Here is a 227,518-nt window from a genome sequence, read left to right as displayed (position 1 = left end):
CGGCAACACGATCACGGGCTCGGTCGGCGTCATCTTCCAATGGGCCAACGTGACCGAGCTGATGAAGAGCCTTGGCATCCAGTTCGAGGACGTGAAGAGCGGAACGCTGAAGGCGGTGCCAAGCCCGTTTGAGCCGACGACGGAAGAAGCCCGCAAGGTGACCGAAGAGATGGTCGACGATGCCATGGAGTGGTTCGTCGGCCTCGTGAAGACGCGCCGCAAAATCACGCCGGACACAATTCCGGGGCTCACCAAAGGACGCATCTATTCGGGGCGTCAGGCCGTCGACTACAAGCTGGTAGACCAGATCGGAGACGAACTCGCAGCGCGCGCTTGGCTAGCGACGGAACGCGGCATTCAGCCGGGTTTGCGGGTGCGGCAATGGAAGCCCCCGACCGAGGACACGGGTTTTCTCGGGTTTGCGACACAGTCCATCGCAGCAATGTTCGGCTTGTCCGGTAGCAAGTTTGCGGGCCTGTTGGACGAGGCCGGTGCGGTCCTTGAACTTGACGGTCTGGTCTCTGTTTGGCACCCTGCGTCCAATTAGTGGGGCTTGGATCGCGGCGGTACAGGGCTGCGGTCCCTTTGGGGCGTGCCAATGATAAAATCCGAGTTGATTCAGCGGGTGGCCGCCGCCAATCCGCATTTATTCCATCGTGATGTTGAGCGCATTATCAATATCATCCTCGATGAGATCACCGGTGCGCTGTCGCGCGGGGATCGTGTCGAGTTGCGCGGCTTCGGCGCCTTCACCGTCAAGCATCGCGCGGCGCGGCAGGGCCGTAACCCGCGGACGGGCGACACGGTGTTCGTGGAGGACAAGTTTGTGCCCTTCTTCAAGACCGGCAAGGAATTGCGCGAGCGCCTCAACCCGGATGATAACCAGGGTGGCGCATAGCGCTGACGGCGTGTGGTCCCGAACGGGCCGCTTGGGGAGCGAGACGTGACGCGGAAGCTCGTCCTGGGACTTGTGATCATCCCGCTCGGCCTGGCGCTGATCGCGCTAGCCGTCGTCAATCGCGGACCGGCCGAGCTCATTCTCGATCCGTTCGGCGGCGACCAGGGCTATATGGTCGAGGCCCCGCTGTTTCTGTTCCTCCTCTGCGCCTTTGCGCTCGGCCTCCTGATCGGGGGCTTCGCCTCCTGGATCAACCAGGGCAAATGGCGCCGCACGGCCCGGGCCGAGGCGCGCGAAGCACGCGACTGGCGCCGGCAGGCCGACCGGCTGGAACGAGAGCTGGAATCGGCCAACACCGCGCAGCAGCGGCCGCAGCTTCCCGCCCAGTAGGCCTTTCCCCATGGATCCCTTGACCGTTTTCGGTCTCATTGCCGTGACCGCGATGCTGGTCACCTACGCGCTTGAGGACCGCAGTCCCTGGTACATCTTAGCGTTCGCGTTTGCGTGTCTCCTCGGGTCGGCGTATGGCTTCCTGCAGGGTGCTTGGCCCTTCGGTGTCCTCGAGGCGGTCTGGGCTGGGGTCGCGGCCTATCGCTGGCGCAGCCGGGTCGCCCGGTAACGCTCATGTTGCGGTGCGATGGACTTAAGCGCCTGGATTTCATAGGGTGAGCGCCGCTCGGGGCCCCCGATCCGGCGCCCCCCGTGTCACAACCTTTTTGAAGAGCTCCCGTGACGGTCGAAGTTAAAATTTGTGGTGTGCGGACGCCCGCCAGTCTCGATGCCGCGATTGCCGCAGGCGCCGATTTCGTCGGCTTGGTCTTCTTCGCGAAGAGCCCGCGCAATCTGTCGCCTGCGGATGCAGAGCGTCTCGCGACGGCCGCGCGCGGGCGGGTCAAGACCGTTGCGGTGCTCGTCGATCCCGATGATGCGCTGATCGACACGATTGCCGTCGATGTACGTCCGGATGTGCTGCAGCTTCACGGCTCCGAAACGCCTGAGCGCGCCGCGGCCATCAAGGCGAAGACGGGCCTCACCGTCTTCAAGGCGGTTCCGGTTGCGGAGGCCGCCGACGTGAGCGCCGCCGCGCGCTACGAGGGTATCGCGGACCGGATCCTGTTCGACGCCAAGGCGCCGGCCGGCGCCGACTTGCCCGGCGGCAACGGTCTTCGTTTCGACTGGGCGATCCTCGAAGGCGCATCCGCGCCGTTCGCGCTGTCGGGCGGGCTCGATGCGTCCAACGTCGCAGAAGCGATCCGCCTGTCGGGCGCGTCGTTGGTCGACGTCTCGTCCGGGGTGGAAACGGCGCCGGGTGAGAAAGATCCAGGCCTTATCGCGCAATTTGTTCAAGCGGCGCGGGGCGCGGCGCCAGAGCATAAGAAAGCATCATGAGCACGATGACGGATGCCCTGAATACCTATCGCGGCGGTCCAGACGAGCATGGCCATTTCGGCCTGTTCGGTGGCCGCTATGTGGCCGAGACGCTGATGCCGCTGATCTTGGATTTGGAGCAGGCCTATACCGACGCGAAGGCCGACCCGTCCTTTCAGGCCGAACTCGACTCTCTGAACGCGCACTACTCGGGACGCCCCAGCCCGCTCTATTTCGCTGAGCGGCTCACGGAGCATCTCGGCGGCGCCAAGATCTACTTCAAGCGCGACGAGCTCAACCACACGGGCTCGCACAAGATCAACAATTGTCTGGGACAGATTCAACTCGCGCGACGCATGGGTAAGACGCGCATCATCGCCGAGACGGGCGCCGGCCAGCACGGCGTGGCGGTGGCGACCGTTGCCGCGCGCTTCGGACTGCCGTGCGAGATCTACATGGGCGCAACCGACATCGAGCGGCAAAAGCCAAACGTGTTCCGCATGCGGCTGCTCGGCGCCAAGGTCAATCCGGTCACGTCCGGGTCCGGCACGCTCAAGGACGCCATGAACGACGCCTTGCGCGACTGGGTCGCGAACGTCCACGACACGTTCTACATCATCGGGACCGTCGCCGGTCCGCATCCGTATCCGGCCATGGTGCGCGATTTTCAGTCCGTCATCGGCAAGGAAACGCGCGAGCAGATGATGGAGCGTGAAGGCCGTCTGCCTGACACGCTGGTCGCGTGCATCGGCGGCGGGTCCAACGCGATGGGGCTGTTTCACCCCTTCCTCGACGACCGCTCCGTCGCGATCTACGGCGTCGAGGCGGGCGGTCACGGCATTGACGTGCCGAACGGCCATGCCGCATCCATGACCGGGGGGGCCGGGCGTCTGCACGGCAACCGCACCTATCTGCTGCAGGACGACGACGGACAAATTCTCGAGGGCCACTCCATTTCGGCGGGGCTGGATTATCCCGGCGTCGGCCCTGAGCATTCCTGGCTCAAGGACTCGGGCCGCGTCACCTATGTGGCCGTGACGGACAAGGAAGCGCTTGAGGCCTTCCAACTCTGCACGAAGCTCGAAGGCATTATTCCCGCCCTCGAACCGTCCCATGCGCTGGCTTATGTGCGGAAGCTTGCACCCGAGCTGCCGAAGGACAATTTGTTGGTCATGAACATGTGTGGGCGCGGCGATAAGGACATCTTCGCCGTCGCCGAACACCTCTCGATGGAAATGTAGTCATGACCAGGATCGATCAGACATTCGCAAGGCTGAAGGCGGAAGGCCGTGGCGGTCTCGTCACGTTCATCACGGCGGGCGATCCCGACTACGACACCTCGCTCTCCTTGCTGAAGGGGTTGCCCGGGGCGGGCGCCGACATCGTCGAGCTCGGTATGCCGTTCTCCGATCCCATGGCCGACGGTCCGGCCATCCAGTCCTCTTCGCTTCGTGCCTTGAAGGGCGGCCAGAACATGAAAAAGACCCTGGCCATGGTGCGGGAGTTCCGGACCGAGAACCAGGACACCCCGATCGTGCTGATGGGCTACTACAATCCCATCTACATTTACGGCGTCGACCGGTTCGTGACCGATGCGAGCGAAGCGGGCGCCGACGGCCTGATCATCGTCGACATGCCGCCCGAAGAAGACGAGGAGTTGCGCCCCGCCGCATCCGAAAAAGGATTGAATTTCATTAGGTTGGCAACGCCCACCACGGATGCGAGGCGGCTTCCCGCCGTGCTCGCGAACACGTCGGGTTTTGTCTATTATGTCTCGATAGCCGGGATTACCGGAACCGCGGCGCCCGACGTTTCGTCGGTCGGCGCACATGTGGCCCGCATCAAGGCCCATACCGACCTTCCGATCGCGATCGGCTTCGGCGTCAAGTCGCCCCAGCAGGTTCGCGAACTTGCGGCCCTCGCGGAGGGCGTGGTTGTCGGGTCGGCCCTGGTTTCGTCGATCGAGGAGACGCTCGACGCGAACGGTCAGGCGACGGCGGAGACCAAACCGAAGCTTTTGGGGTTTGTTGAGTATCTCGCCGAGGCACTCCATGAGCCCGCCGAAGCCTCGGCGATCTAAAGCGGCAGCAGCGTAGAGAGTTGGACCAGTGAACTGGATCAATAGCGTCGTCAGACCAAAAATCCGCAGCTTCCTTCGCAAGAAGGAGATTCCGGACAATCTTTGGGTCAAGTGCCCCGAGACCGGCCAGATGATCTACTACAAGGATCTCGAGGCCAATCAGTTCGTCGTACCAGGATCCGATTTTCATATGCGCATGACGGGCCCGGCCCGGCTGAAGGCGCTATTCGACGACGGGAAATACGCGGCGCTGCATCTGCCGGACGTGCCGCACGATCCGCTGAAGTTCCGCGACGAGCGGCGCTACTCCGAACGCCTCAAGGATGCCCGCAGCAAGACCGGCCTCAACGATGCGGTCCATTCCGGCATCGGCAAGCTGCACGGCGATACGGTCGTGGCCGCGGTGCAGGACTTCGACTTCATGGGCGGCTCGCTCGGCACGGCCGCCGGCGAGGCGGTAATCTCATCGATGCGCGCGGCGCTGGTGCGCAATGCCCCGTTTATTCTGTTCGCCGCCTCGGGCGGCGCGCGTATGCAGGAAGGCATTCTTTCGCTCATGCAGATGCCGCGGACCACGGTGGCCGTGGAGGAACTGCGCGAGGCGAATCTTCCCTACATCGTCGTGCTCACCAATCCGACGACGGGTGGCGTGACCGCTTCCTATGCCATGCTGGGCGACGTCCACATCGCCGAGCCTGGAGCGCTGATCGGCTTCGCAGGCCCGCGTGTCATCGAGCAGACCATTCGTGAGCAACTCCCGTCGGGCTTTCAGCGGTCCGAGTATCTTCTCGAACACGGCATGGTCGACATGGTGGTCCATCGCCACGACCTGCGCGCCACGCTGGCACGCATCTGCAATCTGCTCCTCCATCGCCGCCTCGACGCCACCGCCGAAGACCAGGTGAAGGCTCTCGTGCATCGTCCCGCCATTGCGGAGTCTCCCGAGGAACAGGCGCCGGTCCAGGCGCAGGATGCGCCCGCGAAGCACAGCGGTAACGGCCTCGACAAGAGCCACCACGAGGAGCCGGAGGCGGAGGAGGTCTTGACGCAAGCCCCAAGCAATGGCGCTAATCAAGAAACGTCTCAGAATGCATAAGCTGCGTAGGGCTGGCCCCTTCGATGAAGACCGGCCATGCCAGGCACCTGGAGCAAGGTTCCTTCGATAAGGCCGATTGAGGATTGACCAGTCTACCCGATAGTGCCCGTGGCGCGTCGCCGGACCCATCCGAGGTCATGAGCTCGACGCTTCTCGAGCGGCTGAAATCGCTTCACCCGCAATCGATCGACCTGTCGCTGGGTCGCATCGAGGCGCTGCTGCACCGTCTCGGAGATCCCCAGGACCACCTGCCGCCCGTCGTGCATATCGCCGGCACGAACGGCAAGGGCTCGACGTTGGCGTTTGTGCGCGCGATCGCCGAGGCGATGTCCAAGCGCGTCCACGTCTACACCTCGCCCCATCTCGTGGACTTCCACGAGCGGATCGTTCTGGCGGGCCCCCATGGCGCGGCACCGATCAGCGAGGCGCGGCTGGTCGATTGCCTGGAGCGCACGGAGGCGGCCAATGGCGGCGCGCTGATTACCCTGTTCGAGATCACGACGGCTGCGGCGTTCCTTGCGTTTTCCGAGGCGCCGGCTGATCTGCTGTTGCTGGAGACGGGCCTCGGTGGCCGCCTCGACGCGACCAACTTGGTCAAGAAGCCCGCCCTCACGATCATCACCCCGATCGCCATCGACCATGTGTCGTTCCTCGGCGACACCCTTGCGAAGATCGCAGGCGAGAAGGCGGGCATCATGAAGCCCGGCGTGCCCTGTATCGTCGGCCGCCAGGAGCCCGAGCCTTTGGCAGTGATCGAAGCGCGTGCGGCGGAGGTCGGCGCGCCTCTTCACGTGGCGGGCCGTGACTACGATACGTTCGAGCAGCAGGGCCGGCTGATCTTTCAGACCACGTCGCGCTTGCTCGATCTGCCCCTGCCGCGTTTGGCCGGCCGGCATCAGATCGACAATGCGGGGATGGCGATTGCCGCCGCGAGCGTCGTGTTCGGCGATGCGCTGACGCAAAGCGCGCTCGAGGAGGGCGTCACGAGTGCCCACTGGCCGGCACGGCTCGAGCGCCTCGCCGTTGGCGCCCTTCACGCCTATGCAAGCGAGGGCACCGAGATCTGGCTCGACGGCGGCCACAACGAGGCGGGCGGCCAAGTGGTGGCCAACACACTCGCCGAACTCGACGAGCGTGTACCGCGACCCGTGCATGTCATCTGGGGCATGATGGAAACGAAGGACGCCGAGCGCTTCATCGCGCCGTTCAAGGGGCTGGTGGAACGCGTCTATACGGTGCCGATCCCCGGAGAGCCGAATGCGTTCGACGCAGGGCCATTGGCGGAGGTTGCGCAAGCCGCCGGGTTCGACGCCGTGCCGGCGAGCAGCGTGCAGGAGGCCTTGCTACGCTCGGCGTCGGGCGAGGAACCCGCACGCGTCCTCATCTGCGGCTCGCTGTATCTCGCGGGCCACGTCCTCAAGCTTCATTCAGGCCGATAAGCTGGAGCGCGGTACGCTCTACGCAACCCCGTCGACAGCGCCGCCGATCCAGGCCGCGAGCTGATTCTTGGGGTAGGCGCCGCGAAGCGTGTCCACCACTTCGCCATCCTTGAAGATGATGAGGGTCGGGATAGCCCGCACATTGTACTTGGCGGGGGCGTTCGGATTCTCGTCGATGTTGAGCTTGGTGATCTTCACCTTATCGCCGAGGTCCTTGGCGATCTCTTCGAGCGCGGGCGCGATCTGACGGCACGGGCCGCACCATTCGGCCCAAAAGTCCACCACTACCGGCGTCGAGGACTTGAGAACTTCCGCCTCGAATGTGTCGTCTGAAACCTTGTCGGTCGCCATCGATCGTCTCTCCTCATGGCCAGCCGGAAGCGTCCGACCGGACTAATCTGCTGTCCCCCGGAACCTAGGTGCGCCCCTCATGTGCGTCAAGGCCGCCCCGGGCCCGCAAGATGTCGCGTTCGGCCCTCTCAAGCAAAGTTGAAGAGATCTCCATGAGGCGCGGCCCATCGGTCCATAGGAGGGCCGCGCGGACCGGTTTGCCGGGGAACATGGTCCGGAGCGCCAATCGGTAGGCGGCGAGCTGCCCGATATAGGCGGGCGCTACATCTTCTTCCTCTGTCGGGGGCGGGCGGTTGGTCTTGTAGTCGAGGATCAGCAGCCCATCCTCCAGAATGGCGAGGCGGTCGATCTGGCCTTCCAGGTCGAAGGCCTGCTCTCCCTCGCCGATCCGCGCCACCACGGGCACCTCGGCCAGGCTGTCGCCCGCGAACAGCGGCGCAAAGCGCGCATCGCCGACAATTTCGAGGGCTTCGGAGACGATCTCCGTTTGCGCTTCCGCGGAGAGCACGTCGCCCCGCGCCGACACGAAGCGTTCCGCCGCCGACCGGCGCTCGTCCTCCGGGACTTGCGGCAGATGCTGAAGCAGCGCGTGGATAAGCCGGCCGCGAACGAAGCGCATGTCTTCGGCCAGGGCGCTCGGCCCAAGCGGGGGCTGTTCGGTCCCGAAGGGCCCTTCGCCCGTTGCGTTCTGCGCTAGCCGGGACGGTGAGAGCTTTGCGCCGGTCCGTTCCTGCGGGGCGGGTGAGCGTGCCCAGCCGGGCAACGGAGCGGCAGGCCCACCCGCGGGCGCCTCGTCCTTCGTCTTCGGTGGGGCTTCCTGAGGGCACGACATCCTGTGGACGGTGCGGCCGTCCGCATCCTCCAGCGCTGTCAGTTGCCCGCGCAGACCGCTTTCGATCAGGTCATACCAGCACCCCTCACTGCGCTTCTTCAAGCCCTGCCAGCCGCACACATAGAGCCGGTCCTCGGCGCGCGTCATCGCCACATAGAGGAGGCGCCGGTACTCCTCCTGCGCGGCGCGCTTCACGGCGGCTTTGGCGTCGTCAAGGCCGGGAACGCTCGAATGCCCGGCAGGCGGCCAGACAAGATGCGGGGCGTCGTCCGGAATGCCGCCCGCCCGGGGCGGGAGGTAGACCTGCGGGCCCTGGCCCTGCGGCACCGAGCACGTGTCGGGCATGATCACGATCGGGGCCTGCAGGCCCTTCGCCCCATGCACGGTCATAATGCGGACTTCGTCGCGGTCCTGCTCCATGTCGCGTTTGACGTCGATGTCCCCCTCGCGCAAGGCGGCGATGAAGCCTTGCAAGGAGGGTGGATGTTCGCGTTCGTAGGCGAGCGCCGCATCCAGGAATTCATCGATGGCTTCGGCGGCTTCGGGCCCAAGCCGCGCCAACATCCGCTTGCGCATGCGCATGGACTGCTCACCGAGGAATGAGGCGTAGAACTCGAAGGGCGGCAGCATGTCGGCTTGCCCCAGAAGTGCGCGCAGTTCCGTCGCGGCCTCCGCATATCGGTTATCGCTCTCGGCCTTTGCGATCAGCGCGGACCAGAGAGAGCCCTCGCGGCCGTGAGCCAGATCGAACAACGCCTCCTCCTCCAGCCCGAACAGCGGGCTTCGCAGCACGACGGCGAGCGCCAGATCGTCCTCGGGCATGAGCAGCACGTCGCCCAGCGCCATCAGGTCCTGCACGGCGAGTTGCTCGAGAAGGCGCATGCGGTCGGCGCCGGCCACGGGAATGTGCGCTCGCTTCAGTGCACGGATCATCGGTGCGGTGAAGGGCTGCCGCCGCCGCACAAGGATGAGGATATCGCCTGGCCGGATCGGCCGGTCCTGGGACTCCAAGCGTTCGTTGGTATCCAGCCAATGGCGGATCTGGCGTGCGAGGCGCGAGCACAATGCCTCCAGCGCATCGGCCCCGCTTTCGTCCTCGTTCCAGGGCTCGAAGGGCGCGCTGTCCAGGGGCTGCTTTGTCTCCTCGACCTCCCACAGTTCGACGATACCGGCCTGTCCCTGGCGGGCGGCGTAGTGCGTAATCTGCGCGCCTTCCAGAAATGTCAGTCCGCGCGCTGCTTCGTCCTGCGCAAACACGCGATCGACGGCCTCCAGCACCGGGACGGTCGAGCGGAAAGAGACATTGAGCGGCACGTCATGCCAGGTCATATCTGCGTTTTGCGCCGCTTTGCTGAACAGGCGTCCGGTTTCGCCGAAGCGCACGGGGTTGGCGCCTTGGAAGCTGTAGATCGATTGCTTCTCATCGCCGACGGCGAACAGCGTGCGCGGCTGCGGCCGCGCGCTCGCACCGGCAAAGAACTCCGCCGCCAGCGCCTCGACGATGGACCATTGTTCCGGGTTCGTATCCTGGGCTTCGTCGACGAGGATGTGATCGATCCCGCCGTCGATCTTGTAGAGCACCCAGGCGGCCGCGTTGCTGCGCGACAGAAGATCGAGCGTCTTGACGATCAGGTCGTCATAGTCGAGCGCGGCTTCGCGCCGCTTGGCCGCGTCGTATGCGGTCTGGACGGCGTCAGCAAAAGTCAGGACCGCGCCGGTCGCCTCCACCACGCGCAAGTGTGCGAGATCCGTTTCGAGATCTGCGAACGTCATCTTGGCCGCGTCGAGCATGTCCACAATCTGGGGCGCGTTGTCGGCGACGGCGTTCGTCACGAGCCGCGCCCGTGGCGTCCCCTTCTGCGTCAGGAACAGCGCGTTGAACAAGGCGGCGCGGGCCGCTCCCGTCGCATGTCGCGCGTGCCGCAAGGTGTCTTCCGTACTCTTGTCGGTCTTGACCTTGCCGAACGCGGCGAGCGCTTCAAGTGCGGTGTCGAGCTGTTCGACCGAGAGCACGTTGCCTTGTTCGGTGACGAGCGCGGCTTCGTCGGTCTCGGCGACTTGGAAGAAGGTCTTGAGCGCTTCGGTTTCCAGGCTGGGCCAGTCGGCCGCAGAGGCACTTTGCTGATGCCGCCGCACGATCCGCTGTAGCTCCGCGCGCTTCGCCAGGATCTCGCCCACGACATCGCGGAATTGGTCTTCGCTCGTCAGGGCGACGACCTTGGCGAGAGCGTGCCCCAACGGGCTGTCGGGGCTGGCAGCGGCCTCCATCGCAACACTATCGAAGGCCTCGTTGCGCGTGTGCTTAGCTGTCGTCTCATCGAGCACGGTGAAGTTCGGCGTCACCGTCGCCTCCAGGGGGAAGCGCTGCAGCAGCCGCTCGCAGAAGCCGTGGATGGTATGGATCTTCAATCCGCCCCGCGCCTCGAGCACGCGCGCGAACAGCCGCCGTGCGGTCCGCATGTCCTCCTCGTCGAAGGGCTTGCGAAGTAGCTTGCCGAGCGTCTCGCGCAGCTTCTCGTCCGGCATCAACGCCCAGCCCGACAGGGTCTTGAGGAGACGGTTCTGCATCTCCGCTGCGGCCGTCTTCGTGTAGGTGAGACACAAGATGCTTTCGGGCGACGCCCCTGCCAGCAGGAGCCGCAGGAAGCGTTGCACGAGCACGGCGGTCTTACCGGTCCCAGCGTTGGCGGACACCCAGACGGAGGCCTCAGGTTCGGACGCACGTGCCTGGTTGGTGTCGGCGGTATGAACGAGGTCGGTCGACTGGGTCATGAGCCGTCTCCCTCGGTCAGCCATTCAGGCACGCGGGCGAGTTGCTCGTAGTCGTCAAACCGGTAGCGTCCGTGAAGCCGGCGTTTGCGCGCCGTTTGACCTCGTAGGGCGTGTTGGGGTCGTCGAAATAGGCGACCAGCGCTTCGAGCTGTTCGAGCGCGCACTTGGCCAAGACGTCTGGGCTTTCCTTGCTCGCCGCTTGCTGCTCGCCTCCCTCGCCCCGGCCCGACGCGCGGATATATTCGAGCCCCGTCACCTCGCAGGGACCCAGGCCTTCGAAGCCGCCGCCTTTGGCGATCGCGGCCTCCAGCGGCAATTGCGGCCGATAGAGATCCTTGACGTGGCTTTGGCTCGGCGGCGGGCCGGTCTTGTAGTCATAGATCACGAGCGTCCCGTCTTCCGCCGCATCGATGCGGTCTGCGCGCGCCGTCAGGCGAAAGCCGGAGGGTAGCTCCAGGACGCCGGTCACCTCGGCGAAGGACTGGAGGACATTGGCGCGGCGTGCCGGTTCGGTAGCGGCGAACCACGCGGCGAAACGGCGGAAGCTCGGGCGCCAGAAAGCGTGCAGGCTCGGATTATCGCCAAGGGTCGCGAACGCCGCATCGCCGATCTCATTCAGCGCGGCCTCGATATCGTCCGGCAGTGCGTCCGGGTGGGTTTCCGTGAACTTTCGCAGGATCGCGTGGAATGCGGAGCCGCGCATGGCGTTGTCCGGTTGGGCGCCGAGCGGGGACAACGGGGTGAGTTTCAGAATGTGCCGCGCGTAGATCTCGTAAGGGTTCGCGATCCAGCGTTCGATCTGGGTGACGCTCAGGCTCCGCGGCCGCGCGCCACGGGCGGGCGGGGGCGGGGCCGCTCGGCGGGTTTGAAGTCATCGTCATCGATCGCGTCCCGGTCCCGGGCCCAGGCAATCCAATCCTGACTGGGCGCGAGAGCCTCGTTCAGCTTTGCGGCATCGACCAGCGCTTGCAGCCGCTGCAGCCAGCGCGACGGCACGGTCGGCACGCCTTCCACTTTGAGGGCGTGGCTCAGGACCACGGACTTGGCGCCAAGCGCCTGGGCGAAATCGTGGGCGGCAAGCCCGATGCGGCGCTCCGGCGATGACAGGCCCAGCCTTTCGCGCATAGGCCGGTTGAGCCAGGGGTCCGAGTCTTGGGGCTTGGGCCAAGTGCCTTCGTTGAGCCCGCCCAGAACCATGAGATCGGGCTGCTGCAGCCGGGCTTCCATTTGGCCCCAGATGAACAGCCGGGGATGGGCGGGCCGTGTCGGGCGCACCGCGTGGCCTGCGAGCAGGGTGCGGTAAACGGCCGGGTATTCGCGCGCGCGCATCTCAAAGCCGCCGCCGTCCTCGATCAGCCGTGACAGGAGTACCGTCAAGGCCTCGCCCGCGTCGCCGCCCCAGAGCGGTAAGGCGCCGGTCTCGTCCCGCGCCAGGGCTTCAGCAGCGGCCGTATGCGCCCGCACCAGGCTCGCCGCGTCGTGCGGTGCGCTTCCCTCGAACAGGTCCGTGAGGGGCGCGAAAGCCGCCTGAAGCGCTTCGACAAGCGTCGAGGCCGCCGCGGCTTCGGGTTTCGTGACGGGCACTCTGTGGTCGAGATTTTCGAGGGCCCTGGCCGCATCCGCCAGCCCCCGACCGAGATAGTTCTCTCGAAACACCGCCCGCTCCAAAGCGCGCCCCATATGGCGGATCTCGCCTGCGGGCCGCGACAGGCGCGTCAGCGGGTGCTTGAGCAGCGCCATCAGGTCGGGCGGCGCGAAATCGCTCTCGGCGGCGGCGAGCACCAGATCGAGAAACGCGCCCGGCAACGTGCGCCGGACGGGCGTCCCGGCGGAGTCGTCGATGGCGAGACCGTAGTCCCGCAGGCGCGCCGCCACCCGCCGTGCGAGTTCCCGGTCCGGGGTGACCAGGGCCGCGGTTTTGCCGGGCTCCTCGATGCACGCCCGCAGGATGAGCGCGATGGCTTCGGCTTCGTCATGGGCGGTGGGCGCCGCGACGAGACTTAAGCCTTTCAGCGCCTCCGCAAGATCGGACTCCGGTCCTTCGCCGACGCCTTCGAACGCCTGGGGCCAGCGCTCCGTGGTCTCGGCGGGCCGCAAGGTCTCGCTGGCGAGACGCAAGCGCGCCTCCGCAGCGGGCCCAGGGTCGCTGCCGGGCACGATAGCGACCTCCTCGCGCGTGGCGCCAAGTTTCGTCAGAAGCTCGGCCATGCCCGCTTGCGGGTGCTCCGGATGGCGAGGGAGTGTCTCCCAGCTTTCGCTTTCGAGGAGGAGATCGAGACCGGGCAGGACAACCGCCCCGTTCGGCAGATGCGCGATCGTTTGCAGAAGCCGCGCAGTGGCAGGCACCGTGCCGGTTGAGCCAGCCGCGATTGCGGGATAGGGCGAACCCGCTGCGAGCCGCGCGGTCTCCTGCGCCATGAGCAGGTTGCGCCGACCCACCGGTGAGACGAGACCGATCTCGTTGAGGTACGCGGGCCATTGCTCGGTGACGATAGTGAGGAAGTCCACCGTCTCGGCCCAATGGGCCGCCAGTTCCTCGGGCACCAGCGTTTCGAGTGCGGCGAGGTCGACTTCCTCGGACTCCGCGCTGTCCATCAGCGCCGCAAGGTCTCCCGCAAGGCTCGTCGCCTGCGCCGGCGTCATGGGCATCGGGACTTCGGTGCCCAACGTCCCCGCCGCCAGGCCGCGCGACCAGGCCAGGATCATCTGCGTCAGCGCGATCAGCCGTGCGGTCGGCTCGATGGCCGGGATGCCGAGCGTGCCATCGGCCTCCGCGAAGCGGTCGGCATCGAGGATCAGTGCTTCGTCTTCGTCCGCATGGCCGAGCGCCAGGATTCTTGGCAGCAGCAGGCTTCGCCGCCGGATCTTGCAGAAAGGCTTCGCGCAAGGTGCGCGCCGCGCGCCGCGTCGGCAAATAGATTGTGGTCTGCGGCAGGTCGAGCAGGCCCGGTTTGGCGCCGCCCGGCGCGGGCAAATCGCCGGCAAGGATGGCCCTTGCCAGGGTCGTGAGGAAAGGCGCCGAAGGCGGGATTGTGTAGAGGCGGGGCTGTGCGCGGGGCTCAGACACGCGTCTTTCTCATGCGCCTTCGTGCTCGAAAGAGGCCTCGGCCTCCGTGAGCGCCTCGGGCGTGCCCACATGCATCCAGCGGCCATCCAGGCGCACGCCATAGACGCGTTCTCTCTCGAGAGCGCGGTCCCAGAGCAAGTTCAGCGAGAAGGGGCCTTCGGGAACGTCTTCGAAAAGCGCCGCGGTGCACAGGGACACACCGGCGAAAGCGAAGGGCACGACTTGGCGTTCGCCGCGCCGGGAGATGCGTCCGTCCGGCTCCATATCGAAGTCGCCGCGGCCGCCATAGCCGATGCTGGTCGACAACGGGGCGAGCAGCAGGAGGCAATCCATCAGCGCCGGATTCCAGTGGCGCCGCATATGGGACAGCGCGGGCGTCACGCCCTCGCTCCAGACCGAATCCGAATTGTGGATGAAGAACGGGCCCTCGCCCAGCAGGGGCAGCGCCTTGGTCGCGCCGCCGCCCGTGTCGAGCAGCTGCTCCCGTTCGTCCGAGATGATCGTTTTCGGACCTCGATCGGCGCGTGCCGCCATATGCGCTTCGATCTGGTCGGGCAGATAGTGCACGTTCACCACCGCCGTCTCGACGCCCGTGGCATCGAGCCGGTCGAGGACATGATCGATCAAGGACCGGCCCATCAGCGGCACGAGAGGTTTCGGCATCTTGTCGGTGAGGGGACGCATGCGCTCGCCAAACCCGGCGGCGAGCACCATCGCACTGCGTACAGGAGTCATCGTGGTGTCCTTCTAGAGCGACTTCGGCGGAAGGTCCTCCGCGGCCGGGAAGGCCCGCGCGTAGAAGTCGCGCAAATGTGCGAGCGCCGGGTGAGCGAGGTCCCGTTCCAGGTAACGCGCGACCCGCGGCATATGAGCCAGATAGGCGCGTTTTCCGTCGCGCTTCGCCAAACGGGCGAAGATGCCGAGAATCTTGGAATTCCGCTGGGCGCCAAGCGTGGCGTAGAGCGTTCGAAAATCATCGCTTGAGAAAGTCCCACCCCGCGCCGTTCGGGCGGCACAGTACCGGTCGAGTTCGGCCCGTTCAAGCGCTTCGGGGACATCGAGCCTCGCGTCTTGCAGCAAGGAGACGAGGTCGTAGGCAAGGGGGCCGCGGAGCGCATCCTGGAAGTCCAGAAGGCCGATATCCCGGATGCCGTCGCGATCCGGCAAATACATTAGATTGGGCGAATGGTAGTCCCTGAGGACCCATCCCGGATCCGCTTCAGCGGCGGCCTCAAGATGCGGCCGCCAGAGGGATTCGAACTCGGTCCGCACTTCTTGGGGCAATGCGCGTCCCTGCGCGGCCGCCAAAGCCATTCGACGATGAGCGAGGCCTCGATCAGCATGGCTTCGGCGTCGAACCGGGGCAGGGCGTAGGGGCTGCTGCCGGGGACAGGGAGGCGTCCTCGGGCGGCGTCTCACTGAGCGCGAGCAGCACGTCGACGGCCCTTTGCCATAGGTCGGCCTGGCTCAGCCCGCGCTCCATGGCCGTCTTGAAGACCGCGTCGCCGAAATCCTCCAGCACGATGAATCCCCTGTCGAGATCGAAGGCTGGATCTCGGGCGCCGAAAAGCCGCGCGCCCGCAAGGCCTCGGCCGCGGCAACGAAAGGTTTCACGTCCTCGGCCAGGTGCACGAGAGCACTGTAGGGCTTGCCGTCGCGGATCGGTGGGCCGTCCGGCTGCCGTGGCGAATTCATGAGTACCGCCCGCCTGTCCGGCAGCACGAGTCGGGCATAGCCGCGCGCCGACGCATCCCCTTGCAGGTAGAGCGCGTCGGCCTCGGCGAAGGCGGTTCCTTCCAGAAAGCCCGCCATGGCTTGGAGACGCTGCAGTCTTCCGGCCCAATCGCCATGGCCGGTCAGTACCAGCGCGCGGGTCTCGGGCGCGCCCGTCTCCTCGAAAACGATCTCAAGCCGGTCTTGGGGCAGCCAGCCTTGGGCCCGCTCCGGCCACTCGATCAGCAGGGCGCCATCGACAAGCGCATCGTCGAGGCCAAGCTCCTCCAGCTCGCCGTCGTCGAGCCGATAGAAGTCGCAATGGCTCAGGGTCAAACGGGGTGTCTCGTAGCGCTGGATCAGCGCGAATGTCGGGCTCGGCACCTCGCTGCCCCGGTCGAAATGGCCGACCAACGTTCGCGCCAGCGTCGTCTTGCCGGCGCCGAGAGGCCCCGAAAGCGTCACCACGTCGCCAGTCTTGAGGGTCAGCGCGATCCGGCTTGCAAGGCGGTCGAGACGGTCCAGATCGACACCGTCAAGCCGCCAGACTTCGGTCATCCGGCGTGTGTGGCCCGCATGGGGCCCGCTTCCATTTCGGGCGTTTCCAGGTCCTGCGTGAGCGGGAGCAGCACCGTGAGCCGGGTGCCCCGGTCAGGCGCGCTTTCGAGCGAGACCGTGCCCCCGTGGAGTTCGGTCAGGCTCTTGACGATGGAAAGTCCGAGGCCCGCGCCGCGGTGGCGGGAGCCCTGCGTACGGCTTTCGAAACGGTCGAACACGGTGTCTTGGAAGTCCTCTGGTATTCCCGGACCCTCATCCTCTACGGAGAAGGCCAACATCGGGCCGTCGCGACGGCAGGTCAGCCGCGCCACGGAATTCGGCTCGGAGAAGCCGATAGCGTTCGAGAGCAGATTATAGAGGATCTGGGTGACACGGCTAGCATCGGCGACAACCTCGTCGACCCCGTCCTCGATCTCGATATCCAGCTGGACTTCGTTCTGTTTCAAGCGTTCTTCGACGCCATGCCTTGCCGCGTCGATGATGGCCGACACGCGCACCGGGGCGAGCTGCAGCCGCAACGATCCCGCATCGATCGTGGCCAAATCCAGGATGTCGTCCACGATAGCGCGTAGCGTCGTGCCCGAGGAGAGAATGTCGTCGACATATTCGCGCTGCTTGTCGGTCAAGGGACCGAAGGCGGGCTCGGCGAGCATCTGGGCGAAGCCAAGCATGCTGTTGAGCGGCGTCCGCAATTCGTATGACACGTGCGAAACGAAATCGCTCTTGAGACGATCGGTCGTCTCGAGCGCCTCGTTCTTTTCGATCAGCGCGCGTTCGGCGCGTTTGGAATCGGTGATGTCCGAATAGGTCAGCAGCGTACCGCCGTCGGGCAGGGGCAGCGCGGCGAAGGACAACACCGTGCCGTCCGGCCGGTCGAACTGGCTGTCATAGGGGCGCCGCTCGGCGACGATGGAAGTGACGATTGCCCGGGTCCGGTCCCACTCGTCCGGCTCGTTGTACAGCAGGCTGCACCATGCCGTGACTTCGTCCACATGCGGTTCGGCATCGAGGAGCTTCGGCGTCAGACACCAGATGGCGGCGAACGCGCTGTTGTAGAGACGCAGACGCCCATCGGAGCCGAACACCGCGACGCCTTCGCGCAGCGTATCGAGAGTCTCGCGTTGCACTTGGGTCAGAGCGTTGTAGCGGCTCTCCAAGGCGATGTGTTCGGTGACGTTCTCGTACAGATACGTCACGCCGCCATCGCTGTTCGAGTCTGCGATCACATGCAACATGCGGCCGTCGGGCAGATGCCAGCGGTCTTCGGTCTGGTTGCCGCTGCCGTAAGTCGAGAGCCAGTCCTGCTTCCAGACACGGTACTCGGCGCGTTCTTCGAGCCGTCGGGCCTGGCGCAGGCGATCGAGGATCTCGCCGTCGCGCGGCCGCGTTTCGAGCCAGTCGGCATCGAGTTGCCAGAGGTCGACATAGGCTTGGTTGTAATGCGCGAGCCTCTGCGTGGAGTCGAACACGGCGAAGGCCGTCGCCAAGCGGTCGAAGCTCCGGAAATGCGTATCGAGCAGCGCGCGCGCCTCAGCGTTGTCGCGCTCATTCTGCTTGGCCTCGTCCAGCAGCAAGCGCAGCGCGGCGACCTGCGCCTCAAGCTCCTTGTGCTTCGCCGAAAGCTCGGCCAGTTCGAGACGCTGCCCCGCGATATCGCGGACCTTCAGAACCAGGGTGTGCCCGGCGGTCCGTCCGTCCGCTTCCACATAGCGTCCGCGTTTGGTGCGGAGCATCAGATTGAACGGTTCGCCGTGTGCGGCGAGTTCCTTCATCGCGGATTCGAGATCGGCTGCCGAGTCGCCGTCGAGCCATTGCTCGAAGGCGAGGAGCAGGGATGCGTCGCGAGGTACGCCGAAGCTGCCCGGCAGGTTGGACACCAACAGCTCAGGCGTTGCTGTTTCGCCGAGAGTCAGTAGTGCCTGCGGCTCGGCGGCGAGCACCGTCTCCAGCGTGTTCTCGCTCAGAGCCAGCCGTTCGGCTTCCTCGGCGGCGGTCGCCTCGCGCAGCCGCGCCCGTTTGATGGCGCGCAGGCACGCGATGACCATGCCGACCGAAAAGGCGATGATGCCGAGATCGATGCCGAGCTTGAGCAGTATCCCGGGTTCGAGAAAGCTACCGTCCGCCGCGACCGCGCCAGTGCTGCAGAGCAGCCACGCCGGGACGGAATAGGCGAGAACGCGGGACAGCGCCGTAGGCCACCTTGATGCAGGCGTCGCCTCCCCTGTGCTGGTCCGCATGGTCCCCCTCGCTCCACGCCGCCGATGGGTTGCCGAACGTGTGTCGGCCGCGCCATCTGCGCTGCGTATGATGGTGCCCTTGCGGTACTAAAACCGAACGCGTCTGAAACGTGCCGCATTTTGGACGCGAAACCGAGCTGGCGGACGCCAGCCGCAAGGACGAATCACTTTGAGAGTACCTGCTTCGCGGACTCTTGCCCACAGGCTGAAGGCCCAAGGAATGGCGTTTAAGGGCCGCCGAATCGATAAGAGCCCTGGACGAGGAGTTGCGCCTGCTCGGCCGCGTAGCGCATGGGAATGATCGTGCCGGTGCCGCCGAAGTTCACCGTGCCCTGTGTCGTCCACATGGCCCAATAGCGCCCGCCGACACCGATGCTGAACGCGTCCGTGAGCGCATAGGACAACGTCGCTTCGAGTTGCACGCCGATGCCCTCGCCGTCCTCCGGCGATACGAGATTGCGCAGGATGTGATCGTCCGTGCCGTCGAAGGCCACGTAAGGAAGATAGGCGGCGTCGGCCACAAGGCTCACACGCGGAGCAATTTGCGCTTCGGCTGCTGCGCCGAGCCGCAGCGCCTGCCACGTGTCGTCCTCCGTAATACCGCGCACGGAGCGGGCGAAGGCGGGGTTGCAGTCCGAATAGCGGTTGGCGATCTGGCGGCAGCCGAGCCCGGTCATGTCCTGTTCGAAGTGGGCGTAGCCGACGAACGGAGTGATCGAATGGGCCGGGCCGCGCCACAGCGCGTAACCGACATCGACGATGCCGTAGCGGATGTCATTGTCGACGCTCGACAGCGTGTTCGAGTAGGGCACTTCGTTGGGACCGAATTCCAGATCCCAGTCTTCATCGTTCAACGCGCCGCCGCTGCTGCCGCCGCCGACCAGCCCCTTCACCACCAGCCCGAACGGCGTGTCGAGCCGCGCGAAGGCCTCGCCGCCGTGCGTGTCGGTATTCTCGTAAGTGAGCCGGGAGCCGAGCGAGCCGAGGCCCTGGTTCTGGATGCCGAGATCCTTGTGGAACTGACCCCAACCATAGACGTAGCGGGCACCCGTGGTCAGTGCGTAGCCCGGCGCCATGGTGTCTCGTGCAAGTGTGCCCGGCGTGCTCGCGCCGTCGCCGGAAGCCACCGCTCCCATCTCCGCCGCAGGTCCCAACCGGTAGTTCACGCCAAGCTTGATTAGGTGGACGTCCTGGGAGAGGTCCGTTCGCGCGGGCGCGGCCGCGTCGAAGCCGGGCTGCGGCGGCCTCGGTTGAACGCGGCTGCTAGGGCCTACGAAGCCTTGATCGAAGGCGAGGAAGCCGTACTCCGCCTTCACCGTCCAGCGCGGCGACAAGGCGCGCTCCACGCCCCCGCCGACTGTCCAGCCCCACTCCGTACCGCTTTCCGCCGTGCCGGGCACTTGGAGGCCGCCATTGGGTATGGCTTGGAGGTCGCCGGTGACCCAGGCAAGGCCGGCCTTGCCGAACAGGAGCGTCTTGCCGTCCGAGGGGAGTATGTAGCCCAAGCGCCCGGTCAGCGTGCCGAGCGCGTCGATCCCGGCCCGGCAGTTCGAACTGATGAAATAGCCGCTATAGGCGAAGCAGGTGTTGGTGCCGCCGAGATCGGCCCAGCTCGCATCGGCCTCGATCCCGAACACCGCCGCATCGTGCTGCCAATTGTAGCCGACCTGTCCACCGGCGACCGTTCCGGGAGTGCGCACCGTGTTGCCGAAGATCGAACCGCCATAGGGATCGCCCACGTCGGCAAGGGCGAGTCCGCCGCGAGATGCGCGCCGGCATAGAAGCCGCGCCAGTCGTAGGACCCATCGGGGACGCTTCCGTCGGCGGGCGCTTCCCCGGCCACGGCTGGCGTGCAAACCGCCATCGAGACAGCCGTCAGCGTGGCTAGTAAACCGCGTGTCCTGAAGCGCGAAACCATGCGCCGCCCCTCCGCATGTTCGAAGGCTCAACTGTGCGCTGATTCGCATCGCCGTTGCGAGGCCATCGAGCGACCGGGAGGCTCAGAAATAGAGCCCGACATTGATGTTGAAGCGGGCGTGCCAATCGTTGTCCAGCCCGCCGTCGGCCAGCGCGGTGGTCCAGTCGCCACCGAGCCAGGGCTGGTTCTTGCCCATGGCGAGGTCGATATAGATGTAGAGCGGATCGGCATCCACGGCGCAGCCCACCACGTTCTGCAGGCTGTTCTTGAAACCACTCTCCTGCTTCGCCATCAGGCTGAAGTCGTTGTAGAACGTGAGCGACTTCACGCGTTGCCAGTCGACCGGAAGCGTATAGGCGACCCCCGCGGTGTACACGGACGCCACCGACGCCACGTAGTACTCCGCGTCGTAGGCGCCAAAGACGACGAAGCTTCCGTCCGGACTCGCGTCACGGTTCGGATCGTTGTCGACGTCATAGTCGTAATGCAGCGCCTGAAGCATCACGTTCCAGCGGTCGTAGTTTCCGACGAGATGAGCCGCGACCGCGTAGCGGCTGCCGTCGCCGCCAAGAGGATTGCTGTTGTCGACTTCCCCGGCCATGAGCGACACGCCGATCTCCGTGGCGTATCCCTCCCGGTGATCGATCGTGTAGGCCAGCCGTCCGTTGAACTGGTTGCGCTCGGCATTGCCGTTCGTGCCCTCGCGCACGAGATCGTAGGAGTAGCGCGCGCTGTCGCCGCTATCGCCGAAATAATTCCCCTCGTCCTTCGGGAAATAGGCGAGCTGAATGTTCCAAGGCGAATCGTCGGCGATGTATTTGACACCGAGATCGTAGTCGTCTTCGAGCCCGAGATAATAGGGCAGCTGGAAGAACCAATTGTGCGAGGCGTAAGGCAGGATGCCGAACGGCACCTTGGTCACGCCGGCCTGAACTTCGCGCGTCTCGCCGAACTTCCGCCCGATCCACGCGTGATGGATCATTGAGTAGTCGTGGCCGTCCGCGAATTTGTCCTGGTAGTAGCGGTATTCGAAGGAGCCGATGATCGGGCTCGCCTCCTCGTCCAGATCGAGATTGACCCGCGCGGTGTCGAAGGCCAGTTCCCCCGGCCAGTCATAGGCGTCGTCCCAGTCCTTGTAGATGTAGTTGACGCGGAACGCGCCGCCGATGCGCACGGGCCCGATCTTCAGCGGCTCCCAACCCTCGTCGACAACGTCATACGGATCGTCGATCTCGGGATCGCCCGCGTCCGGATTGCCGGCGAGCGGATCGTCGATTTGGATTTGCGATTCGGCAGCGCCTTCGGGCACGGGGCCCGTGCCCGGATCTTCGACCGGCGCGGAAGCGCCCTCGTAGACCTCCTGCGCCTGCAGCGGCAATGTTCCCAACCCGAGGGAGATCCCGACCGCGAACAGCCGCAGCGGAGTGGCACGGGACATCCTGCATGGGACAGCGGCCTTCATGGCAGCGGGCGCCCCTTCCAAAAGCGCGTGTGGCGGTTACGATCCAGCCGCACCCGTTCACTCTCGGCAATGGACGCGGCGACCCTTCGCATGAGCATGTCACACGGGGCGGCACCCTGACCAGGGCTGGGCGGTCTCTCGGTCCTTCGTCATTGCCGGACTTGTTCCGGCAATCCATTTGGGCCACGCCCAACAACGCGAACTCCCTAGTGGATGCTCGGGACGTTTAGCTTGCGCTATCGCTTCGCTGCTTGAGCGCGTACCCGAGCATGACGAGTCAGGTGATCATTGCGTACGATGCCCACCAGGACCCGTCAGGCAGCGTGAGCATCGGGGAGTCGGAGAACCGGATCAGTCGACGACGACGTCGCTGATCTGGATCATGGGCGCGAGATCGGTGTAGTTCGGAATGTCCCCCATGATCTCGTCGGCATGCGGGCCGAAAGCGCCCTGGAAGCTCTCGACCGAGTCGCAGTAGATGTGACACATGCCGACGAAGGGCGCATCGCTCTCGGGCGCGCCGCCTGCGATACCCTTGTCGACCGTATAGCGCAGGCAGGCATCGCCCATCTTCTCCGCCACCATCGGCATGTGCTTCTGGGCGTAGTATTCGTGGTCAAATCTTGCCCCGGCTTCATTGGGGTAAAAAACGCTGACCTTGATCATGCGCGTGCTCTCCTCGAATGGTCGGATGATTGTGTAAGGTTTGAGTGTGTAGGACGGCCACGAGAGTGTGTCGAGAGTAAGGGACAAATGCCTGCGCGCGCAGTGTCGCGTCTCTCGTTCGAACGCGAACGTCCGCTTGGACGCTAAGGATGGCCTGGCGCCGCAGGCGTGTCCAAGTCCACGATGTAGGCCGCCAGGTCATTCAATTCCTCAGGACCAATTGGAATGTTCGGCATCATGGGATGTTCGGCCTTGATTCGCTGAATGACTGCCTTTGCGGAACCGCCAGACCGATCGGCGATGTCATCGAAAGTCGGAGCCTCTCGAACGGGAGAGCTCTGGTCGGGAAGAATCGCATGACAATTGGCGCAGACTTCTTTGGCGTACACGAATCCCTCTTGGGGATCGCCCGTCTCGAGCGGCTCCGCACTGAGGCCGGTGGAGACCAAGAGCAAGATTGCAGAACTCAATAGCGCGAGTTTCATTCGACCCTCCATGAGCTCGTCGGAAGCAAGGCCGACCATAGCAGCTACCCGCAATCATGCGTCAGGCGACTTACCGCCGTTTCACATCCCGTGCCTCTGGACTAGGGCCCAAGAGAATGCCCTTAGGCTATCACCTGCTGTTTTGACCTTCTTTGCAAGAGCCTTGGAACAGCCCGTAGGAGCCCCGCAATTTGATAAAGCGCGTGTATTCGGGCGGCAGCCTGTCGGGTACCGGGCGCTCCTCGATAAAACCGATGTCGCGTTCGCCATCAACGCTTCGTACCTGCCACGTCTTGCCCCGCGTCGTGATATACGCTTCCGGCAGGGGCGGCGCGAGACTGTCGCTTTCCTCCGTGGCGTCCTCCTCTATGCCGCGCACCAGCGAAAAAAGGATGTCGTCCCGGCCAATATCGGGGTTGTGGTGGACGGCGGCGGTTAGCTCCGCAAAGATCTTTTCTCCCGCACCGTGCGGCAAGTAATAGCCGACGCAAGCAAGGACTAGCGTCGCGCCTAGGGTTCCAAATCCGGTCATCTCAAAGCGCCCTCGATCGCGACAGTGCCCGGTTCACTTAACAACTCCAAGTCCGACCCTTTCACGTCTGAGCCTTCCAAGAGCAGCTCCCTCAAATACCTTTCCGCCTGAGGCGGACAGTAGCAGACAAAAAAACGGAGCCTCGGCGTTTTCGCGTGGTTTTGGGTAAGCGACGTTGATGAAGATGGTATGGCCCAACGTGGATGAAAGCCGCCTGCACAAAGCCCTCCCAGGGTGCGACGGTGATGCGGGTAGCGCAGTGCCCGCAATGGGCGTAGTCGACCAAGGCGGAGACACGCCCGGTGACGGCAAAATCGCCGCCGCCGCGCAGGAAGGAGCGAAGATCATGGACATCGTTCGCAATGGGACGCAGCCCTCTGTCGAGGGCCCTGCCGATTGGTTCACCGGCGAGGTGCGGATCGGCTCGGCCTTTCAGCGGGAGGACCCGGCCCGGGTTACCGGCGCCGTGGTGACGTTCGAGCCCGGTGCGCGCACCGCGTGGCACACCCATCCGCTCGGGCAGACCTTGATCGTGACCGTAGGTGCCGGCTGGGTCCAGACGGAAGGCGGACCGCGTCAGGACATCCACCCCGGCGACGTGATCTGGTTTCCGCCGGGCGAGAAACACTGGCATGGCGCGACGGCGACCACCGGGATGACCCATATCGCGATCCAGGAAGCCCTCGACGGCAACAACGTCACCTGGATGGAGAAGGTCGCCGACGAGGACTATCTGGGAGGGACGCAATAGATGCCGCATGTCGTCGTGAAGCTTTGGCCCGGTAAGAGCGAGGAGCAGAAGACGCAGCTCACCGAAGCGATCGTGCGCGAGGTGACGGGTATCCTCGGCAGCGGTCCCCAGTCCGTCTCCGTCGGTTTCGAAGAGGTCGCCTCGGACGATTGGACGGAGCAGGTTTTCGAGCCTGATATCCTGAACAAATGGGACACGCTGACCAAGGAGCCCGGCTACGGGCCGCGGCCGAACCGGTCGTAGGATCGTCCGAATTCACCACAGAAGGGCCGTCCTTTTCCGCTAACAACCATCGCAGCGCCCGTCCCGCGGCGCACGCCCCCCACTTGAAAGGCTAAGACCATGCGCGCAACCGTCATGTACAAGGCACACGATGTGCAGATCGCGGACGTTCCCGACGCCACGCTCCACAATCCCACCGACGCGCTCATTCGCGTGGCCCGCGCCTGCATCTGCGGCAGCGACCTCTGGCCCTATAACGACGGACCGAATGTGAGCGGCCAGCAAATGGGCCATGAGGCCATCGGCGTGGTCGAAGCGGTGGGCAGCGATGTTCGCACCGTGAAGCAGGGCCAGGTCGTCGTCATGCCGTTCGCCTATTCCGACGGCACTTGCATGTTCTGCGGCGACGGGCTGCAGACGTCCTGTGTTCACGGCGGCTTCTTCGGCCAGGGCACCGAGATCGGCGGCGCGCAGGCCGAGGCGCTGTGTATTCCGTATGCTGACGGCACGCTCTACCCATTGCCGGTCGGCGAGGACGATGCGCTGATGCCCTCGCTTCTTACGCTCGCCGATGTCATGGGCACCGGCCATCACGCGGCACGGGCGGCCCGCGTGGCGCCCGGCGACAGCGTGGCCGTCATCGGCGACGGCGCCGTTGGCCTTTGCGGCGTCATCGCGGCGAAGCGGCTCGGGGCCGAGCAGATCATCATCATGGGCCGCCACGAGGATCGCATCGCGCTCGCAAGGGAACTCGGCGCCACCGACGTGGTGAGAGAACGGGGTGAGGAAGCAAACGAGCGCGTCCGCGCGCTGACCGGCGGGTTCGGCGCGCACGCTGTGCTCGAATGTGTCGGCACCGGGCAGTCCATCGGCACGTCCACCGCCATCGTTCGCCCCGGCGGCGGCATCGGCCGCGTCGGTGTCCCGCATTACGACACGATCCCGGCCGCGCAGGCGACCTTCTATCAGAACGTCAGCGTTGCCGGCGGGCCCGCGCCCGTGCGCGCCTATATCGACGAACTGCTGCCGGACATCATGGAAGGCCGCATCGAGCCGGGGCGCGTTTTCGATCGGACCGTCGATCTCGACGGCGTTCCCGACGGCTATCGCGCCATGAACGACCGCAAGGCGCTGAAGGTGATGGTCCGGCCGTAACGTTCTGGACCGCGCATGTGGCGATGCCTTCCTCCACGCCGGTTTGGCGACGCTGACGGCCTTGGATTTTGGCGGTATTGTCCCAGTCTCTAGCCTGGTCCGGCCACCGCCTATCCAACCAAGGAGTGATCCATGATGCCGTTCCTCATCAGCGCGCTCGTCACGATCCTCCCTGACTATATCTACAGGCGCTACGGCCAGGGAAAGCGGCCAGGCAAAGAGATCACGCTGCATAATTTCTGGTACGAACTGCGCTGGGGGTTGATAGCCTGGATCGTACTTGTCCTGTTGATCCTTTTGCTGGGTGGCGGTGGCGATGTGGGGTCGGCCGAGATGACTACGGTGAACGGAAACGCATCGGCCAACGACCTGCCGTTCTTCATCACGGCGCCGGGGCACACGGACGGGCTGCTTGTCGCGGTGGCCCTTTCATTGGTGCTCGTCGTCTTAGGCCTCGGCCTTCTGTACTTCCGAATTCAAGCTTGGCCCGACCGCCTGGCGCGGGGCGCCACGAAGGTGCAGCTTCAGATCGTTGGCATCCTCGGCCTCATTTCGCTGTTCACCTTCAACAACATCTACTGGGTCGCCGGTCTGGTCTTGGCCTCCATTCGGTTCCCCGACTTCGTGACGCCGCTGAAGGATATGGCGAAGGCGCTGTCTAAGAGTAGCGAGACAAAGACCTGATCCATGATTGAGCTCATATTCAGCTTCCTCGTTACGATCCTGCCCGACTATCTCTATCGGCGATACGGCCAGGGCAAGCGCTTTGGCGAAGAAATCACGCTGTATAATTTCTGGTACGAGCTGCGTTGGGGCATCACCGCGTGCGCCGTCCTGACCACCACGCTCGTTACCGTCATCTTCTACTTCCACCCGATCGCCTCGAACGTCATCGTCGGTTTCCGCACCGTCTCGATCATTTCCGATCGGCCGGGCCGGGTCGAAGAGGTGTATGTCACCAACAATCAGGAGGTGAAGGCGGGCGACCGGATCTTCAGCCTCGATACGAGCCGGCAGCGCGCGGCGGCCGAGACGGCACGCCGCCGGATCGCCGAGGTCGACGCGGCCATGACGCAAGCCCAGTCCGAACTCAGCGTCGCCAAGGGCAACATCGTCGTCGCGGAAGGCGCGTTGCGGCAGGCGCAGGACGAACTGAAGCGCCGGGAAGAGCTGTATGAGCGCAATCCAAGTGTCGTCTCGGCGCAAGAACTCGTGCGCCTCGGCGCGGCGGCCGAGAGCCGCGAAGGCGCGCTGAAAGCCGCGCGGGCGCAACGCGACGTGGTCGAGTCGCAGATCTCGGCCAGCCTGCCCGCACAGCGCGCGAGTGCCGAAGCCGCCCTCGCGGAGGCGGAGACGGAAATCGAAAAGGCGACCGTGTTCGCCGGCACGGACGGCACGGTGAAGCAATTCGTCCTGAGGCGGGGCGACATTGTCAGTCCGGTCCTCCGGCCTGCGGGGATCTTGGTGCCGACGTCGTCCGAAGGCCCCGTGGTCCTCGCCACGTTCGGGCAGATCTCTGCCCAAGTGCTACATGTGGGCATGATCACCGAGATCACCTGCTCCTCCAAACCGCTGACCGTCATTCCCATGGTCATCACCGACGTGCAGGACGTCATTGCGGGCGGCCAGGTTCGGCCCAGCGACCAGCTCCTTGATGTGGAGGAGCGCGCCCGGCCCGGCACGATTCTGACGTTTCTCGAGCCGGTCTTCGAAGGTAGTCAGGCCGGCGCACTGCCGCGCGGGAGTGTCTGCAACGGTGTCGCCTACACCAGTCACGCCCGCGCGATCGACGAAGGCAAGATCACGGGCGGCCGCGCGCTCCTGATGCGGGTCGTGGACGGCATGGGCATCGCCAACGCCATTGTCATCCGTGCCCAAGCCCTGATGCTGCCGATCCGCGCCGTCATCTTCGGCGGTTGATTCTCTACTTGCGCTACGGCCCCAGGCCAAACCGCAGATTGATCCCCGCACGGACGACATTCGCGGTGTCGTCGATGTCCACAAAGGCCGTCGGCAGGAAACCGTACGGGGGATCGATGACCGGTTCCATATGGACCTGATCAGTTCGCCGTCCAGCTTGGATACGGCTCTCTGCTGGTAGTCGTCGGCGCGCGCGCGGTACCAACAGAGCTGGCCCAGGTCTCAGCTTGCTGGTCAGCAAGGATCCTAGGAGCTGCTGTCCCTTGTTTCGGATAGCAGGCTCTTGAACAAGAACATCGGCAGGATGATCGCCGCCAAGACCCCAAACAGCCACACGATGAGCGTTGCAATCACCCAAGTCGATAGTCCGGTGATCGTCAGCCCATTCGTGAAAAGGGTCGTCAGGAATAGGCCAACAAACGTCGTCACCAGGGCCACACCGCCACTTAGCTGCCGCACGTACTGGAGCGACAGTTTCATCATCAGCGGCCCCGCGATGAACTTCACCACTGTGAAAATCGCAAGGACGACGAGAAAGCCAATCACGTTGATCGAGAATCCGGGAAGAATCCACGCCGCTACGATCAGGCCAACGGCATTGGCGGCCAGTTCCAGCAGGATCGTTGCCAATAGACGCATCATCGTTGATTTCCTCCGCGTGCGCTTGGCCTGTACGCGGCCCCAACGGCGGACAGGCAAGATGGGGCCGAGCTACTCCGAGGTCGGCTCACAAAATGAGGCGCCCCCCGCTTGTCGGCGGTATCGGCAAGTATACCGGGTCAAGTTGACCGGGCCGAGCGCTAATGTGTGACACGGTTGCCTGACCCAGGCGCCTCGAATGTCCGCTTGGGGCAACCACGGACAACTAGCCGCCGGTCTCTCTAGGGTCCAAACCGCAGATTGATCCCGGTACGGACGACATTCGCGGTGTCGTCGATGTCCACGAAAGCCGTCGGCAGGAAGCTGTATTGCGGGTCGAGCGTGATGCGCTCGGTGCCGAAGTCGTAATGGGCGTATTCGACGAAGACGGAGAGGTGTTTCGTAAGCGCGTATTCGCCACCGCCGCCGATGGTCCAACCATCGCGTGTGTCGGTGGCGCGGTAGGCAGTGCCGATCTGCGTGGTCGCAGCCGCATACGAGACGCGCTCCCAGGCCATGCCGCCTTCCGCGTAGAGAAGCACGTCGCCGAAGCCATAGCCGAGGCGTCCGGTGAGCGCGCCGAGCCCTTCGGTTTTGCTGTGGTAGAACACGCCCGTTTCGCGGGCGGAGGGGTGCGTGCCGTCCGCGTCCGTCCAGCCATAGTCGCCGCCGATGCCGAGCACGATGCCGTTCGAAAGCTGAACGTCGCAGCCCGCCTGCACGCCGCCGATGAAGCCGTCTGTGTCGTGGCCGCCCAGCGACACGCCTTCGAAGGCGCCGCCCGGCGTTCGCGGGATCCATTTGTCGCTGGTGCCCCAGGCCCCGCCGAGATGGCCGCCGCCGTAGCAGCCGGTCCATTGCGCGGGCGAGGCATCCGCGCGCTCGACGAGCATGCCGCCCGCGCGGGCTTGTCCGCTAAGAGCGGTCAGGATCAGAAAAGCAAATAGGACTGTGCGCATGCCATCGGCCCCCGTCGATGAGGGGCCAGTATAGCGCAAGTCCTGCCGCCGGGCGCGATCCGCGCAAGACGGCACCGAATGGCAAGTTTCGCCGGGAAGTTGCGGATAGGGTGCATCGGCAGAGCCCTAGGCAAATTCGGAAGGAAGACATGATGATACCGTTTGGGCGCAAGGCGGCCGCCGCCTGCATGTGCGCAGGGATCGTGGCCTTCAGCATCCTCCCGCCGCTTGTCGGGGGCGTCGCGCAGGCTGCCGAGAACGCCCCCGCGCCAGGGTCACCGACCTACAAGTCCACGATCGACGGGAACTACCTGCCGAACCCGCCCGCGCCCTTCGGCGGCGAGATCAATCTCAACGCGTCCCAATCGAAGCCCTACTGGCCGGCCCGGATCGTGCCGCCCAAGGGTGCGCCCAACATTCTGCTCATCATGACCGACGACGTGGGCTTCGCGGCGCCGAGCACGTTCGGCGGGGTGATTCCGACACCGGCGCTCGACCGGATCGCGAATGCGGGCTTGCGCTATACGAACTTCCATTCCACGTCGCTGTGTTCGCCGACGCGCGCGGCGCTGATCACCGGACGCAACCATCATGCGGTCGGGTTCGGCGTGATCACGGAGCAGTCGACGGGTTTTCCCGGCTACAACAGCCTTATCGGTCCGGAGAACGCCACCATCGGGCGCATCTTGCTCGAGAACGGCTACCGGACCTCGTGGTTCGGCAAGGACCACAACACGCCCGATTGGGTGGCGAGCCAAGCGGGCCCGTTCAATCAATGGCCCACGGGCATGGGCTTTGAGTACTTCTACGGCTTTGTCGGCGGCGACACGAGCCAGTGGCAGCCGAACCTGTTCCGCAACACGACGGCCATCTACCCTTATGTGGGCAATCCGAAGTGGAACCTGACCACGGCCATGGCGGACGACGCCATCCACTGGCTGAACCAGCTCAACGACATCGATCCGTCCATGCCGTTCCTGCTGCACTACGTGCCGGGCGGGACGCACGCCCCGCACCATCCGACGCCGGAGTGGATCGAGAAGATCACCGACATGCATCTGTTCGACGGCGGTTGGAACAAGTTGCGCGAGACGATCTTCGCCAATCAGAAAAGGCTCGGCGTGATCCCGCAAGATGCGAAGCTGACGCCCTGGCCCGAGAAGCTCCTGCGCAAATGGGACACGCTCTCCGACGAGGACAAGAAGCTCTATATCCGCCAGGCGAACGTCTATGCGGCCTATCTCGCCTACACCGATCATGAGATCGGACGCGTCATCCAGGCCGTCGACGATCTCGGCAAGCTCGACGACACGCTGATCATCTATATCAGTGGCGACAATGGCTCGAGCGCCGAAGGCTCTCCCAATGGCACGCCGAGCGAGGTGATGCAGTTCAACGGCATCGAGCTTCCGGTCGACAAGCAGATGAAGTGGTACGACGCCTGGGGCACGGACGAGACCTATCCCCACATGGCGGTCGCCTGGACCTGGGCCTTCGATACGCCCTTCAAGTGGACCAAGCAGATCCCTGCCTTCTTCGGCGGCACGCGCCAAGGCATGGCCGTCTCGTGGCCCGGGCACATCACCGATCTCGGCGGCATCCGCGAACAGTTCGGCCACGTGATCGACATCGTGCCGACATTGCTTGAGGTCACGGGCATTCCGGCTCCGCGCATGGTCGACGGTGTCGCGCAGAAGCCTATGGATGGGGTCAGCCTCGCCTACACCTTCGACAAGGCGAATGCGAAGGCGCCCTCGCATCACAAGACGCAGTATTTCGAGATGATGGGCGTGCGCGGCCTCTACCACGACGGCTGGATGCTGAGCACGGTTCCCACGCGGCCGCCATGGGTTCTGCTTGGCCCGACCATCGACGACCCGGCCAACGCGTACGAGTGGCAGCTCTACCACGTGACCGAGGATTGGACGCAGAACGACAACGTCGCGGACAAGTATCCCGAGAAGCTGCGGGATATGAAGGAGCGGCTGTGGGCGGAACTGCAGAAGTACAATGCGTTGCCGCTCGACGCCTCGGTCGCGACACGTCTAGTGGCGCCGCGTCCCAACGTGACCGCCGGACGGAAGGAGTTCACCTATTCGGGCGAGACGGTCACCGGCATTCCGCACGGCGATGCGCCGAGCCTGCTGAACACTTCATACACCGTCACGGCCGAGGTGGATGTGCCGGAAGGCGGCGGCGAGGGCATGATCCACACCAATGGCGGGCGCTTCGGCGGTTACGGCTTTTATCTGCTGAAGGGCAAGCCAGTCTTCCTGTGGAACCTGCTCGATCTGGAACGCCCGCGCTGGGAGGCCTCGGAGGCGCTGAGCCCCGGCAAACACACGATCTCGTTCGACTTCAAGTATGACGGGCTCGGTCTGGGTACGCTGGCGTTCGACAACATGAGCGGTATCGGCAAGGGCGGAACAGGCACGCTGACGGTCGACGGCAAAGTGGTCGCCGAACACCGTGTGGAACGCACGGTGCCGCTGATCCTGCAATGGGACGAGACGTTCGACATCGGAGCCGACACGGGCACACCGGTGGACGACGCCGACTATCAGGTCCCGTTTGCGCTCACCGCCAAGCTCGACAAGCTGACCATATCGCTGGACCAGCCCGAGCTGACGGCGGATGACGTGAAGAAACTGGAGGCGGCGCAGAAGTCAGCTGCGGACGCGAACTAGGGCGGTCCTGCAGACTCACCCGCCCGCAAAAAAGGCGCTCCTGTCGGAGCGCCTTTTTTCTTGGAAGCAACCAAGCTGCTAGTAGCGGTAGTGCTCCGGCTTGTACGGGCCGTCGACGCTCACGCCGATATAGGCTGCCTGCTCGTCGTTGAGCTTCGTCAGCTGCGCGCCGAGCTTCGCGAGATGAAGCTGCGCGACCTTCTCGTCGAGATGCTTCGGCAGCACATAGACCTTGTTCTCGTATTTGTCCGAGTACTGCCACAGCTCGATCTGCGCCAGCACTTGGTTCGTAAAGGAGGCGCTCATCACGAAGCTCGGATGGCCCGTGGCCGCAGCGAGATTCACGAGGCGTCCTTCGGCCAGGAGGATGATGCGCTTGCCGTCCGGGAACTCAACCTCGTCAACTTGCGGCTTCACGTTGTGCCACTTGAAGTTCTTCAGCGCGGCGACCTGAATCTCCGAGTCGAAATGGCCGATATTGCAGACGATGGCCCGGTCGTGCATCTCGCGCATGTGGTCGACGGTGATGACGTCCTTGTTGCCGGTCGTGGTGACGAAGATGTCGCCGCGGGGCGCGGCGGCTTCCATGGTGGTGACTTCGTAGCCTTCCATGGCGGCCTGAAGCGCGCAGATCGGATCGATCTCGGTGATGGCCACGCGGGCACCCTGGCTCTTCAGGCTCTCGGCGCAACCCTTGCCCACGTCGCCATAGCCGGCGACCACGGCATATTTGCCGGCCAGCATCACGTCCGTGGCACGCTTGATGCCGTCGGGCAGGCTCTCGCGGCAGCCGTAGAGATTGTCGAACTTCGACTTGGTGACGCTGTCGTTCACGTTGATGGCGGGGAAGGGGAGCGTGCCCTTCTTCTGCATCTCGTAGAGGCGGTGGACGCCGGTCGTGGTCTCTTCGGAGACGCCTTTGAGATTGTCGCGAACCTTGGAGTAGAAGCCGGGATCGCGCGCGAGGCGCTTCTTGATCGTGGCGAAGAAGGCTTCTTCCTCTTCGTTGCCCGGATTGTCGAGCACGGAGGGGTCGGTTTCGGCCTGCGCGCCGAGGATCACCATCATGGTGGCGTCGCCGCCGTCGTCGAGGATCAGGTTACAGGTCTCGCCGCCCGGCCATTCCAGGATGCGGTCCACATAGTCCCAATACTCTTCCAAGGTCTCGCCCTTGACGGCGAAGACCGGCGTGCCCGTCGCGGCGATGGCGGCGGCCGCATGGTCTTGTGTGGAGAAGATGTTGCAGGAGGCCCAGCGGACCTCGGCGCCGAGCGCCTGCAGGCTCTCGATCAGCACGGCGGTCTGGATGGTCATATGGAGGCAACCGGCGATCCGGGCGCCCTTCAGGGGCTGCTCGCTGCCATATTCCTCGCGCACGGCCATCAGGCCCGGCATTTCGGTCTCCGCGATGGCGATTTCCTTGCGGCCCCAATTGGAGAGCCCGATGTCCTTGACGTGATAGTTCATGCCGTCCTGCCTTTGCGTCCTGCCTGTTGCGTCTCGCAACGTGGCTGCATAAAGATATAAAGAAGTCCTTATATGTTATAGGCGGGTGGGGGAGTCAAGATGGGGGTGCGCGGTTTCCGGGCGCAAATTTGCCGCGCCGCCGTTTCAGGTCCCTTTAATCTGCGTCATTTTTGTTGTCCCTGCTGGATGGCAAATTGCCAGCGGATCTATTGAGGAATGAGACCATGGGGAACGAGATCGAGGCTTCTTCCAGGACGGAAGTGGTGGTTTGGGATCCTTTCGTCCGCTTTTTCCATTGGACTGTGGTTCTTGCTTTCGTCGTCGCCTACTTGGTCGAGGATCCGCACGTCGTCCATGTGTGGGCCGGTTACGTGATCGCCGCGATGCTGATTGCCCGCGTGATCTGGGGGTTTGTCGGGCTCCAAGCACGCGCGCTTCACCGACTTCCTGTATGCGCCGTCGACGGCGTTCGCCTATGTGCGAGACCTGCTCCGGATGCACGGCAAGCGCTATCTCGGGCACAGCCCGGCGGGCGGCTACATGATCGTGGCGCTCATCGTGATGCTTGCCCTCACCGGCATCGCCGGCCTGATCGTGTATGGGGGTGAGGAGAACGCAGGTCCGCTTGCCGGTATGGTCACCAAGCAGACAGCCGAGCAGTTCGAAGAAGTGCACGAGGTGCTGGCGAACGTCACGCTCGCGCTCATCCTCGTTCACATCTCAGCCGTCTTGTTTGCGAGCTTTGCGCATCGTGAGAATCTCGCCCGGTCGATGGTGACCGGCAAGAAGCGCGCGGAATAGCGAAGCCCTGCAAGGCTGCCCGCCACCTTCAGGAAAGGGCTGCTAGTCCTCTTCGCCGAAGCCGTCCTCGACCAGGGCCACGAGGGCCTGGATGGCGGCCTTCGCGCTCTCACCGCTCGCCTCGATATGGATGAAGTCGCCTTGCCCGGCCGCGAGCATCATGAGACCCATGATCGAGGTACCGCCGACCGTCTGCCCGTCTCGGCTGACCTGGACATTCGCCTTGTAGTCACCGGCGGTCCGCACGAACTGCGCCGAGGCGCGGGCGTGGAGCCCCTTCTTGTTCGGGATGAGGACGTTGGCCGCGTAGGCCCCGTTGGCGGGGTCCGAGAGTTCGATACGGGCCTTCGTGCTGCCCATCTAGTGCGCCGCGAGGATCTGGCTGGCGACACTGATATATTTGCGGCCGGCCTCCTGCGCCTGGGTGATCGCTTCCTCGAGGCCGCATTCGCCGCGCACGCTCGCCAGCTTCACGAGCATCGGCAGGTTGACGCCGGCTACGACCTCGACGTCGGGTTTTTCCATCGCCGAGATCGCAAGGTTCGACGGCGAGCCTCCGAACATGTCGGTGAGGACGACAACGCCGTCGCCGGAATCGACCTTGGCGAGCGCCGCGAGCATGTCCGCGCGCCGCGCATCGAGATCGTCGTCCGGTCCGATCGAAATCGTTTCGACTTGCTCCTGAGGACCGACGACATGCTCCAATGCTGCCCGGAACTCGCAAGCCAGATTACCGTGGGTCACGATGACGACGCCGATCATGTTACCTCTGGGATGAATGCCGCCCCGCTATGGGCCACTATCTTCTTCAGGCGGACGGGGACTGTGCAAGTCTGATCCGCGCCTTCCTAAACCCGAATGTTCACGCCGCGCAAGTGCGCCGTGGCGGCGACGATCGCCAGTCTAAGCTTCAACGGCGCGGATGCCTCGAATGGCGCCAATTTGAGCACAGGAAGCTCGCTTCCCGCCAGCACGGTCCGGTCCCAGGGGTCCGGGGGCATGCGGGGAACATCCTGTGCGGCCACGAGATCGCACACGACAACCAGCCGCGCCGAACCTGCAAAGGAGACAGTCTGAATTCCGAGCCCGCGCACTTCAATGAGCCCCGCGAGAGTTGGCGGGGGGCTCGCCACTAGGCCGTCGTCCGTGGCCGTCAAACAAACTTGATCGTCGGCAACGAGGGCCGGCTGTCCCGCTTCGCTGACCGGCAGGGCCAGAAAGCGTAAGGCCAGGTCGGACTTGCCGGTTCCCGAGTCACCGCGCAGCAAGACGGCATCCGTCCCCAGTGCGACGCAGGTGCCGTGAACGGTCTCTCGATCATCGTCGCGGACAGGATCGCGCGTCATCGCTTCTCTGAAACTGCTACGTCGCTGCAAGGCGGATGACGAAGCGCGCACCGCCGCTGCGCTTTACGCCCGCCGCCCCGGCTTCGCCTCCCGGCGCCGGCCGGTTCTCAGCGTAGAGCCGTCCGCCATGGGCCGCGATGATCTGGCGCGAGATGTTGAGACCGAGGCCGGAATTTTGGCCGAACGTCTCGTGGGGCCGATCCGTGTAGAAGCGCTCGAAAATGCGCTCCAGATTCTCCGGCGGGATTCCCGGGCCCTCGTCTTCGATCAGGATTTCGATATTGGTCCCACGCCGCCGCGCCGTGATGGTCACGCGGCCTCGCGGCGGCGAGAAGGAGATCGCGTTCTCGATCAGGTTCACCATCACCTGGTGCAGCCGGCTGTCGTGACCGAAGACGCGATACGGGTAGGTCCCGGGCGCATGCTCGATCTCCAACGAAACTTCGGGCAGCTCGTCGAGGTGGATGTCGTTGTAAAGCGACACGGTTGCACGCAGAAGGTCGTCCATGTCGACAGGCCCCGCATCCTCGCGGGCCAGTTCCGCGTCGAGACGCGAGGCATCGGAGATGTCGCTGATCAAACGGTCGAGCCGCTTCACGTCGTGCTGGATGATTTCCATCAAGCGCGTGCGCGATTCCTGGTCCCTAACCACGGGCAGAGTCTCGGTCGCGCTGCGCAGCGACGTGAGAGGATTCTTCAGTTCGTGCGCGACGTCGGCGGCGAAACTCTCGATCGCGTCGATCCGGTTGTAGAGCGCTGCCGTCATGTCTCTGAGCGCGCCGGATAGATGGCCGATCTCGTCGGAACGGTCCGTGAAGTCCGGGATCTCCGCGCGCGCCTTGACGCTGTGCCGCACGCGCTCTGCCGCGACCGCCAGGCGCTGCATGGGACCGGCGATCGTGTTCGCAAGAATGAGAGACAGGACGACCGTCACAGCCGCGGCGAACAGCGCGACGCGGAAGATGCGCCAGCGTTCCGCGGCAACGACCTTGTCGATATCGCCGCCCCGGGTCGAAAACAAAAGCACACCGAGCACCGACCGCATGCGTTCGACGGGAACGGCAACGGAGACGACGATCTCACCCTTCTCGTTCTTGCGGACGATGGGAACGGACGTGCCCGTTAGCGCGGCTTCGACCTCTGGGTAGGCTTTCCCGTTCACGGTTCCGATCTCCGTATAGACCGGCAGGTCCAGCGGCTGGAACTGATTGGCCACCGCGTTCCAGAACGTTGTCAGCGCGTCGGGTTCGCTCGTTTCCGGCGGCGGCAGGTCGTAGCGCAGCACCTCGCCGCGCGAATAGAACGTGTCGGAATCGAGGATCAGTGCACCGTCGCGATCGTAGATGCGCGCGCGGCTGCCCGTCGGTTTCACCAGCGGGCGCAGGATCGGTGCGGCGCGCTCGGGATCGATCGTGAATCCGAGCGCGTTGGGAAGCGTGTCGCTCTCGGAGAAGGCGGCATCGCCCATTTCCCGTTCCAGGATCGTCTCCGGGTCGACGTCGGACTCGCCGGCATCGACGCCTGCCGATGCGGCGATAGCGCGGGCGATGATCTCGCCTTGCGTCTGAAGGCTCTGGACCTCGGCGCCGATCAACGCGGCGCGCAGGTCGTTGAGATACAGAATGCCCGAGACGAGGATCGCAAGGCCGATGAGATTCAGCACGACGATCCGGCGGGTGAGGCTCGAGAAGCCGTGACGGAACGGACGGTGCTGCCCGAGCCAGCGCGTGGCGCGGCGGACCCAATAGAGACCGGCACGGCCCACGCGCATGGCGCGGGCGCGCCACGTTCCGGAGTCCGGCTGCCAGGACCTTTCGGCCTCGGCGGTCATTGGTGCCGCCTGTTATTCTTTGAAGCGATAGCCCACACCATAGAGCGTCTCGATCACATCGAAGCTTTGGTCGACGGCCTTGAACTTCTTCCGCAACCGCTTGATGTGGCTGTCGATTGTGCGGTCGTCGACATAGACTTGATCATCATAGGCCGCATCCATCAGCGCGTCCCGGCTTTTTACCACGCCCGGGCGCTGCGCCAGCGCCTGCAAGATCAGGAACTCGGTCACGGTGAGGGTCACCGGCAACCCGTCCCACACGCAGGTGTGGCGCTCGGAATCCATTTTCAGCTTGCCGCGCTCCAGGACCTTGGACTTGTCGTCCGCCACTTGGGCCGTGTCGCGGGGCTGGGCGCGCCGCAGCACCGCCTTGACGCGCTCGATCAGCAGACGCTGCGGGAAGGGTTTCCGGATGTAGTCGTCCGCACCCATCTTGAGGCCGAACAGCTCGTCGATCTCCTCGTCTTTCGAGGTGAGGAAGATCACGGGCATCTCCGTGCGCTGACGAAGGCGCCGCAGGAGCTCCATGCCGTCCATGCGCGGCATCTTGATGTCGAGGATGGCGAGATCGGGCGGACTGTCGAACAAGCCGTCCAGCGCGCTGGCGCCGTCGTTGTAGGTCTGGGTCTTATACCCTTCCGCCTCGAGCACCATGCGCAAGGAGGTAAGAATGTTTCTGTCGTCATCGACAAGGGCAATTGTTGGCATAGGGGGGGCCTTTTTGCGCGCTGTACGCGATTGACTGGGTGTTATGCTCCTAGCGCTGCGTGAAAACCATGGCAGCATCGGGGCAAAGCTTGGGGCGCCGTGCGCCCGACCCATCAATACCGGGATGCAACAAAAACCGTTATGGCGCAAGTAAATAACTCTCCAGAATTACCCGATATGGCAGGGATCGCGGCCGAAGCGCGCAGCCTCGTGCGACTATCGACCAAGGGCACTTTGGCGACCTTGGAGGCCCCTTCCGGGGCGCCTTATGCCTCGCTCATCACCCTGGCGACGGAGGTGGACGGGTCGCCCATCTTCCTCATTTCGACGCTGGCCCGGCATACGCGCAATCTGGTGGCCGACCCTCGCGCGGCGATCCTTCTGGACGGGACGGGTTTGGGGGGTCCCGGCGGCGGCGATCCGCTGCAAGGCGCGCGCCTGACGCTCAGCGGGCGAGCCGAACGGACGGACGATCCGGCCGCTCGCCGGCGGTTCCTGGCCCGGCAGGCTCAGGCCGCGTTTTACGCGGATTTTCCGGATTTTTCGTTCTGGAGGCTGGAAATCGAGGCGCCCATTTCATCGGCGGCTTCGGCCGCATCGTCGACTTATCGCCGGAGGACCTGCTGGTCCCGCTCGCGGGCGCGGAGAGCCTCCTGGAGGCTGAGGACGGCATCGTCGCGCACAACGAGGACCATGCCGCCGCCGTCGCTCTCTATGCGCAAGTCTTCGGCGGTGTGGCGCCTGATCCGGCGGCACCCCCTTTGGCTAATGAGCGGGCTCGATCCGCTCGGGTGCGATCTTGTGCGGGGCACCGAGGCCCTGCGGATCGATTTCAGGGGCCGGATTCACACCCCGCAGGACGCGCGAAAGGAACTCGTACGACTTGTGGATGAGGCCAGGGCCACGCTAGGCTCTGCCTGACAATTGCCATTGGCCTATTTGCCGATAGGCGTTTTCCAAGAACGAAGCATATTGGAGAAAGCTCCATCGACTAGAACAACAGACAACATCAAATAATAGGGACGGAAACGCATGAATGTTCAGTCAAAAGTGGCCCCGACCACGAATCCGAAAGTGCTGGAGTTCGTGGCCGAGGCGCAAAAGCTATTCAAGCCGGAAGCAGTCCATTGGTGCGATGGCTCCAAGGAGGAATACCAGGCGCTGCTGAAGGCGATGGTCGATGGCGGCACGGCGATCTGGCTGAACCAGGAGAAGCGCCCGAACTCCATCCTGGTCCGTTCCGACCCTAAAGATGTCGCCCGCGTCGAAGACCAGACCTATATCTGTTCCGAAAAAGAAGAAGACGCCGGCCCCACCAACAACTGGTTCGACCCGGCCAAGATGAAAGAGACCCTTTCCGCGCTCTACGACGGCGCGATGCAGGGACGCACCATGTATGTAGTGCCCTATTCCATGGGGCCGGTCGGTTCCCCGATCGCGGGCATCGGCGTCATGGTCACGGACTCGGCCTACGCCGTCGCCAACATGCACATCATGACCCGCGTGGGAGATGCCGTCTGGGGCGCGCTCGGCGACAGCGACGATTTCGTCCGCGGCATGCATACGGTGGGCGCGCCGCTTTCGGCGCCGAACCAGGCCGACGTGCCGTGGCCCTGCAGTGAAACCAAATACATCTCGCATTTTCCCGAGACGCGGGAGATCTGGTCCTACGGGTCCGGCTATGGCGGCAATGCGCTGCTCGGCAAGAAATGCCACGCCCTGCGCATCGCGTCCGTGAAGGCGCGCGACGAAGGCTGGCTCGCCGAGCACATGCTGATCCTCAAGCTCACCAATCCGGAAGGCGAGGTGAAGTATATCGCCGCCGCTTTCCCGAGCGCGTGCGGCAAGACCAACCTGGCGATGCTGAACCCAACGATTCCCGGCTGGAAGGCCGAGACCATCGGTGACGACATCTGCTGGATGAAGTTCGGCGAAGACGGACGCCTCTATGCGATCAATCCGGAGACCGGGTTCTTCGGTGTGGCGCCGGGCACGTCGGACAAGTCGAACTACAACGCCATGCGGACCCTGGATGCGAACTGCATCTACTCCAATGTCGCGCTCACCGATGACGGCGACGTTTGGTGGGAGGAGATGTCGAAGGAGCCGCCGGCCCATACCACGGACTGGCTGCGCCGCTCCTGGACCCCGGACGCCGGCCGGCCGGCCGCGCATCCGAACTCGCGCTTCACCGCGCCCGCCGGCCAGTGCCCGGTCATCGCTTCCGAATGGGAAGACCCGAAAGGTGTGCCGATCGATGCGATCTTGTTCGGCGGCCGCCGCGCCTCCGTCGTGCCGCTCGTCACGGAAGCCGCGTCCTGGCGCCAGGGCACCTTCCTCGGCTCGATCATGGCCTCGGAAAAGACCGCGGCCGCCACGGGCGGACTTGGCAACCTGCGCCGCGATCCCATGGCGATGCTGCCCTTCTGCGGCTACCACATGGGCGACTACTTCGCGCACTGGCTGAAGGTTGGCGAGAAGGGCGGCGATAAGATGCCGAAGATCTTCTACGTGAACTGGTTCCGCAAAAGCCCCGACGGAAAATTCCTGTGGCCGGGCTTCGCCGAGAACTCGCGCGTGCTGAAGTGGATCTTCGAGCGCTGCAATGGCAAGGCCGAGGCCGTGGACACGCCACTCGGCAAGATCCCGGCCGAGGACGGGCTCGACACCGAAGGTCTCGATGTCGATGGCGAGGACATGAAGGAGTTGCTCCGCGTCGACGTCGAAGGTTGGAAGGCGGAGATCCCCTCGATCAAGGAGCACTATGAGTCCTTCGGCGACAAACTGCCGGGCGGCTTGAAGGAAGAGCTCGCCGATCTGGAGCAGCGCTTGGGCTAGCGCGTCTCCAAAGTACCAAGACACGGAAGCATGGCCGGGCTTGTCCCGGCCATGCGCCGTTTTGGGCACCGTTTCGTGCATCTCGCCCTTGCTCCCGGCGGCAACGCCCCTTACGCACTCCCGGATGAACAATCCCCAATCCGTCGTCGCGGCCGGCCATAGCCTGACCGCCGAGGCCGCCGCCGAAATCCTCGCCGATGGCGGCAACGCCTTCGATGCGGCCATTGCCGGCGTGTGCATGAGCTTCGTCGCCGAAGCCGTGTTTTCCTCTCCGGGCGGCGGCGGCTTCCTGATGGCGCGGGCCGCGGGCCAGCGGGCGGCGAAGTTGTTCGACTTTTTTCGTGGAGACGCCGCTCAAGCGTCGACCCGCGAACGAAGTCTCTTTCTTTCCGATCAACGCGAATTTCGGACCTGCTACCCAGGAGTTCCATATCGGGCTTGGGGCCAGCGCCACGCCCGGCATTGCGCAAGGCCTCTTCGCCATGCACGAGGCCTATGGGCGCCTGCCTATGAAGCGGCTGGTCGAGCCGGCCGCCGCGCGGCGAACCAAGGGTTTCCGCTCTCGGACTTCCAAGCCTATCTGTTCACGGTCGTCGCACCGACCTGCAGGAAAGTGCGTCGGCGCGGGCGATCTTCGCCCCCGGCGGCACGCTCCTCAAAGGCGGGGATACCTTCCGCAACGAAGGGCTCGGCGAAACGCTCGCCTGGCTCGCCGAGGACGGCGCACGCCTTTTCGTCGATGGCGATATCGGCCATTCCATCGCCGCCCAATCCCAGGGCCTCGGCGGGCATCTCACCATGGACGACCTCAAACGCTACGAGGTGTGCGTGCGCGATCCGCTCCTGTGGCGCTTCGGCGGCGGTGCCGTCGCGCTCAATCCGCCGCCGAGCGCGGGCGGCGCGCTCATCGCCTACGGCCTGTCCTATCTCGAGGCCCATGCCGCGCTGGGGCAGGAGATCGATGCGCGCGCGCTGGGCGCGGCCATGATCGCGACCAACGAGGTGCGCGGCACCCATGGCAATCAGCTCGCCGCGAAGCTGGCGGCCGGTGCTCTCGCCGGGGAGATCGCCGCGAGCGTGGCAGCCCCGCAGGCCTATCGCGGCACGACCCACATCAGCGTCATCGCGCGGAGGGTACGCCGCCGCCGTCAGCCTCTCCAACGGCGAGGGCAACGGTTTCATCGTCGGCGACCACGGCTTCATGCTGAACAACATGCTCGGCGAGGAAGACGTGGTGGGCGGCGAGCCTGGCGAGTTTCGCGAAGGCGTGCGCATGTCCTCCATGATGGCCCCGACGATCATTCTGGAAGCCGACGGCACGGTCACCGCGCTCGGCACGGGCGGGTCCAACCGTATCCGCACCGCGATTCTGCAGGTGGCGGTCAACATCATGGCGCACCGTATGGAGGTGGAGGACGCGGTGAACGCGCCGCGTCTGCATGTCGAACGCTGCGGCACGGTGAGCTTCGAGCCGGGCTTCACGGAAGAGGAAGAGGCGGCCCTGCGCGCGCTCAGCGCGAAAGCCAAGGCCTGGCCCGAGCGGAACCTGTTCTTCGGCGGCGTGCATGTGGCGCGCTGGCACGAGAAGAAGGGCGCGCAAGGGGCCGGCGATCCGCGCCGTCAGGGCGTCGCGAAGGTCGCATAGCGGTCTTTGCACCGTCCCGAGCACTAGAAATGCTGAGAATTCTTAGTTCAGTTGCAGCGCAAAAACTCCCTAGCAATATGATTGCGGGCGAATTTCTCTTCGCACCGGCCCTGTGGAGATGCACCGCACAAGAACTAGTTATGCTTTGACAATCACCCTGCCAGTCGCAAACATATTTCTGGGTTGCACCAATCATTTTGGTGAGAGGTGTGACCTGATGACAGACAAATCCCCCAATGATTCTCTTTCGGTGGAATGGGGCCGCTTCAAAGCGGGCGCGCGAGGAAGCTTTGCGATCGTTGCGCTGCTTCTGATCTTCGTTCTTGTAGCTACCACCTACGTTTTTGGCTTCTGGCGTGTCACTTCCGTGTTCTCATCCTATGTCGCAAACGAACAACACGGTGTCGCACACAGGCAATAGGACTGTCGGTACCGGTGCGATCCTGCTGCAACCTTTGCAGGGAGGGAGACCCGCATGAAAAACGCCGTCGCGATCTATCACGTGGCATTCGAGGATGCCGGCACGGTCGGCCCCGTGCTCGCCGAGCGCGGCGTCGATCTCACCTATCTTCAAGCGGGACGCGACGATCTCAGCCCGGCGCTCGACGCCGATCTCGTGCTCATCCTCGGCGGGCCCATCAGCGTCTACGAGTTCGAGCGCTATCCTTTCCTGACCGACGAGTTGAAGCTGATCGAGGCCGTGGTCAAGAAGGGTACGCCCGTGGTGGGCATCTGCCTCGGCGCGCAGGCCCTGGCGGCGGTGCTCGCGGCCCGCGTCTACCCCGGCGCGGAGAAAGAGCTCGGCTGGGACCAGCTCACCTTGACCGAGGAAGGCAAGGCCTCGCCGCTCGGCGTGCTGGAAGGCCTGCATATTCTGAACTGGCACGGCGACACGTTCGATCTGCCGTCCGGCGCCACGCGGCTCGCTTCTACCACGATCACGCCCAACCAGCCTTCGCATACGGCCCCAACGTGCTAGCGCTGCAGTTCCATGTGGAACTGCCCAAAGAGGACATGGAGCGCTGGCTCATCGGTCACACGTTGGAACTGGCCAACTCCAATGTGGATTTGGGCGAGATGCGCGCCACCGCGGCCCGTTATGCCCCGGCCACCAACGAAGCCAGCCATCGGCTGTTCAACGATTGGCTCGATCGCTTGCCGCGCAGCTAGCCGTCATTCGGCGCCGCCTTCGACCGGCGTTCCGTACAGGGTGATGGCGAGACCGAGCACCATCAGCGCCGCATAGGAGATGCATAGGGGCCCGAACGGCTTGTTGCGGTGCGCGAAGTGCGCTGCGATGCCGGCCTGGATCGCGTAGTAAGCTGCGAAGGCGCGCGAGGCATAGGCGATGATCTCGAACACGTCCGCGGTCCAGGTCAGGGCAATGCCGACGACGATGAGCAGGAGATAGCCGACCCGGCTCGAGACCCTGCCGTGCGTCAGCTCCTCGAACAGCCCGCCCGATCCGCTCGTGTCGGCCACCGCGGCGCTGAACTGCGCGCTCAGCGCCGCGACCACCAGCAGCACCGTGAGGATCGGGGCGACCATGCCCATCATGTCGACCACGGCGGTCTCCGAGAAATGCAGGTCCTCGCGCGCGAACACGAAGGTGACGAGACCGATATAGACGAGATAGATCGCCGTCGAGATGATCTGGGCGAGCCGCATCGAGGCGATGCGCGTCTTGGCGGAGTAGGTCTCGCCCAGATAGCGCGAGGTCTCGAAGCCTTGGACCGTGACGATCAGGCCGAAGAGCATCGCCACTGCGTTCCAGCCCGTGACCTGCGGCGTGTTCAGGACGAGCGCGCCTGCGGATGCCTTAGCGCCGAAATAGCTCGCAAGGCCCACCAGCAACCCCCCGATGACCGCAAGCTTCAGCCCAACGGAAATCTGCTCGAGCCGTTCGAGCGCGGAGAAGCCCCGCGTCCAGCCGATGACGAGAATGAACGCGAACATCGCGGTGGTGAGCAACTTCGCCGAAAAGTCCTGATCCACATCCGCAAGGCTGACACCAAAGGCGCCGAACAGGTTCAGGTAATACGCGACCGAGATGATGTAGGCGAAGGCCAGCACCCAGGACGAGATCGACTCCAGCCGCTCGACCGGTGATCCGGCGATCCAGCCGTCCTGATCGTAGGCGGCGATGTTGAAGCGGATGGCCGAGCCGAACATCGCCGCCATTGCACACAGCGCGGCCATAGCGAGAAGCCCGTAGGCGCCGAAGCGGTCGTCGAGGATAGGGCCGAGCACCAGGAAGCCCGAGCCGATGATCGAGGCCAGCGGTGTCAGCGTGGCGCGCCACAGACGGTTGTTGGCGAGCTTCGGCCACGCCATCAGCCCCGCGCAGGCGGCCGTCGTCAGGAGTATGAGGGCGCTAAGCATCATGGGAACCAATCGTCCAACCAATAGCGAATGACGCGTGCGAGATCATGTGGGCCGGTGCCCGTGCACGCAAATCGCGGTTAGCGTTCCGGCGTCTGCCAGTCCGAGGGCGGCACGTTGCGCCGCCGCAGCCGAATGGCCAGCCCCAAGGCGACCCCAACTGCGATGGCAATAGTGAGATTGGTCAAAACCGTCAGCACCAGCGTCAACACCAGCAGAACCCGGTCCGCCAGCCGCTCCGCCATGTAGCCGCGCCATTTGTGCGGCTCGCTCATGTACCAGGCGGTCAGGATGAGAAGTGCGGCGAGCGCCGGCAGCGCGAGATGCCCGGCAAGGGGCGCCGCGACCAGCATGATCAGAAGCACCGCGAGCGCATGGATCAGCCCCGCGACCGGCGTCTTGCCGCCCGCCCGCACGTTCTTCGCCGTCCGGGCGATCGCGCCCGTCGCCGGAAGGCCGCCGAACAGGGCCGAGCCCACATTGGCGGCGCCCTGGGCGATGACCTCCGCATTCGGCCGGTGCCGGCTGCCGATCATGCGGTCCGCGACCATGGCCGACAGCAGGGATTCGACCGCCGCAAGGAAGGCGATGACGAGGGCGCTCGGCAACAGTTCCACCACGCGCTCGAATGACAGTACGGGCAGGGCCGGCATCGGCAGGGTCTGCGGCAGGGGCCCGTAGCGCGAGACGATGGTATCGGCTGGCAGCGCGAAGATCGCGATCACGGCCGAGACGATGGCCACCACGATGATCGTGCAGGGCAGGCGCGGAGCAACCCGGCGCAGCAGCACGATCGAGACCAGCGTCACAACGCCGATCACAAGAGCCGTGAGACTGGCCGTGTCGCGCGCCGCCCAAAGCGCCGCGACCTGGCCGCGGAAATCGGCCGGCAGCGACTCCACCTGGATGCCGAATAAGTCCTTCAGCTGGCTCGTGGCGATGATCACTGCGATGCCGATGGTGAAGCCGTTGATGACCGCTTCGGGGATGTATTGGATCAGGCTTCCGGCCCGGAGCGCGCCGGCGATCAGCAAGATGATCCCGGCCATCAGTGTCGCCAGCACGAGACCGTCATAGCCGTGCTCGGCGATGACGCCGTAGACCACCACGATGAAGGCGCCGGTCGGCCCGCCGATCTGGACTTTGCTGCCGCCGAGCAACGACACCAGAAACCCGGCCACAATCACCGTGACGATGCCTTTCGCCGGGTCCGCCCCCGAGGCGATGGCGATGGCGATACTGAGCGGGATCGCGACCAGCGCGACCGTCAGCCCCGCGACCGTGTCGCTGAGGAAGTCCGCGCGCGTATAGGTCTGGAGGGTAGTGATCAGCTTAGGCTTCATGGGCCCGTGTCGCGCACCGGCCCACCCGCCGTCAATGCGCGAATTGCCCCGGCCGCCCTGGAGGTGGGACCAATTCGGGTGCGAGCGTGTTTACGTCGCAAGGTCCCGTCGAAGGTGCGGACAGCAAGATGGAGGATACGCCCGATGGTGAACATCTATCTCTTTATCGAATTGTTGGGTTCGGCCAATGCCATGGCCACCCTCGATACCCTCAAGGCGCTGGAAATGGACAACTGCCATTTCGCCAATGTCGTGAGGTTGTCGGACGAAAAGCTCGTGGCCCAACTCGACTGTCAGGACTCGCCCGACGGCGACAAGGCCATCCTCAACCAGATCGCCAAGGTCGACGGCGTGGTGCAGACCAACATCGTCGCCGCGGTCCGGCCGCGCCACGGCTAACACCTAATGCGCGGCCTCCCAGTTGTCGGCGGCGCGGGCGTCGACCTGTAGCGGCACCTTGAGCTCGAGCGCGGGGGCGGGCGCGGTTTCCATGATCTCGCGCGCGACCTTCATGGTCTTCTCCGCTTCCTTTTCCGGCGCTTCGAAGATCAGCTCATCGTGAACCTGTAAGAGCATGCGCGCTTCGAGCCCCGCATCGCGTAAAGCCTCCGGCATGCGGATCATGGCGCGGCGGATGATGTCCGCCGCCGACCCTTGGATCGGCGCGTTGATGGCGGCACGCTCGTAGTTGCCGCGTAGCGACGGATTCTTCGTGTTGATCTCGGGGTAGTGGACTTTGCGCCCGAAGAGGGTCGAGACGTAGCCGGAATGCTTCGCCTCCGCCTTCATCTGCTCCATGTAGTCCTTGATGCCCGGGAAGCGCTCGAAATAGGTCTTGATATAGGCGGCCGCTTCCCCGCGCGGGATGCCGAGCTGCGCCCCGAGGCCCACGGCCGAGATGCCGTAGATGATGCCGAAATTGATTGGCTTTGGCGCGCGGCGCACGCCGGGGTCCATGCCCTCAATGGGCACGCCGAACATCTCCGACGCCGTCATGGCGTGAATGTCGAGGCCGTCCGCGAAGGCCTGGCGCAAAGTCGGCGTGTCGGCCATGTGGGCCAGCACGCGCAACTCGATCTGGCTGTAGTCCGCGCTGATCAGCGTTTTGCCGGCCTCGGCCACGAAGGCCTTGCGAATCTCGCGGCCCTCCTTGGTGCGCACGGGAATGTTCTGCAGGTTCGGCTCTTGGCTGGCGAGGCGCCCCGTCGTGGTGGACGCCAAAACGTAGCGCGTATGCACGCGTCCCGTGTCCGGGTTGATGTAGGCCGGCAAAGCATCCGTGTACGTACTTTTAAGCTTCGCGAGTTGCCGCCATTCGAGGATCTTCTGCGGCAGATCGTGGCCCGCGGCCGCGAGCTCCTCGAGCGCGGCGGCGTCCGTGCTCCAGGCGCCGGTCTTGGTCTTGCGCCCGCCGGGCAGGCTCATCTTGTCGAACAGGATTTCGCCGAGCTGCTTGGGCGAGCCTATATTGAAGTCCTCGCCAGCCAGTTCGCGGATCTCGTCTTCGAGCCGCGCGATGGTCTGCGCGAACGAGCCGGAGAGGCGTGCCAGCATGGCCCGGTCCACCTTGATGCCTGCCCGTTCCATCTCCGCAAGGACCGGCTCCAGCGGCCGCTCGAGCGTCTCGTAGACGGCCGTGACGCCTTCCGACGGCATGCGGGGCTTCAGCACCATCCACATCCGCATGGCCGCGTCGGCTTCTTCGCCCGCGGCTTCCGTGGCGCGGGGCACGTCCACCTGGTCGAAGGGGATCGCGGACTTGCCGGTGCCCACCACCTCCTTCTCAGTGAAGCAGGTGTGTCCGAACAGGGCCGCCGTCCGCTTCGCAAGGCTGTGGTCCGAGCGCCCGGCATCCAGCGCATAAGAGATGAGCGTGGGGTCGTCGACGCTGTCCAGGGCGATGCCGTAGCGGGCCAGCACCACCATGGCGGGCTTGGCGTCGGCGATGATCTTCAGCACGGCCTCGTCTTCGAGCAGCGGCTTCAGCAGTTTCAGCGCCTCTCCGGGAGGAACTTGCGCAATCTCCGGACCGCCGCCGAGATCGAGCCCGTCACCCGCGCGATGGGCCATGGGAATGTAGGCCGCCTTGCCGGGCGTGAGCGACAGTGCGATGCCGGCAATGTCGGATGCCATGGGGTCGGCGCGGTCGCGTTTCACCGACAGGGCCACGAAGGCTTGCTCGCGCGCCGCCTCCACGAGTTCCGATAGCCGTGCGGTGTCGGTCACGGTCTCGTAGGTGGCGCGGTCGAAGGGGATATCCTCGATCCGGCCTTGGCGTTCGGCTGCCAGTTCGCGGGGCGATCCGCCCTGCACGGCAATATCGCGGGCGGGTCCGGTGGCGCCGCGCGGGCTCTGCCGCAGCGGATGATCGTAGTCGTCCTTCTTCTTGCGGGCAGTTTTCTTGGGCTTGTCGAGGCCGTCAGGGACGGGCGCGCCGAGCCCCTCGGCCACGCGTTTCGTCAGCGTGGTGAACTCCATCTCGCGCATGAAGCCGAGCAGCGCCTCAGGCTCCGGCGCACGCACGGCCGTCTCGGCCAGCGGCACGTCCAGCGGCGTCTGCGTGTCCAGCGTCACGAGCGTGCGCGACAGCCGCGCCTGGTCGGCAAATTCGATCAGGTTCTCGCGGCGCTTCTGCTGCTTGATCTCGGAGGCGCGCGCAAGAAGCGTATCGAGGTCGCCGTACTCGCCGATCAGCAGGGCGGCCGTCTTGACGCCGATGCCCGGCACACCCGGCACATTGTCGGACGTGTCGCCGATCAGCGCTTGCACCTCGATGACCTTGTCGGGCGGCACGCCGAATTTCTCGACCACGCCTTCCTCGCCGATCACCTTGTTCTTCATGGTGTCGTACATGCGCACGCCGGGTCCGACGAGCTGCATCAAATCCTTGTCGGACGAGACGATGGTGACGTCGGCGCCGGCGTCCTTGGCCTGCAGGGCGTAGGTCGCGATCAGATCGTCGGCCTCGTAGCCGAGCTTCTCGATACAGGCCACGTTGAAGGCGCGCGTTGCATCGCGCACCAGCGGAAACTGGGGCACGAGATCCTCGGGCGTCTCCGACCGGTTGGCCTTGTAAGCCTCGTAGAGGTCGTTCCGGAACGTATGCTCGGACTTGTCGAAGATCGCCGCCAGATGGGTCGGCGGGTCGAGCTCGCCCGCGTCCCGCAACAGCTTCCACAGCATGGCACAGAAGCCGTGCACGGCTCCGATGGGCAGGCCGTCAGAGGGGCGCGTCAGGGGCGGCAGCGCATGATAGGCGCGGAAAATATAGCCCGAGGCATCGATCAGGTAGACGTGGTCGCCAGGCCCCGCGGGTTTGTTGGGCCCTGCGGGCTTGCTGGCGCCGGATGAGGCGGTGCTCTTCTTGGTCATGACCGGGCGACTATAAGGACTGCGTGGCCCGCGCGGGAGGGGGAAACCCTAAACGACCACAAGGAGCTTGCACGAGACGGCGGTAGGGCGTCAGGCCTGCGGCTCGTGCTCGTCTTCCTTCTCGTCCATGACATTGCCCGGTGCGAAGGCCTTGTCCGGACCGCCGAAAGTCGCGTCGATATAGCTCCGGAAGTACTTCTCGAGCGGCGGGAAGGCACGCGCGAAGCGCCGGAAGTCCTTCTGCGCGGTGAAGAGCAGCAGGCCGTCGTCAAGCGCCTCGACGAGGCCGGTGCGCAAATGCGACTTGAGTAGCACGCGCTCGCCGAAATGGTCGCCAGGCCCGAACTCTTTCTCGAAATGCTCGCCGGTGTCGGGATTGTCGATGGTCAGTTTGAAGCGGCCCTTGATCACCGTGTAGAAGCCGTCGATCAGCATGCCGGGTTCGAAGACCTTGTCGCCCTCCCAGTAATGGATGTAGCGGGTGGCCGGCGCCGGCATGCGCAGTTGCACGATATTGGGCGGCATCACGGCGTTGATCATCCAGTTCAGCCCGACGCGGAACTTCGACACGAGACCCGGCAGGAAGGACAGATAGAATCCGCGCCACAGAAGCCAGGCCAAAATTCCGTGCATTTTGACGCCGTAGACGTCCGCCACGGCCTTACTCATGCCGAGCGAGGCGAGCGAGCCCTTGGACGTGTAGGCAAAGGCTTCAGCGGCTCGCCCTTGAGCTTCGCCACGATGTTGGCGGCCAGCTGGGCGCCCTCGCGGACCGCGAACTGAGCGGTCTGCGTCGCGTAGTCCGCCGGATCGTCCTGCGGGTCGTCGTTGAGCGGGATCAGCGCCGCGTCGCCCAGTGCCCAAACATGGTCGTGACCGGGCACCTGCATGAACCGGTTCGTCTTGATGCGGCCCCACTTCATGTCGAGGCCGAGCGCGTCCACGAGCGGGTGCGGCCCGTTGCCGATCGTGGCCACGATGGTCGAGGAGTTGATCACCCGGTCGTTGGTCAGCTCGACGCCCGTGGACGTGGCCGACTTCGTCCCCACGCCGGTCAGGACCTCCACCCCGTTCGCCCGGAGATTCTTGGTGGCGTAGTCGGCGAGGTCCGCGGGGAAGGTGGGCAGGATGCGCGGCGCGAACTCGATGAGATACATGCGGATCTCTTCGGGCTTGATGTTGTGGTAGTAGCGCAGCGCGCGGCTGATCAGCTCGTTGGTCTCGGCAGCTGTCTCGACGCCTGAAAAGCCAGCACCCACCACGACGAAGGTCAGGAGCTGATCCTTGACCAGCGTATCGGTGGTGACGTCCGCGGTCTCCAGGCAGCCGATCACGTGGGTGCGCAGCATATGCGCATCCGTCAGGTCCTTCATCGTCAAGGCGTGGTCCGACATGCCCGGAATGCGGGCGAGGTCCACGCCGGTGCCGAGCGCGATGACGAGCTCGTCGTAGGGCAGTTCCACGGGCGTCATCCGGGCGCCCTGGATGACGATGACGATCTTCCGCTCGAAATCGATGCCCATAACGCGCGCCTGGCGCACCTGCACCCGGCTCAGGAGTTGCCGCAGCGGCACCACCGCGTCGGAAGAGTTGAGGTTCGACGACGCCACCTCCGGCAGGAGGGGCTGAAACACGAAATAGTTGTTGTTGTTGATCAGCTCGACGTCGACATTGCCGCGTGCGAGCTTCTCCAAGGATTTGGCCGCGAACACGCCGCCAAAACCGCCGCCGATAACGATGACCTTCTTTTTATCCGCCATCCTCTTATTCACCCTCGGCTGCCCAGCCGCCTCTTAGCCTTGAGGCCGCATAGGTGACGCCTATGCTCAAGCGCGTCAAGTAAGCCATGAAGCCGGGTTTTCCGGCCTCTCAGGAGGCCTTGGCCGGCGGGCTCACGGGTGTGGGGTCCAATTTGGCCCAATCCGGGCGTTTGAACAGGAAGCTGAAGGCCGTGTCCCGGACCACCCGGTGCAAAATGAGGGGGGTAACGACGCCCATGGCGGTCACGATCAGCGAGACCAGCCCCGTGTCGAGCCCGGGCGCGAACTTCAGGAGCAGAATCCGAGTCGCGGCCATGGGCAGGAAGAAGGCGAGATAAATGACGATCGAGTTCTCGCCCGCATAGCGCACGAAGTCGGCCAGGTCCAATCGCCAGAGCAGCACGCCAGAGGAGATCACGGCGAGCGCTCCCAGGAAGCCCAGCCCCAGATTGACGACCGGGAGCTCGGACACGCCGCCGAACACCATCAGGGCCTCGAAAACAGCCCAGGCCAACAGCAGGGCAGCGGCTTCGCGCGGATGCTGCTGCACCGTATCCGCGAAGCGGAAGAAGAAGGCCGCGAAGACGTAGCCGGAGTAGAAATAGACGAAGCGGGCGCAGAATTCGTCGATCACGATGCTGCCCGTGTCCACGCCGGCGATCTGCAGCGCCGCCGCCAGGGGCCATACAATGAGCGGCGAGACGCCACGCGTGAGCTTCGAGACCACGAAGAAGATGGGCAGCAGGTAGATGAACCAGAGCGTGCTGAAGGGCTGGATGTAGGCCAGGGCATAGGCTTCCAAGGCGCCGGCCAAGCCATCTTCGATGAAATGGTGCGACTTGACCACGAACTGGATGGTCACCCAGAGGACGTAGAAATAGGCGAAGTGGACGACCTTCGTATCGAGATACCTGCGCCAGGGGCGGTCGATCACGCGGGCGAGAAAAAGGCCGGAAATCAAGAAAAAATCGGGCATGCGGAAGGGCTTGGCGAAGGCTACGAGCGCGCCCATCCAGCTCGGTTCGCCCGTGGCCTCTTGGACGCCGAGGGTCGAATGCATCATCACCACCATGATGATGCAGATGCCCTTGGCGTAGTCGACCCACGCAATCCTGTCCGAACCGGTCGCCACCCGCTCCTGCCTCCGTTCCTCGGCTTACTGGCCCCCGCTCCGGCGAGTGGGCGCGGCCTGCCATCCCTCCGGCTATAATACCTCTCAAGCCGGGTTAAGGGGCCGTTGCTTCGCGATCACGGTTTGGTTAGGTTCGCGCACAGATTCCGCGAAAGCACCCGTAGCTCAGCTGGATAGAGCGCTGCCCTCCGAAGGCAGAGGTCACAAGTTCGAATCTTGTCGGGTGCGCCACAAACAGGGTCCTCCGCGGGCCAGAACGCCCGCAACGCGCGCTGGTCCTGAGCGCGACATGGGGACACGTTCCAACTCCTCCGAGGCCGCCACGGTCGTCGCGATCAGGAGGGCCGTTGTGAGATCGTTTCTCTTGGCGATCGGCTTGGTGTTCTTGCCGGCCCCCTTGATGTGCGCCGCCCAGGATCAGCCACCCGCTCAGACTGTCGAGGCGAAGGCCGCCCTGCTGGCCGCAAGCTGTTCGGGATGCCATGCCAAAAACGCAAGCGATGAGGGGTTTCCATCGATCTACGGGCGCCCGGCGGCCGAGATCCGCGATTTGCTTCTCTCTTTTCGATCGGGACAGCGCGAAAGCACGGTGATGGGCCGGCTCGCCAAAGGCTACGACGACGGGGAGATCGCGCTTTTGTCGGACTACATCGCCGCACAAGGGACCGCGCACTGATGCTGACGGACAGCCTCTCTTCCTTGCATGGGCACCCGACCGTATGAGCTCTGGCCCCAGCACGCCGACCCGCCGCCGGTTCTTGGCGACGGCCGCGACCGCGGCGATTGCCGCCAGCCTGCCCACGCGGTTGAAGGCGGCGGGCACGTCCGCACGGGTGGTGGTGATCGGCGGCGGTTATGGCGGTGCGACCGTCGCACGTTTCTTGCGCGCCGCCGATCCGCGCCTTGAGGTGACGCTGATCGAGCCGAAGCGCGCTTACTATTCCTGCCCCTTCAGCAATGCCGTGATCGCCGGGTTGAAGCCGTACTCGATACTGCGCTTCGGCTATGACGGCGTCGAAGCTGCGGGCGTGCGCGTCGTGTTCGAGAAGGCGACCCGTGTCGACCCCGCTGCGAAGACCGTGCGGACGGACGGGGGGCTCGTCTTCTCCTACGATCGCTTGATCATGGCGCCGGGCATCGAATTCATCTGGAACGCGATCGCGGGCTACGATGAAGCGGCGGCGGAAATCATGCCCCATCCTGGAAGGCGGGGCCACAGACCGTGCTCCTGCGCAAGCAGATCGAGGAAATGCCTGACGACGGCGTGGTGGCCATCGCGCCACCCACCAATCCGTTTCGATGTCCCCCCGGTCCGTATGAGCGCGCGAGCCTGATCGCGCACTATTTGAAGGCGCACAAGCCGCGCGCGAAGGTGCTCATCCTGGACTCGAAAGAGTCCTTCTCGAAAGACCTCCTGTTTCGGCGCGCCTGGAAGCAACTCTACGGCGATAGGGTCGAATGGCACGGGATCTTCGATTTCGGACGCGTCATCGCGGTCAAGCCAAAGGAGAAGGTGCTGGTGACGGAGACGCGCGAGTTCCGCGTGGACGTGGCCAATGTCATCCCGCCCCAACAGGCGCCTAGGATTGCCCAGGACACCGGTCTTGCGGACGCAACAGGCTGGTGTCCGATCGATCCGGTGACGTTCGAGTCGCGCCTGCAGCCGGGAATCCACGTTCTCGGCGATGCTTCGATCGCAGGCGCCATGCCGAAATCCGCTTTCTCCGCGAACGCGCAAGGCAAGGTGTGCGCGATGCAGGTCGCCCGTCTCCTGAACGGTGAAGAGCCGATTCGGACGAAACTGGACAATGTCTGCTACAGCCTCGTGGCGCCCGACTATGGCATCTCCGTCGCCGGCGTTTACAGGCAGGGCGACGACACCATCGAGGCCATCGAGAACGCCGGCGGCGTCAGCCCGACTCATGCATCGGACAAGTTCCGGCGGAGCGAGGCGGGCTACGCCCAAGACTGGTACCAGACCATCACGGGCCAGGTCTTCGGCTGACACTTACGCCTTGGAGAATGATCTCCAACTGGAACGGGCGGAAGAACGCCCGCTGACCGCCGCGCTTGACGGTGCGGACGGCAAAGGCGTACGCGGGGTGTCGTCGGAATTGGGGAGGGGGCTCGATCGCTATGTGGCAGGGCGTGCTTCAATCTGCGCTCGGACTTCTCGTCCTGTTGGGCTTCGCCTGGGCCATCAGCGAGGACAGGCGCGCCGTGTCCGTGAAGGTGGTGGCGAGCGCGATGGCGCTCCAGGTCGTTCTCGCGCTTCTGCTCTTGCGCGTGCCGCCGGTCACGGTCGCGCTGTCCTGGCTCAACAAGGCCGTCGAGGCGGTGCGGCAAGCAACGCTCGCCGGAACGTCCTTCGTGTTCGGTTATCTCGGCGGCGGCCCAACGCCGTTCGAGGCCACCGAGCCGCAGAACGTCTTCATCCTCGCGACACAAGGCCTGCCGCTCATCCTGATCGTGAGCGCGTTGAGCGCCGTGCTGTTCTACTGGCGCATCCTGCCGAAAATCGTCCAGGGCTTTGCCTGGCTGCTCGAACGCACGATCGGCCTCGGCGGTGCCGTGGGCGTCGCTTCCTCTGCCAATGTCTTTGTCGGCATGATCGAAGCCCCGCTGCTGATCCGCCCATACTTGCGCGAGATGAGCCGCGCCGGCCTCTTCCTGGTGATGACCGCCGGTATGGCGACGATCGCGGGCAACATGTTCGTGCTGTACGCGGCGGTCCTGTCGCCGGTGCTGGCCGATGCCGCCGGAACGCTCATGACCGCCTCTGTGATCAGCGCGCCCGCCGCCGTTGCCATCGCCGCGCTGATGGTGCCGGGCGATTACACGGGCGATGCGGTTGAGCAGCACGGTCCCGATGAGGACGCCACCAGCGCGGCCGAAGCCATCGTCAACGGTACGCTGAATGGCCTCCGGCTCGTCGTTGCCGTGGCGGCGCTGCTGATCGTGGCCATTGCTCTCGTGCATCTCGTGAATATGGCGCTGGGTCTCTTGCCCGAGATCGGCGGCTTCCGATTGAGCCTGCAGCGCATACTCGGCTGGCTGCTGGCCCCGGTCGCCTGGCTCATCGGCATTCCCTGGAACGAGGCGGGTCTCGCCGGCGAACTGATGGGAACCAAGATCGTGCTCAACGAGCTGGTCGCCTATCTCTCCATGGCCGAACTGCCCGAAGGTGCGCTGTCGCCGCGCAGCAACGTGATCCTGACCTATGCCCTGTGCGGCTTCGCCAATCTCGGCAGCCTCGGCATCATGCTGGGCGGCCTCGCCACGATGGTGCCCGAGCGGCGGGCGGAGATCGTGGCTCTCGGCCCCAAGGCGCTGATTGCCGGCACCATAGCCTGCTTCATGACGGGCGCCATGGCGGGGCTATTCGCCTAAGAACCTGGCTTCCGGTTTATTGTCGGGGAAGGCGTTCACGAGCGGACCGAGGTCGCGCGCCGTGTCCCAGTCGCCGCCGTTCAGTGTTTGACCCAGCCGCACGATGACGAGGTCCTTGGATGGGATCATGGCCACGGCCTGACCGTTGTGACCCAGCATGTAGAACGAGTCCGCGGGCATCGGCGGCTCGCCGAGGTTCTCTGACTTCTCCAGCTTCAGCCAGATCTGCGCCCGTACTCGTCCTCAGGCGATTGAGCCGTCGGCCGCGTCGTGTAGGCGACCCAGCCTTTGGGGAGGATCTGCACGCCGTCCCATTTTCCGTCCTGTAGATACAGGAGCCCGAGCCGGGCCCAGTCGCGCGCCGAGGCGTAGAGAAACGCGCCGCCCATCAACGTGCCGGACGCATCGGGCGGGAGTTGCGCCGAGCGCATGCCGAGCGGGCCGAAAAGGCGTTTCCGCGGGTAGCGCAAATAGTCCCGCTCGTTGTCGAACGTCTCGCGGAGTACGCCGGACAGGATCGCCGCCGCGCCCGTCGAGTACGACCAATGGGTCCCGGGCGCATATGCAAGCGGTTTCGAGGCCGCGAACGCCGCCGTATTCTCTTGCACGAACATCATCTGCGACACGTCGCTAAGCTTGTCGTCGGGGTCCTCGTGGAAGGCTAGTCCCGACGTCATGCGCAGCAGCGTGTTGAGCGTGATCTCGCCGCGCATGTCGTCGCGCCCGAGCCATTCGGGCATCAGGCGCGTGTCGTCGAGTGCAAGCGCGCCATCCTTCACCCGCAGGCCGATGAGCGCGTTCGTTCCCGTCTTGCTCATGGACCACCCGACGAGCGGCATATGCGCATCGAATCCGGCGGCATAGCGTTCGGCGACGATGCGGCCCTTGTGCACCACCACGAGTGCCCGCGTGTTGCGCGGGCGTGCCGGGACCGGGTCCGCGAACACGGCATCGACGGCCTGGGACGCGGCCGGCCCATCTACGCCATCGGGCCATTCGAAGTCATTGTGCCAGTCGCCGGCCGCGACGCGCGACCCTTGCGGCCACTCCGCGTCCGGTGCCGCCGGCGGGTCGGAAGCAAATAGATCGGCGGTCCGTTCCCGAAGCGCGTCCGGCGATTGATGCCGGATGAGCGTACAGCCCAGCCCTTCCTGGAAGACCGCCGTCTGACCGGCGATTCCGAACGTGGACGCGCGCACGGTCTTGCCCGTTTCGTCCACATGGGGCCTGAAGAGAGCCAATGCACCGAGGCCGGGGCCCGACAAGTCCTCAGCCATCACGTCGTCGAAGCTCCGGCCCGAGACGAACAGCCCGGCGCAAAGCTGCTGGGCCATGTAGCCGGAGCCGAGCAGAGCGACGCGGTACAGCGGCGGCACGGCGAAGAGCGCGACCGCCGCGATCACGACAGTCAGCGCGGCCAGCCAGATCCTGCCGGAGCGCATGACAGATTTTGACACGGGACTCTCTTCCGCCCGCTAGAGCTCTTGCGCCGCCTTCAGCACCTCGTCCACGTGGCCCGGCACCTTCACCTTGCGCCAGATCGCGCGGATGACGCCTTTGCCGTCGATGAGAAAGGTCGAGCGGTCGATGCCCATGTATTTGCGGCCGTACATGCTCTTCTCGACCCAGGTGCCGTAGTCCGCGCACACCGCGCCGTCCTCGTCCGAGGCCAGCGGAAATGTCAGCTCGTATTTCTCCTTGAACTTGTCGTGCTTCTTCACCGGGTCCTTGGAGATGCCAATGACTTTCGCCTTCGCCTTGGAGAAATCCGGGAAGCGCGTCGCGAAAGGCGCAGGCCTCCGCCGTGCAGCCTGACGTATCGTCCTCGGGTAGAAATAGAGGATGACGGTTTCGCCCTTGAGGTCTTTCAGGGAGATGGTGCCGCCGCCGTCCGTCGGAAGATTGAAACTGGGCGCCTTGTCGCCGACCTCTAAAGTCATACCGTTTTGCCTCCTATTTGAGTCGTTTCGTCACCCGCACATGCGGGATCGTCTGTTCGAAAAATGCTGCGCCTTCCTGCGCGTAGCCGTGCTTGAGGTAGAACCCTTCGGCCCCGACCCGCGCATGGGCGACCATAAGCCGGAAACCGGCGGACGTGCCCCAACGCTCAACATGCGCGACCAGCCGTGACCCGACGCGCGCGGCACGCTTGGGCTCGACGACGGCCATTTGTTTCAGATGCAGCGTGGTTTCGTCCAGGGGCCGCAAGGACACCGTACCCACCACCGCGCCGCAATCCACCGCGCAGAAGTGCTGGCGCATGGTGTCGTCCGCCAGTTCCTCGGAGCTCACCGTGAGGCCCAAGGGCCGGCGCAGGATATCCTCGCGCAAACGCAAGGCATCGCGGTAGAGGCCGGAGCCGACGGGCGCCTCGAAGATCAGGACGGTTGTGCTGCGGTCCATGACGGTCACTCCTGTACGGGCGCCGCCTCCGCCGGGGCTTCCTCCGCTGGAGGTTCCGCGAGACGTTCCACCATCTTCCAGAGCGCGCTGATCTGCGGCGCGCCCTTGCCAAGATAGTCGAGACCCGTATAGCCCCACCAGTCCCAGCACCCTTGGGGGTTCACGACGCTGGAGGCGATCTGCGGGAACAGGATAATCAGCCGGTTCGTGTCGGCCAACTCCGCGTAGCCCGTGTCCTCGATGAAGGTGCCCCCGACTCGGGTGCGCGATTGCTGGCAGCCGTGCAAGGCCACGTGCACGCGGCAGCCGGGCGTCTCCCGGCACGAGGGCGGGATATAGACGACGCCTTCGTCGGCCAGCCCTTCGCCGGCTTCGGTGAACTCGGCCTGTTCGAACACGACGAAGTCGCCCTTCGCTTCGCCGGCCGCGGGCGCAGCGGACGTAGATCCAGCCGAGGATGGCGCGTGCCTGGTCGTAGTCGCAGTCGCTGACGAAGGGCGTTTCCGACAGGCCGCAAGCCGCGCCGCCTTCTTCGGTGATGAAGGCGTGGCCGCCGTCACCCTCCACATAGGAGATATTGCCCCCTGGCACGCCGGCGAGTTCGTAGAATTTCTTGGCGGCTTCGACCACGGGGCGGCTGACCGTGGAATCCTTGTCGCCGGAATAGAGATAGACGTTGTGCGTCGCCAGCGCCGAGAGCGGATCGATATCGCCGTCCTCGGCCAGGCCGCGGGCGCGCGCCAAAAGCTTCTCCGGATCCGGCTCGCCGAGGGTGGTTTTCATGCAGCTCTGCGCCGCCTGTATCGCGTTCTGCGCCACCCCCGTGGCCCAATAGGGGAACAGCCGTGCGGATGCTGATTCGGCGCAGGCGAAAGGACCGCCGGCGACAATTCCTGCGCCTGCGATGTTCTCGGAATGCGCGATCTCTAACTGCCCGGCCATGAAGGCGCCGGACGACAGGCCGGAAACGGACGTCTGCGACAGGGCGGCGCCGAGCTTTGGCAGCGCCTCGGCGGCGGCTTGTCCGGGCACGAACAGTGCCCAGCAGAGCACCGAACTGAGAGCGGCAGATTGGGTCGCGGCCCAGCTTCGTACCAACAAGGTCATTGTCGCACAGGCTCCTCGGGAAGGGCGTGCCAGCCTCGGCGGAAGGCGCCGACTGTCACAATCGAAGTTAGAGCGCGTCCGTGATGTTCATACCACGCGTCACGGGGTCCCAATGTGACCTTTGCCACCAAAAAACCACTTGCAAGGGTGACTCGCGCGGTGCAAAGAACTGCCCCTTATTCGACTGGATCTATCTACTGGTTGGGGAGGACGCCATGTCCAGTGACGCCCTCTTCCAATTGGGGATGGACTTGGATCATGGTTCAAGCACCGCCCAAACGGAAGAAACGCAAGCCTTGTGCCTCGAGGCCGAGTTGGCTGAAGAGCGCAAGGACTTTTTCTGTGAGCGAGATGGTGTGCGCTACGCGGGCACGCATCTCATAATTGATCTTCTCGGGGCGGAACGGCTCGACGACCTGGAGCACATCGAAGCGACGCTGAGGCAGTGCGTGGAGGAGGCGAACGCCACTCTCCTGCACATCCATCTGCATCACTTCGAGCCGAATGGCGGTGTGTCGGGCGTCGCGGTTCTTGCCGAGTCGCATATCTCGATCCACAGCTGGCCCGAATACGGCTATGCGGCGCTCGACGTGTTCATGTGCGGCGCCGCCGATCCGAACGCGACGATCGAGGTCATGAAACGCGCGTTTTCTCCGGACAACGTGGTCGTGAAAACCGAACTTCGCGGTAGGGAACTTGAGCGATGGACCGTTGGGTCGAAGAGACACTCCATGGCGGCTTCCGCGTCCGCCTGAAGGCGGACAAGGTTCTGTTCGACAGCCAGACCGAACATCAGCAGCTGATAATCTTCGAGAACAAAGATTTCGGCCGCGTGATGATGTTGGATGGCGTCGTCCAGGTCTCCACGAAGGACGAGTTCGTCTACCACGAGATGATGGCGCACGTGCCGCTGTTCGCTCATGGCAAGGCGAAGAACGTGCTCGTGATCGGCGGCGGCGACGGCGGGGTCCTGCGCGAGGTGCTGCGGCATCCGGACGCAAGCCGCGCGACGCTATGCGAGATCGACGGCAGCGTGATCGATCTTTGCCGGGAGCACTTTCCGGAAATTTCGAACGGCGCCTTCGACAACAAGCGTACGCGCGTCGTCATTGCCGACGGCACCAAATTCGTGGCCGAGACGGACGAGCGCTTCGACGTGATCCTCGTGGACTCGACCGACCCGATCGGGCCGGGGGGCTGTGCTCTTCACGAAGAGTTCTATGCCGATTGCAGGCGCGCGCTGGCGCCGGGCGGCGTCCTCGTCACGCAGAACGGGCTGCCCTTCCTCCAAGCGTCCGAGCTCAAGCAGTCCGTCGGCTATTTCCGCGAGTTGTTCGAGGACGCGTTCGCCTACATGGCGACCACGCCGAGCTATTTCGGCGATGCCATGTCCTATGGCTGGGCGAGCGACAACGACGACCTGCGGCAATATACGGTCGGCGAGATCGAATGGCGCTACGCCGCGGCGGGCGCGTTCCCGACGAAGTACTGGAATCCGCGTGTCCACGTCGCCGCGTTCGCGCTGCCGAACTACGTTCTGGACTTGGTCGAGGCCTAATCCGCTCGAAGCCTGGCGGCGCCGCTCAGAGTTTTCCGAAGGTCGGGAGTTCGCCCACCAAGGGGTGGCAATAGTCGTAGAACACGGCGCTGATGTTGTTGCCGTCGTCCGAGAAATCCTCCGGCATATGCCGCGCGTGGCGCGCCACCGCCGACAAGTCCGCCCGGCCGAATTCGCTTCGGTAGTCACCGGGCACGTTCGAGGTCCGGATGATGGTGATAGAGGCGCCAGCGTCGCCGTCCGCGGCAAGCTTGGCCGCGTGCCGCCCGACGCCACGGGCCTCCATGGCATCGACGGATGACGTCGCCGGCCAGCAGCGCTGCAGATAGCCGAACGTATCGGCGCGGACGCGGGGCGCTTTGCCGCCCGCCGGCGTCAGCGCCTTCTTCACCGCATCGGCGAGGCCGTCACCGAGGGCGCCCGAGCCCGAAAGCTGCACATTGCCGTGGGCGTCCACTTCGCCCGAGCGCATGAGCTGCGGCCCGATCTCGTTGCCGTCGGCATCCCGGATGCCTTCGCTCACGGCGATCTGGCAGCGGCCCAGGGCCGAGTAGACCCGATCGACATCGTGGAGGAAGTGATCCATCACGAACGGGACCTCGGGCACGTAAATCAGATGCGGCGCCGGCCGCTTAGCCGCGTCCTTGTCGGTCTCGCGGCAGCCGCGTGCAAGCGATGCGGCAGCCGTGAGAAACCCCGCTTGCCGGCCCATGACGACATTGATCTTGATGCCGCCGAGGCTGGCATTGTCGAGCGCATCGCCCATGTGGGCGAGCGTCACGAAGCGCGCGGCAGAGGCAAAGCCCGGCGTGTGATCGTTCTCCTTGAGGTCGTTGTCGATCGTCTTCGGCACGTGGAAGCAGCGCATCTCGTACCCTGCCCTCGCCGCTCTTCTCGCCGATTCGGCAGGTGTCGGCGGAATCGTTGCCGCCGATATAGAAGAAGTAGCGGATGTTGTTCTGGCGGCAGCTTGGAGAATCTGCGCGCAGTATTCTTCGTCGGGCTTGTCGCGGGTGGACCCGAGCGCCGCGGACGGCGTCTGGGCGACGGCCTCGAGTGTCTTGGCCGGCATCGCGGTGAGGTCGACCAGGTCTCCGCCATCCTTGGCGATCCCGCGCACGCCATGGCGCATGCCGAGGATCTGCTTCACCGTCCCGGAGGCAACGAGGCCCTTCTGCAGGCCCTCGACGACGCCCACAAGCGACTGGTTGATGACGGCGGTCGGGCCGCCTGACTGGCCAATGGCCGCATTCCCGGTTGGAAGATCAGACACGCGCTACCCCTTCTTGGCTCCTCGTTGTGGCGGCACCATGCCCCGGAGCCTTGACCCGTTGCAAGACCTTGGGCGCCGCCGCTGGAGAAGCAGTGTCTGGGCTGGCCTAAGCCGCTCGCAGAAGGTGCAGGCTGAAAAGCGCCGCCTTGTCGGTCCAGACCTCGGCCGGCTCCCAGCCGCCGCGCCTGGCGAGATCCTGAAAGCCCTCAATCGAGTATTTGTGGGAGTTCTCGGTGTGGATGCGCTCGCCTTTCGCGAAGTCGAAGCGCTGTCCCAGGACATGGACGGTCTGATCCGCGAGGCTCTCGAGATAGATCTCAATGCGCCCTTGGCGGGGATTGTAGACCGCCCGGTGGGCAAACCGGTCCGTGTCGAAATCGCCGTCGAGCTCCCGGTTGATCCGCGACAGGAGGTTGAGGCTGAACGATGCGGTCACGCCGCGCGCGTCGTCATAGGCTGGAATCAGGATGTCGAGGCTCTTCTGAAGATCGACACCGATCAGGAAGGTGCTTCCCGGTCCCAGCAGCCGCGTGGCGTTCGCTAGAAAGTCCGTAGCCTCCTCATGGGTGAGGTTGCCGATCGTGGAGCCGGAGAAGAAGCCGAGCGGCTGATCGGCCTCGATGCCATGGAGGTCGCGGGGCTTGGTGAAGTCGCCGACGACGGGGCGGACGGTCAGATCCTCGAAGTCGGCCTCCAGCCCCTCCGCGGCTTCCGCGAGGAAGCTCTCCGACACGTCGATCGGCACATACGTCTCGAGGCCGTCCAGAGCCTCGATCAGGAGGCGCGTTTTCCGGCTCGACCCGGAGCCGAATTCGACCAAGGTCTCGACCGGACCGACGCATTCGGTGATCTCGTCGCCATAGGCCCGAAGCAATGCGATCTCCGTGCGTGTCGGATAATACTCGTCGAGCTTCGTGATCTCCTCGAACAGGGCCGAGCCGGCCTCGTCGTAGAGAAAGCGCGAGGGAATGTGGCGGGGCTTGTCCGCAAGACCTTCCAGGACGGCTCTAGCGAACTCGGCGTCGCGAACGGCAAGGGTCGGCTGGTCGGCTTCTGCGACGTCGCGCGCGCGTGATAGGGAGAAAGCGCTCGACATTACGCGTCCGCCGCGAGCCGCAGGCCCGTAAACTGCCAGCGCTGCTGGGGATAGAAGAAGTTCCGGTAGGTCCGGCGGACATGACCATCGGGGGTCGCACAGGACCCGCCCTTGAGGACGAACTGGTTGCACATGAATTTCCCGTTGTACTCGCCGACGGCGCCCGGGGCAGGTTTGTAGCCCGGATAGGGCAGGTAGGCGCTGGCGGTCCATTCCCACACATCGCCGAACATCTGGGTCAGTCCCGCGTCGTCCGGTGCGGGTTGCGGGCTTAGGAAGCCGCTTCCGAGCGTTCGGCCGGTTTCGGAAAGACCTGCCGAGGCATGTTCCCATTCGAATTCGGACGGGAGCCGGTAACCGGCCCACCGGGCAAAGGCATCCGCCTCGAAATAGCTGACATGGGTCACCGGTGCGGCGGGGTTCACGGGGCGAAAACCTCGAAGCCCCATCTGCCCATAACCGTTTTGGGCCCGCTCGAAATAGAGGCGCGCGCGCCAGCCCTCGGCGTTGATGAGGTTCCATCCGTCCGCCAGCCACAGCGCCGACGTCTCGTAGCCGCCGTCCTCGATGAAGGCGATCCATTCGGCATTGGTGACGCAGCGATTGGCGATCTTGAAGGGACGAATGAGTTGCTCGTGGCGCGGTCCCTCATTGTCATAAGAGAAGCCGCTTCCGTCGTGACCGACCTCGAACACCCCGCCGTCGAATTCGACGAATGCAAGAGGATCGGGCGTGCCGGCGGGTCCGCCCGGCGCAGCGTCGCGATACGTCGGTTTCAGCGGCTGGGACGCGAACAGGCTCAAAATGTCCGTGAGCAGCAATTCCTGATGCTGCTGTTCGTGATTGATGCCGAGTTCGACGAGCGCGGCAGCCTCGTCCGGAATCTCGCCGGCAAACAAACTGTCGAGTGCCTCGTCCACATAGGCGCGGTAGGCGCGAACCTCGTCGCCCGAGGGGCGCGTTAGCAGACCGCGAAAGGGGCGCGGATGGCGGGCGCCGACGCTCTCGTAATAAGAGTTGAAGCAGTATTCGAAACGTTCGTCGAAGCGGGTATAGCCGGGAAGAAATTGCGACAGAACAAACGCCTCGAAGAACCAGGTGGTGTGGGCGAGATGCCATTTCGTCGGACTGGCGTCGTCCATGGCTTGAACGACTTGATCTTCGTCGCTCAAGGGCGCGGCGAGCTCGTGCGACAGGGCGCGCGTCGCCATCAGTCTCTGACCGAGGCGGTCGTATCGCGTTGGTGTTTCTTGGGGTGAGTCTGCGAGGATAGTCTGTGTGAGGCTCATGGTTCCTCCCGGTTACCGTTTGGACCCTAAGGGGCAACACTACGCCGGACAGCTTGTTCCATATCTCGAAACACGTCACCATGCACAATTCCGTGACGATGATCGGGCAATTTCAGAAGGAAATGTCAGTGCCCAACGTGGAACAGGATCCGTTGATCGTGGTCGACGGGCGCCAGTCGGAGGCCGCAGCCGCGCTACAGCGCGGCGTCTGCCGCACGTTGCGTGCCTATGGGCATTCGGTGATCACGGAATTGCCGCTCTCGAACGGCCGGCGTGCGGATGTTGTCGGGCTTTCGGCCGCGGGTGACATCATGATCGTCGAGATCAAGTCCTGTCTCACCGATTATCGCACCGACGGAAAGTGGCACGAATATCTCGACTATTGCGACAGGCTCTACTTCGCGGTGTCTGCGGATTTCCCGAGTGAGGTGATTCCGGAACACGCCGGGCTGATTCTCGCCGATCGCTACGGCGCGGAACTTGTCCGCGAGCCCAAAGAGGACCGGCTTAATGCCGCGCGGCGCAAAGCGATGATGTTGTGTTTCGCGCGCGCCGCCGCGCTCCGGCTCCAGCACCAGCTGGATCCAGGGTGTGGCTTGAGAAGCTAACGCGCCCTGTCGCTATTTGGGGGCGCGCTTCGCCAAGATTCGCTGAAGCGTACGGCGATGCATGTTGAGCCGGCGAGCCGTCTCCGAGACATTGCGATTGCAAAGCTCATAAACGCGCTGAATGTGCTCCCAACGGACGCGGTCCGCTGACATCGGATTTTCCGGCGGCAAGGCCTTGTCGTCGGGCGCCGCGATGAGCGCGTTGTAGACGTCGTCGGCATCGGCGGGTTTGGCGAGATAGTCGACGGCGCCGATCTTCACCGCCGAAACGGCCGTCGCGATATTGCCGTAGCCGGTAAGGATCACCGCCCGCGAATCGGGTCGTATTTCCTTCAAGGCCGCGACGACATCGATGCCGCTGCCGTCATCGAGACGCATGTCCACGACAGCAAAGGCTGGGGGCCGCTGCCGAAGCATCGCCAAGCCTTCGTCCACCGAGCCTGCGGCCTCGACGGCAAAGCCCCGGGTTTCCATGGCGCGCGCCAAGCGCTGCAGGAACGCCCGATCGTCGTCGACAATCAGTAGCGTGTTGTCCTGGAGGGGGCCGCTGAAATCCTCTGACATCGGTAGTACCGGCTGCATATCCATAAGTCTGCTCCCTTTGCGGTCGTACAACCCAACCAAAGGGCGTGTCCTCCCGGACGCGAGTACAATTTGCCTTATATAGCTTGGCTGACAGGTAAGGTCTTTAACCAGTCATGACAAGTCTTGGCAGTTTCCGCCACGGCCTATTCTAACGGAAAAACGGAAAAACTGGGCCGTTCACGGCTGTGTTTTATCCTTATGGTGAAGAATACGGCAGCCGATGGGCGAATGGGGCCACGGAAGCCTAAATCGCCAAGTCCGTGTGATGGCAACATTGGGGCTCTTCGAACGCCTTTCTCGGCCAAATGACCGTTACGACGGCCCCCGTTTCGGGCTCATGCCGATTGGCGAGCTCGAGGCGCGCACAAGACCGCTCGAGCAGTGTCTTGGCGATGAAGAAGCCCAGTCCCATGCCGGCATGGCCCGGCTCGTCGTGGTCGACGGTCGCGGCGGGTCGTGTGGTCACGAACGGCTCGCCGAGCTGCTCGAGAACGTCCGGGGGAAACCCGTCCCCGTCGTCGGTGACGACGATCCGGACTTCGTCGCGCGACCAGCTCGCATCGACGTCGACCTGCTCCTTGGCGAAGTCGAGAGCATTCTCGATCAGATTACCGAGGCCGTACAGGACGCCGGGATTGCGATCGGTCACCGGCTCGCGCACCGCATCGCTGTTCGTGGACACCCCAGGTTGCGGACCTGCAGTCACGTTGATCGGGACGGCGAGCGGCCGATACGGTTCGACCACCTCATCAATGAGGTGGCTGACAGGCAGCCGCGAGAGAATCGTGTCGAGTTCCTCGGCGCGCGCGCTCAATTCCTTCAGGATGTCGCGGCAGCGCTCGGCCTGATGCCGGACGAGAAGCAAATCGTCGTAGATCGGGTCGCCTTCCTGGGCCGCGTGTAGGAGTTCCTTGGTGGCGACGGCGATCGTGGCGAGCGGGGTGCCGAGTCCGTGAGCGGCCGCGGCGGCCATGCCGTCGAGAGCGGACAGTCTTTGCTCGCGTGCGAGCACCATCTCCGTCGCGGCCAGCGCCTCGGCCATGCGCCGGTTCTCTTGCGCCGTGCGCCACGTATAGAAGCCGATGAAGACGATCCCGAGCACGACCGCCGCCCAGACTCCCAGCACGTAGATCTGCGGGATCGCGATGGTTTGGGAATGGCACCAAGCAATCGGGTGATGAAAGAGTTCGGAGCCCGCATTGTCTTGGTGACACCACGGCAGCGGGTAGTGGGCGTATGCGAGGACGCTCGCTGCGGCGATCGCGAGAAGGCCGAGCGCGATGGTCGTGCGCAGCGGCAGGGCGGATGCGGACACCGCGACCGGCGCGACCAGGAGAAACGCAAACGGGTTCTCCAGTCCGCCGGTGAGATAGAGCAGCGCGGCGAGTTGGATAATGTCGAAACCCAGCATCAGAAACGCCGAGCGGGCGGTCAGGCGCTGGCTTTCCGGAAAACGGATGCGCAAAGCCACGTTGAGCCAGGCCGACAGCGCGATCACGGCGAAGCACCAGCCGATCGGGACTGTCATGCCCAGGCCCCAATGGACCGCCAAGATCGTCAGGCTCTGACCGACCACGGCAAGCCACCGCAGCCGGACGATCGTATGGAGGCGCAGCCGGGAATCGCCCGCGCGCAACCATTCCGGCTGCGCGGGATCGATTGTCGCCTGCTGCGTTTCAGTGAGGCTCATGACGCAACCCTAGCATGGGCCGGAAGCTATAATTCCGACAAAGATGTTCCGTATCGCAAGGCGCCCCGACGCCGCAAGGCGGCCGAAAAGCGCGGGGCGCAGCAAGGATGGAGACGACGTGGCGAGAGACATCGTACAGGACGAAGGCGGAGCGGCAGCGGCCGACCTGGCTCCTGTCGTCGTGCGCGGTCTCACCAAGCGCTTCGGATCCGTGACCGCCGTCGATCATCTCGACTTCACCTTGGAAGCGGGATCGACCGTCGCGCTTCTTGGCGGCAACGGCGCCGGCAAGACCACGACCATCGCCATGCTGCTCGGGTTGATTCGGCCAAGCGCGGGCACGGTGCACGTCTTCGGCGCCGATATCACGAGCAACCGCTATGCGGTCGCGCAGCGCATGAATTTCCAAAGTCCCTACGTGGACCTGCCGCAGCGGCTCACGGTCCGCCAGAATCTCATGGTCTATGCCGGTCTGTACGGGATCGCCAACGCGCGCGAACGTATTGCCAGCGTCGCCGCACAGTTGCAGATCGACGCGCTTCTTGAACGGCCCACGGGAAAACTTTCGGCGGGACAGAGACCCGCGTTGGTCTCGCCAAGGCATTGCTGAATGCCCCCGAACTTCTTCTGCTCGATGAGCCTACCGCATCGCTCGACCCGGACACCGCGGATTGGGTGCGTCAAACGATCAAGGGCTACGCATCGTCCCGAGGCGCGACCCTGCTCATCGCCTCACACAATATGGCGGAGGTCGAGCGGCTGGCCGATCGCGTGATTCTTCTGCATGCCGGCCGCATCGTCGAAGACGAAACGCCGGCGGCTCTTATCGCCGCCTACGGCCGCGAAACGCTTGAAGACGTGTTCTTGGACGTCGTACGCGGACGCAGCGCGTACGACATGCCGGACCGCACGCAAAGAGAAGCCTCATGAGTTCGCACCGGCTCGACGAAACCGTCAGTCCTATCCTTCTTGCGCCGACCGGCGTGCGATCGTCGGTGCGCCGCATCGGCGCGCTGCTGCGGCGCTACATCTATCTCTTGCGAAGTTCGAGCGTGCGGCTCGTCGAGCTGATTTATTGGCCGTTCCTGCAGATGCTGACCTGGGGCTTCCTGCAGAAGTTCCTGGCAAGCACGAACAATCCCTACGCGAAAGGGCGCCGGCGTCCTGATCGGGGCGGTGCTGCTATGGGACATTCTGTTCCGGTCCAATCTCGGTTTCTTCACGACGTTCATCGAAGAGATGTGGTCGCGCAATCTGGGCAATTTGCTGATCAGCCCGTTGCGCCCGCATGAGCTCGTCATGGCGCTTTGTATCTGGAGCGTCATGCGGCTTTCGGTCGGTATGATCCCCGTGGCGCTGGCCGCGTTCCTCATCTTCGAATTCAACCTGCTCAACCTCGGTCTGTGGCTCGTGGTGTTCTTCGCCATGCTCGTCCTGACGAGCTGGTCCTTGGGCCTGATCGCGGCGGGCGTCATGTTGCGCTACGGCCTCGGCGCGGAGGAACTGGCCTGGTCGCTTGCCTTCTTGCTGTTGCCGCTGACTTGTGTGTACTACCCGCTATCCGCACTTCCCGGCTGGCTCCAATACGTCGCGCTCGCGCTTCCGCCGACCCATGTATTCGAAGGCATGCGCGCGATTCTGTTGGAACACCGTTTCGATCCCGGCGATCTGTGGTGGGCGTTCGGATTGAACGTGTTCTATCTCGCCGTGGGGTACGGCGTGTTCCGTTGGTTGTTGAGCCGCGCCCGTGACAACGGCTCATTGCTGCAGCTTGGTGAGTGAGACAATGAAACGTCGTTTGCTTCTCGTGATTGTCGGAAGTTTTCTGCTTGGGTCCCTGATCGGCGTCGGCGCGCTTATACTCAATCAGGCATCCCCAAATAAGAACCGCGTGATCACGAGCGGACAGGCACTGATCGGCGGCCCGTTCGAACTCGTCGGCAAGGACGGTAAGACCGTCACGGACACCGATTTTCGCGGTCGCTACATGCTCGTGTTTTTCGGCTTCACACACTGCCCGGATATTTGTCCCGCCGAGTTGCAGGTCATGTCGGCGGCGCTGGACGAACTCGGCGACAAGGCGGACAAAGTCGTCCCGATTTTCATCACCGTCGATCCGGAGCGCGACACGCCGGAACTGGTGACCGCGTATGTTGAGAATTTCGGACCGAACTTTGTCGGTCTAACGGGTTCGCCGCAGGCGATCGCAGAAGCGGCGAAAGCGTACCGCGTGACCTATCAGAAGTTCCAGGAAGAGGGCGCGGGCGACAACAACTACAGCGTCGACCATTCGGCGCTCCTCTATCTCATGGGGCCGGACGGCAAGTTTGTGACGCATTTCCCGTACGGAACGTCTCCGGAAAAAATGGCTGAAACATTGCGCCGCTATTTGTGATCGCGCGACAGTCGGCCCTGCGGCCATCTGTCATTGTACAGCAGCACAATATCACCATCCCATTTTGCGATGCAGCATTAAGATGAAATGAGTCGGAGACTCAAATGCTGTACCACCTCTATGAGCTAAACCAGGCCGCGCTGCATCCGGCCCGGGCGGCGGCGGAAGCTACCGGATGATGTGGCGAAATCCGCTGAACCCGGCGTCCCACACGGTCGTTGGGCGAGGTGCTGCGGCTGCGCTCGAGCTCTTCGAACGTTCGACACGCCGGTACCGTAAGCCGGAGTGGGAGATCGATACGGTCACGGCGCACGGAATGACGGTGCCGGTGAAGCCGGTCACGATCCTCTCCAAGCCTTTCTGCAATTTGGTGCATTTCCAGCGCGAGTTGCCGAATGCCGTCCAGAAGAAGGACCCGAAAGTCCTGCTGGTGGCGCCCATGGCGGGCCACTTCGCGACGCTTCTGCGCGGAACTGTGCGTGACCTCCTGCCGGACCACGATGTGTATGTGACCGAGTGGATCGATGCCCGCTTCGTGCCGCGTGCGACGGGGCCCTTCGATCTCGACACGTATATCGACTACATCATCGAGTTTCTTCAAGGCTTTGGCGGCAACGTCCATGTCATGGCCGTCTGTCAGCCGACCGTGCCGGTGTTCGCGGCCGTCTCGCTGATGGAGGCCCGGCGCGACCCCAACGTGCCCCGGTCCATGGTGCTCATGGCCGGTCCCATCGATGCGCGCAAGAGCCCGACCGCGGTCAACAAATACGCGACGGGCAAGCCCCTGAGCTGGTTCCGGCAGAACGTGATCACTCAGGTGCCGTGGCCCTATCCCGGCCATATGCGACTGGTCTATCCCGGCTTTTTGCAGCTCTCGGGTTTCATGGGCATGAATCTGGAGCGGCATGTGACCGCGCACCGCGATCTGTTTCACAATCTGATCCAGGGCGACGGCGACTCGGCCGACAAGCACCGGGAGTTCTACGACGAGTTTCTCGCCGTGATGGATTTGTCCGCCGAGTATTATCTCCAGACCATCGAGAGTGTGTTCATGGAACACAAGCTGCCCAAGGGCGAGATGCGCCATCACGGGGAGCTCGTGGATCCCTCGACGATCAAGAACGTGCCGTTGATGACCGTCGAAGGGTACAAGGACGACATTACCGGGATCGGCCAGACGGAAGCGGCGCTTGAGTTGTGCACGAACCTGCCCGACTCGATGAAGGCGCATCATCTCCAAGAGGGCGTCGGACACTACGGCGTCTTCAACGGATCGCGCTTCCGCAATGAGATCCTGCCGAAGGTCCGCAAGTTCATGCGGTCCCATCAGGGGCAGGGAAACCTGCTCAAGCGGGTTCTGCAGCGCGTGGCGTGAGGCAAGCGCGCGTGTTTCCGCCACGCTCCGTGCTAGGCTGACATCTTCGGATTCGGAAGGCCGATTCGGCCTGCAGCCAGGGGATCCTGCAGCCATGGGATCGTGCATGCCTTGGGACGCCGCATGCTGAAGCGCCTCAAACTCGGACGGGCCGGGACGACCGAGATTCCGATCAACGGACTGGACGTACCGCTGGTCCTGCGCCGCAACGCGCGAGCGCGGCGATTCAGCCTGCAGGTCAGCGAAGCGCGCCGGAGCGCCGTGCTGACCGTGCCGGCTTATTCGAGCCTTGCCGATGCGCAGCAGTTCCTGTCGCGCCACATGGACTGGCTGAGGGAACGGCTCGACGGGCTATGCGACCCGGTGCCTTTCACGGACGGCGCGGTCATCCCTTTGCGCGGCCTTGCTCACCGGCTGAATTTCGTGGGCCCCGTCCGGCGGCGCGGCGTGGTTTGGATCGAGGACCCAGATGAGGCGCGGATCGCGCCGGTCTGGCCCGACGGTCTCACCGATGCGGATGACGTTCTGCCGCTCCTCAACGTGGCGGGGGAGGGGCACCACGCCCCGCGGCGCCTGCTCGATTGGTTGAAGCGTCAGGCGCATGACGATCTCAAACTGCGCGTCGATATTCACGCGAGGCGGCTTGGCCTGTCTCCGAAGCGGATCAGCGTGCGCGACCAAAACACCCGTTGGGGATCGTGCTCCTCGACGGGGACGCTGTCATTCTCCTGGCGCCTTATCCTCGCGCCACCCTTCGTGTTGGACTATCTCGCCGCGCATGAGGTTGCTCATCTCGAAGAGATGAATCACGGGCCTCAGTTCTGGGCACTGGTCGCGCGTACGATGCCGCGCCAGAAGGAAGCCCGGGACTGGCTCCACGAATACGGATCGCATTTGCACGCGTTCGGCGCAGACGGTGCGCCGCCGCCCGAGCAAGAGGACTGACGAGCGAGGTGCGTGCTTGCGGCCGCTCAGCCGCCGCCGAAGAATCCCATCACACGCTGAAACAGGGGACGTGCCCTTTGGGCAGCGCCGTTGGGACCGTTGCCCAGGAAGGGAAAGCGCGAGGCGACAGCGCCGCTGCCCTGCCACGGCATGCCGGGGCCACGCTGGCTCGGAAGCGCCGTGGGCCGCTTGTCCTTGTGAGCGGCAAGCATGATGTCGTGCCACAGCTCGGCGGGAAGCGAGCCGCCGGTGACCTTCTGCATCGGAGAATTATCGTCGTTGCCGATCCAGATTCCGGCGACGTAGTGCGCCGTGTACCCGACGAACCAGGCATCGCGCGAGTTCTGCGTCGTGCCGGTCTTGCCACCCGCCGGGTGGCGCGGAATGGCCGCGCGCCTGCCCGTGCCGTCACGGACCACCGCGCTCATCATCTCGTTCATGGCCGCGACATGGGCCGGCGCCACGACGCGCCCGACGGCCGAGCGCTGGCGTGTATAGAGCGTTTCGCCGTCCTCGGTGCGAATGTGCGTGATGACATGGGGAAGCACGCGCGCGCCCCCGTTCGCGAATGGCGCGTAAGCGCCCGTTAGTTCGACCAGAGTCACTTCGGACGTGCCAAGCGCGAGCGATGGCTGCGCATAGAGCTTCGAATTGACGCCGAGACGTTGAGCGGTCTGCGCGACGCGGGCCGGCCCGACATCGGCGGTCAGCTTCACGGCCACCGTGTTGATGGAATGCGCGAGCGCGTAGCGTAACGAGACCCGGCCCTTATAGGTGTTTGTGTAATTCGAGGGCTTCCAGCCGCGAATGTTGACCGGGCCGTCGATCGCCACGGATCCCGGCCCGTATCCGGCTTCCAGCGCCGCGAGATAGACAAACGGCTTGAAGGCCGAGCCCGGCTGCCGGCGCGCGTTGAGCGCGCGATCGTAGGGGCTGTTCTTGTAAGAGCGGCCACCGACAAGCGCCCGCACGGCGCCGGTGTTGGGATCGAGCACGACCACGGCGCCTTCGCCTGCATGCAGCTTGCGGCCCTTCCCATCCAGGAGCTTGCGCAGACTTTCTTGCGCCTGCCGCTGCAGTCTTGCATCGATCGTCGTTTGCACGACCAGGGCATCGTCGTGATGGCCTACGTATTCCGGCAGCAATTCCGCGACCCAATCGACAGCATAGGGAAAGCCCGTGGCGTCACCCTTGGCCTGCAGACGCAGCGGCTGCTGTCCCGCCTTCTGCGCTTCCGCCGCCGTGATGAAGCCGGCCTCGACCATGTTGTCGAGCACGACCTGGGCGCGGGCGCTCGCCGCCTTGATGCTGCGGGTTGGCGCATAACGCGACGGGGCTTTGAGCAGCCCGGCGATGACCGCAGACTGCGCGAGCGTCACATCGCGAGCGGATCGGCCGAAATAGTGCCGGGCGGCCGCCTCCACGCCATAGGTCCCGCCGCCGAGATAGACGCGGTTGAGATAGAGCTCGAGGATCTCGTCTTTGGTGAAGCGCTGCTCGAGCCAAGCGGTGTAGACCAACTCTTCGAGCTTCCGCATCACGGTGCGCTCGGGCTTCAGGAACAGGTTCTTTGCAAGCTGCTGGGTGATGGTCGAGCCGCCTTGCACCACGCTGCCGGCCCGGAAGTTCCGATAGCTCGCCCGGATCAGGCCGCCGACATCGACGCCCCAATGATCGTAGAAGCGCCGGTCCTCGGTCGCGAGAACCGCCTTGATGAGATAGTCGGGCAGCACGTCGACGCGGATATGGCCGCGACGCAAGCCCCGCTCGGCGAGCACCGAGCCGTCGGCGGCGAGCACGGTCACGTTCGGCGGCCGGTCGTCCAGCGTCGCAAGCAGCGGATCGGGTACGCGCGAAATGAAGAACAGCACCGCGCCTGCGAGGACGAGCATGCCGAACAGCGAGGCGACCAAGCCCAGCTTGGCGGTGCCCATAAAAAAGGGATGGCGTTGGGAGAAGCGCTTATAGCGGCTCCAGAGACCGCCGCGTTTGCCGCGCGTCCGGCGGGTGGACGGCCTTCTGCGTGCGGTCGAACTCGTACGCGACGTCTTTGTCCCGGGTGACTTCGGCGCGGACGAACGGGATCGCGCGCGTCCTTGGCCTGTGCCTTGAGGTTTGGGCCTGCGCTTCGCGCCGCTCATACGCAATTACACTCCGTGCAAACGATGGAGATGGGCCTTGCCGCCGCCGCGGCAGAACCTTCGCCACGTCAAGACCTTGGGGTCTTCCACTGGAAGCAACCTAGGATAGCCATGTTGCCATCCCGTTAAGGAATGTGGCCTGACAGCGCGGTTAGACGTCCAAATTGGCCACTTGCAGCGCGTTTTCCTGGATGAATTCGCGCCGTGGCTCGACGACGTCGCCCATCAGCCGGGAGAAGATGTCGTCGGCGTCTTCGCCTTCCCTGATCTTCACCTGCAGAATGGTCCGCGTTTCGACGTCGAGGGTGGTTTCCCAGAGTTGCTCGGGGTTCATCTCGCCGAGGCCCTTGTAGCGCTGCAGCGAGAGACCCTTCTGCCCCGTCTCCATCACGGCGCCGAGCAGATCGGACGGCCCGTGCACGGCGAGGCTCGTGTCTTTGCGCTTCAGCGTGGCGGGTTTCGCATAGACCTCCTGGAGGTGCCCGGCATAATGGTCGAGCTTGAGCGCGTCTGCCGACGCGATGAACGGCCCGTCGATCAGATGGGATTCCATCACGCCCCGGAGCTCGCGCCAGAAGCGCAAGCCGCCTTCCGCCAGTGCTTCGCCCTCCCAGCCCTGCTCGGTCTCGTCCGACAGCGCATCCAGCCGGCGCGCGATGTAGTCGGCGGCCTCTTGAGCCTGGGTGACTTCTTTCAGCATTTTCGGATTGAGAACGCCGGCGATCGCCGCCTGCTCGACGATGAAGCGGGGATAGCGGTTGTGCAGGCCGCTCAGGATCGATGTGATCTTGCGGGCCTTCTCGACGATGTCGCGCAAGTCCGCGCCACCGCGCGCCGCGTCGTCGCCCGTCATGAGCACGGCGTCCACCAGCCCTTCGTCGATCAGATAGTCCTGAAGGCTAGGCTCGTCCTTGAGATAGCGCTCTTGGTTGCCGCGCTTCACCTTGTAAAGCGGGGGCTGCGCGATGAAGAGGTGGCCGGCCTCGATAATCTCCGGCATCTGCCGGTAGAAGAACGTCAGCAGCAGCGTACGGATATGCGAGCCGTCCACATCGGCGTCCGTCATGATGATGATCTTGTGGTAGCGCAGCTTCGCCAGGTCGAACTCATCGCCAATGCTGGTACCAAGCGCGGTGATCAGCGTGCCGATCTCGGCGCTCGACAGCATCTTGTCGATGCGTGCCCGCTCAACGTTCAGGATCTTGCCGCGCAGGGGCAGCACTGCTTGGAAGCCCCGCTCGCGCGCCTGCTTGGCGCTGCCGCCGGCCGAGTCGCCCTCGACGAGGAAGATCTCCGACTTCGCCGGATCGCGCTCCTGGCAGTCGGCCAGCTTGCCCGGCAGGGACGCCACATCGAGCGCGCCCTTTCGCCGCGTCAACTCACGCGCCTTGCGCGCCGCTTCGCGGGCCGCCGCGGCCTCCACGATCTTCTGCACGATATTGCGCGCTTCGTTCGGGTTCTCCTCGAACCATTGCGACATGCGTTCGGACATGACGCTTTCCACCACGGGGCGCACTTCCGAGGAGACGAGCTTGTCTTTCGTCTGGCTTGAGAATTTCGGATCCGGCACCTTCACCGACAGCACGCAGGTGAGACCTTCGCGCGCATCGTCACCCGTCAGCGACACCCGCTCTTTCTTGGCGATGCCGGATTCGGCGGCGTAGGTATTCACCGTGCGGGTGAGCGCCGCGCGGAAACCGGCCAAATGCGTGCCGCCGTCGCGCTGCGGAATGTTGTTCGTAAAACACATGACGTTCTCGTGGTAGCTGTCGTTCCACCACAGCGCCGCTTCCACGGTGATGCCGTCTTGCGTTTTCTCCACCACGACGGGCTCGGAGATCAGCGGGTGTTTCGTCCGGTCCAGGAACTGCACGAACGCCCGCAGGCCGCCTTCGTAGTGCATCTCTTCCGACTTCGGCTCGACGCCGCGCAGGTCGGTGAGGTTGATGCGCACCGCTGAATTCAGGAACGCCAGTTCGCGCAGCCGGTGTTCGAGCGTCGCATAGTCGAAATCGACCATGGTGAACGTCTCGGTCGACGGCACGAAGGTAATCTGCGTGCCGGTCTTGCCGCCGGAGTCGCCCACCACTTCGAGAGGTCCTTCGGGCACGCCGTTGGCGAAACGCATCGCATGTTCCTTGCCGGCCCGCCAAACGGTCAGGTCGAGCCGGCTGGAGAGCGCGTTGACCACAGAGACGCCCACGCCATGCAGGCCACCCGAAACCTTGTAGGAGTTCTGGTCGAACTTTCCGCCCGCATGGAGCTGGGTCATGATGACCTCGGCGGCAGAGACGCCTTCGCCCTTATGGATCTCGATCGGGATGCCACGGCCATTGTCGTTGACCGTCACGGACCCGTCCGCGTTCAGCACCACGTTGATCATGTCGCAATAGCCGGCGAGCGACTCGTCGATCGCATTGTCCACCACCTCATAGACCATGTGATGGAGGCCCGAGCCGTCGTCGGTGTCGCCGATATACATGCCGGGACGTTTGCGCACGGCATCGAGGCCCTTCAGAACTTTGATGGACTCGGCGCCGTAATCGGCCGCGGCTTCAGCCTTGCGTTTGGCAGCAGGTGTCATGGTCTACGAATGTACTTTTGGAAACGGTTTCGAGGGTCGTTCGAGGGCCAGGCAAGGGTCCCAAGCGGGGGTGCCGGCGAACGTGTGAATCATGGAGATATTATACCCCGATTCACGTCCAGAATCTGAGCACTTTGTGCCAAAGGCGAAAAAAGTTCCTTGTCCGTTCCGGTCATCCAGGCCTGGACTTTTAGCCTTAGAATCTCGGCAAAAAGGGCCTCGCGCCGGACGCCGTCCAAGTGGGCCGCAACCTCGTCCAGGAGCACGAGCGGGGCGATTCCTTCCATGGTCTTGATCAGCTCTGCCTTGGCGAGGACGAGGCCCAGCAACAGCGCCTTTTGCTCGCCCGAGGAGCAGATGGCGGCAGGGGCGTTTTTCGGCCCGTGGACCACCAGAAGGTCGCTTCGATGCGGACCTTCGAGCGTGCGGGACGCGGCCCGGTCCCGCTCCCGGCCTTCCTCCAACAGGATCCGAAAGGCATCTTCGGCCTCGGTTGCGACCGCCCGCAAGGTCGGCCTCGACCGTCCCATGCAGCGCCAGCACCGCGTAGGGGAAAGGGGTTTGGCCTTGGGCTTCGCGCCGCTCGTCGATGAGCGCGGAGAGCCGCTCCACCGCGTCGAGCGCGCCGCGGCGATGGCGATGCCCGCTTCGGCCATCTGCTCTTCCAGCCCCTCGAACAGGCTCTTCCCGTACTCGCGCATCTGGAACAGCCGATTGCGCTGGCGCATGGCCCGCTCATAGCGGCTGAGCGATGTTCTAAGACCGGGCGCGATCGCGACAACGAGACGGTCGAGGAAGCGCCGCCGGTCGGACCCGCCGCCGGTGAAGAGCCCATCCATGGCCGGGATGAGGAAGACCTGTTTCACGTAGTCGCCGAGTGCACCGGCGCTCGAGTCCTTGCCCGCGATGCGGACGGTACGCCCCGTGCCGTCCTCGCCCACTCGTTGCGCGAAACCCGTGCCGATATCGAGTTCGCCATGGCGCGTCCGCACGTTCGCGGCGATAGCAAAGCCGCCCTGGCCGTCCTTGCGCGCAAGCTCGGCATAGGGACGTCCGCGCAAGCCGTGGCCGGGACCGAGCAGAGACACCGCTTCGAGGAGATTTGTCTTGCCCGATCCGTTGTCGCCGACGAGGACCACCGGGCGCGCGTCGAGGTCCAGCCGGGCGGACGCGTAGTTGCGAAAGTCCGAAAGCTTCAGGGTGCGGACGGAAAGGGTCGTTGTGCCGGTCTCGGCCGGGTCGGTCTGGTCGATCTTTATCGTGTGCTCGTTTGGGCTCGCGGTCATACCCGCATCGGCATCAGCACGTAGAGGGTCGATGTATCTTTCACGTCGCGCACCATCGTCGGCGAGCCGGGATCGGCGAACAGGAATTCCGCCGTCTCGCTTTCGAGCTGCTGCGCGATGTCGAGCAGGTAGCGGGCGTTGAAGCCGATCTCGAGCGGATCGGCGTCATAGCTGACCGGCAACTCCTCCGTGGCGCTGCCGGACTCCGGATTGTTGACCGTGAGCGTCAGCGTGTCGCCGGAGAGGGCGAGTTTCACCGCCCGGCCCTTATCGTTCGAGAGGGTCGAGACCCGGTCCACAGCCTGCTCGAAGGTCACGTTGTCCAGTTCGAGGCGCTTATCGTTGCCTTGCGGGATCACGCGCTCATAGTCCGGGAACGTGCCGTCGATCAGCTTCGAGGTAAGAACGATCTGACCGGCGGACACACGGATCTTGGAGGGCGACAGCTCGATGCGAATGTCCTCGTCGCCCGCTTCCGTAAGACGCAGCAGGTCCGCCACCGTCTTGCGCGGCACGATCACGCCCGGCATGCCCTTGGCGCCGGCCGGCAGAGCGATCTCCACCTGCGCCAGCCGGTGGCCGTCCGTGGCGACCGCCCGCAGCGTCTCTTTGCCGTCGGTCTCGGCGGCATGCAGATAGATGCCGTTCAGATAGTAACGGGTCTCTTCGGTCGAGATCGCAAAGCGGGTTTTTTCGATCAGCCGCTTGAGGTCCGCCGCCGGCACCGTGAAGGCATGGTCGAGATCTTCGACCGACAGGGTCGGGAAATCGTCGGCCGGCAGCGTCTGCAGCGAGAACTGCGCCGGGCCGGAGGTGATGGTGAGGCGTTCCTGTTCCGCATCGCGGTCGATCGCGATGTCTCCGTCCGGGAGTTTGCGCACGATGTCGTTGAACATATGCGCGGGCACCGTGACGGCGCCGTCGGCGGCGATGGTGCAGTCCACCGTCTCGACCACTTCCATGTCGAGATCGGTGGCGGTCAGCTTCAAGGCATTGTCGCCTGCCGTCAGCAGCACGTTGGACAGGATCGGTATCGTGTTCCGGCGCTCGACCACGCTCGCCATATGGGCGAGGGCTCGGGCGAGTTTCGGCTTCTCGATAGTTAGGCGCATGGTTGGAGAGTATCCCGAAATCTAGCGTCTTTTCCGCTGAACGGTCCCCCGTCCAAGACCCGCATTCCGGCTGAGCCAGGGCTCCCCTTGGAGCCACCGCGCTCCCGATGGAGCCTTGGGGAGGCGGGCGAAAAACCCGCGTCAAAAAACCCCAGTGAACTTGCAGTGATGCGGCGGAATTTGCAAGTGCGCCACGCGTTCAAGGGGGCCGTGATTGGGGCCGTTGGCGAAGCGCGATGGCGTCTACAATAGGCGGCGGGCCCGGAGCAGCGAACTCCGGGCCTCGCGAGCCTCAAGCCCTAGTCGCGCAGGAGCCGTTTCAGCAGCTCGATCTCCTCCCGGAGCTGCGTGTCGTCACCCATTAGCTGCTCGATCTTGCGGATCGCATGCAGCACCGTCGTGTGGTCGCGGGTTGCGAAGCGGCGTCCGATCTCGGGCAGCGACCGGGACGTTAGCAGCTTGGCCAGATACATCCCGATTTGCCGGGGCCGCACGATGGAACGGTTGCGGCGCCCGGACAGAAGGTCGCTGCGGTTGACGCCATAGTGCTTGGACACCGTCCGGCCAGGATGTCGTCGATGCCGCACCCGGCGGGGTTCGGCGCCGCGCATGAGATCGCGCACGATCTGTTCCGCCACGGCGATGGTGACCGGCTCGTCGGTGAGCTGGTAGCTCGCCCGCAGACGGTGGACGGCGCCTTCAAGCTCGCGCCCGCTCTCGGTCAACCGCTCCGCCAGGAACGCGAGGACCGTGTCCGACACTTCCAGGCCGTTCGTTTCCGCGCACGCTTCCAGCGCCCGCTTCTCGAGGATCTTGTGGCGCAGGTCGTAGTCCATGGCCTTCATTTCGGCCACAAGACCACCGCCGAGACGGGAGCGCATCCGCATATCGAGCTTGTCGAGATGGGTCGGCGCCCTGTCCGCGGCCACGACCACCTGCCGTCCGCCATCGATCAGCGAATTCAGCGTATGGCAGAACTCCTGCTGGATGGTCGGGCCCTGCAGGAACTCCATGTCGTCGATCAGGAGAATATCGATATTGCGGAGCTTCTCCTTGAAGGCGAGGGCATCGCGTGCCCGCAAGGCCTGCACGAAGCCGGACATGAAGCGTTCGGCGGTGAGATAGAGAACCTCGGCCTCAGGCTTCTGCCGCTTCACCTCCCAGGCGATAGCATGCAGGAGGTGGGTCTTGCCCAACCCCACGTTGCCATGAAGAAACAACGGGTTGAACGGAGACTGCGGGCTCGACGACGACAGCGCCACCTGATGGGCCGCCGCGTGAGCGAGCTTGTTGGTGTTGCCGACGACAAAGCTGCCGAAACTCAGGCGCGGGTCCAACGGCGACCCCCTCGAAGCGTCATAGCCCGTCCGCAAGGGCATCGGCAGGGCCGAGCGTTCCGACAAGACCTGCGGCGACACCGGGCGCGGGATGCACGCATCCTTCGGCGGTTCGACCGTGAAATGCGGTGTCCGTACGGAGAACTCCAAGCGTTCCGTATCGGGCCACTCGCCCTGAACCTGCCGCAGCACGGTGTCGTAATAATGGGTTCTGAGCCAGTTGCGCAGGAAGCGCGTCGCGACCGTTAGATGGATGACGCCGCCCGCGATGTCGTCGACTTCGACGCCCCGAAACCAGCTTGCGTAAACGTCCTCTCCCAACTCGCCGCGCAGCCGGGATTTGACTCGCGTCCAAGCTTCGCCTGGGCCGCATTGTTCCTTTTGATGGACTCCATGGTCGTGAGCCCGTGCTTGTGCCTCTGCCACGATATTGTTCTTTCCCTAATCATTTTTTGTCGCGCCAACACGCACCGTACGCAGCTACTGAAGCGGCCAACAATCTTGGACGCAGACCATCCCGACAGTTCCAATGACTGGCTTCCTAGCCCTGTAGCCAGGGGAGCCCAGTCGCTTTCCAACCAGACAGGATGCCCCGATGCCTATCGTCGTCGAGCGGTCCTTCGAACCCCTCCGAGACGTTGTGACAAGCGCGATACCCCGCCGACGCCATCGCGTTGGCGCGGCCAAGCTCCGGCTACCAGAACGGCAAATGAAGAAAAGATCGTCGTCTACTTGGACACCGAGAGCCTGCAACTCGTGTGCAAGCCGATCGGCAAAGCGCGGGTCGACGGACTGGTCGGGAAAGGTCTGCCACTCAACAAGGACAGCCCGTTTGCCGAGGGCCCCCAGATCCGGGATGCCCACATAAGTCCACTCCGCGCGTGTACGCACATCGACTAACTGCGATCGAGGATTCCCCTGGAGAGCGCTCCAGGTCGACGCCACATCAACCTCATCGACCGTGTAATTGTCCATGCGCGCGCCCAATATCGAGCCTCCTCCCCAAATTCATGAGCACGGTACAAGTACAGAATTCGTGCCACCCACTATCCGTGGTGATCTTGTGCGATTTACGCACGTAATATTCACAACTTACGCATAAGCATTCCACAAGATGTTCATGAAGCCCCACGCTTAAGACAAAGAAATCCTGTCTCGGCAACGGCCAAGATCAAGGTACTCGATTGTAAGGAGGGGACTTCCCCGTTCGGATAACTAGACTATACACACGCCCTTCCCACCGATCAAGCAAACGAGATTCTGGCTCAGATCAGTATTCGTCAGTAGACTCACTGATGATCGGCGCCTCCCAAGCCTCTGTGCAAAAAGCGTGAATCGGCTGAGTCACCGAGACCGGCCTTACGCGCCAAAGCCTTTTTGCGCTTTTGGAGCCCGAAAATTTTTTTTCTAGGGACATTCGGTGGAAAAGTGAGGCGCCGGGGCCACAACTGGCAGGCGGCGTTTGCATGACAGAGCCGTCAAGCAATTGATATCTCAGTGTCAAGCAATTGAGACAAACGCGCAGCACGTCGGGTGCAAGGTCCGCGTCGCGCAATGCAAGCACAAACGTGCGGGAGGGAGCGCCGCTCCAAACGTCCGGCGGAAGCGACGTGGACCCGCGCGCGGGCGCGGTGGGATAGCCGCGACGGCCACGGCGCGCACGCGTTGCTGGCGTGCGGCGCGATCCCTGGACGGCGCGACCGCCGCAAGAAGACGCGCAAAGACCGCCCGGCGCCGCGTGAATGCGGAACCGGGCCGGTCCGTCATGTCATCTCATGAAGAGCCGACGAGGCGCGTCTGTACGCACCCAGTCTGTTAGGCACCTGAGGTGCTACGCACCCATCGCGCCGACGCGCTTGGCGAGGCGCGAAACCTTCCGCGACGCCGCGCGGCGGTGGAGGATGCCAAGCTGGGCCGTGCGGGCGACAACCGGCTCGGCGCTGCGCAGGGCAGCCTGAGCGGCATCCTTGTCGCCGGAGGCGATCGCCTCCTCGACCTTGCGCAGGTAGCTGCGCATATTGCTCCGCCGGGTCTATTGACGGCGGTACGACGGGTAATCTGGCGAACGGCTTTCTTCGCCGACTTGGTATTGGCCATGTTCAGGATCCTTGAGGGCTTCCGGTCCGCACGGGGCGGCTCTCAGGAAGCGCCGTAAATACGAATTTGGCATGCTCTATACAGAGCGCCCTCCGAGGCGTCAACCAGGGCTGGAATTAGCGGTTCTTGAATTGGGGTTTCCGCTTTTCGATGAAGGCGGCCATCCCCTCTTTCTGATCTTCGGTGGCGAATAGCGAGTAGAACTGGTTCCGCTCGAAGCGCACGCCTTCCGACAGGGTCGTGACGAAGCCCCGATTGATCGACTCCTTGATCATCATGACGACGTGGACCGGGAAGTCGGCGATCTTGGTGGCCGCCTTCATGGCCTCGTCGTGGAGCGACTCCACCGGGACGACGCGGCTCACGAGGTTTGAGCGCTCGGCCTCGTCGGCGCGCATCTGCCGGCCGGTCAGGCACAGCTCCATGGCCTTGGCCTTGCCCACGGCGCGGGTCAGGCGCTGGGTGCCGCCGGCGCCCGGCATGATCCCGAGATTGATCTCCGGCTGACCGAAGACCGCGTTCTCCGCAGCCAGGATGATGTCGCAGGACATCGCCAGTTCGCAGCCACCGCCAAGCGCGTAGCCGGCGACTGCGGCGATGATCGGCTTGCGGGTCGCGGCGATCGTGTCGTAGGGCGCGAGGAACGCGGTGCTGTATGCCTCAACGGACGTCTTGCTCTGCATCTCCTTGATATCGGCGCCTGCCGCGAAGGACTTCTCGCCACCGGTAATGACGATGCAGCCGATCTCGGGATCCTTGTCGAAGATGTTGAGCACTTCGCACAGCTCGCCGACGAGTTGCGAGTTGAGCGCGTTGAGCGCCTTCGGGCGGTTGAGTGTGATGACCCCGACTTTGCCCTCGCGCGTCACGATCAGCGTTGCGTATTCCTTGGTGGCTGGTTCTCCGCCGACCGTGGTCTGATCCATATACATGTGTGTCAGTTCCCTTATCTCTGGCAGATTGGACAGTAGAAGGTTGAGCGCCCGGCTTGCGCGATCCGGTGGATCGTGCCGTTGCAGGCCTCTCGCATGCAGCGCGCATCCTCCCGGCCATAGGTGCGGAAGCGGTGCTGGAACCGGCCCAGCCGCCCGTCCGTATGGCGGTAGTCGCGCAAAGAGGAGCCGCCCGCACGAATGGCGTCGTGCAGGACGGAGGTGATGGCTTCGACCAGCGCGCTCGTCTTGCCGGTCGGGCGGCCTGTCTTCGTGGCGAGCGTGCCGGCCGCCCGCGTGGGCGAGAGCCCCGCGCGGTGGAGCGCCTCGCATACATAAATGTTTCCGAGCCCTGCGATGAGCCGCTGGTCCAGAAGCGCCGATTTGATCGGCGTGGTCTTGCCCTTCAGCCGGCCGGCGAGCCAGGCGGGCGTCAGCTCGTCACCGAGCGGTTCGATGCCGAGGTCCTTGAAGAGCGCGTGCGACTCAAGTTCGCCGGCTTTCGCGAGGTCCATGATCCCGAAGCGGCGCACGTCGGAATAACGGACGGTCGATCCGTCGCCCAAGTGGAAGACGATGTGCTCGTGCTTGGGGAAGCCGAACGCGGCCGATGGGGCCGGGTCATGCACGAAGTCGCCCGGCGCGGCTCTTTCGGCGCCCGCCTTCTCGATGGCGAAGCGGCCCGTCATGCCCAGGTGCATGATCAGCACCTGGCCGTCGTCCAAGCGCGCCAGGAGATATTTCGCCCGACGGTCCAGCCCCTCGATGGCGCGGCCGGTCAGCCGCTCGCTGAACCGCTGGGGCAGGGGAAAGCGCAAGTCCGGGCGGCGCTGCTCCACGCGCGCGAACGCGTTGCCCACAAGCACGGGCTCCAATCCCCGGCGCACGGTCTCGACTTCAGGCAGTTCTGGCATGGGCCTCGAAAGTCCTCAGGGGCAGAACGAGTGTCGGAAAATGAGGGTTTCCAACACTGCGCCGGTACGCTGCAGTGCAAGGTCACCATCATTGCACCGCAACAATAGCGTGAACTCAGGGCTTAGGCTATTGTCCGCTGCCATGCCAGATGACGTGAAAAATCCAGACGATTCCGGGACCGAGACGAGCTTCGGCTTCGCCCGCGTTTCGGAGACCGCCCGCCAGGGCCTCGTCAACGAGGTCTTCTCCAAGGTCGCCAGCCGCTACGACCTGATGAACGATCTGATGTCGGGCGGGCTGCACCGCCTGTGGAAGGCGGACCTCGTGACCGCGCTCGCCCCGCCGAAGTCGGACGTGCCCTTCGCCCTAATCGACGTGGCGGGTGGGACGGGCGACGTCGCGTCGCGCTTTCTCGATGCGGCAGGCGCTGGCAGCTCGGCCACCATCTGCGACATCTCCAAGGAGATGATGGAGGAGGGCAAGCGGCGCGCGAAAGGCCGCGAGCGGCTCTCCTTCGTTCAGGGCAACGCCGAGAGCCTGCCCTTCGAGGACCGCCGTTTCGACGCCTATACGATCGCCTTCGGCATCCGCAACGTCACCCATATCGACGCGGCGCTCGCGGAAGCCTATCGCGTCCTGAAGCCGGGCAGCCGGTTTCTGTGCCTCGAGTTCTCGAGCGTCGAGATGCCGCTGCTGGACCGGGTCTACGACGCCTATTCGTTCAATGCGATTCCCGCGCTTGGCCGCCTTGTCGCCGGGGATGCGGAGTCCTATCGCTATCTCGTGGAAAGCATAAGACGCTTTCCCAGTCAGGAACGCTTCGCCGAGATGATACAAGATGCCGGGTTCGAGCGTGTGCGCTACCGGAACCTGTCCGGCGGCATCGCCGCCATCCACTCGGGCTGGCGGCTTTAGAGCATCGTGCGAAAAAGTGGATACCGGTTTTTCGCGAGAAACGATGCGGCACCAAAAAAGACAGGGCTCGAAACGTTCTGGTTCCATCGGAACCTATTGAGCCTGAAGTGAGGCGATAGACGTGAACGCCATTGCGAATATGGCGCGGCTGACCAAGGCGGGAGCGACGCTTGCCTGGAGCGGCGCGCGGGTCCTGCCGGACGATGCGCGCGTGTCCGGCCCGCTGGCCGTGTTCGGCCGGGTCACGGCACCCTTGCGCAAGAAGGGGGCTACGGAGAACGAGGCGCGGCTGTCGTCGGCGCTCACGTCCCTCGGGCCGTCCTACATCAAGCTCGGCCAGTTCCTCGCCACGCGGGACGACATTGTCGGCCGGGAGCTCGCGCGGGATCTGTCGACCCTGCAGGACCGCCTGCCGCCGTTCTCGCAAGGACAAGCGGTCAAGCTGGTCGAAGCCGAGCTCGATGCCCCGATCACCGAGCTCTTCGTCGAGTTCGGTCCGCCGGTGGCCGCGGCTTCCATCGCCCAGGTGCACAAGGCCAAGGTCAAGGTACCTGACGGCAGCCTCAAGGACATGGCGGTGAAGGTGCTGCGCCCCGGCATCGAGCAGCGCTTCAAAAAGGATCTTGATTCTTACTTCTTCGCCGCGCGGATGATCGAGCGCTTCCATGCGCCCTCGCGGCGCCTCCGCCCCATCGCCGTCGTGGACACGCTGGCGAAGTCGGTCGCGATCGAGATGGATTTGCGCATGGAGGCGGCGGCCATCTCGGAGATGGCCGACAACATCGCCGGCGACGAAGGCTTCCGCGTCCCCACCGTCGATTGGAAGCGTAGCGCCCGCCGCGTGCTCACGCTCGAATGGATCGAGGGCACGTCCATGGGCGATATTGAGGCGCTCAAGGCCAAGGGACATGACCTCAAGGCGCTGGGCGCGACGCTGATGCAGACCTTCCTGCGCCATGCGCTGCGCGACGGCTTCTTCCACGCCGATATGCATCAAGGCAATCTCTTCGTCGATGCAAAAGGGTGCATCGTTGCAGTCGATTTCGGCATCATGGGGCGCCTCGGCATGAAGGAACGGCGCTTCCTCGCCGAGATCCTGTACGGCTTCATCACGCGCGATTACCGCCGCGTCGCCGAGGTGCATTTCGATGCGGGTTACGTGCCGCGCAAACATTCCGTGGCGCAGTTCGCCCAAGCCCTCCGCGCGATCGGCGAACCCATCATGGACCGTCCCGCCAACGAGATATCCATGGCCCAACTTCTGGGGCAGCTGCTGCAGTACACGGAAGTGTTCGACATGCAGACCCGGCCCGAGCTGATCATGCTGCAGAAGACCATGGTCGTGGTCGAAGGGGTGGGCCGGACGCTCGATCCCGAGTTGAACATGTGGGTCGTGTCGGAGCCGATCGTGAAGGAGTGGCTCGAGAGCCAGCTCGGCGCGGGCGCGCGGATCGAGCAGGCCGCCGAAGGCGCCGCGTCCGTCGGCCGTTTCGTCGGCGATCTGCCGAAGCTTTTGCGCCAGGCCGAACGGACGGCGGATTCGTTCGGTGCCATGGCCGAAGACGGACTTCGTCTGGACGATGAGAGCGTGGCGCGGCTGGCCCAAGCGCAGAAATCACAGGACCGCTGGACGCGGCTAGGCATCTGGGTCGGTGCGCTCGCACTGCTCGCCATCGCCGTCTCGCAGATCTTCTGAGGCCGATCCGGAGGCCGTGGCTGTGATAGACTATCGGCTGAGAACCCAAGGACTGATCCGATGCTGAGCGGCAAGCGCATCCTCCTGATCGTCGGCGGCGGCATCGCCGCCTACAAGGCTCTGGAACTCGTCCGCCGTCTGCGCGAGCGAGGCGCCTCCGTGCGCGTCGTCTTGACCGAAGGCGGGGCGCAGTTCGTGACGCCGCTCTCTTTTGCGGTCCTATCGGGCGAGGAGGCCTTCACTGATCTTTTCGACCTCAAGGACGAGGCGGAGATCGGCCACATCCAACTCAGCCGCGAGGCCGATCTCGTCGTGGTGGCGCCGGCGACCGCGGACCTCCTCGCCAAGATGGCGAACGGGCTTGCGAACGATCTGGCGTCTACCGTGCTCATGGCAACCGATAAGACGGTGCTCGTGGCGCCGGCCATGAACGTTCGCATGTGGGAGCATCCCGCGACCATGCGCAACGTCGCGACGTTGCGCGCGGATGGCGTGCGCTTCGTCGGCCCCGAGGCAGGCGACATGGCGTGCGGCGAGTTCGGTCCCGGCCGCATGGCCGAGCCCGAGGACATTGCCGATGCGATCGAGCGCGTGCTTCCGGGCGCGCGCGGCGCTTCGCTTGTGAGCCGTCACGTTCTGATTACGTCCGGGCCGACCTATGAGCCCATCGATCCCGTGCGCTACATCGCGAACCGCTCGTCGGGGAAACAGGGGCATGCGTTGGCGCGGGCCGCCAAGGACATGGGCGCGCGCCGCACGCTGATCTCGGGCCCGACACATCTGCCGGACATTCCAGGCGTCACGACAGTCAAGGTCGAAACCGCCGCGGACATGCTCGATGCTGCCCTCGGCGCGCTTCCCGCCGATGTCGCGATCTGCGCCGCTGCCGTCGCCGATTGGCGCGCGGCCACCCAAGCGTTGGAGAAGCTGAAGAAGGAAGAGGGCCAGACCGCGCTCAGTCTCGCGCTCGCCCGCAATCCGGACATTCTTGCGACCCTCGCGGCTCCTGGCGCGCGGCGGCCGACGCTCGTCATCGGCTTCGCGGCGGAGACCGAAACCATCATCACCCATGCCCAGGAGAAACTGAGCCGGAAGGGCGCGGATTGGATCGTCGCCAACGACGTGTCGCCGGATACGGGCATCATGGGCGGCGACCGTACCGAGGTCCATCTCGTCTCGGCCTCGGGCGTCGAGGATTGGCCGGCCATGGGCAAGGACGAGATGGCTGTGAAGCTTCTCGGCCGCGCCGCCGAAGCGCTGCATGCCATGCAGCTCGCGGCGGAATAAGGAGGCCGGATGAAGCCTCGCCTGCGCGTCCTGCGGCTCCCGCATGGAGAAGGTCTGCCGCTGCCGGCCTATCAGACCGACCACGCGGCCGGGTTCGACCTTGTAGCGGCGATCGGCGAAAACGAGCCCGTCGTCTTGAGTGCCGGCGCGCGTGGGGCCGTGCCCACGGGGCTCGTGTTCGAATTGCCGGAAGGCTATGAGGCGCAGGTGCGGCCGCGCTCTGGGCTTGCTTTGAAGCACGGCGTGACGGTGCTCAACAGCCCCGGCACGATCGATGCGGATTATCGTGGCGAGGTGCAGGTCGTGCTGATCAATCATAGCGACGAGCCGTTCCGTATCGCGCGCGGCGATCGCATTGCCCAGGTGGTCATCGCACCGGTCACATGCGTGGAGATCGCCGAGGTCTCGGATGTGGGTGAGACAGCGCGCGGCGCGGGCGGCTTCGGCTCGACCGGCTGAGCGTTCCAGACGCGCGGTCCCTTTGCGCGCCCGCCGACGCCATTCGGCCAAGGAGATGCTTCGATCAACACCATGCTGACAGACCAGGAAATCGCCCGCTACCGCCGCCATCTCGTGCTGAAGGAGATCGGCGGCGAGGGCCAGCAGCGCTTGAAGGCGGCGCGCGTGCTCGTGGTGGGCGCGGGCGGCCTCGGATCGCCGCTGATCCTCTATCTGGCGGCGGCCGGTGTCGGCCAGATCGGTATCATCGACGACGACCGCGTCAGTCTGGACAATCTCCAGCGCCAGGTTCTGCACGGCACCGAGTCCGTCGGCATGCAGAAGACGCGCAGCGCCGCGAACACCGTCTGGAGCCTCAACCCTCATGTGGACGTGAAGCTCTTCACGACGCGGCTCGTGGCGGAGAACGCGCTGAGCATTGTCGGCGCCTTCGACATCGTCGCCGACGGCTCCGACAACTTCGCCACGCGCTATCTCGTCAACGATGCCTGCTATCTCGCCAAGCGGCCTCTGGTCGCCGCCGCGCTCGGACCGTTCGACGGACAACTGACCACCTTCCGCGCCTTCGAGACCGATGCGGACGGCCAGCCCAATCCCAACTATCGCTGCCTGTTTCCGGCCCCCCCGCCGGACGGGACGGTGCCCGCCTGTTCGGAAGCCGGCATCCTGGGGGCGGTGGCGGGCGTGCTGGGCTGCCTTCAGGCCGTGGAGGTCGTCAAGGAGCTTCTGGGCATCGGCGAGGGGCTCGTGGGCCGGCTCATGCTCTACGACGCCCTCCAGGCCCGTTTCTCGCAAGTAGGCTATGCCTGGGATCCGGAAAACCCCCTGAACGGCAGAAACCCCAGCCTCAAAGACCTGTCGCACCATATCGGCTGAGGCCTAGGCGCGGCTGCTGGAGCCTTGGCGTGGCCTGCTGGAGCCTTGGCGTGGCCTGCCGGAGCCCTGGCGTCGCCCTCCGGAACAGGATTTCTCAACCTTTTGACGGCACGATTTCCCCGTGAAACTCTAAATTGATCGTGTGAATATCAATTGTGGGATCGCCTGGCGGCCGTGCCGGGGCCCCGCGAATGGGGCTGGTGCGATGTCCGACGAGCCAAGGCAACAGACGATCACCGCCCAGTGCGCCATCGCCGGCGGAGGGCCGGCGGGCGTGATGATGGGGTTCCTGCTTGCACGCGCCGGCGTGAAAGTGGTCGTCCTCGAGAAGCACGCCGATTTCTTTCGCGATTTTCGCGGCGACACGATCCACCCCTCCACACTCGAAGTGATGGACGAGCTCGGCCTGCTCGATGCCTTTCTCGAACTGCCGCACCAGAACGTGGACGAGCTCAGCGTCGAGATCGGCGATCGAACGCTGAAGGTTGCCGACTTCTCGCACCTTCCGACGGCGGCGAAATTCATTGCGATGATGCCGCAATGGGACTTTCTCGATTTTCTCGCCGCGCAGGGGAAGGGGTATCCGAACTTCGATCTGCGCCTCGGCGCCGACGTTGACGAACTCCTGACCGACAACGGCAAGGTCGTCGGGCTGAAATCGGCAACCCATGAAGGCGATCTGGAGGTCAAGGCCGATCTGGTCGTCGGCGCGGACGGCCGTCACTCGACGGTGCGGTCGCTTGCCCGCATGGAGGTCGAGGACATCGGCGCCCCCATGGACGTGCTGTGGATGCGTGTGTCGCGTAAGCCGGAGGACGGCGATGCAACCTTCGGCCGGGTCGAGCCGGGCCGGTTCTTCATCATGATCAACCGCGGCGACTATTGGCAGTGCGCCTATGTCATCCCCAAAGGCGGGTTCAACCAGTTGCGGCGCAATGGCCTTGAAGCCTTCCGGCAGATCATCATGGCGTTGAAGCCGTCCCTCGGCGCGCGCGTTCGCGAGCTCGAGACCTGGGACGACGTGAAACTGCTGTCGGTCCGCGTCGATCGGCTGAAGAAATGGTACCGGCCGGGGCTTCTGTGCATCGGCGATGCGGCCCACGCCATGTCCCCGATCGGAGGCGTGGGCGTCAATCTCGCCGTCCAGGACGCCGTCGCAGCCGCCAACATCCTGGCATTGCCCCTGCTCGAGCGGAATGTCTCCGAGGCCGATCTCGCGCGGGTGCAGAAGCGCCGAACCTTACCCGTCAAGCTGACGCAACGGCTGCAGGTCTTCCTGCAGGACCGGGTGGTCACCAGCGTCCTGACGGCGAAGGAGATTACGGAAATCCCATTCCCGGTGCGGATCTTGAATGACTTTCCGTTGCTCCGGCGCATTCCGGGCCGGATCATCGGCCTCGGCTTTCGGCCCGAGCATGTCGCCCTGCCGGAAGTGGCGCGGATGACCCGCGCCTGATCCTGCCTAGAACATGGCCGGGTGGACGCGATCCGGCGGCGCGTGGCCGTCGAGGAACGTCTTGATGTTGACGATGACCTTCTCGCCCATGTCGACGCGGCCTTCGAGCGTGGCCGAACCCATGTGGGGGAGCACCACGACCTTCTCGTTCCGCAGCAGTTTGGGATTGACGGCAGGTTCGTGCTCGAACACGTCGAGCCCGGCACCGGCCAATTCATGGTTTTCGATCATGCGGGCGAGAGCGTTCTCGTCGATGACCTCGCCGCGAGCCGTGTTGACGATATAGGCCGACGGCTTGAGCAGCGCGAGGCGGCGCGCCGACAGCAGATGATAGGTCGCCGGCGTGTGCGGGCAGTTGATGGAGATGATGTCCATCCGCGCCAGCATCTGGTCGAGGCTGTCCCAATAGGTGGCCTCGAGCGACTTCTCGACATCGGACGGGACCCGGCGCCGGTTGTGATAGTGGATCTGAAGGCCGAACGCCTTGGCGCGCCGCGCGACCGCCTGACCGATCCGGCCCATGCCCACAATACCGAGGCGCTTGCCGTAGATGCGGTGACCCAGCATCCAGGTGGGCGACCAGCCTTGCCATTCGTCGCTGCCGGATTTCAGCAGCTCTGCGCCCTCGGTCAGCCGCCGCGGGACGGCGAGAATCAGGGCCATGGTCATGTCGGCCGTGTCCTCGGTGAGGACGCCCGGCGTGTTAGTCACGATGATGGCCCGGTTGCGCGCCGTGTCGAGATCGACATTGTCGACGCCGGTTCCGAACTGGGCGATGAGCTTGAGGTCCGGTCCGGCCTGGCTCAGGACGGTGCGATCGATGCGATCGGTGACGGTCGGCACGAGCACATTGGCTTCCTTCACGGCGGCGATCAGCTCGTCCCGCGTAAAGGGCCTGTCCTCGAGGTTGAGCCGCGCGTCGAACAACTCCCGAAGCCGTGTCTCCACGACATCCGGTAGCTTACGCGTGACGATAACGAGCGGTCGTTCAGTAGCCATAAGTCATGTCCCGTCAGAAGGCTGGGCGGTCCCGAGCCCTAGTTTTCGTAGAATTCTGCGCCCTGTCTAACAGAAGCGACTCCGAGAGATAAAGCGTCAACTTGGCCCAACTGTGCCGCACGGGCCCCCAAGATGGCCCCTCTGGCCTGCGGAGCCACGATCCGTTCACTTTTCTCCGCCATTCAGAAGGTAAGATTCGGTTTCTGAGGGGTGAATTGATGGGCAATCGCAGGACTGCACGGCTGGGAACGGCGCTGGCACTGGCTGGAGGCGCTCTTCTGGCGGGGCTGGTTCTGCACGGGTCTTCCTCGCCGGTCGCCGCGGCGGAGGTCGTCGTCCCCATAGCCGCGAACGGCAAGAGCTCGGGCCTGCGCGTGCCGCGCTTCGTCAGCCTCAAATCCGACAAGGTCAATGTCCGGCGCGGTCCCAGCACCGATCAGTCGATCGTCTGGGTATTCTCGCGGGCCGGTCTTCCGGTGGAGGTTATCGCCGAGTTCGAGAACTGGCGCCGGGTCCGGGACAGCGAAGGCGCCGACGGCTGGGTCTTCCACAGCCTCCTCAGTGGACGGCGTACCGTCCTCGTCAGCCCTTGGAGCAAGAGTCAGCAGGCCCCGGTTTCGATCCCGCTTCACAGCAGCCGGTCCGCCGGGTCAGGCGTCGTCGCGCAGCTTCAACCGGGGGTCTTGGGCGACCTCGTCGAATGCGACGGCTCCTGGTGCGAGCTGTCCATCGGTAACTATTCCGGCTACGTGCAGCAGGAGAAGCTGTGGGGCGTGTATCGGGATGAGAAGTTCGAGTAGCGCGACGTCCGCTGGCGCCGGCAAGATCGCAGGCCTCTAGAAGAGAGGTCTAGCCGTCCTTGTCGACGAGACGGACCAGCACGTCCACCCGCGAGATCACCTTGCCGTCAGGCGCTTGGGGCAGCCCTTCGATGCGGATCGCGCTCGTGTCGATATCGAGCAGGTCCGCGCTGTCCTCGCAGAAGAAGTGGAAATGGTTGGACGTGTTGGTGTCGAAATACGTCTTCGCGCCTTCCACGGCCACGGCGCGCAACAGGCCAGCCTCGGTGAACTGGTGGAGCGTGTTGTAAACGGTCGCCAGCGAGACAGGGACCTGTGAAGCGACGGCTTCCTCGTGCAGGCGTCGGGCCGTCACGTGCCGGTCGCCTTCGGCGAAGAGCAGGCGGGCGAGGGCGAGACGCTGACGCGTGGGCCGAAGCCCGGCACCGCGCAGCAGCCTTGCTGCGTCGCCGGCCGGAGCATCTTGGGATCGTCTGCGGTCGTGATCTCTGTCATCGTCTCGTTCGAATAAGTCATTGAAGCTGGGAATATAGTGGGAACCCACGGCGACCGCAATGCTATGTCCTGGCGCACGTTTTGGTACCTTGACCTGCGTCATTTAACGGCGCCAAAAGACGCCCTGGGCCGGGCGTTGTCAGGCGGGGTTTTGGTGGGCCCGGGCATGTGTTAGGAAACCTGCCCACCGAATGGACCACATTTCCAACGAAGGACAAATGAGCGTGCAAGAACCACTGGCGGAACGGCAGTCCAGCTTCGACTATGAGGATCTGCTTGCGTGCGGCCGGGGCGAGCTGTTCGGCCCTGGCAATGCGCAGTTGCCCCTGCCGCCCATGTTGATGTTCGACCGGATTCCGCTGCTGGAGCCGGCTGGCGGCGAATTTGGCCGCGGCCGGATCGTGGCGGAATTGGACGTGAAGCCCGATCTGTGGTTCTTCGCCTGTCACTTCCAGGGCGATCCGGTTATGCCCGGCTGCCTTGGTCTGGACGCACTCTGGCAGATGCTCGGGTTCTTCCTCGGCTGCACGGGCGCAGCCGGCAAAGGGCGGGCGCTCGGGGTTGGCGAGGTGAAGTTCTCTGGCATGGTGGTGCCGACGGTCAAAAAGCTCGAATATGTCGTCGACGTGCAGCGGGTCATCAGCCGCAAGTTCACCCTTGGGACCGGCGATGGCTTGCTCAAGGCCGACGGCGAGACGATTTACACGGCCAAGGACCTCAGGGTCGGGCTGTTCCAGGCGGAAGAGGCCGCACCCGCCGGTGCATAGACGCTATGTCGCGGCACAGGCCGCAAGGACGTTGAGCCAATGAAACGCGTGGTCGTAACCGGCATGGGCATCGTTTCCTCGATCGGAAACAACGCTCAGGAAGTCGTGGCCTCTCTCCGGGAGGCGAAGTCCGGCATCGTCAAGGCCGACAAATACGCCGAACTCGGATTCCGCTGCCAGGTTCATGGCGCTCCGTCGCTCGAATGGGAGGGTGCGATCGACCGGAAGGTTCGCCGCTTCATGGGCGCGGGCGCGGGCTGGAACTACGTGGCCATGGAACAGGCCATCCAGGATGCGGGGCTGGAGGAGAGCGACATCTCCAACGAGCGCACCGGGCTGATCATGGGCTCTGGCGGCCCCTCGACCCGGGCCATCGTCCAGGCCGCCGATACGACGCGCGAGCGCGGGCCGAAAAAGGTCGGACCGTTCGAGGTCCCCAAATCCATGAGCTCGACGAATTCGGCCACGTTGTCGACGCCCTATCACATCAAGGGCGTGAGCTATTCCATTTCGTCGGCCTGCTCCACGAGCGCGCACTGCATCGGCAACGCAGCCGAGCTGATCCAGCTCGGCAAGCAGGACGTTGTCTTCGCGGGCGGGGGCGAGGAGCTCGATTGGACGCTGTCGGTTCTGTTTGATGCAATGAACGCGATGTCGTCGGACTTCAACGACCAGCCGGAAAAAGCCAGCCGCGCGTATGACGCGGCGCGCGACGGTTTCGTGATCGCCGGCGCGCCGGCGTGCTTGTGCCTCGAGGAGCTGGAGCATGCCAAGGCGCGCGGCGCGAAGATCTATGCGGAGCTTGTCGGCTATGGCGCGACGTCGGATGGCCACGACATGGTGCTGCCGTCGGGCGAGGGCGCGGTGCGCTGTATGCGGATGGCCATGCAGGGCCTCGGCGGTGACAAGGTCGACTACATCAATCCGCATGCGACATCCACGCCACAGGGCGACGTCTTGGAGATCCAGGCCATTCGCGACGTGTTCGGCAAGGACTGTCCGCCGATCAGCGCCACCAAATCGCTGACGGGCCACTCGCTCGGCGCGGCTGGGGCGCACGAGGCGATCTATTCGTTGCTGATGATGAAGAACGGCTTCATCTGCGAATCCGCGAATATCGAAAACCTTGACCCGGAGGTTGCGGACGTCCCAATTGTCCGTGAACGTCAGGACGGCATTGTGATGAACACGGTAATGTCCAACAGTTTTGGTTTTGGGGGCACGAACGCCTCCCTCGTTTTCCGCCGGTTGGCTGGCTGAGGCCGACGGAACGAGACTTTAGGCAACTTTGAGCAGAGTAAGCACGATGACGAAAGATATTGCAGAACCTGGACCGCTGATGGCGGGCAAGCGCGGCTTGGTGATGGGCGTCGCCAACGATCGATCGATCGCTTGGGGCATTGCCCGCGTGCTGCACGGACAGGGCGCCGAGTTGGCGTTCAGCTATCAGGGCGGCGCCTTTGGCCGGCGCGCGGTACCCCTGGCCGAATCTATCGGCGCGGAGATCATCGAAGAAGTCGACGTCGAGGATTTGGATAGCGTCGACCGCATGCTCGACGTGATCCGGAAAAAGTGGGGCAAGCTGGACTTTGTCGTTCACGCGCTGGCCTTCTCCGACCGGACCGAGCTCAAGGGCCGCTACTGCGACACGACGCGGAAGAACTTCGAGCACACGATGGTCATCTCCTGCTTTTCCTTCACGGAGATCTGCAAGCGCGCCTCTGACATCATGAACGAAGGCGGCTCGCTGCTGACACTGACCTATGGCGGCTCGACGCGCGTCGTGCCCTGCTACAACGTCATGGGCGTCGCCAAGGCGGCCCTGGAAGCGTCGGTGCGCTATCTGGCGTCCGATCTCGGGCCGCAAGGCATCCGCGTGAACGCGCTGTCAGCAGGACCCATGCGGACGCTGGCGGGCGCGGGTATTTCCGATGCGAGGACCCTGCTCCACTACCAGCAGCAGCATGCGCCCATGCGCCGCTCGCCGACGCTCGACGAGGTCGGCGGCTCCGCGCTGTATCTCCTGTCCGATCTTTCCGGCGCGGTCACGGGCGAGGTGCATTTCGTCGATTGCGGTTACGCAACGACCTTTATGCCCGACCTCGAGTCGCTGAAGGAGATCGAGCGCGCTGAGGAAATCGGCAACGCGATGGCCAAGGCGCGCCGCGGGAAGCCGCGCAATAGTCAACCGACAGCTTTGCCGCTGCGTATGGATCGCTAGGGAGTAGCCATGTTCGAAATTATCGTGATGGTTTGCCTTGCCGCCACAGGCGAGGATTGCCGCGAGTACAAGATGCCCGATACGCAATTCGAGGACGCGGTTTCGTGCATCCGCGAAAGCCACGGCAAGGCCTACGACTGGCAAAGTGAGAACAACAAGTACACGGTCATCGGAACGCGCTGCGCCAAGGATGCCAAAGTCCCGGGCGTGCCGAAGGACTAGCGCGGCCAGCCCGCGGCCAGGCCTCACACTGAACGAGACGCAAAATAAAAGGGGCGCCGAAGCGCCCCTTTCGCATATCTGGATGCCGATGCGATACCGGCGGCGCGTCTGGCCTAGCCGGCCTCCGCAACCTCTTTTTCCTGACCGGTCTCCTGGTCGACCACCTTCATCGACAGGCGGACCTTGCCGCGCTCGTCGAAGCCAAGCAGCTTGACCCAGACCTCGTCGCCTTCCTTGACCACGTCCCCAACGGTCTTGGGGCGGCCTTCGGCGAGCTGAGAGATGTGCACGAGGCCGTCACGCGGGCCGAAGAAGTTCACGAACGCGCCGAACTCCATGCACTTGACGACCTTGCCCCGATAGATCTCGCCGACCCTCGGGTTCGGCGCGATCGACTTGATCCGGGCGATGGCTTGGCGGATCGATTCCGCGTTGGCGGACGCGATCTTGACCGTGCCGTCGTCGGAGATATCGATCTTGGCGCCCGATTCCGCGACGATCTCGCGGATGACGGAACCGCCGGAACCGATGACCTCACGGATCTTGTCGGTCGGGATCTGGATCGTCTCGATGCGCGGGGCGTATTCGCCAAGCTCGGGACGCGCCTCGTTCAGCGCCTTGTCCATCTCGCCGAGGATGTGCAGGGCGCCCATCCTTGGCTGATCAAGCGCGATCTTCATGATCTCTTCGGTGATACCGGTGATCTTGATGTCCATCTGGAGCGACGTCACGCCCTCGGACGTACCGGCCACCTTGAAGTCCATGTCGCCGAGATGATCCTCGTCGCCCAGGATGTCCGACAGAACAGCGAACTTGTCGCCTTCCTTGATGAGGCCCATGGCGATACCGGCGACAGGCCGCTTGAGCGGCACGCCGGCGTCCATCAAAGCGAGAGAAGAACCGCAGACCGTCGCCATCGAGGACGAGCCGTTCGACTCGGTGATCTCGGAAACGACCCGCAGCGTGTAGGGGAACTGCTCGTGATCCGGCAGGATCGGATGAACAGCACGCCAAGCGAGCTTGCCGTGGCCGATTTCGCGGCGCCCCGGTGAGCCCATACGGCCGGTCTCGCCGACGGAGTAGGGCGGGAAGTTGTAGTGCAGCAGGAACTTCTCTTTGTAGGTTCCCTGCAGGGCATCGACGAACTGCTCGTCGTCGCCCGTGCCCAGCGTCGTCACGACGAGGGCTTGCGTCTCACCGCGGGTGAACAGCGCGCTGCCGTGGGTACGGGGCAGAACCCCGACCTCGCAGGCGATCGGACGGACGGTCACGAGATCGCGGCCGTCGATGCGCTTCTTGGTGTCGAGAATGCTGCCGCGCACGACGTCCTGCTCGGCCTTCTTGAAGGCACCGGCGACCTTGCCGGCGATCGAGCCGTCATCGTCCTCGGGGACGAGCGAAGAAACGACCGTCTCCTTCACCTGGGCGATGCTGTCGCGGCGCTCCTGCTTGGAGACGATGGCGTAGGCGTCGCGAAGACCGGCGTCGGCTAGTTCGCTGACCTTGGCGACCATCTCCGAGTTGTCCTCGGTCTTCAGATCCCATGGCTCCTTGGCGGCAACCTCGGCCAGCTTGACGATGGCGTCGATCACGGGCTGGAAGTGCTCATGGCCGTACATCACGGCGCCGAGCATGACGTCTTCGGGAAGCTCGCTGGCTTCGGATTCCACCATCAGAACGGCGTCTTTGGTGCCCGCGACCACGAGGTCGAGCGAGGTTTCAGGCATTTCGTCGACGAGCGGGTTCAGGATGTACTGGCCGTCCACATAGCCGACGCGCGCGGCGCCGATGGGGCCGAGGAACGGAACGCCCGAAAGGGTCAGCGCCGCGGAGGCGGCGACCATGGCCACGATGTCGGGGTCGTTCTCCATGTCGTGCGAGAGCACGGTGGTGATGACCTGGGTGTCGTTCTTGAAGCCCTTGGCGAAAAGCGGGCGGATCGGACGATCGATCAGGCGCGAGGTGAGGGTTTCCTTCTCAGTCGGACGCCCTTCGCGCTTAAAATAACCGCCGGGAATCTTACCGGCGGCGAACGTCTTCTCTTGGTAGTTCACGGTCAAAGGAAAGAAGTCGATTCCGGGCCGTGCTTCTTTTGCGGCGACAACCGTCGCAAGAACGCAAGTATCGCCATAAGTCGCGAGGACGGCGCCGTCGGCCTGGCGCGCGACGCGCCCAGCCTCGAGTTTGAGCGGGCGCCGGGCCCATTCAATTTCTACAGTGTGTTTATTGAACATGTGTGTGTCCCATTCGGTAGGGAAAGAATAGGCCGTCCCGCCGCCCGGTGGCGATGGGACGAGCCCGTGCATAAATGTGGAAGCTCCCACGCACGCCGCGGCATGCGGCGAGGATGCTACCGGCGAATTCCGAGCCGGCCGATGAGCTTCTTGTACCGTTCTTCGTCTGACGCTTTCACGTAGTCGAGCAGGCGGCGGCGCTGGCTGACCATTTTCAACAGCCCGCGACGCGAATGGTTGTCCTTACCGTGCGTCTTGAAGTGCTCGGTGAGGTTGCTGATGCGCTCGGTGAGAATGGCGACCTGGACTTCCGGGGATCCGGTATCGTCTGCCTTCGTCGCGTATTCCTGAATAAGCTCTTGCTTGCGTTCAGCACTAATCGACATCGGGTTCTCCTTACTAATTGAGGTGTTTGACAAGGCCGGGCCGGGATGTCGTCCAGCGCGGTCGGATCTGATTGCGGGGCAAGGCTGCGAAAATCGCGAGGGCCCCCAAGCAACCGCTGCACTATAGGGATAATCGTCCCCGAGGCCAGTGCTATTTGGGGGGCTATTCGGGCAGAACAAAGACCCTGGAGGGGTGGAATTCCCCTTGGGCGACCTCGCCGATGGCGACGGGAGCCCCCCTTGATACCGCATAGGCGGCACCGGCCATGATCGGCGCATCCCGCCCCCGCAGCAGAACTGCGCGCCCCAGGCGAATATTGGCGGCATCCGCAGGGCTGACGGGCAGTGCGGGCAGGTCGGTAAGCGCCGTCTCGACGGGCTGCAGGAGGGCCAGGAGCGCCTCCCGGCCCTCCTCCGCGGCCTGCTCCACCGCTTCGAGAGTGACCGCCTGGTCGACGGTGAAGCCGCCGACCCGTGTTCGCCGCAGGGCCGAGATATGTCCCAGGCACCCAAGGGCCCGGCCGAGATCCCGCGCCAGCGCCCGGACATAGGTGCCCTTGCCGCAATCGGCCTCCAGGACGCAATGGTCCGGGTCCGGCTGCTCCACCAGCGTCAGACGGTCGATCGTGACCGTCCGGGGTGCCAGCTCGAATTCCTCTTGGTCGCGCGCCAGATCGTAGGCACGCGCGCCGTCGACCTTCAGCGCCGAGAAGCGGGGCGGAACCTGCTCGATATCGCCGATGAATTGGGTCAGCGCGGCTTCGATGGCGGCACGGGAGGGGCGCATCCCGCTGCTTGCGGTCACCGTCCCTTCGGTATCGTCCGTGTCTGTTTCGGCCCCGAAGCGGACCGTGAAGCGGTAGGTTTTGGCGCCGTCCACCGCAAAAGGGACGGTCTTTGTGGCTTCACCGAAAGCGACCGGCAAGACGCCCGTTGCCAAAGGATCGAGCGTTCCGGCGTGACCGGCCTTTTGCGCATCGAAGAGCCAGCGCGTCCGTCCCACCGCCTTCGTCGAGGTCAGGCCCTCCGGCTTGTCCAGAATAAGCCAGCCACTGACCGCTTGGCCCTTCCGCCGCCGTCCCATGGGATCACCCTCTACGCGTTCTTGCTAGTCGTCGAGGTCACGTGGCGCGTCGCGCCCCACGTCGCGGGCCACTTGGGGAGAGGCCAGAAGCTCGTCGATCCGCGATGAGGCCTCGAACGAGGTGTCTATCCGGAACCGCAGTTCCGGCATGTAGCGGAGGTCGACCCGTTTCGCGACCTCGCCGCGCAGGAAGCGCTTGTGCTGCTCCAGATGCTTGACGACATCGCCGGCTTCGCCGCCGCCAAGCGGCATGACATAGCAGGTCGCCACCTTGAGGTCGGGCGACATGCGCACTTCCGGAACGGTCAGGGAATGGCGCGCGATCACGTCATCCAGCACCTCGCCGCGTGCGAAAATCTCCGCAAGCGCGTGGCGGACGAGTTCGCCCACCTTCAACTGGCGCTGGCTTAGCGCGCGCGCGCCTTTGTCTCGCGATGCCATCGGTCGGTCTCGTCGAATCCGTGTTTCGGTTGCGCCCAGGCAGGAGTGGCTCAAAGCGCCGCGGCTAGAGCGTGCGCTGGACGTGCTCCACCTGGAAGCACTCGATCACGTCGCCCTCGCGCATGTCCTGATAGCCCTCGAACGCCATGCCGCATTCCTGGCCGGCCACGACCTCTTTGACCTCGTCCTTGAAGCGCTTGAGCGTGGAGAGTTCGCCTTCGTGAATGACGACGTTGTCGCGGATCAGGCGGACATGAGCACCGCGCTCGACCTTGCCCTCGGTGACGCGGCAGCCCGCCACCTTGCCGACCTTGGAAATGTTGAACACTTCCAGGATCTCGGCATTGCCGAGGAAGGTCTCGCGCCGTGTCGGCGAAAGAAGGCCCGACATGGCCTGGCGCATATCGTCGACGAGGTCGTAGATCACCGCGTAGTAACGGACTTCCACGCCGTCGCGCTCGGCGGCCGCGCGGGCCTGCGCATTGGCGCGCACGTTGAAGCCCAGCACCACGGCACCCGATGTAGAGGCCAAGGAGATATCGGACTCGGTGATGCCACCGACGCCGACATGGACGAGACGGGCCCGGACCTCGTCGTCGCCGAGCTGGCTGAGCGCCGCATTGATTGCTTCGACCGAGCCCTGCACGTCGCCCTTGATGACGAGCGGGAATTCCTTGATCCCATCTTCCTTGAGCTGATTCATCATCTGCTCAAGGCTGCCGCGCTGACCGGCGACGGCAAGCGTCTTGCGGCGCTCGCGCTCACGGTATTCGGTGATCTCGCGGGCCCGCGCCTCGTTCTCGACGACGGCGAACTGATCGCCGGCTTCCGGCGCCGTGTCGAAGCCCAGAACCTCGACCGGAACGGACGGACCGGCTTCCTTCGTGTGCTCGCCAACATCGTTGATCAGGGCGCGGACACGGCCCCAGGCGGAACCCGCGACGATGATGTCGCCGAGCCGGAGCGTGCCGCGCTGAACCAAGGCCGTGCCGACGGGACCGCGCCCGCGCTCGAGCTTGGCTTCGACGACCACGCCATCGGCGGGGCGGTCGGGATTGGCCTTGAGCTCCAGGACTTCCGCCTGCAGCACGACCGCTTCCAGCAGCGCGTCGAGATTGGTTCTCTTGAGCGCCGAAACCTCGATCTCGAGCGTGTCGCCGCCCATGCTTTCCACCACGATCTCGTGGCTCAGCAGTTCCGTGCGGACCCGCTGCGGGTCGGCGCCCGGCTTGTCGATCTTGTTGATGGCGATGATGATCGGCACCTCAGCCGCCTTGGCGTGATTGATCGCCTCGATGGTCTGGGGCTTCACGCCGTCATCGGCGGCCACCACCAGAATGACGATGTCCGTGACCTTGGCGCCGCGCGCACGCATGGCGGTGAAGGCCGCGTGACCCGGCGTGTCGATGAAGGTGATCTTCTGACCCGACGGAATGGTGACCTGATAGGCACCGATATGCTGAGTGATTCCGCCGGCTTCCTGACTGACCACATTGGCGGCCCGGACGGCGTCCAGAAGCGAGGTCTTGCCGTGGTCCACATGGCCCATGATGGTCACCACGGGCGCGCGCGGGACGAGATCCTCTTCGTTGTCCTTTTCGCCGATAAAGCCTTCTTCCACGTCGGCTTCCGACACGCGGCGCACGGTGTGGCCGAACTCTTCGGCGATGAGCTGCGCGGTATCGGAATCGATCACGTCGGTGATCTTGTGCATCGCGCCGTCCTTCATCAGGTATTTGATGATTTCGACGCCGCGCTCGGCCATGCGGTTGGCGAGTTCCTGGATCGTGATGACATCGGGAATCGTCACTTCACGGGCGATCTTCTGGCCCGTCTGAGGTCCGGTTCCCTGCTTCTTCTGCCGTTCGCGATGGCGCTTCAGCGAGGCAAGGCTCCGCTGCCGCTGCTCTTCGTCGAGTGCGTTGGTAATCGTGAGGCGTCCGCGAACGCGGCGCTCTTCGCCACGGCGCGGTGTCGGCGTGGCTTTCTTATGCCGGGCATCGGCTGGCGCTTCGGGCCCTCCTGATCGGGCTCCATCGGCCGGCGCGGCGCCTCGGCGCTCGGCGCAGCCTTGGGCTTCGCCTTGGCCTCGGCTTCCGCCTCGGCGGCCTTTTGGGCCGCTTCTTCGCGTTCGCGTGCCTCGGCCTCTGCGGCCTCCTTGGCGCGCTGCTCGGCGAGGGCGGCCTCTTTGGCAGCATCCTCCTTGGCCCGCTCGCGCTCTTCGGCGTCGCGGACCCGGGCGTCGGCAAGCGCCTTGGCGCGCGCGCCCTTCTCCTCTTCGGAGAGCTGTTTCAGACGCGCCGGAACGGCGCTGCTTGCTGGCTGCCGGCTTGGGTGCAGGCTCTCTCGCAGGCGCCTCTTTTGCGGCGGACTTGGCCTGCGGCTTCTCTTTGGCCTCGTCGGCCGCGCCGCCAGATCCGATGGACCGGCGCTTTTTCTTCTCGACCAGGACGGACTTGGAGCGCCCATGGCTGAAGCTCTGGCGCACATGGCCCGACTCCACCGTTCGGCGCAAATTAAGCGTCATCTTGCGCCCGCCGCTCTTGCCTTCAGTCTCGTTGGTCTCGCTCATTCTTGTTCCGTATCCAATCCGTGTGTGTCTGCGAATGCAGAAATTCCCTTGCGGTAGCGCTCGACACGCAAGGCCGCCGGAAGAAACTTTTGAGCCGCACCGCCCTGGATGAGGGCAGCATGTATCACATTTGTCCGGCCCGATGCCAAACCCAATTCATCTGCGGTAAAGACGCAGATCGCCGGAAGGCTTGGGCCGCTGGTGACGGCGCGGGCCTTGCCGTCCAGTTTCCGGACACCGTCCGCCGCCGCATCGGCGGCGTGAACCAAGGCGATGGTCCGGCCTGATCGCAGGGCCTCTTCAACCTTGGTATGGCCGAAAACCAGTTCGCCAGCCTTGTTGGCCAAGGCCAGCGCTCCAAGAGCAGACTCCGCCAGGAGGCCGTCAACCTGCTCGGCCAAGCCGTCCGGCGCGCGAGCATCGGTCTTGAGCGCACGGCCGAAGGCGCGACGCTTCGCAGCCTCCGCTATCGTATCATACGTGGCGGTGAGCCAAACCCCCCGGCCGGGGAGGCGCTCCTTGAGGTCCGGGACGACGGTGCCGTCCGGCCCCAGCACAAAGCGGATAAGGTCAGATTTGGCCCGGTGGGCACGCGTCAGCGCACAGCGCCGCTGGGTATCCCCAGAGGCCTGTCGCGACGGGGACCGCCGCGTCTTGCCATGCACTGCCGTTTCCAACTGCAATCGCCTTGTGTTCTAGCCGGCTCATGACGCTGTTGCGTCTTCGCCGGAAGTTTCGTCATTGTCCGTGGCGCCCTCGGCGTCCCCGGAGCCGTCTTCTTCGGTCTCCTCGGGCTCGTCAGGGATCAAATCCGCCTCGTCGATCCAGCCCGCCTTCACGCGGGCGGCCAGGATCAGGTCCTCGCATTGGGCCCGGGTCATGCCGAAACCGTCGAGGAACCCGGAATGACGGGTCGTCTCCTTGTCCTGCCGCTCGGTCCAGCCCGCGAGATCGTCGGTGGCGCAGTCGGCCAGATCCTCGACCGACTTAACCTCGTTCTCGCCAAGGGCCACCAGCATCGCCGTGCTCAGGCCTTCGAGCTGCAGCAGATCGTCCGCAACGCCGAGTTCCTTGCGCTTGGCATCGAGTTCGGCTTCGAGCTTCTCGAGATGCTCGCGCGCCCGCGCCTGAATCTCGCCCGCGGTTTCCGCGTCGAAGCCTTCGATGGAGGAAATTTCGTCCGTGTCCACAAAGGCCACTTCCTCCACGGAGGAGAAGCCTTCCGAAGCGAGCAACTGGGCGATGACCTCGTCCACGTCGAGCGCTTCCATGAACCGTGCCGAACGCTCGGCGAACTCCGCCTGACGGCGCTCCGATTCGGACGCCTCGGTCATGATGTCGATGTCCCAACCGGTGAGCTGGGAGGCGAGGCGCACATTCTGGCCCTTGCGGCCGATGGCCAGCGACAATTGCTGGTCCGGAACCACCACCTCGATGCGCTCGGCATCTTCATCGAGCACGACCTTGACGACTTCCGCCGGCGCGAGCGCGTTCACGATGAAGGTCGCGGCGTCGGGCGACCATTGAATGATGTCGATCTTCTCGCCCTGAAGCTCGTTGACGACAGCCTGCACGCGGGAGCCGCGCATACCCACGCACGCGCCCACGGGATCGATCGAGCTGTCGCGGGAAATGACGGCGATCTTGGCGCGGCTGCCCGGGTCGCGGGCGACGGATTGAATGGTGACGATGCCTTCGTAGACCTCGGGCACTTCCTGCGCGAAGAGCTTGGCCATGAACTCCGGGTGCGTCCGCGACAGAAAGATCTGCGGTCCGCGCTGTTCGCGCCGCACGTCGTAGACATAGGCGCGGATGCGGTCGCCATAGCGGAAGTTTTCGCGAGGCAGGGTCTCGTCGCGGCGCACGACCGCTTCGGCGCGGCCAAGATCCACGATCACATTGCCGTATTCGACACGCTTGACGATGCCGTTGACGATCTCGCCCACGCGGTCCTTGTACTCGTCGTACTGACGCTCGCGCTCGGCCTCGCGCACCTTCTGCACGATCACCTGCTTGGCGTTCTGCGCTGCCACGCGCCCGAAATCGAGCGGCGGCAGAGGCTCGGCGATGAAGTCGCCGACCTGGGCTGCGGGGTTCTTGCGCCGCGCCTCGGCCAGCGCGATCTGCGTGGCCTCAAGCGTGACGTCCTCGACCACTTCCAGCAAACGGGCTAGCGAGATCTCGCCGGTCTTCGGGTCGACTTCCGCCTTGATTTCGTTCTCGCTGCCGTAGCGCGACTTAGCCGCCTTCTGGATCGCGTCTTCCATGGCGGTGATGACGACTTCGCGGTCGATCGACTTTTCCCGCGCGACCGCATCGGCGATTTGCAGGAGCTCCAATCTATTGGCGCTCACGCCTGCCTGAGACATTCCTTAGCCTCCAAACAAAGTTACGTTCGTATCCGGCAAGCCCCAACGGATTGCCGCAAAATTCAATGGGCGGCGTCGCCACCCGAAAGATCTGCACGAAGCGCGTCCGCATCCACGGTGAGCTTCGCTTCGCCGATGAGCGAGAAGGGCAGGCCGATGATCATCGGCTCCAAATTGCCTTCCAGCTCGACCTTCAAATGCACTTCCTCGTCGACCACATCCTCGATCCGGCCTTTGAACCGTTTGCGGCCGTCGACGGCCTCATTCAGCTCGACCTTCGCGTCATGCCCCACCCAGGTGGCGAAATCGCTCGGGCGGACCAGAGGCCGATCGATACCGGGAGAGGAAACCTCCAGGTGGTATGTCCCGGGCATCGGGTCGTAGGCATCGAGTACGGGAGACAGGCGCCGGCTGATCGTCGCGCAATCGTCCACACTCATCTGTCCGTCCGGCCGTTCGGCCATAATCTGCACCGTGCCGCCGTCACGCCCTGAAATCTTGATCCGCACAAGACGGAAACCAAGTTCGTCCAGGACAGGTTCGGCGAGGTCCGCAACAGCGCGCTCCTGCCCGGTCTCCCGGACAAAGCGGCGATCCTCGTCTGCAGCAACGCTCGACATTGATGTCCGCACTCAAGGGTTTCGATCGATCAGGGTCTACGATAGCGAGAAACCGCTATGCGCACCGCGTGCGGCCGAAGCCCATAACAAAAAGGAGCGGGCCAAGGCCCACCCCTGATCAAATCAATCATGAGTTTCTGGCGCTAATATACGGTCTTTTTCGAACGATTCAAGCACGCCACGCCGCGGAAATTCGATATTTTTCAGTCGGTTCCGATTATTCGGACAGGACCTGGCGCTTGATGCGGGCAAAATCGGCCGCGCGCGCCAGACTCAAGGAGCACAGGCAGGCCGAGTAATTTCCCCCGATCGACGTGGCACCGAACGCGAGTTCGTCCTCGAAGGTGCAGTTGGAGTCGCGATAGGCGATCCACTTCTTTTGGGCCGCCGTGAGCGCCTCGAGTTGGAGGTCGGGTTTCTGCCCCATGACATCCGCGTGCCGCCGAATGGCGGATTTGAGGGTGCCATAAGCCTCATTGAGAGCTGCGTCCGCGGCGTCGGCTTTCCGGGACAGGCACGCCTTGTATTCCGGGTTGGAAGTCGTCTGGGATTCGCAGTCCGTGTAGCAGGTGGATTCGATGTCGGCGGCGCGCGCAGGTAATGCCGTAGCGAGGCTCGGCAGCACGAAAGCTAGCACGATGAGAAGGACGGTCCGCATGGCGTGCTCCAAGGGGTTGTTCCAAGGTCAGCGACGACGAAAGCAAAGATAGGACGGCTTCCGGCCCTCGCTCAATGCCTTACGCTCGTAACGCGTTTCCGGCCAGTCCGCGGGGCGCTCCCGCCAGTCGTTGGCGCGGCTCGCGGTCCACACATAATCCCCATCGCGGCCGATCGTGAACAGCGCCGCGCGCACATAGTTCATGTCGTCGCTGGCGAACCGCAGTTCGCCGCCGGGCTGGAGGATGCGGGCGAGGGACCGGACGAGCGCCGGCGTCAGCAGCCGCCGTTTGGCCTGGCGCTTCTTCGGCCAGGGGTCCGGGAAAAGAATGAATGCGCGGGAGATCGACGCGTCGGGCAGCCACGCGATGAGGTCCCGCGCGTCGCCGTCATGGATGAGGATCGTCTCGATGCCGTGATCGTCGATGCCCCCGAGTAGGCTGGCAACGCCGTTGAGGAAGGGCTCGCAGCCGATCATGCCGATATCCGGGTTCGCGCGCGCCTGCCAGAGGAGGTGCTCGCCGCCGCCAAAGCCTATTTCGAGCCAGGCCTCGCGCAAGGCGCGATCGAACAACGTCCGCACATCGTTGGGGGCCGGGTGTGAGAGGTCAGGACGGAGCCGCGGCAGAAGATCGGCGACGAGTGCTGCCTTGCGGGCGGTCAGCCGTTTGCCCTTGCGCCGTCCATAGGAGCGGAGCGGGTGCGCGTCGCCGCCGTCTCGTGTCTCCGTCGTCATCTCACGCTGCGTGCCAAGCATGGGGTCGCCTGTCTACCCCCAAAAAGCCGATGGCCGGGACGATGCCCGGCCATCAAGCGAGTTCGTTGCGTGTCCTTGCGCCTTAGCTGAGCGCGCCGCGAATCGGGTCGGCCAGGTCGACGCGCTCCCAGGAGAAGCCGCCGTCGTTTTCCGGCGTCCGGCCAAAATGGCCGTAGGCGGCGGTGCGCTCGTAGATCGGCCGGCTGAGGCCCAAATGTTCGCGAATGCCGCGCGGGCTGAGATCCATCACCTCGCGCAGGGCGTTCTCGAGCTTGTCTTCGGCCACCTTTCCCGTCCCATGCAGATCCGCATAGAGCGACAAAGGCTGCGACACGCCGATGGCGTAGGACACCTGCAAGGTGCACTTGTCGGCAAGTCCCGCCGCGACAACGTTCTTGGCGAGGTAGCGGGATGCGTAAGCCGCCGAACGGTCGACCTTGGTCGGGTCCTTGCCGGAGAAGGCGCCGCCGCCATGCGGGGCCGCGCCGCCATACGTGTCGACAATGATCTTGCGGCCGGTCAGTCCGGCATCGCCGTCGGGGCCGCCGATGACGAAACGGCCGGTCGGGTTCACGTAGAACTTCGTCTTGCCGTCGACCCAGCCCTTCGGAAGGACTTCGTCCACCACGCCGCGGACGATCGCTTCGACCTGTTCCGTTGTGGCTTTCTCGTCGTGCTGAGTGGAGACCACGACGGAATCGGCGCGGACGGGCATGCCGTTCTCATAGACCAGCGTCACCTGGCTCTTGGCATCGGGACCGAGTTCCGGCGTGCGGCCCGCGTGACGGGCCTTGGCCATCTCGTGAAGGATGCGATGGGAATAGAAGATCGGCGCGGGCATGAGCGCGTCCGTCTCGCGGCAGGCATAGCCGAACATGATGCCCTGGTCGCCGGCGCCTCGGTCCTTTTCCTTATCGGAATCGGCGTCCACGCCCATGGCGATGTCGGCGGACTGCTCGTGCAGGAGGTTCTCGAACGAGGCGAGGTCCCAGTGGAAGCCTTTCTGCTCGTAGCCGATCTCCCGGACCGCGCGCCGCGCCGCCGCTTCAATGGCTTCGCTGGTCACGCTCTCCGGGCCCCGGACCTCGCCCGCAAGGACGATATGATTGGTGGTGACAAGTGTCTCGCAGGCCACCCGCGAGAGCGGATCGGCAGCAAGATACAGATCCACCACGGCATCGGAGATGCGGTCGCAAACCTTGTCCGGATGTCCTTCGGACACGGATTCGCTCGTAAAGAGGTAGTTTCCTCGGGCCACTGGGCTTCCCTTCGTGTGAGATCGTCGGCACAGGCCGACGTGCGGGGCCGGTTCTGGCAACGGCGCGACCCGAGGTCAAGCCCCTTACGTTGAGAGAGTGCTGCGGACCCTACTTCTGACCCTTCGGCTCGCTCAGCGCGCGGACGAGGTCGACGATGCTCTTACGAACCTTCGGATCAGGAATCTTGGTGAAGGCGCGATTGAGCTCAAGTCCTTCGCGCGTATTCAGAAAGTCGAGGATGAAGGCCTCGGATTCCGGTTCCGCCATGCCGGGCGTGGCCGCGTTCTCTTCGATGTTGGGAGCTTCCTCGAAGAAGAACCCCACGGGCACGCCGAGTATTTTCGAGATGTGGTAAAGGCGGCTCGCCCCGATACGGTTTGCGCCCTTCTCGTACTTTTGCACCTGCTGAAAGGTCAGCCCCATGCTATCGCCGAGGCGCTCCTGGCTCATGCCGAGAAGCATGCGCCTTAGCCGGACTCGGCTGCCAACATGGGCGTCGATGGGATTGGGTTTTTTCCCTGCCATTGAATCGTTCTCGTTTGGGGCTGATTGCGAAAGAGGCCGCCGGGCTCTCCCGCCAAAGTTTCTAGGTTAGGCAAGTACATAGGTTGGCCCAGGTCAGCCAGTCAAGCGCGGTGGCCCGGTGCAGATGCGGCAAACAAGCCATCCCAATAAGGCGATTCCGAGGGCAAGAAACTCCGCCCACAACCCCCATACGGCATAGGGCGTGATGAGGCCCAAAGTGGGCACGCCGACGTCGCGGATAGCCCTCGTATCGAGATCGATCTTCGCAAGAACGCGGCCGTGAGGATCCACAACCGCCGACACGCCCGTATTGGCGACACGCACCAAAGGCAGCCCGAGTTCCACCGCGCGCACGCGCGCCTGGTAGAAGTGCTGATAAGGCCCCGCGCTCGAGCCGAACCACGCATCGTTGGTGACGTTCAACATCCACCCGGGCCGTTCGGCGCCGCCAGGAGGGGAAGCTTCGGCACGGACCTCGTTCGGAAAAATGATCTCATAGCAAATCAACGGCAGTGCCGGCGGCGCTCCGGGAACGGCCATCAAGCGCGGACCCGTCCCCACACTGAAGCCGCCGCGCACACCGGTCATTTGCATGACGCCGAGGCTCTCCAGGAAGTCCTGGTAAGGCAGATATTCGCCGAAGGGGACCAGGTGGATCTTGTCGTAAACGGCGACAACCTGCCCCTCATCGTCCACGGCCATGAGGCTGTTGTAGGCATGGCGCGCGAGAAGGATTCCTTTGTCGTTACGCCGTTCCGTCCAGCGTGCGCTTCCAACCAGCAGTGCCGTCCCGTCGGGAAGCATGTCTCCGATCGCGGCGAGCGCATCCGGAGACTTGTCGAGCGCGAAAGGCAGGGCCGTTTCCGGCCAGACCACGACGTCGATGTCCTCGAGCCCCGGCCGTTCGGTCATTTCGAGATAGGTTTCGAAGATCCGGGTGGCGTTCTCGGGCCGCCATTTCTCGGCCTGGTCGATATTGGCCTGTACGAGGCGGACGCGAAAGTTCGTAGGCGTATCGGTCGCGTCTGCGAGGCGCATGGCGCCCCAGATATAGGATGCAGCGACCAGTGCCAGGAGGAGGGTGGCCAGAGCGGCCGACCCGCGGCTGGGTGTGCCGCCACCGCTCCAAATGGCCGCAGGGGAAGCGAACACCAGAACCGCGAACACGGTCACGGCGTAGACGCCAAAGACAGCGGCGAGTTGCATCAACGAGGGGTCAGCGAGGAGCCCGTATCCGATCAGGTTCCAGGGAAGACCCGTGAGCACGTATCCGCGCGCGAGCTCCGAAAGTCCGAGCCCCAGGCCCAGGGCGAAGATCCGGGCAGGGCCTTCGCGCCACAGCACCATGGCGAACGCGCAGCCGCCTGCGAAGAACAAGGCCATGCCGGCCGGGAATGCCGTCATGACGAAGGGGATCAACCAGCCGTGGCGCCAGGGCTCGACCAGGAAAGCTTCGGCGATCCAATAGAGCCCCGTGAGGAAGAAGCCGAAGCCGAACCAGAAGCCCGTCAGGGCGGCGGCGAGGACGCGCGCGGTGCGCGTTTCTCCGCTGCGGTAGCTGCCGTCGAGCAGCCAAACGAGCCCGCCAAGGCTCACGAACAGGATGGGCCACAGATGAAACGGCGCGAAGGCGAGAACCGAAATCGCCCCGAGCAGAATGCCCATGGCAGCGCGTTTCAGCCCGGTCAGGCCCGCCGTCCAGGCCGCGATGCGCGCGGGCCCTGCCACGGCGCCGCTCAAGACTCGCTTGGCGTTGCGCCGCTCTTCTCGGCGGGGATGATATGCCCCTTGGGCAGATGGATGCGCACGCGCTTGATCCGTCGCGGGTCGGCGTCCAGAACCTCGAACTCGACGCCGCACGGATGGCTCACCACCTCGCCACGCGCGGGAATCCGGCCGGCGAGCGCAAACACCACGCCGCCCAGCGTGTCGATATCCTCTTCCTGTTCGTCGGTGACGAGGTCGACGCCCAGATACTCGTCCAACTCTTCGATGGGCAGCCGGGCGTCTGCGACGAGGCCGAGCACCGGATCGTTCTCCAGCATGGGTTCGTCTTCGACGTCGTGCTCATCGGCGATATCGCCCACGACCTCTTCCACGAGATCCTCGATCGAGACGAGGCCGTCCGTGCCGCCATATTCGTCGACGACGAGCGCGAGATGAAGCTGCGCCGTCTGCATCTTGAGCAGGAGATCGAGCACGGACATGGACGGCGGCACGTAGATCAACTCGCGTGCGATTTCGATTGAGCCGACGGTCCGCGTGAGGTCGACCTTGCCGAGGTCGATGCGGCCGTCGTCGGTGCCGTTCGCTTCCTCGGTGATCCACGACATCAAGTCGCGGATATGGATCATGCCGCGCGGGTCGTCCAAGGTTTCGCGATAGACCGGAACGCGGCTGTGTTCGGACTTTCGGAACACGCGCAACAGGTCCTCGATGCTCACGCTGTCGTCCACGGAGACGATGTCGGCGCGGGGGACCATGACGTCCTCCACGGTCAGCGTGCCGAAACGCAATATACGCAGCATCATGCTGCGTTCCTGCGGGCTCAGCGCATCGCTTGTGCTTTTGACGAGAGCGCTCTCGATCAAAGTGCGCAGGTCTCGTTCGTCGTTAAGTCCGAACGTCTGCAGCAGCCGTTCGAACCAGGAGGACTCGTCTTCGGTCGTGCGGGCCGATTCTATTTCGCGATCGCGCTCTGGCGCGGGGGTACTCATTTATGCGATCTCCGCTAGGCCTGCATTGCTGTCCCGGGCGGGAACATCGTCCGCGTAAGGGTCCGCAATGCCCAACGATGCCAGGGCCTGTCGTTCCAAGTCTTCCATCTGTTCGGCTTCTTTGTCGTTAAGATGGTCGAAGCCCAGCAAGTGCAGGGCGCCGTGCACCACCAGATGCGACACGTGGTCGGACAGGGGAATGGCCTTCTCGGCCGCTTCCGCGGCGGTGGTCTCGAGCGCAATGACGATATCGCCGAGGAGCACAGGGACGCCATCCGGGACGTCGTCATCGATCGCGCCCGCCGTGCCGGGCATGTCTCCCGACGGAAACGAGAGCACGTTCGTCGGCTCGTCCTTGCCGCGCCAGGTTCGATTGAGCTCGCGGATCTCGGCGTCGTCCGTCAGCACGACGGTCACTTCGCAATGCGCGGTCTTCGTAGGCGGTGCGGAGGCAAGCGCGGCGTGAGCTGCAAGCTCCAACATGGCGTCGCTGATACCGCGTTCGGTCCACGCGCCGTCGTGGCGCACGACGTCGACGTCCAGCACGCATGTGGCGGGAGTCTGCCTGGTACTCGGTCTAGGGCCGTCGTCGCTCATCAGTCTTCCCCGGCGCCGGGAGCAGCGGTCGTCCGCTCTGCAGGCGAGGGCTCCACGAGGGGCTTTGCGTCCGGACGCTCGGACTGGCTGGCGGCATCGTAGGCCGCCACGATGCGCCCGACGAGTTCGCGCCGGACCACGTCCGCATTGGCGAAGGCGATGTGGCCGATCTCGTCGATCCCACGCAGGATCTCGATCGCCTGGAACAGGCCCGAATCCTGCCCCTTGGGCAGGTCGACCTGGGTAGGATCGCCGGTCACGATCATCTTGCTGCCTTCACCGAGGCGCGTGAGAAACATCTTCAGTTGAACCGCCGTGCAGTTTTGCGCCTCGTCGAGAATGACCATGGCATTGGAAAGCGTGCGCCCGCGCATGAACGCGAGTGGGGCGATTTCGATCATGCCGGTCTCGAGCCCGCGTTCCACCCGCTCGGAGCCCAGCGTGTCGTAAAGGGCATCATAAAGCGGGCGCAAATATGGATCGACCTTCTCGCGCATGTCGCCCGGCAGGAAGCCTAAGCGCTCGCCAGCCTCCACGGCCGGGCGCGACAGGATCAGCCGGTCGCAAAGACCGCTCTCCAAAGCCGCTGCGGCGAACGCCACGGCCAGATAGGTCTTGCCCGTACCGGCCGGCCCGGTGGCGAAAACGAGGTCGTTGTTCTGCAGGCACTCCAGATAGGCGCTTTGCGCGGGCGTCCTTGCGGTGATGACGCGCTTGCGGGTCTTGATCTGCTGTGCCTTGGGCCGAACGCCGCTCTCGGCCACGTCGGCTGCGGTGGCGTGACGGACTGCGCCGGCAACGTCCCCGACGCCGATGGTCTCTCCCGCGGCAAGGCGATTGTAGAGGTGCTCGAGGATGACCTTTGCGGCGGCGCAGGCCTCAACCGGGCCGCGCAAGGCGATCGCCGTGCCGTTGACCACGGCTTCGATGCCGAGCCGCTCTTCCAGAACGGCGAGGTTCGCGTCGAAATGGCCAAGAAGGTCGCGCACAAGGGCCATATCGTCAAAATAGACGACCAGGGGCTCTTGGACCCCATTTGCTTGCGCCGTATCTAGGCGCTTTGCCGTTGCTACTCGCCCGCGCGTCAAAAGTGCTTTCCGAAAACTGCCTTGCAGCTCAAACGGCTGTTCGAATCGGCTCTAGCCATTCAAATCCCGCGTTCATGACACCGGTAAGACTGTTCGGCCCTGCGGCCGAGATGTCAACCTCGGCGATGCGACCTATCAACTGTTCCGGACCGTCCACATACACGGCCTGAAGGTAAGGAGAACGCCCGGCGATCTGTCCGGGTTTCCGCCCCTTGCCCTCGAAGAGCACCGGAATCCGGCGGCCGACTGTCGCACGGTCGAAGGCGCGGCGGCTTTCTTCGAGTTGCGCCTGGAGCATGGCCAGCCGTTCCTTCTTAACCATGTCCGGAACTTGTCCGTCGAGCGAGGCGCCGGGCGTGCCCGGACGGGCGCTGTATTTGAAGGAAAAGGCCTGGGCGAAGCCCACGCGCTTGGCGACGTCGAGCGTGTCCTGGAAGTCTTCATCCGTCTCGCCGGGAAAGCCGACGATGATGTCCGTTGAAAGGGCGAGGTCCGGCCGTGCGGCCCGGATGCGCTCGATGAGGCGCTCGTATTCCTCGGCCGTATGTTTGCGGTTCATCGCCGCCAAGATCCGGTCCGACCCCGCCTGATAGGGCAGATGCAGATACGGCATCAGCTTCTCTTCATCCCCGAACAGGGCGATGAGGTCCTCGTCCATGTCGCGCGGATGGCTCGTGGTGAAGCGCATGCGGGCGATGTCCGGAATCTCCCCGAGCCGCCGCAGCAGCCGCGCCAGGGACCAAGACGAGCCATCCTCGCCGTCGCCGTGGTAGGCGTTGACGTTCTGGCCGAGCAGCGTGACCTCGCGCACGCCGGCGGCGGCGAGCCGTTCCACTTCGGCGACGATGTCCGCCACGGGCCGCGAGTATTCGGCGCCGCGCGTATAGGGCACGACGCAGAACGTACAGAACTTGTCGCAGCCCTCTTGGACCGTCACGAAGGCGGAAACCTGGCGTTTGCCGCCCACGCGCTTCGGCAACGCGGTGAACTTGTCGTCGGCGGGGAATGCGGTCTCCACCGAGCGTTCCCCGGTCTCGGCCTTGGCCACGAGGTCGGCAAGCCTGTGCAGGCTCTGCGGGCCGACCACGATATCGACCACGGGCGCGCGGGCGATGATCTCCTCGCCTTCGGCCTGCGCCACGCAGCCGGCCACGGCGACCATGGTGCCGCGCCCTTGGCCCTTGCGGGCTTCTTTGTTCAGCCGCACGCGGCCGAGTTCCGAGTAAACCTTCTCGGCGGCCTTCTCGCGGATGTGGCAGGTGTTGAGGATCACGAGATCCGCATCGTCCATGGCCTCGGTCACATCGTAACCGGCAGGCGCCAGCGCTTCGGCCATGCGCTCGGAATCGTACGCATTCATCTGGCAGCCGAAGGTCTTGATATGGAGCTTTTTGCGGCTCTGGGTCATGCGCTGTTGTGAGCAAGGCCCTGACATTCGTCAAGAGGCAGGGGCGCAAGCCCTATTGCTGCAGCCGGACGAGCACGCTGTCGGCCGCGCCAAGCGCGTCGGTCACGGTCAGCCGCACGAAGCCGGGGCCTTGGGGCGAGAAGAATACGGTTCCGGCCCCACGTGCCGACTGCAGCGGCAGTCCGTCCACAAGGATGTTCAGCGGGGCCGTGCCGCCGGTGAACTTGATGGCGACGGATCGATGGTGTCCCCGTCGGCCTCGAGTGCTAAGGAGGCGCCGTCGGGCGGGAACAGGATGCGCACGTCCGGTGCGCGCGCGGTGCCGGCAAGGGCGCTCGCGCGAAGCGGCGGAGGGCGGCGGCGAACTGCGCGGTGCGGGCAAGCAGGACCCCTTTGGGTGCGGGCGCAGAGGACGCGGCTGCTCGATGAGACGGGCGAACACGTCGAACAGGATCGGCGCTGCCGCTGTGCGCCCCAAAAGACCGGGCACCGGGGCGCCGTCGGGCCGCCCCGTCCAGACCCCGACCGTATAGCGCCCGTCGAAGCCGACGACCCAAGCGTCGCGATAGCCGTAGCTCGTGCCCGTCTTGAAGGCGATCCGCCCGCCAAGCGCGTTCGGCGGGGGCGGCGCGTCGCGCAAGATGTCGCCTACATACCAGGCCGCGACCGGCTCCATCAGCCGCCGTTCCGGCCAGCGCGGCTCTGCCTCGCGTTCGTAGAGCGGCACGACAGTTCCCTGGCGCGCCAGGCCCGCATAGAGCGCGGTGAGATCGACAAGCCGAATGCCGATGCCGCCGAGCCCCAGTGCAAGCCCGGCCGTTTCGTGTTCAGGCAGCGTCAGCCGCGCGCCCGCCTCGTCGAGCCGCGCCAGAAGGCGGCTGGGGCCGACCGCATCGAGCAGCGACACCGCCGGCACGTTGAGGGACTGTTGCAGCGCCCGGCGCACCGTGACGGTGCCCTGAAACGTCTGGTCGAAATTCTCCGGTGCGTAGTCGCCGAACCGAATGGGCCTGTCCTCGATCAGCGACTCCGGATGGATCAGGCCGTCCTCGAAGCCGAGCCCGTAGATAAAGGGCTTCAACGTGGAGCCTGGCGAGCGCACCGCGCGGGTGAGGTCCACCTGACCGGCGCGGTCCAGATCGAAATAGTCGGGCGTGCCGACACGGGCGAGCACGCGGCCCGTGTCATTCTCCACGACCACGATGGCCACGGACATGGCATCGCCGAGAGCGACGGCGCGTTCGCGGGCCAGCCGCTCCAGGCGCCGTTGCAGCCGCGCGCGGATCGTCAGCCGGATGATCGATTGACCGGCGAACGCGGCCTTGGCGTCGTCCGCGGCATGGGGCGCGCCGAGCGGCATGGGTCTGCGCGCGTCCGGCACCGGCTCGGCCTTGGCCGCCTCCAGTTCCGCAGGGCTGAAGATGCCGCTGTCAGAGATGCGATCGAGAACGCGGTTCCGGCCTGCACGCGCGTGTTTCGGGTGGCGATCGGGGCGGCGATATTCCGGCGACTGCGGCAAGGCGACCAGCAGCGCCGTTTCGCCGAGTGTCAGGCGTCGCGGCTCCTTGCCGAAATAGGCGAAGGACGCCGCGCGGATTCCTTCAAGGTTGCCGCCATAGGGCGCCAGCGTGAGATAGAGCGAGAGGATTTCGTTCTTGCTGTAGGCCTGCTCGAGTTGCAGCGCCCGCACCATCTGGCGGTACTTCGCATAGAGCGAGCGCTTGCGCCGCGGCTCCAGGAGGCGGGCGACCTGCATTGTGATCGTCGACCCGCCCGAGACGATCTCTCCACGCGTCGCGAACTGGAAGAAAGCGCGCGTCATGGAAAGCGGGTCGACGCCATGATGGTCGTAGAAGCGCTTGTCCTCATAGGCGAGCAGCGCCTCCAGGAAGCGCGGGTCCACATCCGTGCGTGAGGCGGGCAGACGCCAGCGGCCATCGGGCGCGAGATACGCGCGCAACAGGTCGCCGTCGCTGCCGAGCACGGTCTTGGAATAGTTGAGGTTCTTGCCGAGCGGCGGCGGCCCGAACGTATCGGCGAGGCCGACAAGCGCTCCCGCGGCGATGGCGCCGCACCACAACGCGCCGACCGCCGCATAAGTGAGGCGGCGGCGCCAGTTGCGTCTCTGCGGAGTCCCCATCAGCGCGCCGTCACCTTCACCGTGCCCGTCGCCGTCCGGCCGAAGCGGTCGGGCTGATACATATCTTCGACGCTTGCCTGCGGCAGCACATAAGTGCCCGGCGAGACGGCGCGCACGATATAGGCGACGCGGTAGACGACCGGGCTCTTCGCGGTGCGGTCGAACGCCGCCACGAAACGGTCGTCACGGAACGCCGTATGCACCGGACGCGCGCATGAGTGATCCAGGGCAGTCCGCCCGTGTCGGCCGACGAGACCAGCTTCGGATTGTCGATCTCGAAGCCCGCGGGCACGTGGTCGGTCAGAGCAACGCGCGCGAATTGCGGCTTGGCCTCCGTCACGGAGAGCAGAACCACATAGCGTTCGTTCTGCTTGGCCTCTGCGATGTCGACCTCCTGGCCGTCCAGCGTGTGGAAGGTGCGCTCGAGCGCAAAGCCGCTGTCGGTTGCGGGCTCGGGCGATGTCGGTGCGCCGGACACGGAGAACACCACGTCGACAGGCGCGCTGCCGCGATTGGTTACCGCGACCGGGCTGATGCCGAGGTCCTCTTCGCTGTAGTCCCGATAGAGCGGGCCGCTCTGCGGCACCGGCTCTGCCGCACCCGCCGCGACATCGAGCTCGACGCCCTGGTTCCCAAGCGCGCGCGCGGCCAGAATGAGCCAGGCATCCTCTTGCGTGGACGTGCGGGTCACGGCCTTGCGTGCGACGCCGATCTCCTTGGTCGCGCTGACGAGGATCGGCTCCGCCGCTTTGCCTTCGGCAGCGAGTGTCACCACCGTGGCGGCATCCCGCAGGCGGGATCCGAAGTCGACACGGCCGTTCGTTGTCACGATCTCATCAGGAAGCGCGCTGGCGGCGACACGGAAGGCCTTTTCGGCGCGCACCCGGTCGCCGAGCATGGCGAGCGCCGCGCCGATCTCGGCCTGCGCCGCGGGAGAACCGAGTTGGCCCATCTTGACGTCGGCCACGTAGCGCAGATCGCCCACCGGCGCCGCCCCGTTTCGCGCCAGCACATAGAGCGCGTAGGACAGGGCGAGACCGCCGTCGTTGGAGACGTCCGGCGCGGTGCTCACATAATTGCGCAAGCGGTTGATCGCGAGCTTGAAGCGCTCGTCGGGAATGGCGTGGCCTTGCGCCCGTGCGCGCGTCAGGAAGTCGGCGACATAGGCATCGAGCCAAGCATCGCCGCCGCCGGGCGACCAAAGGCCGAACCCGCCTTCGTAGCCCTGACGGGCCAGCACGGTCTCAATGGCGGTATCGATGCGCTTGGCCGTATCCGGGTCTGGCGTTTGCTCCGTCTCCAGTTCGCTCAAGTAAAGGAGCGGGAGCGCGCGGCTGACGATCTGTTCGGTGCATCCGAGCGGGTAGCGGTCGAGCGCCGCCAGCCGGCCGGTGACGTCGAGCGCCGCGGTTGGCGTGACGGAGAGCGCGAGGCTGCCAGTCCCCGGTACGAGATTGGCGAACACGTCATTGGAGAGCGTGATGCTCTTGCCGGGTGCAAGCGGTGTCACCGTACGGCGCGCAAAGATCTGCGTGGCCGGTTGCACCTCGATCGTGTACGCCGCGCGACCTCGAAGCTCTCGGGGCCGCGCACGGTGACGTCGACGCTGCCTTCGCCGACGCCCAGAGCCGCAATCTCGAAGGACGCGGCCTTGCGCGTCTTGGCGTCGATGTCGAGGACTCCCTCTGTCTTGGGCAGCGCGATGGGACCTGTCGTCGCTAGCGCGATTGTGTAGTCACCGCTCGCGCCTTCGACATTGTCGAGGTCGAGGCGCAGCGTCGAGTGATCGCCCATGAGCAGGAAGCGCGGAAGCGTGGTCGTCACCACCACGGGGTCGCGCACTATCACGTCGCCCGAGCCGTGTCCGACTTGGGTCTTGTTCCAGGCCACGGCCATGACCCGCGCCGTTCCCGTGAAGGCGGGAATGTCGAATTCGATCTCGGCGGTGCCGTCGTCGCCCACGGTGACGATGCCGGAATAGAGGGCGAGCGGCGGCCCGGACGGGGGGCTGCCCTGCAGCGTTCCGGCGCCGCCATCGCCGCCGGTCCTGATCTGGCCGCGCGTTCCTTGCATGCCGTCGATCAACTGCCCGTACAGGTCGCGGACCTCGGAAGAAAGCTTGCGTTGGCCGAGATAGTATTCGTCCGGGTTCGGCGGCTCGTAGCCGGTGAGATTGAGAATGCCCACGTCGACCGCCGAGACGACGATGTGCGCCTGCTCGCCCGGGGCGAGGTTGGTGAGCTTAACCGGCACAAGCAGCTTCGAGTTGGGCCGGATGAGTTCGGGCAGGTCCATCGCGACGCCGATCGTGTTCTGCGCCTTGTCGATGCTGAACCATTGAGTGCCGATGGCCCGGCCCGGCATGCGTTTGGCCTCCGCATCGAGCGGACGGCGGAGCGTCGCCAGCACATAGGCGCCGGTGCCCCAGTCCGAACCCACCGTGAGGGGGATCGTCGTGAGACCCGGCTCGACGTCGGTCGTGCTCTGGGTGAGCAGCCTGTCGCCGATCACCGAAAGCGTGACGGTGCCGGCGCTGCGCGCGGTCACGGCCACGTTCATCGTGTCGCCTTCCGCATAGCCCGATTTGTCCAGCGCGATCTCGAGGCGGTCGGGCGTATCGGCGCTGGCCTCGGCGTACCAGCCGGAGTCGAAGCCGTAGGTCGTGACGGGCCCGAGCGGGTCGGGGCTTTCGACCTCGAGCCGGTAGCGGCCCCAGGAAACGGGTATCTCGATCGAAGCAGGCGCACCGGCGCTTGCGTCGATCACACCATTCGCGACGCGGCGCGTGACCTTGATGGGCTCGTAGTTCCAACTGCCGTATTGGCGGTACCATTGGTACTTCCGCTCGATGCGCAGCAGCTGCCATTTCAGGCCTTTGCTGGCCAGTTGCGTGCCGTCGGGCGCGACCATCACCACGTCGAACTTGGCGGTGTCGTTGTCGCTGAGAGATGTGCTCTTGAACAACGGCTTCACCCCGATCATGTCCGCCTTCGGCTTGATCGGCAGCGTCAGGTCCTGTTCGACCGCGCGGCCGCCGGGTTCGGCCAGGCGCACCACGACTTTGGCTTGAAGCGGGCGCGACGAGGGCGGCAACGCGCCGAGCGCCACGTCGAACGTGGCTTGGCCCTTGGGATCGGTCTCAGGGAGATCCGCGAGCGGCAGCGTCTCGACAGTGAAACTCTCGCCGCTGTCGGCGTCTTTCGTACCGAACACATAGCCGTCGTAACCGGGCCGGGCGCTGGTTGCCGTGACCTTCAGTTCGCCGTCGACTGGAAGCCCCGACGCCGGCGCCCCGTATAGGAAGCGGCCGTCGAGAGCGATCTTGGCGGGGGAGCCTTGCGACAGGCTTTTCGCATCAGTGGAGATGTCGAACTCGAGACGCTCAGGCACATAGTCTTCGACGAGGAAGCTCGTCTCGCCGATCGCGCCGCCTTCGGATCCGAATAGACTTTGACCCGATACGTGCCGGTCTGGGCCGCGGCGATGAGCGGCAGATCGGCGGATAGGCCGCCGACACCTGAGTCCCGCGCGACAATGCGGCGATACTCGATGCCGTCCGGCCGGTCGACAACGAGTGTCGCGTTGAGGTTCGGCACGGCGATGCCGGCTGCGTTCCGGAGCAGCGCAGTGATGTGCACGGTCTCGCCGGTGCGGTAGACGCCACGCTCAGTGAAGACGAAGGAGTCGAGCCCCTTCGGCGCGTCCCGGCCGGCCACGCCCCGGTCGGTCAGATCGAAACCCGGTGTCTTCAGATTGAGGAAGGCATAGTCGCCCTTCGTGGCGCCCGTGACCAGCAGCGCGGGCGCAAGACCGCCCTTGCCGCGCGCGAGGCCCGGCGCAAACGTCACAGCACCGTTCGCATCGGTCGTTGCCGTGCCGAGAACTTCGTTGTTGCGGGCGATCAGCCGCAATTCGACGCCGGAGATCGGCTCCGTCGTGGCCAGCGAGTTGACGAAGGCATGAATGCCGTCCGAGCCGGAATAGGCCGTCAGCCCATAGTCGGACACGACGAACCATTGGGTCGCGCGTTCGCCGTAGTCGTCGCCGGGACGTCCGAGGGCCGCGCGGCGAGGATGTAGATACCGGGCGCCAGGTGTGGCACGGCCTCGCTGATCGGGAAGGCCGTCGTGACGTCCTTATTCAGGTCCTTCTTGACCTTGAGCGAGCCGCTCCAAACTTCCTCGCCGCTTTCGTCGGCGATGTTTTCGAGGCTGTAGCCGTAGAGATTGCGCTGGAAGTCGTAGCCGAGCACGGTCCCCAGCAGATTGCGATCGCCGATGCGATACAGCGTGACATCGAGCGCGCCGGTATTGACCGACTGCAGCGGAATGCCCTGCTGGCCGGTGCTGGGCAGCACATACGCCTTGCCCACGGGCCGCACTGACGGTGTGCGATCGCGCACGTAGATCGTGAACGGGGCGTTCTTGACGAGGTCCTCGTGGACGGACGAGGGCAGGCCCGCACGCAGGGTCACACTATAAGACTCGCCGTGTTTCAGGCCCTCGACGCAGAGCTGCTTGTCGTCGAGCGACAGGGCCGGCTTGTCCTCGCCGGCGACGGCGACGAACGGGGCGTAATCCGCGCGCGCAAGCAGAGGCTCGGTGAACTGGAAACATGCCCGGGGTGAGGTCGCGTCGGAATCCACGCTGAAATCGGCGACCCGGAATCCGTATTTCTCGCGAAGCTGAGCGTAGGTGGCCGCCAGGCCCGGATCGTCGTCGAGCGTGGTCGCAAGCCGCAGCGCGTTCAGCGCCGGACGCCACTCGCTGCCCTTGGCGAATGCGTTTGCGAGAGAGCCGAGTGCCGCGGCTTCGCCCTCGGGCGTCTTCGCTTGGGTGTAGGCGACATAGGCGGCGGTTCTGGCCTCGCGGTAGCGCTCGCTACCATCGTCGTCCTCGTCCGGCGGGATGGCCAGCCAGATATCGGCGAGCGCCGCCAAGCCTCGGAGTCGTTCGGCGCGGCGGTGACGATCTGGCCATAGATAAAGGCGGCGTTCCCGAGATACTGCTTCCGCAGCTGCACGGCGGCCTGCTCCTTCAGCATCGGCACGGGCCGCTCGATAGTGCCGGACTCGTTCTTTAGGTCGGCTTTGAGCGTGATGGCCGCTTCGTCCAGCGCGTCGTCTTGATAGGTCTTGTCGGCGGCGAGAGCGGATAGGGAGACGCAGGCGAAAAGCACAGCGGCGAAGCCGGTGCGAAACCACACAACCATGGGTGTCCTCCAGGCGCCCGGCCCTCGGCGGCGAGCGGGCGAGGAGTCCATGGTAGCGGAGCATCATGACGGAAACAAATGAGCTTGGGCTCGAAACCACCGATACCGAACAAGGCTTCATTGCGCACAGCGAAACGAAAACAGTCAAAAAACGGTATAGTTTTCAACACCTTAAAGCCTGCATCGCTCCGAGATCCCTCAGGCCGCACGGCAGGTCCATTTCGGGGAGAAGAGCGGACATACCGAACCGCTCGTCCTTGAGCGTCTTCAATGGGGCGTAGGCATGGGAGCGGTCGCAGCGGCCCAGCTGATAGCAGGCGGCCTTGGCGCTCTTCAGGCCATCGCCGTGACCGCCCCCTGCCGTTCGCCATCGTGCTCGTGGCTCTCGGGGTGGGGTTTGTGGCAGCGCTTCACACGCATGCCCGGCAGGTCTCGCAAGCCCGGCGCAACCCGCGCCGCACGAGTGAGATCTTCGCGGACGCGACCGCCGCCAATGGCGTATCACGGAGATTGCCCAAGAGTTCCGGGGCGTCCGCCGTCCTGTATCGCCCGAACTATTCTGGCATTGGGGCGCGTGCAGAAAACGGGATCGTAGACAGCAGCAGGAGCAGCAATACGGCCCTGGCCGCTTTCGGAACGCGACGCACCTACTTGCCTTCGAGGAAGCAGACATTGACCCGCTTCCACCGTCCTCCATGGCGCCGGTATTCCCAGCAGCTGCGCCGGCCGGCATTCGCATCGCTGCTTCTGACGTTACTGGACTTCTTGGCTTTTCGATTCGCGCCGAACCAGTTTGCGGGCTCAAGCTGAGCGGCGGCTGTTTGCGACGATGCCGCGCGCGCCTCTGAGACGAGCGCGGGTGCTCCCAGCAAAGCGGCCGTCATCGCTACGAGAATCGCTCTTCTGAGCGGCTGAAAGCGGCGTGGGCTGACGGGTGTGGTGGGACGGTTGGTGGTCATTGTTTGGCCTCCTGGTTTGGTTGGGTTTCGGGTTTCTCGTCACGTTGCTCTGGCGCCGGGTCAGTCCGCTGCATCTGCCCAAAGCCGTCGACAGGTTCGGTCCAGTACGTGAGGTGGGCGACGGCGCCCTTTTGCTCGATCAGGTCGAGAACGTCGCTGCGACCCTGCGGCCGAGCACGGCCACGATCACGTTGCGTTTCACGCGCCCGCGCACGCGCTCGCTGACGGTCGCGTCGCCGAAGCCGAAACCGTGGCCTTCGGCAGCCCATGTCGTGAATCCCGGCAGCGGTGGCTCGAGAGTCAGCATCAGCTCGGCGATGTGGTCGGCGCTGTCCGGGGGGCAGACGAGCGTGAGTTTGCAAAGGGATTGGTCCATGAGAGCATTCCATCGGATGTGCGGGATGAAAGGGCCGCGACGCCAAAGCGCCGGAACAGGATCGGAAGCAGGATGAGTGTGAGCGCCGTCGAGCTGACGAGGCCGCCGATCACGACGATCGCCAGAGGCTTCTGGATTTCCGAACCAGGACCCGTGGCGAACAGAAGCGGTACAAGCCCGAACGCGGCGATGCTGGCGGTCATCATGACCGGCCGCAGCCGGCGTACGGCGCCTTCGAAGACGACCTCGCGAACCGCCATCCCGTTTGCGAGCAGTTCGTTGAAGTGACTGACCAGGACCAGGCCGTTGAGCACGGCGATCCCGAGCAGCGCGATGAAACCGACGGACGCCGGAACCGATAGGTATTCGCCGGATAGCCACAGGGCGAGCAGTCCGCCGACAAGTGCGAACGGCACGTTGGCGAGGATCAGCAGCGACTGCCGCATGGACCGCAGCGTCGCGAACAGGACGCCAAAGATCAGGACAAGCGCGATCGGAATGACGATGGACAGACGCGTCGCCGCACGGCGCTGGTTCTCGAACTGGCCGCCCCAGACCAGACGGTAGCCTTGGGGCAGCTGAACCTTCTCGGCGACCGCCTGCTGCGCTTCCTCGACAAATCCAACGAGATCGCGACCGGTCACATAGGCCTGCACCACGGCGAACCGCGATGCATTCTCCCGGCTGATCTTGATCGGCCCGGCGACGCGCTCGAGCTTGGCCACGTCGCCCACGCGTACGAGGCCTCCATCGCCAGCGGCAAACTGCGTCATGGCGAACACGTCGGGATCCTCGCGGACGACCTCGCTGCCGCGAATGACGATGTTCGTTCGCCGTCCTGGTTCCGCGACGAGGCCGACCGGTGCCCCCTCGATCACCGACCGCAGCTCGTCCTGTAGCCGCGTGACAGACAGGCCGGTGCGGCCCGCCGACAGGCGGTCGACATCGATCTGCATGTAGTCGACGCTGTCATTGGCGACCGTCGATACCTCCGCGGCGCCCGGCACGTTTCGCAGTGTCGATTGAATCTTCGCGGAGATGTCGGACAGCACCTGGAGATCGGGGCCGAAGATCTTGACGGCCAGATCGCCTCGCGATCCGGTCAGCATCTCGGCGGTGCGCATCTCGATCGGCTGCGTGAAGGCAAACTCATAGCCGGGAAGATCGGCCATGGCCGTGCGCAATTGCTCGATGAGCCACTGCTTGTCCGGCACGCGCCACTCGTCCTTCGGCTTCAGAACGAGGAACATATCCGTCTCGTTCAGACCCATCGGGTCGAGACCGAGTTCGTCGGAGCCGACGCGCGCGACAATGTGCTCGACCTCAGGCACCTTTTCCTTGAGTGCGCGCTGGATCAGCAGGTCGCCGTCGATGCTGGCCTGCAAGTTAATCGAGGGATGTTTCGTGATCTGCATGATCACGTTCCCCTCGTCCATCGTCGGCATGAAGGTCTTGCCGATCGCGCCGTAGGCGACGACGAGGGCGACAAGTCCGGCGGCCGCCAGCAGGTACACGGGCAACGGAAAGCGCAGACACGCCTTGAGGAGCGCGCGATAGCCGCGCGTCATCATGCGCACCAGCCACGGCTCGGCGTGTGCACCGGACTTGAGGACGAACGACGCCAGGACGGGAATGAGCGTCAGCGACAAAACGAGCGAGCCACTCAGGGCCATGATCATCGTCAGCGCCACGGGGCCGAACAATTTGCCTTCCAAGCCGGACAGCGACAGCAGTGGCAGGAACACCAGGCAGATGATGATGATGCCAGCCGTCACCGGCGTGGCCACTTCGCTGGCGGCTCTATAGACCTCGTTGAGTTTGGGAATCTTGGAATCAGGCTTGGCGTGCTGAAGACGCTCGACCGTGTTTTCGACGACGACGACGGCGGCATCGACAATCAGACCGATAGCGATGGCGAGCCCGCCGAGGCTCATGAGATTGGCGGTCATCCCGAATAGCCGCATCATGACGAAGGTCAGGAGCGCTGCGAACGGGAGCGTCAGCGCCACCACGAAGGCCGCACGCAGGTTTCCGAGAAACGCCACCAGGAGGATGACAACCAGGACCGTCGCCTCGAGCAGCGCCTTGGTCACCGTACCGACGGCGTTCGAGATCAAATCGGAGCGATCGTAGAACACGTCGATGGTGACGCCCGGCGGGAAGCTCGGCTTCAGCTCGTCGAGACGCTCGCGAACAGCTTGGACAATGGCGCTGGCATCGGCGCCCCGCAGGGACAGCACGAGCCCTTGCACCGCTTCGTCGTTCCCGTTCTCGGTAACAGCGCCGTAACGGGTGAGATTGCCGATCCCGACCGTGGCCACATCGCCGAGCCGAAGGACACGCTCGCCGTCCATCTTGAGCACGATCTGCTCGAGATCCTTAGGGGTTGTGATCGCCCCTTCCGAGCGCACCACGAGCGCCTTCTCGCCTTCGGTGAGCCTTCCTGCGCCGTCATTGCGGTTGCTGGCCTCGATGGCAGAGGCCAAATCGGAAACGCCGAGACCGGCATCGGCCAGCGCGGCGCCGTTCGGCGCGACCTCGAAGGTCCGCACCATGCCGCCAAGCGCATTCACGTCCGCCACACCCGGAATGGTCCGAAGAGCCGGACGGATGGTCCAGTCCAGGAGGCTGCGCCGATCCTCGAGCGAGAGGTCGCCGCCTTCGATCGTGAACATGAACACGTCCGACAGCGGCGTGGAGATCGGCGCGAGCCCCCCGGTCACGCTGCCGGGAAGATCGCCGCGAACGCTGGCGAGACGTTCGGCAACCTGCTGCCGTGCCCAATAGAGATCGGTGCCTTCCTCGAAGTCGAGCGTGATGTCGGCGACGCCGTATTTTGCGGACGATCGCAGGATGGTCTGTCCCGGAATACCGAGAAGCTCCATCTCGATCGGCGTGTTGACGCGCGTCTCGACCTCTTCCGGGGTCATTCCCGGCGCCTTCAGGATCATCTTCACCTGGACCGGCGAGATGTCGGGAAAGGCGTCAATGGGGATCGTGCGGAACGCGTAGACGCCGGCAGCCGCCACCAGCGCGTAAACGAGCAGCATGAAGACACGCTGCGTGAGCGAGAATTCGATCAGACGACGCAGCATCCCCTACTCTCCCGCCAGCATTTGCTCGAGTTCGGGGAGGCCGCTCGCGGCAACCATTGCATCCGACGGGATGTTTCCGACGATGGTCGCTGCCTCGGTCGACTTGCCGCGCAATTCCACGGGCGCGATCGCGAACCCGGCATCGTTGCGGACGAACACGGCGCTGTGGCCGTCGATGCGCGCCACGGCTTTGCTCGGAACCGAGAAAGCACCGCCTACCGAGGGCCTCTGAAGCAGGACCGACACCAACTGCCCTGCCAGGAGGCCGCTATTGGAGGGGACCGCCGCATAAAGGATCGCGGATCGGGTCACGCCCTGGAGCGATTTGCCGATCGACACGACGCGCCCTTTCGGACCGCCGACAATCTGAATGGCGCTGCCCGGCTCGATCACGGGCAGAAGACGCGCCGGGACCTGGACCTCGACCCACAGCTCGTCGCTGGTATCGATGGTCACGACCGGACCCATGGCCTCGATCATTTCCCCGGGCATGGCGTCGACTTCGACGACCGTGCCGTCGGCGGCGGCGGGAATTGAATACAACCCGTTCGCGCCCAACGAGATCCCGTTGAGGGACAAGGTCCGCCGGTACTGCTCAATTACCGCCTTGATCTTCGCGACCTGCGCCTCGGCCTCTTCGGCCACGACAGGATTCTGGAAGCGCTTGTCCACGAGCAGCCGCTTGCGGCGCGCGACCGCGTCCGCCATCTGCAGCTCGGCCTCGGCCTGAGACAACTGGCTCTGGACATCCAGGAGATCGCGGCTGGAGATGGTGGCAACCGCCTCTCCTTTGCTCACGCGCTGTCCGGGGAGCACATGGACCTGGGTCAGGGTTCCCGAGAAAGGCGCCGTCGCGACGATGCGCGAATTGACGGGCGGAACGACGGTTCCAGGAAGCGTCGCCAAGGTTTCAGCTTCGGCGGGCCGCACGGACTCGACCTTGATGTCGAGGCGGCGCACCTGATCGGCTGACAGGGTCACGGTCTTGGTTTCAGCTGACGCTGCACCAACCGTAACCGCCGCAAAAATGATGACGCACGTCAAAGGCAACACGCGCATAGCTTGCTCCGTCCTGGCCGCGAATGTGCCGGCCAACGACAGGGCTACAGGCGCTACCTGAAACCAACCTGAACGGAACCTTGCAGGGACCTGACAGGGCTTTTCAGGTTCCTTTCAGGTGGCTCGTGCTAGAAGCGTGACGCACACGGAGCGAGAGGAACCCCATGCGCATCCTGCTGGTCGAGGATGACAACGAAATTGCCAAAAGGCTGATGTCCGGTCTGTCCCAGGCCGGCTTTACGGTCGAGCGCGCGGACAACGGCACGGACGGCTATACGATGGGTCTCGACGAGGAATACGCGGCCGCCGTTCTCGATCTCGGCCTGCCGGAAATGCAGGGTATCGACGTCCTCAAACGCTGGCGTTCCGCGCACCGTGCCCTCCCGGTGCTGATCCTGACCGCGCGCGGCACCTGGGCGGAAAAGGTGGAAGGCCTGAACGCCGGCGCCGACGACTACGTGACAAAGCCCTTTCATGTGCCCGAGGTCGCCGCACGGCTGCGCGCACTAGTCCGCCGCGCATCGGGGATCGCAAGCGCAGTGTTGACCCATCGGGGAATCGAGCTCGATGCCGGATCGGGCAGCGTCTTGCTCAACGGAACGCCCGTTAAGCTCACGGCGCGCGAGATGAAGATGCTGACTTATTTCCTGCATCGTATCGGCCGGATCGTTTCGCAAGCGGAACTGGCCGAGCACCTTTATGCGCTCGAGGACAGCCGGGAATCGAACACCATCGAAGTGTATGTCAGCCGCCTCCGCCGAAAACTCGGGGCGAACTGCATCACGACGGTCCGCGGCCTCGGCTACAGGATGGATTAGACCGTCATGACGAGCCTCAAGAGCAGACTCATCCTTGCCGCCTCGTTGTGGATCGCCCTCGGTACGATCGGCGCGGGCCTGGTTCTGTCCGCGATCTTCAAACATCACGTGACCACACAGTTCTACGACGAGCTGCATGTGCATCTCGACGAGTTGCAGCGGCTCGCCGAGTTTCACCAGGACGGTAGCCTGCATCTGCAGCGCAACCTCAGCGACCCGCGCTACGACGTTCCGCTCTCCGGTTTCTACTGGGAAGTCCAAAAGGACGGCAAAGTGCTCGCGCGCTCGGCGTCGCTCGAAGGCCCGCCGCTGAGCATGCCGCCCGATGCGCCGAACGATATCGGCGTGCACAGCCACGTCATCGAAGGACCGACGGGAGCCCTAATCGCGGTGGAGAAGGCCGTATGGGAAGATCCCGGCGAGAGGCCGGACCGCTTCATCATCGGCACGGACGAACGTCATCTCGACGCCGTGGTGGCGAGCTTCAACAAAACGCTCTCCATGTCGCTGGCCGCATTCGGCCTGTCGCTCGTAGGAGCCGCGGCGCTTCTCATCCTGTATGCGCTCAAGCCGATGCGGCAATTGCGGACGGCTCTGCAGAGTGTCCGCTCCGGACATGCCAGCCAGCTGAGCGGTCAGTTCCCGACGGAGGTCGTGCCGCTCGTGGATGACCTCAATCGGTTGCTCACTTCGACAGGCGACTTGATCCAGCGTGCCCGCACCCAGGCGGGCAACATGGCCCATGGTCTGAAGACACCGCTCGCCATAGTGACGGACGAAGCCTATCGGCTGGGCGACCAAGGCCAGGATCAGGCCTCCTCGACGATTCTCGGTCAGTGCCGGAAGATGCAGTCCCATATCGACTATCAGATCGCGCGTGCGCGCGCCGTCGCCATGCGCTCGACCCCTGGCGTCGTCGCCGATCCTCGGAAGGCGGCCCTCGAAGTCGCCTCGGCCCTGGAGCGCCTCTACAAGGGCGAGTCGGTCGCGATCGAGGTTGATGTGCCGGAGGGGCGCCGCCTGGCCTGCGATCCCGCCGACCTCAACGAGATGTTGGCCAACCTGGTCGACAATGCCTGCAAGCACGCCAGATCGACGGTGAGAATCGCTTGTATCGGCGGCGATGCGACGGGAATGACGGTCGAGGACGACGGGCCCGGCCTCCCGCCGGAAGCGCGTGAAGTCGTCTTCAACATCGGTGAACGCTGGGACTCTCGCGCGGCCGGATCCGGATTAGGCTCGCGATCGTCCGTGACTTGGCGCGCCTCTACGGGGGCGACGTGACGCTGAAGGATTCGCACCTCGGCGGCCTCCGGGTAGATCTCGTCCTGCCCCAGGAATGTTGAATCAGACCCGTAGCCTCAAATGTGCTTCGGTCTGTCCCGGGTTCAGAGGTACCCCGCGGCCGGCACGCCCACGAAGCTCCTTACAGACTACTCCCCCTAGCAAGTTGGCCGCTTCGACATACGGGCCATAGCGCCGGAGGACGGGTCTTCGATGCCATATCTTTAGAGTTCCTGGGCGAGGAGCGAGAACTCGCCGCGCAGCCATTGATGACACTCGTCCCGGTCATAGCTTGTGTGCCACAGGAGCCGCACCGGAAAGGTCACAGGTTCAATGGGTTGTGCGATCCGCGAGAGGCCGAACTGACGCTCCAGCAGGCTCGCGAGCGAGGCCGGGAGCGTGAGCAGGGCATCGCTGTTGAGCGTGGCCATGACGCCCACAAGCGCGGAGGAGACCTGCGACGTTCGCCGGATGTCGTGCCCCGCCTGCGCCAGCCGGTCTGCGAGCCCCTGGAACCCCGGGAGGGAGTGGACGGCCACATGCTCCGCGGCGGCGAAGGCTTCGCCGTTCGGGCGCCGCTTGGAGAACGGGTGCCCCGGCCGCGCCAGGGTTGCCAGTTCGTCGTCGAAAAGCTTGGCGGCGCGCACGTCCGGCGCCTCGGCGCTCTCGCCCATGATGTCGATGACGAAGTGGCAGCGCGCGTTGCGCAACTCGTCGATGATCGACTCCATGTTGGACGACGTCCAATCGACCCGGACGCTCGGCGCGCCCTCCTGCAAGCGCTTGCGCAGGGGCTCGATGAGGATCAATTCACCGGCCTCGCTGGAGGCTGCGGCAAACGCGCGCATCGTCAGTGACGGGTCGAACGGCTTGTTGGGACGAAGCAGGCTCTCCATGCCCGCGAGGATCACGTGGACCGTCGGCGCGAGTTCCTGAGCCCGAGCGGTTGGAACAAGCCTCTGCCCGGCGCGCACGAAAAGCTCATCGTCAAACAATTCCCGCAACTTAGCCAAGGCATGGCTGATGGCGGAGGCGCTGCGCCCGAGCCGTTCGGCGGCACGTGTGACGCTGGCGTCGACCAGCAGTGCATCGAGCGTCACGAGCAGATTGGCGTCGACTTCCTTAAGATGCATATCATTCAACTATTATCATGAAAACTGTTCACTTCATTCATGATAGGGCCCCCCGTAGGGTTCTGGCAAGACATTCGGCCGCCCAGCCCGAGTGTCTGAAGTGTTTCAGCCCGAGCCGAAACGCTTCCTCATCTCAGCCTTGCGGCGGCCCACGGTCCCTGGCCGCTGGGCCGTCGCATCTTTCGCCCTTGTCATAGACAAAAGCGATTGAAATTGGTGATTTTAGATAGAAAACGACCGGCGAGTCGTAGCAACTTGAGAGGGAGTTCGATGTTTCGAGGACTAAAGACGATGGTGCCGGCGGCTGTCCTGGCGTTTGGCTGTTACGTCTCGCCCGCGCTGGCCGATAGCCCTAAGGACGTTTTGAAGAACTACGCCGACATCGCGCAGGCCGGATACGAAGATTCGCTTGAGACTGCCAGGACGATGCAGCTCGCGATCGACGACTTCCTGGAGAGCCCGACGGAGTCGAATCTGCGGGCCGCCCGCGCCGCCTGGATCGCCGCGCGCCCGTCCTACATGCAGACCGAGGCCTACCGTTTCGGCAACCCGATCGTCGATGATTGGGAAGGCAAGGTGAATGCCTGGCCGCTGGACGAAGGTCTGATCGACTACGTCGCCGAGGTTTATGGCGACGAGTCGCCCGAGAACGAACTCTACGTGGCCGACGTGATCAAGAACGTCTCCCTGTCGCTCGGCGGCAAGAAGATCGACACCTCGAAGATCACGAAGGCGCTGCTTTCCGACACGCTGCAGGAAGCGGGCGGTGTCGAGGCGAACGTGGCCACGGGGTATCACGCGGTCGAGTTCCTGCTTTGGGGACAAGACTTGAACGGCACGGAGCCCGGCGCCGGCGAGCGTCCCGCGTCCGACTACGATCTGAAGAATTGCTCCAACGGCAATTGCCAACGGCGCGCCGAGTACCTGAGCACCGTCACCCAACTCCTGATCGACGATCTGCAGTGGATGGCCGATCAGTGGAAAGAAGGCGGCGATGCGCGCAAGGCCGTCATGGATGCAGGCGATGAAGGCGGTCTGACCGTCATCATGACCGGTCTCGGCAGCCTGTCTTATGGCGAGCTGGCCGGTGAACGCATCAAGCTCGGCCTGATGGTGCACGACCCGGAAGAGGAGCATGACTGCTTCTCCGACAACACCCATGCCGCACACTTCTTCGACGCGCTCGGCATCCACAATGTCTACACGGGCCGTTATCGCCGTGCCGACGGCTCCGTCGTTTCGGGCCCAAGCGTCTCGGATGTGGTCAAGGCCAAGGATCCGAAAGTAGACGCCGAAGTGATGGCCGCGCTCGATGCCACCATGGACGCGATGAACACGCTCTATCTGCGTGCTCTGACCACCGAGAACTACGATCAGATGATTGGTGAGGGGAACGACGAGGGCAACAAGGTCGTCCAGGACGTGGTCGACGCTCTGCTCGTTCAGACCAAGGCGATCGAGCGGGCCGTGGCAACGCTGGATCTGAAAGCCATCGAGTTCGAGGGATCGGACAGTCTCGATGCGCCTGAGAAGGTGGGAGCTGAATAAACCAAACAGTACGGTCGGCAATAGTTGAAGAGAAATCAGCTGCTGCGACGTCAATCGATCTTGAGAAAAGATGACTCGGAATGTTGTATTTTACGCATTCCGAGTCGGATCAACGGCGCAAACGGCGAGAACGATCAAAGAGACCAAAACCGAGCCTTTGGGGGGCTGATCAAATGAAGCAGGACAGGGGGCGTTGCTCTTTTGCAACGCAAGCCACGATAGAGAGGCGCAACGCAAGTGCCTCGATTGACAATATTTCGGCCACACTCCAACGTGAACGCGTTGAAGGTTCCTCGAAGACTCGTTCCGAGAGGATGAAAAGGGAACACGGTGTGTGCCTCTATGGCGCCGAAGCCGTGGCTGCCCCCGCAACTGTGAGCGGTGAGCTCGCTGCCAATCGTGACCACTGGGCAACCGGGAAGGTCGGGCAGAAAGCGATGAACCGTGAGCCAGGAGACCTGCCTTCGACCGTGACAGGGCTGATGGGCGAACGGGGGTGTTCGCACATTGTCGGGATCTTCCGCCGGAATTCTCCGAAAGCGCTGACGCGATTTTTTAGTCACTCGGCTTCGGAGGGAAGAATGTCCGACACACAGAATTCTCCACGCGCGTTGCGCGTTCCTACAGGCTTTCAAATCGGCAAGGGGCTGCGCGCTGCGGCGTTCGGTGCGCTCGCACTCGTCCTTGCGCCGGCCGCGGCCAACGCCGCCTGCGAGATCCCGGAAGATCCGTTCGACCAGTTTGCCTCAGGGGCCAACGGAAAGCTCGACTTCATCGATGGCGCTAAGGGCGGCATGACCGGGTCGCTGAACAACACGGGCATCGACATTGGCGGCGCCTACGTCGCCGAGCCGTTCTACAATTGGGGCGGCACCGACGAGGGCGGCGAGTATCAAGGTGTGCTCGAGCTCTACGTCAATGCCGATATGAAGAAGCTCGGTCTGTGGGACGGTCTTTGCTTCCACGCCAACGGCTACCAGATTCACGGCAACTCCATCACAGGCTCCAATATCGGCTCCCTGATGCCGGTCAGCAGCTTCGAGGCGAATGACGCGACGCGCCTGTTCGAGATCTGGTTCGAGCAGTTCCTGTTCAACGATACGGTTTCGGTGAAGGTCGGTCAGCTCGCGGCGGACGCTGAGTTCTTCTTCGCCGAAGGCGGTGGCTACTTCATCAACGGCACGTGGGGTTGGGCGCCGATCGCGGCCGAAAACAACCCCGGCGGCGGCCCGGCCTACCCGCTGGCTACGCCCGGCGTTCGTGTCGCTGTTACGCCGACGGAGCAAACCAGCCTGATGGTCGGCGTCTACAACGGTAATCCGGCACCGGACTGCGCTGCGGACGATCCGCAAGTGTGCAACAACGACGGTCTGGACTTCGGTCTGCGGGATCGTACGCTCTTGATGGCGGAAGGCGCCTACAGCTATTCGCTGGCGGGCGGTGAACTACCGGGTTCGATCAAGGTCGGTGGTTGGAACCACTTCGGGGACTTCAACCACATCTATACCGATGTGGGCGGCAACCCCATCGCGATCTCCGGCAAGGACGGCAAGCCGCTGGACAACGATTACGCTCTCTATGTGATCTTGGATCAGCTTCTGTGGCACGCGCCGGGTACGGAAGAGGGGCAGGGCCTTGGCTTCTTCACCCGCTTCGCCGGAGCGCCGGACGATCGCAACTATGTCGATTTCTACTTCGACGTGGGTGTGACCATGACGGGCATGATCCCGGGCCGTCCGAACGACGCACTGGCCATCGGTTATGCCTATTCGAGCATTTCCGATCAGGCGCAGGCGTTCAACGTTACCAATGGTGATCCGGCCGGCGAGGGCTACGAGGCCTTGATCGAGATCGCTTACACCATGGAGGTCATCGACGGCTGGACGTTGCAGCCGGACTTCCAGTACATCATGAACCCGGATGGCGGCGTAGAAGCCGACAATGCAACGGTCATTGGCGCTCGCAGCACGTTCGCGTTCTAGAAAGGTGGGCGCGTGAACACAGTACGGTTCACGCCTTCTCAGAGTCAGTCGACCCCGACAGCACCGTCAAGTCACGCGAAAGCATGGCTTGGCGGTGTCGTTCTTGTTGGGGCCTGCGTACCGCTGCTGGCGGGCCTCGTATTGTACGCGCGCTCGGCTGGCGGAGCGGGGGCACCCAACGTGCCCGTGCCGGCAATCGATTTCACAAAAGCCGAGCCGGGCGAAGACCGGCCGGGCGGCGGCGCCACCTCCCGTGCCGCGACCGACACCGCCAATGCGTTTTCGCAATCATCCGGCAATATGGGTTTCCGCAAGGAACTCGACTTCAAAATCGGGAACAGCATTTTCCGGCGGCATTGGGTTTCGGCGCCCGCCTCCACCGATGCCTCGGACGGTCTCGGACCGCTGTTCAATGTGCGGGGCTGCCAGGACTGCCACCTCAAAGACGGACGCGGCCATCCTCCGCTCGCTTCGAACACGCCGGGGCCGACGGCATCGCTCCTGTTCCGGCTCTCGGTGCCCGCCAAGACCGATGACGAGAAGGCGCTTCTCGCCTCCGGCAAGGTGACGGTGCTGCCTGACCCTGTCTACGGCGGGCAATTGCAGGACATGTCGATCCAGGGCCACGACGCCGAGGGCGCCGTCAAAGTGTCCTACGAGGAGAAAGAAGTTTCGCTCGCGGACGGCGAGACAGTCTCGTTGCGCGCGCCGCACTACGAACTGACCGGACTCAACTACGGTCCCATCAGCCCGGACGTGATGGTGGGTCCACGCATCGCACCGCCGATGATCGGGCTCGGACTGCTCGAGGCGGTTCCGGAAGAGCAGATCAAGGCCAACGCCGACCCGGATGATGCGAACGGGGACGGCATTTCGGGCCGTCCGAACCGGATGTGGTCCAAGCTGCATGACAAGGAGATGCTGGGCCGTTTCGGCTGGAAGGCGAATGTGCCGACCATCGTCGAACAGAACGCCGATGCGTTTTCCGGTGACATCGGTATCTCGACAACGCTGCATCCGAGCGGCGCCGGCGAATGCACCGAGAGGCAGACATCGTGCATCGACGCGCCGTCCGGCAACTCGCCCAAATACCAGAACGTGGAAGTGGGCGACGAGCTATTCGATCTGATGACGTTCTACACGCAGAACCTGGCGGTACCGCCGCGCCGGAACGTGGACGCGCCCGAGGTGCTGAAGGGCAAAGAGCTTTTCTACAAGGTCGGCTGCGCTCAATGTCACCAGCCCAACTTCACGACCGGCGACGTGCCCGAGCAGACACACCTGTCGAACCAGCTCATCTGGCCGTACACGGACATGCTGCTCCACGACATGGGCGAGGGGCTGGCGGACGATCGGCCGGACGGCAAAGCGACGGGGAGCGAATGGCGCACGCCGCCGCTCTGGGGTATCGGTCTGACCGAGACGGTGAGCGGCCACACCCAGTTCCTTCATGACGGCCGGGCCCGCAATCTCACGGAGGCAATCCTGTGGCACGGCGGTGAGGGCCAAGCGGCCCGTGACCGGTTTGCCTCGCTGGACAAGGAAGATCGGGAACGCCTCCTGGCGTTTTTGAACTCGCTCTAGTCGCGACAACCCGGCCCCACGCCAAGCTGGAAATCAGATGTTAGACCTATGCCAATGACCCGTTTCCTCCATTCGGCCCTGTCCCTCGGGATTGTGGCTCTTGCTCTCGGTTCGGCCGGGCCCGCGGCGCAGGCAGAGGCGGATCATGCCGCCGTTGCCGAGGCGGCGCTGACGAAAGTCATCCGGCCAGGCTACGATGCATTCGCGAACGATGCCGCGACCTTGGCGGCCACGACCGCCGTGCTTTGCAAAGATCCCTCCGAAAAGACGCTCGCGGATGCCCGTGCGGCCTTCGCTAAGGCCGTCGACGGCTGGAGCGCGGTCGAGATCTTTCAGTTCGGACCGGTCAATCACGAGCATCGCTACGAGAGGCTGTTCTTCTGGCCGGACCGGAAGGGCCTCGGCTACCGGCAGGTCCAGCGGGTCCTCTTGGCCAAGGACGAGAGTGTCACGAGCGTGGAGACGCTTGCCAAGAAGAGTGTCGCGCTGCAGGGCTTGCCGGCCCTCGAAATCCTTCTTTACGGCAAAGGATCCGACGCACTTGCGAGCCCCGGTGACGATGCGGTGTTTCGCTGCCGCTTCGCCGCGGCGGTGACTGACAATATTGCGCAACTCTCCAAGGACCTTGTCGAAGCGTGGGCGCCCGATGCGCCCTTCACCAAGAGCTTCCTGGAGCCCGAGCCCGACGGCGTGCTCTACCGCGCGCCGAAAGACGTCACGCTTGAACTCTTCAAGGCCTTCAGCAGCGGCGTCGAACGCGTGCGCGACCAAAAGCTCGGCCGGGTGCTGGGCGAGTCCGCCGAGCGCGCCCGCCCGCGCCTCGCGGCATTCTGGCGGAGCGGTCAGACCTTTCCGAACATGACCGTCAATCTTCAGTCCGTGCAGGCCCTGTTCGTCGATGGGGGCTTCGCGGCGATCGTTGCCGACCAGTCGCCGGGCGTCGAAGACTCGATCGTGTTCGACCTCAAGCACAGTATCGACGTTCTTGGCGCCGAAACCGAGCCGGTGGCCGAGGCGGTCACCGACCCCGAACAGCGCGGCAAGCTCGAGGCTCTGCGTGTCGGCTTGAAGAGCGCGAACACGACCGCATCCGGATTGATTGCCGAGGGCGCGGGGCTCAGCTTCGGCTTCAACGCAGGTGACGGAGACTAGCCATGACACTCAACCGCCGCACGTTTCTCACGGCGCTGGCCGGATCCTCACTGGCGTTGACCGTTCCCGGCCCACTTGCCGCCGCGTCGTTGCCGGAGCGCTTCGCCGCCGCGCGCAAGGACGATCAAGGCAACTATTCTGCGGCGTTGTTCGACCTCGAACGCGGCGACATTCGCGAAGTCCTGCTGCCGGCCCGCGGCCACGATGTCGCGCTGCGTCCGGGCGGTTCGGAATGGGTGGCCTTCGCGCGTCGTCCCGGCCGTTTCGGCGTTGCCGTGCCTATGGATGCGCGTAAGCCGGTTTGGTTCTCGGCACGTCCCGGCCGGCACTTCTATGGGCACGGTGTGTTTTCCGCCGACGGCAGGCTGCTCTACACCACCGAAAACGATTACGTCGGCGGGCGCGGCGTGATCGGCGTTCGCGATGCGGCAGCCGGCTACCGCCAGATCGGAGAGATCCCGAGCCACGGTATCGGTCCACACGACCTGGCGCTGCTTTCCGACAAACGCACGCTGGTCGTGGCCAATGGCGGCATTCAGACCCATCCGGACCGCAGGCGCGAGGAACTCAACCTCGCCGACATGGAACCGTCGCTCGCCTATGTGGACCTTGAGACGGGAGACCTCTTGGAGCGGCACGGTCACCCCGATGAGTTGCGCCGGCTGTCCATTCGCCACCTGACGGTCGCGGGCAACGACATTGTGGCGTTCGGTTGCCAGTATCGCGGCGACGCCGACGACCTGCCGCCCCTGATGGGCTTCCACCGGCGCGGCGAAACGCTGACCGTCATCCCGGCGCCGGAAGAGACTCAACTCACCCTGAAGAACTACATCGGGTCGGTGACGGCCGACTCGGATGGTTCGGTTGTGGCGGCGTCCGCGCCTAAGGGTGGGGTCGTGACCTATTGGGACCCGAAAGCACGGCGCTTTCTCGGATCGTGCAGTCTGCGCGACGGCTGCGGACTGGCGCCCACCCACAAGGGTGCGACATTCTTGCTCACCAGCGGCGAGGGCTGGCTCCTGTCGGGGAGCGCGGATGGCCTTGGCCCGCGCCATTCCACGCGTTTTCACTGGGACAACCACGCAATTCTCGTGCGCTGATCGGCGCAATCAAGCGTACCGGGCAGTTTGTCCGTGGACGAAGCGCTCGCTCTTGCGTTTCGTTCCAATTCTCACCGCATTTGTCGGGCTAATTCGGACAGTTCGTCCGGGGGATCAATGCAGCGCCACACATCTGACAAGACGCGACAGCGTTCGCGCGCACTCGTGCCTGTTTCGCGATCGCTGCAGCCCGCATCTGTGCGGCTTCGCGGCGTCGAGTTGGAAGGCGCGGTCCCTCCGCAGGCACCCCGGCGCCGCGTTTGGGGCCTTGGACTGAAGATTTTCGGCGGCGTAGCCGCCGTGTGTGCCGTGGCTCTCGCCGGCGCCAACCTATTGGCCCCGACCGGCTGGGTCGAAACGCGGGCCGTCTCTTGGCTCAAAGCGCATACCGGGCGCGACCTCGCCATCAACGGCGGCACGCGGCTTTCCTTCTTGCCGACTCCCCATATCGAGATCACCGATGCCGTCATCAGTGCGCCGAATGCGCAGCCGGACGCCGCGGCGCTGGCGATCCCGAAACTCGAAATCGATCTCGGTTTCTTGATTTCTTTGGGGCCCCCGACTCGATCGAGCGCGTCGTGCTCGACCGGCCGGTGCTTTCCCTGCATGTGGGTGGCGGCTCGGACGACGCCTCGTCGGTCCTGTCGGCCGTCGGGCAGGCGGATGGCGCTGCTGCTTCGCAAGAGTTCGCCATAGAAGATCTGGAGATCCGCGACGGCACGGTCCTCGTTCACAGCGCCCGCCGCGCCAAACCGCATCGCTTCGAGCGCGTCAACGCCGCGCTGACCATGCCGGCTCTCACCTCGCCGATGGCCGGGCGCGGGCACCTCAACTGGAAGGGCAAGGCCGTCGGCTTCGACTTCAAACTCGCGTCCCCGGCCGCCATTGCAGACCAAGGCGCCGCGCAGCTGCAACTGGCCATCGAGGCGGATACCGTGTCCGCGCGCTACGAGGGCGACATTGCGATGGTTCCACGCCTGTCCGGCGAGGGCACCCTCTCCGCCAAGACCCGCTCTGTCCGCCAATTCCTCGCCTGGCTGAAAGGTGTCTCCGGCGCCGTCCCGGTGACGGGCGAAGGAGAGATGCAGAGCACGGTTGCCTGGACCGGCGAGCAGGTGGACCTTAGCGACATACGTTTTGTGCAGGAAAATGCACGCGGCCAGGGAAGCGCGAAGATCGCGCTGACCGCCACCCGGCCGCGCATCGAGGGATCGTTCATCGTCGACGAACTCAATCTCGGCCCGGTTCTGGCGATGACGGGCCAGGGTTCGCTGCCCGCGATCCAAGCTGCGACGCCGTTGGCATTCGCGGCTCCAAGCCCGGCGAACGCAAACGCGGGCCCCGCCACGCATGTCGAGCAGGACATCGCGCCACCGCCGAACCCCGACGCCGCGTCGGGGGTTCCCCGTCTTCTCAAGCCGGGACCGGGCGTCTCGCAGCCCAGCCTCACGATCTCGATGCCGCAGGAGGCCATCGACCAGGTGCTGGCGACGGCTTCCGTCCCCCGGTCCAACGAACCGCTCTTCGACGCCGACGTCGACCTGGATATCCGAAGGGCGCGGCTCGACGGCGTGCAGATCGGACCGAGCGCGGTGAGCCTCGACTTCGCGAACGGCACGCTCGCGGCCACGCTCTGGCACATGACATTCTATGGCGGCAGCGGGCGTGGAACGCTGACAGCCGCCTTGAACGATTCCGATCCGAGCTTCGCCGGTGATCTTCGTCTCGAGGATGTCGACACCCGCTCGCTGCTGAAGGATGCGTTCGGAACAGAGCGGATCGGCGGCCAAGGCAAGCTGACGCTCAACGTCTCGGGTATCGGCGGGGACTGGCAGGAAATGGCGTTGTCGCTCATGGGCAACGGCGCCTTCGCGATCGCTGACGGCGCGGTCGACGGGATGGCGGCGTCCAAGCTCGTCAGCGGACTTGAGTCCGGGAAGCTCGACCTGCACCAGGATCCCGGGGCCACAATGCCTTTCAGCCTGCTTGCGGGCAGCTTCGACATCAATCACGGTTTGGCGTCGACCCGGAACCTCAGACTGCGGAGCCCGTCGGCGAACATCAATGCCGACGGCGTCGTGAACCTACCGCGCGACAGTCTCGATCTTGTGGTGAATCCGGGGCCGGTCGAGAAGACGCAAGGCGGCGGCGTAGCCTCGACGGCCGAACATCTGCCGCCGCTTCGGATTGCCGGCCCCCTGACGAATCCCCGGATCGGCATTGCGCGTAACCCGCTTGTGGCCGGAAGCGGTGAAGCCGCCACGGAGATCGTCATTCCCGGTGTGGTTCTTCGTGAGAAGCGTGGCGCTCGCCGCCGTACGCAGATCACGAGCGGCGGTCCCGCCGCGGGTCAGGAAGCGCAGCCGAGCGCGCTGGCGCCGTCCTTCTCGGTGGCGCCCGCAGATGGTGACGGCTCCGCGCCGCTGCGCATGGAATCGCTGCGTTAGGTTTCGCGCCGACCGGTCTTGGCGGCGCTAGTTGTTGTTCACGATTGCGGTGCGTTTCTTGTCGAGGGCCTCAAGCCCCAACGCGAGCCCATCGAACTCGGCGACCGTCTGGATCTGTTTGCCGTTCAGCGCGTAGACGACGATCGTTCCCTTTTTCGACTTCAGCAGATCCTGCTTCATCTCGTCGGGCACGAGATAGAGCGCCTTGCAGCCCATGGGGAGGCAAGTTTGGTACGGCATTGTGTAGACCTTCTCCGAATCCGTCGCGAGCTGCACGCCGCGCTGGAGCGCAACGCCTGTCGGCCCGTCCACGCGAAGGACCAGCCGTCCCTTGGGGCCGTAGACCAGGATCACCCGGAAGATCAGCTTCTGGGTCTTCTTCTCGATGAGCGGCAGGACGAGCGAGCATCGCTCCTCGGCGGTCTTCGGATCCCCCTCCTTGCCGCACAGAAGTGTCCAGTTGCCGTAGCTTCCGGCGACTCGTGTCGCAGGCTTGTTGGGATCGCTCTGGGCCGGAGGGGTCTTCTTCGCTGATGTGGTTTGGGCCGAGGCCGCGCCGAGCGGCACGCCGCAAACCAGGACCCCGGTCAAGAAGGCCAAAAACATCGGACGCAGACGCATGAGCAAGCCCCTTTCGCAAGCTGAAGAGTCCCCCCGTGCCGGTGGCCCTCAGCCACCGGGAGATAAACGCCAAACGGCGTATCATGCAACGGCCTTGCCGACGCCGCGGCCTTGCCCCTCACGCCCTATTGCCTCGGGCACCGGCAAGCCTATAAGTGCGACCGATGACTGAAACCACACCCGACGAAAATGCGCCGAGCGGCGCACACGCCCCGAAGATCGGCCTCGTGAGCCTTGGCTGTCCCAAGGCCCTTGTGGATTCGGAGAGGATCGTCACGCGCCTGCGCGCGGAAGGTTACGTGCTGTCGCCAAGCTATGAGGGCGCCGACGCCGTCGTCGTCAACACATGCGGTTTCCTCAACAGCGCCAAGGAAGAATCGCTCCAGGCCATCGGGGAAGCGTTGGCAGAGAATGGCCGCGTCATTGTCACGGGTTGTCTCGGCGTCGAGGCCGGGCGTATCCGCGATCAATATCCCGACGTGCTCGCGATAACGGGACCGCAGGCCTATGAGGCTGTGGTCGAGGCGGTGCACAAGGCTGTGCCGCGCGCGCACGATCCGTTCCTGGATCTCGTGCCGCCGGAAGGCGTTCGCTTCACGCCGCGCCACTACGCCTATTTGAAGATTTCGGAAGGCTGCAACCATTCCTGCAGCTTCTGCATCATTCCGCATTTGCGCGGGCCTCTACAAAGCCGGCCGTTCACGGACGTCATGCGCGAGGCGGAGCGGCTCGTCGCCGCCGGTGTTCAGGAACTCCTGGTGATCTCGCAGGACACGAGCGCCTATGGCGTAGATCTCGGATACGCGGAGACCGAGTGGGGTGGCCGGCAAGCGCAAACGCGTTTCGCCGATCTCGCAGCGGCCTTGGGCTCGCTCGGCGTTTGGGTCCGCATGCACTACGTCTATCCGTACCCGCATGTGGACCAGGTCCTGCCGTTGATGGCCGAGGGACGCATCCTTCCCTATCTCGACATTCCGTTTCAGCATGCCAGCCCGCGTATTCTGAAAGCGATGCGCCGGCCCGCCCATCAGGAGAAGACGCTGGAGCGTCTCGCACGCTGGCGGGCGCAGTGCCCCGATCTCGCCGTGCGTTCGACGTTCATTGTGGGCTTTCCGGGCGAGACGGAGGAAGACTTCACCCAACTGCTCGACTGGCTGAGCGAGGCGCGTCTCGCGCGTGTGGGGTGCTTCAAATATGAAGACGTCGATGGGGCGCCGGCCAATGCGCTGCCGGGCGAAGTCCCCGAAGAGGTCAAGGAAGAGCGCTATGCCCGTCTCATGGCGCACCAGCAGGCCATCAGTGCCGAAGTGCTCGGGGCCCGTGTCGGCGAAACGCTCGAGGTCATCGTCGACGATGTCGACTCCGAAGGCGCGATCGCACGGTCTCATTGGGACGCACCGGAGATCGACGGAAACGTCTTCATCGACGATTGTGAGGGGCTTCGGCCGGGCGACCGGCTATTGGCAACGGTGACGGACGCAAGCGAGTACGATCTGTGGGCAAGCCCCGTGCGCCAGCCCGCGAAAGCCGATGCCTAGCAGGAATTGTCCGTCTTCTTGACGGTCAGGCTCCGCCTCGGCCGCGCATAGAAAGTCTGCCCCATCGTAAACGAGCCGGGGCTGAAGAAGGTGCTGAGACCGACCAGCGGCTTGAACGCGTAAGTCACTTCAGCGACGATCACGCTGCTGTCGGGTTCGGTCAGTCCATTCGGGACTTTGAACGTCGAGCCCTTGGAACGCGCCGCGCCGGTGTTGGCGCAACTCCACTCGACTTTTCCCACGTTGTTGTCGTCGGCAACCACGCTCGAAAGCACGATTTTAAGGGGCTTGGTCGCGTAAGGTGTGAGGATGCTCGTCGCCGCAGCCTGAATGTCGTTGATCTCGCTCTTCGTTACGGATTTGACCTGGGCGGTGAGATCGGCGGCCGTCGTCGCAACCTGCAGTGTCCGGCGGTAGACCGTGAGTGCGTTGTTCACTTCGACCGCACCGAGGTAAAGGCCAATCAATAGGGGTGCGACGAACGCGAACTCCAAAGCCGAAGCGCCGCTGCGTGCGTCAGCGAAGCGGCGTGTGCGGGGCTTCATAGACCGCTGGAAGCGCAATCCCATGCGTCGGAACGATGTCACGCGGCAGCCCCTACAAATACGGTTCGTTACGGAAGGCGGCTGTGGACACCAGCATACGGTCTCCATTTGCCATGTTTCCGAGGGCGTGGAGCCCCATTGCAGACGGAAAAAGCGAGCCTAGTTCGAGCGGGTAGAAGGCGCGAACGATGACTACTTGCTCGGGACTGCCCGGATCGAAGGCCACATTGGGATTTGTCTTCCCGTCCGAATTCATCGGTGGCGTTAGTCCGGCGGCGGCGGAGGCGAAGTTGTCGTAGCTGCGCACGTCGAGCATCAGTTTTCCGCACGATAGGGGCCCGACAAAACCCTTGCACAGCTCGTCTTTGAACTTCGCCGCGTCGAAGCCTTGCATCTGTGCCTGACCCGTCCGGATGAGGCGCGCGCCGTTCGCAACCGCGCCGTCGAGGGCGAAGTTCGCGAAGAAAACGTACCCGACCTGAACCACTGCCAAAATGAGGAAGAAAAGCGGAGCCGCGATCACGGCGAACTCCAGGGCAGAGGCACCCCGGCTGTCATGGAGGAAGCGAGCGCCAGCCTCGATGCGCCGCGACCCCGCGACCGCCTCTCTAATGAAGATCAACATGTTGAAACGAATAGAGGCTGTAGTTTAACGGCGAGTAAATGGGAAATTCTGCTAACGGCAAAGGTAAACAGAGAAGAAACCCGTCTTAATTATAAGTATATTTGAATTTTATCGAATTGAGAGACGGGCCGTAAGGACGTTTCTGCTTAGATGACGCCCGCTGGACAGGGGGCACGTCGAATGATGCCCCTGCCGGCTAAAACAGACAGGGGTGTCAAATGTTCAAGTTCTCGGCGGCGCGCGCGCGCCGTTTTCCGCGCGACAAGCGCGGCAATGCGGCGGTGGTTTTCGGTCTGGCCATTGTGCCGATCATTCTCATGGTCGGTGTCGCCATCGATTACGGCCGGGCCATGACAGTTCGCGGCTCCGTTTCGGACGCGGCCGACGCCGCAGCTCTTGCAATCGGCTCGTGGGTTGGTTTGACCGAAGAGGAACTTGAAGAGAAGGCGCAGCAGTTCTTCGATGCAAACTACGCATCGGCTCTGTCGAAGGACATCAAGAGCGACTTCAAGGTGAGCTTTGTCGGCGACGATATCGTCGTGAAGGCGACGGCCTCGGTGCCGACCACCTTTCTGCGCCTCGCCAACGTGAACAACCTCGACGTTGGAATCGAAAACACGATCACGAAGCGTCAGCGCAACATCGAACTTGCCCTCGTGTTGGATACGACCGGCTCGATGGGGTCCAGCGGCAAGATGAACGCCATGAAAGACGCCGCCAAGAAGATGGTCAACGACATGTTTGGCGATCGCAACACGTCGGACACGCTGGACGTGGCTCTCGTGCCGTTTGCCGCAGCGGTGAACGTCGGCACTGATAACAAGAACGCGACTTGGCTCGACAAAAACGCCAAGTCTCAGGTCGCAAAGGAAGACTTCGGATCCGGTACGAAACCGTTCGACTTCTTCGACAAGCTGCGCCGCAAGAAATCTTCCTGGGACTGGGAGGGGTGCGTGCGCGAGCGATCAGGTTATGCATACGAACTTACAGACGCCACGCCCGGTGACGAAAACCGAAACCCCGATTCCCTTTTTGCGCCCTACTTTGCGCCGGACGAGCCGGACTCGGACAATGATGACGGGTACAGCTACCCCAACAACTACATCGACGACCAAAAATGCGGTGAGAGACGGTCGAGAAATCGTACGCCTGAGAAGTGCCAAAGGTATACGGGCAAGTATGACAAAATCAGCATCCAGAACCATTCCAACGGACCGAACAAAAATTGTCCCCCGCGCCCCATCACGGCTCTGAGCGACAGCAAGAGCGATGTGACCGACGCGATCAATGCGCTGCAGGCGAACGGCTACACGAACATCCCGGCCGGGCTCCTTTGGGGCTGGCGCGTGCTGTCGCCGAGCGCGCCCTTCACGGAAGCGGAGGCGTACGACGAAGAGGAGCGCGTCAAGGCGATCGTGCTACTGACGGACGGATCGAACGACCCGGGCCGCGTCTACAACCATAACGGTTCCAACTACAACGCCTTTGGCTATCCGTCGGAGGGCCATTTGGGCAGCACCAGCGGCTCGACCGCGGAGAACGAGCTCGATGAAAAGACGGAGACGGTCTGCAACAACATCAAGGCGAAGGGCATTCTGATCTACACGATCGGCTTTCGCGTGAGCAGTTCCTCGACCCACACCCTGCTGAGGAACTGCGCGTCAAAGCCGGACATGTACTACAACTCGCCGTCCAACTCGCAACTGGCGGCGATCTTCGCCGATATTGCCCAGGGCTTGAGCGAACTGCGCATCGCGCAATAGCTTCAAGACGGCAAAGGGTGCGGTATCTCGGAGCCCGGCGTGTCAATCGCGCCGGGCTTCGGTGCGTTTGGACGCAGGGAAGAGTGTTGCGGGCTACTCGCCGCCGGCTTCGCCTTCCGCGGAGGACTGACCGATGCCTTGCTTGACGCGAACCTCTTTCGCGATCGTATCGAAATAGGTTGCGTTGTCGCCGATGACGAGCGGCGTCTCGCAGTTGGGCGCGCAATGAACGGTCTCGCGGCTGACGCCCCGGTAAACGGTGACGAAGCCCCCATCGGGTTCCTGAACCACGATGCGGCGGTTCACGAGAACCTTCCCGTCCCGATCGGTCACGATCAGGTTGGTCTCGCCGAATGATTTGCCGGTTAGAACGAGCGTATTGCTGCTCTGCACCGCGACATCGGCGATCGAGGGATTGCCGATCACGATTTCCGCGGCGGGACGTTCCAGGCGCACCATCATCGCTTGGTCCATGAGGACTTCGATGTCCCGACCCGAGGCGTGCATGCCCGAGGCCCACACGGGCTGAATGGAGGCTATGGCCATGGTCGCGGCTACTGAGATACCGCAGGCCTGACGGCCTGGGCGAAAGCGGAATGCCATTGGCTTCCTATCCCCTACGCTCAACTACTAACGAGGACTGAATGTCTAGGGCGATCTCACCCGCAAAAGGTGAAGGATTGGCAAACCTCGTTCACCACCGTTCGGTTAACGCGGTCTTTAATCCTTGGCCGCAAGACTGCCCCCGCTGCACGGGACCGCCCGTTCTCGTGCGAGACTCCAAAGCGTCCGGTAGAGGCAGAACGGCACATGGTAACCGACCTACTCATCATCTCGATCTTTCCGTTGGCGATGGCCTTCGCGGCTGCCTACGACCTGTTCTCGATGACGCTGCCCAACTGGATCTCGCTGGCCTTGATCGCCGGTTTTGCCTTGCTGGCCCCGCTGGCCGGCATCGGCTGGGAGACCGCGGGTCTTAGCGTCGCTCTGGCCATGGGCGCGCTCGTGATCACCTTCGCGATGTTCTCTATGGGGTGGATCGGCGGCGGCGATGCGAAGTTCTTCGCGGCCACGTGCCTATGGATGGGGCCCGAGCACGTCTTGGCTTACGCGATCTATGCCGCTGTGTTTGGCGGCGTTCTGACGCTGTTCTTGCTCGCGATGCGGTCCATGCCGCTGCCGGCGGCGCTGTACTCGCAACAGTGGATCACGCGGCTGCACGATTCCAAAGAGGGGGTCCCCTACGGCATCGCTCTCGCTGCCGCCGGCCTTCTGGTCTACCCCCATACGGCGTTCATGGCCGCGTTTGGCGGGTAGCACGCCCTAGCGCACCTACGCATCTCCCGATCGACGTCAACTAACGGCACCAGGGCTCTGGCGCCGCGATGCCGCGTGGCCGGGCTTCTATTTTGGTCCCACTCAGGCCTCGACCCTGGCACCACCACGGCGCCCAAACCCAAGGGTTCTGCGCCCAATTTGGCACAGGCATTAACTTCGCGTTGAGGTTTGATGCGGCACAGTCGGCCTTAACTGGCGCGATGTTCAAAGCGCCGAAGGGGAAGGGCTGACAATGAAAAAGGGAAGGGCCGTCGTTCTGGTGATTGCCGCGACTGCAGCAATCGCCGCGGCGTGGATGGCCAACTCCATCGTTTCCCGGCCTCCCGAGGTGCAGGAGGTCGAGAAGACCGTGGGCGCCACGGATGTGCTCGTTGCGTCCAAGGACATCAACCTCGGCGACAGCGTGGATGCAGCCGACTTCAAATGGCAGCAATGGCCGGTCGAGGGCGTGACGCCGGGACTGATCACGCGGGAATCGCAGCCAGACGCGCCATCGGAGCTTTCCGGCGCCGTCGCGCGCGCGCCCTTCATCGCGGGCGAACCCATCAAAGATCAAAAGCTCATCAAGATTTCCGAAGGCGGCGTCATGGCCGCCATTCTGCCGCGCGGCATGCGGGCGGTGTCGACGCCGATCCAAGAGGAAACAGCCGCCGGCGGCTTCATCCTGCCGAACGACCGGGTGGACGTGATCCTATCGCACAAGCAGCAAGTCGGCCGGAAGGACCAGATGGTCAGCGAGGCCATTCTCCGCAACGTTCGCGTGCTCGCCATCGGCCAGGCCCTGGAAAACAACGATGGTGAGAAGTCCGTCTCTGGAAAGACGGCCACGCTCGAACTTTCTCCGCGTCAAGCGGAGGTGCTGATGCTCGCGCAGTCGATAGGGGAGATCTCCCTGTCGCTGCGCAGTCTTGCCGACGCGCAGACGAACGGAGAGTCCGCGGCGCCGATTGGCGACGACGGTTCAAGCACAGTGAAGCTTTTGAAATACGGCGTGCCGTCGCGCGCCTTCGGGATCAACTGAGAAAGCGCATGACGAATACAACAAAAAAAGGCAAACGGATGCGTCGCTCTCTCTTTGCTGCCCTGTTCCTGCCGGCCGCGATCGCGGCGGTTCTCGCTGCGGCCGCGATGACGATGGCGCCGCAAACAGGCTACGCTCAGTCCTATCACCAATCGCTCCTGCGCGTCGGAGACGGCCAGGTCCGCCAGATCAAGCTCGGCCTCAACAAGTCGATGATTGTCGAGTTGCCGCGTCCTGTGCGCGAGGTCATGGTGTCCAATCCCGAGCAGATTGACGCGGTAATGCAGAGCGCCACCCGCGCCTATCTCATCGGCAAGAATCTCGGCGAAGCCAACATTCTCTTCATCGACAACAATGGCGGTCAGGTCGCCGTGCTCGAGGTCACCATCGAGCGGGACCTCGGCGCCCTCGAGAACCTGATCGCGCGCTTGGTCCCCGGCTCACGCGTCCATGTCGAGACCGTTGGTCAGAACGTGGTCCTGACCGGCAGCGTTCCCACGCCGATCGACGCGACACGCGCGAGCGAGATCGTGAACAGCTTCCTGGATTCCGGCGCTGCGCCGACCAGCACGACGGCTGGTGGCGGCGGTGCCGCGGTTACGATCAACAACAGCAGCGGTGGTGGCAGCTCCGGCGGCAACCAAGGGTCCAGCCGGGTGATCAACATGATCACCGTCGAAGGCCGCGAGCAGGTCCTTCTCAAAGTCTCCGTGGTCGAAATGGAGCGGAACGTCGTCAAGCAGCTTGGCGTGGATCTGGCTGCCATCGTTAATTCCGGCAATTTCGGTTTCGCCGCGCTCTCCGCCTTGCCGTACCCCATCAACGGTGCCGTGGGCGCGCCGCGGGCGGGTTGCTCGCGCCGGCGGTCTGCCCAATCTCGTCGACAGTCGCCCGGTGCCGCGCTTGCAGGCGCGGGGTGGCAGTCAGGGACGAGCCAGGTCGACGCCGTCCTGCGCGCGCTCGACCAGAACGGCCTGATCCGTACGCTTGCAGAGCCGAACCTCACCGCGATCTCCGGAGAGACGGCGAACTTCCTCGCCGGCGGTGAGTTCCCGATCCCGGTCGCACAGCAGCTCGATCAGATCACCGTCGAGTTCAAGAAGTTCGGTATCGGCCTGTCCTTCACCCCGGTCGTGATGTCCGAGGGGCTGATCAGCCTGAAGATTTCGACGGAAGTCAGCGAACTGTCCACCGAAGGCGCGGTCGTCCTGAGAAACATCTCGATCCCGGCCCTGAAGGTCCGCCGCGCCGAGACCGCCGTCGAACTGCCGAGCGGTGGTTCGATCGTGATCGCTGGATTGCTGTCGGACCAGTCGCGGCAAGCCATCAGCGGGTACCCCGGCCTGAAAAGCCTGCCCGTCCTGGGGACGCTGTTCCGCAGCCGCGACTTCCAGTCGAAGGAAACGGAACTCGTCGTTCTGGTTACGCCCTATGTGGTCAAGCCGGCCGCCCGCCAGCAGCTGGCGCGGCCCGACGACGGCTTTGCCTGGGCATCGGACGTGAACAGCGATCTCCTTGGCCAAATGAATCGGATTTACGGACGTGATCCCGAACGCGCGCCTGTCGGTGACTACGCAGGCGACGTCGGATTCATCGTCGAGTAGAGGGAAGAGGAAAGTCAGATGAAGTCTACCGCTCAAGGTCTCACGGGCTTTGCTCGACCAAAGCTCGCTCTGCTCGCGGCCGTCATGGTGGCAGCGCCCACAATGACGCTCTCGGTCGCCGGGTGCGCGCAAGGTCCGCGCATGCAGGCGCCGTTCACCTTGTCCGATCCCACGCAGCGCCATCCGATCCAAGTCGGAGAGGGCGAGGCGATGCTGGATATCGCCGCGCCGCGCGGGACGCGTGCCTAAGCGGCACGCAGTGGAACCGGCTGTACGGCTATCTCGCCAACTACCACGAAAGCGGAACGGGCGGTCTGATCGTGCGGACGCCTTCTGGCAGCGGCAATCAGGCCGAAGCCAAGCGCGTTTACGGTGATGTTCGCCACGCCATGCGCCGAAGCGGCATCAGCCCGCGGGATGTCCGCGTGGAGCCCTACTATGCGAATGGCGACCCTTCGGCACCGGTGCGCCTGTCCTACATGGAATTCCGCGCGAAGGGACCTGATTGCCTGATTGGTCGGAGAACCTTGCACGAAATCCCGCCAATCTGCCCTCGCCGAATATGGGCTGCGCCACACAGAAGAACCTGGCGGCCATGATCGCCGACCCGCAGGACCTTCTCTCGCCGAGGCCGGAGGCCCCGCGTCCGGGCGAACGGCGCGACACGGTCTGGAGAAAATACGTGAAGGGCGATCCGACGGGCGCCAAGTGGGCTCCTCAGAATCAGCCTTTGCCTGAGCGCGCGCTCACGAGTGAATCCGGCGTAGGAAACTAACGAATGTCGAGCAACGTCGCCTATTCCCTGGAATCAGCACCGCAGTCCACGCAGGACCTGCCTGAAGAGCCGCGCGCGCGTCCGATTCCACGGGTCAATATCCAAGCGTTCTGCGAGGATCAGGACACCGCTTCTGTCATTCAGAAGGCGTCGGAAGATCGGCGCCTGTCCAAAGCGCACGTCACGGTGCAGATGGGAGGCGTCGAAGCGGCGGTCGCGTTCTACCGCGACGCGTCCACCCCCAATCTCATCGTCATCGAGTCTCTCTTGGACAGGACCGAGATGCTTGCCGATCTGGAGCGTCTCGCGGAAGTCTGCGACGCGGGCACCAAGGTGATTGCGGTCGGACATGTCAACGACGTGGTGCTCTACCGCGAGCTCCTGCGCCGTGGTGTGAGCGAGTACGTCGTTGCGCCCACGGGCGCGCGCAGCTAATCGAAAGCATCTCTTCGATCTATACGGATCCGTCGACCGGGCCGGTCGGACAGTCCATTGCTTTCGTCGGCACGAAGGGCGGCGCCGGGTCCAGCACCGTTTGCCACAACACCGCGTTTGCCATCGCGGGCGCATTGGAAAGCGATGTCGTCATCGCCGACATGGATCTTCCCTTCGGCACGGCCGGGCTCGACTTCAACCAAGACCCGCTCCAAGGGATTGGCGACGCCTTGTCCGCGCCGGAACGCCTGGACGAGGTTCTTCTGGATCGTTTGCTGTCGCGGTGCTCGGAACACCTGAGTCTTTTTGCGGCCCCCATCGCGCTCGACCGGCCTTATGACATCGATGCGAACGCCTGCGAATCCGTGCTCGACATTGTCCGTGAGAGCGTGCCGTGGGTCGCGATCGACGTCCCGCATATGTGGACGGCTTGGGCGAAGGACGTGGTTCTGAAGGCGGACCATGTGGTGATGACCGCGATGCCTGATCTGGCAAGCCTGCGGAACACCAAGAATCTCGCCGACCAGCTCAAAGCCGCCCGGCCGAACGACCGGCCGCCGATGCTCGTGCTCAACCAGGTCGGTGTGCCCAAGCGCCCCGAGATTCCGGTCAAGGATTTCGGCCATGCCATTGAGCTCGAGCCGCGCGTGGTCATCGAATTCGACGCCCAGCTCTTCGGCACGGCTGCGAACAACGGTCAAATGATCGAGGAAGTCGCCGAGAAGGCGAAGGCGGCGGACGCGTCCGGAGCCTTGCGAACCTTCTGACGAACCGGGTCGAGCACAAGAACGAAGGCTCATCGCTTCTCGCGCCGCTGCTCGAGCGGCTCAACCTCAAGAAAGCGCGCAGCTAGTACGTATCCATGTTTGGAAAGAGAAACAGCACCGGGGCACAGGTCAGCTCCACGCCAGCGCCCCAGCAGGGACCCACCGCGGTTCCCAAGGCGCCACCAGTGGCCGCGCCCGACGTCCCCCCTTCGCCAACCGAGCGGAGTGAAGCGCCTCCCCCTGCAGCGCCGGCCCAGAAGGTGCCCGTGGAGGCCGTGCCGGCGCCGCGCAAGGCGCCGGAGTCCAAGCGCTCCGAGGAGTACTACGACGTCAAGACGACGGTCTTCAACGCGCTGATCGATACGATCGATCTTACCCAACTCGGAAAGCTGGACGCCGAGGCGGCCCGTGAGGAGATCCGCGACATCGTCAGCGAGATCGTGGCGATCAAGAATGTCGTCATGTCCATCGCCGAGCAGGAAGAACTGCTCCAGGACATCTGCAATGATGTGCTCGGCTATGGCCCGCTTGAGCCTCTGCTTATCCGCGACGACATTGCCGACATCATGGTCAACGGCGCGGAGACCACCTACATCGAAGTGAGCGGCAAGGTCGAGGCAGCGTCTGTCCGCTTTGCCAGCAACGCGCAGCTCATGAACATCTGTCAGCGGATCGTCAGCCAGGTCGGCCGACGCGTCGACGAGTCCAGCCCGATCTGCGACGCGCGACTGCCCGACGGTAGTCGCGTGAATGTGATTGCGCCGCCACTGGCGATCGATGGTCCTACCCTGACCATCCGCAAGTTCAAGAAGGACCGGCTGACCCTCGACCAACTGGCGCGGTTTGGCTCGATCAGTCCAGAAGGCCAGACGCTTCTATCGATTATCGGGCGGGTGCGCTGCAACGTCGTCATCTCCGGCGGCACGGGCTCCGGTAAGACAACGCTACTCAACTGCCTCACCGCCTATATCGATCGGGACGAGCGCGTCATCACCTGCGAAGACTCGGCGGAGCTTCAATTGCAGCAGCCGCACGTGGTCCGGCTCGAGACACGCCCACCTAACCTGGAAGGAGAGGGCGAGGTCACGATGCGCGATCTCGTCAAGAACTGCCTTCGCATGCGCCCCGACCGCATCGTCGTCGGCGAGGTGCGCGGCCCGGAATCCTTCGATTTGCTCCAGGCCATGAACACGGGTCATGACGGCTCGATGGGCACGTTGCACTCCAACAGTCCACGCGAATGCCTGAGCCGTTTGGAGAGCATGATCCTCATGGGCGGGTTCAACCTCCCGGCCAGAACCATTCGCGAAATGATCACGTCGTCGATCGACATTATTGTGCAGGCCTCGCGGATGCGTGACGGCAGCCGCAAGATCACGCACATCACCGAAGTCGTCGGTCTTGAGGGCGACGTGGTCACTCTCCAGGACCTGTTCGTCTACGACCTCATGGGCGAGGACGCCAACGGCCGCATTGTCGGGCGTCACCGCTCGACCGGAATCGCGCGCCCGATGTTCTACGACAAGGCCGTCTATTTCGGCGAGCATCAGCGCCTAACAGAGTGTTTAGCTTCGGCCGAAGTCGCCGACGAGAACGGCCGTCCGCTGGGAGAGAAGTTTGTTACCGCCTGAGCTCATTCAGTTCGCCGCCATCGCTCTGGCCGCGCTCGCCGTCGGCGGCGTGGTCTATGTTTTGGTGATGCCGTACCTCAGCGGCGAACGCAATGTCGACAAGCGCTTCGAAGTCGCTGCCAAAGGACAGACATCGCTGCGTCAACGGGCCGCCGTGCCGCAGCAGCTGCAAACCCGGCGCCGGCAGGTTCAGGACACGCTCAAGGACATTGAAGCCAAGCAGAAGAAGCAAAAGCGGCCCTCGCTGCGGGTGCGGCTCATGCAGGCCGGTCTGAACGTCAAGCCTCGGGTCTATTACATCTTCTGCGCAATCATGGCGCTTCTCGGTGGGCTGGTCTTTCTCCTGTCCGGACTTTCGCCGATCGTGTCGCTGCTCGGCATGGTGGTCTGCGGGATCGGCTTGCCGCGCTGGCTGCTGTCCCGCCGTATCCGCTCGCGCCAGGCCAAGTTCTTGACCGAGTTCGCCAATGCGATCGACATCATCGTGCGCGGCATCCGGTCCGGTCTTCCGCTGACGGACTGCATGGAGGTGATCGCATCGGAATCGCCCGAACCGGTGCGCAGCGAGTTCGTGGAGCTTGTGGAACAGCAACGTATCGGTATTCCGTTGCCGCGCGCGTCGAACCGCCTGCATGAGCGCGTGCCGCTCCAAGAGGTGAGCTTCTTCTCGATCGTCATCGCCATCCAGTCGCAGACCGGCGGCAACCTTGCCGAGGCCCTGTCGAATCTGTCGCGTGTGCTGCGGGACCGCTACAAGATGCAGGCCAAGGTCAAGGCGCTCAGTGCAGAGGCCAAGGCGTCCGCCATGATCATCGGCGCTCTGCCGCCTCTCGTGATGGCGGCTGTCTATTTCATTTCGCCTGACTACATCTCCCTGCTTTGGACCCGGAAGATGGGACAAGTCATGCTGATCGCGGCGGTTGTGTGGATGCTCATCGGCATTCTGGTCATGCGCAAGATGATCAACTTCGAGATCTGACGAACGGACAAGCCATGTCGATTATTATGGATTTCGTGACCGACCCGAAGGCTGTCGTGGTGCTCCTTACCGCGATCGCGGCTTTTGCAACGGTTGCCTCGCTGATCATGCCGTACTTTGCCGGGGACCGATTCGGCGCGCGCATGAAGTATGTCTCAAGCGAGCGCGACAAGCTTCGGGCCGAGCGCGTGGCGGCGATGGCCGACGAGAGCCGTCAAGCCAGGCTGCGCCGCGAACCGAAGAGCTTCATGAAGCAGGTCGTGGAGAACCTCAATCTCAGCAAGGCGCTCGAAACGGACTCGACGCGGGACCGTTTGAAGATGGCCGGCTTTCGCGGTCAAGCGCCGGTCGTCGCGTTCCTATTCTTCCGGGCAGCGTTGCCCTTCGCCGGCTTCTCGGTCGCGTTCGCCTATCTGTTCTTTGTGAACGACTTCGGTCTGCCCATGATGGCGCGGTTGGGAATCTCGATCGGCGGGGCGTATCTGGGCTTCTATTTCCCGGACATCTTCATCAGCAACCTGATTCAGCGCCGGCAGAAATCCATCACGAGCGTTTTCCCGGATTCGCTGGATCTGCTGCTGATCTGCGTTCAGGCCGGCATGTCGGTGGAAGCGGCCATGAACAAGGTGCAGGCGAGAATCGGCCCGCGCTCCATCGAACTGGCCGAGGAGTTCAGCCTCACCACGGCCGAGCTGTCCTATCTGCCGGAGCGGCGCCTTGCCTATGAGAACCTTGGCAAGCGCACGGGACTTGCGGCCGTGAGGGCCGTCGGTACGAGCCTGATCCAAGCGGAACGATACGGAACGGCCGTGAGCGAGGCCTTGCGCGTTCTGGCGCAAGAAAGCCGGGACATGCGCATGTCTCTAGCCGAAAAGAAGGCCGCGGCTTTGCCGCCGATGCTCACCGTGCCCATGATCGTGTTCTTCCTGCCGGTGCTGTTCGTCGTCATTCTCGGACCGGCCGGCATCCAAGTCATGGACAACTTCCGCCAGTAAACCGCGTCGCGGCGCCTGGACGGTCCCGCCTTCCGGAGCGGGCACCGCACCGGGCAGGATACAAGGGCGCCCACAAGAAAGGCGCTCCGAAGAGCGCCTCCCTCGTTTCCCTCAAAACTTTTGCTAGGCCCTGCGGCGGTGCCCAGGGGGCTCTATCGCGACGACGACTTGGAGAACGTCGAGGTGCCGGGGCTCGATGCTTGCGCGACCTTCGGCGGTGCGGAGACCACTTCCTCGACCGGCTTGACCATCTGGACCGTCGGAAGAGGGCGCGCTTGCAGCGGGCTCGCCGCCGCGACAGCCGGCGCTGCCGGCTTGGCGGGGGCGCTCGGGCCAAAGGGCGACCAGCCTGGTCCGCTTGCGCCGGGGCTTGCGGTTCGGCGGAAGCAACCGCGGTCGGCTTGGAGAGCATGTTCTTCAAGTAAGCCACGCTCCGTTTAGCCTGGGTCTCGCCGACGTCGACGGCGGCGACGTCCTTGGCCTCGTTGTATTTGCCCTGGACACCGAGAACGAGCGCGAGGTTCTGGCGCAGGCGCTTGTCGCTGCGACCGTCTTTCTCGGCTTTCCGAAGAAGGGTCTCGGCCTGCTTGGCCTTGCCGTCCAACGTATAGGACAGCGCCAGGTTGTTGATCACGGATGTCGAGTCAGGCTTCTGCCGCAGGGCCGCCTGATAGTATTGCTGGGCCTTGGCATGGTCGCCCCTCTTGGCGGCGAGCGTGCCCTGAGCCGAGAGCGTCTTCCAGTCTTTGACGCCTTTCTCCTCGGCGGTCTGGAGCGCCTTGGTGGCGACGCTGACCTGGCCGGTCTCGAGCGCGACCTTGCCGATTTCGGCGGCAAGCTCCGGATTGTTCGGATTGGCCGCGTAGGCGGTCTGCAATACTTCGAGGCGCGCTTCTTGTTTCCCAGTGTGCGCAGCGCAGCGGAATAGCCGAGCGCGTTGCGCGCGTTGGTGGTGTCCTTGTTGTAGGCGTCGTTCCACTTGGTCGTGGCCTCGAACGCCTCGGCGGCGGTCATCTGCACTTCGGGCGGTTTCTTCTTGAAGAGGCCGAGCCCGCTACTGGCGAGGCCGCCGCCCATGCCTCCGCCGGCGTGACCGCAACCGCCAAGGAGTACCGCTGCGGCAGATGTGGCCAGCAGCGCTATCAGCAGTGAATGTCGCGGTGAGTGGTTGCGGACCATAGGTGTGACTGTCCCCGGCGGGCGAGGGTCGGTACGCCCGCTGTTTCTCGCATGCTTTGTTGAGTGTCATGATGTGGGACAGATGTATAAAAAGTCTTAACCATAAGGCGGCGCACGCGCCGGCTTGGATCGCGCCCGGCTTTCAATGAGAAGGCGGTCTAGACCAACTCGCGCTCGCGCATTTCGGCGTCCGCACCCGCAAGCCACTCGGCCATATCGGGCAACGCGTAGATCGCGTCTATGTAGTCGGCGGCCGTGCCGTCGTCGCCGAACTCGGCGAGAGGAACGCCATAGGTGCGGAAGCGCGTCGCGACCGGCGCATACATGGCGTCGGCATTCGTGAAGCCGCCGAACAGCAGCGGTCCGCCCTGGCCGAAGCGCGCTCGTGTGTCCATCCAGATCGCGACGACCCGGCGGATGTTGTTCTCCAGGGTCTCGCTGAGTTCCGGCATCGGAAAGCGCGAAATGAGATCCATGGGCATGTCGTTGCGCAGAGCCTGAAAGCCCGCGTGCATCTCGGCCGAGACGCATCGTGCCGCTGCGCGCGCGGCGGGATCCGCGGGCCACAGCCCGGCATCCGGATATTGCTCGGCGAGATACTCGACGATCGCCAGGCTGTCGTAGATCACGCCGAGATCGGTCTTGAGGGCCGGGACCTTGCCCGACGGCGAGCGCTTGAAGATCTCGGCCTTGCTCTCGGGCATCCTCAGGCGGATGCGGTCCTCGTCGAACGGGACGCTGCAGGCTTTCAGCGACAACCAGGGGCGCAGGCTCCACGACGAGTAGTTCTTGTCGCCAATCACCAACGTGTAGCCCGTACCGGTCATCGTTCCGCCTTCCGTCGTTGTCATGTTTCCGCTCCCCTGCCATTAATGCGCGGCCCCTTCAAGACTCATCCGGGATTTTTCATGCAAACACACGTGACCTCGCTCGATCCTTTGCGCCAAACGCTCGAAGAGCTGCTTCTGGAGCCCGGCTCGCCGTCCATTCCCATTGAATTCATCGCCTCGGGAGAGGACGTATCGCGGCTCGGCGCCCATGCGGTCCGCTGGGTCGAGGCGCGGGGCTGGAAGCCCGCGCAAGGGTCAGTACTGCTGGTCCCCGACGAGACGGGCGCGATCGACAGGGTTCTCTTGGGCACGGGCGGATCCGATTGGGCGGAGCATGAGCCCATGCTCACAGGCGCTCTCCCCGGCGTGCTGCCGGCGGGCGACTACCGCTTTGTTGGGGATTTGCCAGATCCCGATCTGGCGGCGCTTGGCTTCCTCAAGGGCTGCTACCGTTTTACGCGCTACAAGTGCGGCGGCACGGGCGACGTGAAACGCCTGGTCCTGCCCGAGGGCGCGGATCGCGCGCACGTCCTGGCGCTGGCGGAGGCGGTCTATCTCGGGCGCGACCTGATCAATACGCCGGCCAACGATCTGGGACCGGCCGAACTCGAAGCCGTCGCGCGCGATATCGCCAAGACCTTCGGCGCCTCCATCAAGGTCACCGAAGGCTCGACCCTGCTGGCGGACAATTTCCCGATGATCCATGCGGTCGGCCGCGCGAGCGACCGGGCCCCGCGCCTGATCGACCTCCATTGGGGATCGGAAAGCGCGCCGAAGGTCACCATTGTCGGGAAGGGCATTTGCTTCGATACGGGCGGCTCAACCAACCCGGCAACGGCCATGAACCTGATGAAGAAGGACATGGGCGGCGCCGCTGCGGCGCTCAGCTTTGCGGTGATGGTGATGCGCACCAAGCTGCCGGTGCGCCTGCGCGTGATCATACCGGCCGCGGACAACTCCGTCGCGGGCAACGCCTTCCGGCCTGGCGACGTCCTGCCCAGCCGCAATGGCATGACGGTCGAAATCGGAAATACCGATGCGGAGGGCCGATTGGTGCTGGCCGACGCGCTCAGCCTTGCCGATGAGGAGGCGCCCGACTATCTCGTCACCTTCGCGACGTTGACGGGCGCCGCGCGCGTGGCGCTGGGACCCGACCTCCCACCCTTCTATGCGACCGACGAGGCGTTCGCCGAGGGCATGATCAAGGCGGCGTCAGCTGTCGGCGATCCTGTCTGGCGTATGCCCTTCTGGGCGCCCTACGACAAGATGCTCAAGAGCAGCATTGCCGACGTCAACCACATCTCGGACGGCCCGTTCGCCGGCTCGGTGACGGCGGCCCTGTTCCTCAAGCGCTTCGTGAAGGACGCCAAGCGCTACGCCCATCTCGACATCTACGGCTGGGTTCCGCGCGACCAGCCGGGCCGCCCGCGGGGCGGTGAGCCGCACGCGGCGCGCGCGTTGTACGAGTACTTTCGCGGAGAACTGAACGCGTGACGAAGCTCGATCCACGCCGGCATGCCTTCCGCGACGATCTCGCGGCCGAGAGCTTGCGTGGCGTGGTCGATGCGCCTCGCTACGTGCAAGGAGAACCGCGCCAGGTCGCGGTCAGCACCTTGCCGTTGCGCCGTGAGCCACGTGACGATGCCAACCTCGATACCGAGGCGCTCCATGGCGAGACACTTGTCGTGTTCCACGAGGCCGACGGCTGGGCCTGGGTGCAGCTCGATCACGACGGCTATGTGGGCTATGTGCCGAGCGAGGGGCTCGGCGGCATAGGCGCACCGGCGACCCACCGCATCGCGGCGCTTCGCACCTATGTCTTCCCGGAACCGGACGCCAAGGCGCCGCCACGAGGCATGCTCAGCCTGAATGCACGCGTGAGCGTGACCGAGGAGGGCGGGCGGTATGTGCCGCTCGATACGGGTGGCTTCGTCTATGCCAGCCATATCGCACCCGTCGGCCACCATGCGCCGGATTTCGTAACGGTCGCCGAAGGCTTCCTCGGCGCGCCCTATCTTTGGGGCGGGCGCACCAGCGTCGGTCTGGATTGCTCCGGCCTCGTGCAACTTGCCGCCGGGGCCGCCGGTCATGTCTTGCCGCGCGATGCGGACATGCAAGAGGCCGAGGCGGGCGAGCCTCTCGATATCGCAGGAGGTGCCGAACTGAAGCGTGGCGATCTCGTTTTCTGGGAAGGCCATGTGGGCATCATGACCGGCGCCGACAGCTTCCTGCACGCCAACGCCTATCACATGGCGGTCGAACACGAGCCTTTCGAAGAGGCCCGGCGGCGCATCAAGGATGCCGGGTTCGAGGTCACGAGCGCACGGCGCCTCGCCGCCAAGCCTGAACGGTAGCCTCAGGTGGAAACGGCGTCGGCGGGCGTGGTCTCGAGCTCGAAGGCCGCCGCCAGCAACGCCTTCGTGTAATCCGTCTTCGGATTGGCAAACACTTCCTGCGATGGGCCTTGCTCCACCACTTTGCCGTGCCGCAGCACGATGATCGAGTTGGCCAACGCGCGGACGACCTTCAGATCGTGACTGATGAAGAGATAGGCGAGCCTATGCTTCTTCTGGAGATCCCGCAGGAGGTCGACGATCTGCGCCTGCACGGAAACGTCGAGCGCCGACGTCGGCTCGTCGAGGATCAAGAATTTCGGCTCCAGCACGAGCGCGCGGGCAATGGCGATACGCTGACGCTGACCGCCGGAAAACTCGTGGGGGTAGCGGTCGCGGACCTTCGCATCGAGCCCCACCTCGGTTATCGCCCGCGCCACCCGCGCATCGCGGTCCTCTCGCGAGATGTCCGGATTCTGGATCAGCAAGCCTTCCTCGATGATCTGCCCGATGGACATGCGCGGGCTCAAGGACCCGTACGGGTCCTGGAACACGATCTGCAGATCCTTGCGCAGGGGGCGCATCTGCTTCGAGTTGTAGCCATCGATGCGCTGCCCGAGATAGACGATCGGGCCGTCGGACGAAATCAGGCGCAGGATCGCCTGGCCGAGCGTCGTCTTGCCCGAACCGGACTCGCCGACCACGCCCAAGGTCTGACCTTCCCTGACATCCACATCGACCCCGTCCACGGCTTTGACATGGCCGACCGTCTTGCGCAGGAACCCGCGCTTGATCGGAAACCACACTTTGAGATCGTCGGTCTTGAGGATCGTCTTTGCGTTGGCGTCGGCCGGCGGCGGGGAGCCTTTCGGCTCCGAGGCGATGAGATGCTTGGTGTAATCGTCCTTCGGGTTCTCGAAGATGTCCTTGGTCACCCCGTGCTCGACGATCTTGCCGTGATGCATCACGCAGACATGGTCCGCCATCTTGCGCACGATCCCGAGGTCGTGGGTGATGAGCAGCATCGCCATGTTGAACTCGGCCTTGAGCTGCAACAAGAGCTCGAGGATCTGCGCCTGGATCGTCACGTCGAGCGCGGTGGTCGGTTCATCGGCGATCAGGAGGTCCGGCTCGTTGGCCAGCGCCATCGCGATCATCACGCGTTGGCGTTGCCCACCCGATAGCTGGTGCGGGTAGGAGCCGAGCCGCTCCTCCGGGTTTTGAATGCCGACCTTGTTGAGCAGATCGAGAATGCGCGTGCGCGCCTTCGCCCCGGTGATCCCCATATGGATGCGCAGGACCTCGGCGATCTGCTGGTCGATCGTGTGGAGCGGATTCAGCGAGGTCATCGGCTCCTGGAAGATCATGGAGATCTGATTGCCGCGCACATGCCGCAGGCCCCCAGGCGGCAACGCCAGGAGGTTCTCGCCTTTGAAGTAGATCGCCCCACCCGGATGCGAGGCCGCGGGGTAGGGGAGCAACTGGAGGATCGATAGGGCCGAGACGGTCTTGCCCGATCCGGACTCGCCCACGAGCGCGAGCGTCTCGCCGTGGTCGATCTCGAACGAGACGTCCTTCACCGCATGGGTCACCTTCTCGCCCGCGCGGAAATCCACACAGAGCTTGTCGACGGTCAGAAGACTGGGCTTGTCGGTCATGAGGTCGTCGATGAGGTTCGTCCGTCGCGTCGGCGCAGGCGGTGCACTCGACCTCGACCGTCGCGTGATCCAGATTGAATTTTTCCTTCAGCCGCGCCTTCACGCCCTTCACGACCATGTCGACCTGCGCCGCGTCTCCGATCACGGCGTGCAGGGTCGCCATGCGGCGTGACTGCGTGATGGACCACACATGGACATGGTGGACTTCGTCGACGCCGGGCACATTGTCCACGAGGTCCGGCGCAATCTCGCGCGTGTCGAGTTCCTGCGGCGCGCCCTCGAGCATGATATGCGCCGACTCCGTCACCACGAACCAGCCGCTGCGTAGGATGATCACCGCCACGAGGATCGACAGCAACGGATCGATCGGTGTCCAGCCCGTCAGCATGATCACTGCGCCCGCGATCAACGCGGCCACCGAGCCGAGCAAATCGCCGAGCACGTGCAGGGCCGCACCGCGCACATTGAGGTTCTCCCGGTCCGCGCCGCGCAGGAGCAGGAAGACACGATATTGACGAGCAGGCCGGCGACGCCGATGACGACCATGATGCCGCCCGCCACATGCGCCTCACCTGCCACCAGCCGGGTGATCGCCTCGTAGACGATCCAACCGGCGATCACGAACAGCGCCAGGCCATTGGTGAACGCCACCAGCACCTGAAAGCGGTCGAAGCCGTAGGTACGCTTCCAATCGGCGGGGCGCGCGCCAGGCGGAACGCAAACCATGCAAGCCCGAGCGCCGCGAAATCGGTCAGCATGTGCCCGGCGTCGGCGATCAGCGCCAGGGAGTTGGCGACGATGCCGCCGGCCAGCTCGACGACCATGAAGCCGCCCGTCAGCAGGGCGGCGATCCCCATGCGGGTTTCGTTCTTTGCGTTCACTGTGTGGCTATGGTCGTGCGAACCGTGCATGGCGTTTCCTCAGGTCAGCGTCTTGCGCGGATCGAGCGCATCGCGCACCGCCTCGCCCACGAAAATCAAGAGACTGAGCATGATGGCGATCACGAAGAAGGCCGTCAGTCCGAGCCACGGCGCCTGGAGATTGTCCTTGCCTTGGGCCAGCAACTCGCCGAGTGACGGCGATCCCGGCGGTAAGCCGAAGCCGAGGAAGTCCAGCGACGTGAGCGTGGTGATGGAGCCGTTCAGGATGAAGGGCATGAAGGTCAGCGTGGCGACCATCGCGTTGGGCAGCAGGTGCTTGAAGATGATCTTCAGGTTGGGCAGACCCAGCGCCCGCGCAGCCGTGACATATTCGAAATTGCGCGCGCGCAGAAATTCGGCCCTGACCACGCCCACGAGGGCAACCCAGGAGAAGGCCAAAAGGATGCCGAGCAGAATCCAGAAGTTCGGTTCGATCACCGCCGCCACGATGATCAACAGGTAGAGCTGCGGTACGCTGGTCCAGATCTCGATGAAGCGCTGGAATATGAGATCGGTCCAGCCGCCGAAATAGCCCTGTATCGCGCCGGCCGCGACGCCGATGATGGTCGAGAAGACCGTCAGCACGAGTCCGAACAGCACGGATATGCGGAAGCCGTAGATGATCCGAGCAACCACGTCGCGCCCCTGATCGTCGGTTCCGAGCCAGTTCCACTCGAGACTGGAATTGCAGGGGTGGAAGCCCTTCTCGACGGCGAGTTCGCAATCCTTGTCGGTGAGCAGCCAGGTCGGCTTCACCGGGAATGCCATCGGCGGGTTCTTGTTCTGTGTGTTGTAGGAGAAGCGGATCGGCGGCCACAGCATCCAGCCCGCCCTTCTCGGTGAGCTCCTGCACGACGGGGTCGCGATAGTCTGCCTCGGTCTCGAAGATGCCGCCGAAATCCGTCTCGGGATAGCCTGGAAGATCGGCCAATAGAGCTGGCCCTCGTATTCGACGAGGATGGGCTTGTCGTTGGCGATGAACTCGGCGAACAGGCTGATCACGAACAGGAACAGAAAGATCCACAAGGACCAGTAACCGCGCCGGTTGGCCTTGAAGGTCTGCCAGCGGCGCCTGTTGAGCGCGGAGACCCAGGGACGCGGCTGTGGGATGCCCTCGGCCGCGACTTCCTCTGTGACGGTGACGTCGGTCGGTGCGTCCATCAGACCTCCCGCGTCTCGAAGTCGATGCGCGGATCGACCCAGGTATAGGTGAGGTCGGACAGAAGATTGATCAGCAGTCCGAGCAGCGAGAAGATGTAGACGGTCGCGAACACGACCGGGTAGTCGCGATTAACGATGGACTCAAAGCCGAGCAGTCCCAGCCCGTCCAGCGTGAAGATGGTCTCGATCAGTAGCGACCCGGCGAAGAACGCACCGATAAACGCGCCCGGAAATCCGGCGATCACGATCAGCATGGCGTTGCGGAAGACGTGTCCGTAAAGCACCTGCCGCTCCGTCAATCCCTTGGCGCGTGCGGTGGTGACGTATTGCTTGCTGATCTCTTCCAAGAACGAGTTCTTGGTGAGGAAGGTCGTCGTCGCGAAAGCCGACAGCGCCATGGCAGTCAGCGGCAGCACCAGGTGCCAGAAATAGTCGGCGATCTTCGCGTACCAGGGCAGGGACCAGAAGTCCTCCGAGACAAGTCCTCTCAGAGGAAAGATCTGCAGGAAGGACCCGCCCGCGAACAGCACGATCAGGAACACCGCCACCAGGAAGCCTGGGATGGCATAACCGATGACGATCACGCTCGATGTCCAAACGTCGAAGCGGGTGCCGTCTTTCACGGCCTTGCGGATTCCGAGCGGGATGGAGATCGCGTAGGAGATGAGCGTCATCCAAAGTCCGAGCGAGATCGAAACCGGCATGCGCTCGGCGATGAGCTCCAGCACGCTCGTGTCGCGGAAATAGCTCTCACCGAAATCGAAGCGCATATAGTTCCAGATCATCTGGCCGAAGCGCTCGTGGGCCGGCTTGTCGAAACCGAACTGCTTCTCGAGGCTGGCGATGAACTCGGGGTCCAGCCCTTGCGCGCCCCGGTATTTCGACGAGGCGCCGCTCACGTCGCCGCCCGGCATGCCCTGCTGACCGCCGCTTCCGGCAAAGTCGCTGCCGCCGCCGCTGAATTTCGCGGTCGCGCCCGCATCGGTGCCGGTCAGCTGCGCGATCAGCCGCTCGACGGGCCCGCCCGGCGCAAACTGCACGATGACAAAGGTCACCAGCATGATGCCGAGCATCGTTGGAATGATCAGTAAGAGTCGGCGGAGGATATAGGCGGCCAATTGTGTCGGGCTTCCCGTCGCTGCGCTGCCGGTCGCAAATGAGTGCCGCCGCTCAGGCCAGTAGGGCCGGAGGATCGGCGTTTGCAGACTTTGCTTACTGGATTCTAGAGGCGAACGGAACCCGACAGAATGCCCAGAATTGTTGCAAGTTGGTAAGGCTAGGCGGTGAAGCGCCAAAACGGCGGCCTTCGGGCCCAGGGGGCCCACGTCCGTGGGAGCGCGCGCGGTGAGCCGGCAGGACGCCCTCGCGCGGCGCCCATGCTGTTTTAGAGGCTACATGACCGGGATCGTGCCGTTTTCGCCGTGGATTGCGAGGTCGGCGAATTGGCACTTGCCCTCGGTCTGCTGGAAGATGCTCACGGCGATCAGCCAGACTTTGACGATCTTTTGGGGCATCGGGCCGCCGATCCGCTCCGCGTAGTCCTTGTAGAGGTCCCGCTCCTCCGAGAGCCATTTGCCGATGTCGCCGAGGCCGCTCCGCACGACCACGTGGGTCTCGCGTTCCGCCCAGGTGGGAATGGGGCACCGGAACGTCGTCTCGAGCGGCAGCTCGCAGCTCCAGAAATAGGTGATGTCCTGGCCGTTATCGAACTCCACCGCGACGCTGAGATAGTCATGGGTCGGGAAAGTATCTTCGCGTACCTCGGACGGGAGCTTCTCCATGCGCCAAGACCAGGAAACTTTGGTGCCCGGCTTCAGCGGCACGACGCAATCCTTGATCAGAAGGGCGCCGTTGTTGTCGCTGTGGCAGCAGATCGCGTGATCGTGCCCGTGGTCGCTGCACTCTTTGTAGATCTCGGACGGGCCGATGAACCACAGATACTCCCAGCCCTTGGGCACCGGAACCTGGGTCGCAAAACGGTCGATCTCGGCGGCGACCATCCCGTTCACGTCGCCGACCGTTTGGAGTCGCTTCAAGGCATCGAGCGGGGCCATCTGCCAACGGATCACGAGAAGTGTGAGAATGCCGTCGGCCATGGCGTAGGCTTCCGGCGGCACGGCAAGGCCGCCCGTGCGGGTGGCGAACTCGCCGGGAAAGCTCGTGCCGACATAGAGCCGTCCCGGCTTGACGGCCTCGAAGCTGTTGGTGGTTCGTGTGCCCCGGAAGATCTCGCCGTCCGGTCCGATCCTGTTCCACAGTTGCAGCGCGGTCGGAAACGAGATGGGCGTGCCGGGAAGCGAGGTTGTGCCGACCGCGAAAGTGGAAACCTGGTCGCCGGATGCGATGTCGATCCCCGTGTCGAGCCAGGGCGGCTGGTTCGACGGTACCTGGACAAAGCTAAAGTCCTTGACGATGCCGGCGGGCGCGTTGCGCAGAAGCACCGTGAACTGCGCTTCAAACGACGCGCCATCGAGTTGAGGCCTGTCTTGCATGCATTCCTCCAGTCGTTTCCTTTGTGCGCCCCGCCGATTGCCTGCCGTGCAGGGGCTTTGTTCTTGCGCGGCGACAATAGCCGAGCGACCATAGGCTCGACTTGCAGGAACCTGCTATGGACCGATTTCATCCGTTTCATTCCCAACTCTATATCGGCAACGGCCGGGCCGTGTATTGCGGGCCGCTCCAGCACCTGGAGGACCACGTCTACGGCGCACCCGTGCTGCATGTGGGCATTTACAAACCGTTCCAGCTGATGCTTGCCGACGGCGAGTGGCAAAGCTATCGCGTCGCCCTGGTGCCGCCGGGCCTGCGCCATGCTCTCAACCTCGAAGGGGGCGTGCACGGAAAACTTTTCGTGGACGCGGAGAGCGCCTCCGCGCCGGCGTTCCGCCGGCGCTATCCGTATCGAAAGGGTGAGGTGAGCAGTTTTCACGATCCCGAAATCGTCGCGGCGTTTCACTGGGTGTTCGAGGAGGATCCCCGCCAGCCCGACGTGGAGGCCTTGCTCGACCGATTGTTTCCAGAAGATCCCGGCAGCACGATCGACCCGCGCATTTTGAAAGTGCTCGATCTCATTCGTGCCGAACCGGACCGCAACCATTCGCAAGACGAGTTGGCGGAGGCGCTGGGCCTGTCGCCATCGCGGGTGCTGCATTTGTTCAGTGAACAGATCGGCGTTCCCTACCGCCGCTACCGCATGTGGAAGAGGTTGTGGCTTTCGGCGGAACGGCTTCATGCTTCCGACAGCATGACGAACGCGGCCCTCGACAGCGGGTTCGCCGACGCGACCCATTTCAGCCATGCCTTCCGGGATACGTTCGGCGTCAATCCAGCGCCGGTCTTTCGCAAGATCGAGCGCTTCGAGCGGCTGGCCTAAGCTCTACTGCTCGCCTGCCGTATGGGTCTCCGTGCCCTCGAACCACCAGGTGTCGAGGATGCCCCGATCGAATTTCGGCTTCGTCTCGGGTTGGCCGAACTTGTCCCAATAGGCGATGGTGTGAGAGGCCTTGTACCAGTGCGGGACCCAGTAGTGACCCGCGCGTAACACCCGGTCGAGCGCGCGGGCAGCCGTGTGCATGTCCTCGCGGCTCTCTGCGCTGATGATCTCTTCGATGAGCGCGTCGACGGCGGGGTCCTTGATGCCGGCGAGATTCAGCGAGCCCACCTGGTCGGCGGATCCGGAGCCGAAATAGCTGCGCAGCTCCACGCCTGGCGTATTGCGCATCACGTAGCGCTGGGTGGTGATGTCGAAATCGAAATCCTTCAGGCGCTGTTGATACTGCGCCGGGTCGACGCGGCGGATACGGGCATCGATCCCGAGAAGCGATAGGCTCTTCACAAACGGTGCGACGATGCGCTCGAAGGTGGGCTCGAAAGTGAGGAACTCGACCGTCAGCGGTTCGCCCTTCTCGTTCACGCGCTTCTTGTCCTCGATGCGCCAGCCGGCCTCGTCGAGAAGTTTGCTCGCCCGCTGCAACGACGCCCGGTCGCGGCCGGAGCCGTCGCTCACCGGCGGCAAAGGCACGGGCCCCAGCACATCCGGATCGACATCGACGCCGAGCCCCTCGATCAATGTACGTTCTGCGGCGGAGGGCTCGCCTTCCGCCTTCATCGGGGAGTTCTCGAAATAGCTCTGCGTACGGTCGTAGAGGTTGAAGAACATGTTGCGGTTGGTCCACTCGAAGTCGAAGGCCAGCCCCAGGGCCTCGCGGACCCTTTTGTCTTTGAACTTGTCGCGGCGCGTGTTGATGAAGAACCCTTGCGTTCCCGATGGCGTCAGGTCGGGCAGTGTGTCCTTCTTCACGCGCCCGTCGCGGATGGCGGGGAAGTCGTATTCGGTCGCCCAGACCTTGGAGGTGAACTCCTCGCGGAGGTCATAGGTGCCGGCCTTGAAGGCTTCCATGCCGGCGGTGCGGTCGCGAAAATACTCGAAGCGGATCGTGTCGAAGTTCCAGCGGCCGTTGTTGACCGGCAGGTCCTTGGCCCAATAGTCGGGGTTCCGCCGATACGTAATGTTGCGGCCCTGTTTGAGGTCGTCGACGAGATACGGCCCGGACCCCAGCGGCGGCTCCAGCGTCGTTTCGTCGAACGCCCTGTCCTTGTAGTAGGCCGCGGAGAACACGGGCAGTTCCGCCACGGTGAGCGGCAGATCACGGACGAGGTCGCCCTTGAAGGTGTAGCGCACGGTGGCAGGGTCAATCGCCTCGGCCTTCTCCACGTCGCGCAGCATCTGCGAATAGAGCGGGTGCCCCTTTTCCTTCAGGATGTCGAACGAAAAGACGACGTCGTCTGCGGTCACGGGCGTGCCATCGGAGAAGCGAGCCTCGGGGCGGAGATAGAAGGTGACGGACTTGCGGTCGTCCGCGACTTCCGCGCTCTCGGCGATCAGTCCGTAGACCGCATCCGGCTCGTCCATCGCCCGCACCATCAGGGTATCGAACAGAAGTTCGAGCCCTTGAGCCGCGTCGCCCTTGAGAATGAAACTGTTGAGGCTGTTGAACGTGGTGACGCCGCCCCAACCGATCAGGGAAAACGCGCCACCTTTCGGCGCATCCGGATCGACATAGGCAAAGGCTTCAAAGTCTTCAGGCTGGGCGAGATCGCCGAAGGCGGAGAGCCCGTGCTTGCGCTCGGCGCTCGCCGGCTGAGCGAGGAGGAGTGTGCAAAACAGGCCTGCGGCAAGAGCGGTTGCGGTGCGTGTCATTGTCATCGAGCAAAACATTGTCATCGACCGGACTTCCGCCCTGCTGGGATCAATTCGATGCTTGCGGTTCAGCCGAGGCCTTCTCGTCCCACCAGACTTGGAAGAACCCTGGCGTCAGTCCCGGCAGTTTCTCGGGGCGCCCGTAATGGCTCCGATAGGCAATGCGCTGATAGGGCGAGAACCATTGCGGCACCACGAAGTCGTGCCAGAGCAAGACGCGATCGAGCGCATGCGTCGCGGCAACAAGTTCCTCGCGGTCCTTGGCGAAGATGATGTAGTCGATCAGCTTGTCGATCGCCGGGTCCTTGATGCCGATGAGGTTCATGCTGCCGTCGCGCTCTGCGGCTTCACTGCCCCAATAGTCGCGTTGCTCGTTGCCGGGCGACTCGGACTGTCCGAAATTCCCGACAATCACATCGTAGTCGAAATTGTTGAGCCGGCGCGTGTATTGCGCAGAGTCCACGAGACGGATCGAGCCCTTGATGCCGAGCCGGTTGAGGTTGCGCAGATAGGGCTGAATGATGCGCTCGAACAGGGGCGAGACGATCAGGAACTCGATGTTCATCTGCTCGCCGGTCTTTGTGTTGACGAGAGCCCCGTCCTTCACCTGCCAGCCCGCCTCGCGCAGCAGCATCACGGCCTGGCGCAGATTCTTGCGCATCTCGGTCTGGTCGTTGTTGGTCGGGTTCTGGTGCACGGTCGTGAAGACTTCCTCCGGAACCTCGTCGCGCACCGTCTCGAGGATCTCCAGTTCACGCCCTTCGGGCAGAGCCTTGGGCGACGCTAACTCCGAATTCTGGAAGTAGCTGTCGACGCGCTCATACTGGCCGAAGAACAGGTTCTTGTTCGTCCACTCGAAATCGAAGGCCAGGTTCAGCGCTTGGCGTACGCGCCGGTCCTGGAATTTGGAACGGCGCTGATTCAACACGAAAGCCTGCATGGGCATGCCGCGTTCGAGTCGAACCTCTTCCCGCTTGATTTCGCCGTTCTCGACAGCGGGAAAGTCGTAGGCCATGGCCCAGTTCTTCGAGCTCGACTCGTTCCAGTAGTCTAGATTTCCGGCTTTGAAGCTTTCGAACGCGACGGTGATGTCCCGATAGGAATCGAAGCGCATTTCGTCGAAATTCCACGTGCCCTTGTTCACGGGCAGGTCCTTGCCCCAATAGTCGTCGACGCGCTCGTAGCTGATCGACCGGCCGGGGCTGACCGACTTGACCCGGTAGGGGCCCGAGCCGAGCGGCGGCTCCATCGTGGTCTTCATGGGGTCGCGCTTCTCGCCCTTTTCGTCGGTGCCGGTCCAAAAATGCTTCGGCAGGATGGTGAGCTGCCCCATGATCATCGGCAGTTCGCGGTTGCCTTTGCTGTCGAAGTAGAAGGTCACCTCGTTGTCGCCTGTCTTCTCCGCGCGGGTCACGTTCTTGTAGTAGAGGCCCATCCGCGGATTGGCCTCCTTGTTCACCTTGAGACTGTAGATCACGTCCTCGGGCGTAATCGGCTCGCCGTCGTGCCAGCGTGCCTCGTCGCGAAGTTTGAAGGTCACGGACGAATAGTCGTCCGGATAGGACGCCCACTCGGCGATCAGTCCATACGACGTCGACGGCTCATCGATACTGTCGACAAAAAGGCTCTCGTTGACGAAGCCGATGCCGGGCGCTTGCTCGCCGCGATACAGAACGGGATTGAGGCTGTCGAACCCGCCGATCGAGGGCAGGCGCACAAGACCGCCTTTCGGGGCATCCGGGTTCACGAAGTCGAAATGGGTGAAGTCCGCGGGGTATTTCGGCTCTCCGACGAGGGACAGCGCATGGTGCTTCGTCTGAGCGGAGGCCTCTGAGGGGGCAGGCTTGGCCACTTGGGCAGCGGGCTTTTGGGCAGCGCCATCTTGCGGAGCGGATTCTTGGGCGGCAGCCGGTCCGATCAGGAGCGCCGTGAGCGCTACGGCGAAAGTCAGTCGTGAAAACACCATGGGGAGAGAAGCACCATTCCGCGTTGACGGGATTGTCGGGGCGAGGCGGCTCCCGGCGCACCGCTCTGGCGGCCATGAAGCGCGAACCCTGCCTCAAACCTTGCAATGGGGCCGCAAAAACCCCGGTGGGCAAAAAAGTTAGCATGCCGGGGTGCGGGACCAAATGAATTATCGGTCATGTCGCGAGCCCCTAACGTGGCGCGAGCTGCCGGCTGAACTTCGATGGACCCGGCCCAAAGAAAAAGGGCCCCGGAAGCGGGGCCCTTGATCGGAATATTCTGTCTGAGACCGGTCAGGCCTAGATCCCGTCCGGCTTACCGTCGGGATACACAGCTGAGGCTGCGAAGAGGTGCTGCCGCTGTCATCCGAGGTGCTGCCGCTGTCGTCCGACGTGCTCGGCTCGTCGGCCTGTGTCGTGGTTGACGAAGGGTCGGACGGAACGACAGGCTGCGGCTGGTTGGGCGAGGGCGGCTCACCCTTGTGCGGCAGGGACGGCGCATCCTCCGACACCATCGGGGAATTCACGACCGTGTCGCTGCTCGCCGCGTCCTCGGCCGCGGGTTCTTCCGCAGCCGGCTCTTCGGCGGTAGGCTCTTCCGCAGCGGGTTCCTCCGCCGGCATAGCCTCGTCCTCGGCAGGAGCCGCATCTTCGGCCGGTGCGGCTTCGTCAGTGGACTCCTCAGCGGCCGGTTCTTCCGCCGGCATGGCCTCGTCCTCGGCAGGAGCGGCGTCGTCCGTGGACTCTTCCGCAGCGGGCTCCTCGGCAGGCGCCGCCTCTTCAGCCGGCGCAGCTTCTTCCTCGGCCGGTGCCGCTGCGGCATCGCCCGCAGGAAGTTCTGGCGGGTTTTCAGTCTGGCTGCGCAGGAACGCGATCACGTCCGCACGCGTCTTCGCATCGGAAATGCCGGGGAAGGCCATCGTCGTGCCGGGTGCGAACGTCGCCGGGCTGGTCAGCCACTCGTCCAGACGCTCGTAGGTCCAGTCCCCGCCTTTGTCCTTGAGAGCCGCGGAGTAGCTGTAGCCCTCGTGGTGCCCAATCTCGGCGCCGACAACATTGTGCAGGTTTGGCCCCAGACCATTGGCGCCGCCCGCTTCGAACGTGTGGCAGACCTTGCAGAGTGCCGCGGACTGTTCGCCCTTGGCCGGGTCGGCTTCCGCGAGAAGCGACAAGATTTGAGGCGCCGCTTCGTCCGGGCTTTCTGCTTCCGCGGACTCTTCGGCTGCGGGCGCGGCCTTGGGCTCGGGGATCGCCACCGGGCTGTCGCTGTTCTGGTTCAGATAGGCGATGACGTCGGCGCGCTTCTGGAGATCCTTGATGCCGGGGAAGGCCATGCTGGTGCCGGGCGCGAAGCCGGCCGGGTTCTCGAGCCAGTGATCAAGGTTCTCGAAGGTCCACTCGCCGCCATGATCCTTGAGGCCCTTCGTGTAGCTGAAGCCCTCATGCGCGGCGATCTTGTGCCCAACCACGCCGTAGAGGCCGGGGCCGATCATGTTCGGGCCGCCCTTCTCGAAGCTATGGCAAACTTTACAAAGTCCGACGGCTTGCTCGCCCTTGGCGGGGTCGGCCTTGTTCAGGCTGCGATGAAAGCCGCGCCCTTGTCTTCTTCGCCGCCCTTCTTCGCGTCGCCATGGACGAGATCTTCCTCGGCGCCGGCCACCTCGTAACCCGGCGTCGCCGGCAGGTGTTCTTCATAGATAATGTCGATGAGTGTCCGTGTGCCAAAGAACAGAAGCAGTGCCAACAGCACCGCCATAGCGACTTTGTTCAAGTAGTAGTATTTCATGTTGGATATCCCCCCGGCAGGAAACAAAGGCTACTTCAGAATAGCTCTTGCGACGCTGGCTGACACTATAAGGGGCCGACGGCGGTTGCAACTGAGAGAATCAGCACAGCTGGCAAGGTCAGCTCATTTGGCATTTGAACGCTAACAAACGGGAAAAAATGACAAAATCGATAGTCGTCATTCCTGCGAGGCGCGCCGCGACCCGCCTGCCGGACAAGCCGCTGGCCGAGATCGCGGGCGAGCCCATGATCGTTCACGTCTGGCGCCGGGCAATCGAGGCGGAATGCGGCCCCGTGTTGGTGGCGACTGATTCTCAGGAGGTCCAGGACGCCGTTGCGCGCGCAGGTGGCGAGGCGGTTCTGACGCGCGCGGACCATGCAAGCGGGTCCGACAGGATCTTCGAAGCGCTGGCGTCAGCCGACCCGGAGCGGGAATTCGACGTGGTGGTCAACCTGCAAGGGGACCTGCCCACACTCGATCCTGCGTTGATCGGCAAATGCGTCGAGGCGCTCGAGGAGGGCGAAGCGGATATCGGCACGATCGCGGCGGAGATCGTCCGCGAGGAAGAGCGTTCCAATCCGAACGTGGTGAAGGTGGTGGGGTCGCCCTTGACACGCGGCGGCATTCTCAATGCCCTGTATTTCACGCGCGCCACAGCCCCGCACGGCGACGGGCCGCTCTACCACCACATCGGGCTCTACGCCTATCGCCGCGCCGCGCTGGAACAGTTCGTCGGTTTGCGCCCCTCTCCGCTCGAGATGCGCGAGAAACTCGAACAGCTTCGCGCGCTCGAGTCTGGTATGCGCATCCATGTCGGTCTCGTTGACACGGTTCCGCTCGGTGTCGATACTCCGGCCGACCTCACGCGGGCCCGCGAAATTCTTGAAACCGCGTAAGAATTTCCGATCCCCGCCTGCCTAACCGACGATGAAGCACAAGACTGCGATGGCTACGAAGCGCGCAAATCGAATCGCCTTCCAAGGGGAGCCGGGTGCGAACTCGCACCTCGCGGCGAATGACGCCTATCCGGACATGGAAGCGTTGCCGTGTGCGACCTTCGAGGACGCGCTGACTGCCGTCAAAACCGGCGCGGCGAAGCTCGCCATGATTCCCATCGAGAACTCGGTGGCTGGTCGCGTGGCCGATATCCATCATCTGTTGCCCCATTCGGGGCTCTTCATCATCGGCGAGCATTTCGAGCGCATCCGGCATCAATTGCTCATGCTGCCGGGTGCGAAGCTTGCCGATCTCAAGTCGGTCCATAGCCACATCATGGCGCTGGGCCAGTGCCGGAAGGTCATCGCCGAGTTGAAGCTCAAGCCGGTGACCGAGGCCGACACGGCCGGGGCCGCGCGTCATGTGAGCGAAGCCGCCGATCCGACCCAGGCGGCGATCGCCTCCAAGCTCGCCGCCGAGATCTATGGGCTGCGCGTCGCCAAGAAAGATGTCGAGGATGCGGCCCACAACACGACGCGGTTCGTGGTGCTGTCCGCAAAGCCCGTGAAGACGAAGGCCGATGACGGCCCGGTCCTCACCACCTTTGTGTTTCGCGTGCGCAACGTGCCCGCGGCGCTCTACAAGGCGCTCGGCGGCTTCGCCACAAACGGGGTGAACATGACCAAGCTGGAATCCTACCAGCTCGAAGGCTCGTTCAACGCGACCATGTTCTATGCCGACATCGAAGGTCATCCCGACTCGCGCCCCGTGCAGCTCGCCATGGAAGAGCTCGACTTCTACACGAGTGAGATCACGCTGCTGGGCACCTATCCGGCAAGCCCGTTCCGAAGCACGCTGAAGGCGTAGGCGCGCGCGAGTCGCGTCTCGACAGCTTGGTGCCACAAAACGGCGCTAGAGACGGAACCCAATGATTCGAACGGTCTTTGGGTCTCGGCACGCCGGGTCGACAGGAGGAGATGTCAGATGAGCAAGAAACCCCAATCGAAAGCATGGACTCCGGCTGTGGGAGTAGCGCTGGCGGGCTTGGCCGTGGCTGGCTCGGCCTCCGTCAGTGATGCCTGCACGCGTATTCTCTACGAGACGGGGAGCCAGGACTACATCGTCGGCCGCAGCATGGATTGGGCCGACAACACGCAGACGAACCTCTGGGCGTTTCCGAAGGGCATGGAGCGCAACGGTGGCGTGGGCGAAGGGTCGTTCGCCTGGACATCGAAATACGGTTCGGTCGTCGCCACGATCTACGATGTGGCCACGGTCGACGGGATCAACGAGGCCGGCCTCGTCGGCAACGTCCTCTACTTGGCCGAGTCCGACTACGGTCCGGCCGACGCGGGCAAACCGAAGATGTCCGTCGGCGGCTGGCTGCAATACGTCCTCGACAGTTTCGCGACTGTGTCGGAAGCCGTCGACGCCTTGAAGAACAATCCCTTCACGGTCGTGGCGCCCAACCTCCCGAACGGCAAGGCGGCGACCGGCCATGTGGCCTTGTCCGATCCGTCAGGAGATTCCGCCATCTTCGAGTATCTCGACGGCAAGCTCGTCATTCATCACGGGCCGGAAACGAAGGTGATGACCAATTCGCCGCCTTACGATCAGCAGCTGGCCATCGACACGTATTGGACGGGGATCGGCGGCAGCACGTTCCTGCCAGGCACAAACCGCGCGGCGGACCGTTTCGTGCGCGCGAGCTACTATTTGAGCGCGTCGCCGAAATTCGAGGACAAGCGCACGGCGGTCGCAAGCGTCGCCTCGATGATGCGTGCGGTCAGTGTTCCTGTCGGCGTCAAGGATCCGAGCAAACCGAATATCGCGACAACCCAGTGGCGGACCTATTCCGACCAAGGCGCCAAGCGCTATTACTACGACTCGGTTTTCAATCCCGGACTCTTCTGGGTGGACCTCGACAAGCTCGACCTGTCGGAAGGAGCCGAGACAAAGAAGCTCAAGCTGACCAGCTTCCCGATCCTCGCGGGCGAGTCTCCGGCAGTTTCGAGGACGCGAAGCCGTTCAAATTTCTGGCGCCCTGATCCGGCGTCGCCGGCTGCGCTTGTCGTCCAAAACCTAAGGGAATCGGCGCATCGCGAAGATTAGTGGCGCTCACGGTTGCCACGAGGCCCCGCTTCCCCGATATAGTGCTCCAGGGAGGTTGGCGGCAGGCGCGTGCCTCGCCAACCGGGTCAGGTCCGGAAGGAAGCAGCCCTAACGAGCGTTTCGCGGGTTGATTGTCCAGCCTCCCACCTTTCCCGTGCGTCGAGTAAACTCCGCGGGTGCCGCCGTCTTGCACCCGAAAGGTTCAAGAACCGGCCCCGATTGAAGCCATGGCGTGAGCGCTCCTTTCTCGATGTCCGAAGACAAGGCCCAAAACCCGATCCAAGATCCGACCAAGGATGCGGCCCCGAGCGCGGCGGCCAGTCATGCGGCGCTGGCACGCAAATACCGGCCGAAAATATTCGCGGAGCTGATCGGCCAGGAGCCGATGGTGCGAACCTTGCGCAATGCCTTTGCGTCGGGCCGCATCGCACAGGCCTACATGCTCACAGGCGTGCGCGGCGTCGGGAAGACAACCACGGCGCGGCTGGTGGCGCGGGCCCTCAACTATGAGGGGCCGAACGGTGAGGGCGCCACCATCGATATCGAAGCGGAAGGCGCCCATTGCCGCGCCATCCTGGAAGGCCGCCATCTCGATGTGATCGAAATGGATGCGGCCTCCCATACCGGTATCGATGACATCCGCGATCTGATCGACAGCGCGCACTACAAGCCGAACTCGGCACGATACAAAGTCTATATCGTCGACGAGGTGCACATGCTGTCCAAGCAGGCCTTCAATGGTCTCTTGAAGACCCTCGAAGAGCCGCCCGAGCATGTGAAGTTCATCTTCGCCACCACAGAGATTCGTAAAGTGCCGGTCACGGTGCTGTCGCGCTGCCAGCGCTTCGACCTGAAGCGCATCGATGTGGAGACCATGTCCGCCCATCTTGCGCACATCGCCAAGGAGGAAGGCACCGAGGCCGAGCCGGCGGCGCTCGCGCTGATTGCCCGGGCCGGCGAGGGGTCGGTGCGCGATGCCCTCTCCATCCTCGACCGGGCCATTGCTTTCGGCTCTGGCCGCATCGAGCCCGATACGATCCGGGAACTGCTTGGGCTTGCGGACCGGGGGCGCATCTTCGATTTGCTCGAGACGGTGCTCAAGGGTGATGCTGGCGGCGCGCTCAAGGCGTTGGAACAGCTCAACCGCGATGGGGCCGAGCCCGGTCAAGTCATCACGGACCTCGCCGACGCCGTCCACGCGGTCACGGTCGCGAAGGCCGCGGGTCCGCAAGGTATCGATCCCGCCGCCGGCGAAGTGGAACGCGGGCGCATCGAAGATCTTGCCAAGCGGCTCTCCATGCCCGTGCTCGCGCGCGCCTGGCAGATGCTGCTCAAAGGCCACGACGAAGTGCGCAGCAGTCCACGGCCGCTTGCGGCGGCCGACATGGTGCTGGTGCGGCTCGCCTATGTGGTCGACTTGCCGCCGCCGGGCGACGCCGCCCGTCAGACCAGGCCCGAGACGAACGAGACGAAAACAGCTGCGGCCGCCGATGCGCCGCCCGCGGACGCGTCTTCGGCCAAGACTCCTGCCACTGCGCAAATGACTCCGGCCACTGCGCAAATGGCGCCTGTGGCCGTGCAAGAGGCGCCGGTCACCGCAGGAGAGGTGCGCGAGAAACCCGCGGTGTTTGAGTCGGAAAATCCTGCGCCGCCGGATTTCGAAGAAGAACCTGTTTCGGAGCCCGCACCGGCTTCGCCCATGCCGCAGAGTTTCGAGGACGTCGTGGCTCTTGCCGAGACGAAGCGCGACTTGAAACTGAAGAACGCGTTGCTGGAACAGGTGCGCCTGGTCCGTTTCAAGCCCGGGGATATTGCCCTCAACCCTCTACCGCTCGCGGCGCCGGATCTGCTGCAAGAGCTGATGCGCAAGCTCAAGGCGTGGACCGGCCAAGTCTGGATCGTGTCCACCAGCGAGCAGGAAGGCGAGGAGCCGCTCGGGGTTCAGCGCCGTGCCGCCGAAGCCCGTGAGATCGAGGCGCTTCATGCCCATCCTGCCGTTCAAGAAGTGTTTCGGCACTTTCCCGGCGCAAAGATCAAAGAGGTTCGCAACGCGCCGCAAGAGCGCGCGGATCTCGACGAGACTCCGGACGACGTCGAAGACGACGATGTCTTCACCAGGGGCCGGACAAGTTAGAGCGGAAGCGGCGAAACCAAACTGACCACGCAACGCGACAGACAAGGACCGCGATGAAGAACTTCATGGATATGATGAAGCAGGCGCAGCAGCTCCAGGGCAAGATGCAGGATATGCAGACCGAAATGGAGTCCCTGACCTGTGAAGGCCGCGCCGGCGCCGGCATGGTGACCGTCACGCTGAACGGCAAAGGCGAGATGAAGGTTGTCGCCATCGACCCGTCGATGCTGAAGCCGGAGGAGACGGAAATCCTCGAAGACCTGATCATCACCGCTCATGCGGATGCGAAGCTGAAAGTCGAGGAGGCCATGAAGGAGAAGATGGCCTCACTGACAGGCGGCTTGCCGATTCCCCCTGGCTTCAAACTCTTCTAGCCCTCGTCAACACACGAACACTGCGAAGACGCGTGCCGGCGGCACGATTTGTCGCATTGCTGCGTCGCAACGTCACCATGTTGCGGCGCACTGCCTCGTGTATGATTCTTTCATCCCGGCTTTGGACGGATCGCATCCGTCGAGGTGACGGACGAACGCGCGTTTCCTAGCGGAAGCTGCGGCGTGCGCGCGCGAGTCGCATCGAAAGTCACACCGGCGGACGGGACGTTCAAACATCAGCTTCGCAAAACATTTCAAGGACCAAAAATGAAGACCGGACATAGACTCCCCGAGGTCACCTTTCGCACGCGCGTCCGCGACGAATCCGTCGGTGGGCCGAATCCCTACCGTTGGCAGGACCAGACCACCGACGATTACTTCAAGGGCAAGCGCGTGATTCTGTTCTCGCTGCCAGGCGCGTTCACACCGACCTGCTCGACCTATCAGCTCCCGGGTTTGAGGGCTCTTACGAGAAGTTCAAGGATCTCGGCATCGACGACATCTACTGCCTGTCGGTGAACGACAGCTTCGTCATGAACAAATGGGCGAAGGACCAGGACCTGAAGCATGTGAAGGTCATCCCGGATGGCTCTGGCGAGTTCACGCGCAAGATGGGCATGCTCGTCGAGAAAGATAATCTCGGCTTCGGCATGCGCTCCTGGCGCTATGCCGCCATCGTGAACGACGGCGTGATCGAGGCATGGTTCGAGGAGCCGGGCCTTTGCGACAATCACGCGGAGGACCCCTACGGCGTCAGCGCGCCGGAGACCCTTCTGCAGTATCTCCAGGACAAGGGTATCGAGAAAGCCGCGTAAAACGCGCGCTCGTTCAGCCCACTCTACGATCTGGATCGACGGCACGACTCAGCGTAAGCTGGGCCGTGCGTCGGCGTTTTTGGCTGGGCGATGCCTTTTGCCAAACCGATTCCCGGTATACGGGGCTCAGTGGCTCCAGAAGTCTAGAAGAGGAAGCGGTCCATGGCGCGCGCGGCGGCAGGTCCCGAAATCGAGCGGCTCATACAGCTCCTGGCGCGTCTTCCGGGGCTCGGGCCGCGATCGGCCCGGCGTGCGGCCCTGCATCTCGTGAAGAAGAAGGAGCAGTTGCTCGACCCGCTGGCTGCGGCACTCGCCGAGACCCGCGACACGATTCTCACCTGCGAGGTATGTGGCAATATCGATACCCAGAGCCCCTGCACGCTCTGCCGTGACGCGACGCGCGATCCGTCGCTGATCTGCGTCGTCGAGGAGGTGGGCGATCTGTGGGCGCTGGAGCGGGCGGCGGTCGTAAACGGGCGCTATCACGTGCTGGGCGGCACGCTGTCGCCGCTCGACGGCGTTGGCCCCGACGATCTCAATATCCCGAAGTTGATCGAGCGGGCGCGTGGGGAGGAGGTCACCGAAGTCCTGCTGGCGTTGAACGCGACGGTCGAGGGGCAGTCCACGGCGCATTACCTCACCGACCAGCTTGCCGACTGCAATGTCTCGGTCTCGCGCCTGGCACAAGGCGTCCCCATCGGCGGAGAGCTCGACTATCTCGACGAAGGCACGCTCGCCGCGGCCGTCAAGGCGCGCAAGGCGATGGGCGGGTAGGCTATTCGACCGCCGGGCTCGTTCCGGGGCCTTGATAGGTCTCGGCGACCCTGTTCGCGGCGGCTTCGAATTCCCGCAGGCACTCTTCCGGAAGGTTCGCCTCGGCAATGATCTCCCAATAGACGCTCGACTCGATCTCGCCGCCGATCCAGATCCCGGCGACCAAGCCAACGGTCGCCGCAGCGAATATGCCGACAATCCAGAGAAGCCGCCCGCCGTCGCTCATGGGCTCGCCTCCTCCTCCTCGATGACCGCCTCGTCGTCCGGGCTTTCATCTTCCGCGCGCTCTTCTTCCGCACTCCATGGCGCGACCTTGAACAGCATCAGCATGCCGGGGATCGCGAGAAGCGCGCAGATGACGAAGAACTGAGTCCAGCCCACGGACTCCACGATGAAGCCCGTTGTCGCGTTGGCGACCGTACGCGGCACGGCGATCAGACTTGAGAACAGCGCGAACTGCGTGGCCGTGAAGGCCTTGCTCGTTTCACGCGCCATGAAGGCGGTAAGGGCGACCGTGCCGAGCCCCACGGCGAGATACTCGCCGCTGACAACGACGAACAAGCCCACCAGCGAGTGCCCGGCCTGGCTCAGCCAGATATAGGGAACGATGGTGAGAAGCTGCACAAAGCCAAAAAGCCAGAGCGCCTTGTTGATGCTCAGCTTGAGCATGACCGCGCCGCCGATCGTGGCACCGGCAAGGACGGCCCAGAGCCCGGCGAACTTGGCGACGCTTCCGATCTCGGTCTTGCTGTAGCCCATGTCGAGATAGAAGGGCGTGGCTAGCGCCGTCGCCATGTTGTCCCCGAGCTTGTAGAGGAACAGGAAGGCGAGGATGGCGAGCCCGGCCGTGATGCCGTCGCGGCTGAAGAACTCCACGAACGGTTCGATCACCGCCTCGCGCAGCGTATGCGGCGCCAGCTCGTCGTCGCTGACCTCTTTGACCAGCAAGGTCGTCACAATGCCGATCAGCATGAAGGCAGCCGTGATCCAAAACACGGTGGACCAGGGCAGATGGTCGGCCAGGATCAGGGCCAGCGAACCCGGCACCAATCCGGACAAGCGGTAGGCATTGATCCAAAACGAAGTGCCGGTGCCGAGCTCGTCGTCCGCCAGTAATTCGCGCCGGTAGGCGTCGATGACGATGTCCTGACTGGCGCTGAACAGGGCGACCGCGAAAACGAGCCAGACGATGGCCTGGAGCGAGGTCGCCGGATTGAAATGGCCCAGCAGACCGATCGAAATCACCAGGAGGACCTGGGTCAGCAAGGCCCATCCGCGGCGGCGTCCCAGGAAGGGCAGCTTGAAGCGGTCCATCATGGGGGACCACAGGAACTTCCAGGTGTAGGGCAGGCCGACCAGGGCGAATAGGCCGATGGTGGCGAGATCGACGTCGTTGTCGCGCAGCCAAGCCGGCACCAGCGACACGAGCACGAACAACGGCATGCCCGAGCTGAAGCCGAGGAAGATGCACGCCAGCATTTTTCGCGTGAACAGGATCTCTGTCCAGCTGCGGCGCGCGTCCGCAATGGTGGCTTGGTCGGTCGTTCCCTCGGTGCCCGTCATCGTTCTAAGCTCATAGCAGCCGGGCGCCCTGCCGTCATGACAAAGGAGTCGCGAGAATGGTCCGTGTCGTGGGCATCGATCATCTGGTCATAAGGGTGAGCGACTTCGACAAATCGAAGGCGTTCTACGACAAGCTCTTCAAGTTCCTCGGCTTCGAGGTTCTGGACGAATATGCCGACGCCATCGGCTGGACCAACGGCAAGACCCGATATTGGATCGGCCCTGCGGACGCCGAAGGACAGGCGCGCGGCTATCGCATCGGCGATGTCGGCTTTCACCACTACGCCTTCGAACTGCGGAGCCGGAAGGACGTGGACGACCTCGAGGCCTTTCTGCGACGGGAGGGCGTGAGGATCGTCGACCCGGCGGACGAGTACTACGACGACTACTACGCCGTGTTCTTCCTCGATCCGGACGGGCTGAAGCTCGAAGGCATGAAATGGGGGGAGCGCCAGGCCAAAGCCGAGGCGGCCAAGAAGAAAGCTAAGAAAAGCAAGAAATAGCCAATTTTTCGCAGGGCCTGGAGCCAATTTCGCTCTTTCCGGCAATTCCTACTTGCGAATGATTTGCAACTAGGGCTATGCTGCATTGCGAAAAGATGGCTCACGGCGACAAGGAGGTTCCTAGTGATAGCGTGGTTGGCAAGGCGGGCCCGGATTCTGCCCGCAATCGTGGCCGTTCTCGGGGTATCGGTCCTTGCCGGTTGCGGCGATCAGGATTCGGCACCCAAGGGTGCGGATGCGGGAAACGACAAGTTCCGGGTCGTGACGACCTTCACCGTGATTCAGGACATCGCCCAAAATGTTGCCGGGGACGCGGCCGTCGTGGACTCCATCACGAAGCCCGGCGCGGAGATTCACGACTACCAGCCAACCCCCGGCGACATCGTCAAAGCGCAGCACGCCGACCTCGTCCTCTGGAACGGGTTCAACCTGGAGCGCTGGTTCGAGAAGTTCTTCCAGAACGTCAAGGACGTCCCCAGTGTCGTCGTGAGCGACGGCGTCGAGCCCATGGGCATCACGGAAGGTCCGTATAACGGCAAGCCCAATCCGCATGCGTGGATGTCGCCCGCGAGCGCGCTTCAATATGTCGAGAACATCCGCAAGGCGCTTGTCGAGTACGATCCGAAAAACGCCGAGATTTACAACAAGAACGCGGCCGTCTACGCGGACAAGATCAAGGCGATGGATGCGCCGTTGCGCAAGCGGCTGGCTGCGATCCCCGAGGACAAGCGCTGGCTTGTGACCTCCGAGGGCGCATTCGCCTATCTCGCCCGCGACTACGACATGCGGGAGGCCTACCTCTGGCCCATCAACGCCGATCAACAGGGGACCCCGCAACAGGTCCGCCATGTGATCGAACTCGTGAAGGAGAACGGGATCCCCGTCGTGTTCTCCGAGAGCACGGTTTCCGACCGGGCCGCGAAACAGGTCGCCAAGGAAAGCGGTGCGTCCTACGGTGGCGTTCTCTATGTGGACTCCCTGAGCAACGAGGGCGGCCCCGTTCCCACCTACCTCGATCTCTTGCGCGTTACCGTCGACACTGTCGCCAAGGGTTTCGAGAATGCACAAGGGTCCTGAGATCGACAAAGACCTCGGGAACGCTGAAGGATCTTAGAAAAGCCGATGAGCCGTATTGATTTGCTGACCCGCTCCGACACCGTGGCCCGTCCCGCGAGCATCGCGGTTCAAGACGTCAGCGTCACTATCCCAACGGGTTCACGGCGGTGCGCGACGCCTCGTTCGAACTGGGGCCCGGCACGATCTGCGCGCTGGTGGGCGTGAACGGCAGCGGCAAGTCGACCATCTTCAAAGCCATCATGGGCTTCGTCACCCCGTCCGCCGGTCAGGTGCGGCTGTGCGGTCTTCCCGTGGACAAGGCGGTGTCGAAGAACATCATCGCCTACGTGCCGCAAAGCGAGGATGTCGACTGGAACTTCCCGGTGCTGGTCGAAGACGTTGTGATGATGGGCCGATACGGCCATATGAATCTGTTCCGCATTCCATCCAAGACGGACCGGCGCAAGGTCGACGAGGCCTTGGAACGCGTGAACATGACCGCCTACCGCACGCGGCAGATCGGCGAGCTCTCGGGCGGACAGAAGAAGCGCGTCTTCCTGGCGCGTGCTCTGGCCCAAGAAGGCCGCATCATCCTGCTCGACGAGCCGTTTACCGGCATCGACGTCACGACGGAGACCGCGATCATCGATCTGCTGCGCGAGTTGCGCGACGCCGGTCATTTGATTCTCGTCTCGACCCACAATCTCGGCAGCGTGCCCGACTTCTGCGATCAGGTCGTTCTGCTCAATCGTACGGTTCTCGCAGCGGGGCCGACCGCCACGACATTCACTCAGGAGAATCTCGAGCGCACCTTCGGCGGTGTGCTGCGCAATTTCGAGCTCAGCGGGCAAGCGCTCCACGAGGACGACGACGCGCGCAGCCTCAACGTCATCACGGACGACGAGCGGCCGCTCGTGTTCTATGGCGTCAAGGAGGGCAAAAAGAAGAAACAGGCTCGGGACAAGGTAAAATGAGCGGCATCCTGACCGAACTCATCGTCCCGTTCTCGTACGACTATATGTGGAAGGCGATGTGGGTCAGCGCGCTGGTGGGCGCGGTGTGCGCCTTTCTGTCCTGCTATCTCATGCTCAAGGGCTGGTCGCTGATGGGCGATGCCCTCGGCCATTCCATCGTGCCCGGCGTCGCCGCGCCTACATCATCGGGGCCCCCTTTGCTGCGGGCGCGTTCTTCGCCGGCATCCTCGCCGCGCTCGGCATGGCCTTCGTCAAGGCGCACTCGCGCCTGCGGGAGGACGCCACCATCGGTCTCGTCTTCACGACGCTATTCGCGCTCGGTCTGCTCATGGCGTCCCTGCATCCGACCTCCGTGTCGATCCAGACTATCGTGCTCGGCAACATCCTCGCGATCCCCGACGCGGACGCGATGCAGGTCGTCATCATCGCGGTTGTCTCCTTCGCGGTGCTGGCATTCATCTGGAAGGACCTGATGGTCACGTTCTTCGACGAGACCTATGCGCGCAGCATCGGACTTCGGACGCGCACGCTGAAACTGGTTTTCTTCACACTGCTCAGCGCCTGCACCGTGGCGGCGCTGCAGACCGTCGGCGCCTGTCTCGTGATCGCGCTCGTCGTCACGCCCGGTGCCACGGCCTATCTGCTCACCGATCGTTTCGACCGTCTGATCGCGATCGCGGTCGGCATTGGGACGGTCACCAGCTTCGTCGGCGCCTATCTCAGCTACTTCATCGATGGCGCGACCGGCGGTGTCATCGTCACGCTCCAAACGCTGCTGTTCCTTGCCGCGTTCTACTTCGCTCCGAAGCACGGCGTGATCGCCGCCCGCCGCAAGGCCCGCGCCGTCCGGGACGAGAATCTGCGCAAAGGCAATGCGCTCCCGGAAAGCGGTCCCGTGCAGGAGAGTGCCTGATGGACCCGCTTGCCTTCTTCGTAGAGCCGTTCGCTTATGACTTCATGCAGCGGGCGCTCGGCATGTCGCTCCTCGTGGCTGCCGTGTGCGCGGTATTGTCCTGCTATCTGGTGCTGAAGGGCTGGTCGCTGATGGGCGATGCGATCTCGCACGCCGTGCTGCCCGGCATCGTCATCGCGTTCGTCCTCGGCATTCCACTGGCGGTGGGGGCGTTTGTCGCTGGGCTCGCCTGCGCGTTGATGACCGGCTATCTGAAATACAACAGCCGCGTCAAGGAAGACACGGTGATGGGCATCGTGTTCTCAGGCATGTTCGGCTTCGGGCTCGTGCTCTTCACCAAAGTCGAGACGGACCAGCATCTCAACCACATCCTATTCGGCAACGTCCTAGGCGTGACTACGGGCGATCTTCTGGAGACGGCAATCATCGCCGGGGGCACGCTCCTCATTGTGTTCGCCAAGCGCCGCGACCTCCTGCTCTATTGTTTCGATCCAAACCATGCCCGCGCCATCGGTCTGCCGGTCAACGTGCTGCATTACGGGCTTCTGATCTTGCTCTCGCTGACCATCGTCAGCTCGATCAAGGCGGTCGGCATCATCCTCGTCATCGCCATGCTGATTGCGCCTGGCGCCACGGCCTATATCCTCACGGACCGCTTCGAACGCATGCTGGTGATCGCCGTCGCGGTGGCATGCGGCTCCGCGGTGCTCGGCACCCTTGTCAGCTTCCACATCGACGGCGCGACAGGCGCCTGCATCGTACTGGTGCAGGCTTTCGTGTTCTTCATGGCCTTCTTGTTCTCGCCGAAGCACGGGCTTTGGCCGCTGCAGAAGCTCTTCCGCCGCAGCGGCGATGGCGCCGTCGATAGTGCCGACCGCGCAGATGCGTCCTAGCTCTTGGCCGGGCTCTGGACCGAGCGGTGCAGCAGGTCGTAGACGAGCGCGGTCGACCAGCCGATCAGCATGACACCGTTCAAGGCCGTGAGTGGCCCAAGCATGTGCCATTCCGGCTTCGGTACGACGTCTCCGTAACCGAGCGTGGTGTAGTTGCCGAAGGCGAAATAGATGAGGTCTGTGTTCTCGGGAACGGCGCCCACCCACTTATAGACATAGGCCCAGATCACGCATTCGCCGAAGTGACCGACGACGAGAAGCGTACCCGTCGCGACGATCACGAGCATGTACTGCACGAAGCCGGGAAACGAGGCGTCCGTGTTCGCGAGGTTCCGCAAAGTTGCGGCGATAGCGCCGACCAGAACCGCATGAATGAATAGATTGACGAGACTCGTGGCGCCGCCAACGGCGATCTGATCGAGCATCGACACGTTCATAGTGGAGATCCACATGGAATCTTTCACGGTTTCTGCGACGGTCGGATCCATCTCCTGTCCCCCCAATCCCTGTCGTGATGTTATTTGCCGGCCAAGAGGTCCGGCTGGCGGATGATGCGCGGCCCCTTGCCGGGCGCGCGTGTGGCGCTGGCCTGCGTGACGTTGGGGGCGGATGCGGCCGCCGGCGCGGCGGGCGTACCGTGCTGCACGGCTTTGGTGTCCCGTGCGGTCTTGGCTTCTTCGTCGAAGTCGAGGTGTTCGATCTTCTGCCCGCGTTTCGTGATCTTGTCCGCCGAGGTCAGGATCTTGTCGATATCGGCATTGGCTTGGCCGAGGCGCTGCAGATCGAGCACGCGGTCGCGGAAGCGTCCCATGTCCGCCATGAGCGTTGCCACTTCGCGCTGGATGAGATGCGCCTGCTCGCGCATCTGCACGTCCTTGAGGATGGCCTGCATAGTCTGCACGGCGAGCATCAGCATGTTCGGCGCACAGATCACGATGCGGGCGCGATATGCCTTCTGGAGGATATCGGGGAAATGCTCCGACAAATCCGCCGAGATGGACTCGGACGGCACGAAGAGAATGGCGGTGTCCTGGGTCTCACCGGGGATGAGGTATTTCTCGGCGATCGCATCGATATGTTTGCCTACATCGGTGCGAATGCGCCGGGCGGCGATTTTCTTCTCCTCATCGCCGCGCGAAGTGCGAAAGGCCTCGAAGCCTTCCAGCGGAAACTTGGCATCGATGACGACGCCGGCCGGTGTGTTCGGCATATGCAGGAGACAGTCGGGCCGCGTGTTGTTGGAGAGCGTTGCCTGGAACGTATAGGCGCCAACGGGGAGGCCGTCCTTGATGATGGCCTCCATGCGGATCTGGCCGAAGGCGCCGCGCGCCTGCTTGTTCGCCAGGATCTCCTGAAGGCTGACCATGTTGCCGGAGAGCTCTGTCAGGTTTTTCTGGGCCGTGTCGATGACGGCCAGCCGCTCGTTCAGGCGCGAAATGGTCTCGTGTGTCTTACGGGCGCTCTCGTTGAGATCGGTGCCCACCTTGTGGGTCATGCGGTCCAGGCGTTCGTTCACGGCGCGCGCCAACTCGCCGTGCCGCGTCACGCTGATCTCCGCAAGAGTCTGAAGCCGTACGCGCAGTTCTCCGAGCTGGTCGCCCTGCGCGGCGGCGTTCTGCTTCCGGCGGGTAAGGTGCACCACCATAACAATCGCCAAAATCAGGAGGGCGAGCACGGCCACGCCGGCGAGCACAAGGCCCACCAGAACGGGGTCGATCGTCATCATCCCGATATGCAGGGGCTCAAGGACCATGGTGCCTAGCTATAGGCTGATTCGGGAGGCTAGACCAAAACAGGAACACGCGCTCTGGGAGCGCGATCCGCCCGGGGTCGATGCAGCGCATTGACCGGAGCCGCATCGGTCCTTATGTCAGCGTCAGTCATGGCTACCATCCATCCTATCGTCACCATCCCCGATTCGGTGCTGCGCCAGACGGCCGAGCCCGTCGAACGCGTGGACGACGAATTGCGCACACTGATGGACGACATGCTGGCGACGATGTACGACGCGCCGGGCGTCGGCCTGGCCGCGCCTCAGATTGGCATTCTGCGCCGGGTGATCGTGATGGATCCGGCCCGCGACGAGGAAGAACCCGCGCCGCTCGTCATGGCAAACCCTGTGATTTTGGAGCGGTCCGACGAGATGAGCGTGCATGAAGAGGGCTGCCTGTCGATCCCCGACGTCACGGCAGAGGTCGAGCGTCCCGCGATCGCGCGCGTGTCGTTTCTCGATCGCGAGGGCAAGTCTCAGGAGGCGGAACTCGAGGGCTTTCTGGCCACGATCGTCCAGCACGAGGTCGATCATCTGAACGGGGTTCTGTTCATCGACTATCTCTCTCGCCTGAAGCGCGACATGATCGTGCGGAAATTCACCAAGCAAAAGCGCGCCACGGCGGTCTAAGCCCCGCGAAGCGGCGTTCCATCCCGCTAAGCGGCTTCCCAGCCCGCGAAGCGTCTTCCCATGCGCATCGAACCGGCCTAAGACCGGCCCATGCGGATCATCTTCATGGGCACGCCGGATTTCGCCGTTCCGGCGCTGCTGTCTATCGCCAAGGCCGGGCACGACATCGTGGCGGTGTATACGCAGCCGCCACGGCCCGCCGGCCGCGGCATGACTGTGCGGAACTCGCCGGTGCACCAGGAAGCCGAGGCCCTCGGGCTGCCAGTGCGGGTGCCGGAAAGTCTCAAGAGCCCTGCCGAGCAGAAGCGCTTCGCCGCGCTCGAAGCGGACGCCGCCGTTGTCGTCGCCTATGGGCTCATCCTGCCGGCGATGGTTCTGAACGGCACGCGGCGCGGCGTATTCAACATCCACGCCTCGCTGCTGCCCCGCTGGCGCGGAGCCGCGCCGATCAATCGCGCGATCATGGCAGGCGATGCAGAATCCGGCGTCTCCATCATGCGCGTCACGCAAGGCCTCGACGAGGGCCCTGTCTGCCTCATGGACCGCCTCGCGATTGGCCCCGACATGACGGCGGGCGAGTTGCACGACGCGCTTTCGGATCTCGGCGCCGAGCTGATGGTGGAAGTGCTCGCTTCGCTCGGTGAGGGCAAGCTTCACTGCGTGGAGCAGGACGGCAACCTTGCGACCTATGCGGCCAAGCTCAGCAACGAAGAGACCCGCATCGATTGGGCGCGGCCCGCGCAAGAGGTGCACAATCACATTCGCGGCCTGTCGCCCTATCCCGGCGCCTGGTTCCAGATCGTCCAGAACGGCAAGGCCGAGCGCGTGAAGGTCCAGGGGTCGACGCTGGAGACGGGACGCGGCGCCCCCGGTACGCTTCTGGACGACCGCCTCACGGTCGCATGCGCCGACGGTGCGGTGCGCCTCACCCGGGTGCAGCGTGCCGGCAAGAAGCCCATGCTGGCTGACGCCTTCTTGCGCGGCGTCGACCTGCCGCCCGGCAGCACGCTGCTTTAGGCGGGCGCGAGACCATGCCCCGCTACAAACTCCTTCTGGAATACGACGGCACGCCGTTCGTGGGCTGGCAGCTGCAGGACGGGCAGATGTCCGTTCAGGGGCGGCTCGCGCAAGCGGTCGAAGCCTTCTCCGGCGAGGCGGCGATACCACGCGGGGCAGGGCGCACCGACGCGGGCGTTCACGCGACTGGGCAGGTTGCCCATCTCGATCTCGAAAAGGACTGGGAGCCGGCACGGGTGCGCGATGCTCTCAACGCGCAGGTGCGCCCGGACCCAATCGCTGTCCTGTCGTGCGAGAAGGTGGCCGAGAGTTTCGATGCACGCTTCTCGGCCAAGGCGAGACACTATCTGTATCGCATCGTCGATCGCCGGCCGCCGTTGGCACTGGAGAAGGACCGGGCCTGGGGCGTATTCAAGCCGCTCGACGCCGAGGCCATGCACGCGGCTGCGCAGGCCCTTCTCGGCCATCACGACTTCACGACCTTCCGCTCCTCGGAGTGCCAGGCGCCTCGCCCGAGAAGACGTTTGGACCGTCTGGATGTGTCGCGGCATGGCGAGATCATCCGGGTCGAGGCCTCGGCGCGCTCGTTCCTGCATAACCAAGTGCGCTCCATGGTCGGCTCGCTGAAATGCGTCGGCGAAGGACGCTGGACGGCGGGCGACCTGAAAGCGGCCCTGGAAGCACGCGACCGGGCGGCCTGCGGTCCCGTGGCGCCGGCCTGCGGCCTTTACCTGGTCAAGGTCGACTATTAAGCCTGGATGAGCGCCCGAGCGGGCGAAGGGGACACATCCATGATCAGGCGCATTGCCACGGTCGGCGGGCTGACGCTCGTATCGCGCCTCTCGGGGTTCATTCGCGACGTGGTGATGGCCGCCATCCTTGGCGCCGGACCCGTCGCCGATGCCTTCTTCGTCGCCTTCCGCCTGCCCAACCATTTCCGCGCCATCTTCGCGGAAGGCGCGTTCGCGGCGGCTTTCGTGCCCGCCTATGCCCACACGCTGGAGAAAGCGGGTCTCCCTGCGGCCAAGCTCTTCGCGGATCAGGTGGGGGCCGCGCTCATTGCCATCAACCTCGTCTTGCTGGCGATCGCGCTTCTGTTCACGGCGGACGTGGTGATGCTGCTGGCGCCTGGCCTGTCCGACGATCCTCAGCGCTTCGATCTCGCCGTCGCGCTCACGCGCATCACCTTTCCCTATCTCGCACTCGTCTCGCTGGAGACGCTGTTTGCTGGCATCCTCAATGCCAATAACCGCTTCGCCTCCGCCGCCGGCGCTTCCATTCTGCTCAACGTCTCGCTGATCGCCACGCTGGCACTCGCGCCCTATTTCGAAAGTGCGGGCCACGCCGCCGCCTGGGGCGTGCTGATCGCCGGCTTCGCGATGGTGCTCCTCGTCGGTGGCGACGCGGAAATGCACGGCTATGGCATCCGCCTGCGCATACCCAAGCTCGACGAGCCGACGCGGCGGTTCCTGAAGGCGCTGGGCCCCGCGATCATTGGGGCGGGCGGCGTGCAGCTCGCGCTCTTCGCCGATACGGTCATCGCATCCTTCCTCCCAACCGGCGCGTTGTCGGCGCTCTACTACGCCGACCGCATCAACCAGCTTCCCATCGGTGTCGTCGGCATTGCCGTGGGCACCGTGCTGCTGCCGGAGATGTCGCGGCGCCTTGCGGCGGGCGATACGAAAGGCGCAGCCTCTGCCCAGGCGCGCGGTATCCAGCTAGCTCTACTGCTGACACTCCCCTGCGCGGCGGCGGCGATAGCCATCCCGGATCTCATCATGCGGGCGCTGTTCGCCCGCGGCGCCTTCACGAGCCAAGACGCGCTTTCCGCGGGTCATACGCTTGCCGCATATTCGCTCGGCCTCATTCCCTTCGTGCTGCTGCGGAGTTTCACCGCGCCCTTCTATGCGCGCGGCGACACGGCGACGCCCGTGAAGGCCGCACTGCTCGCCGCCGCGGTGAACATCGCGCTGAAGGTCGTGCTGATGGGCCCGCTGGCGCAGGTCGGCCTTGCGCTAGCGACCAGCATCGGAGCCTGGATCAATCTGGTCCTGCTCGCTGTCCTGGCGCGCCGGCAAGGCTTTGCCGTCTCGGGCGCAGCGATCGGCGGCCCCGTAACCAAACTCGCCGTGATCGGGATCGCCTTCGCCGTCGCGCTCTATTTCGGTGGCCTGGGGCTGGAGAACGCGCTGTCTTCGATGACCAAGTTCCGCGAAGAGACGATCCTCGGCGTGCTGGTCGTTGTCGGCGGCATCGTCTATTTCGCGGCCGTGTTCCTCGTTTTGGGGCGTCGTTGGTTCACAGGTCTCATGAAGGAGATCGAGCACGAGCCTCGCAGCCCGCGCCGATCAAGCCGGACCTATCGAAGATCCGACGGATGCGTCGGAAAGCCTCCCGGACTCCGAGCCGCCGCCCAGGATCTAGCGGGGCGCGTTTCGGCCTAAGCCATCTTCAGATCGACTAGCGTCACCGCGCCATCGTCGATGTCTTGTCCGAAGAAGATGGCGCCGATCCGCGCGAAGCGCTCCGGTGAATCCGTGGCGAAGAAGCGGACGCTGCGCGGCGTACCGCTATTTCCGGCTTGCAGCGTCGAGGTCGCCAGCGTCTCGGCGACAGCCGCCGCCGTGGTCTCCGCCGAATCCACGAGCGTGATGCCATCGCCCACATGGCGCTGTATGGCCGCTGCCAGGACCGGGAAATGGGTGCAGCCCAGCACCAGCGTGTCGGGTGCGTCGGCGCGCGCGAAGAGCGGCTCGAGATAGTCTTCCACCGCCGCCGTGGTGGCGCGCGTGTCCGCCCAGCCTTCCTCGGCCAGCGCAACGAAAACCTGACAGGCGAGTTGCCTCACTTGAGCCTCTGCCATGAGATGGTGGATGGCCCGCACGTAGGCGCCGCCTTTGACCGTGCTCTCGGTCGCCAGCACGGCGATGCGTTTGTTGCGCGTGGCCGCGACGCCCGCGCGGGCGCCCGGCTCGATCACGCCGATGACGGGTACGGGTGCTAGCGCCTCCTGCAGTGCTTCCAGCGCCACGGACGAGGCGGTGTTGCAAGCGATCACCACCATCTTCACGTCCTCGCCGAGGAGAAGATGCGTGGCCTGGAGTGCATAGGCACGCACGGTGTCCGGGCTCTTGGTGCCGTAGGGGAGGCGGGCGGTGTCGCCGAGATAGACGAAGTGCTCGTCCGGTAATCGAGCGGCCAGCGCCCGCAGCACCGTCAGTCCGCCCATCCCGGAATCGAAGACGCCGATAGGGCGCGGATCACCGGCCATTGTTGTCCTCAGAAGCACCGTCCCCGAACGTCTCGAAATAGCGCGCGATGAACCGGCGGTAGATCGCGGTCAGCGTTTCGAGGTCGGCAAGCGCGGCGTTCTCGTCCGTCTTGTGGATCGTCTCGGTCGTCAGTCCGAATTCCACGACAGGGCAATAATCCTTGATGAAGCGAGCATCGGATGTGCCGCCGCCCGTCGACAAGACCGGTGTCTTGCCGGTGAATTCGGTCACGGCCTCGCTGAGAAGTTCATCGAGCGCGCCCGGCGTCGTCACGAACACGTCCCCATGCGGTGCAAAATCCAACGCGAAGGTGAGTTCGGAATCCGCAAGCGCCGCGCCGATGCTGCCGCGAAGCATGGCCTTCAACGCTTCGGCCTCGTGGTTGTCGTTGAAGCGGATGTTGAAACGCGCTTCGGCCCGGGCCGGGATCACATTGGTGGCTGGATTGCCCACGTCGATGCTCGTCACTTCCAGATTCGAGGGCGAGAAATGCGTGCTGCCGGAGTCGAGGGGCGTCCCGTACAGCTTCGCGAGCGCCGTGACGATGCCCTTCACCGGATTGGCCGCAAGATGCGGGTAGGCCACATGGCCTTGTTGTCCGGTCACGGTGAGGTGCCCGGTGAGGCTCCCGCGCCGGCCGATCTTGATCATCTCGCCGAGAACGGCGGGGTTGGACGGCTCGCCCACGAGGCAATGATCGGGAACGAGCTTCGCTTCCTCCATCCAGGCCAAGACCTTCTTGGTGCCGTTGACCGCGGTGCCTTCTTCGTCGCCGGTGATCAGGAGACTGATCGTGCCCGGCAACTGGCCGCCGCGCTCGGCCACATAGTCGATCGCCGCCGCGGCGAAACAGGCGACCGCACCCTTCATGTCGGAGGCCCCGCGCCCAAAGAGCCGCCCATCGGCGATCGCGGCGGAAAAGGGCGCATGCCTCCACAGGCTCTCATCGCCGGGCGGAACTACGTCCGTATGGCCGGCGAAACACAGATGCGGTGCGCCGCTGCCGATATGCGCCACGAGATTGTCGACGTCCGCCGTCCCGTCCTCGCCGAAGGTCAGCCGGTCGCATGTAAAGCCCGCCGCCGCCAGCGGCCGGTCGAGCGCATCCAAGGCGCCTGCGTCCGCCGGCGTGACGCTCGGGCACCGGATCAAATCTTGCGCGATGGCGACCGCGTTCTCGGCGGGCGATGACATGACCTAAGTCCTTAGAATTGCGACGCGACCATAGCGGGCGCGGCTCACGAACATGACCGCGCGCGCTTCCTATGGCAAGCAGCGGGAAGGGCGGAAAAAGCGCAGTCTGCTTGATGAAGACCGCCTGTCGACTGCGTCGAAGGCTTCGACGGCTCTTAGGTCAGGGCTGCCAGCGGGTCGCCGCCATAGTGGTTGGAGCCGGGCGTTCCCTTGAGGATGCCGAGCTCGATCAGGAACCACAGGCCCACGCCGAGATTCACGAGAACGCAGAGCCAGCCGATAATGTTGAGCTGATCGCCTATGCCGGTCAGGCCCCAGCCGTCGAGAAGGCTCGCGACGAGGGACGGAACCAATCCGTACAGGGCCATCTTCCCGGGCTTGTCCCGGTCGTGGAAGCGCTTGGCGCACACGGCATAGGTGGGAAAGAACAAGGCCAGCGCGACGACCGTCGCCAAGAACCCGCCGAAGAAACCCGTTCCGAAGATCACTTCGATCAGCACCCCGAGAATGATGCTGATAATGCCGAGGATCACCACACCGGCCCACCATTTGGCCCGGTTGATGCGGCCCTCCAGCGACGTGAAGATGTACTGCAGATCCATTGTTTCCCCCATTGTCAGGCTCTGACGCAGGACTCACGTTTTAAGCCCGAATCGTGACATTGCGAAGGGCGCGAGTCGAATCGCAATCTGTCCAATCGGGTCCTTATGAACCGCAAGGCCGCTGGCCGGTCTTGGCCAAAGCCGCCAGACCGCTGTGTACTGCGCGCATTTCTAGTCGCGCAGCAACTCGTTGATGGACGTCTTTGAGCGGGTTTGCTCGTCGACGGTCTTCACGATCACCGCGCAATAGAGGGAAGGCCCAGGCGTTCCGTCCGGCAGCGGCTTGCCCGGCATGGAGCCGGACACGACGACCGAATAAGGCGGTACGCGGCCCTGGTGAACGAAGCCCGTGGCCCGGTCGATGATCTTGGTGGACTGGCCGATATAGACGCCCATGGACAGCACCGAGCCTTCGCCCACGATCACCCCTTCGGCCACTTCGGCGCGGGCGCCGATGAAGCAATTGTCCTCGATGATCACGGGATTGGCCTGCAACGGCTCAAGCACGCCGCCGATACCGGCGCCGCCGGACAGATGCACGTTCTTGCCGATCTGCGCGCACGATCCGACCGTCGCCCACGTATCGATCATGGAACCGCTATCCACATAGGCCCCAAGGTTGACGAAGGACGGCATCAGGACGACACCCGGCGCGATGAAGGCCGAGTGCCGCACGAGGCAGCCAGGAACCGCCCGGAATCCGGCTTCCTTGAAGTCCTTGGCCTTCCACTTCTCGAACTTCATGGGGACCTTGTCCCACCAGGAGGAATCGCCGGGGCCACCGTCCATCCGCTTCTGATCGTTCAGCTTGAACGAGAGCAGGATGGCCTTCTTGACCCATTGATTGACGATCCAGTCGCTGTCGACCTTCTCCGCGACCCGCAATTCGCCCTTGTCGAGCAGGCCCAGAACCTCCTCGACGCCGTCGCGCACCACGCCCTTCGTGTCCGAATTGATGTCGGACGCGTGCTCGAATGCGCCGTCGATGAAGTTCTTCAGATGATCGTGCGACATGGATTTCTCCCAAAACTCTACAGATTATTGTGTGTTGCGCTCTCCACCGGGCGTCTCGCCGGCAGGATCCTTGCGGCCTGCCGCGTGCTCCGCGAGCGAAGCGCCGATAGCAGCCACGAAAGGCGTGAGCGCCTCAGTGCGGTGATGAATGTGCTCAGGCAGCTCGGCCCAGTCTTCATGCGCGACATGTTCGGGCCGGCCCATCGCGCGGCAGTCGATCCAGATCGTGGTCATGCCGATCGCGTGCGCGGTCTCGAGATTGTGCGGCAGATCGTCGAATATCGCGGCCCGGCTGCTCTCGACGCCATGGGTGGCGACAAAGCGCTCGAAGGCCTCCCGCGACGGCTTGGGGTTCACGTATTCGAGGGCGTGGATATCGAAAATGTCCTCGAACAGGTCCCGCACGCCGAGCTTGGTGGTAACGCGTTCGGCGTGCTTGCGGCAGCCGTTCGTGAACACCAGCTTTCGCCCCGGCAGCGCCTCGATGGCGGCACCGAGCTCCGGTGACGGGTCGACCACGGCGAGGTCGATGTCGTGGACATAGTCGAGGAAGTCGTGCGGCTTGACGCCGTGGAGACGGATCAGGCCGGCCAGCGTCGTGCCGTGCTCGAAATAGTATTGCTTGCGCAGGGCGTGCGCGTCATCGAGCGACAGACCTAAGGTTTCGGCGATGAACGAGCCCATGCGGTGGTCGATCTGAGCGAAGAGATCGCACTCGGCCGGGTAGAGCGTGTTGTCGAGATCGAAGACCCAGGTCTCCACATGACCGAAGCCCCGCTTCGCGATCGTGTTTCCCTGAAGCTTGCTTGGCGCCGCATCCGTCATGGCTGCCTCGTGCGGTAGCCATGGGGGCGCCGCCGCTCGATCAGCGTACCGGCGCCATGCTCGGTGAAGAGCTCGAGCAGAACCGAATGAGGCACCTTGCCGTTGATGATGACCACGGCTTCCACGCCCTCCGAGATCACGTCGATGCAGCTCTCGATCTTGGGGATCATGCCGCCGGTGATCGTGCCGTCGGCGATCAGATTGAGCGCCTCCGACGTGGTCATGGACCGGACCAGGGCTCCGTCCTTGTCCAGAACGCCGTCCACGTCCGTGAGCAGCAGTAGACGCTTGGCCTTGAGTGCGACCGCGATGGCGGCCGCGAACGTGTCCGCATTGATATTCAGCGTCTCGCCGTCGGGACCGACGCCGATCGGGGCCACCACCGGGATCAGATCCGACTGAATGATCACGTCGATGATGTGGGGCTCGACGAGGCCCGGCTCGCCCACGAACCCAAGATCGAGGACCTTCTCGATATTGGATTCGGGATCCCGCACCCGCCGTTCGAGCTTCTTCGCCCGCATCAGATTGGCGTCCTTGCCGCAGATGCCGACGGCCTTACCGCCCTGATCGTTGATGGCGGAGACGATTTCTTTGTTCACGGAGCCCGCCAGGACCATCTCGACCACGTCGACCGTCTGCCGGTCCGTGACCCTGAGGCCGTCCTTGAACTCGGACTTGATGTTCAGGCGCTCCAGCAGCCGCCCGATCTGCGGGCCGCCGCCGTGCACCACCACGGGGTTCACGCCGGCCTGCTTCAGCAGCACCACGTCCCGCGCGAAATCCTTGGCCAATTCCGGATCGCCCATGGCGTGGCCGCCATATTTCACGACGACCGTCTCGCGGTCGTAGCGCTGCATATAGGGCAGGGCCTCGGAGAGGATCTTCGCCTTGGCGTGCACCGGGCCGAGCGCATCCGTCAGCGCGGCGCCGGTCGCGGCTGCATCAACGCCCGAAGGCGGAACCGTGGTGCCCGAAGGCGGATTTGACTTCGTATCTGTCACGGGTGCGCTTATAGCGGCGGAACGCCTTAGGGTTCAACGCCGTTCGATGTGAGGGCGGCGATCGTCGCCCTCAGTTCCGGGATGCCGACGCCTTCTTTGGCCGATGTCACAAGAAGATGGGGGAAGGCGGCGGGGTGTTTGGCGAGTTCCGCCTCCGTCTTGGCGATGACGGCCTCCAGCTCGCTTAGCTTCGGCTTGTCGGCCTTTGTCAGGACGCCTTGATAGGACACGGCGGACTCGTCCATGAGCTTCATCGTGTCCCGGTCGTTGGCTTTTAGGCCGTGGCGGGCCGAGCAGGAACACCCGCTACTCCCGGCGCCCTTCAGATAGTCCTCGATCAGCCGCGTCCATCCTTTCACGGCGGACCGGGAGACCTTGGCATAGCCGTAGCCCGGCATATCAACGAGATAGGCGCCGTCTGGTCCGTTGGCACCCAGCGTGAAGAAATTGAGCTCGCGCGTCCGGCCAGGGGTCACGGAGACCCGCGCCAGCGTCTTTCGGCCCGTCAGGGCATTGATGAGGCTCGATTTGCCCACGTTCGAGCGCCCGGCGAAGGCGATCTCGGGGCGGCCGTCAGCGGGCAGCCCGTCGACGGCCACCGCGCCCAGGACGAAGTCGCAAGGGCTGCGGAACAGGGCTTCGCCGCGCGCAAGCTCGCCTTCGGTGAATTCGAAATCGGTCATGGGTATGGAGTGCCCGGCTTCGCGGGCGACCTCAAGCGGAAAGCGCCGGCGTTTACGCCGGGCTTTCCCCGTCTGCTTCCTGGTCGGTCGCCTTGGGACCGCTCTTCTTGGCCGGCCGCTTGCGCGGTGCGCGCTTCTTCGGCGCGGCCTTCTTGGGTGCCGGGGCAGCAGCCTCGGCGCCATTGACGGCGTCTTCGGCGTCGCCCGCCTCTTCGTCGGCTTCGATCTGCTTGGCAGCCCGCTCCGCGCGCCGCGAGGCCTTGGCGCTGCGCTTCTCCTCGGCCGCCTCCCGCGCCGATTTCGCGTCGTCCGTGTCGTCCACGGGGTCCGCTTTCGGCTTCAGGCCGAGATTCTCAAGAAGCGGGATGTCCACGCCCTGACGCCACATGATGACCGATTGCTGCAGGATCGACAGGAAGTTGTTCCACGCCCAGTAGATCACGAGGCCCGACGGGAACGACGCGAGCATGTAGGTGAAGACAATCGGCATCCAGCCGAAGATTTTCTGCTGAATCGGATCCGGCGGCGCCGGGTTCAGCTTCATCTGGAACCACATGGTGATGCCCATGATGATCGGCCAGGCGCCGACCATGAGGAACATCGGCGGATCCCACGGAATAAGTCCGAAGAGATTGAAAACCGTCGTCGGGTCCGGCGCCGAAAGGTCCTTGATCCATCCGAAGAACGGCGCGTGCCGCATTTCGATGGTGACGAACAGTACCTTGTAGAGCGCGAAGAAGACGGGAATCTGCACGAGGATCGGCAAACAGCCCGAGGCCGGGTTCACCTTTTCCTTCTTGTACAGATCCATCATCGCCTGCTGCTGACGCATGCGATCGTCGCCGTAGCGCTCCTTGATTTTCTGCATCTCGGGCGCGAGCTTCTTCATCCGGCTCATCGACACATAGGATTTGTTCGCGAGCGGGAAGAGCACGAGCTTGATCAGCACGGTGACGATCAGGATCGATACGCCGAAATTGCCGACCAGCTTGTAGAAGTAGTCGAGTGCGTAGAAGAGCGGCCTGGTCAGGAAGTAGAACCAGCCCCAGTCGATCAGGAGGTCGAACTTGGGGATGTCGTAGGTCGCGGCATAGCCGTCCACCACATTCACTTCCTTGGCGCCGGCGAACACCTGCCCCGACAGGGCCACTGTCGCGCCCGGCGGCACGTCCATGGCCTGCATCAGGTAATCGGTCTGGAAGTGTTTGCGGCCGCCCTTGTCAGAGCCCTTGAACGTGGCGTCGAAGGGAATGCCTTGGGCCGGGATCACGGTCGTGGCCCAGTACTTGTCCGTGATGCCGAGCCAGCCGTTCTCGCTCTTGAAGGTCTGCGCTCCGTCTTCGAGCGCCGAGCTGTACTTGATCTCTTCGAGGCCGTCGTCGACGACGCCGATCAGACCCTCATGCAGAATGTAGAACCCTTGGACGTTGGGCAGTTCGTGCCGGGAAACGAGGCCGTAAGGGTAGATCGTCGCCTTCTCGGCCCCCGTGTTCGCCACCTTGTCGTCGATCGTGAACATGTACTTGTCGTCGACGGAAATGGTGCGCGTAAACGTCAGGCCCTCGCCGTTGTCGTAGGTGAGCGTAATCGGCGTATCGGGCGTGAGCTTTCCGTCGCCCTCGGCGGTCCAAAGCGTGTTGCCGGAGGGCAGCGGCATCTTGTTGCCGCTGTCGCCCACGTAGCCGCGCTCGGCATAATAGGCATGGGGGCCGCCGGCCGGAGACAGCAGGATCACTTGCGGGCTGTCGGGGTCGACCGTCACCCGGTAGTCCTTCAGTGTCAGATCGTCGATCCGGGCGCCCTTCAGCGAGATCGAGCCACGGACGCTCGGCGTTTCGATGGCGATGCGGGGCGAGGCGGCGAGCGCTTCCTGCCGGGTCATGCCGGTCGGGGCGCCCTCAGGCTGCGGAGCCTTGCTCGCGCTCGGGCGCGGCGCTTGGCCGGCCCCCGATGGGGCGGGCGTCGCCGGCTCGCCGGCCGTCTGAGTTTGCTCTGTCTGAGCGGCTTGCTGCTCCTCGGGCGGCTTCGTCGGCACGAAGAAGAACTGCCAGGCGAAAAGCACGGTCATCGACAGCACGATCGCTAGAATAAAATTGCGGTTGTTCTCGTCCATGTCGTCTTTGGGCCCGGTGGCTGTTGTCGTGCTCGTCTCGTCCGATCGGCGCTAGGCCGAAGGAGGTTTGCGGTGCCGTTTCCCCGAAGAGGGCTCGTGCACCTTGGTCAGCGCGCGCTGAAGATCCTTGATCACCTCGGTGAAGGGCCGTTGTACCGCGCCCCCGCGCGCGATCAACACATAATCATAGCCCTCGACGGCCTGGTCGGCGGCGGTCAGGCGCACGGCCTCCTTGAGTCGCCGCCGCGCACGGTTGCGCACCACGGCGCCTCCGAGGCGTTTCGTCGCGGTAAAACCAAAGCGGGCCAGTTCGGGGCTGTGTGCGGTGTCCGGCGCACGCCGCCTAGCCTGGAGCACGAGCGAAGGCGTCGCGAAGCGCGTTCCGCCCTTCACGAACACAAATTCAGACCGGGTTTTGAGGCGTCCGATGGCCGTCACCGGGGGTGAGGCGGTTTGACTCCGCCTAGGCTGACAAGCTCTTGCGGCCCTTGGCTCTCCGGCGCGCAATAACCTTGCGGCCGCCCTTGGTGGCCATACGCGCGCGAAAACCATGGCGGCGTTTGCGGACGAGCCGCGAGGGTTGATAAGTGCGTTTCACGGACTTTCTCCTGCCATCCGTCCACGCCGTTCACCAAAGGAACGGGGGCCTCGGAGGCGAAATGGTTCGGAGCGGCTTATAGGTGCGGCGGGCGGCCAAGTCAATCAATCGGAGGATATTTTGGCCCTGAGCGCCTCGAAAAGCAGCCCGGAATGGCGCCGGCGGGCCGAAATCCCTTCACAGACGCTGACGGAGCATCACAAGGCTGCGACAGGCCATTCCCCCAACCGTTCGGTAGGCCCTATCTATAGAAGGCCGGAAATCGGGGCGTCTTTGTCCCCCGGAAGGAGCCGGTCGATATGGAGCACGCAGAAAACATGGCTATGGGGGCTGCGAATTGGCTGAAACGGCTTTGGCCGCTGCTGCTGTTGGCGGCTGTCACTACGCTGGTCGTGGCCATGGGCTGGCATCGCTATCTGACGCTGGAACAGTTGGCGGCGAACCGCGAGAGCCTGCGGGCGCTGATGGACGACCACTACGTGCTCGCCCTGACGGCATTCACGGCCCTGTACGCTGTAACGGTTGCGCTCTCGATTCCAGGCGGCGTGGTCCTGACGGTCGCCGCCGGGTTCCTGTTCGGCTGGTTCCTCGGCGGCGTTCTGTCCGTGGTCGGAGCCACGATCGGTGCGACGGCCGTCTTTCTGGTCGCGCGCAGCGCCCTGCGGGACGTTCTGGTTGAGAAGGCCGGCCCCAAGTTGCAGCGCTTCGCCGATGGGTTTCGCGAAGACGCAACGAGCTATCTTCTCTTTCTCCGGCTGATCCCCGTGTTTCCGTTCTGGCTTGTGAATCTCGCGCCTGGGCTCTTGGGCGTGTCTTTCTGGACCTATGTCCTCACGACTTTTGTTGGCATTATCCCCGGCACGTTCGCGTTCGCGCTTGCCGGCAATGGGCTCGACAGCGTGTTCGATGCGCAGCAGGCGTCCTACGAATCCTGTCTTGCAAAGGCCGGTGAGGGCGGTCATGACTCCTGTGAGTTCGGGATTGATCCCGGCGCTCTGCTGACCACGGACGTTATCGTGGCGGTCGTGGCGCTGGGAGTGGTGGCGCTCATTCCAGTCGTGGCAAAAAAGCTAAGCCGCCGGACGGTATGATGGGTGCAACCGGCCGGTTCGGTGCAAGGGGACCAGAGCAAGAATGGAAGAGGAGCTAACTCCTGACCTGTGCGTGATCGGCGCGGGCTCGGGCGGTCTCTCGGTGGCCGCCGCCGCAGCTCAACTCGGCGTTTCCGTCGTGCTGGTCGAGAAGGGGCTCATGGGCGGCGATTGCTTGAACTATGGCTGTGTTCCGTCCAAGGCTCTTCTGGCAGCGGCAAAGCGCGCCGATGCGGTCCGGACAGCCTCCAATTTCGGTATCGACGTGCTCGAGGCCCAGATCGACCACCGCGCCGTCCACGATCACGTACACCGCGCGATCGCCAATATCGCCCCCAACGATTCCCTCGAGCGCTTTACCGGCCTTGGCGTGCGGGTCATCCGGGCGCAGGCGAGCTTCCTCGACAAAGAGACGCTGGAAGCGGGCTCCGTGCTCGTCCGTGCGCGGCGCTTTGTGATTGCTACCGGCGGCAAGCCGAACGTGCCTGCGATCCCCGGGCTCGACGAAGTTCCCTATCTGACCAACGAAACCATTTTCGATCTCGGGGAGCGGGTGCAGCACCTGATCGTGCTCGGCGGCGGGCCCATCGGGCTCGAGCTCGGACAGGCCTACAATATGCTCGGCGCGGATGTGAGCATCTTCGACACCGGAGAGTTCCTCACCAAGGAGGACCCCGAGGCGGCGCGCGTGGTGCTCAAGCGTCTGCACGAGTCCGGCGTCGCGATGTATCCCAATACGCGGGTGGAGCGTGTGGAGCCGTCGGTCCAGGGGCTCGCGGTCCATTTCAGCCAGGGTACGGACAACGTCATCGTCAAAGGCTCGCACATCCTCGTGGCGACGGGGCGCCGGCCGAACCTGAAGGCGCTCAGCCTCGATCGCGCCGGGGTCACGCACACCGATCGCGGCATCAAGGTCAACGAGCAGCTCAAGACGTCCAACCGGAAGATCTATGCCATTGGCGATGCCATCGGCGGTCAGCAGTTCACGCACCTCGCCAACTATCATGCGAGCATCGTGATCAAGAACGCACTGTTCCGGCTGAAGCCGGACGTCAGCGCGATGCCCATTCCCCGGGTGATGTACACCGATCCCGAATTGGCCCAGGTCGGGCTGACGGAGAAGGAAGCGCGCGAGAAATCCCGCCGCATTCGAATTTACCGCTGGCCGTTCGCAGACAACGACCGCGCCCAATGCGAACGCCAGACGGAAGGGTTCATCAAGGTCATCACGAAAAAGGACGGCACGATACTCGGCGTCACGCTCGTGGGACCCGAGGCCGGTGAGTTGTTGCAGCTCTGGATCGTCGCGATCGCCAAGGAGATGCGCATCGGCGATCTGACGTCGCTTGTTCTGCCCTACCCGACCTTCTCCGAAGTCTCGAAGCGGGTCGCTTTCGCCTATTATCGTCCATTGCTGACCAAGCGTTGGCTGCACTGGATCATCGGTCTGCTGCGCAAGCTCGGCTGATCGCCGACCATCCCACCCCGTAACGCCCCCTGAATCGGCCGGTTCCCCGGGGCCACAAACTAGGGATTCTTGCTCCAATTACGGGTATTATGATGGGACGCCAGGGCGATAGCCCGGCCGAGCCGCGTTTGAACCTGACGACGCGATTTGAGCCGAAATGACGAGCAATACCAGTGAACGACCAGTCTGAGCATAAGAGCCTGGCCTCCTCGCGGGTTACCCGGGCCGTAGCCGGGCTGTCCACGAAGCTGCTTTTGCTGACCATCCTGTTTGTGATGTTGGCGGAGGTCTTGGTGTTCGTGCCGTCGGTGTCGAATTTCCGGCGCCAATGGCTGATGGAGCGGCTGCAGGCGGCGCAGATCGCCTCGCTCGCCGCAGAGGCGGCGCCGGACGGACGCCTGCCGACCAAGCTGCGCGACGAGCTTCTGGATCGTGCGCGGGTGAAAGCCATCTCGGTGAAGCACGAGGATTCGCGCGTGCTCATCGTGCGGATGGCCAAGCCCCAAGAGGTCGAGACCTACGATCTGCGCGAGGCCTCTTGGGCCTACCTCATCGGCGACGCGCTTATGGTCTATCTCGCCCCGGACAATCGCGTGATCCGCGTTGTCGGCGAGCCCGACTTCAGTCCCGGCGAGATGGTCGATGTCGTGATGGAGGAGGGGCCGCTCAAGGCGGCCATGCTGAAATACGGGCTCGACATTCTCGGCCTGTCCATCCTGATTTCGATCATTACCGCGACGCTCGTTTTCCTCGCGCTCGACTGGCTGCTCGTGAAGCCCATGACGCAGCTCACACGCAATATGGTGCGGTTCGCCGAGCAGCCCGAGGATCCGAGCCGGATCATCGCGCCCTCGAGCCGGCGCGACGAGATCGGCACGGCGGAGCGCGAACTCGCCGCGATGCAGAACGAACTCTCTCAAACGCTGTCGCAGAAGACGCGTTTGGCCGCGCTCGGGCTGGCGGTGAGCAAGATCAGCCACGATCTGCGCAACATGCTGTCGAGCGCGCAGCTCCTGTCCGACCGCCTCGCCGAAGTGCGGGATCCGACCGTGCAGCGGCTGGTGCCGAAGCTGATTGCATCGCTCGACCGGGCCATTCGCCTCTGTGTCCAAACGCTCGACTTCGGCCAGGCTCAGGAGGCGCCCCCCAATCGTGCGCGCTTCGCGCTGGCGCCGCTCGTGACCGAGGTGGGCGATGCGCTCGGCCTCCCGCGTGAAGGGGCGATCGATTGGGACGTGAATCTGGAGAGCGGGATCGAGGTCGATGCGGACCGCGACCATCTCTACCGGGTTCTCTCAAACCTTTGCCGCAACGCGGTGCAGGCATTCGAAAGCGTGCCCGACGGCATGGGCACGATTAGCGTGTTCGCGCGGCGGGACGGCGCAGTGGTGACGATCGATGTCGTGGATACGGGGCCCGGGGTTCCCGAGCAAGCGCGCAAGCGCCTGTTCCAGGCGTTTCAGAGCGTGGCGCGCAAAGGTGGCTCGGGATTGGGCTTGGCCATCGCGGCCGAGCTGATCATGGCCCATGGGGGCCATATCGAATTGGTCAGCAATGACGGCGGCGCCACGTTCCGCATTACCCTACCCGACGTCGTTGTCGAACTGGAGCGGGCGCGGCGCCGCCGTGCTTAGCCGTTAGAGGCGCTGGGGAAAAGCGCCTTGCTAGTTCTTCTCGGCTGGGACGGCGCTGCCTTCTTCCTTGCCGTCCTTGTAGGCCGTCTTGCTGTAGCTGTCGCCGTCCTTGGTGATCTTCGTCACCCAGCCGTCGGCCCAGTTCACGGTGGCGGTGTCACCCTCGGCCTTCCACGAGCCGGTCAGGTCGTCGCCAGCGCGTGTGCCTGTGGCCGAGCCCTCCTCGTCGAGGGTAACGGACATATCGTTGCCTTGCGTGTCCTTGGTCGTGTAGCTGCCGATGAAGCCGCTGCTTTCGGTGGCGGTATCTTCCTCTTTCGGGGCATCGCAGCTGGCGAGCGTCAAAGCCAGTGCGGCTGCCGCGAACATGGCGGTCCATCGTGAGACATGTCGAGTCATGGTGTTTCTCCCTTGACAGTTATGGGCACGAGTATAGCCGAAAAACATGTCGGGTTGTCTGTCGCTGTCGTGCTGGCCCGGACGTCTCACTCAAAGTCGCTCCAATCAACGGTGTCCTCGCTGACAAGCTCACCTTTCATGGACGGGCCATCTTCGTGGACGCGATTTCTGTCGCCGCAGACGAGATAGTGCCAGTCTTCGAGCGGTTCCCCTCTGAACACCATCCGGTAGGCGCAAGTCTGGGGAAGCCAGTTGAGCTGCGAGACGTTCTGAGGCGTGATCTTGACGCAATCCGCGACCCTGGCCTTCCGGTTTGCGTAGTCCGTGCAGCGAAGGCTGTCCAAGCACAGTAGGCGGCAGGCTGCGTTGGACAGGACGATTTCACCCGTGTCGATATCCTCGGCTCTGATCTGGCAGCAGAGCCCACATCCGTCGCATAGGGATTCCCATTCCTGCTCGCTCATCTCGTAGAGCGGCTTGGCTAGAAAATCGGGCTGGTTCGTCGAGGGCATTGTTTTTGTCAGGGTACTTGTCAGGCTCTGATATCCGGGCGTGTTGTGGAACAGCGGTTCGGACGATGCAAATTTGGGGATCGCCCCGCTATGGACGTCTCTCGGAGCCAAATTGCGACAAGAATTGCCGGAAGCTCTTGCTATCGAAGTCCCCAGGTATTAGCTAGGCGGGTCTTGAGGGGACCGGTCACGGACCGCCTTCGACGCGCCGAACCGCCAACCCATTGCGGTTCTTGGCCTTTTGCGCCGGTAGCTCAGCTGGATAGAGCACCAGACTACGAATCTGGGGGTCGGGAGTTCGAATCTTCCCCGGCGCGCCACCCTTTCCCGACGATCGCTGGAAACGCACCGATTCCAGGTGTGCCGCCGCACTGGCCGAGAACCTCGGTCGTGCCGGCCCGTCGATGGACGACTGTGGATTACTCGCCGGGCGCCGGCGACGGCGCGGCCGATGAACCTTGCGTGTCGGCCGTCTTGCCGTAGCCCGCGAGCCGGAACACGAAGATCGACAGCGCCGGCAGGAAGGTGACCGTGACCACCGCCGTACCCATAATGCCGAACAGGACGATTGCCCCGACGCCGCGGTAGAGCTCGGTACCCGCCCCCGGGATGAATACGAGCGGGGCGAGGCCGCAGATCGTGGTCACCGTGGACATGGCGATGGGACGGAGCCGCGAGGCCACGGCCTCCATTACGGCCTCCTTGGCGTCGAACGCCTTTTCGCGCAGGTTCGACAGCGCCCGGTCCACGATCAGAATCGGATTGTTCACCACGGTGCCCATGAGAATGAGGAAACCCAGCATGGTGATCATGTCGAAGGGCTGCACGAGCGGATCGAGGCCGAAGCGCGGCAGGAACGAACCGACCCAATTCATCAGCGCGAGACCCACGAGGCCGCCGGCGACGCCGAGCGGGATCGTGGTCATGATGAGCAGCGGGTAGCCCCAATGGGTGAAGATGGCGACCAGCAGGAGATAGATGATCACCACGGCCACGAGATAGTTGCCCGAGAGGGCTTCCCGCGTGGCGTCGAGCTGATCCGAAGCGCCGGAGATCGACATGCTCACCTCGTAGGGCACTTCACCGGCATGCTTCATCTCATCGACGAGTTCGGTACGGACGATCTGGACGGCGGTTTCCAGGGCGACATTTTCCGGAGGGATAATGTTCAACGTAACCGTCCGCCGGCCGTCGATGCGGCGGATCGTGTTCGTGTCCACGGTCTCTCTGATTTCGGCCACCGACGACAGCGGCACGATCGTACCCTGCGGCGTGTACACCGGCATCTGCGGAAGCATGTCTAGCGAGGTGCGCAGCGCGTCCTTGCTGTAGAAATAGATGTCGATCTTCTCGTCGTCCTGGAAGAACTCACCCACATAGGCACCGTCGGTCAGTGCGGCCACGGTGAAACCCACGTCGTCCGAGGTCATCCCGAGTTCGGCGGCGCGGTCCCATTTCGGGCGCACCTCGATCAAAGGCTGGGACAGGGTGAGCGTCGACGGATCGGCCTGGATGCGCGGATTGTCGAAGATCTCTCCGGCACGGCGGTAGGCGGTCGCGGCGACGGCATAGACTTCTTCGAGGCTCGGACCGGCGATATCGAGACTGACGCTCCGCGTGCCGCCGTCATTACTGGTGATGATGGAGCCGCGTGAGACGAAGGCCTGCATGCCCGGATAGGTGCGGTATTTCTCGTTCACCACCTTCATGAGTTTGCTGATGTCGCCCGGGTCGACGGTCTCCGCGACGATGCGAAGGCCGTCCGCCTCCACCATCAGGAACGAGTATTTGAGCGCGGGCACTTCCGCCTCGCCGCGATGGAAGCGTTCCGGGTCGTCGTTCACGAACGGCATCAGCCAGGCCTGCACGTCCTCGCCGATCTCCTCCACCGCTTCGAGATTGTAGCCGGGCGGTGCGTTGAGGCGCGCGAACATCTTCGGCTCTTCGCCCTCGGGGAGATATTCGGCGGGCGGGGTCAACAGCAGGATGATCGCGGCGCTCCCACCCGCAACACCCAAGATGCAAAGCGCCCGCCGCAGCGTCGTTGCCATCAGCCAGCCCACGCCGCTCACGATGGCGCCGTCGGCCGCATCCGCGGCCTTGTTATCCTTCGGCGTCAAATCGAAATGCGCCGCCGCAGTTGGCACAACGGTGATCGCCACGACCATCGAAGCGAGAATCGAGGCCGATACGGCGATGGCGATATCGGAATAAAGCTGCCCGGCCTCTTCCTTGATGAAGACAATCGGGACGAAGACGAGCACCGTGGTCAGCGTGGAGGCAAGAATTGCGGGCCAAACCTTGCGGACGCCTTCGATCGCGCCCTTGAGGCGCCCCAGCCCCCGTCGTCGCTCGAGATCGATGCTTTCCAAGACGACGATCGTGTTGTCGAGAGTCATGCCGATCGCAAACGCGACGCCGGCGAGCGAAATCACGTTGATGGTCCGTCCCGCCAGAAGCAGCCCGATAAAGGCTGCGATGGTACAGATCGGAATTCCGATGACGCCGATCACCGTGGCCTTGGCCGAACGCAGGAACAGAAACATCACTAGGGTCGCCAGGACCGCGCCGATGGACAAGTTCGTCCAGACATTGCGGATCGAGGCTTGGACATAGTTGACGTCGTCCGCGGTCAGCGCCAATTCCAGGCCCGCCGGGATCAGCACCTCGCGATTGATGTTCTCGACTTCCTCCATCACCGCATCCTTGATGGCGATGACGTTGGAGCCGGCCTCGCGCCGGATCGAGAGGAACATGATGGGCCGTTCGTTCACGAAGGCCCTTGTGTAGATCTCGAAATGTCCGAGCCGCACATCGGCCACGTCCCCGAGCCGGATGATGTTATCGCCCCGCCGGGCGATGATGAGCTCTTCGAGATCCTCCGGTTTGTCGAACCGGCCGATGGTGCGCAGCAGGTAGCGCCGCTTGCCGCTCTCGATCTCGCCGCCTGAGGTGTCGCGATTGCGCTCGGAGACCGCGCGGCGGACGTCGGTCAGGGAGATCTTGCGTTCCGCCAGCGCGGCGGGGTCGACCATGATCTGTATCTGCTTCTCGGCGCCGCCGCCGAGCCGGACGTCCGAGACGTCTTTCACGCTTTCCAGCCGCGCTCGCACGTGGTCGTCGATGAAGTCGCGCATCATGTCCATGTTCAGATGACGCGGATTGCCCGGGAGCGGCGAGACCCGGAAGTACATGAAGGAATTGGCGCTGAACGAACTTGCCCGCACGCGCGGCTGGTCGACGTCCTCCGGATAGGAGGGGACCTGGCTCAGCGCGTTGTTGATGCGGATGAGCGTCTCGTTGAGATCGATATTGTAGGGGAACTCCAGCTCGATCCGTGCTTCGCCACTGGAGGACCGCGAGATGATGCGCTCCAGGCTCGGGATCGAACGGAGATACTCCTCCTGCTCGATGATGATCTCCTTCTCCACGTCCTGGGGCGTCGCGCCTGGCCAGCGCGTATGCACGGTCACCGTGCGAACCTCGAGGTCGGGGATCATCTGGACGGGAATGCGGAAGGCCGCGAGAATACCCAAGACGCAGACGATGAGCGTCATCACCGTCACAAGGGTTCCACGTTGGACAATCCGTTCAAGCATCAGGGGCCTTTCTCTCGCACCGCGTTCTAGCTTGCCAGCTGGACGGCTTGACCTTCGCGCAAGGACTCGTTGCCGCGCACGACCACGCGCTCGCCCTCCTTCAGTCCCGAGAGCACCTGCACCAGTCCGTCGAAGGCCAACCCGATTTCCACGCGTCGCTCGGTGACGCTCGTCTTGTCTCCGTCGTTCTGCACGACCCAAACGGTGATGCGGCCGTCCGGATAGCGGATCAGCGCGTCGCGGCTCACGACCACGTCGCGCGCGCCGGTGTCTAGGTCCACGAGACGCGGGCGGACATGCCCGGCGTGATGGGAATGTCGGTTCGTGTGGGCAGGACGCGCAGCGTGAAGGTCCGTGCATCCGGATCGCTCACGGGGATCAGCGCGCCGATCTTGGCGGGAATCCGTTCTCCGGGAAGCGTATCGATCTCGAGGGCGACATCGGCGCCGTCGCGCAGCCGCGCGTAGTAGTCCTGAGGCACCGGCACGTCGACGCGGAAGTTCTTCATGGCAACGAGTTCGAACACGGCGGTCCCGGGCGTGACCCATTGGCCGATTTCGACCATCCGCCTCGAGATGACGCCGTCGAAGGGCGCCCTCAGCTTGTGGCGATCGAGGACCACCGACCGGCGCCTTTGTTCGGCGCGATGGCCGTCATGGGTCGCGGTATCGATCTCGACTTCCGCTTGCCGGGCCTCGACTTCGTTTTGGGGGCCGTATTTCCGCTTGGCGAGACTAGCCGCGATGTCCAAGCGGCGTTTCGCATCCTTGACCTCTCCTGCGGCCTGCGCAGCCATGGCCGCAGCCTGCTCGTAGGCGGCTTCCTCGAGTTCGGAGTCGAGCTCCAGCAGCAGATCGCCTTGTTTCACATAGGCACCGCTGTCGAAATGAACCTTGCTCACCAGGCCCGGCACCAAGGTGGAGATCTGCGAGGCATGGGGCGAGGACACGCTCCCGGACAGTTCGAGCTTTCGGATCACGGGCGATTGCCGCACGGTCTCGGTTTCGACCGGCGGAACGGGCTGGGCCGAGGCCGGGCCGCGCGTCAGCCCTGTCGCCGCAAGGCACAGGGCAAGCATCGCGAGTCCGACCTTTGTCTTCCGGCCAAAGGGGGAGCCTGTCTCGGTCGTGATTTGCTGTTCGCGGTCCATGTACTTTCGGTCGGCGTTGGGCGTTCCGGCCAATGTAGGGCACGAGTCCCGGCCCGAACATTACGTTACGGAAAGGTCGCTCAGCCCAGCCTGACGACGATCGGCGCGATTGTAGGGATCGGGGGCCGAACGGACTAGGTCGCATTTGGCAAAATAACTGGGATGTGAAGCCACTGGGCCGTTCTCTGCCGGCGCTATCGGTGGGTAGCGTTAACGCGCACCGCCCGCGAATGGCCCCGGATGCGGGGGAACGGCGGCGCGACTACGAGGCCAGCAGGTCTTTCAAGACTTGGTCGATGAACTGCGTGTCGGGCTCGTTCTGTCCCGCCGCGCTCATATGTCCCCAGATCGAAGGAATCTCCAGGAGGCGGCCGCTCGGGAGATGCTGCAACTCGTCCTCGCTGTCGGCCGTCCGGAAATACAGGTCTGTCATGCAGGGCATCAGCACCGTGTTGGCGGTGATCGCCGCGAGCGCCGCGCCGAGGTCGCCCTGGAACCGGTCGTTGGCGCTGATGTCGTTGTGGATCCAGGTCCACGTCATGGCCATGATGTTGTTGGCGTCGCGCTCTTTGTAGAGCGCGTCCCAGTAGCCAGTGATGTAGTCGTCGAAGGTCTCGAAGCCGAGTGCTCGATACCCTTTGGCACGGTACCAATCCTGCGAATAGGCCCAGCCCGCGTAGATGCGTCCAACCGCCCTCAGGCCGCCGAGCGGCGGCGCGTCGTAGTGGCCGTCTTGGAACAGGCTGTCGGCCTCGATCGCCGCGCGCAGACTTTCGAGGAACACGCGATTGTGGTCCGTCGTCTTGGCTGTCCCGCATAGGCAGGCGAGGCGCGGCACCATCTGCGGATAGAGTGCGGCCCATTGGAAGGCTTGCTGGGCGCCCATGGACCAGCCGACCACCATGGCGAACTGCTCGATGCCGAGCACCTCGGTCATCAACCGGTGCTGTTGCCGCACATTGTCGTAGATGGTGATGTCCGGAAAGCCGCCGCCGCCAAAAGGGGCCGGCGTGTTGGTCGGCGACGAGGAGACGCCGTTGCCGAACATGTTGGGCACGATGATGAAGTAGTGCTCGGGGTCGAGCGCGCGGCCCGGGCCGATCATGAATTCATTCTGCTCGTGCGTGCCCCCGAAGCGGGTGGGAAACAGGATCGCGTTGGAGCGATCCGCGTTCAGCGCGCCGTAGGTCTTGTAGACCAGCCGGGCATCGGGAAACGGTTCGCCCCCTTGCAGTTCGAGGTCGGCAACGAGCTCTGAAATCTCAGCCTTGGACACAATGCACTCTAGAAGAATTTGAGGTAGCGGTCCCGCTCCCAATCGGAGACGTGGTTATGATAGCTCGACCATTCGTCTCTTTTGAAGTCGATCCAGGCCTCATGCATGGCGGGACCGAAGACCTGTTTGGTCAGAGGGTCGGCCTCGAACGCGTCCACGGCCTCTTCCAGCGTGCGGGGGAGGAGCTTCACCGCCCAGTGCGTCCAGCTCCTCCGGCGTCTTGCGGTACATGTTCTCCCGGTAGGGTTCGCCGGGATCGATCTTCTCCCGGATGCCCTCCAGCCCTGCCGCCAGCGCCAGCGCGCGCCGAGATAGGGGTTGCAGGAGCTATCGGCAGGCCGCAGCTCGACGCGGCCGCCTGCCAGTGGGATGCGCAAGGAGTTGGTGCGGTTGTTGTTGCCGTAGCAGGCGAAGACGGGCGCCCATGTAAAGCCCGACATCGATCCCTGTTTGATCAGCCGCTTGTAGCTGTTGACCATGGGCGAGCACACAGCGCAGATCGCCGGAACATGGCGGAGCAACCCACCGAGAAAATGGTAGCCCAGCTGGGACAGCTTGTTGCCGCGGGCATCGCTCGGTGAGGCAAAGAGATTTTCGCCGGTCTCGGTGTCCGCCAGGGACATGTTGAAATGGGCGCCGGAGCCTGCGCGGTCGCCGAGGGGCTTGGGCATGAATGTCGCGAACGCGCCGTGCTGTCGTGCGATCGAATTCGCCATGAAGCGGAAGAAGACGTAACGGTCCGCCATGGTCAGGGCGTCGGCGTAATTGAAGTCGATCTCGAACTGGCCGATGCCATCCTCGTGGTCGAACGAATACACGCCCCAGCCGAGGCCGTTCATCGCGTCCACGAGGTCGGAGAGCCAGGGAAGATTGTCCAGCAGCCGGGTGGCGTCGTAGGCGGGCTTGTCCAGATGAGGGAGCGCCGAGAGCGGTTCGTAGCCGCCGTTCTCCGTGTCCTTGAACACGAAGAACTCGGCCTCCATGCCGAACTTCATCGCAAATCCCAATTCCGCCGCAGCCTCGATCTGGCGCTTGAGGATGTTGCGGGAGCAAGGCTCGAAGGGCTCGCCCTCGCACCACAGGTCGCTGGCGAGCCAGGCGACGTCGGGCTGCCAGGGCAGGATCGTGCAGGAGGCGGGGTCCGGATGGGCCGACACTTCCTCGTCGCTGACGTCCTGCGGGACGCCGTCCAGCGCCGCGCCCGTATAGAGTTCTGAGCCGGCCAGCATCTGGCCGATATGATCGAGCGGGACGATTTTCGTCTTCGACACGCCGTGCATGTCGGAAAAACTGGCCATCAAATATTTGACGCCCTTGTTCGCAAGAACCTGCTCAAGCTTTGCTGTGCTCTCCGGCGCGTGCTCGTCCAATGGAAGTTCCTCTCCGTCAGTGTTTGTCGTGTGTTCTTGGCCCCTCACGACGAACCCCGCCAACCCAAAAGGGGCCAACGGGGTTCGCCGCTTCGGTGGGCTAACTCAGTCTTTGCCTTTGATCTTCTCGAAGGCTTCGGTTTCGTGTTTTGCGGCCATGACGATCGTGCCGAAGCAAGCGATCACCGCTAGGGCCAGGATCAGGTAAAGCACTCCCGGCATGTCCGCGAAGGTGAAGTAGGCGCCAGCCCCTTCCCAGGTTGTGATCGGACTACTGTCCATTGATTTCTCCTTTCAAACTTTGCGTAACGAGCCGGTCGGCTATTCGGCCGGCGCCAGGGTTGCACTCTTGTATCCCGCCGCTTCCGGGTAGGCCTTGGCGGGAATTTCCGCCAGGTCGAGCCCGATCTCCTGCACTTCGTCCGGCACCCGCAAGATGCCCACGGACTTGAGAAGGAGTGAGACGAGATAGCCGGGAACGAACCCGCACAGCATCATCACGATCACACCGACGAGCTGCCCCATGAAGGACGTCGCCGGAGCATCGCCTGGTCCAGGGAAACCGGAGGCGAAGATGCCGACGGCCAGAACCCCGAGAATGCCGGAGAAGCCGTGCACGGAAACCGCGCCGACGGAATCGTCGATACCCATTTTGACCAGGAAGTCGTTGCCGGGCTTTATGATCACGCCGCCGACGATGCCCAGAAGGAAGGCCAGAGGCGGATACCAAAGGTCGAGGCCCGCGGCCGCCACGAAGATGCCGGCAAGCGCGCCGGACATCATCCAGAACGGATCGCGCGTGGTGATCCAGGCTCCGATGATGCCACCCGAGAAGCACATCAGCGTGTTGAAGCCATAGGCCGACAGCGTCATGGGCTGACCGTAGATGTTGGTCCACTGGGCACCCGGATTGAGGATCGCACAGCCGCCGAGGAAGCCGAAGAAACCGACGATGATGAGCATCAGTCCGATCAGCACCATTGGAACGTTGTGCGGCAGGAGCTCATTCGCCGTCCCGTCCTCGTTGTACTTCCCGATACGCGGCCCGAGATTGATCAAGACGCCAAGGGCGAAGAAGCCGGCGACAACGTGGATGAGGCCGGCACAGCCAACATCATGGTAGCCGAATTTCTTCAGGAGCCAGCCGTCCGGATGCATCCCCAAGACGCGGCGAGGATCCACGCCCCGGAGCCCAGCACGATCGCCAATATCACGAACGCCGAAACGCGAATGCGCTCGATCACAGCACCCGAGAACACCGACGCGGTCGTTGCCGCGAACAGGACGAAGGCAGCCCAGAAGACGCCCGTCGCATTGTCCTGCAGGTTCGGTCCCATCTCCGGCGCCCACGGCAGGCCCACATTGCCGTCTGCGACGGGAATGAAGCCGTTGGGGAAGGCGAGATAGATCCACCAACCGAAGAAGAAGAACGTGGGGACGATGAAGGCAAAGGCGAGAATGTTCTTCACGCCGGATGCGAGCACGTTCTTGGCCCGCGACGCCCCCATCTCGTAGGCGAGAAAACCTGCATGAATGCAGATCATGATCGCCGTACACCACCAGTAGAAGATTTCTACGTCGACTGTGCCGAGCATACCGCTCGACTTTGTTAGTTCCGCTATTTGCTGTTCCATCAGCAACACCCCCTTCGAAGCACAAAGGCCTGTTTTTCCAGGCCGATTGCCGCTTTGCGCAGCGACATCCCATTTCCGCGCAGGAAACAGAATTTACGAGCATTTACGGGAGCAAAGAGTGTGCCAGGCCAAAGAGCGTGCGCGAATCAACGGCTTGCCCAAAGTGGGCCAAGATTGCTGCATCGCTTGCTGATTTCGCAGGCAGCGAACTGCCTAAGGATTGACACGCCGTACGCGGACTAAAAGAACTTCAGGTAGCGGTCGCGTTCCCAGTCGGAGATGTGGTTGTGATAGGCATCCCACTCCTCGCGGCGGAAAGTTGCGTAGGACTTGAACATCTCCTCGCCCATGACCGTTCGTGAGAACGGGTCCGCTTCGAAAGCGTCGATCGCTTCTTCGAGCGTGCGGGGGAGAAGGGCGATACCCATTTCCTGCAACTCCGCCGGGGACTTGTTGTACATGTTCTCGGTGTGCGGCTCGCCGGGATCGAGCTCTTCGCGGATGCCCTCCAGCCCCGCACTGAGGATCATTGCGGCCCCCAAATAGGGATTGTTGGCCGAGTCGGCCGCCCGCAATTCAACACGCCCTCCGCCGAGCGGAATGCGCAAAGCGTTCGTTCTGTTGTTGTTGCCGTAGCACACGAAGACCGGCGCCCAAGTCGAGCCGGACATGGAGCCTTGCTTGATGAGGCGCTTGTAGCTGTTCACCGTCGGCGAGACGACTGCACTGATTGCAGGCAAATGCCGCAACACGCCGGCGACGAACTGGTAGCCAAGCTTCGAAAGTCCGCATCCGCGCGGATCCTGATCGTCCTTGAAGAGATTTTCGCCCGTCTCCAGGCTCGCGAGCGACATGTTGTAGTGGGCGCCGGACCCGGTGCGATTGGCGAAGGGTTTCGGCATCCACGAAGCGAAATAACCGTGCTTGCGGGCGATCGCGTTCGACATCATGCGCAGGAAGACGAAGCGGTCCGCCATGGTCATCGCATCGGCGTAGCTGAAATCCAGTTCGAACTGCCCGTTGCCGTCTTCGTGGTCGAAGGAGTAGACGTCCCAGCCGAGGTCATCCATGGCGCTCACGAGTTCCGAGAGCCAATGCAGGTTGTCGAGAACGCCGTAGCCGTCATAGCAGGGCTTATCGAGCGTATCGCGATCGGACACTGTGACGGGGCCGTTCTCCGTGTCCTTCAACACGTAAAATTCAGCCTCCATGCCGAGATTCATGACGAGGCCCAGATCCGCGGCCGCCTGCGTCGCGCGCGTCAGGATGTTCCGGCTGCAGGCCTCGAAGGGCTTGCCCTCACACCAGAGATTGCTTGCGAACCAGGCCACGTCGGGCTGCCAAGGGAGGATGATGCACGATGCGGGGTCCGGCCGGGCTGAGACTTCCTCGTCGCTCACGTCCTGTGGTACGCCATCGAGGGCCGCGCCCGTATAGAGCTCCGACCCGGCCAGCATTTGTTCGAGATGGGAAAGAGGCACCATCTTGGTCTTCGACACGCCATGCATGTCGGAGAAGCTCGCCATCATGTACTCCACACCTTTGTTGCTCAGTTGACGGTGGAGTGTTTCGAGCTCTGTAGGCGTGGACGACATGCTGTTCTCCCGTTGCTGACACTGAACCAAGGTGCGTGAATGCTAGCAATGGAGCGAGGATGTGTAAGAGGTTTTGTCGTGGCAAGCCTCTTATGCCGCACTGTGTCGCGGCTCGTTCTCAGCGACTAGGGATTGAGAGCCTTCAAGAGGTCGTTTCGCGCACTTTCCAGGTGCTCGGCCATACGCTTTTGCGCGAGCAACGGGTCGCGCGACTCGATGGCGTCGAGAACGGCTCTATGCTGACGATTATATTCCGCGATGGCCTCCGGCATGAGGATGTTGGCCTTCATCGCACCCCATTGCGCGTTGAGGCGAACGTGGTTGATCTGCCGGAAGACGTGGATCAGAAACGGATTGGCCGAAGCCTGGGCCAGAAGGAGATGGAACTCTCCATCCCATTTCGAGAAGTCGTCTTGGTCGCGAGTGGCGCCCGCGCTTTCCAGAACACCCTCCAAGTCCTCGATCGTCCCGGCATCGGCGTGCTCTGCGGCAAGCCGTGCGGTAAAGGGTTCGACGGCGGCACGGGCGCGATCAGGTCCAGCGGCGTCAGCCCGCCGATGAAATCCAGCAGTGAGCCGCTCGACTGAGGGGCCGCGCCGACGAACGTCCCGCTGCCGAGACGCCGCGAGACGAGGCCTGCCTTTTCCAGCTTGTCGAGCGCCCGCCGCACGGTCGAGCGCGCCGTGTTGAATGTCTGGGCCAGCTGTCGTTCAGCAGGAAGGCGCTCGCCTTGCGAGTAGGCGCCCGTCTCGATCGCACGCTGTAGGTACGCAGAGACGATCTTGACGCCGGACGGACGCTTGGGGGCTTGCGGGACCGGGAGCTCGGTGTCGTCGTTCGATTGCGGGTTCACTCAAGAAGCTCCTTGCTGCAAGCCCGGTTCGGCGGGCTGCTTCGCCACAAGTCTAGCCGATCGCATCGCGCTCGCTATTACCCCATTCGATATAGTCGCTTAGGGGAATGCGGTAGCGCACGAAGTTGTCGGCTTTCGTGTAGCGGTCGTAGAGCGCCCGGGCGGTCTCGTTCCCCGCGTCCGTATGCCAATAGAGCCGGTCCCAGCCCTTCTTTTCGGCAAGCCGGAGGAGGTCGTCGATCAGCGCGCCCCCCACGCCGTGGCCACGCACGTTCTGATCGACGAAGAGATCCTCGAGATAGCAGTTCGGCCCGGCCGTCCAGGTCGAGGGGTGAAGAGTGGAAATCGCAAAGCCTGCGATCTTGCCGTCCATCTCCGCGATGCGCGCGAACACCGGACCATCCGGATCGAGAATGCGGGACCAGGTGAGGGCGGTCACCGCCTCGGGCACATCGACTTGGTAGAACTCGGTGTAGCCGGACCAGAGGCGGCGCCAAGCCGCCTCATCGCGCGGGTCCGGATCACGGATCACGATCTCTGCGACATCCGCCACTAGCAATCGAGCGAGTCGGCCCGCTCCCAGCTTGTGAGTTCGCGCGAGAACTCGTTCCAGTTCTTCATCTTCAGTTTGACGTAAGCGTTCACGAACTCGTCGCCGAGTTCGCGCCGCAACATCGCCGAGCCGTCGGTAAGCCGAAGGGCGTCGAGAAGGTTGAGCGGCAGCTTCTTGACGTTGGCGGGCGCCTTGTAACCCTCCGCATACATGTCGATGTCGAGCGGCTTGCCCGGATCGGATTTGTTGGCGATGCCATCGAGGCCGCTGGCCAGGATCACGGCGGGGAACAGATAGGCATTCGTCGCACCATCGGCGAGCCGGAACTCGAACCGGCCGCCGCCGGGCACGCGGATCATGTGCGTGCGGTTGTTGCCGGCGAAGGTCACCGTGTTGGGCGCCCAGGTCGCACCTGACGACGTGACCGGCGCATTGATGCGCTTGTAAGAGTTGACCGTGGGATTGGTGATCGAGCAGATCTCGTCCGCATGGTCGATCAGGCCGCCGATGAAGTTGTAAGCGTCCTTGGAGAGGCCAAGCGCATCATCGGAATCTTTGAACAGGTTCGTGTCGCCCTTCCACATGGACAAATGCATGTGGCAGCCATTGCCCGTGAGGTGGGCGAACGGCTTCGGCATGAAGGTCGCGCGGATGCCGTGCTTCTCGGCAATGGCCTTCACCATATATTTGAAGAACACCATGCGGTCCGCGGTGGTCAGAGCGTCGGCGAAATCCCAGTTCATTTCGAACTGGCCATTCGCGTCCTCATGGTCGTTCTGATACGGCCCCCAGCCGAGTTCCAGCATGCAGTCGCAAATCTCTCGGACCACGTCGAAGCGGCGCATCAACGCCGATTGATCGTAACAAGGCTTGGCTTGAGTGTCGCCGGCGTCGCTGAGAGCCTCGCCGTCGGCACTGACGAGGAAGTATTCCGGCTCCACGCCGCTCTTCATCGTGTATCCGGCATCCTCCGCCTTCTTGAGCAGGCGCTTCAGGATGTTGCGGGGGGCTTGTTCGACAGGTTTGCCGTTCATGTAGGGGTCGGCGGCAAGCCAGCCGACTTCAGGTTTCCAAGGAAGTTGTATGAGGCTTTCCGGATCCGGAATGGCCAGCATATCCGGATGCGCCGGCGTCATGTCGAGCCAGCTCGCAAATCCGGCAAATCCGGCGCCTTCCTGCGCCATATCCGAGATGGCACTGGCCGGGGCCAGTTTGGCGCGCAAAGTTCCGAACAAATCAACAAATGAGATAAGGAAATATTTGATGCCCCGGTCCTGGGCCTCTTTCGCAAGATCGATCGCCATTATCGTCCCTTTCAGATGAAAAGAGGCCCGCAAATGCGAGCCTCTGAATGTGTGTTCAACCTATTTGTCGGTCAGTCCCGGAATCCATGTCGTTCCCGCCAGAGGCACCTGAGCCATGGCAGCGGCCTCGACGGTGAGGGCCACAAGATCCTCAGGCTCGAGGTTGTGGACGTGGCTCTTGCCGCAAGCCCGCGCGATGGTCTGGGCTTCGAGTGTCAAGACCGAGAGATAGTTGGCCAGCCGGCGTCCACCCAGTTGGGGATCGAGCCGCTTGGCCAGTTCCGGGTTCTGAGTGCTGATGCCGGCCGGGCAATTGCCTCGTGCCAGTCGTCGTAGGCGCCGGCCGTTGTGCCAAGCGCTGGTACTCTTCTTCAAAGGCTGGATCGTTGTCACCGATCGCCACGAGCGCAGCCGTTCCGATGGCGACGGCATCGCGCCGAGTGCGAGTGCCTTGGCAACGTCCGCGCCCGAGCGAATGCCGCCGGACACGATCAGTTGCACTTTGCGATGCATGCCCAAGTCCTGCAGGGCTTGGACCGCCGGGCGGATCGCGCCGAGCAGGGGCAGGCCGATATGCTCGATGAACACTTCCTGCGTTGCCGCGGTGCCGCCTTGCATGCCGTCGAGCACCACCACGTCGGCCCCTGACTTCACCGCAAGCGCGGTGTCGTAGTAGGGACGGGAGCCGCCAACCTTGATGTAGATAGGCTTCTGCCAGTCGGTGATTTCCCGCAGTTCCTGAATCTTGATTTCAAGATCGTCGGGGCCCGTCCAGTCGGGGTGACGGCAGGCAGAGCGCTGATCGATGCCCTTTGGCAAGGTCCGCATCTCGGCCACGCGATCGGAGATCTTCTGGCCGAGCAACATGCCGCCGCCACCAGGCTTCGCCGCTTGGCCGATGACGACCTCGATCGCATCTGCACGGCGCAGATCGTCCGGGTTCATGCCGTAGCGGGAGGGCAGAAGCTGATAGACGAGAATAGAGGAATGTCCTCTTTCTTCCTCCGTCATGCCGCCGTCGCCCGTCGTCGTCGATGTACCCATCTTGCTGGCGCCGCGGCCAAGGGATTCCTTGGCTTGCGCGGACAGCGAGCCGAAGCTCATGCCGGCGATCGTAACAGGGATTTTGAGGTGAATTGGCTTTTGCGCAAACCGCGTTCCAAGCCACACATCCGTCGAGCATTTTTCGCGGTAGCCCTCGAGCGGATATCGACTCATCGAGGCGCCCAGAAAGAGCAGATCGTCGAAGTTCGGCAGTTTGCGCTTCGCGCCGCCGCCGCGAATGTCGTAAATGCCGCTGGCTGCCGCCCGGCGAATCTCAGACAGCGTGTAGTCGTCGAACGTCGCGGACTTGCGCGGTGTCGTAATCGGTGTCGCGTCCATTAGTATTCCCCAGCGTGATCGACATTGAAGTTGTAGAGCTGGCGAGCCGAACCGTACCGCTTGAATTCGGATGGATCGATTTCGCCGTTGAATCCGGCCTTGGTCAGGATGTCGTGAACGGTGGCCTTGTGCTCGTCTCTCATTTCTTTCTCTATACAGTCCGCACCGAGACTCTTGACGCCGCCCCGGACAAACAGCCGGGCTTCGTAGATCGAGTCCCCAAGAGCATCACCTGCTTCGCCAAACACGACGAGATTGCCCGACTGCCCCATGAAGGCGCTCATGTGGCCGACGGATCCTTTCACCACGATGTCGATACCCTTCATCGAGATGCCGCAGCGCGAGGACGCGTTGCCGTCGATCCGCAGGAGCCCGCCGCGACCCGTGGCGCCGGCGGCTTGGCTCGCATCGCCGCTCACATGCACGAAGCCGCTCATCATGTTTTCGGCGACGCCGACGCCCGCATTCCCGCGAACCTGCACAGTCGCAAGCTTGTTCATGCCCGCGCAGTAGTAGCCCACGGGACCGTTGATCTCGACATTCAGTGGTGCGTCGAGACCGGCCGCGATGGCATGCTGACCGGCTGGGTTCTCAATGACCCAATGCGTTTCATTCGTGTCCTTGGGGAGCTTGTGCAGCGCCCCGTTGAGTTCTCTTAGTGGCGTAACGCCAAGATCGATTTCCGGCATTCTCAGCGCTCCCAGAAGTAAACAGTGGCGGGCTCCGGCTCCCAGATCCGCGCGTCGCCGATGCCCGGCAAGTCCGCGAGAACCCGGTATTCGGATCCGAAGGCGACGTATTGATCGGTTTCGGCCATGACCGCCGGCTTGCAGGCGATGCCGTCGCGCAGCACGCCAAAGCCGTTCTCGGTGCCGACGACAAAGGTGTAGAAGCCGTCCAGGTCCTCGAGACCCACTTCCAGCGCGTCGCCGAGGGAGAGCCCCTCGTGCATGCGGTGGGTCAGATAGCCGGCTGCCACTTCCGTGTCGTTCTCCGTCTCGAACGTCATTCCATCGCGGCGAAGTTCGCGGCGAAGGTTGTTGTGGTTCGAGAGCGATCCGTTGTGGACCAGGCACTGGTCGTCGCCGGTCGAGTAGGGGTGCGCGCCATTGGTGGTGACGGCGGACTCGGTCGCCATGCGGGTATGGCCAATGGCATGGGTGCCCCGCATCGTGGCGAGCCCGAAGCGGGCCGCCACATCGGCCGGCAGGCCCACTTCCTTGAAGATCTCCATGCGGTTGCCGCGGCCCACGACCTCGGTGTCGGGGCTCTCGGTCGCCAGCCACTCGTCGAGGCGGTGCTCGGCCTCGTCCGGGATCGAGACGACCGCATGGGTGTCATGCAGCACCGCGCTCGCGTCCGAAAAGGCTTTCTCGATGTTCGAGACGGTCTCGCGAATGGCGTCGGCGGACGTACCGCGCAGCGTAATCTTGGTCCGGCCTTCCTCACCTTCGCCATACACGGCGAAACCGGCGCTATCGGGCCCACGCCCCGTCATCGTCTCGAGCATGCGCGCCGTCAGGCGGCCAAGCTCAGGTTCGAGAGCGGGGTCTTTTATGAATAATCCAACAATCCCACACATGTGATCGTGCTCCAGTTTTCTACTGCAGCCAGCATGCGACAAAGCGCCTGCCGGCGTCAACCAGCAAGAAATAATTTTTCCTAAGAGGAAATTCAAGAGCTGTGTGGGAGACAGCCTATTGGCGCGGGTAGACGATGATCGAGAGGTAAGTCATTGGAGTCGTGACAAGTTCTTCCGGCCCATGGAGCGCGCCTGCGTCGAAGAAAAGTGAGTCTCCGGGCCCCAGCGGGTAGAGCTTGTCTGCATGACGGTAAACGACCTTGCCGGTGAGCATAAAAATGAACTCCATCCCGTCATGCTGGAACTGCGTGTAGGTGCTGGCGTCCTTGCTGAGCCGGATCAAATAGGGCTCCACGACGATGTCGCCGGCGAGGGAGTGGCCCAAAAGTTCGTAGTGGTGGCCCGCTTTGGTTCCGCGCCGCTCGATCCGGACACCTTGGCCCGCAGGCACAAAGGAGCAATCGCGCCGTTCCTCGAAATCGGCGAAGAAGCTCGTCATGGGGACGTGGAGCGCCTCCGCGAGCGCCCTCAGCGTCGAGAGGCGAGGGGGACGGCCGCCGTTCTCGATCTTGGACAACATGCCCGGCGAGAGGCCGGCCTGCGCGGCCAGATCGGTCGCGGTGAGCTGAAGCCGCTGACGCAGCGCGCGGACCCGGCGGCCGATGGACGCCTCGAGGTTGAGATCGGTCGAGGGAGCGTTAGACCCTGTAACCGAGGCAACGGGCGCGGGTGGCTTGGCGGGTTCGCTACGCGCGGCCGGCTTCTTTCTCGTCTGGGTGCGCGCGCGGAGTTCCTTTGAAGTCAGTCGTGATGCCATCGCTCCCCTCCGTGGCGCTCATGGACGAGCTTGCCGAAAGCCGAAATCTCCCGACAGCGCAAAACTCTAGCACCAATCGTTTGACCGGCGCGACTGCTACGTAAGCGTTCGTGTCCGGCTGGGCGGTTCCCCGAACGTTTGGGCGTAAGCCCGGGAAAATTGGCTGGCGGAGCCGAAACCGGTAGCGAGCGCGACGTCGAGGACAGGCAGCGACGTCTCGCGCAAGAGGTGACGGGCCCGTTCCAGCCTCAACCAGCGATAATGCTGATGAATGCCGTGGCCCACATATTCATGGAACAGCCGCTCAAGCTGCCTGAGCGAGATTCCGGCTTCTTGGGCGAGCTCGTCGCGGGGCACCGGTTGTTCGAGATTCATCTCCATCACGCCCAAGACGCGCAGCACCTTCTCGTCCGCGATGCCAAGACGGTAGCGCAGGTCGAGACGCTGCGGCCCGTAGCCCTCGCGAATGTGAGTGTGCAGGAACCAGTCGCCGACAGCCGCCGCCAGAGGACGCCCGTGGTCCCGCTCGATCAGCGCCACCATCATGTCGAGCGCCGATATGCCGCCCGAACAGGTGATGCGGTTCCCGTCGATCTCGAAGAGGGACGGCACCACGGTCACGTGGGGGAAAGCCTCGCGAAAGGCGGGCAGGTGCTCCCAATGCAGCGTCGCCCGGCGATCGTCCAACAGCCCGGCGCGCGCCAGGAGGAACGGACCGCCCGAGATGCCTCCTAGTGTCGTGCCCTTACGTGCCAGCCGGCGAAGGCAAGAAAACGTCGTCCGGTCGCTGAAGGTCGCCGGGTTGCCGCCCGCGCATACAAAGACGATGTCGGCGGTTCGTTCGGTGCGCGTGCCGCAATCCGGGATGACCGCCACGCCGTTCGACGCCGAGACGGGGTCGCCCGACGGGGCCGCATGCCACCAGCGATACAGGGTTTCCCCGGATAGAAGGTTCGCGGCGCGCAAGGGCTCGATCGCCGCCGTGTAGGACATGAGGCGAAGCCGGGGACGAGCAAGAAGCCGACAGTTGTGCTCGAGCTCTCACGAGTCATTAGACATCTCGAACCGTGTTGCGCGCGAGCGAACTGCGCGCCTTTGGTTGCGGGAGTTGAAGCACTGTATGCTGACCCATCGCGGCCGCCTTTGCGACTATCTCCAAAGTCGTAACCCCCCAAAGGCGGGAAAGCTCAAGCACATGTCGTAAAATGTCAATCAGCAAAAACGCCTTCGCGCACAGTTGCGCTCATGCGTTACTCACTCGCCAGCCTCTTCGCGAATGCACTGACCGGCAACCGGAACTGGAAACCGGTCTGGCGCGAGCCGGAACCGAAGCCGTCCTACGACGTGGTCATCGTCGGTGGCGGTGGGCACGGACTCGCCACGGCGCACTACTTGGCCAAGGTACACGGCATCACGAATGTCGCCGTGATCGAGAAGTCCTATCTCGGGTCGGGCAATGTGGGGCGCAACACGACCATTGTCCGGTCCAACTACCTCCTGCCCGGCAACGAGCCCTTCTACGAATGGTCGATGAAGCTCTGGGAAGGGCTGGAGCAGGATATCAACTACAACGCCATGGTAAGCCAGCGCGGCGTGCTGAACGTCTTTCACTCCGACGGGCAGCGCGATTCATTCGTCCGGCGCGGCAATGCCATGCGCTTTCATGGCGCCGATGCCGAGTTGCTCGACAAGGAGCAAGTCCGGGCTCTGGTGCCGTTCGTTGATTTCGAGAACGCACGCTTTCCCATAAAGGGCGGCCTGTATCAGCCGCGCGGCGGCACGGTGCGTCATGACGCGGTGGTCTGGGGTTATGCGCGGTCCGCGGATCAGCACGGCGTGGACATCATCCAGAACTGCGCGGCGACGGGATTCCGGATCGAGAACGGTCGCATCGTCGGCGTGGAGACCGAGAAGGGTTTCATCGGCGCCAAGAAGGTCGCGCTGTCCGTCGCGGGCAGTTCTTCGCGCGTCGGCGAGATGGCGGGGATGCGTCTACCCATCGAGGCCCACGTGCTGCAGGCCTTCGTCACCGAAGGCATCAAGCCGCTGCTCGATACGGTGATCACCTTCGGCGCGGGCCATTTCTATTGCAGCCAGTCCGACAAGGGCGGTCTCGTTTTTGGCGGCGATATTGACGGCTACAACACCTACGCCCAGCGCGGGAACCTGCCTGTTGTCGAAGACGTCGCCGAGGGCGGCATGGCGCTGATCCCCGCGATCGGGCGGCTGCGGGTCCTCCGGTCCTGGGGCGGTCTGCTCGACATGTCGATGGATGGCTCGCCCATCATCGACCAAACCCATATCGACGGGCTCTATTTCAACGGCGGCTGGTGCTACGGCGGCTTCAAGGCCACGCCTGCCGCTGGATGGTGCTTCGCCCATCTCATCGCCACCGGTCAGTCTCATCCCTTCGCCACAGCCTATCGCTTCGATCGTTTCGCCTCGGGCCGCGTGATCGACGAAAAGGGCATGGGCGCCCAACCGAATTTGCACTGAGGAAGGGCTATGCGGATCACCTGTCCCTATTGCGGCGCGCGCAACCTGGAAGAGTTCACCTATCGCGGCGATGCGACCGTGAAGCGGCCCGAAAGCATCGAAGAGACCGCGCGGGATGCCTGGATCGATTACGTGTACCTTCGCGACAATCCGGCCGGTCTCCACAAGGAGCTTTGGCACCACAGCGCGGGCTGCCACGCCTGGCTTGAAGTGACGCGCGACACCACCACCCACGAAATCGTTGCCGTCGAACGCGCGGCGAAAGAGCGCGGGAACGATGAGTCAGATCAATCGACTGTCGGGTAAGGGGCTTGTCGACCACGGCAAGACGGTGTCGTTCCGCTTCGACGGACAGCAGTTTGAAGGGCATCCAGGCGACACGTTGGCCTCGGCGCTTCTCGCCAACGGTACTCGTTTGGTCGGGCGTCGTTCAAGTATCACCGTCCGCGCGGCATCCTCACCGCGGGATCCGAGGAACCCAATGCGCTGGTCGAGCTTCGCACCGGTGCGCGGCGCGAGCCGAACACGCGTGCGACCACGATTGAGCTCTACGACGGTCTGGACGCCACGAGCCAGAACCGCTGGCCGTCGCTGAAATACGATCTTCTGTCGGTCAATCAGTTGGCCTCGCCGATCTTCGGCGCCGGGTTCTACTACAAGACCTTCATGTGGCCCGCCTCGTTCTGGGAGAAACTTTACGAACCGATGATCCGCCGGGCCGCCGGCCTCGGCTATCCATCGAAGGAGCCCGACCCCGACACGTACGAGAAGATGAATGCGTTCTGCGATGTCCTCGTCATCGGTGCCGGCGCGGCCGGGCTTTCGGCGGCATTGGCAGCCGCGCGGGCAGGCGCGCGCGTTATTCTGTGCGACGAGGACTTTGCCCTCGGCGGCCGCCTCTTGGCGGAACGCGGTGAGATCGACGGTCAGTCCACGCAAGACTGGGCGCAGTCCGCGATTGCCGAACTCGAAAGCCTTCCCAATTGCCGTATCCTGCGGCGCACGACGGTCTTCGGCGTTTATGACGGCGGAATCTATGCGGCTGTCGAGCGCGTCGGCGATCACCTTCGCGTGCCGGAACCTCATACGCCGCGGCAGCGCCTCTGGCGGATCGTCGCCAAGCAATCTGTCCTTTGCGCTGGTGCGTTCGAGCGGCCGATCGTGTTCGGTGACAACGACCGCCCCGGCGTCATGCTGGCGGGCGCGGTACGAACCTACGTCAATCGCTTCGGCGTCACGCCCGGCCGCAGCGCCGTGATCTTCGCCGACAACCACGATGCACTGCGGACGGCCACAGATTTGGCCGATGCGGGTGTCGCCGTGCGCGCCATCGTCGATCCGCGGCCCCAGCGCTCCGCCGCGGCGGAACAGGTCGCCTCTGCGGCGGGGGCTCTCTACGTCAACGGAATCATCGACGGCGTTAGCGGCGCCCATGGCATCAAGTCCGTACGGGTCAAGGATGCGCAAGGCGCCACGACGGCGGTCCCGTGCGATCTCCTGGCCGTGTCCGGAGGTTGGAACCCGGCGCTCAACCTGACGACACATCTGGGCGGCAAGCCGCGTGGGACGAAGCCCTATCATGCCTCGTCCCCGGTGGCCTTCCCCCAGGCATGCGCGTCGCCGGTGCGGCGGCGGGCCAATTCTCTTTGCAAGCCTGTTTGGGAAGCGGGGAGGCGGCGGGTGCCGGATCCGCAGAGGAAAGCGGATTCTCTCCCTCGGCGCCCAGCCGTCCCGCGCCTACCCAAAACAGTGGGCCGGCCACGCCCGTCTGGTATGTCGAAAGCAGAAGCGGCAAGGCGTTCGTCGATTTTCAGAACGATGTTGCCTCCTCCGACGTGAAGCTTGCGGCGCGGGAAGGCTTCCGCGTGCCCGATCACGTCAAGCGCTACACCACGCTCGGCATGGCGACAGATCAGGGCAAGACGTCGAATCTCAATGGCGCGGCTGTGCTGGCCGAGGCGACGGGGCGCATCTCGGCGCGTCGGCTCCACGACGTTCCGTCCTCCCTTCACGCCGGTC

At 64.0% G+C, this 227,518-nt stretch carries 204 protein-coding genes, 2 tRNA genes, 1 other RNA gene, 16 pseudogenes and 1 riboswitch (1 of these 224 cut by a window edge); of the genes and pseudogenes, 100 read left to right on the top strand and 123 right to left on the bottom strand.

The genetic code is table 11. From position 1 onward, the window contains the following. The 9 genes from sppA to AUC70_RS04905 form a co-directional block, all read left to right on the top strand. Nucleotides 1-547: the 3' portion of a signal peptide peptidase SppA gene (sppA, locus tag AUC70_RS04945; RefSeq protein WP_069443834.1), read on the top strand. It extends 416 nt beyond the left edge of the window; 547 of the gene's 963 nt are visible here — the last part of the coding sequence; its start codon lies beyond the left edge, outside the window; it ends in the stop codon at nt 545-547. Between the two features lie 51 nt (nt 548-598). Beyond that, on the top strand, nt 599-898 hold the full coding sequence (ihfB, locus tag AUC70_RS04940; RefSeq protein WP_045364259.1) for an integration host factor subunit beta: 300 nt from the start codon (nt 599-601) through the stop codon (nt 896-898). A gap of 45 nt (nt 899-943) precedes the next feature. Then, complete coding sequence (locus AUC70_RS04935; protein WP_069443833.1) at nt 944-1,288, top strand: LapA family protein; 345 nt, start codon at nt 944-946, stop codon at nt 1,286-1,288. 10 nt (nt 1,289-1,298) lie between these two features. After that, on the top strand, nt 1,299-1,517 hold the full coding sequence (locus tag AUC70_RS04930; RefSeq protein WP_069443832.1) for a hypothetical protein: 219 nt from the start codon (nt 1,299-1,301) through the stop codon (nt 1,515-1,517). A gap of 110 nt (nt 1,518-1,627) precedes the next feature. After that, nucleotides 1,628-2,287, top strand: a complete 660-nt coding sequence (locus AUC70_RS04925) for a phosphoribosylanthranilate isomerase (protein WP_069443831.1) — start codon at nt 1,628-1,630, stop codon at nt 2,285-2,287. Further along, nucleotides 2,284-3,507 (top strand): tryptophan synthase subunit beta, encoded by a 1,224-nt coding sequence (trpB, locus tag AUC70_RS04920; RefSeq protein ID WP_069443830.1) that lies wholly within the window; start codon nt 2,284-2,286, stop codon nt 3,505-3,507. The genes AUC70_RS04925 and trpB overlap by 4 nt, the downstream gene beginning before the upstream one ends. Nucleotides 3,508-3,509: 2 nt before the next feature. After that, a complete protein-coding gene (gene trpA, locus AUC70_RS04915; RefSeq protein WP_069443829.1) occupies nt 3,510-4,346 on the top strand; it encodes a tryptophan synthase subunit alpha in 837 nt (278 codons plus the stop codon). Nucleotides 4,347-4,374: 28 nt separating this feature from the next. Beyond that, complete coding sequence (gene accD / locus AUC70_RS04910) at nt 4,375-5,442, top strand: acetyl-CoA carboxylase, carboxyltransferase subunit beta (protein WP_083241268.1); 1,068 nt, start codon at nt 4,375-4,377, stop codon at nt 5,440-5,442. A 137-nt stretch (nt 5,443-5,579) separates the two neighbouring features. Next, nucleotides 5,580-6,881, top strand: a complete 1,302-nt coding sequence (locus AUC70_RS04905; RefSeq protein WP_069443828.1) for a bifunctional folylpolyglutamate synthase/dihydrofolate synthase — start codon at nt 5,580-5,582, stop codon at nt 6,879-6,881. Nucleotides 6,882-6,899: 18 nt separating this feature from the next. Here the strand turns inward: AUC70_RS04905 and trxA are convergent, their stop codons facing one another. From trxA to AUC70_RS04850, 13 genes are all read right to left on the bottom strand, one after another. Further along, nucleotides 6,900-7,232: a thioredoxin gene (gene trxA, locus AUC70_RS04900; RefSeq protein WP_045364278.1), complete on the bottom strand. Its 333-nt coding sequence runs from the start codon at nt 7,230-7,232 to the stop codon at nt 6,900-6,902. Nucleotides 7,233-7,296: 64 nt separating this feature from the next. Continuing rightward, entirely contained in the window at nt 7,297-10,836 is a 3,540-nt protein-coding gene (gene addA / locus AUC70_RS04895) for a double-strand break repair helicase AddA (RefSeq protein ID WP_069443827.1), read from the bottom strand. 16 nt (nt 10,837-10,852) lie between these two features. Next, entirely contained in the window at nt 10,853-11,605 is a 753-nt protein-coding gene (locus AUC70_RS16125) for a PD-(D/E)XK nuclease family protein (protein ID WP_244505523.1), read from the bottom strand. 41 nt (nt 11,606-11,646) lie between these two features. Beyond that, nucleotides 11,647-13,821: a double-strand break repair protein AddB gene (addB, locus tag AUC70_RS04890; RefSeq protein WP_158007359.1), complete on the bottom strand. Its 2,175-nt coding sequence runs from the start codon at nt 13,819-13,821 to the stop codon at nt 11,647-11,649. A gap of 91 nt (nt 13,822-13,912) precedes the next feature. Continuing rightward, on the bottom strand, nt 13,913-14,638 hold the full coding sequence (locus tag AUC70_RS04885; protein ID WP_069443826.1) for a nucleotidyltransferase family protein: 726 nt from the start codon (nt 14,636-14,638) through the stop codon (nt 13,913-13,915). A gap of 12 nt (nt 14,639-14,650) precedes the next feature. Next, nucleotides 14,651-15,322 (bottom strand): aminoglycoside phosphotransferase family protein, encoded by a 672-nt coding sequence (locus AUC70_RS18305; protein WP_280138224.1) that lies wholly within the window; start codon nt 15,320-15,322, stop codon nt 14,651-14,653. Between the two features lie 48 nt (nt 15,323-15,370). Further along, nucleotides 15,371-16,174, bottom strand: coding sequence for a tRNA (adenosine(37)-N6)-threonylcarbamoyltransferase complex ATPase subunit type 1 TsaE (gene tsaE, locus AUC70_RS18300; protein WP_083241263.1), 804 nt, complete (start codon nt 16,172-16,174; stop codon nt 15,371-15,373). Beyond that, nucleotides 16,171-18,411 (bottom strand): PAS-domain containing protein, encoded by a 2,241-nt coding sequence (locus tag AUC70_RS04875; RefSeq protein WP_069443825.1) that lies wholly within the window; start codon nt 18,409-18,411, stop codon nt 16,171-16,173. Before AUC70_RS04875 ends, tsaE begins: the two co-directional genes overlap by 4 nt. Before the next feature lie 227 nt (nt 18,412-18,638). Beyond that, a complete protein-coding gene (locus AUC70_RS04870) occupies nt 18,639-20,378 on the bottom strand; it encodes an outer membrane beta-barrel protein (protein ID WP_083241262.1) in 1,740 nt (579 codons plus the stop codon). Nucleotides 20,379-20,411: 33 nt separating this feature from the next. Further along, a complete protein-coding gene (locus AUC70_RS04865) occupies nt 20,412-21,767 on the bottom strand; it encodes a porin (RefSeq protein WP_206599313.1) in 1,356 nt (451 codons plus the stop codon). Nucleotides 21,768-22,142: 375 nt separating this feature from the next. Further along, the gene (locus tag AUC70_RS04860) at nt 22,143-22,457 is read right to left on the bottom strand and encodes an EthD family reductase (RefSeq protein ID WP_069443824.1); all 315 of its coding nucleotides are present in this window, start codon (nt 22,455-22,457) and stop codon (nt 22,143-22,145) included. Nucleotides 22,458-22,600: 143 nt separating this feature from the next. After that, nucleotides 22,601-22,942, bottom strand: a complete 342-nt coding sequence (locus tag AUC70_RS04855) for a c-type cytochrome (protein ID WP_141701957.1) — start codon at nt 22,940-22,942, stop codon at nt 22,601-22,603. A gap of 130 nt (nt 22,943-23,072) precedes the next feature. Next, a complete protein-coding gene (locus AUC70_RS04850; RefSeq protein WP_141701956.1) occupies nt 23,073-23,417 on the bottom strand; it encodes a hypothetical protein in 345 nt (114 codons plus the stop codon). 403 nt (nt 23,418-23,820) lie between these two features. On the opposite strand from AUC70_RS04850, the gene AUC70_RS04845 reads away from it, so the two are divergent. The 5 genes from AUC70_RS04845 to AUC70_RS04825 all read left to right on the top strand — a co-directional run bounded on the left by AUC70_RS04845 (nt 23,821) and on the right by AUC70_RS04825 (nt 27,522). Next, nucleotides 23,821-24,225: a (R)-mandelonitrile lyase gene (locus AUC70_RS04845; RefSeq protein ID WP_069444147.1), complete on the top strand. Its 405-nt coding sequence runs from the start codon at nt 23,821-23,823 to the stop codon at nt 24,223-24,225. Continuing rightward, complete coding sequence (locus AUC70_RS04840) at nt 24,226-24,468, top strand: tautomerase family protein (protein WP_069443821.1); 243 nt, start codon at nt 24,226-24,228, stop codon at nt 24,466-24,468. It abuts the gene before it with no gap. A gap of 99 nt (nt 24,469-24,567) precedes the next feature. Beyond that, on the top strand, nt 24,568-25,602 hold the full coding sequence (locus AUC70_RS04835; RefSeq protein WP_193427306.1) for a zinc-binding dehydrogenase: 1,035 nt from the start codon (nt 24,568-24,570) through the stop codon (nt 25,600-25,602). Between the two features lie 132 nt (nt 25,603-25,734). Continuing rightward, nucleotides 25,735-26,286 carry a hypothetical protein gene (locus AUC70_RS04830; RefSeq protein ID WP_069443820.1) on the top strand — a complete coding sequence of 184 codons (552 nt, stop codon included), beginning with the start codon at nt 25,735-25,737 and terminating at the stop codon, nt 26,284-26,286. A 3-nt stretch (nt 26,287-26,289) separates the two neighbouring features. Further along, nucleotides 26,290-27,522: an HlyD family secretion protein gene (locus tag AUC70_RS04825; protein WP_069443819.1), complete on the top strand. Its 1,233-nt coding sequence runs from the start codon at nt 26,290-26,292 to the stop codon at nt 27,520-27,522. Nucleotides 27,523-27,768: 246 nt separating this feature from the next. Here AUC70_RS04825 and AUC70_RS04820 read toward each other — a convergent pair whose 3' ends face one another. Both AUC70_RS04820 and AUC70_RS04815 read right to left on the bottom strand, forming a co-directional pair. Next, complete coding sequence (locus AUC70_RS04820; RefSeq protein ID WP_069443818.1) at nt 27,769-28,164, bottom strand: phage holin family protein; 396 nt, start codon at nt 28,162-28,164, stop codon at nt 27,769-27,771. A gap of 239 nt (nt 28,165-28,403) precedes the next feature. Beyond that, nucleotides 28,404-29,120, bottom strand: coding sequence for an outer membrane protein (locus tag AUC70_RS04815; RefSeq protein WP_069443817.1), 717 nt, complete (start codon nt 29,118-29,120; stop codon nt 28,404-28,406). Between the two features lie 188 nt (nt 29,121-29,308). Here AUC70_RS04815 and AUC70_RS04810 point away from each other — a divergent pair, with 188 nt between their 5' ends. After that, a complete protein-coding gene (locus AUC70_RS04810) occupies nt 29,309-31,807 on the top strand; it encodes an arylsulfatase (RefSeq protein WP_069444145.1) in 2,499 nt (832 codons plus the stop codon). Nucleotides 31,808-31,885: 78 nt separating this feature from the next. On the opposite strand, the gene ahcY is transcribed toward AUC70_RS04810, so the two are convergent. Beyond that, nucleotides 31,886-33,274, bottom strand: coding sequence for an adenosylhomocysteinase (ahcY, locus tag AUC70_RS04805; protein WP_069443816.1), 1,389 nt, complete (start codon nt 33,272-33,274; stop codon nt 31,886-31,888). Nucleotides 33,275-33,685: 411 nt separating this feature from the next. On the opposite strand from ahcY, the gene AUC70_RS04800 reads away from it, so the two are divergent. After that, complete coding sequence (locus AUC70_RS04800) at nt 33,686-34,075, top strand: cytochrome b/b6 domain-containing protein (protein ID WP_342021961.1); 390 nt, start codon at nt 33,686-33,688, stop codon at nt 34,073-34,075. A 42-nt stretch (nt 34,076-34,117) separates the two neighbouring features. On the opposite strand, the gene AUC70_RS04795 is transcribed toward AUC70_RS04800, so the two are convergent. From AUC70_RS04795 to AUC70_RS04775, 5 genes are all read right to left on the bottom strand, one after another. After that, nucleotides 34,118-34,435: an HPr family phosphocarrier protein gene (locus tag AUC70_RS04795; protein WP_069443815.1), complete on the bottom strand. Its 318-nt coding sequence runs from the start codon at nt 34,433-34,435 to the stop codon at nt 34,118-34,120. Then, the gene (locus AUC70_RS04790; RefSeq protein WP_045364320.1) at nt 34,436-34,837 is read right to left on the bottom strand and encodes a PTS sugar transporter subunit IIA; all 402 of its coding nucleotides are present in this window, start codon (nt 34,835-34,837) and stop codon (nt 34,436-34,438) included. Between the two features lie 86 nt (nt 34,838-34,923). Beyond that, on the bottom strand, nt 34,924-35,421 hold the full coding sequence (locus AUC70_RS04785; protein ID WP_069443814.1) for an HPr kinase/phosphorylase: 498 nt from the start codon (nt 35,419-35,421) through the stop codon (nt 34,924-34,926). Nucleotides 35,422-35,437: 16 nt separating this feature from the next. Beyond that, nucleotides 35,438-37,252 carry a sensor histidine kinase gene (locus AUC70_RS04780; protein WP_069443813.1) on the bottom strand — a complete coding sequence of 605 codons (1,815 nt, stop codon included), beginning with the start codon at nt 37,250-37,252 and terminating at the stop codon, nt 35,438-35,440. Nucleotides 37,253-37,264: 12 nt separating this feature from the next. Continuing rightward, the gene (locus AUC70_RS04775) at nt 37,265-37,960 is read right to left on the bottom strand and encodes a response regulator transcription factor (protein WP_045364328.1); all 696 of its coding nucleotides are present in this window, start codon (nt 37,958-37,960) and stop codon (nt 37,265-37,267) included. A gap of 177 nt (nt 37,961-38,137) precedes the next feature. Between AUC70_RS04775 and AUC70_RS04770 the strand changes: the two genes are divergently transcribed. From AUC70_RS04770 to AUC70_RS17495, 9 genes and pseudogenes are all read left to right on the top strand, one after another. Then, nucleotides 38,138-38,881, top strand: coding sequence for a HugZ family pyridoxamine 5'-phosphate oxidase (locus AUC70_RS04770; RefSeq protein ID WP_206599312.1), 744 nt, complete (start codon nt 38,138-38,140; stop codon nt 38,879-38,881). Nucleotides 38,882-38,992: 111 nt separating this feature from the next. Next, a complete protein-coding gene (locus AUC70_RS04765) occupies nt 38,993-40,798 on the top strand; it encodes a phosphoenolpyruvate carboxykinase (GTP) (RefSeq protein ID WP_069443812.1) in 1,806 nt (601 codons plus the stop codon). Between the two features lie 124 nt (nt 40,799-40,922). Further along, nucleotides 40,923-41,162, top strand: a pseudogene (locus AUC70_RS18760) (gamma-glutamyltransferase); the annotation flags it as partial. Beyond that, nucleotides 41,140-41,346, top strand: a pseudogene (locus tag AUC70_RS18755) (gamma-glutamyltransferase); the annotation flags it as partial. The pseudogenes AUC70_RS18760 and AUC70_RS18755, both read left to right, overlap by 23 nt. A 55-nt stretch (nt 41,347-41,401) precedes the next feature. Then, nucleotides 41,402-41,680: pseudogene (locus AUC70_RS18750) on the top strand (gamma-glutamyltransferase); the annotation flags it as partial. Nucleotides 41,681-41,813: 133 nt separating this feature from the next. Then, nucleotides 41,814-42,443 carry a gamma-glutamyltransferase gene (locus AUC70_RS16105; RefSeq protein WP_083241260.1) on the top strand — a complete coding sequence of 210 codons (630 nt, stop codon included), beginning with the start codon at nt 41,814-41,816 and terminating at the stop codon, nt 42,441-42,443. 217 nt (nt 42,444-42,660) lie between these two features. Then, the gene (locus tag AUC70_RS04755; RefSeq protein ID WP_069443811.1) at nt 42,661-42,864 is read left to right on the top strand and encodes a hypothetical protein; all 204 of its coding nucleotides are present in this window, start codon (nt 42,661-42,663) and stop codon (nt 42,862-42,864) included. Nucleotides 42,865-42,918: 54 nt separating this feature from the next. Further along, complete coding sequence (locus AUC70_RS04750) at nt 42,919-43,422, top strand: glutamine amidotransferase-related protein (protein WP_206599311.1); 504 nt, start codon at nt 42,919-42,921, stop codon at nt 43,420-43,422. Further along, nucleotides 43,416-43,613: a type 1 glutamine amidotransferase family protein gene (locus AUC70_RS17495; protein ID WP_206599310.1), complete on the top strand. Its 198-nt coding sequence runs from the start codon at nt 43,416-43,418 to the stop codon at nt 43,611-43,613. Before AUC70_RS04750 ends, AUC70_RS17495 begins: the two co-directional genes overlap by 7 nt. A 3-nt stretch (nt 43,614-43,616) precedes the next feature. Here the strand turns inward: AUC70_RS17495 and AUC70_RS04745 are convergent, their stop codons facing one another. Together AUC70_RS04745 and AUC70_RS04740 are read right to left on the bottom strand one after the other, a co-directional pair. Further along, nucleotides 43,617-44,828 carry an APC family permease gene (locus tag AUC70_RS04745; protein WP_206599309.1) on the bottom strand — a complete coding sequence of 404 codons (1,212 nt, stop codon included), beginning with the start codon at nt 44,826-44,828 and terminating at the stop codon, nt 43,617-43,619. A 77-nt stretch (nt 44,829-44,905) separates the two neighbouring features. Next, nucleotides 44,906-46,168, bottom strand: coding sequence for a SulP family inorganic anion transporter (locus AUC70_RS04740; RefSeq protein WP_069443810.1), 1,263 nt, complete (start codon nt 46,166-46,168; stop codon nt 44,906-44,908). A gap of 144 nt (nt 46,169-46,312) precedes the next feature. Between AUC70_RS04740 and AUC70_RS04735 the strand changes: the two genes are divergently transcribed. Then, on the top strand, nt 46,313-46,567 hold the full coding sequence (locus AUC70_RS04735; RefSeq protein WP_069443809.1) for a hypothetical protein: 255 nt from the start codon (nt 46,313-46,315) through the stop codon (nt 46,565-46,567). Nucleotides 46,568-46,570: 3 nt separating this feature from the next. Here the strand turns inward: AUC70_RS04735 and polA are convergent, their stop codons facing one another. The 4 genes from polA to AUC70_RS04715 all read right to left on the bottom strand — a co-directional run bounded on the left by polA (nt 46,571) and on the right by AUC70_RS04715 (nt 52,432). Then, the gene (polA, locus tag AUC70_RS04730; protein ID WP_083241259.1) at nt 46,571-49,540 is read right to left on the bottom strand and encodes a DNA polymerase I; all 2,970 of its coding nucleotides are present in this window, start codon (nt 49,538-49,540) and stop codon (nt 46,571-46,573) included. Nucleotides 49,541-49,630: 90 nt separating this feature from the next. Next, complete coding sequence (locus tag AUC70_RS04725; RefSeq protein WP_158007357.1) at nt 49,631-50,197, bottom strand: cyclic nucleotide-binding domain-containing protein; 567 nt, start codon at nt 50,195-50,197, stop codon at nt 49,631-49,633. A gap of 8 nt (nt 50,198-50,205) precedes the next feature. Next, nucleotides 50,206-51,300, bottom strand: coding sequence for an NAD(P)/FAD-dependent oxidoreductase (locus AUC70_RS04720; protein ID WP_069443807.1), 1,095 nt, complete (start codon nt 51,298-51,300; stop codon nt 50,206-50,208). Nucleotides 51,301-51,409: 109 nt separating this feature from the next. Beyond that, on the bottom strand, nt 51,410-52,432 hold the full coding sequence (locus tag AUC70_RS04715) for an acyltransferase family protein (RefSeq protein ID WP_069443806.1): 1,023 nt from the start codon (nt 52,430-52,432) through the stop codon (nt 51,410-51,412). Nucleotides 52,433-52,586: 154 nt separating this feature from the next. Between AUC70_RS04715 and AUC70_RS04710 the strand changes: the two genes are divergently transcribed. From AUC70_RS04710 to AUC70_RS04695, 5 genes are all read left to right on the top strand, one after another. After that, nucleotides 52,587-52,663, top strand: a tRNA-Arg gene (locus AUC70_RS04710). Between the two features lie 58 nt (nt 52,664-52,721). After that, nucleotides 52,722-53,108, top strand: coding sequence for a c-type cytochrome (locus tag AUC70_RS04705; RefSeq protein ID WP_083241258.1), 387 nt, complete (start codon nt 52,722-52,724; stop codon nt 53,106-53,108). A gap of 43 nt (nt 53,109-53,151) precedes the next feature. Continuing rightward, complete coding sequence (locus AUC70_RS17855; protein WP_244505501.1) at nt 53,152-53,766, top strand: NAD(P)/FAD-dependent oxidoreductase; 615 nt, start codon at nt 53,152-53,154, stop codon at nt 53,764-53,766. Next, complete coding sequence (locus AUC70_RS17850; RefSeq protein ID WP_244505500.1) at nt 53,682-54,437, top strand: FCSD flavin-binding domain-containing protein; 756 nt, start codon at nt 53,682-53,684, stop codon at nt 54,435-54,437. Before AUC70_RS17855 ends, AUC70_RS17850 begins: the two co-directional genes overlap by 85 nt. A 131-nt stretch (nt 54,438-54,568) precedes the next feature. Then, nucleotides 54,569-55,822, top strand: a complete 1,254-nt coding sequence (locus AUC70_RS04695) for a NupC/NupG family nucleoside CNT transporter (RefSeq protein ID WP_069443805.1) — start codon at nt 54,569-54,571, stop codon at nt 55,820-55,822. Here the strand turns inward: AUC70_RS04695 and AUC70_RS16100 are convergent. The 5 genes from AUC70_RS16100 to AUC70_RS17845 are packed head-to-tail and all read right to left on the bottom strand — an operon-like array spanning nt 55,811 to nt 58,623. Beyond that, nucleotides 55,811-56,002 (bottom strand): hypothetical protein, encoded by a 192-nt coding sequence (locus AUC70_RS16100; protein WP_083241257.1) that lies wholly within the window; start codon nt 56,000-56,002, stop codon nt 55,811-55,813. The genes AUC70_RS04695 and AUC70_RS16100 overlap by 12 nt on opposite strands. Nucleotides 56,003-56,037: 35 nt before the next feature. Then, nucleotides 56,038-57,279 (bottom strand): serine hydrolase domain-containing protein, encoded by a 1,242-nt coding sequence (locus AUC70_RS04690; protein WP_141701955.1) that lies wholly within the window; start codon nt 57,277-57,279, stop codon nt 56,038-56,040. Nucleotides 57,280-57,297: 18 nt separating this feature from the next. Then, complete coding sequence (locus tag AUC70_RS04685; protein WP_083241255.1) at nt 57,298-57,762, bottom strand: peroxiredoxin; 465 nt, start codon at nt 57,760-57,762, stop codon at nt 57,298-57,300. A gap of 13 nt (nt 57,763-57,775) precedes the next feature. Further along, complete coding sequence (locus AUC70_RS04680; protein WP_069444141.1) at nt 57,776-58,225, bottom strand: GNAT family N-acetyltransferase; 450 nt, start codon at nt 58,223-58,225, stop codon at nt 57,776-57,778. 5 nt (nt 58,226-58,230) lie between these two features. After that, the gene (locus AUC70_RS17845; RefSeq protein ID WP_244505499.1) at nt 58,231-58,623 is read right to left on the bottom strand and encodes an alpha/beta hydrolase family protein; all 393 of its coding nucleotides are present in this window, start codon (nt 58,621-58,623) and stop codon (nt 58,231-58,233) included. A 924-nt stretch (nt 58,624-59,547) separates the two neighbouring features. On the opposite strand from AUC70_RS17845, the gene speD reads away from it, so the two are divergent. Both speD and speE read left to right on the top strand, forming a co-directional pair. Then, the gene (gene speD / locus AUC70_RS04670; protein ID WP_069443804.1) at nt 59,548-60,087 is read left to right on the top strand and encodes an adenosylmethionine decarboxylase; all 540 of its coding nucleotides are present in this window, start codon (nt 59,548-59,550) and stop codon (nt 60,085-60,087) included. Continuing rightward, on the top strand, nt 60,036-60,890 hold the full coding sequence (speE, locus tag AUC70_RS04665) for a polyamine aminopropyltransferase (protein ID WP_069443803.1): 855 nt from the start codon (nt 60,036-60,038) through the stop codon (nt 60,888-60,890). Before speD ends, speE begins: the two co-directional genes overlap by 52 nt. A gap of 25 nt (nt 60,891-60,915) precedes the next feature. Here speE and AUC70_RS04660 read toward each other — a convergent pair whose 3' ends face one another. From AUC70_RS04660 to egtB, 3 genes are all read right to left on the bottom strand, one after another. Continuing rightward, the gene (locus AUC70_RS04660) at nt 60,916-62,163 is read right to left on the bottom strand and encodes a diphosphate--fructose-6-phosphate 1-phosphotransferase (RefSeq protein ID WP_083241253.1); all 1,248 of its coding nucleotides are present in this window, start codon (nt 62,161-62,163) and stop codon (nt 60,916-60,918) included. 106 nt (nt 62,164-62,269) lie between these two features. Next, nucleotides 62,270-63,259 carry an L-histidine N(alpha)-methyltransferase gene (egtD, locus tag AUC70_RS04655; protein ID WP_069443802.1) on the bottom strand — a complete coding sequence of 330 codons (990 nt, stop codon included), beginning with the start codon at nt 63,257-63,259 and terminating at the stop codon, nt 62,270-62,272. Beyond that, nucleotides 63,259-64,548: an ergothioneine biosynthesis protein EgtB gene (gene egtB, locus AUC70_RS04650; protein WP_069443801.1), complete on the bottom strand. Its 1,290-nt coding sequence runs from the start codon at nt 64,546-64,548 to the stop codon at nt 63,259-63,261. The genes egtD and egtB overlap by 1 nt, the downstream gene beginning before the upstream one ends. An 80-nt stretch (nt 64,549-64,628) precedes the next feature. Here egtB and AUC70_RS04645 point away from each other — a divergent pair, with 80 nt between their 5' ends. Then, nucleotides 64,629-65,156 (top strand): MmcB family DNA repair protein, encoded by a 528-nt coding sequence (locus AUC70_RS04645; protein ID WP_244505498.1) that lies wholly within the window; start codon nt 64,629-64,631, stop codon nt 65,154-65,156. 12 nt (nt 65,157-65,168) lie between these two features. Here the strand turns inward: AUC70_RS04645 and AUC70_RS04640 are convergent, their stop codons facing one another. Both AUC70_RS04640 and AUC70_RS04635 read right to left on the bottom strand, forming a co-directional pair. Beyond that, complete coding sequence (locus AUC70_RS04640) at nt 65,169-65,744, bottom strand: ActR/PrrA/RegA family redox response regulator transcription factor (protein WP_425283579.1); 576 nt, start codon at nt 65,742-65,744, stop codon at nt 65,169-65,171. Between the two features lie 241 nt (nt 65,745-65,985). Beyond that, nucleotides 65,986-67,431, bottom strand: coding sequence for an ActS/PrrB/RegB family redox-sensitive histidine kinase (locus tag AUC70_RS04635; RefSeq protein ID WP_083241252.1), 1,446 nt, complete (start codon nt 67,429-67,431; stop codon nt 65,986-65,988). A gap of 118 nt (nt 67,432-67,549) precedes the next feature. Between AUC70_RS04635 and AUC70_RS04630 the strand changes: the two are divergent. The 6 genes and pseudogenes from AUC70_RS04630 (at nt 67,550) to AUC70_RS04610 (ending at nt 72,146) form a co-directional block, all read left to right on the top strand. After that, nucleotides 67,550-68,361, top strand: a pseudogene (locus AUC70_RS04630) (ABC transporter ATP-binding protein). Continuing rightward, the gene (locus AUC70_RS18545) at nt 68,358-68,723 is read left to right on the top strand and encodes a hypothetical protein (protein WP_342021959.1); all 366 of its coding nucleotides are present in this window, start codon (nt 68,358-68,360) and stop codon (nt 68,721-68,723) included. Before AUC70_RS04630 ends, AUC70_RS18545 begins: the two are co-directional and overlap by 4 nt. Beyond that, nucleotides 68,671-69,213 carry an ABC transporter permease gene (locus AUC70_RS18540; RefSeq protein ID WP_342021958.1) on the top strand — a complete coding sequence of 181 codons (543 nt, stop codon included), beginning with the start codon at nt 68,671-68,673 and terminating at the stop codon, nt 69,211-69,213. Before AUC70_RS18545 ends, AUC70_RS18540 begins: the two co-directional genes overlap by 53 nt. A gap of 4 nt (nt 69,214-69,217) precedes the next feature. After that, nucleotides 69,218-69,826 (top strand): SCO family protein, encoded by a 609-nt coding sequence (locus AUC70_RS04620; protein WP_069443800.1) that lies wholly within the window; start codon nt 69,218-69,220, stop codon nt 69,824-69,826. Between the two features lie 175 nt (nt 69,827-70,001). Further along, nucleotides 70,002-71,201, top strand: a complete 1,200-nt coding sequence (locus tag AUC70_RS04615; protein WP_425283578.1) for a polyhydroxyalkanoate depolymerase — start codon at nt 70,002-70,004, stop codon at nt 71,199-71,201. Between the two features lie 123 nt (nt 71,202-71,324). After that, nucleotides 71,325-72,146 (top strand): M48 family metallopeptidase, encoded by an 822-nt coding sequence (locus AUC70_RS04610; RefSeq protein WP_069444137.1) that lies wholly within the window; start codon nt 71,325-71,327, stop codon nt 72,144-72,146. A gap of 26 nt (nt 72,147-72,172) precedes the next feature. On the opposite strand, the gene AUC70_RS04605 is transcribed toward AUC70_RS04610, so the two are convergent. The 9 genes and pseudogenes from AUC70_RS04605 to mutM all read right to left on the bottom strand — a co-directional run bounded on the left by AUC70_RS04605 (nt 72,173) and on the right by mutM (nt 84,549). After that, nucleotides 72,173-74,080: a transglycosylase domain-containing protein gene (locus tag AUC70_RS04605; protein ID WP_069443799.1), complete on the bottom strand. Its 1,908-nt coding sequence runs from the start codon at nt 74,078-74,080 to the stop codon at nt 72,173-72,175. Nucleotides 74,081-74,438: 358 nt separating this feature from the next. Then, nucleotides 74,439-76,871: a DNA topoisomerase (ATP-hydrolyzing) subunit B gene (gene gyrB / locus AUC70_RS04600; protein WP_069443798.1), complete on the bottom strand. Its 2,433-nt coding sequence runs from the start codon at nt 76,869-76,871 to the stop codon at nt 74,439-74,441. 89 nt (nt 76,872-76,960) lie between these two features. After that, the gene (gene recF, locus AUC70_RS04595) at nt 76,961-78,157 is read right to left on the bottom strand and encodes a DNA replication/repair protein RecF (RefSeq protein WP_083241250.1); all 1,197 of its coding nucleotides are present in this window, start codon (nt 78,155-78,157) and stop codon (nt 76,961-76,963) included. After that, the gene (dnaN, locus tag AUC70_RS04590; RefSeq protein ID WP_069443797.1) at nt 78,154-79,269 is read right to left on the bottom strand and encodes a DNA polymerase III subunit beta; all 1,116 of its coding nucleotides are present in this window, start codon (nt 79,267-79,269) and stop codon (nt 78,154-78,156) included. The genes recF and dnaN overlap by 4 nt, the downstream gene beginning before the upstream one ends. A 299-nt stretch (nt 79,270-79,568) precedes the next feature. Then, entirely contained in the window at nt 79,569-81,032 is a 1,464-nt protein-coding gene (dnaA, locus tag AUC70_RS04585; protein WP_083241249.1) for a chromosomal replication initiator protein DnaA, read from the bottom strand. Between the two features lie 115 nt (nt 81,033-81,147). Continuing rightward, nucleotides 81,148-81,581 (bottom strand): annotated as a pseudogene (locus AUC70_RS18745) (rhodanese-like domain-containing protein). 856 nt (nt 81,582-82,437) lie between these two features. Then, nucleotides 82,438-82,703: pseudogene (rpsT, locus tag AUC70_RS04575) on the bottom strand (30S ribosomal protein S20). Nucleotides 82,704-82,819: 116 nt separating this feature from the next. Beyond that, nucleotides 82,820-83,635: an enoyl-CoA hydratase gene (locus tag AUC70_RS04570; RefSeq protein WP_280138222.1), complete on the bottom strand. Its 816-nt coding sequence runs from the start codon at nt 83,633-83,635 to the stop codon at nt 82,820-82,822. Between the two features lie 14 nt (nt 83,636-83,649). Beyond that, nucleotides 83,650-84,549, bottom strand: coding sequence for a bifunctional DNA-formamidopyrimidine glycosylase/DNA-(apurinic or apyrimidinic site) lyase (mutM, locus tag AUC70_RS04565; RefSeq protein WP_069443796.1), 900 nt, complete (start codon nt 84,547-84,549; stop codon nt 83,650-83,652). A 142-nt stretch (nt 84,550-84,691) separates the two neighbouring features. Between mutM and ubiE the strand changes: the two genes are divergently transcribed. The 6 genes from ubiE to AUC70_RS04535 all read left to right on the top strand — a co-directional run bounded on the left by ubiE (nt 84,692) and on the right by AUC70_RS04535 (nt 91,239). Continuing rightward, nucleotides 84,692-85,465 carry a bifunctional demethylmenaquinone methyltransferase/2-methoxy-6-polyprenyl-1,4-benzoquinol methylase UbiE gene (gene ubiE / locus AUC70_RS04560; protein ID WP_069443795.1) on the top strand — a complete coding sequence of 258 codons (774 nt, stop codon included), beginning with the start codon at nt 84,692-84,694 and terminating at the stop codon, nt 85,463-85,465. 121 nt (nt 85,466-85,586) lie between these two features. Then, on the top strand, nt 85,587-87,161 hold the full coding sequence (gene ubiB, locus AUC70_RS04555; RefSeq protein ID WP_342021957.1) for a 2-polyprenylphenol 6-hydroxylase: 1,575 nt from the start codon (nt 85,587-85,589) through the stop codon (nt 87,159-87,161). Between the two features lie 60 nt (nt 87,162-87,221). Beyond that, nucleotides 87,222-88,448, top strand: a complete 1,227-nt coding sequence (gene coaBC / locus AUC70_RS04550) for a bifunctional phosphopantothenoylcysteine decarboxylase/phosphopantothenate--cysteine ligase CoaBC (protein ID WP_069443794.1) — start codon at nt 87,222-87,224, stop codon at nt 88,446-88,448. A 9-nt stretch (nt 88,449-88,457) separates the two neighbouring features. Then, a complete protein-coding gene (dut, locus tag AUC70_RS16685) occupies nt 88,458-88,907 on the top strand; it encodes a dUTP diphosphatase (protein WP_069443793.1) in 450 nt (149 codons plus the stop codon). A gap of 72 nt (nt 88,908-88,979) precedes the next feature. Further along, the gene (locus AUC70_RS04540) at nt 88,980-89,783 is read left to right on the top strand and encodes a HesA/MoeB/ThiF family protein (protein ID WP_069443792.1); all 804 of its coding nucleotides are present in this window, start codon (nt 88,980-88,982) and stop codon (nt 89,781-89,783) included. 205 nt (nt 89,784-89,988) lie between these two features. Further along, the gene (locus tag AUC70_RS04535) at nt 89,989-91,239 is read left to right on the top strand and encodes an FAD-dependent oxidoreductase (RefSeq protein WP_069443791.1); all 1,251 of its coding nucleotides are present in this window, start codon (nt 89,989-89,991) and stop codon (nt 91,237-91,239) included. A 6-nt stretch (nt 91,240-91,245) separates the two neighbouring features. Here AUC70_RS04535 and AUC70_RS04530 read toward each other — a convergent pair whose 3' ends face one another. Next, nucleotides 91,246-92,238, bottom strand: coding sequence for a 2-hydroxyacid dehydrogenase (locus tag AUC70_RS04530; protein ID WP_069443790.1), 993 nt, complete (start codon nt 92,236-92,238; stop codon nt 91,246-91,248). A 218-nt stretch (nt 92,239-92,456) separates the two neighbouring features. On the opposite strand from AUC70_RS04530, the gene AUC70_RS04525 reads away from it, so the two are divergent. Beyond that, nucleotides 92,457-93,038 carry an SH3 domain-containing protein gene (locus AUC70_RS04525; protein ID WP_083241248.1) on the top strand — a complete coding sequence of 194 codons (582 nt, stop codon included), beginning with the start codon at nt 92,457-92,459 and terminating at the stop codon, nt 93,036-93,038. Nucleotides 93,039-93,087: 49 nt separating this feature from the next. On the opposite strand, the gene irrA is transcribed toward AUC70_RS04525, so the two are convergent. Further along, nucleotides 93,088-93,474 (bottom strand): iron response transcriptional regulator IrrA, encoded by a 387-nt coding sequence (irrA, locus tag AUC70_RS17840; protein WP_069444132.1) that lies wholly within the window; start codon nt 93,472-93,474, stop codon nt 93,088-93,090. Nucleotides 93,475-93,769: 295 nt separating this feature from the next. Here irrA and fabA point away from each other — a divergent pair, with 295 nt between their 5' ends. From fabA to AUC70_RS04500, 4 genes are read left to right on the top strand one after another with little or no spacing between them, the layout of a single operon-like run. Beyond that, nucleotides 93,770-94,300: a 3-hydroxyacyl-[acyl-carrier-protein] dehydratase FabA gene (fabA, locus tag AUC70_RS04515; RefSeq protein ID WP_069444131.1), complete on the top strand. Its 531-nt coding sequence runs from the start codon at nt 93,770-93,772 to the stop codon at nt 94,298-94,300. A 39-nt stretch (nt 94,301-94,339) separates the two neighbouring features. Next, nucleotides 94,340-95,560, top strand: coding sequence for a beta-ketoacyl-ACP synthase I (fabB, locus tag AUC70_RS04510; RefSeq protein WP_069443789.1), 1,221 nt, complete (start codon nt 94,340-94,342; stop codon nt 95,558-95,560). Nucleotides 95,561-95,606: 46 nt separating this feature from the next. Beyond that, nucleotides 95,607-96,521, top strand: a complete 915-nt coding sequence (fabI, locus tag AUC70_RS04505) for an enoyl-ACP reductase FabI (RefSeq protein ID WP_069443788.1) — start codon at nt 95,607-95,609, stop codon at nt 96,519-96,521. Between the two features lie 9 nt (nt 96,522-96,530). Beyond that, on the top strand, nt 96,531-96,743 hold the full coding sequence (locus tag AUC70_RS04500) for a hypothetical protein (RefSeq protein ID WP_069443787.1): 213 nt from the start codon (nt 96,531-96,533) through the stop codon (nt 96,741-96,743). 113 nt (nt 96,744-96,856) lie between these two features. Here the strand turns inward: AUC70_RS04500 and pnp are convergent, their stop codons facing one another. The 25 genes and pseudogenes from pnp to AUC70_RS04390 all read right to left on the bottom strand — a co-directional run bounded on the left by pnp (nt 96,857) and on the right by AUC70_RS04390 (nt 128,291). Beyond that, nucleotides 96,857-98,977 (bottom strand): polyribonucleotide nucleotidyltransferase, encoded by a 2,121-nt coding sequence (gene pnp, locus AUC70_RS04495; RefSeq protein WP_069443786.1) that lies wholly within the window; start codon nt 98,975-98,977, stop codon nt 96,857-96,859. 116 nt (nt 98,978-99,093) lie between these two features. Beyond that, complete coding sequence (gene rpsO / locus AUC70_RS04490) at nt 99,094-99,363, bottom strand: 30S ribosomal protein S15 (RefSeq protein WP_069443785.1); 270 nt, start codon at nt 99,361-99,363, stop codon at nt 99,094-99,096. Between the two features lie 163 nt (nt 99,364-99,526). After that, nucleotides 99,527-100,447 (bottom strand): tRNA pseudouridine(55) synthase TruB, encoded by a 921-nt coding sequence (truB, locus tag AUC70_RS04485; RefSeq protein WP_069443784.1) that lies wholly within the window; start codon nt 100,445-100,447, stop codon nt 99,527-99,529. A 24-nt stretch (nt 100,448-100,471) separates the two neighbouring features. Continuing rightward, entirely contained in the window at nt 100,472-100,888 is a 417-nt protein-coding gene (gene rbfA / locus AUC70_RS04480; RefSeq protein WP_069443783.1) for a 30S ribosome-binding factor RbfA, read from the bottom strand. 64 nt (nt 100,889-100,952) lie between these two features. Further along, on the bottom strand, nt 100,953-102,698 hold the full coding sequence (infB, locus tag AUC70_RS04475; RefSeq protein WP_244505519.1) for a translation initiation factor IF-2: 1,746 nt from the start codon (nt 102,696-102,698) through the stop codon (nt 100,953-100,955). Between the two features lie 68 nt (nt 102,699-102,766). After that, the gene (locus AUC70_RS17830) at nt 102,767-103,357 is read right to left on the bottom strand and encodes a hypothetical protein (protein ID WP_244505532.1); all 591 of its coding nucleotides are present in this window, start codon (nt 103,355-103,357) and stop codon (nt 102,767-102,769) included. 1 nt (nt 103,358) lies between these two features. Beyond that, nucleotides 103,359-103,415, bottom strand: a pseudogene (locus tag AUC70_RS17825) (hypothetical protein); the annotation flags it as partial. A gap of 41 nt (nt 103,416-103,456) precedes the next feature. Next, entirely contained in the window at nt 103,457-104,125 is a 669-nt protein-coding gene (locus AUC70_RS04470; protein ID WP_069443781.1) for an RNA-binding protein, read from the bottom strand. Nucleotides 104,126-104,164: 39 nt separating this feature from the next. Beyond that, nucleotides 104,165-105,829, bottom strand: a complete 1,665-nt coding sequence (gene nusA, locus AUC70_RS04465) for a transcription termination factor NusA (RefSeq protein WP_069443780.1) — start codon at nt 105,827-105,829, stop codon at nt 104,165-104,167. A gap of 62 nt (nt 105,830-105,891) precedes the next feature. Beyond that, nucleotides 105,892-106,449: a ribosome maturation factor RimP gene (rimP, locus tag AUC70_RS04460; protein ID WP_069443779.1), complete on the bottom strand. Its 558-nt coding sequence runs from the start codon at nt 106,447-106,449 to the stop codon at nt 105,892-105,894. A 217-nt stretch (nt 106,450-106,666) separates the two neighbouring features. After that, complete coding sequence (locus tag AUC70_RS04455) at nt 106,667-107,107, bottom strand: lysozyme inhibitor LprI family protein (RefSeq protein ID WP_069443778.1); 441 nt, start codon at nt 107,105-107,107, stop codon at nt 106,667-106,669. Nucleotides 107,108-107,134: 27 nt separating this feature from the next. After that, a complete protein-coding gene (gene trmB, locus AUC70_RS04450) occupies nt 107,135-107,863 on the bottom strand; it encodes a tRNA (guanine(46)-N(7))-methyltransferase TrmB (protein ID WP_244505496.1) in 729 nt (242 codons plus the stop codon). An 82-nt stretch (nt 107,864-107,945) separates the two neighbouring features. Continuing rightward, nucleotides 107,946-109,121, bottom strand: coding sequence for a methionine adenosyltransferase (gene metK, locus AUC70_RS04445; protein WP_069443777.1), 1,176 nt, complete (start codon nt 109,119-109,121; stop codon nt 107,946-107,948). 109 nt (nt 109,122-109,230) lie between these two features. Next, the gene (locus tag AUC70_RS04440) at nt 109,231-109,647 is read right to left on the bottom strand and encodes a helix-turn-helix domain-containing protein (protein WP_069443776.1); all 417 of its coding nucleotides are present in this window, start codon (nt 109,645-109,647) and stop codon (nt 109,231-109,233) included. 93 nt (nt 109,648-109,740) lie between these two features. Next, nucleotides 109,741-111,375 (bottom strand): apolipoprotein N-acyltransferase, encoded by a 1,635-nt coding sequence (gene lnt / locus AUC70_RS04435; RefSeq protein ID WP_141701954.1) that lies wholly within the window; start codon nt 111,373-111,375, stop codon nt 109,741-109,743. A gap of 8 nt (nt 111,376-111,383) precedes the next feature. Further along, a complete protein-coding gene (locus AUC70_RS04430; protein WP_083241246.1) occupies nt 111,384-112,364 on the bottom strand; it encodes a hemolysin family protein in 981 nt (326 codons plus the stop codon). Next, entirely contained in the window at nt 112,365-112,961 is a 597-nt protein-coding gene (gene ybeY, locus AUC70_RS04425) for an rRNA maturation RNase YbeY (protein ID WP_069443774.1), read from the bottom strand. Beyond that, nucleotides 112,961-113,959, bottom strand: coding sequence for a PhoH family protein (locus AUC70_RS04420; RefSeq protein WP_069443773.1), 999 nt, complete (start codon nt 113,957-113,959; stop codon nt 112,961-112,963). The genes ybeY and AUC70_RS04420 overlap by 1 nt, the downstream gene beginning before the upstream one ends. A gap of 118 nt (nt 113,960-114,077) precedes the next feature. Continuing rightward, nucleotides 114,078-115,457 (bottom strand): tRNA (N6-isopentenyl adenosine(37)-C2)-methylthiotransferase MiaB, encoded by a 1,380-nt coding sequence (gene miaB / locus AUC70_RS04415; protein WP_069443772.1) that lies wholly within the window; start codon nt 115,455-115,457, stop codon nt 114,078-114,080. A gap of 52 nt (nt 115,458-115,509) precedes the next feature. Continuing rightward, nucleotides 115,510-117,597, bottom strand: a complete 2,088-nt coding sequence (gene pbpC / locus AUC70_RS04410) for a penicillin-binding protein 1C (protein WP_069443771.1) — start codon at nt 117,595-117,597, stop codon at nt 115,510-115,512. Next, nucleotides 117,597-122,808, bottom strand: a pseudogene (locus AUC70_RS04405) (alpha-2-macroglobulin family protein). The gene pbpC and the pseudogene AUC70_RS04405 overlap by 1 nt, the downstream one beginning before the upstream one ends. Nucleotides 122,809-123,455: 647 nt before the next feature. Next, a complete protein-coding gene (locus AUC70_RS04400) occupies nt 123,456-123,767 on the bottom strand; it encodes a hypothetical protein (protein WP_141701952.1) in 312 nt (103 codons plus the stop codon). Between the two features lie 139 nt (nt 123,768-123,906). Further along, a complete protein-coding gene (locus AUC70_RS17820; protein WP_244505495.1) occupies nt 123,907-124,074 on the bottom strand; it encodes a DUF3240 family protein in 168 nt (55 codons plus the stop codon). Further along, nucleotides 124,074-127,238, bottom strand: coding sequence for an efflux RND transporter permease subunit (locus AUC70_RS04395; protein WP_069443769.1), 3,165 nt, complete (start codon nt 127,236-127,238; stop codon nt 124,074-124,076). Before AUC70_RS04395 ends, AUC70_RS17820 begins: the two co-directional genes overlap by 1 nt. A gap of 3 nt (nt 127,239-127,241) precedes the next feature. After that, on the bottom strand, nt 127,242-128,291 hold the full coding sequence (locus AUC70_RS04390) for an efflux RND transporter periplasmic adaptor subunit (protein ID WP_244505494.1): 1,050 nt from the start codon (nt 128,289-128,291) through the stop codon (nt 127,242-127,244). Between the two features lie 170 nt (nt 128,292-128,461). Here AUC70_RS04390 and AUC70_RS04385 point away from each other — a divergent pair, with 170 nt between their 5' ends. Beyond that, complete coding sequence (locus AUC70_RS04385; RefSeq protein WP_069443767.1) at nt 128,462-129,115, top strand: response regulator transcription factor; 654 nt, start codon at nt 128,462-128,464, stop codon at nt 129,113-129,115. 6 nt (nt 129,116-129,121) lie between these two features. Next, nucleotides 129,122-130,399: an ATP-binding protein gene (locus AUC70_RS04380; protein ID WP_244505493.1), complete on the top strand. Its 1,278-nt coding sequence runs from the start codon at nt 129,122-129,124 to the stop codon at nt 130,397-130,399. 224 nt (nt 130,400-130,623) lie between these two features. Here the strand turns inward: AUC70_RS04380 and AUC70_RS04375 are convergent, their stop codons facing one another. Next, a complete protein-coding gene (locus AUC70_RS04375) occupies nt 130,624-131,532 on the bottom strand; it encodes a LysR substrate-binding domain-containing protein (RefSeq protein ID WP_069443766.1) in 909 nt (302 codons plus the stop codon). A 270-nt stretch (nt 131,533-131,802) separates the two neighbouring features. On the opposite strand from AUC70_RS04375, the gene AUC70_RS04370 reads away from it, so the two are divergent. The 7 genes from AUC70_RS04370 to AUC70_RS04340 all read left to right on the top strand — a co-directional run bounded on the left by AUC70_RS04370 (nt 131,803) and on the right by AUC70_RS04340 (nt 141,345). Further along, the gene (locus AUC70_RS04370) at nt 131,803-133,080 is read left to right on the top strand and encodes an imelysin family protein (RefSeq protein ID WP_141701951.1); all 1,278 of its coding nucleotides are present in this window, start codon (nt 131,803-131,805) and stop codon (nt 133,078-133,080) included. Between the two features lie 270 nt (nt 133,081-133,350). Next, nucleotides 133,351-133,560, top strand: a riboswitch (cobalamin riboswitch). 101 nt (nt 133,561-133,661) lie between these two features. Continuing rightward, nucleotides 133,662-135,062 carry a carbohydrate porin gene (locus AUC70_RS04365; protein ID WP_069443764.1) on the top strand — a complete coding sequence of 467 codons (1,401 nt, stop codon included), beginning with the start codon at nt 133,662-133,664 and terminating at the stop codon, nt 135,060-135,062. Between the two features lie 180 nt (nt 135,063-135,242). Next, entirely contained in the window at nt 135,243-136,646 is a 1,404-nt protein-coding gene (locus AUC70_RS04360; RefSeq protein WP_244505492.1) for a di-heme oxidoreductase family protein, read from the top strand. 54 nt (nt 136,647-136,700) lie between these two features. After that, a complete protein-coding gene (locus tag AUC70_RS04355) occupies nt 136,701-137,798 on the top strand; it encodes an imelysin family protein (protein ID WP_069443763.1) in 1,098 nt (365 codons plus the stop codon). 2 nt (nt 137,799-137,800) lie between these two features. Beyond that, nucleotides 137,801-138,898 carry a DUF1513 domain-containing protein gene (locus AUC70_RS04350; protein ID WP_069443762.1) on the top strand — a complete coding sequence of 366 codons (1,098 nt, stop codon included), beginning with the start codon at nt 137,801-137,803 and terminating at the stop codon, nt 138,896-138,898. Between the two features lie 117 nt (nt 138,899-139,015). Beyond that, nucleotides 139,016-139,594 carry a hypothetical protein gene (locus AUC70_RS17490; protein ID WP_069443761.1) on the top strand — a complete coding sequence of 193 codons (579 nt, stop codon included), beginning with the start codon at nt 139,016-139,018 and terminating at the stop codon, nt 139,592-139,594. Beyond that, the gene (locus AUC70_RS04340; protein ID WP_141701949.1) at nt 139,477-141,345 is read left to right on the top strand and encodes an AsmA family protein; all 1,869 of its coding nucleotides are present in this window, start codon (nt 139,477-139,479) and stop codon (nt 141,343-141,345) included. The genes AUC70_RS17490 and AUC70_RS04340 overlap by 118 nt, the downstream gene beginning before the upstream one ends. A 27-nt stretch (nt 141,346-141,372) precedes the next feature. Here AUC70_RS04340 and AUC70_RS04335 read toward each other — a convergent pair whose 3' ends face one another. Continuing rightward, nucleotides 141,373-141,966 (bottom strand): invasion associated locus B family protein, encoded by a 594-nt coding sequence (locus tag AUC70_RS04335; protein ID WP_069443759.1) that lies wholly within the window; start codon nt 141,964-141,966, stop codon nt 141,373-141,375. 164 nt (nt 141,967-142,130) lie between these two features. Between AUC70_RS04335 and rimO the strand changes: the two genes are divergently transcribed. Continuing rightward, on the top strand, nt 142,131-143,504 hold the full coding sequence (gene rimO, locus AUC70_RS04330; RefSeq protein WP_069443758.1) for a 30S ribosomal protein S12 methylthiotransferase RimO: 1,374 nt from the start codon (nt 142,131-142,133) through the stop codon (nt 143,502-143,504). Here the strand turns inward: rimO and AUC70_RS04325 are convergent. Then, complete coding sequence (locus AUC70_RS04325) at nt 143,501-144,091, bottom strand: TadE/TadG family type IV pilus assembly protein (protein WP_158007356.1); 591 nt, start codon at nt 144,089-144,091, stop codon at nt 143,501-143,503. The genes rimO and AUC70_RS04325 overlap by 4 nt on opposite strands. 10 nt (nt 144,092-144,101) lie before the next feature. After that, complete coding sequence (locus AUC70_RS04320; protein ID WP_069443756.1) at nt 144,102-144,674, bottom strand: TadE/TadG family type IV pilus assembly protein; 573 nt, start codon at nt 144,672-144,674, stop codon at nt 144,102-144,104. A gap of 218 nt (nt 144,675-144,892) precedes the next feature. Here AUC70_RS04320 and AUC70_RS04315 point away from each other — a divergent pair, with 218 nt between their 5' ends. Next, nucleotides 144,893-146,437 carry a TadE/TadG family type IV pilus assembly protein gene (locus tag AUC70_RS04315; protein ID WP_069443755.1) on the top strand — a complete coding sequence of 515 codons (1,545 nt, stop codon included), beginning with the start codon at nt 144,893-144,895 and terminating at the stop codon, nt 146,435-146,437. 93 nt (nt 146,438-146,530) lie between these two features. On the opposite strand, the gene AUC70_RS04310 is transcribed toward AUC70_RS04315, so the two are convergent. Next, nucleotides 146,531-147,040, bottom strand: coding sequence for a pilus assembly protein N-terminal domain-containing protein (locus AUC70_RS04310; protein ID WP_083241242.1), 510 nt, complete (start codon nt 147,038-147,040; stop codon nt 146,531-146,533). A 207-nt stretch (nt 147,041-147,247) separates the two neighbouring features. On the opposite strand from AUC70_RS04310, the gene AUC70_RS04305 reads away from it, so the two are divergent. From AUC70_RS04305 to AUC70_RS04265, 10 genes and pseudogenes are all read left to right on the top strand, one after another. Next, nucleotides 147,248-147,754, top strand: a complete 507-nt coding sequence (locus AUC70_RS04305) for an A24 family peptidase (protein WP_069443753.1) — start codon at nt 147,248-147,250, stop codon at nt 147,752-147,754. 253 nt (nt 147,755-148,007) lie between these two features. Continuing rightward, complete coding sequence (cpaB, locus tag AUC70_RS04300) at nt 148,008-148,796, top strand: Flp pilus assembly protein CpaB (protein ID WP_069443752.1); 789 nt, start codon at nt 148,008-148,010, stop codon at nt 148,794-148,796. Nucleotides 148,797-148,834: 38 nt separating this feature from the next. Further along, the gene (locus AUC70_RS04295; protein ID WP_069444127.1) at nt 148,835-150,400 is read left to right on the top strand and encodes a type II and III secretion system protein family protein; all 1,566 of its coding nucleotides are present in this window, start codon (nt 148,835-148,837) and stop codon (nt 150,398-150,400) included. An 18-nt stretch (nt 150,401-150,418) separates the two neighbouring features. Next, entirely contained in the window at nt 150,419-150,649 is a 231-nt protein-coding gene (locus AUC70_RS17815) for a hypothetical protein (RefSeq protein ID WP_069443751.1), read from the top strand. 20 nt (nt 150,650-150,669) lie between these two features. Further along, nucleotides 150,670-151,175, top strand: a pseudogene (locus tag AUC70_RS17810) (CpaD family pilus assembly protein). A 3-nt stretch (nt 151,176-151,178) separates the two neighbouring features. Then, the gene (locus AUC70_RS16675) at nt 151,179-151,610 is read left to right on the top strand and encodes a hypothetical protein (RefSeq protein ID WP_141701948.1); all 432 of its coding nucleotides are present in this window, start codon (nt 151,179-151,181) and stop codon (nt 151,608-151,610) included. A gap of 134 nt (nt 151,611-151,744) precedes the next feature. Beyond that, entirely contained in the window at nt 151,745-152,377 is a 633-nt protein-coding gene (locus AUC70_RS16670) for a CpaE/TadZ family protein (protein ID WP_141701947.1), read from the top strand. 95 nt (nt 152,378-152,472) lie between these two features. Continuing rightward, nucleotides 152,473-154,008, top strand: coding sequence for a TadA family conjugal transfer-associated ATPase (locus AUC70_RS04275; protein ID WP_069443749.1), 1,536 nt, complete (start codon nt 152,473-152,475; stop codon nt 154,006-154,008). Continuing rightward, nucleotides 153,995-154,987, top strand: a complete 993-nt coding sequence (locus tag AUC70_RS04270; RefSeq protein ID WP_244505491.1) for a type II secretion system F family protein — start codon at nt 153,995-153,997, stop codon at nt 154,985-154,987. Before AUC70_RS04275 ends, AUC70_RS04270 begins: the two co-directional genes overlap by 14 nt. A gap of 14 nt (nt 154,988-155,001) precedes the next feature. After that, nucleotides 155,002-155,982, top strand: a complete 981-nt coding sequence (locus tag AUC70_RS04265) for a type II secretion system F family protein (RefSeq protein WP_069443748.1) — start codon at nt 155,002-155,004, stop codon at nt 155,980-155,982. Between the two features lie 586 nt (nt 155,983-156,568). Here AUC70_RS04265 and AUC70_RS18740 read toward each other — a convergent pair. Next, a pseudogene (locus AUC70_RS18740) lies at nt 156,569-156,961 on the bottom strand (tetratricopeptide repeat protein); the annotation flags it as partial. Nucleotides 156,962-157,319: 358 nt separating this feature from the next. Continuing rightward, nucleotides 157,320-158,012: a glutathione S-transferase family protein gene (locus AUC70_RS04255; protein WP_244505490.1), complete on the bottom strand. Its 693-nt coding sequence runs from the start codon at nt 158,010-158,012 to the stop codon at nt 157,320-157,322. Nucleotides 158,013-158,069: 57 nt separating this feature from the next. Here AUC70_RS04255 and AUC70_RS04250 point away from each other — a divergent pair, with 57 nt between their 5' ends. Both AUC70_RS04250 and AUC70_RS04245 read left to right on the top strand, forming a co-directional pair. After that, nucleotides 158,070-159,485, top strand: coding sequence for a leucyl aminopeptidase family protein (locus AUC70_RS04250; RefSeq protein ID WP_083241337.1), 1,416 nt, complete (start codon nt 158,070-158,072; stop codon nt 159,483-159,485). Further along, complete coding sequence (locus AUC70_RS04245; protein WP_069443746.1) at nt 159,482-160,345, top strand: C40 family peptidase; 864 nt, start codon at nt 159,482-159,484, stop codon at nt 160,343-160,345. Before AUC70_RS04250 ends, AUC70_RS04245 begins: the two co-directional genes overlap by 4 nt. Before the next feature lie 2 nt (nt 160,346-160,347). Here AUC70_RS04245 and AUC70_RS04240 read toward each other — a convergent pair whose 3' ends face one another. After that, nucleotides 160,348-161,982, bottom strand: coding sequence for an ABC transporter ATP-binding protein (locus tag AUC70_RS04240; protein ID WP_069443745.1), 1,635 nt, complete (start codon nt 161,980-161,982; stop codon nt 160,348-160,350). A gap of 10 nt (nt 161,983-161,992) precedes the next feature. Between AUC70_RS04240 and AUC70_RS17805 the strand changes: the two genes are divergently transcribed. Further along, nucleotides 161,993-162,154, top strand: a complete 162-nt coding sequence (locus AUC70_RS17805; protein ID WP_244505531.1) for a hypothetical protein — start codon at nt 161,993-161,995, stop codon at nt 162,152-162,154. Here AUC70_RS17805 and AUC70_RS16085 read toward each other — a convergent pair. From AUC70_RS16085 to AUC70_RS04215, 4 genes and pseudogenes are all read right to left on the bottom strand, one after another. Continuing rightward, nucleotides 162,086-162,806 (bottom strand): annotated as a pseudogene (locus tag AUC70_RS16085) (cation diffusion facilitator family transporter); the annotation flags it as partial. The gene AUC70_RS17805 and the pseudogene AUC70_RS16085 sit on opposite strands and share 69 nt — an antisense overlap. Nucleotides 162,807-162,902: 96 nt before the next feature. Continuing rightward, a pseudogene (locus AUC70_RS04225) lies at nt 162,903-164,063 on the bottom strand (ABC transporter permease). Next, nucleotides 164,063-165,181: a microcin C ABC transporter permease YejB gene (locus AUC70_RS04220; RefSeq protein WP_069443742.1), complete on the bottom strand. Its 1,119-nt coding sequence runs from the start codon at nt 165,179-165,181 to the stop codon at nt 164,063-164,065. The pseudogene AUC70_RS04225 and the gene AUC70_RS04220 overlap by 1 nt, the downstream one beginning before the upstream one ends. Nucleotides 165,182-165,454: 273 nt before the next feature. Then, complete coding sequence (locus AUC70_RS04215; protein WP_069443741.1) at nt 165,455-166,555, bottom strand: DUF3047 domain-containing protein; 1,101 nt, start codon at nt 166,553-166,555, stop codon at nt 165,455-165,457. Nucleotides 166,556-166,671: 116 nt separating this feature from the next. Here AUC70_RS04215 and AUC70_RS04210 point away from each other — a divergent pair, with 116 nt between their 5' ends. Then, on the top strand, nt 166,672-167,436 hold the full coding sequence (locus AUC70_RS04210) for an AraC family transcriptional regulator (RefSeq protein ID WP_069443740.1): 765 nt from the start codon (nt 166,672-166,674) through the stop codon (nt 167,434-167,436). A gap of 3 nt (nt 167,437-167,439) precedes the next feature. Here AUC70_RS04210 and AUC70_RS04205 read toward each other — a convergent pair whose 3' ends face one another. The 4 genes from AUC70_RS04205 to AUC70_RS04190 form a co-directional block, all read right to left on the bottom strand. Next, the gene (locus AUC70_RS04205; protein ID WP_141701945.1) at nt 167,440-169,269 is read right to left on the bottom strand and encodes an extracellular solute-binding protein; all 1,830 of its coding nucleotides are present in this window, start codon (nt 169,267-169,269) and stop codon (nt 167,440-167,442) included. A 43-nt stretch (nt 169,270-169,312) separates the two neighbouring features. Then, on the bottom strand, nt 169,313-171,229 hold the full coding sequence (locus tag AUC70_RS04200) for an extracellular solute-binding protein (protein ID WP_244505489.1): 1,917 nt from the start codon (nt 171,227-171,229) through the stop codon (nt 169,313-169,315). A 168-nt stretch (nt 171,230-171,397) separates the two neighbouring features. Beyond that, nucleotides 171,398-172,720 carry a c-type cytochrome gene (locus tag AUC70_RS04195; RefSeq protein ID WP_069443739.1) on the bottom strand — a complete coding sequence of 441 codons (1,323 nt, stop codon included), beginning with the start codon at nt 172,718-172,720 and terminating at the stop codon, nt 171,398-171,400. A gap of 80 nt (nt 172,721-172,800) precedes the next feature. Further along, nucleotides 172,801-173,013 (bottom strand): hypothetical protein, encoded by a 213-nt coding sequence (locus AUC70_RS04190; protein WP_069443738.1) that lies wholly within the window; start codon nt 173,011-173,013, stop codon nt 172,801-172,803. A gap of 158 nt (nt 173,014-173,171) precedes the next feature. On the opposite strand from AUC70_RS04190, the gene AUC70_RS04185 reads away from it, so the two are divergent. The 8 genes and pseudogenes from AUC70_RS04185 to recR all read left to right on the top strand — a co-directional run bounded on the left by AUC70_RS04185 (nt 173,172) and on the right by recR (nt 180,158). Further along, nucleotides 173,172-173,909, top strand: a complete 738-nt coding sequence (locus AUC70_RS04185) for a 3-deoxy-manno-octulosonate cytidylyltransferase (RefSeq protein ID WP_069443737.1) — start codon at nt 173,172-173,174, stop codon at nt 173,907-173,909. A gap of 49 nt (nt 173,910-173,958) precedes the next feature. After that, nucleotides 173,959-174,816, top strand: a complete 858-nt coding sequence (locus tag AUC70_RS04180; protein ID WP_141701944.1) for a prephenate dehydratase — start codon at nt 173,959-173,961, stop codon at nt 174,814-174,816. Nucleotides 174,817-174,933: 117 nt separating this feature from the next. Then, nucleotides 174,934-176,061 carry a linear amide C-N hydrolase gene (locus tag AUC70_RS04175; protein ID WP_244505488.1) on the top strand — a complete coding sequence of 376 codons (1,128 nt, stop codon included), beginning with the start codon at nt 174,934-174,936 and terminating at the stop codon, nt 176,059-176,061. A 48-nt stretch (nt 176,062-176,109) separates the two neighbouring features. Beyond that, nucleotides 176,110-176,210, top strand: an RNA gene (ffs, locus tag AUC70_RS04170) — signal recognition particle sRNA small type. Between the two features lie 83 nt (nt 176,211-176,293). After that, nucleotides 176,294-178,195: a DNA polymerase III subunit gamma/tau gene (locus AUC70_RS04165; protein WP_244505487.1), complete on the top strand. Its 1,902-nt coding sequence runs from the start codon at nt 176,294-176,296 to the stop codon at nt 178,193-178,195. Nucleotides 178,196-178,248: 53 nt separating this feature from the next. Next, on the top strand, nt 178,249-178,569 hold the full coding sequence (locus AUC70_RS04160) for a YbaB/EbfC family nucleoid-associated protein (RefSeq protein WP_069443734.1): 321 nt from the start codon (nt 178,249-178,251) through the stop codon (nt 178,567-178,569). Nucleotides 178,570-178,836: 267 nt separating this feature from the next. Then, nucleotides 178,837-179,384 (top strand): annotated as a pseudogene (locus tag AUC70_RS04155) (redoxin family protein). 162 nt (nt 179,385-179,546) lie between these two features. After that, nucleotides 179,547-180,158 (top strand): recombination mediator RecR, encoded by a 612-nt coding sequence (recR, locus tag AUC70_RS04150; RefSeq protein ID WP_069443733.1) that lies wholly within the window; start codon nt 179,547-179,549, stop codon nt 180,156-180,158. Between the two features lies 1 nt (nt 180,159). Here recR and AUC70_RS04145 read toward each other — a convergent pair whose 3' ends face one another. Beyond that, nucleotides 180,160-180,384, bottom strand: coding sequence for a hypothetical protein (locus AUC70_RS04145; protein ID WP_069443732.1), 225 nt, complete (start codon nt 180,382-180,384; stop codon nt 180,160-180,162). Beyond that, a complete protein-coding gene (locus AUC70_RS04140; protein WP_193427305.1) occupies nt 180,381-181,721 on the bottom strand; it encodes an AmpG family muropeptide MFS transporter in 1,341 nt (446 codons plus the stop codon). The genes AUC70_RS04145 and AUC70_RS04140 overlap by 4 nt, the downstream gene beginning before the upstream one ends. A 56-nt stretch (nt 181,722-181,777) precedes the next feature. Between AUC70_RS04140 and AUC70_RS04135 the strand changes: the two genes are divergently transcribed. The 5 genes and pseudogenes from AUC70_RS04135 (at nt 181,778) to AUC70_RS04115 (ending at nt 186,060) form a co-directional block, all read left to right on the top strand. After that, nucleotides 181,778-182,224, top strand: coding sequence for a VOC family protein (locus AUC70_RS04135; RefSeq protein ID WP_069443731.1), 447 nt, complete (start codon nt 181,778-181,780; stop codon nt 182,222-182,224). Nucleotides 182,225-182,347: 123 nt separating this feature from the next. Further along, complete coding sequence (locus tag AUC70_RS04130; RefSeq protein WP_083241238.1) at nt 182,348-183,301, top strand: metal ABC transporter substrate-binding protein; 954 nt, start codon at nt 182,348-182,350, stop codon at nt 183,299-183,301. 146 nt (nt 183,302-183,447) lie between these two features. Continuing rightward, nucleotides 183,448-184,254: an ATP-binding cassette domain-containing protein gene (locus tag AUC70_RS04125; protein ID WP_280138219.1), complete on the top strand. Its 807-nt coding sequence runs from the start codon at nt 183,448-183,450 to the stop codon at nt 184,252-184,254. Then, nucleotides 184,251-185,167 (top strand): annotated as a pseudogene (locus AUC70_RS04120) (metal ABC transporter permease). Before AUC70_RS04125 ends, AUC70_RS04120 begins: the two are co-directional and overlap by 4 nt. Continuing rightward, nucleotides 185,167-186,060 carry a metal ABC transporter permease gene (locus AUC70_RS04115; protein ID WP_069443729.1) on the top strand — a complete coding sequence of 298 codons (894 nt, stop codon included), beginning with the start codon at nt 185,167-185,169 and terminating at the stop codon, nt 186,058-186,060. The pseudogene AUC70_RS04120 and the gene AUC70_RS04115 overlap by 1 nt, the downstream one beginning before the upstream one ends. Here AUC70_RS04115 and AUC70_RS04110 read toward each other — a convergent pair. Then, nucleotides 186,057-186,548, bottom strand: a complete 492-nt coding sequence (locus AUC70_RS04110) for a potassium channel family protein (RefSeq protein ID WP_083241237.1) — start codon at nt 186,546-186,548, stop codon at nt 186,057-186,059. The two genes, AUC70_RS04115 and AUC70_RS04110, sit on opposite strands and share 4 nt — an antisense overlap. Before the next feature lie 29 nt (nt 186,549-186,577). Further along, entirely contained in the window at nt 186,578-187,813 is a 1,236-nt protein-coding gene (locus AUC70_RS04105) for a DNA recombination protein RmuC (protein ID WP_069443728.1), read from the bottom strand. 129 nt (nt 187,814-187,942) lie between these two features. Between AUC70_RS04105 and def the strand changes: the two genes are divergently transcribed. From def to murJ, 4 genes are all read left to right on the top strand, one after another. Continuing rightward, a complete protein-coding gene (def, locus tag AUC70_RS04100; RefSeq protein WP_069443727.1) occupies nt 187,943-188,461 on the top strand; it encodes a peptide deformylase in 519 nt (172 codons plus the stop codon). 90 nt (nt 188,462-188,551) lie between these two features. Continuing rightward, nucleotides 188,552-189,478, top strand: coding sequence for a methionyl-tRNA formyltransferase (fmt, locus tag AUC70_RS04095; RefSeq protein ID WP_069443726.1), 927 nt, complete (start codon nt 188,552-188,554; stop codon nt 189,476-189,478). A gap of 14 nt (nt 189,479-189,492) precedes the next feature. Continuing rightward, a complete protein-coding gene (truA, locus tag AUC70_RS04090) occupies nt 189,493-190,230 on the top strand; it encodes a tRNA pseudouridine(38-40) synthase TruA (protein ID WP_069443725.1) in 738 nt (245 codons plus the stop codon). A 39-nt stretch (nt 190,231-190,269) separates the two neighbouring features. Then, on the top strand, nt 190,270-191,922 hold the full coding sequence (murJ, locus tag AUC70_RS04085) for a murein biosynthesis integral membrane protein MurJ (protein WP_069443724.1): 1,653 nt from the start codon (nt 190,270-190,272) through the stop codon (nt 191,920-191,922). On the opposite strand, the gene murI is transcribed toward murJ, so the two are convergent. The 10 genes from murI to rpmH form a co-directional block, all read right to left on the bottom strand. Further along, nucleotides 191,919-192,749, bottom strand: a complete 831-nt coding sequence (gene murI, locus AUC70_RS04080) for a glutamate racemase (RefSeq protein WP_069443723.1) — start codon at nt 192,747-192,749, stop codon at nt 191,919-191,921. The two genes, murJ and murI, sit on opposite strands and share 4 nt — an antisense overlap. Continuing rightward, nucleotides 192,739-193,944, bottom strand: coding sequence for a succinyl-diaminopimelate desuccinylase (dapE, locus tag AUC70_RS04075; RefSeq protein ID WP_069443722.1), 1,206 nt, complete (start codon nt 193,942-193,944; stop codon nt 192,739-192,741). Before dapE ends, murI begins: the two co-directional genes overlap by 11 nt. 155 nt (nt 193,945-194,099) lie before the next feature. Beyond that, the gene (locus tag AUC70_RS04070) at nt 194,100-194,546 is read right to left on the bottom strand and encodes a DUF805 domain-containing protein (protein WP_069444119.1); all 447 of its coding nucleotides are present in this window, start codon (nt 194,544-194,546) and stop codon (nt 194,100-194,102) included. A 171-nt stretch (nt 194,547-194,717) separates the two neighbouring features. Continuing rightward, a complete protein-coding gene (dapD, locus tag AUC70_RS04065; protein ID WP_069443721.1) occupies nt 194,718-195,560 on the bottom strand; it encodes a 2,3,4,5-tetrahydropyridine-2,6-dicarboxylate N-succinyltransferase in 843 nt (280 codons plus the stop codon). Nucleotides 195,561-195,584: 24 nt separating this feature from the next. After that, a complete protein-coding gene (locus AUC70_RS04060) occupies nt 195,585-196,385 on the bottom strand; it encodes a pyrimidine 5'-nucleotidase (RefSeq protein ID WP_069443720.1) in 801 nt (266 codons plus the stop codon). Next, nucleotides 196,382-197,245, bottom strand: coding sequence for an acetylglutamate kinase (argB, locus tag AUC70_RS04055; RefSeq protein WP_193427308.1), 864 nt, complete (start codon nt 197,243-197,245; stop codon nt 196,382-196,384). The genes AUC70_RS04060 and argB overlap by 4 nt, the downstream gene beginning before the upstream one ends. A gap of 170 nt (nt 197,246-197,415) precedes the next feature. Continuing rightward, nucleotides 197,416-198,072 (bottom strand): ribosome biogenesis GTP-binding protein YihA/YsxC, encoded by a 657-nt coding sequence (gene yihA, locus AUC70_RS04050; RefSeq protein WP_069443719.1) that lies wholly within the window; start codon nt 198,070-198,072, stop codon nt 197,416-197,418. Nucleotides 198,073-198,124: 52 nt separating this feature from the next. Further along, nucleotides 198,125-200,185 (bottom strand): membrane protein insertase YidC, encoded by a 2,061-nt coding sequence (gene yidC, locus AUC70_RS04045; protein WP_069443718.1) that lies wholly within the window; start codon nt 200,183-200,185, stop codon nt 198,125-198,127. Nucleotides 200,186-200,236: 51 nt separating this feature from the next. Continuing rightward, nucleotides 200,237-200,623, bottom strand: a complete 387-nt coding sequence (gene rnpA / locus AUC70_RS04040; protein WP_108681800.1) for a ribonuclease P protein component — start codon at nt 200,621-200,623, stop codon at nt 200,237-200,239. 25 nt (nt 200,624-200,648) lie between these two features. After that, complete coding sequence (gene rpmH, locus AUC70_RS16080; RefSeq protein WP_082025450.1) at nt 200,649-200,783, bottom strand: 50S ribosomal protein L34; 135 nt, start codon at nt 200,781-200,783, stop codon at nt 200,649-200,651. Nucleotides 200,784-201,082: 299 nt separating this feature from the next. On the opposite strand from rpmH, the gene AUC70_RS04035 reads away from it, so the two are divergent. The 3 genes from AUC70_RS04035 to AUC70_RS04025 all read left to right on the top strand — a co-directional run bounded on the left by AUC70_RS04035 (nt 201,083) and on the right by AUC70_RS04025 (nt 204,976). Then, nucleotides 201,083-201,874 (top strand): TVP38/TMEM64 family protein, encoded by a 792-nt coding sequence (locus AUC70_RS04035; protein ID WP_069443716.1) that lies wholly within the window; start codon nt 201,083-201,085, stop codon nt 201,872-201,874. Nucleotides 201,875-201,917: 43 nt separating this feature from the next. After that, on the top strand, nt 201,918-203,342 hold the full coding sequence (locus AUC70_RS04030) for a dihydrolipoyl dehydrogenase family protein (protein ID WP_069443715.1): 1,425 nt from the start codon (nt 201,918-201,920) through the stop codon (nt 203,340-203,342). Between the two features lie 173 nt (nt 203,343-203,515). Beyond that, the gene (locus AUC70_RS04025) at nt 203,516-204,976 is read left to right on the top strand and encodes a sensor histidine kinase (protein ID WP_069443714.1); all 1,461 of its coding nucleotides are present in this window, start codon (nt 203,516-203,518) and stop codon (nt 204,974-204,976) included. Nucleotides 204,977-205,006: 30 nt separating this feature from the next. On the opposite strand, the gene AUC70_RS04020 is transcribed toward AUC70_RS04025, so the two are convergent. After that, nucleotides 205,007-205,375, bottom strand: coding sequence for a hypothetical protein (locus AUC70_RS04020; RefSeq protein ID WP_141701943.1), 369 nt, complete (start codon nt 205,373-205,375; stop codon nt 205,007-205,009). An 86-nt stretch (nt 205,376-205,461) separates the two neighbouring features. Then, nucleotides 205,462-205,887, bottom strand: a complete 426-nt coding sequence (locus AUC70_RS04015) for a YcgN family cysteine cluster protein (protein WP_069443712.1) — start codon at nt 205,885-205,887, stop codon at nt 205,462-205,464. Between the two features lie 243 nt (nt 205,888-206,130). On the opposite strand from AUC70_RS04015, the gene AUC70_RS04010 reads away from it, so the two are divergent. Further along, a tRNA-Arg gene (locus AUC70_RS04010) sits at nt 206,131-206,207 on the top strand. Between the two features lie 99 nt (nt 206,208-206,306). On the opposite strand, the gene AUC70_RS04005 is transcribed toward AUC70_RS04010, so the two are convergent. The 18 genes and pseudogenes from AUC70_RS04005 to AUC70_RS03935 all read right to left on the bottom strand — a co-directional run bounded on the left by AUC70_RS04005 (nt 206,307) and on the right by AUC70_RS03935 (nt 223,996). Continuing rightward, nucleotides 206,307-209,486, bottom strand: a complete 3,180-nt coding sequence (locus AUC70_RS04005; RefSeq protein ID WP_069443711.1) for an efflux RND transporter permease subunit — start codon at nt 209,484-209,486, stop codon at nt 206,307-206,309. Nucleotides 209,487-209,512: 26 nt separating this feature from the next. Then, nucleotides 209,513-209,767 carry a permuted SH3 domain-containing protein gene (locus AUC70_RS04000; protein WP_069443710.1) on the bottom strand — a complete coding sequence of 85 codons (255 nt, stop codon included), beginning with the start codon at nt 209,765-209,767 and terminating at the stop codon, nt 209,513-209,515. Beyond that, on the bottom strand, nt 209,758-210,636 hold the full coding sequence (locus AUC70_RS03995; RefSeq protein ID WP_069443709.1) for an efflux RND transporter periplasmic adaptor subunit: 879 nt from the start codon (nt 210,634-210,636) through the stop codon (nt 209,758-209,760). Before AUC70_RS03995 ends, AUC70_RS04000 begins: the two co-directional genes overlap by 10 nt. 262 nt (nt 210,637-210,898) lie before the next feature. After that, a complete protein-coding gene (locus AUC70_RS03990) occupies nt 210,899-211,912 on the bottom strand; it encodes an alpha/beta fold hydrolase (RefSeq protein WP_069443708.1) in 1,014 nt (337 codons plus the stop codon). 8 nt (nt 211,913-211,920) lie between these two features. After that, complete coding sequence (glnT, locus tag AUC70_RS03985) at nt 211,921-213,282, bottom strand: type III glutamate--ammonia ligase (RefSeq protein WP_083241235.1); 1,362 nt, start codon at nt 213,280-213,282, stop codon at nt 211,921-211,923. A 105-nt stretch (nt 213,283-213,387) separates the two neighbouring features. Beyond that, nucleotides 213,388-213,564: a hypothetical protein gene (locus tag AUC70_RS17360; protein WP_174202138.1), complete on the bottom strand. Its 177-nt coding sequence runs from the start codon at nt 213,562-213,564 to the stop codon at nt 213,388-213,390. A gap of 39 nt (nt 213,565-213,603) precedes the next feature. After that, a complete protein-coding gene (locus AUC70_RS03980; RefSeq protein ID WP_280138216.1) occupies nt 213,604-214,464 on the bottom strand; it encodes an ammonium transporter in 861 nt (286 codons plus the stop codon). Further along, a complete protein-coding gene (locus tag AUC70_RS18295; RefSeq protein ID WP_280138215.1) occupies nt 214,416-214,916 on the bottom strand; it encodes a hypothetical protein in 501 nt (166 codons plus the stop codon). Before AUC70_RS18295 ends, AUC70_RS03980 begins: the two co-directional genes overlap by 49 nt. A gap of 239 nt (nt 214,917-215,155) precedes the next feature. Continuing rightward, nucleotides 215,156-216,511, bottom strand: a complete 1,356-nt coding sequence (gene glnT, locus AUC70_RS03975) for a type III glutamate--ammonia ligase (protein WP_069443707.1) — start codon at nt 216,509-216,511, stop codon at nt 215,156-215,158. A 125-nt stretch (nt 216,512-216,636) separates the two neighbouring features. Then, the gene (locus tag AUC70_RS17800) at nt 216,637-217,203 is read right to left on the bottom strand and encodes a FadR/GntR family transcriptional regulator (protein WP_083241234.1); all 567 of its coding nucleotides are present in this window, start codon (nt 217,201-217,203) and stop codon (nt 216,637-216,639) included. Then, nucleotides 217,122-217,364, bottom strand: a pseudogene (locus AUC70_RS17795) (GntR family transcriptional regulator); the annotation flags it as partial. The gene AUC70_RS17800 and the pseudogene AUC70_RS17795, both read right to left, overlap by 82 nt. A 52-nt stretch (nt 217,365-217,416) precedes the next feature. Next, complete coding sequence (locus AUC70_RS03965) at nt 217,417-217,899, bottom strand: GNAT family N-acetyltransferase (RefSeq protein WP_069444117.1); 483 nt, start codon at nt 217,897-217,899, stop codon at nt 217,417-217,419. 17 nt (nt 217,900-217,916) lie between these two features. Continuing rightward, nucleotides 217,917-219,221 carry a type III glutamate--ammonia ligase gene (gene glnT / locus AUC70_RS03960; protein ID WP_069443705.1) on the bottom strand — a complete coding sequence of 435 codons (1,305 nt, stop codon included), beginning with the start codon at nt 219,219-219,221 and terminating at the stop codon, nt 217,917-217,919. A gap of 60 nt (nt 219,222-219,281) precedes the next feature. Further along, nucleotides 219,282-220,604 carry an FMN-binding glutamate synthase family protein gene (locus AUC70_RS03955; RefSeq protein ID WP_244505486.1) on the bottom strand — a complete coding sequence of 441 codons (1,323 nt, stop codon included), beginning with the start codon at nt 220,602-220,604 and terminating at the stop codon, nt 219,282-219,284. After that, nucleotides 220,604-221,293: a GltB/FmdC/FwdC-like GXGXG domain-containing protein gene (locus AUC70_RS03950; protein ID WP_069443704.1), complete on the bottom strand. Its 690-nt coding sequence runs from the start codon at nt 221,291-221,293 to the stop codon at nt 220,604-220,606. Before AUC70_RS03950 ends, AUC70_RS03955 begins: the two co-directional genes overlap by 1 nt. A gap of 2 nt (nt 221,294-221,295) precedes the next feature. Next, entirely contained in the window at nt 221,296-222,186 is an 891-nt protein-coding gene (locus tag AUC70_RS03945) for a class II glutamine amidotransferase (RefSeq protein WP_069443703.1), read from the bottom strand. Between the two features lie 115 nt (nt 222,187-222,301). After that, the gene (locus AUC70_RS03940) at nt 222,302-223,003 is read right to left on the bottom strand and encodes a helix-turn-helix domain-containing protein (RefSeq protein ID WP_069443702.1); all 702 of its coding nucleotides are present in this window, start codon (nt 223,001-223,003) and stop codon (nt 222,302-222,304) included. 96 nt (nt 223,004-223,099) lie between these two features. Next, nucleotides 223,100-223,996, bottom strand: coding sequence for a GlxA family transcriptional regulator (locus tag AUC70_RS03935; RefSeq protein ID WP_342021954.1), 897 nt, complete (start codon nt 223,994-223,996; stop codon nt 223,100-223,102). A gap of 252 nt (nt 223,997-224,248) precedes the next feature. Between AUC70_RS03935 and AUC70_RS03930 the strand changes: the two genes are divergently transcribed. The 3 genes and pseudogenes from AUC70_RS03930 to AUC70_RS03920 all read left to right on the top strand — a co-directional run. After that, nucleotides 224,249-225,499, top strand: a complete 1,251-nt coding sequence (locus AUC70_RS03930) for a sarcosine oxidase subunit beta family protein (protein WP_069443701.1) — start codon at nt 224,249-224,251, stop codon at nt 225,497-225,499. 9 nt (nt 225,500-225,508) lie between these two features. After that, nucleotides 225,509-225,805 (top strand): sarcosine oxidase subunit delta, encoded by a 297-nt coding sequence (locus AUC70_RS03925; protein ID WP_069443700.1) that lies wholly within the window; start codon nt 225,509-225,511, stop codon nt 225,803-225,805. Continuing rightward, nucleotides 225,777-227,518: pseudogene (locus tag AUC70_RS03920) on the top strand (2Fe-2S iron-sulfur cluster-binding protein); the annotation flags it as partial. The gene AUC70_RS03925 and the pseudogene AUC70_RS03920, both read left to right, overlap by 29 nt.

This window comes from Methyloceanibacter stevinii (assembly GCF_001723355.1).
Classification (GTDB): domain Bacteria; phylum Pseudomonadota; class Alphaproteobacteria; order Rhizobiales; family Methyloligellaceae; genus Methyloceanibacter; species Methyloceanibacter stevinii.
The sequence above is the reverse complement of the archived record's forward strand: the minus strand, read 5'-3'. Positions and strand labels throughout refer to the sequence as shown.

What these genes read in the sequence shown, in the direction of transcription:
- AUC70_RS04395 (WP_069443769.1), bottom strand. Translation starts at nt 127,238, where the DNA reads ATGCTGCGTCGTCTGATCGAATTCTCGCTCACGCAGCGTGTCTTCATG.
- AUC70_RS04060 (WP_069443720.1), bottom strand. Translation starts at nt 196,385, where the DNA reads ATGACGGATGCGGCGCCAAGCAAGCTTCAGGGAAACACGATCGCGAAG.
- AUC70_RS04275 (WP_069443749.1), top strand. Translation starts at nt 152,473, where the DNA reads ATGTTTGGAAAGAGAAACAGCACCGGGGCACAGGTCAGCTCCACGCCA.
- AUC70_RS04205 (WP_141701945.1), bottom strand. Translation starts at nt 169,269, where the DNA reads ATGACAATGACACGCACCGCAACCGCTCTTGCCGCAGGCCTGTTTTGC.
- AUC70_RS16105 (WP_083241260.1), top strand. Translation starts at nt 41,814, where the DNA reads ATGGCAATCAGCTCGCCGCGAAGCTGGCGGCCGGTGCTCTCGCCGGGG.
- egtB (WP_069443801.1), bottom strand. Translation starts at nt 64,548, where the DNA reads ATGAGCCTCACACAGACTATCCTCGCAGACTCACCCCAAGAAACACCA.
- egtD (WP_069443802.1), bottom strand. Translation starts at nt 63,259, where the DNA reads ATGTCGAGCGCTTTCTCCCTATCACGCGCGCGCGACGTCGCAGAAGCC.
- AUC70_RS04430 (WP_083241246.1), bottom strand. Translation starts at nt 112,364, where the DNA reads ATGAGTACCCCCGCGCCAGAGCGCGATCGCGAAATAGAATCGGCCCGC.
- AUC70_RS04265 (WP_069443748.1), top strand. Translation starts at nt 155,002, where the DNA reads ATGTCGATTATTATGGATTTCGTGACCGACCCGAAGGCTGTCGTGGTG.
- AUC70_RS03955 (WP_244505486.1), bottom strand. Translation starts at nt 220,604, where the DNA reads ATGGACGCGACACCGATTACGACACCGCGCAAGTCCGCGACGTTCGAC.
- AUC70_RS03935 (WP_342021954.1), bottom strand. Translation starts at nt 223,996, where the DNA reads ATGTCCTACACGGCGGCGATCGAGCCCTTGCGCGCCGCGAACCTTCTA.
- AUC70_RS18295 (WP_280138215.1), bottom strand. Translation starts at nt 214,916, where the DNA reads ATGGAACAGCAAATAGCGGAACTAACAAAGTCGAGCGGTATGCTCGGC.
- AUC70_RS04355 (WP_069443763.1), top strand. Translation starts at nt 136,701, where the DNA reads ATGACCCGTTTCCTCCATTCGGCCCTGTCCCTCGGGATTGTGGCTCTT.
- AUC70_RS04320 (WP_069443756.1), bottom strand. Translation starts at nt 144,674, where the DNA reads ATGTTGATCTTCATTAGAGAGGCGGTCGCGGGGTCGCGGCGCATCGAG.
- AUC70_RS04755 (WP_069443811.1), top strand. Translation starts at nt 42,661, where the DNA reads ATGACAGACAAATCCCCCAATGATTCTCTTTCGGTGGAATGGGGCCGC.
- trmB (WP_244505496.1), bottom strand. Translation starts at nt 107,863, where the DNA reads ATGCTTGGCACGCAGCGTGAGATGACGACGGAGACACGAGACGGCGGC.
- AUC70_RS04770 (WP_206599312.1), top strand. Translation starts at nt 38,138, where the DNA reads ATGGCAGGGATCGCGGCCGAAGCGCGCAGCCTCGTGCGACTATCGACC.
- AUC70_RS17850 (WP_244505500.1), top strand. Translation starts at nt 53,682, where the DNA reads ATGCCTGACGACGGCGTGGTGGCCATCGCGCCACCCACCAATCCGTTT.
- AUC70_RS03925 (WP_069443700.1), top strand. Translation starts at nt 225,509, where the DNA reads ATGCGGATCACCTGTCCCTATTGCGGCGCGCGCAACCTGGAAGAGTTC.
- trpB (WP_069443830.1), top strand. Translation starts at nt 2,284, where the DNA reads ATGAGCACGATGACGGATGCCCTGAATACCTATCGCGGCGGTCCAGAC.
- AUC70_RS03930 (WP_069443701.1), top strand. Translation starts at nt 224,249, where the DNA reads ATGCGTTACTCACTCGCCAGCCTCTTCGCGAATGCACTGACCGGCAAC.
- AUC70_RS04840 (WP_069443821.1), top strand. Translation starts at nt 24,226, where the DNA reads ATGCCGCATGTCGTCGTGAAGCTTTGGCCCGGTAAGAGCGAGGAGCAG.
- AUC70_RS04115 (WP_069443729.1), top strand. Translation starts at nt 185,167, where the DNA reads ATGGACCCGCTTGCCTTCTTCGTAGAGCCGTTCGCTTATGACTTCATG.
- truA (WP_069443725.1), top strand. Translation starts at nt 189,493, where the DNA reads ATGCCCCGCTACAAACTCCTTCTGGAATACGACGGCACGCCGTTCGTG.
- glnT (WP_069443707.1), bottom strand. Translation starts at nt 216,511, where the DNA reads ATGTCGTCCACGCCTACAGAGCTCGAAACACTCCACCGTCAACTGAGC.
- AUC70_RS04455 (WP_069443778.1), bottom strand. Translation starts at nt 107,107, where the DNA reads ATGCGGACCGTCCTTCTCATCGTGCTAGCTTTCGTGCTGCCGAGCCTC.
- trxA (WP_045364278.1), bottom strand. Translation starts at nt 7,232, where the DNA reads ATGGCGACCGACAAGGTTTCAGACGACACATTCGAGGCGGAAGTTCTC.
- AUC70_RS04255 (WP_244505490.1), bottom strand. Translation starts at nt 158,012, where the DNA reads ATGACAACGACGGAAGGCGGAACGATGACCGGTACGGGCTACACGTTG.
- rimO (WP_069443758.1), top strand. Translation starts at nt 142,131, where the DNA reads ATGACTGAAACCACACCCGACGAAAATGCGCCGAGCGGCGCACACGCC.
- AUC70_RS04685 (WP_083241255.1), bottom strand. Translation starts at nt 57,762, where the DNA reads ATGACTTTAGAGGTCGGCGACAAGGCGCCCAGTTTCAATCTTCCGACG.
- AUC70_RS04105 (WP_069443728.1), bottom strand. Translation starts at nt 187,813, where the DNA reads ATGGTCCTTGAGCCCCTGCATATCGGGATGATGACGATCGACCCCGTT.
- AUC70_RS04765 (WP_069443812.1), top strand. Translation starts at nt 38,993, where the DNA reads ATGAATGTTCAGTCAAAAGTGGCCCCGACCACGAATCCGAAAGTGCTG.
- AUC70_RS03950 (WP_069443704.1), bottom strand. Translation starts at nt 221,293, where the DNA reads ATGCCGGAAATCGATCTTGGCGTTACGCCACTAAGAGAACTCAACGGG.
- AUC70_RS16675 (WP_141701948.1), top strand. Translation starts at nt 151,179, where the DNA reads ATGTCGAGCAACGTCGCCTATTCCCTGGAATCAGCACCGCAGTCCACG.
- AUC70_RS04860 (WP_069443824.1), bottom strand. Translation starts at nt 22,457, where the DNA reads ATGATCAAGGTCAGCGTTTTTTACCCCAATGAAGCCGGGGCAAGATTT.
- AUC70_RS03995 (WP_069443709.1), bottom strand. Translation starts at nt 210,636, where the DNA reads ATGGACCGCGAACAGCAAATCACGACCGAGACAGGCTCCCCCTTTGGC.
- AUC70_RS04020 (WP_141701943.1), bottom strand. Translation starts at nt 205,375, where the DNA reads ATGACTCGACATGTCTCACGATGGACCGCCATGTTCGCGGCAGCCGCA.
- truB (WP_069443784.1), bottom strand. Translation starts at nt 100,447, where the DNA reads ATGGGACGGCGGCGGAAGGGCCAAGCGGTCAGTGGCTGGCTTATTCTG.
- AUC70_RS04645 (WP_244505498.1), top strand. Translation starts at nt 64,629, where the DNA reads ATGCACAATTCCGTGACGATGATCGGGCAATTTCAGAAGGAAATGTCA.
- AUC70_RS04215 (WP_069443741.1), bottom strand. Translation starts at nt 166,555, where the DNA reads ATGCAAGACAGGCCTCAACTCGATGGCGCGTCGTTTGAAGCGCAGTTC.
- addA (WP_069443827.1), bottom strand. Translation starts at nt 10,836, where the DNA reads ATGACCCAGTCGACCGACCTCGTTCATACCGCCGACACCAACCAGGCA.
- AUC70_RS04635 (WP_083241252.1), bottom strand. Translation starts at nt 67,431, where the DNA reads ATGAGCCTCACTGAAACGCAGCAGGCGACAATCGATCCCGCGCAGCCG.
- glnT (WP_069443705.1), bottom strand. Translation starts at nt 219,221, where the DNA reads ATGGCGATCGATCTTGCGAAAGAGGCCCAGGACCGGGGCATCAAATAT.
- AUC70_RS04570 (WP_280138222.1), bottom strand. Translation starts at nt 83,635, where the DNA reads ATGTATATGGATCAGACCACGGTCGGCGGAGAACCAGCCACCAAGGAA.
- AUC70_RS04615 (WP_425283578.1), top strand. Translation starts at nt 70,002, where the DNA reads ATGATGTGGCGAAATCCGCTGAACCCGGCGTCCCACACGGTCGTTGGG.
- AUC70_RS04680 (WP_069444141.1), bottom strand. Translation starts at nt 58,225, where the DNA reads ATGGACCGCAGCACAACCGTCCTGATCTTCGAGGCGCCCGTCGGCTCC.
- murJ (WP_069443724.1), top strand. Translation starts at nt 190,270, where the DNA reads ATGATCAGGCGCATTGCCACGGTCGGCGGGCTGACGCTCGTATCGCGC.
- AUC70_RS18545 (WP_342021959.1), top strand. Translation starts at nt 68,358, where the DNA reads ATGAGTTCGCACCGGCTCGACGAAACCGTCAGTCCTATCCTTCTTGCG.
- AUC70_RS04500 (WP_069443787.1), top strand. Translation starts at nt 96,531, where the DNA reads ATGTTCGAAATTATCGTGATGGTTTGCCTTGCCGCCACAGGCGAGGAT.
- yidC (WP_069443718.1), bottom strand. Translation starts at nt 200,185, where the DNA reads ATGGACGAGAACAACCGCAATTTTATTCTAGCGATCGTGCTGTCGATG.
- AUC70_RS17830 (WP_244505532.1), bottom strand. Translation starts at nt 103,357, where the DNA reads ATGGGCGCTCCAAGTCCGTCCTGGTCGAGAAGAAAAAGCGCCGGTCCA.
- AUC70_RS04160 (WP_069443734.1), top strand. Translation starts at nt 178,249, where the DNA reads ATGAAGAACTTCATGGATATGATGAAGCAGGCGCAGCAGCTCCAGGGC.
- AUC70_RS04525 (WP_083241248.1), top strand. Translation starts at nt 92,457, where the DNA reads ATGGGCAATCGCAGGACTGCACGGCTGGGAACGGCGCTGGCACTGGCT.
- AUC70_RS04785 (WP_069443814.1), bottom strand. Translation starts at nt 35,421, where the DNA reads ATGACGCGCGATCCTGTCCGCGACGATGATCGAGAGACCGTTCACGGC.
- AUC70_RS17820 (WP_244505495.1), bottom strand. Translation starts at nt 124,074, where the DNA reads ATGCTGACTCTCGAGCCACCGCTGCCGGGATTCACGACATGGGCTGCC.
- AUC70_RS04540 (WP_069443792.1), top strand. Translation starts at nt 88,980, where the DNA reads ATGCTGACAGACCAGGAAATCGCCCGCTACCGCCGCCATCTCGTGCTG.
- AUC70_RS17805 (WP_244505531.1), top strand. Translation starts at nt 161,993, where the DNA reads ATGAGGTTCGTCCGTCGCGTCGGCGCAGGCGGTGCACTCGACCTCGAC.
- AUC70_RS04535 (WP_069443791.1), top strand. Translation starts at nt 89,989, where the DNA reads ATGTCCGACGAGCCAAGGCAACAGACGATCACCGCCCAGTGCGCCATC.
- AUC70_RS04530 (WP_069443790.1), bottom strand. Translation starts at nt 92,238, where the DNA reads ATGGCTACTGAACGACCGCTCGTTATCGTCACGCGTAAGCTACCGGAT.
- miaB (WP_069443772.1), bottom strand. Translation starts at nt 115,457, where the DNA reads ATGACCCAGAGCCGCAAAAAGCTCCATATCAAGACCTTCGGCTGCCAG.
- AUC70_RS04335 (WP_069443759.1), bottom strand. Translation starts at nt 141,966, where the DNA reads ATGCGTCTGCGTCCGATGTTTTTGGCCTTCTTGACCGGGGTCCTGGTT.
- cpaB (WP_069443752.1), top strand. Translation starts at nt 148,008, where the DNA reads ATGAAAAAGGGAAGGGCCGTCGTTCTGGTGATTGCCGCGACTGCAGCA.
- dut (WP_069443793.1), top strand. Translation starts at nt 88,458, where the DNA reads ATGAAGCCTCGCCTGCGCGTCCTGCGGCTCCCGCATGGAGAAGGTCTG.
- AUC70_RS04440 (WP_069443776.1), bottom strand. Translation starts at nt 109,647, where the DNA reads ATGGCAGGGAAAAAACCCAATCCCATCGACGCCCATGTTGGCAGCCGA.
- ubiE (WP_069443795.1), top strand. Translation starts at nt 84,692, where the DNA reads ATGCCAGATGACGTGAAAAATCCAGACGATTCCGGGACCGAGACGAGC.
- AUC70_RS04385 (WP_069443767.1), top strand. Translation starts at nt 128,462, where the DNA reads ATGCGCATCCTGCTGGTCGAGGATGACAACGAAATTGCCAAAAGGCTG.
- AUC70_RS04070 (WP_069444119.1), bottom strand. Translation starts at nt 194,546, where the DNA reads ATGGATCTGCAGTACATCTTCACGTCGCTGGAGGGCCGCATCAACCGG.
- pbpC (WP_069443771.1), bottom strand. Translation starts at nt 117,597, where the DNA reads ATGGGGACTCCGCAGAGACGCAACTGGCGCCGCCGCCTCACTTATGCG.
- AUC70_RS17855 (WP_244505501.1), top strand. Translation starts at nt 53,152, where the DNA reads ATGAGCTCTGGCCCCAGCACGCCGACCCGCCGCCGGTTCTTGGCGACG.
- AUC70_RS04905 (WP_069443828.1), top strand. Translation starts at nt 5,580, where the DNA reads ATGAGCTCGACGCTTCTCGAGCGGCTGAAATCGCTTCACCCGCAATCG.
- speD (WP_069443804.1), top strand. Translation starts at nt 59,548, where the DNA reads ATGTCCAGTGACGCCCTCTTCCAATTGGGGATGGACTTGGATCATGGT.
- fabI (WP_069443788.1), top strand. Translation starts at nt 95,607, where the DNA reads ATGACGAAAGATATTGCAGAACCTGGACCGCTGATGGCGGGCAAGCGC.
- AUC70_RS04835 (WP_193427306.1), top strand. Translation starts at nt 24,568, where the DNA reads ATGCGCGCAACCGTCATGTACAAGGCACACGATGTGCAGATCGCGGAC.
- AUC70_RS04885 (WP_069443826.1), bottom strand. Translation starts at nt 14,638, where the DNA reads ATGACTCCTGTACGCAGTGCGATGGTGCTCGCCGCCGGGTTTGGCGAG.
- AUC70_RS04775 (WP_045364328.1), bottom strand. Translation starts at nt 37,960, where the DNA reads ATGCCAACAATTGCCCTTGTCGATGACGACAGAAACATTCTTACCTCC.
- AUC70_RS04780 (WP_069443813.1), bottom strand. Translation starts at nt 37,252, where the DNA reads ATGACCGCCGAGGCCGAAAGGTCCTGGCAGCCGGACTCCGGAACGTGG.
- AUC70_RS04110 (WP_083241237.1), bottom strand. Translation starts at nt 186,548, where the DNA reads ATGGATCCGACCGTCGCAGAAACCGTGAAAGATTCCATGTGGATCTCC.
- AUC70_RS04185 (WP_069443737.1), top strand. Translation starts at nt 173,172, where the DNA reads ATGACAAAATCGATAGTCGTCATTCCTGCGAGGCGCGCCGCGACCCGC.
- dnaN (WP_069443797.1), bottom strand. Translation starts at nt 79,269, where the DNA reads ATGCGCCTAACTATCGAGAAGCCGAAACTCGCCCGAGCCCTCGCCCAT.
- AUC70_RS04315 (WP_069443755.1), top strand. Translation starts at nt 144,893, where the DNA reads ATGTTCAAGTTCTCGGCGGCGCGCGCGCGCCGTTTTCCGCGCGACAAG.
- AUC70_RS04240 (WP_069443745.1), bottom strand. Translation starts at nt 161,982, where the DNA reads ATGACCGACAAGCCCAGTCTTCTGACCGTCGACAAGCTCTGTGTGGAT.
- fabB (WP_069443789.1), top strand. Translation starts at nt 94,340, where the DNA reads ATGAAACGCGTGGTCGTAACCGGCATGGGCATCGTTTCCTCGATCGGA.
- AUC70_RS04375 (WP_069443766.1), bottom strand. Translation starts at nt 131,532, where the DNA reads ATGCATCTTAAGGAAGTCGACGCCAATCTGCTCGTGACGCTCGATGCA.
- AUC70_RS04295 (WP_069444127.1), top strand. Translation starts at nt 148,835, where the DNA reads ATGCGTCGCTCTCTCTTTGCTGCCCTGTTCCTGCCGGCCGCGATCGCG.
- AUC70_RS04640 (WP_425283579.1), bottom strand. Translation starts at nt 65,744, where the DNA reads ATGGATATGCAGCCGGTACTACCGATGTCAGAGGATTTCAGCGGCCCC.
- AUC70_RS04370 (WP_141701951.1), top strand. Translation starts at nt 131,803, where the DNA reads ATGTTTCGAGGACTAAAGACGATGGTGCCGGCGGCTGTCCTGGCGTTT.
- AUC70_RS04135 (WP_069443731.1), top strand. Translation starts at nt 181,778, where the DNA reads ATGGTCCGTGTCGTGGGCATCGATCATCTGGTCATAAGGGTGAGCGAC.
- tsaE (WP_083241263.1), bottom strand. Translation starts at nt 16,174, where the DNA reads ATGACCGAAGTCTGGCGGCTTGACGGTGTCGATCTGGACCGTCTCGAC.
- AUC70_RS04400 (WP_141701952.1), bottom strand. Translation starts at nt 123,767, where the DNA reads ATGACCACCAACCGTCCCACCACACCCGTCAGCCCACGCCGCTTTCAG.
- AUC70_RS04250 (WP_083241337.1), top strand. Translation starts at nt 158,070, where the DNA reads ATGCAAACACACGTGACCTCGCTCGATCCTTTGCGCCAAACGCTCGAA.
- AUC70_RS04825 (WP_069443819.1), top strand. Translation starts at nt 26,290, where the DNA reads ATGATTGAGCTCATATTCAGCTTCCTCGTTACGATCCTGCCCGACTAT.
- AUC70_RS17360 (WP_174202138.1), bottom strand. Translation starts at nt 213,564, where the DNA reads ATGGACAGTAGTCCGATCACAACCTGGGAAGGGGCTGGCGCCTACTTC.
- AUC70_RS04830 (WP_069443820.1), top strand. Translation starts at nt 25,735, where the DNA reads ATGATGCCGTTCCTCATCAGCGCGCTCGTCACGATCCTCCCTGACTAT.
- AUC70_RS04005 (WP_069443711.1), bottom strand. Translation starts at nt 209,486, where the DNA reads ATGCTTGAACGGATTGTCCAACGTGGAACCCTTGTGACGGTGATGACG.
- AUC70_RS04865 (WP_206599313.1), bottom strand. Translation starts at nt 21,767, where the DNA reads ATGTCCCGTGCCACTCCGCTGCGGCTGTTCGCGGTCGGGATCTCCCTC.
- AUC70_RS04855 (WP_141701957.1), bottom strand. Translation starts at nt 22,942, where the DNA reads ATGAAACTCGCGCTATTGAGTTCTGCAATCTTGCTCTTGGTCTCCACC.
- AUC70_RS04875 (WP_069443825.1), bottom strand. Translation starts at nt 18,411, where the DNA reads ATGCGGACCAGCACAGGGGAGGCGACGCCTGCATCAAGGTGGCCTACG.
- AUC70_RS04190 (WP_069443738.1), bottom strand. Translation starts at nt 173,013, where the DNA reads ATGAAATACTACTACTTGAACAAAGTCGCTATGGCGGTGCTGTTGGCA.
- argB (WP_193427308.1), bottom strand. Translation starts at nt 197,245, where the DNA reads ATGCAGCGCTACGACCGCGAGACGGTCGTCGTGAAATATGGCGGCCAC.
- AUC70_RS04030 (WP_069443715.1), top strand. Translation starts at nt 201,918, where the DNA reads ATGGAAGAGGAGCTAACTCCTGACCTGTGCGTGATCGGCGCGGGCTCG.
- nusA (WP_069443780.1), bottom strand. Translation starts at nt 105,829, where the DNA reads ATGTCTCAGGCAGGCGTGAGCGCCAATAGATTGGAGCTCCTGCAAATC.
- AUC70_RS04820 (WP_069443818.1), bottom strand. Translation starts at nt 28,164, where the DNA reads ATGATGCGTCTATTGGCAACGATCCTGCTGGAACTGGCCGCCAATGCC.
- AUC70_RS04420 (WP_069443773.1), bottom strand. Translation starts at nt 113,959, where the DNA reads ATGGCCCTTGTGCGCGACCTTCTTGGCCATTTCGACGCGAACCTCGCC.
- pnp (WP_069443786.1), bottom strand. Translation starts at nt 98,977, where the DNA reads ATGTTCAATAAACACACTGTAGAAATTGAATGGGCCCGGCGCCCGCTC.
- mutM (WP_069443796.1), bottom strand. Translation starts at nt 84,549, where the DNA reads ATGCCAGAACTGCCTGAAGTCGAGACCGTGCGCCGGGGATTGGAGCCC.
- AUC70_RS04140 (WP_193427305.1), bottom strand. Translation starts at nt 181,721, where the DNA reads ATGACGGGCACCGAGGGAACGACCGACCAAGCCACCATTGCGGACGCG.
- AUC70_RS04195 (WP_069443739.1), bottom strand. Translation starts at nt 172,720, where the DNA reads ATGATCGGCCCCGGCCTCTACGGCGTGGTTGGGCACAAGATCGCCGCG.
- coaBC (WP_069443794.1), top strand. Translation starts at nt 87,222, where the DNA reads ATGCTGAGCGGCAAGCGCATCCTCCTGATCGTCGGCGGCGGCATCGCC.
- AUC70_RS04180 (WP_141701944.1), top strand. Translation starts at nt 173,959, where the DNA reads ATGGCTACGAAGCGCGCAAATCGAATCGCCTTCCAAGGGGAGCCGGGT.
- dapE (WP_069443722.1), bottom strand. Translation starts at nt 193,944, where the DNA reads ATGTCATCGCCCGCCGAGAACGCGGTCGCCATCGCGCAAGATTTGATC.
- AUC70_RS04365 (WP_069443764.1), top strand. Translation starts at nt 133,662, where the DNA reads ATGTCCGACACACAGAATTCTCCACGCGCGTTGCGCGTTCCTACAGGC.
- rimP (WP_069443779.1), bottom strand. Translation starts at nt 106,449, where the DNA reads ATGTCGAGCGTTGCTGCAGACGAGGATCGCCGCTTTGTCCGGGAGACC.
- AUC70_RS04810 (WP_069444145.1), top strand. Translation starts at nt 29,309, where the DNA reads ATGTGCGCAGGGATCGTGGCCTTCAGCATCCTCCCGCCGCTTGTCGGG.
- AUC70_RS04745 (WP_206599309.1), bottom strand. Translation starts at nt 44,828, where the DNA reads ATGATGCTTAGCGCCCTCATACTCCTGACGACGGCCGCCTGCGCGGGG.
- AUC70_RS17490 (WP_069443761.1), top strand. Translation starts at nt 139,016, where the DNA reads ATGCAGCGCCACACATCTGACAAGACGCGACAGCGTTCGCGCGCACTC.
- AUC70_RS04720 (WP_069443807.1), bottom strand. Translation starts at nt 51,300, where the DNA reads ATGGCGGATAAAAAGAAGGTCATCGTTATCGGCGGCGGTTTTGGCGGC.
- AUC70_RS04145 (WP_069443732.1), bottom strand. Translation starts at nt 180,384, where the DNA reads ATGAGCGACGGCGGGCGGCTTCTCTGGATTGTCGGCATATTCGCTGCG.
- AUC70_RS03940 (WP_069443702.1), bottom strand. Translation starts at nt 223,003, where the DNA reads ATGGCATCACGACTGACTTCAAAGGAACTCCGCGCGCGCACCCAGACG.
- AUC70_RS04175 (WP_244505488.1), top strand. Translation starts at nt 174,934, where the DNA reads ATGAGCAAGAAACCCCAATCGAAAGCATGGACTCCGGCTGTGGGAGTA.
- AUC70_RS04015 (WP_069443712.1), bottom strand. Translation starts at nt 205,887, where the DNA reads ATGCCCTCGACGAACCAGCCCGATTTTCTAGCCAAGCCGCTCTACGAG.
- AUC70_RS04750 (WP_206599311.1), top strand. Translation starts at nt 42,919, where the DNA reads ATGAAAAACGCCGTCGCGATCTATCACGTGGCATTCGAGGATGCCGGC.
- AUC70_RS04200 (WP_244505489.1), bottom strand. Translation starts at nt 171,229, where the DNA reads ATGGTGTTTTCACGACTGACTTTCGCCGTAGCGCTCACGGCGCTCCTG.
- yihA (WP_069443719.1), bottom strand. Translation starts at nt 198,072, where the DNA reads ATGACCGATTTCGAATTCACCGAAGGCGAGCTTGCGCGCGGCGAAGCC.
- AUC70_RS04845 (WP_069444147.1), top strand. Translation starts at nt 23,821, where the DNA reads ATGGACATCGTTCGCAATGGGACGCAGCCCTCTGTCGAGGGCCCTGCC.
- recF (WP_083241250.1), bottom strand. Translation starts at nt 78,157, where the DNA reads ATGACCGCGAGCCCAAACGAGCACACGATAAAGATCGACCAGACCGAC.
- AUC70_RS04035 (WP_069443716.1), top strand. Translation starts at nt 201,083, where the DNA reads ATGGAGCACGCAGAAAACATGGCTATGGGGGCTGCGAATTGGCTGAAA.
- dapD (WP_069443721.1), bottom strand. Translation starts at nt 195,560, where the DNA reads ATGTCGCACGATCATCTGAAGAACTTCATCGACGGCGCATTCGAGCAC.
- AUC70_RS04210 (WP_069443740.1), top strand. Translation starts at nt 166,672, where the DNA reads ATGGACCGATTTCATCCGTTTCATTCCCAACTCTATATCGGCAACGGC.
- ahcY (WP_069443816.1), bottom strand. Translation starts at nt 33,274, where the DNA reads ATGAACTATCACGTCAAGGACATCGGGCTCTCCAATTGGGGCCGCAAG.
- ihfB (WP_045364259.1), top strand. Translation starts at nt 599, where the DNA reads ATGATAAAATCCGAGTTGATTCAGCGGGTGGCCGCCGCCAATCCGCAT.
- polA (WP_083241259.1), bottom strand. Translation starts at nt 49,540, where the DNA reads ATGACCAAGAAGAGCACCGCCTCATCCGGCGCCAGCAAGCCCGCAGGG.
- recR (WP_069443733.1), top strand. Translation starts at nt 179,547, where the DNA reads ATGGCGCGCGCGGCGGCAGGTCCCGAAATCGAGCGGCTCATACAGCTC.
- AUC70_RS04620 (WP_069443800.1), top strand. Translation starts at nt 69,218, where the DNA reads ATGAAACGTCGTTTGCTTCTCGTGATTGTCGGAAGTTTTCTGCTTGGG.
- AUC70_RS04740 (WP_069443810.1), bottom strand. Translation starts at nt 46,168, where the DNA reads ATGAAGCCTAAGCTGATCACTACCCTCCAGACCTATACGCGCGCGGAC.
- trpA (WP_069443829.1), top strand. Translation starts at nt 3,510, where the DNA reads ATGACCAGGATCGATCAGACATTCGCAAGGCTGAAGGCGGAAGGCCGT.
- murI (WP_069443723.1), bottom strand. Translation starts at nt 192,749, where the DNA reads ATGGCCGGTGATCCGCGCCCTATCGGCGTCTTCGATTCCGGGATGGGC.
- AUC70_RS17815 (WP_069443751.1), top strand. Translation starts at nt 150,419, where the DNA reads ATGAAGTCTACCGCTCAAGGTCTCACGGGCTTTGCTCGACCAAAGCTC.
- AUC70_RS04705 (WP_083241258.1), top strand. Translation starts at nt 52,722, where the DNA reads ATGGGGACACGTTCCAACTCCTCCGAGGCCGCCACGGTCGTCGCGATC.
- AUC70_RS04380 (WP_244505493.1), top strand. Translation starts at nt 129,122, where the DNA reads ATGACGAGCCTCAAGAGCAGACTCATCCTTGCCGCCTCGTTGTGGATC.
- AUC70_RS04815 (WP_069443817.1), bottom strand. Translation starts at nt 29,120, where the DNA reads ATGCGCACAGTCCTATTTGCTTTTCTGATCCTGACCGCTCTTAGCGGA.
- rpsO (WP_069443785.1), bottom strand. Translation starts at nt 99,363, where the DNA reads ATGTCGATTAGTGCTGAACGCAAGCAAGAGCTTATTCAGGAATACGCG.
- def (WP_069443727.1), top strand. Translation starts at nt 187,943, where the DNA reads ATGGCTACCATCCATCCTATCGTCACCATCCCCGATTCGGTGCTGCGC.
- AUC70_RS04870 (WP_083241262.1), bottom strand. Translation starts at nt 20,378, where the DNA reads ATGCGAATCAGCGCACAGTTGAGCCTTCGAACATGCGGAGGGGCGGCG.
- rbfA (WP_069443783.1), bottom strand. Translation starts at nt 100,888, where the DNA reads ATGGCATCGCGAGACAAAGGCGCGCGCGCGCTAAGCCAGCGCCAGTTG.
- gyrB (WP_069443798.1), bottom strand. Translation starts at nt 76,871, where the DNA reads ATGACACCTGCTGCCAAACGCAAGGCTGAAGCCGCGGCCGATTACGGC.
- AUC70_RS04790 (WP_045364320.1), bottom strand. Translation starts at nt 34,837, where the DNA reads ATGATCGGCGTCGTCATCGTGACCCACGGTAATCTGGCTTGCGAGTTC.
- AUC70_RS04930 (WP_069443832.1), top strand. Translation starts at nt 1,299, where the DNA reads ATGGATCCCTTGACCGTTTTCGGTCTCATTGCCGTGACCGCGATGCTG.
- AUC70_RS04305 (WP_069443753.1), top strand. Translation starts at nt 147,248, where the DNA reads ATGGTAACCGACCTACTCATCATCTCGATCTTTCCGTTGGCGATGGCC.
- AUC70_RS04735 (WP_069443809.1), top strand. Translation starts at nt 46,313, where the DNA reads ATGGTGAACATCTATCTCTTTATCGAATTGTTGGGTTCGGCCAATGCC.
- AUC70_RS04610 (WP_069444137.1), top strand. Translation starts at nt 71,325, where the DNA reads ATGCTGAAGCGCCTCAAACTCGGACGGGCCGGGACGACCGAGATTCCG.
- fmt (WP_069443726.1), top strand. Translation starts at nt 188,552, where the DNA reads ATGCGGATCATCTTCATGGGCACGCCGGATTTCGCCGTTCCGGCGCTG.
- ybeY (WP_069443774.1), bottom strand. Translation starts at nt 112,961, where the DNA reads ATGAGCGACGACGGCCCTAGACCGAGTACCAGGCAGACTCCCGCCACA.
- AUC70_RS16100 (WP_083241257.1), bottom strand. Translation starts at nt 56,002, where the DNA reads ATGCCCGCGGACTCGTTCTACATGCTGGGTCACAACGGTCAGGCCGTG.
- AUC70_RS04350 (WP_069443762.1), top strand. Translation starts at nt 137,801, where the DNA reads ATGACACTCAACCGCCGCACGTTTCTCACGGCGCTGGCCGGATCCTCA.
- AUC70_RS04795 (WP_069443815.1), bottom strand. Translation starts at nt 34,435, where the DNA reads ATGGGCAGCACGAAGGCCCGTATCGAACTCTCGGACCCCGCCAACGGG.
- AUC70_RS04605 (WP_069443799.1), bottom strand. Translation starts at nt 74,080, where the DNA reads ATGGGCACCGCCAAGCTGGGCTTGGTCGCCTCGCTGTTCGGCATGCTC.
- AUC70_RS04310 (WP_083241242.1), bottom strand. Translation starts at nt 147,040, where the DNA reads ATGGCATTCCGCTTTCGCCCAGGCCGTCAGGCCTGCGGTATCTCAGTA.
- AUC70_RS03945 (WP_069443703.1), bottom strand. Translation starts at nt 222,186, where the DNA reads ATGTGTGGGATTGTTGGATTATTCATAAAAGACCCCGCTCTCGAACCT.
- AUC70_RS18540 (WP_342021958.1), top strand. Translation starts at nt 68,671, where the DNA reads ATGTGGTCGCGCAATCTGGGCAATTTGCTGATCAGCCCGTTGCGCCCG.
- speE (WP_069443803.1), top strand. Translation starts at nt 60,036, where the DNA reads ATGGACCGTTGGGTCGAAGAGACACTCCATGGCGGCTTCCGCGTCCGC.
- AUC70_RS04695 (WP_069443805.1), top strand. Translation starts at nt 54,569, where the DNA reads ATGTGGCAGGGCGTGCTTCAATCTGCGCTCGGACTTCTCGTCCTGTTG.